This window comes from Paenibacillus sp. J2R1T-4 (assembly GCF_059692235.1).
In genome coordinates, this window is record NZ_JCAUBA010000005.1 from 173014 (window position 1) to 350637 (window position 177624).

At 45.1% G+C, this 177624-nt stretch carries 151 protein-coding genes and 6 pseudogenes (1 of these 157 only partly in view); 38 read left to right on the forward strand and 119 right to left on the reverse strand.

Annotated features, from left to right (window positions below; genetic code table 11):
* The 4 genes from AC58QD_RS11280 to AC58QD_RS11295 all read right to left on the reverse strand — a co-directional run.
* A protein-coding gene (locus tag AC58QD_RS11280) for a PCYCGC motif-containing (lipo)protein (protein WP_497333133.1) crosses the window boundary here: on the reverse strand, window positions 1-470 show its 5' portion. Its footprint begins 22 nt before the window's first position; the window shows 470 of its 492 coding nt (coding positions 1-470); the start codon lies at window positions 468-470; its stop codon lies beyond the left edge, outside the window.
* A gap of 52 nt (window positions 471-522) precedes the next feature.
* Complete coding sequence (locus AC58QD_RS11285) at window positions 523-1020, reverse strand: ArsI/CadI family heavy metal resistance metalloenzyme (RefSeq protein ID WP_497333419.1); 498 nt, start codon at window positions 1018-1020, stop codon at window positions 523-525.
* Window positions 1021-1046: 26 nt separating this feature from the next.
* Entirely contained in the window at window positions 1047-1376 is a 330-nt protein-coding gene (locus AC58QD_RS11290) for an ArsR/SmtB family transcription factor (RefSeq protein ID WP_497333135.1), read from the reverse strand.
* Window positions 1377-1465: 89 nt separating this feature from the next.
* A complete protein-coding gene (locus tag AC58QD_RS11295) occupies window positions 1466-2584 on the reverse strand; it encodes an NAD(P)-binding domain-containing protein (RefSeq protein WP_497333137.1) in 1119 nt (372 codons plus the stop codon).
* Window positions 2585-2692: 108 nt separating this feature from the next.
* On the opposite strand from AC58QD_RS11295, the gene AC58QD_RS11300 reads away from it, so the two are divergent.
* The 5 genes and pseudogenes from AC58QD_RS11300 (at window position 2693) to AC58QD_RS11320 (ending at window position 6246) form a co-directional block, all read left to right on the forward strand.
* Window positions 2693-3142: a MarR family winged helix-turn-helix transcriptional regulator gene (locus AC58QD_RS11300; RefSeq protein ID WP_497333139.1), complete on the forward strand. Its 450-nt coding sequence runs from the start codon at window positions 2693-2695 to the stop codon at window positions 3140-3142.
* Window positions 3143-3592: 450 nt separating this feature from the next.
* Complete coding sequence (locus tag AC58QD_RS11305; protein ID WP_497333141.1) at window positions 3593-3904, forward strand: ArsR/SmtB family transcription factor; 312 nt, start codon at window positions 3593-3595, stop codon at window positions 3902-3904.
* 16 nt (window positions 3905-3920) lie between these two features.
* Window positions 3921-5333: an arsenic transporter gene (locus tag AC58QD_RS11310; protein ID WP_497333143.1), complete on the forward strand. Its 1413-nt coding sequence runs from the start codon at window positions 3921-3923 to the stop codon at window positions 5331-5333.
* Between the two features lie 34 nt (window positions 5334-5367).
* A pseudogene (arsC, locus tag AC58QD_RS11315) lies at window positions 5368-5790 on the forward strand (arsenate reductase (thioredoxin)); the annotation flags it as partial.
* Window positions 5791-5853: 63 nt separating this feature from the next.
* Window positions 5854-6246, forward strand: a complete 393-nt coding sequence (locus AC58QD_RS11320) for a protein-tyrosine phosphatase family protein (RefSeq protein WP_497333421.1) — start codon at window positions 5854-5856, stop codon at window positions 6244-6246.
* A gap of 82 nt (window positions 6247-6328) precedes the next feature.
* Here AC58QD_RS11320 and AC58QD_RS11325 read toward each other — a convergent pair whose 3' ends face one another.
* Complete coding sequence (locus tag AC58QD_RS11325; RefSeq protein ID WP_497333145.1) at window positions 6329-7204, reverse strand: LysR family transcriptional regulator; 876 nt, start codon at window positions 7202-7204, stop codon at window positions 6329-6331.
* 114 nt (window positions 7205-7318) lie between these two features.
* Here AC58QD_RS11325 and AC58QD_RS11330 point away from each other — a divergent pair, with 114 nt between their 5' ends.
* Window positions 7319-8704: an MFS transporter gene (locus AC58QD_RS11330; protein ID WP_497333147.1), complete on the forward strand. Its 1386-nt coding sequence runs from the start codon at window positions 7319-7321 to the stop codon at window positions 8702-8704.
* Window positions 8705-8788: 84 nt separating this feature from the next.
* Here the strand turns inward: AC58QD_RS11330 and lpdA are convergent, their stop codons facing one another.
* The 8 genes from lpdA to AC58QD_RS11370 all read right to left on the reverse strand — a co-directional run bounded on the left by lpdA (window position 8789) and on the right by AC58QD_RS11370 (window position 17703).
* Complete coding sequence (gene lpdA, locus AC58QD_RS11335; protein WP_497333149.1) at window positions 8789-10204, reverse strand: dihydrolipoyl dehydrogenase; 1416 nt, start codon at window positions 10202-10204, stop codon at window positions 8789-8791.
* Window positions 10205-10242: 38 nt separating this feature from the next.
* Window positions 10243-11154 (reverse strand): NAD(P)-dependent alcohol dehydrogenase, encoded by a 912-nt coding sequence (locus tag AC58QD_RS11340; protein ID WP_497333151.1) that lies wholly within the window; start codon window positions 11152-11154, stop codon window positions 10243-10245.
* A 1-nt stretch (window position 11155) separates the two neighbouring features.
* Window positions 11156-12100, reverse strand: coding sequence for an ABC transporter permease (locus tag AC58QD_RS11345; protein ID WP_497333153.1), 945 nt, complete (start codon window positions 12098-12100; stop codon window positions 11156-11158).
* Window positions 12093-13013, reverse strand: a complete 921-nt coding sequence (locus AC58QD_RS11350; protein WP_497333155.1) for an ABC transporter ATP-binding protein — start codon at window positions 13011-13013, stop codon at window positions 12093-12095. Before AC58QD_RS11350 ends, AC58QD_RS11345 begins: the two co-directional genes overlap by 8 nt.
* 20 nt (window positions 13014-13033) lie before the next feature.
* The gene (locus tag AC58QD_RS11355) at window positions 13034-13270 is read right to left on the reverse strand and encodes a DUF8691 family protein (protein ID WP_497333157.1); all 237 of its coding nucleotides are present in this window, start codon (window positions 13268-13270) and stop codon (window positions 13034-13036) included.
* Window positions 13271-13283: 13 nt separating this feature from the next.
* Window positions 13284-14018, reverse strand: a complete 735-nt coding sequence (locus AC58QD_RS11360) for a DUF2306 domain-containing protein (protein ID WP_497333159.1) — start codon at window positions 14016-14018, stop codon at window positions 13284-13286.
* Window positions 14015-14725, reverse strand: coding sequence for a hypothetical protein (locus AC58QD_RS11365; protein WP_497333161.1), 711 nt, complete (start codon window positions 14723-14725; stop codon window positions 14015-14017). The genes AC58QD_RS11360 and AC58QD_RS11365 overlap by 4 nt, the downstream gene beginning before the upstream one ends.
* A gap of 338 nt (window positions 14726-15063) precedes the next feature.
* On the reverse strand, window positions 15064-17703 hold the full coding sequence (locus AC58QD_RS11370) for a winged helix-turn-helix domain-containing protein (RefSeq protein ID WP_497333163.1): 2640 nt from the start codon (window positions 17701-17703) through the stop codon (window positions 15064-15066).
* A gap of 199 nt (window positions 17704-17902) precedes the next feature.
* On the opposite strand from AC58QD_RS11370, the gene AC58QD_RS11375 reads away from it, so the two are divergent.
* The gene (locus AC58QD_RS11375; RefSeq protein WP_497333423.1) at window positions 17903-18613 is read left to right on the forward strand and encodes an MBL fold metallo-hydrolase; all 711 of its coding nucleotides are present in this window, start codon (window positions 17903-17905) and stop codon (window positions 18611-18613) included.
* A gap of 115 nt (window positions 18614-18728) precedes the next feature.
* Here AC58QD_RS11375 and AC58QD_RS11380 read toward each other — a convergent pair whose 3' ends face one another.
* Window positions 18729-20393: a glycoside hydrolase family 3 protein gene (locus AC58QD_RS11380; protein WP_497333165.1), complete on the reverse strand. Its 1665-nt coding sequence runs from the start codon at window positions 20391-20393 to the stop codon at window positions 18729-18731.
* A gap of 332 nt (window positions 20394-20725) precedes the next feature.
* On the opposite strand from AC58QD_RS11380, the gene AC58QD_RS11385 reads away from it, so the two are divergent.
* Complete coding sequence (locus AC58QD_RS11385) at window positions 20726-21562, forward strand: RMD1 family protein (RefSeq protein ID WP_497333167.1); 837 nt, start codon at window positions 20726-20728, stop codon at window positions 21560-21562.
* An 89-nt stretch (window positions 21563-21651) separates the two neighbouring features.
* Here AC58QD_RS11385 and AC58QD_RS11390 read toward each other — a convergent pair whose 3' ends face one another.
* The 13 genes from AC58QD_RS11390 to AC58QD_RS11450 all read right to left on the reverse strand — a co-directional run bounded on the left by AC58QD_RS11390 (window position 21652) and on the right by AC58QD_RS11450 (window position 42615).
* Window positions 21652-22353 carry a GntR family transcriptional regulator gene (locus tag AC58QD_RS11390; protein ID WP_497333169.1) on the reverse strand — a complete coding sequence of 234 codons (702 nt, stop codon included), beginning with the start codon at window positions 22351-22353 and terminating at the stop codon, window positions 21652-21654.
* 176 nt (window positions 22354-22529) lie between these two features.
* On the reverse strand, window positions 22530-24209 hold the full coding sequence (locus AC58QD_RS11395) for a type 2 periplasmic-binding domain-containing protein (RefSeq protein ID WP_497333171.1): 1680 nt from the start codon (window positions 24207-24209) through the stop codon (window positions 22530-22532).
* Window positions 24210-24259: 50 nt separating this feature from the next.
* On the reverse strand, window positions 24260-25159 hold the full coding sequence (locus AC58QD_RS11400) for a carbohydrate ABC transporter permease (RefSeq protein WP_497333173.1): 900 nt from the start codon (window positions 25157-25159) through the stop codon (window positions 24260-24262).
* A 21-nt stretch (window positions 25160-25180) separates the two neighbouring features.
* Entirely contained in the window at window positions 25181-26131 is a 951-nt protein-coding gene (locus tag AC58QD_RS11405; protein WP_497333175.1) for an ABC transporter permease, read from the reverse strand.
* Window positions 26132-26439: 308 nt separating this feature from the next.
* A complete protein-coding gene (locus AC58QD_RS11410; RefSeq protein WP_497333177.1) occupies window positions 26440-27855 on the reverse strand; it encodes a HEAT repeat domain-containing protein in 1416 nt (471 codons plus the stop codon).
* Between the two features lie 298 nt (window positions 27856-28153).
* Window positions 28154-31090, reverse strand: a complete 2937-nt coding sequence (locus tag AC58QD_RS11415; RefSeq protein WP_497333179.1) for a carbohydrate binding domain-containing protein — start codon at window positions 31088-31090, stop codon at window positions 28154-28156.
* Between the two features lie 107 nt (window positions 31091-31197).
* Window positions 31198-33132: a hypothetical protein gene (locus AC58QD_RS11420; RefSeq protein ID WP_497333181.1), complete on the reverse strand. Its 1935-nt coding sequence runs from the start codon at window positions 33130-33132 to the stop codon at window positions 31198-31200.
* 31 nt (window positions 33133-33163) lie between these two features.
* On the reverse strand, window positions 33164-35995 hold the full coding sequence (locus tag AC58QD_RS11425) for an FIMAH domain-containing protein (RefSeq protein ID WP_497333183.1): 2832 nt from the start codon (window positions 35993-35995) through the stop codon (window positions 33164-33166).
* Window positions 35996-36107: 112 nt separating this feature from the next.
* Window positions 36108-38102 carry a DUF6923 family protein gene (locus AC58QD_RS11430; protein ID WP_497333185.1) on the reverse strand — a complete coding sequence of 665 codons (1995 nt, stop codon included), beginning with the start codon at window positions 38100-38102 and terminating at the stop codon, window positions 36108-36110.
* 22 nt (window positions 38103-38124) lie between these two features.
* The gene (locus AC58QD_RS11435; protein ID WP_497333425.1) at window positions 38125-39000 is read right to left on the reverse strand and encodes a carbohydrate ABC transporter permease; all 876 of its coding nucleotides are present in this window, start codon (window positions 38998-39000) and stop codon (window positions 38125-38127) included.
* A 29-nt stretch (window positions 39001-39029) separates the two neighbouring features.
* Window positions 39030-39980, reverse strand: coding sequence for an ABC transporter permease (locus AC58QD_RS11440; protein WP_497333187.1), 951 nt, complete (start codon window positions 39978-39980; stop codon window positions 39030-39032).
* A 31-nt stretch (window positions 39981-40011) separates the two neighbouring features.
* Window positions 40012-41598 carry an extracellular solute-binding protein gene (locus tag AC58QD_RS11445; protein WP_497333189.1) on the reverse strand — a complete coding sequence of 529 codons (1587 nt, stop codon included), beginning with the start codon at window positions 41596-41598 and terminating at the stop codon, window positions 40012-40014.
* An 18-nt stretch (window positions 41599-41616) separates the two neighbouring features.
* Window positions 41617-42615, reverse strand: coding sequence for a zinc-dependent alcohol dehydrogenase (locus AC58QD_RS11450; RefSeq protein ID WP_497333427.1), 999 nt, complete (start codon window positions 42613-42615; stop codon window positions 41617-41619).
* Window positions 42616-42889: 274 nt separating this feature from the next.
* Between AC58QD_RS11450 and AC58QD_RS11455 the strand changes: the two genes are divergently transcribed.
* The 5 genes from AC58QD_RS11455 (at window position 42890) to AC58QD_RS11475 (ending at window position 48068) form a co-directional block, all read left to right on the forward strand.
* Entirely contained in the window at window positions 42890-44296 is a 1407-nt protein-coding gene (locus AC58QD_RS11455; RefSeq protein ID WP_497333191.1) for an extracellular solute-binding protein, read from the forward strand.
* A gap of 574 nt (window positions 44297-44870) precedes the next feature.
* Window positions 44871-45506: a TetR/AcrR family transcriptional regulator gene (locus tag AC58QD_RS11460; protein ID WP_497333193.1), complete on the forward strand. Its 636-nt coding sequence runs from the start codon at window positions 44871-44873 to the stop codon at window positions 45504-45506.
* Between the two features lie 49 nt (window positions 45507-45555).
* Window positions 45556-46440, forward strand: coding sequence for an ABC transporter ATP-binding protein (locus AC58QD_RS11465; RefSeq protein WP_497333195.1), 885 nt, complete (start codon window positions 45556-45558; stop codon window positions 46438-46440).
* Window positions 46441-46446: 6 nt separating this feature from the next.
* Window positions 46447-47244, forward strand: coding sequence for a DUF2705 family protein (locus AC58QD_RS11470; protein WP_497333197.1), 798 nt, complete (start codon window positions 46447-46449; stop codon window positions 47242-47244).
* A gap of 26 nt (window positions 47245-47270) precedes the next feature.
* Window positions 47271-48068, forward strand: a complete 798-nt coding sequence (locus AC58QD_RS11475; RefSeq protein ID WP_497333199.1) for a DUF2705 family protein — start codon at window positions 47271-47273, stop codon at window positions 48066-48068.
* 36 nt (window positions 48069-48104) lie between these two features.
* Here the strand turns inward: AC58QD_RS11475 and AC58QD_RS11480 are convergent, their stop codons facing one another.
* A complete protein-coding gene (locus AC58QD_RS11480) occupies window positions 48105-48848 on the reverse strand; it encodes an SDR family oxidoreductase (protein WP_497333201.1) in 744 nt (247 codons plus the stop codon).
* A 180-nt stretch (window positions 48849-49028) separates the two neighbouring features.
* Window positions 49029-49631, reverse strand: a complete 603-nt coding sequence (locus AC58QD_RS11485) for a TetR/AcrR family transcriptional regulator (RefSeq protein WP_497333203.1) — start codon at window positions 49629-49631, stop codon at window positions 49029-49031.
* A 442-nt stretch (window positions 49632-50073) separates the two neighbouring features.
* On the opposite strand from AC58QD_RS11485, the gene AC58QD_RS11490 reads away from it, so the two are divergent.
* Together AC58QD_RS11490 and AC58QD_RS11495 are read left to right on the forward strand one after the other, a co-directional pair.
* Entirely contained in the window at window positions 50074-51666 is a 1593-nt protein-coding gene (locus AC58QD_RS11490; RefSeq protein WP_497333205.1) for a stalk domain-containing protein, read from the forward strand.
* A gap of 86 nt (window positions 51667-51752) precedes the next feature.
* A complete protein-coding gene (locus tag AC58QD_RS11495) occupies window positions 51753-53330 on the forward strand; it encodes an XAC2610-related protein (protein WP_497333207.1) in 1578 nt (525 codons plus the stop codon).
* Window positions 53331-53398: 68 nt separating this feature from the next.
* Here AC58QD_RS11495 and AC58QD_RS11500 read toward each other — a convergent pair whose 3' ends face one another.
* The 3 genes from AC58QD_RS11500 to AC58QD_RS11510 are packed head-to-tail and all read right to left on the reverse strand — an operon-like array spanning window position 53399 to window position 56400.
* A complete protein-coding gene (locus AC58QD_RS11500) occupies window positions 53399-54421 on the reverse strand; it encodes an NAD(P)-dependent oxidoreductase (protein WP_497333209.1) in 1023 nt (340 codons plus the stop codon).
* Window positions 54422-55276 carry a DUF6807 domain-containing protein gene (locus tag AC58QD_RS11505; RefSeq protein ID WP_497333211.1) on the reverse strand — a complete coding sequence of 285 codons (855 nt, stop codon included), beginning with the start codon at window positions 55274-55276 and terminating at the stop codon, window positions 54422-54424.
* A 20-nt stretch (window positions 55277-55296) separates the two neighbouring features.
* Window positions 55297-56400, reverse strand: coding sequence for a Gfo/Idh/MocA family protein (locus AC58QD_RS11510; RefSeq protein ID WP_497333213.1), 1104 nt, complete (start codon window positions 56398-56400; stop codon window positions 55297-55299).
* Between the two features lie 144 nt (window positions 56401-56544).
* Between AC58QD_RS11510 and AC58QD_RS11515 the strand changes: the two genes are divergently transcribed.
* Entirely contained in the window at window positions 56545-57729 is a 1185-nt protein-coding gene (locus AC58QD_RS11515) for an AraC family transcriptional regulator (RefSeq protein ID WP_497333215.1), read from the forward strand.
* Between the two features lie 377 nt (window positions 57730-58106).
* Here AC58QD_RS11515 and AC58QD_RS11520 read toward each other — a convergent pair whose 3' ends face one another.
* The 19 genes from AC58QD_RS11520 to AC58QD_RS11610 form a co-directional block, all read right to left on the reverse strand.
* Window positions 58107-58796: a response regulator transcription factor gene (locus AC58QD_RS11520; RefSeq protein ID WP_497333217.1), complete on the reverse strand. Its 690-nt coding sequence runs from the start codon at window positions 58794-58796 to the stop codon at window positions 58107-58109.
* Window positions 58797-58800: 4 nt separating this feature from the next.
* The gene (locus AC58QD_RS11525; protein WP_497333219.1) at window positions 58801-60309 is read right to left on the reverse strand and encodes a sensor histidine kinase; all 1509 of its coding nucleotides are present in this window, start codon (window positions 60307-60309) and stop codon (window positions 58801-58803) included.
* Window positions 60310-60326: 17 nt separating this feature from the next.
* Window positions 60327-61070: a hypothetical protein gene (locus AC58QD_RS11530; RefSeq protein ID WP_497333221.1), complete on the reverse strand. Its 744-nt coding sequence runs from the start codon at window positions 61068-61070 to the stop codon at window positions 60327-60329.
* Window positions 61063-61800 (reverse strand): ABC transporter ATP-binding protein, encoded by a 738-nt coding sequence (locus AC58QD_RS11535; protein WP_497333223.1) that lies wholly within the window; start codon window positions 61798-61800, stop codon window positions 61063-61065. The genes AC58QD_RS11530 and AC58QD_RS11535 overlap by 8 nt, the downstream gene beginning before the upstream one ends.
* A 36-nt stretch (window positions 61801-61836) precedes the next feature.
* Window positions 61837-62298, reverse strand: a complete 462-nt coding sequence (locus AC58QD_RS11540) for a hypothetical protein (RefSeq protein WP_497333225.1) — start codon at window positions 62296-62298, stop codon at window positions 61837-61839.
* A gap of 97 nt (window positions 62299-62395) precedes the next feature.
* On the reverse strand, window positions 62396-63292 hold the full coding sequence (locus tag AC58QD_RS11545) for a hypothetical protein (RefSeq protein WP_497333227.1): 897 nt from the start codon (window positions 63290-63292) through the stop codon (window positions 62396-62398).
* A gap of 234 nt (window positions 63293-63526) precedes the next feature.
* A complete protein-coding gene (locus tag AC58QD_RS11550) occupies window positions 63527-64120 on the reverse strand; it encodes a YdeI/OmpD-associated family protein (RefSeq protein WP_497333229.1) in 594 nt (197 codons plus the stop codon).
* A gap of 89 nt (window positions 64121-64209) precedes the next feature.
* The gene (locus AC58QD_RS11555; RefSeq protein WP_497333231.1) at window positions 64210-65964 is read right to left on the reverse strand and encodes an ABC transporter ATP-binding protein; all 1755 of its coding nucleotides are present in this window, start codon (window positions 65962-65964) and stop codon (window positions 64210-64212) included.
* Between the two features lie 3 nt (window positions 65965-65967).
* A complete protein-coding gene (locus AC58QD_RS11560) occupies window positions 65968-67707 on the reverse strand; it encodes an ABC transporter ATP-binding protein (protein WP_497333233.1) in 1740 nt (579 codons plus the stop codon).
* A 208-nt stretch (window positions 67708-67915) separates the two neighbouring features.
* Entirely contained in the window at window positions 67916-69523 is a 1608-nt protein-coding gene (locus tag AC58QD_RS11565) for a glycosyltransferase family 39 protein (RefSeq protein ID WP_497333235.1), read from the reverse strand.
* Between the two features lie 115 nt (window positions 69524-69638).
* Entirely contained in the window at window positions 69639-70736 is a 1098-nt protein-coding gene (locus tag AC58QD_RS11570; RefSeq protein WP_497333237.1) for a GerAB/ArcD/ProY family transporter, read from the reverse strand.
* Window positions 70720-71937 (reverse strand): Ger(x)C family spore germination protein, encoded by a 1218-nt coding sequence (locus tag AC58QD_RS11575; protein ID WP_497333239.1) that lies wholly within the window; start codon window positions 71935-71937, stop codon window positions 70720-70722. The genes AC58QD_RS11570 and AC58QD_RS11575 overlap by 17 nt, the downstream gene beginning before the upstream one ends.
* Before the next feature lie 46 nt (window positions 71938-71983).
* Window positions 71984-73423 carry a spore germination protein gene (locus AC58QD_RS11580; protein WP_497333241.1) on the reverse strand — a complete coding sequence of 480 codons (1440 nt, stop codon included), beginning with the start codon at window positions 73421-73423 and terminating at the stop codon, window positions 71984-71986.
* Between the two features lie 228 nt (window positions 73424-73651).
* Complete coding sequence (locus AC58QD_RS11585) at window positions 73652-75280, reverse strand: cellulase family glycosylhydrolase (protein WP_497333243.1); 1629 nt, start codon at window positions 75278-75280, stop codon at window positions 73652-73654.
* Between the two features lie 14 nt (window positions 75281-75294).
* Window positions 75295-76143 carry a carbohydrate ABC transporter permease gene (locus AC58QD_RS11590; protein WP_497333245.1) on the reverse strand — a complete coding sequence of 283 codons (849 nt, stop codon included), beginning with the start codon at window positions 76141-76143 and terminating at the stop codon, window positions 75295-75297.
* On the reverse strand, window positions 76140-77027 hold the full coding sequence (locus AC58QD_RS11595; protein WP_497333247.1) for a carbohydrate ABC transporter permease: 888 nt from the start codon (window positions 77025-77027) through the stop codon (window positions 76140-76142). Before AC58QD_RS11595 ends, AC58QD_RS11590 begins: the two co-directional genes overlap by 4 nt.
* A 32-nt stretch (window positions 77028-77059) precedes the next feature.
* Window positions 77060-78349 carry an ABC transporter substrate-binding protein gene (locus tag AC58QD_RS11600; RefSeq protein ID WP_497333249.1) on the reverse strand — a complete coding sequence of 430 codons (1290 nt, stop codon included), beginning with the start codon at window positions 78347-78349 and terminating at the stop codon, window positions 77060-77062.
* A gap of 117 nt (window positions 78350-78466) precedes the next feature.
* Window positions 78467-79555 carry a response regulator gene (locus AC58QD_RS11605; RefSeq protein WP_497333251.1) on the reverse strand — a complete coding sequence of 363 codons (1089 nt, stop codon included), beginning with the start codon at window positions 79553-79555 and terminating at the stop codon, window positions 78467-78469.
* 1 nt (window position 79556) lies between these two features.
* Window positions 79557-81314, reverse strand: coding sequence for a sensor histidine kinase (locus tag AC58QD_RS11610; RefSeq protein ID WP_497333253.1), 1758 nt, complete (start codon window positions 81312-81314; stop codon window positions 79557-79559).
* 1198 nt (window positions 81315-82512) lie between these two features.
* On the opposite strand from AC58QD_RS11610, the gene AC58QD_RS11615 reads away from it, so the two are divergent.
* Window positions 82513-82599, forward strand: coding sequence for a putative holin-like toxin (locus tag AC58QD_RS11615; RefSeq protein ID WP_497333429.1), 87 nt, complete (start codon window positions 82513-82515; stop codon window positions 82597-82599).
* Window positions 82600-82895: 296 nt separating this feature from the next.
* On the opposite strand, the gene AC58QD_RS11620 is transcribed toward AC58QD_RS11615, so the two are convergent.
* Window positions 82896-83804 (reverse strand): dihydrodipicolinate synthase family protein, encoded by a 909-nt coding sequence (locus AC58QD_RS11620; protein WP_497333255.1) that lies wholly within the window; start codon window positions 83802-83804, stop codon window positions 82896-82898.
* Between the two features lie 486 nt (window positions 83805-84290).
* On the opposite strand from AC58QD_RS11620, the gene AC58QD_RS11625 reads away from it, so the two are divergent.
* Window positions 84291-85622, forward strand: a complete 1332-nt coding sequence (locus AC58QD_RS11625) for an epoxide hydrolase family protein (protein WP_497333257.1) — start codon at window positions 84291-84293, stop codon at window positions 85620-85622.
* A 216-nt stretch (window positions 85623-85838) separates the two neighbouring features.
* Here the strand turns inward: AC58QD_RS11625 and AC58QD_RS11630 are convergent, their stop codons facing one another.
* The 5 genes from AC58QD_RS11630 to AC58QD_RS11650 form a co-directional block, all read right to left on the reverse strand.
* Window positions 85839-86942 (reverse strand): GerAB/ArcD/ProY family transporter, encoded by a 1104-nt coding sequence (locus AC58QD_RS11630; RefSeq protein WP_497333259.1) that lies wholly within the window; start codon window positions 86940-86942, stop codon window positions 85839-85841.
* A 36-nt stretch (window positions 86943-86978) separates the two neighbouring features.
* Window positions 86979-88064 (reverse strand): Ger(x)C family spore germination protein, encoded by a 1086-nt coding sequence (locus tag AC58QD_RS11635; protein WP_497333261.1) that lies wholly within the window; start codon window positions 88062-88064, stop codon window positions 86979-86981.
* Between the two features lie 16 nt (window positions 88065-88080).
* Window positions 88081-89574 (reverse strand): spore germination protein, encoded by a 1494-nt coding sequence (locus AC58QD_RS11640; RefSeq protein WP_497333263.1) that lies wholly within the window; start codon window positions 89572-89574, stop codon window positions 88081-88083.
* 240 nt (window positions 89575-89814) lie between these two features.
* Window positions 89815-91794 (reverse strand): beta-N-acetylhexosaminidase, encoded by a 1980-nt coding sequence (locus tag AC58QD_RS11645; protein ID WP_497333265.1) that lies wholly within the window; start codon window positions 91792-91794, stop codon window positions 89815-89817.
* A gap of 385 nt (window positions 91795-92179) precedes the next feature.
* The gene (locus AC58QD_RS11650) at window positions 92180-92710 is read right to left on the reverse strand and encodes a hypothetical protein (protein ID WP_497333267.1); all 531 of its coding nucleotides are present in this window, start codon (window positions 92708-92710) and stop codon (window positions 92180-92182) included.
* Between the two features lie 197 nt (window positions 92711-92907).
* Here AC58QD_RS11650 and AC58QD_RS11655 point away from each other — a divergent pair, with 197 nt between their 5' ends.
* Complete coding sequence (locus AC58QD_RS11655) at window positions 92908-93768, forward strand: alpha/beta hydrolase (RefSeq protein WP_497333269.1); 861 nt, start codon at window positions 92908-92910, stop codon at window positions 93766-93768.
* 216 nt (window positions 93769-93984) lie between these two features.
* Here AC58QD_RS11655 and AC58QD_RS11660 read toward each other — a convergent pair whose 3' ends face one another.
* Window positions 93985-94929, reverse strand: a complete 945-nt coding sequence (locus AC58QD_RS11660) for an ABC transporter permease (protein WP_497333271.1) — start codon at window positions 94927-94929, stop codon at window positions 93985-93987.
* Window positions 94922-95854 carry an ABC transporter ATP-binding protein gene (locus tag AC58QD_RS11665; RefSeq protein ID WP_497333273.1) on the reverse strand — a complete coding sequence of 311 codons (933 nt, stop codon included), beginning with the start codon at window positions 95852-95854 and terminating at the stop codon, window positions 94922-94924. Before AC58QD_RS11665 ends, AC58QD_RS11660 begins: the two co-directional genes overlap by 8 nt.
* A gap of 358 nt (window positions 95855-96212) precedes the next feature.
* Here AC58QD_RS11665 and AC58QD_RS11670 point away from each other — a divergent pair, with 358 nt between their 5' ends.
* Both AC58QD_RS11670 and AC58QD_RS11675 read left to right on the forward strand, forming a co-directional pair.
* Window positions 96213-97154 carry a hypothetical protein gene (locus tag AC58QD_RS11670; RefSeq protein WP_497333275.1) on the forward strand — a complete coding sequence of 314 codons (942 nt, stop codon included), beginning with the start codon at window positions 96213-96215 and terminating at the stop codon, window positions 97152-97154.
* Entirely contained in the window at window positions 97151-97426 is a 276-nt protein-coding gene (locus tag AC58QD_RS11675; RefSeq protein WP_497333277.1) for a CD3324 family protein, read from the forward strand. The genes AC58QD_RS11670 and AC58QD_RS11675 overlap by 4 nt, the downstream gene beginning before the upstream one ends.
* A 163-nt stretch (window positions 97427-97589) precedes the next feature.
* On the opposite strand, the gene AC58QD_RS11680 is transcribed toward AC58QD_RS11675, so the two are convergent.
* The 11 genes from AC58QD_RS11680 to AC58QD_RS11730 all read right to left on the reverse strand — a co-directional run bounded on the left by AC58QD_RS11680 (window position 97590) and on the right by AC58QD_RS11730 (window position 107119).
* A complete protein-coding gene (locus AC58QD_RS11680) occupies window positions 97590-98096 on the reverse strand; it encodes a GrpB family protein (RefSeq protein WP_497333279.1) in 507 nt (168 codons plus the stop codon).
* Between the two features lie 186 nt (window positions 98097-98282).
* Window positions 98283-99788, reverse strand: coding sequence for an S-layer homology domain-containing protein (locus AC58QD_RS11685; RefSeq protein ID WP_497333281.1), 1506 nt, complete (start codon window positions 99786-99788; stop codon window positions 98283-98285).
* A 1014-nt stretch (window positions 99789-100802) separates the two neighbouring features.
* Window positions 100803-101333, reverse strand: coding sequence for a dihydrofolate reductase family protein (locus AC58QD_RS11690; protein ID WP_497333283.1), 531 nt, complete (start codon window positions 101331-101333; stop codon window positions 100803-100805).
* Window positions 101334-101418: 85 nt separating this feature from the next.
* Window positions 101419-101802, reverse strand: coding sequence for a hypothetical protein (locus AC58QD_RS11695; RefSeq protein ID WP_497333285.1), 384 nt, complete (start codon window positions 101800-101802; stop codon window positions 101419-101421).
* 632 nt (window positions 101803-102434) lie between these two features.
* The gene (locus tag AC58QD_RS11700; RefSeq protein ID WP_497333287.1) at window positions 102435-103451 is read right to left on the reverse strand and encodes a phosphotransferase enzyme family protein; all 1017 of its coding nucleotides are present in this window, start codon (window positions 103449-103451) and stop codon (window positions 102435-102437) included.
* A gap of 15 nt (window positions 103452-103466) precedes the next feature.
* Window positions 103467-103793: a hypothetical protein gene (locus AC58QD_RS11705; RefSeq protein ID WP_497333289.1), complete on the reverse strand. Its 327-nt coding sequence runs from the start codon at window positions 103791-103793 to the stop codon at window positions 103467-103469.
* A 114-nt stretch (window positions 103794-103907) separates the two neighbouring features.
* On the reverse strand, window positions 103908-104789 hold the full coding sequence (locus AC58QD_RS11710) for a GNAT family N-acetyltransferase (protein WP_497333291.1): 882 nt from the start codon (window positions 104787-104789) through the stop codon (window positions 103908-103910).
* Between the two features lie 390 nt (window positions 104790-105179).
* Window positions 105180-105641: a DUF8821 family protein gene (locus AC58QD_RS11715; RefSeq protein WP_497333293.1), complete on the reverse strand. Its 462-nt coding sequence runs from the start codon at window positions 105639-105641 to the stop codon at window positions 105180-105182.
* 227 nt (window positions 105642-105868) lie between these two features.
* Window positions 105869-106288: an SRPBCC family protein gene (locus AC58QD_RS11720; RefSeq protein ID WP_497333295.1), complete on the reverse strand. Its 420-nt coding sequence runs from the start codon at window positions 106286-106288 to the stop codon at window positions 105869-105871.
* Window positions 106285-106614: an ArsR/SmtB family transcription factor gene (locus AC58QD_RS11725; RefSeq protein WP_497333297.1), complete on the reverse strand. Its 330-nt coding sequence runs from the start codon at window positions 106612-106614 to the stop codon at window positions 106285-106287. The genes AC58QD_RS11720 and AC58QD_RS11725 overlap by 4 nt, the downstream gene beginning before the upstream one ends.
* Before the next feature lie 82 nt (window positions 106615-106696).
* Window positions 106697-107119 (reverse strand): DoxX family protein, encoded by a 423-nt coding sequence (locus AC58QD_RS11730; protein ID WP_497333299.1) that lies wholly within the window; start codon window positions 107117-107119, stop codon window positions 106697-106699.
* A 593-nt stretch (window positions 107120-107712) separates the two neighbouring features.
* Here AC58QD_RS11730 and AC58QD_RS11735 point away from each other — a divergent pair.
* The 4 genes from AC58QD_RS11735 (at window position 107713) to AC58QD_RS11750 (ending at window position 110832) form a co-directional block, all read left to right on the forward strand.
* On the forward strand, window positions 107713-108909 hold the full coding sequence (locus AC58QD_RS11735) for a polysaccharide pyruvyl transferase family protein (RefSeq protein ID WP_497333301.1): 1197 nt from the start codon (window positions 107713-107715) through the stop codon (window positions 108907-108909).
* A gap of 23 nt (window positions 108910-108932) precedes the next feature.
* Window positions 108933-109400, forward strand: a complete 468-nt coding sequence (locus AC58QD_RS11740; RefSeq protein ID WP_497333303.1) for a hypothetical protein — start codon at window positions 108933-108935, stop codon at window positions 109398-109400.
* On the forward strand, window positions 109282-109914 hold the full coding sequence (locus tag AC58QD_RS11745; protein WP_497333305.1) for a hypothetical protein: 633 nt from the start codon (window positions 109282-109284) through the stop codon (window positions 109912-109914). The genes AC58QD_RS11740 and AC58QD_RS11745 overlap by 119 nt, the downstream gene beginning before the upstream one ends.
* Before the next feature lie 288 nt (window positions 109915-110202).
* Entirely contained in the window at window positions 110203-110832 is a 630-nt protein-coding gene (locus AC58QD_RS11750; RefSeq protein ID WP_497333307.1) for an isochorismatase family protein, read from the forward strand.
* 296 nt (window positions 110833-111128) lie between these two features.
* Here AC58QD_RS11750 and AC58QD_RS11755 read toward each other — a convergent pair whose 3' ends face one another.
* The 8 genes from AC58QD_RS11755 to AC58QD_RS11790 form a co-directional block, all read right to left on the reverse strand.
* The gene (locus tag AC58QD_RS11755; protein WP_497333309.1) at window positions 111129-111887 is read right to left on the reverse strand and encodes an ABC transporter ATP-binding protein; all 759 of its coding nucleotides are present in this window, start codon (window positions 111885-111887) and stop codon (window positions 111129-111131) included.
* A gap of 4 nt (window positions 111888-111891) precedes the next feature.
* Window positions 111892-114210 carry an ABC transporter permease gene (locus AC58QD_RS11760; protein WP_497333311.1) on the reverse strand — a complete coding sequence of 773 codons (2319 nt, stop codon included), beginning with the start codon at window positions 114208-114210 and terminating at the stop codon, window positions 111892-111894.
* Between the two features lie 70 nt (window positions 114211-114280).
* On the reverse strand, window positions 114281-114928 hold the full coding sequence (locus AC58QD_RS11765) for a TetR/AcrR family transcriptional regulator (protein WP_497333313.1): 648 nt from the start codon (window positions 114926-114928) through the stop codon (window positions 114281-114283).
* Window positions 114929-115350: 422 nt separating this feature from the next.
* Window positions 115351-115923 (reverse strand): helix-turn-helix transcriptional regulator, encoded by a 573-nt coding sequence (locus tag AC58QD_RS11770; RefSeq protein WP_497333315.1) that lies wholly within the window; start codon window positions 115921-115923, stop codon window positions 115351-115353.
* 53 nt (window positions 115924-115976) lie between these two features.
* Entirely contained in the window at window positions 115977-116171 is a 195-nt protein-coding gene (locus AC58QD_RS11775; protein ID WP_497333317.1) for a hypothetical protein, read from the reverse strand.
* 602 nt (window positions 116172-116773) lie between these two features.
* A complete protein-coding gene (locus AC58QD_RS11780; RefSeq protein WP_497333319.1) occupies window positions 116774-117685 on the reverse strand; it encodes an aminoglycoside phosphotransferase family protein in 912 nt (303 codons plus the stop codon).
* A 447-nt stretch (window positions 117686-118132) separates the two neighbouring features.
* Window positions 118133-118654: a VOC family protein gene (locus AC58QD_RS11785; RefSeq protein ID WP_497333321.1), complete on the reverse strand. Its 522-nt coding sequence runs from the start codon at window positions 118652-118654 to the stop codon at window positions 118133-118135.
* Between the two features lie 518 nt (window positions 118655-119172).
* Window positions 119173-119646, reverse strand: coding sequence for an HIT family protein (locus AC58QD_RS11790; RefSeq protein ID WP_497333323.1), 474 nt, complete (start codon window positions 119644-119646; stop codon window positions 119173-119175).
* A 333-nt stretch (window positions 119647-119979) separates the two neighbouring features.
* Here AC58QD_RS11790 and AC58QD_RS11795 point away from each other — a divergent pair, with 333 nt between their 5' ends.
* Entirely contained in the window at window positions 119980-121185 is a 1206-nt protein-coding gene (locus tag AC58QD_RS11795) for an IS110 family RNA-guided transposase (protein WP_497333325.1), read from the forward strand.
* Between the two features lie 431 nt (window positions 121186-121616).
* Here the strand turns inward: AC58QD_RS11795 and AC58QD_RS11800 are convergent, their stop codons facing one another.
* Window positions 121617-122423 carry a class I SAM-dependent methyltransferase gene (locus AC58QD_RS11800; protein ID WP_497333327.1) on the reverse strand — a complete coding sequence of 269 codons (807 nt, stop codon included), beginning with the start codon at window positions 122421-122423 and terminating at the stop codon, window positions 121617-121619.
* A gap of 235 nt (window positions 122424-122658) precedes the next feature.
* Window positions 122659-123171: a P-loop nucleotide/nucleoside kinase family protein gene (locus AC58QD_RS11805; protein WP_497333329.1), complete on the reverse strand. Its 513-nt coding sequence runs from the start codon at window positions 123169-123171 to the stop codon at window positions 122659-122661.
* 299 nt (window positions 123172-123470) lie between these two features.
* Here AC58QD_RS11805 and AC58QD_RS11810 point away from each other — a divergent pair, with 299 nt between their 5' ends.
* Window positions 123471-123536, forward strand: coding sequence for an SEC-C metal-binding domain-containing protein (locus tag AC58QD_RS11810; protein WP_497333431.1), 66 nt, complete (start codon window positions 123471-123473; stop codon window positions 123534-123536).
* A 94-nt stretch (window positions 123537-123630) separates the two neighbouring features.
* Here AC58QD_RS11810 and AC58QD_RS11815 read toward each other — a convergent pair whose 3' ends face one another.
* Both AC58QD_RS11815 and AC58QD_RS11820 read right to left on the reverse strand, forming a co-directional pair.
* The gene (locus tag AC58QD_RS11815) at window positions 123631-124119 is read right to left on the reverse strand and encodes a hypothetical protein (RefSeq protein ID WP_497333331.1); all 489 of its coding nucleotides are present in this window, start codon (window positions 124117-124119) and stop codon (window positions 123631-123633) included.
* Window positions 124120-124176: 57 nt separating this feature from the next.
* The gene (locus AC58QD_RS11820; protein ID WP_497333333.1) at window positions 124177-125109 is read right to left on the reverse strand and encodes a DMT family transporter; all 933 of its coding nucleotides are present in this window, start codon (window positions 125107-125109) and stop codon (window positions 124177-124179) included.
* Between the two features lie 206 nt (window positions 125110-125315).
* Here AC58QD_RS11820 and AC58QD_RS11825 point away from each other — a divergent pair, with 206 nt between their 5' ends.
* The gene (locus tag AC58QD_RS11825) at window positions 125316-125720 is read left to right on the forward strand and encodes a CBS domain-containing protein (protein ID WP_497333335.1); all 405 of its coding nucleotides are present in this window, start codon (window positions 125316-125318) and stop codon (window positions 125718-125720) included.
* A 112-nt stretch (window positions 125721-125832) separates the two neighbouring features.
* On the opposite strand, the gene AC58QD_RS11830 is transcribed toward AC58QD_RS11825, so the two are convergent.
* The 3 genes and pseudogenes from AC58QD_RS11830 to AC58QD_RS11840 form a co-directional block, all read right to left on the reverse strand.
* Window positions 125833-126465, reverse strand: a complete 633-nt coding sequence (locus AC58QD_RS11830) for a GyrI-like domain-containing protein (protein WP_497333337.1) — start codon at window positions 126463-126465, stop codon at window positions 125833-125835.
* 62 nt (window positions 126466-126527) lie between these two features.
* Window positions 126528-126647 (reverse strand): annotated as a pseudogene (locus AC58QD_RS11835) (hypothetical protein); the annotation flags it as partial.
* 10 nt (window positions 126648-126657) lie between these two features.
* The gene (locus tag AC58QD_RS11840) at window positions 126658-126996 is read right to left on the reverse strand and encodes a hypothetical protein (RefSeq protein ID WP_497333339.1); all 339 of its coding nucleotides are present in this window, start codon (window positions 126994-126996) and stop codon (window positions 126658-126660) included.
* Between the two features lie 139 nt (window positions 126997-127135).
* On the opposite strand from AC58QD_RS11840, the gene AC58QD_RS11845 reads away from it, so the two are divergent.
* From AC58QD_RS11845 to AC58QD_RS11855, 3 genes are all read left to right on the forward strand, one after another.
* A complete protein-coding gene (locus AC58QD_RS11845) occupies window positions 127136-128203 on the forward strand; it encodes a DUF2515 family protein (RefSeq protein ID WP_497333341.1) in 1068 nt (355 codons plus the stop codon).
* Entirely contained in the window at window positions 128163-128582 is a 420-nt protein-coding gene (locus AC58QD_RS11850) for a CBO0543 family protein (RefSeq protein ID WP_497333343.1), read from the forward strand. Before AC58QD_RS11845 ends, AC58QD_RS11850 begins: the two co-directional genes overlap by 41 nt.
* A gap of 134 nt (window positions 128583-128716) precedes the next feature.
* Complete coding sequence (locus AC58QD_RS11855) at window positions 128717-129712, forward strand: Gfo/Idh/MocA family protein (RefSeq protein ID WP_497333345.1); 996 nt, start codon at window positions 128717-128719, stop codon at window positions 129710-129712.
* 344 nt (window positions 129713-130056) lie between these two features.
* Here AC58QD_RS11855 and tatA read toward each other — a convergent pair.
* From tatA to AC58QD_RS11915, 12 genes and pseudogenes are all read right to left on the reverse strand, one after another.
* A pseudogene (gene tatA, locus AC58QD_RS11860) lies at window positions 130057-130192 on the reverse strand (twin-arginine translocase TatA/TatE family subunit); the annotation flags it as partial.
* Window position 130193: 1 nt separating this feature from the next.
* Window positions 130194-130988: a sugar phosphate isomerase/epimerase family protein gene (locus AC58QD_RS11865; protein ID WP_497333347.1), complete on the reverse strand. Its 795-nt coding sequence runs from the start codon at window positions 130986-130988 to the stop codon at window positions 130194-130196.
* 61 nt (window positions 130989-131049) lie between these two features.
* Window positions 131050-132819 (reverse strand): right-handed parallel beta-helix repeat-containing protein, encoded by a 1770-nt coding sequence (locus tag AC58QD_RS11870; RefSeq protein WP_497333349.1) that lies wholly within the window; start codon window positions 132817-132819, stop codon window positions 131050-131052.
* A 2-nt stretch (window positions 132820-132821) separates the two neighbouring features.
* Window positions 132822-134519 (reverse strand): hypothetical protein, encoded by a 1698-nt coding sequence (locus tag AC58QD_RS11875; protein WP_497333351.1) that lies wholly within the window; start codon window positions 134517-134519, stop codon window positions 132822-132824.
* Between the two features lie 13 nt (window positions 134520-134532).
* The gene (locus AC58QD_RS11880) at window positions 134533-136374 is read right to left on the reverse strand and encodes a right-handed parallel beta-helix repeat-containing protein (protein WP_497333353.1); all 1842 of its coding nucleotides are present in this window, start codon (window positions 136372-136374) and stop codon (window positions 134533-134535) included.
* Window positions 136375-136589: 215 nt separating this feature from the next.
* Window positions 136590-138077, reverse strand: coding sequence for a CehA/McbA family metallohydrolase (locus tag AC58QD_RS11885; protein WP_497333355.1), 1488 nt, complete (start codon window positions 138075-138077; stop codon window positions 136590-136592).
* 12 nt (window positions 138078-138089) lie between these two features.
* On the reverse strand, window positions 138090-138965 hold the full coding sequence (locus tag AC58QD_RS11890) for a carbohydrate ABC transporter permease (protein ID WP_497333357.1): 876 nt from the start codon (window positions 138963-138965) through the stop codon (window positions 138090-138092).
* Window positions 138966-138977: 12 nt separating this feature from the next.
* Entirely contained in the window at window positions 138978-139880 is a 903-nt protein-coding gene (locus tag AC58QD_RS11895; RefSeq protein ID WP_497333359.1) for an ABC transporter permease, read from the reverse strand.
* Window positions 139881-139983: 103 nt separating this feature from the next.
* Window positions 139984-141594, reverse strand: coding sequence for a type 2 periplasmic-binding domain-containing protein (locus AC58QD_RS11900; RefSeq protein WP_497333361.1), 1611 nt, complete (start codon window positions 141592-141594; stop codon window positions 139984-139986).
* A 39-nt stretch (window positions 141595-141633) separates the two neighbouring features.
* Complete coding sequence (locus AC58QD_RS11905; protein ID WP_497333363.1) at window positions 141634-142776, reverse strand: response regulator transcription factor; 1143 nt, start codon at window positions 142774-142776, stop codon at window positions 141634-141636.
* Complete coding sequence (locus AC58QD_RS11910) at window positions 142751-144421, reverse strand: sensor histidine kinase (RefSeq protein ID WP_497333365.1); 1671 nt, start codon at window positions 144419-144421, stop codon at window positions 142751-142753. Before AC58QD_RS11910 ends, AC58QD_RS11905 begins: the two co-directional genes overlap by 26 nt.
* A 193-nt stretch (window positions 144422-144614) precedes the next feature.
* The gene (locus AC58QD_RS11915; RefSeq protein ID WP_497333367.1) at window positions 144615-145376 is read right to left on the reverse strand and encodes a DeoR/GlpR family DNA-binding transcription regulator; all 762 of its coding nucleotides are present in this window, start codon (window positions 145374-145376) and stop codon (window positions 144615-144617) included.
* Between the two features lie 294 nt (window positions 145377-145670).
* On the opposite strand from AC58QD_RS11915, the gene AC58QD_RS11920 reads away from it, so the two are divergent.
* On the forward strand, window positions 145671-147506 hold the full coding sequence (locus AC58QD_RS11920; RefSeq protein WP_497333369.1) for a glycosyl hydrolase family 28-related protein: 1836 nt from the start codon (window positions 145671-145673) through the stop codon (window positions 147504-147506).
* 614 nt (window positions 147507-148120) lie between these two features.
* Here the strand turns inward: AC58QD_RS11920 and AC58QD_RS11925 are convergent.
* The 7 genes from AC58QD_RS11925 to AC58QD_RS11955 form a co-directional block, all read right to left on the reverse strand.
* Window positions 148121-148384, reverse strand: coding sequence for a hypothetical protein (locus AC58QD_RS11925; protein ID WP_497333371.1), 264 nt, complete (start codon window positions 148382-148384; stop codon window positions 148121-148123).
* A gap of 117 nt (window positions 148385-148501) precedes the next feature.
* A complete protein-coding gene (locus AC58QD_RS11930; protein ID WP_497333373.1) occupies window positions 148502-148771 on the reverse strand; it encodes an SGNH/GDSL hydrolase family protein in 270 nt (89 codons plus the stop codon).
* A gap of 23 nt (window positions 148772-148794) precedes the next feature.
* Window positions 148795-149706, reverse strand: coding sequence for a Gfo/Idh/MocA family protein (locus tag AC58QD_RS11935; protein WP_497333375.1), 912 nt, complete (start codon window positions 149704-149706; stop codon window positions 148795-148797).
* Window positions 149707-149815: 109 nt separating this feature from the next.
* Entirely contained in the window at window positions 149816-151129 is a 1314-nt protein-coding gene (locus AC58QD_RS11940; RefSeq protein WP_497333377.1) for a Gfo/Idh/MocA family protein, read from the reverse strand.
* 43 nt (window positions 151130-151172) lie between these two features.
* Window positions 151173-152057, reverse strand: a complete 885-nt coding sequence (locus AC58QD_RS11945) for a carbohydrate ABC transporter permease (protein ID WP_497333379.1) — start codon at window positions 152055-152057, stop codon at window positions 151173-151175.
* Between the two features lie 140 nt (window positions 152058-152197).
* On the reverse strand, window positions 152198-153055 hold the full coding sequence (locus tag AC58QD_RS11950; RefSeq protein ID WP_497333433.1) for an ABC transporter permease: 858 nt from the start codon (window positions 153053-153055) through the stop codon (window positions 152198-152200).
* Window positions 153056-153172: 117 nt separating this feature from the next.
* Entirely contained in the window at window positions 153173-154540 is a 1368-nt protein-coding gene (locus AC58QD_RS11955) for a type 2 periplasmic-binding domain-containing protein (RefSeq protein ID WP_497333381.1), read from the reverse strand.
* An 88-nt stretch (window positions 154541-154628) separates the two neighbouring features.
* On the opposite strand from AC58QD_RS11955, the gene AC58QD_RS11960 reads away from it, so the two are divergent.
* Window positions 154629-154865, forward strand: a complete 237-nt coding sequence (locus tag AC58QD_RS11960) for a hypothetical protein (RefSeq protein WP_497333383.1) — start codon at window positions 154629-154631, stop codon at window positions 154863-154865.
* Here AC58QD_RS11960 and AC58QD_RS11965 read toward each other — a convergent pair.
* Entirely contained in the window at window positions 154862-156718 is a 1857-nt protein-coding gene (locus AC58QD_RS11965; RefSeq protein ID WP_497333385.1) for a right-handed parallel beta-helix repeat-containing protein, read from the reverse strand. The two genes, AC58QD_RS11960 and AC58QD_RS11965, sit on opposite strands and share 4 nt — an antisense overlap.
* 309 nt (window positions 156719-157027) lie before the next feature.
* Here AC58QD_RS11965 and AC58QD_RS11970 point away from each other — a divergent pair, with 309 nt between their 5' ends.
* From AC58QD_RS11970 to AC58QD_RS11980, 3 genes are all read left to right on the forward strand, one after another.
* A complete protein-coding gene (locus AC58QD_RS11970) occupies window positions 157028-159280 on the forward strand; it encodes a helix-turn-helix domain-containing protein (protein WP_497333387.1) in 2253 nt (750 codons plus the stop codon).
* An 847-nt stretch (window positions 159281-160127) separates the two neighbouring features.
* Window positions 160128-160217 carry a hypothetical protein gene (locus AC58QD_RS11975; protein ID WP_497333389.1) on the forward strand — a complete coding sequence of 30 codons (90 nt, stop codon included), beginning with the start codon at window positions 160128-160130 and terminating at the stop codon, window positions 160215-160217.
* Complete coding sequence (locus AC58QD_RS11980) at window positions 160214-160504, forward strand: hypothetical protein (RefSeq protein ID WP_497333391.1); 291 nt, start codon at window positions 160214-160216, stop codon at window positions 160502-160504. Before AC58QD_RS11975 ends, AC58QD_RS11980 begins: the two co-directional genes overlap by 4 nt.
* A 418-nt stretch (window positions 160505-160922) precedes the next feature.
* On the opposite strand, the gene AC58QD_RS11985 is transcribed toward AC58QD_RS11980, so the two are convergent.
* From AC58QD_RS11985 to AC58QD_RS12030, 10 genes and pseudogenes are all read right to left on the reverse strand, one after another.
* Entirely contained in the window at window positions 160923-161555 is a 633-nt protein-coding gene (locus AC58QD_RS11985; RefSeq protein ID WP_497333393.1) for a hypothetical protein, read from the reverse strand.
* Window positions 161556-161764: 209 nt separating this feature from the next.
* Window positions 161765-162553 carry a P-loop NTPase family protein gene (locus AC58QD_RS11990; RefSeq protein WP_497333395.1) on the reverse strand — a complete coding sequence of 263 codons (789 nt, stop codon included), beginning with the start codon at window positions 162551-162553 and terminating at the stop codon, window positions 161765-161767.
* A 294-nt stretch (window positions 162554-162847) separates the two neighbouring features.
* Complete coding sequence (locus AC58QD_RS11995) at window positions 162848-163762, reverse strand: serine hydrolase domain-containing protein (RefSeq protein WP_497333397.1); 915 nt, start codon at window positions 163760-163762, stop codon at window positions 162848-162850.
* 348 nt (window positions 163763-164110) lie between these two features.
* Window positions 164111-164326, reverse strand: a complete 216-nt coding sequence (locus AC58QD_RS12000; protein WP_497333399.1) for a hypothetical protein — start codon at window positions 164324-164326, stop codon at window positions 164111-164113.
* A 205-nt stretch (window positions 164327-164531) separates the two neighbouring features.
* Complete coding sequence (locus tag AC58QD_RS12005) at window positions 164532-165152, reverse strand: GNAT family N-acetyltransferase (protein WP_497333401.1); 621 nt, start codon at window positions 165150-165152, stop codon at window positions 164532-164534.
* 77 nt (window positions 165153-165229) lie between these two features.
* Window positions 165230-165652, reverse strand: coding sequence for a TIGR02391 family protein (locus AC58QD_RS12010; protein WP_497333403.1), 423 nt, complete (start codon window positions 165650-165652; stop codon window positions 165230-165232).
* A 682-nt stretch (window positions 165653-166334) separates the two neighbouring features.
* Window positions 166335-166775: a hypothetical protein gene (locus AC58QD_RS12015; protein WP_497333435.1), complete on the reverse strand. Its 441-nt coding sequence runs from the start codon at window positions 166773-166775 to the stop codon at window positions 166335-166337.
* 90 nt (window positions 166776-166865) lie between these two features.
* Window positions 166866-167036 (reverse strand): annotated as a pseudogene (locus AC58QD_RS12020) (YkgJ family cysteine cluster protein); the annotation flags it as partial.
* Between the two features lies 1 nt (window position 167037).
* Window positions 167038-168072 (reverse strand): hypothetical protein, encoded by a 1035-nt coding sequence (locus AC58QD_RS12025; RefSeq protein ID WP_497333405.1) that lies wholly within the window; start codon window positions 168070-168072, stop codon window positions 167038-167040.
* Window positions 168073-168089: 17 nt separating this feature from the next.
* Entirely contained in the window at window positions 168090-169634 is a 1545-nt protein-coding gene (locus tag AC58QD_RS12030; protein ID WP_497333407.1) for a hypothetical protein, read from the reverse strand.
* A 313-nt stretch (window positions 169635-169947) separates the two neighbouring features.
* Here AC58QD_RS12030 and AC58QD_RS12035 point away from each other — a divergent pair.
* A pseudogene (locus AC58QD_RS12035) lies at window positions 169948-170471 on the forward strand (P-loop nucleotide/nucleoside kinase family protein).
* A 156-nt stretch (window positions 170472-170627) separates the two neighbouring features.
* Here the strand turns inward: AC58QD_RS12035 and AC58QD_RS12040 are convergent.
* The 3 genes and pseudogenes from AC58QD_RS12040 to AC58QD_RS12050 form a co-directional block, all read right to left on the reverse strand.
* Window positions 170628-171097 (reverse strand): annotated as a pseudogene (locus tag AC58QD_RS12040) (GNAT family N-acetyltransferase).
* 177 nt (window positions 171098-171274) lie between these two features.
* A complete protein-coding gene (locus tag AC58QD_RS12045) occupies window positions 171275-173677 on the reverse strand; it encodes an excinuclease ABC subunit UvrA (protein ID WP_497333409.1) in 2403 nt (800 codons plus the stop codon).
* On the reverse strand, window positions 173674-175386 hold the full coding sequence (locus AC58QD_RS12050) for an RNA polymerase sigma factor (protein WP_497333411.1): 1713 nt from the start codon (window positions 175384-175386) through the stop codon (window positions 173674-173676). Before AC58QD_RS12050 ends, AC58QD_RS12045 begins: the two co-directional genes overlap by 4 nt.
* Window positions 175387-175915: 529 nt before the next feature.
* On the opposite strand from AC58QD_RS12050, the gene rpe reads away from it, so the two are divergent.
* Window positions 175916-176596 (forward strand): ribulose-phosphate 3-epimerase, encoded by a 681-nt coding sequence (gene rpe / locus AC58QD_RS12055; RefSeq protein ID WP_497333413.1) that lies wholly within the window; start codon window positions 175916-175918, stop codon window positions 176594-176596.
* A 306-nt stretch (window positions 176597-176902) separates the two neighbouring features.
* Here the strand turns inward: rpe and AC58QD_RS12060 are convergent, their stop codons facing one another.
* Window positions 176903-177160 carry a hypothetical protein gene (locus tag AC58QD_RS12060; RefSeq protein WP_497333415.1) on the reverse strand — a complete coding sequence of 86 codons (258 nt, stop codon included), beginning with the start codon at window positions 177158-177160 and terminating at the stop codon, window positions 176903-176905.
* Between the last annotated feature and the right edge of the window lie 464 nt (window positions 177161-177624).

The window sequence follows — 177624 nt, forward strand, 5'->3', positions numbered from 1 at the left end:
GTTGGTTTTGCATATCCTTTTTTATATGTGCTATCGATAATATCACGAATTTCTTTTAAGGATTTTCCCTCATGCTTCATATTGATCGACTGCACGGCAATTTGCAAGCAAACCCCACAACGAGTGCCGTGGTCATCCCATACAATCGAGCCGTCTGCATTAACTTCCTTTACAAAGCAGTTCATGTTGCTTCTGTGTCCAGCGCTGTCGCCACAACCACAGTAGCAAGGAATCCACTTTAAGATATCTTTTGCCATACCAGAAGCTTGATATACCAATCTAACTTGATCGGGTTGTGATTTCAAAAAGGAAGGCAATACACTAGCTGATGCCGTTTTCTCTTGGATATCGCTGCTTGCATGTTCCTGATGGCTGTGTTCCTCATGATTAGCCTCTTTTTGAGAACCGCAGGCTGTAACGATGACTGCCATTGTTAGTAAGATTAAGATACTCTTAAATAAATATTTCATATTTCACCCCTGACGTGTTGAGCTGTTTCAAATATAACACAATAAGGGGGTATTAATTACAGCAATCATTCTGAGTTGATTCATTAGGAGTCGATTTCTTAAATGAGCCAAACTCCACTTTTACGGGAGCAGGCGGAGCGCAGCAAAGCGAAAGATCCTTCGTCTCCCCTGCTGATTCAAACTCAGAATCCTCTTTGGTGAAGAATATCTCCCAAGCATTCCCGTCTGGGTCATACACCCAAACCTTATCTTGTACAGCATAGCAACAAGTTGTGTTCATCTCATCGATGAGCAGCAATCCCGATTGACGTAAACGCTCACCCATCGCCAATACTTCTTCGGTATCATTCACCTGAAACCCGAGATGGTTGAGTACACCCTTCTTTTCAAATGGTCGAACGTTCATTGAGAAATGAAGCGCTGGTTCATCCAGCTCAAATTTGGCATACTCATCCTTAACTTTCGTTGGTTCAACTCCAAAGAAACTACGATAAAATGCTAGAGACTTGCCTAAATCTGTGCAATTCACAGCCACGTGCATTCTTTTTATTGCCATTGTAAATACCTCCAGTTTTATTAGCAGCAATTAGTAGGCGGGCGGAAGATACAGCACAACTGCTCCGACAACAACCCGCTTATCTCATCTTGATTAAGTTTGTAGTAACTCCATGTACCTCGTGTTTCTTTGTCGATCAATCCCGCGTCCAGCAAAATCTTCAGATGGTAAGATAGCTTAGACTGTGGCATATCAATTATTTCGCATAGGTCGCAGACGCAGACGGTCCCTCGCTGACACAGCTCGTATAAGATCTGCAATCTTTTCTGATCAGCCAGCGCCTTAAACTTCATTTCAAACCTCTCAAAAGAAGGCTGGACAACGGCTATAAGAGGAATTTCTTTTTTCATGTGTCCGCTCCTTAATCAAAATTTCTTGATGAATAAACAATATCCTGAATTTACTAAATAGTCAATAACTAAATCAATTTTTTTTGATGTTATAGTCGCGCGATCGAACTAACGATGGTTTTCGCCGTTTTCTTTAATCCCAATATGAATCGAAACGTCGGTCCATGGCTTTGAGCAGTCAATGGTCCACCGAAGTATAGCCCACGCACGTTGGATTCGAAATTTATGTTCAGTTTCGGATATTCATTGGAGTTTCCTTCTTTTGAGAGGAGTTGTCTCAGCGAATTATCTAGAAAGGGGACATTGTCTACATTCAAACGATATCCTGTCGCCAGTATAACGTGATCCGCCGTTTTCTCAGAACCGTTGGACAACTGTAATCGAATCTTTCCATTTTTGTCGGACGACACCTCTTTGATTTGTACACCGCCGATCTCATGAACTTTGCCTTGGACATAGGAACGCAAAAATTCAGCGACAGGAACAGTTTGCGACCCAAGATCCCATAACTTCTTTTTTAACAATGTCGGCAATCTGTAAAATATGTTCCCAATGCCTCTTAGTGTCCACTCCTGAGTTTTGCTCGGTGCAACGTATTTAACACTATCGCTACGGTATATAAGCTCTACGTTTGCTTTCGTTTCATAAAGCAATGCCGCCGCTTCCCAAGCGCTTTGACCGCTGCCAACAACTACGACATCTTTCCCATTGAACTGATCAAAGCTTGTATAGCCCGATGTATGAGAAACTAAGTGGTCAGGAAGCTCACGGAACGCTGCAGGGACATGTTTAAACGGTTGCACCCCGATGGAGATAACGACGTTCTTTGCTTGAAAAAGACTTCCCTGGTCAGTGACTACTTCAAAAGTTTCACCATCGAAGGTTAACCCAGTAGCTAGTTCAGGCGTGAACGCCACTCCTGTTTTTTCTGCGAACCAAAATGCGTAGTCTACGAATATAGGACGCGGCAGCGGAGTTACAAGGTTAGCGCCAGTTTCTTTCGCGTACCTTTGAATCGTGAAATGATCATTTGGATCTGAGAGACGGACAAGTTCATGCGGCGTGCGGATAAACATTTTTTGCGGCATCTGATTTTTCCAAAAGTCCATCGGGTAACCAATCAACTTATAAGATAACTTTTTCTCTGCCGCATGAGCGGCTATTGATATTCCATACGGTCCCGCGCCAATAATAATAACGTCTAACATATCTATTGACCTCCAACTTAATATTAGTTCTTCAACTGGGTATGATTATACATTATTATTTGTATTTTGCAAATGTGTGTGATATAACTTAAACAAGAGGTGATAACAATGGAAAATCTACGGAGCATGTTTCAACTCCTTTCCAGGGGGTTCGGACTCCTTAACGAAGAATGCTGCGATAACTGCTGCGGTCAAACGGTGTCGCAGGTGCAAAGCCATATCATTTACGAAATCAATCGACAGCATAATCCTTCCATGCAGGATGTGGCTAACGCACTAGGGATGGATATTACGACGTTTAGCAGACAAGTGAAAACCTTGGTGGATAGAGGATTGGTGAACAAAACACCTGATCCGAACGATAATCGGTTCAATATTTTATCGCTCACACCTGAGGGTCAGTTCATGGAAAATGACATTAACGAACGCGTTAACGAGCAATTGAACAAAATCTTGTCTCATCTCAGTGATTTTGAACGGGAATCCGTTATTCGGTCATTTAAGTTAATGATAGACGCCATGCAGAAATCAAATACCTGCTGTATTCCTTCGAAGTAACGGGGGAATTCTCTCTTTTAATACTTGCATTATTCAAATATTATTCATAATGCCATAACGGAAGGAGGTGATTTAAATGGAGCAAAATAAATGCTGCGAAGAAAACTGCTGCACTCCCGAAGAACAAACTGAAGATTGCTGCAAAACGAACTGCTGTTCATAATTTACACGGGGCGACCACGAGGTTGCCCCTTTATCTATTACGACATTCGTTTCGATTTTTTTGTTATCGATTTTTACAAACTCTTAACACAACATTTTGGCTAACTATCATATAATTGCATCGTTATATATTTATGTTATAATAAATTCGGCTCGGGAATGGAATCCTATGGACAAAAAAATGCACATCTATTTTCAATGCGTTCAAAACAGGTGCCGAAGCGAATTGTAAAGTAATGGACCTGATTAAAGATCTGAACATTCCAGTTCCAAGGAAAGGGGATTTAGATGGACAACATTGAAGAAATGGCGGAAAATCTTAAGCTTCTGGGGGACAAAACCCGACTCACTATTTTGACACTTTTGAAGGAACGCGAACTCTGTGTCTGCGACATCGTTGAACTATTGGGCACATCCCAACCAAATGCGAGCCAACATCTCCGAAAATTGAAGGTTTCTGGACTGCTCAGTGAGACCAAAAAAGGTCAATGGGTGTACTATTCTTTAAATGTGAGCGACAAACCCTATATTCAGGCAGTATTGGAGCACGTTCCATCCTTAAAAGAACAAGTAGATAAACTGAAAAGCGTTCAATGCTGAAATCTTGGAGGAAATCATGGGTTACATTGCATTTTTCATTTTTTTGCTGACGCTTATATTTGTCATTTGGCAGCCTAAAGGCTTGAATATTGGTTGGTCTGCTGCGGGCGGTGCCATTCTCGCGTTGGCGTTTAGCGTAGTCAGTTTCTCGGACGTCGTTACCGTTACGGGAATCGTCTGGAACGCGACTTTGGCTTTTGTCGCGATCATCTTGATCTCGCTAATATTGGACGAAATCGGATTTTTCGAATGGGCAGCCCTTCATATGGCACGTCTGGCTAACGGAAATGGCACGTTAATGTTTGCCTACATCATCATGCTAGGAGCAGCGGTCGCAGCGTTATTTGCCAATGACGGCGCAGCACTCATCATCACGCCAATCGTTCTAGCGATGGTTCGGGCTTTGAAATTTGAGGATAAAATGGTTTTACCTTTTATAATGGCTAGTGGTTTTATTGCTGATACAGCGTCTCTGCCGCTAGTCGTTAGCAACCTGGTGAACATCGTCTCAGCCGATTATTTTGGGATTGGTTTCGCCGAGTACGCGAGCCGTATGATCGTACCGAATTTTTTCTCCGTCCTTGCAAGTTTGTTCGTCTTATCCTTGTATTTCAGAAAAAGCATCCCTCAGAAATACAATTTCACACAGCTTAAAAGGCCTCATGAAGCCATTCGAGATTTGAAGCTATTCCGCATGTCTTGGGTTGTATTGAGCATCTTACTCGCTGCCTATTTCCTAAGCGAATATATCGCTCTCCCTGTCTCTATTATCGCGGGAGCAGCTGCGATTGTATTCCTGCTTGCAGCGCGAAAAAGCCCAGTCATCCATACTATGAAGCTCGTCAAAGGGGCACCTTGGGCGGTTGTCATTTTCTCTATTGGCATGTACGTGGTTGTATACGGGCTTAGAAATGCAGGGCTCACAGACGTATTGGGAGATGTCATTGAAAACATATCTCTCAATGGATTGTTCGCCTCCACCCTAGGTACGGGTTTCATTGCCGCCATATTGTCCTCCATCATGAACAATATGCCCACTGTCATGATTGACGCACTTGCCATTAACGGTACTAACGCACAAGGAATCATAAAAGAGTCCATGATTTATGCGAATGTAATCGGGTCCGACCTTGGTCCGAAAATCACACCGATCGGCTCTTTGGCAACATTGTTGTGGCTTCACGTCTTGTCCCAAAAGGGCGTTAAAATCACTTGGGGGTATTACTTCAAAATTGGTATTATATTGACTGTTCCAACTCTACTCATAACGCTCACTGGTCTCTACTTATGGCTTAAATTCATTGACACTTACACGATGAATCTTTGGATTCCTATCGGTGTAATTACTCTTGTCCTTACGTTTGTCGCATATATCTTTCTATCGGCTCAAAAGAGTAAACAGGGAAGAAAAAGCCAACAAAGCGTTTGACTCATAAAATCAAACTTTAAAGGAGTTTTACGACATGGAGAAAAAACCGTTAGTTTACTTTCTTTGCACAGGAAATTCATGCAGAAGCCAAATTGCGGACGGATTCTTGAAGGCGCTCGGCGGCGACAAATTCGAGGTGAAAAGTGCAGGTCTTGAAGCGCACGGATTAAACCCCCGAGCTGTGCAAACCATGAAAGAAGCAGGCTTGGACATCACCGGCCATACATCCGATGTCATTGATCCAGAAATATTGAACAACGCTGATTATGTAATCACGCTGTGTGGACATGCAGATGAACACTGCCCCGTTATATCGAACAAAAACGTTGTGAAATGGCATTGGGGATTCGAAGACCCAGCAAAGGCGACAGGTACAGAAGAAGAAATTACTGCTAAGTTCCGCGAAGTACGCGACTCAATAAAAAGCCGCATCGTTCAATTTGTAGAGTCAGGGAAATACAATGAAGGGGGATTGTCTATGGAAAAGAAATATCAAAGCTTAGTGGACAATAAAATATTTATGGGCGGAGCATCCGACATCGAGGATATGGTGAACAACGAGCAAATTGAAGTGATCGTCGATCTGCGGGGAGAATCCTCGGGCAGCGCATACCCTAGCCCGAATGTCCAATGGATTCAAGTACCGATCGGAGATAACGCTGATGTTCCACAACAACTGTTGTTCAAAGAGGCGATTGATCAAGTGGTTAGCGCCTATAAAGAAGGCAAGAAAGTTGGTTTTCACTGCGGCGGCGGAAAAGGACGTACAGGAGCAGTCGCAATTGGAACACTAATAGAACTTGGGAAAGCCTCAACGATTGAAGCTGCTGAAAATATGGCAAAGAGCATTCGACCTCTTATTCATATAAGAGAGCCTCAAAGAGATGCATTAGAGAAACTTTATCCGCAATAAAAAGAGCTTTTGGGCATATTTGTCCAAAAGCTTTTTTTGACCCTTACTTTTCAACCACAGAGCTGCCTCTTCAAGAAAATGGTTAGGGGTTACCAGCAAAATATTCTACAACGACCTCACGGAATTCCAGAGCAGCTCGCGAAATGTAACGACTCCTGTGCCATAATAAAGCTATTTCCCGTACCAATTCGTGATTCTCTACTTGGATATATTTGATATGTTCCCGTGAATTCCTCGCCGTGCTTGGTATGAAGGCTATGCCAATTTCTGCTTCCACAAGAGTGCTTAACCTTGCAGGTTCATCCCCCTCATACACATATTGAGGTACAAATCCAACCGAATTGCATACAGAGTCCACTAAATTGCGTATACCGTAGCCTCTCTTTACACCGACAAACCACTCATCCCTTAGTTCTGTCAAGGATACGCTACTCCGAACTGCCAGCCGATGCCCCTTTGGAACAGCTACAAGGATTGGATCGATGAACACGATTTGACATTCAATGTCATCCCCTTCTACAGGAGGTGAAGACAAGCAGAAATCGACTTCTCCTCTATTAAGACGCGTAACCATTTCCTGCGTGGTCAGCATTTGCACATGAAATTGGATATAGGGCCGTTTTTTCCGAAACTCTCGAAGGATATTGGGTAACGTGCTTGCGGTAGTCACCGCCAATTCGAGTGTGCCGCGTTCCGGGCTGGATAAATCGCTAATCTCCTGTTTTCCCTGTTCCAATTCAAACAACGCCCTCTCTGCACGACGAAGGAATCTGCTTCCGAACTCATTCAATCGTAGCTTCCTCCCTATTCGGTCGAATAGAGGGACCCCTAGATCCTCTTCCAAGCGTTGAATCGTTTTGCTTAGTGACGATTGAGTAACGTGCAGACTTCGTGCAGCTTCGGTCACATGTTCCAATCGAGCTACCGCGAGAAAATATTGCAGTTGAAGAAGTTCCATTTCACACCCTCCCTCATTCCTTCAAGTCAATGAAATCATAACATATAATGCGTTGGAATAAATAATTGATTTCAAGTACGATGACAACAAAACACTTTGGGGGGAGGGCCAAAAATGAATGTTCGCAGCAGCTGGTTGCTGATTTCCGTTGGACTAGGGGTGCTATTAAACCCATTAAATTCTTCGATGATTGCTGTTGCCATTGCAAGGCTGCAAAATGTGTACCATCTTGACTTTACAGTTGTTTCCTGGATTATTTTTTCTTTCTACATTGCGAGTGCTATCGCTCAACCAGTCATGGGGAAGGCCAGCGATTTATTTGGTCGCAGGAGGATATTTCTTACCGGTCTTGTTGTATCCTTCGTTGCATCATTATTAGCTCCGCTATCACCAAACTTTGGGTGGCTCATCGTATTCCGCATTGTGCAATCTATCGGAACAAGCATGATGGTTGCGGTTGGAATGGCCATTGTGCGAATTCATATTACGGAGAAACAAGCGACTGCGCTATCAGTTATGTCCATATTTCTATCAGGAGCGGCAGCAATTGGACCCTTTATTGGCGGGGTCTTGATTCACTGGTGGGATTGGCCTGCTATCTTCTTCGTTAATATTCCTTTCGTGGTGGCGAGCTTTCTATTAGCTTGGAGGACTATTCCTAAGGACGAACCGCCAACATCCGTTGCACGCAACATGTCCTTTCGTAAATGGTTTGATTTGATTGATGCGCCAGGGATCCTGCTCTTCACAGTGGGTCTGGTTGCCCTACTCGTTGGATTACTGACAGCAAAATCATCTGGGCATGTCTCATTTGGGCATGTCATTGTCGGGCTGATAGGCCTCGTGCTGCTTACGGCTTTCGTACGACATGAGTTAAAAGCGACGTCACCCTTTATTCCTTTGCGCACATTCGCCAAATACCCTGCAATGACTTGGGTCAATGTCGAATTCATGCTCGTTAACGTACTTTTTTACTCGCTCTTTTTCGGGCTTCCGTCTTACTTGCAAATGGTACGTCATGTCAGCGAGTTCCATACAGGGATTCTCATGCTAAGCTTAGGCTTATGCTCGCTCGTTGTTTCCCCAACAGCAGGACGATGGATCGATAAATCAGGACCACGACCAGCATTGCTCGTGTCCGGAATTTTGATGACATTAGGGTCGGTGTGGCTCGTGACATTGAATCAAACTTCACCGGTTATCAGTGTGTGTCTGGCTTTAGCTGCATTCGGTATTAGCAACGGGTTGAACAATGTCGCTATGCAGGCAGCCCTGTTCAAAAGTTCTCCAAAAGAAATAATCGGTGTAACATCCGGATTATTTAATACATCCAGATACCTGGGAACCATTCTCTCTTCATTGTTGATAGGCATCGTAATGGGAGATAAGTTCAGCGCCGGGGGGTTGCAAGTGCTTGGGATTATCCTCACAGTAATTGCATTGTCCTTGTTATTCATGAGTTGGCGGCGCCGGAAGTCAGGGCAATTGCAAGAATTGTAGGTTCACCAAATATTTTGAATGATTTGAAAAAGGAGGCCTGCCGCACGCATGCGGCAAACCTCCTCTTCCGACAGGAGTCAAACCTTATTTAACCATGGTATGGATCGGGTGGCCTAGGCCGACCTCCGCCGCTTCCATCACGATTTCGCCAAGTGTCGGGTGACCGTGGATCGTAAGCGCAATATCTTCCATAGTCGCCCCCATCTCGATGGCAAGTCCAAGCTCTGCAATCAGGTTGGAAGCTTCCAGTCCAACGATTTGCGCTCCGAGCACAAGGCCGTTATCCGCATCCGACACCAGCTTGACGAAGCCTTCCGTTGCATGGAGTGAGAGCGCGCGGCCGTTGATGTTGAACGGGAACCGTCCGATCTTCACGTTATGACCCTTGCTCTTCGCTTCGATTTCGCTGAAGCCGACGCTTGCGCATTCCGGATCGGAGAAGACGACCAGCGGAATGCACTTGTAATCGATCTTCGATGGATGACCGGCGATCGCTTCCGCGGCTACCTTGGCTTCATAAGAGGCCTTGTGTGCCAGCGCAGGTCCGGAAACGATGTCGCCGATTGCATATATATGTGGAACGCTGGTCCGGCACTGGTCATCTATCTCGATCAGGCCACGGTCGGCCATCTTGATGTTGATCAGATCCAGACCGAGCCCGCCGTCCGTATTCGGCCGGCGGCCGACGGTTACTAGCAGATAATCTGCAGTAACCTGTTGGTCTTTACCGTCTACGGAGAAGGTCACGGTCACGTCCTTGTCGGTCTGCTCCGCACTCTTCGCATGGGCACCTGTGAACGTCTCCACCCCATTGCTCTTGAGCTTCCTCGCGACCAGCTTGGACATGTCCTTATCGAAGCCTGGAAGAATGGAATCCAGTCCTTCTATGATGGTTACCTTCGTACCGAACTTAGCGTACATCTGTCCGAGCTCTACGCCAATATAACCACCTCCGATAACAACGAGACTCTTCGGAACCTTAGGCAGGGACAGTGCTTCCGTAGAGGAGATGATGCGTCCGCCGAACGGGAATGCCTTAAGCTCGATCGGGCGCGAGCCGGTAGCGATGATACAGTTCTTGAAGCGGTAACGGGACGCTTCCTGGTCGTTGAAGACGCGCACTTCGTTCTCGTTAATGAACTTGACTTCGCCGCTGAAGAATTCAACCTTGTTTCCCTTCAGGAGTGAAGCAGCGCCGCCCGTCAGTTTCTTGACCACGCCGTTCTTGAATTCTTGAACCTTCGGCCAGTTGACCTTCACTTCGCTTGCTTCAATACCGATCGCCACGCCGTGGGCAATCGATTCGTATTGATGGGCGGCGGAAATCAGCGCCTTGGAAGGAATGCAGCCGACGTTCAAGCAAACGCCGCCCACATATTGTTTATCCACGCACAGGACGGATTGTCCCAGCTGGGCTGCGCGGATTGCAGCCGCATATCCGCCAGGGCCAGCTCCGATGACTAATGTGTCAATATCTAGAGATTCATCACCTACGAACATATTCTTATACCTCCATATTGAGCAGCTTTAATATGATGTTACATCGTGATGACGACATTTCCCTTTTTGTGGCCTTGTTCGACATACCGGTGCGCCTCTACAATTTGATTTAGAGGGTAGCAGCGATCAATAACTGGTTTCAGCCGGCCCGTCTCAACAAGATTTTTGACAAAAACCAGAGCTTCTTTGCTCGGGACTGCTGTCCCACCTTTGACCGTATTGAGATAATGTCCTTTGATCTTCAGCGAGCTTTTACATTGTGAAAACGTAGTCTTGCCTACCGTGTCAAAGATAATGTCGTAAGTCTCTCCGTTTTTCGTAAAATCATCTAGCGTATAGTCTATTACCTTGTCAGCTCCTAGTGATTTTACCATTTGAACATTCACAGTACTGCACACACCGGTAACTACTGCTCCAAAGTACTTGGCCAGCTGCACCGCAAAAGTCCCTACACTTCCTGAAGCGCCATTGATAAGAACTTTTTGTCCGGGCTGGATGTTGCCTTTTTTGAGGAAAATAAGGGCGGTATTTGCTCCAATAGAAAGAGCAGCGGCCTCTTCATAGGTCAAATTGTTCGGTTTTGCTGCCACCGCCCCGTCTTCGGGCAGGCATTTATACTCGGCGTGGGCACCAAAATTCACCTTGAAGGTCGATGCGAATACCTGGTCACCTGCCTTGAACCGTTTTACATCTTTGCCCACGGCTTCAACTTCACCGGCTAGTTCCATTCCGAATATCGGATTTCTTGGTTTTCTGAAACCTAAAGCGATTCGACCGGGGATCCAGAACATGGGAGGAACTGTAAAACTTCGCATTCTACAATCCCCTACGTTTACGGTTGTCGCATGCACTTTTACCAATATTTCATGGTCTTTGGGCGTAGGTTTTTCGACCTCTTTAAGCTGGAGAACCTCCGGTGGTCCGTATTTGGTTGCTACAATAGCTTTCATTTTACGCACCAACATCCCTTTGTTTGAAAACTCCCCACGACAGCATGTTAAAAATGAGAAAGTAGACGGTTAGCACTAAAATTGAAAATTGCAGGGTCATACCTTCGATAATAGGACTGTCATTCAAATATTGGGTCAAATCGATGTTCGAAAACAAATAATATTTGGCCCAACTATATTGGGTCAGGAAATGCCCTATGGCGAACCCAAGGAACATACTGCCAAGAGAGAATGCAATTGCGATCGAACTGCTGCGGAATACAGTGGAGATCATAAATGCCATCGTTACGATCATGATCAATTGAATGCACTGATAACCGTAGGTGCTTAACACGTGCCCTACCATATTTACTTCATGTACGATGCCGTCACTGGCAGCATAAATGTATGGCGCACCCACATTGCTAAATCCTTCCAGCATACAGGAAATCAAGAAGGCCGATCCGAATAGTGCAACAAGCAGTAACACAGCGAAGGCAAATGTCGATATATATTTGGCTAACAATATTTTCGAACGTGAGGCCGGACGAATCAATAGCATTTTGATCGTCCCTCCGCTAAATTCCCCTGCTACGCTATCTGCCGCAATAACCACGGTGAAAATAGTAACCAAACTAATCATTTGCGCCGCATTCAATACTCCGCCCCACAACGATCGATCCGTTGGAGGTTTGTTATGCTCCAATCGGTACTGAGCTACGTTCAACTTAGCCTCAATATCAGTTCTCACTGCTGCTGGTAGTTCTGTTTGTACCAATGTTCGTTTGTTTTCATCTATTTGATGTTGGATTGTTGTTTTCCAATCATCGTTAGCTTGGGGAAGCTTGTTTGTATTATGAGCAACAATCAGCATAGTAGCGGTTATGACTATGACTACCGACACTAAAATCCAGGTGCGGAGACGGCGATAAATTTTCATATTTTCGTTGAGAATAAGATTAAGCAATTTGATCACTCCCAGTCATTTCCAGGAATTTATCTTCAAGCGTTTGAATTTGCTTTTTCATGCTGTACACTCTAACGCCGGCTTGAACCAATCGTGCATTCACATCAGCAATTTGCTCCTGATCCAGCAAAAGCTCCAACCCATCTTCTACAAGAGTAGTGTTAAAGGAAGGAGCAGATTTAAGGACATGCTGCGCCAGTTCCTTCTGATTCACTTCGAAAACCACTTTAATCAGGTCGTCCGTGTTGGCATATTCTTTTATAAGGCGAACATCGATGACCTTGCCGTTCTTAATAATGGCTACGCGGTCACACATCAACTCCATCTCTGATAACAAATGGCTGGAAACGACGACAGAAGTCCCTTCAACTTGCGTCAGCTTGCGCAAATAATCGCGGAGTTCCCGTATACCGGCAGGATCTAGGCCATTCGTTGGCTCATCGAGAATGAGTAATTTGGGCTTGTGCAGCAGCGCTTGGGCAACACCTAATCTTTGCCGCATGCCAAGTGAATAGTTCTTCACCTTATCATGAATGCGATTTTCCAAAGCAACTAACGTAATTACTTCTTGAATGCGTTCCTTCGTCACACCTGGAGACATGCGGGCAAAATGAATCAGATTTTGATAACCCGTCAAATACTTATACATCTCCGGATTTTCAACAATTGCCCCTACTTTTGCAATCGCGCTTTCGAAATTTTTCGTAATGCTTTCCCCATCGATCACAATTTCACCTTCACTAATCTTCATCAAGCCAACCACCATACGGATCGTCGTTGTTTTCCCAGCACCATTCGGGCCAAGAAAACCAAACACCTCACCCTTCGGCACTTCTAAGCTCAAACCATCAATAATCGTTTTGCTGCCAACCCTTTTCGTTACATTGCGAAGCTGCAGAATAGGTAGATTCATGGGTTTCTCTCCTTTATTTATTATTTAACACGACTGACCGAGATTAATGGCATTCCCAAATCACGGACTTTTCTTAAGAATCCATGCAATGCAGCCTGATCAACTGGACCTGTTAATAGCGTATTACCGTTCTCTTCAAGCTGTATGGTGAGGCCTTCGAACCAGTCGGTCCAAACAGGACCCAGATGTCCCTTGATCCTGATTTGATAGACGATAGAATCATTTGCATCCGTTATGGAATTTTGATTATTTGACATTACCTCTCCTTTGTTAGCTTTTTTGTTGTTTGTGAGGGGCCGGCCGCTTGCGGATGACCCCTTCAGCCACGGCGAGGTTGATCACCCAGCCCGCGCCCATCAGTAGCGCTTCACTGAGCTCACTCGGCGGGCCGATGATCAATTCCCCGGCCATCAGGGTCAGCACCTGCGTGCCAGCACCAAGTCCGATCGCGTAGCCGCGCATCATCCATGCGCGGTGCCTGATCACGTCCCCTCGCCGGATCGTGTTAAAGCTGAGGACGATGGACACGACCATAGCCGACCCAAACAGAAGCCGCAATGCATAAAGCAGTTCACCAGTGCCATCCTTCCGGGTATAGAAAAGGGTCATCCACAGCGCTGAGAGCCCAACCAGCAGTCCGCATATAATCAGGAGCTTCCCGGCCGCACGGTGCCAGCCGGGCCTGCGCCGCCGGAAACCGGAAGCGAACTGGAACGGGCCCAGGATGGCAAATACAGCTGCACACAGGATATGCAGCACTATCGGCAGGGGCGACGCAGAGAACCGTGCGTCGGCCGGCATAATTTCCGCACCGCCGACTAGCTCCGTTACGCGGAAGGCGCCGAAGACGAGTGGAAGGGCGCCTAGCAAGAGCAGTGCAGCGACGTGCCACTTTGCCGAACCTGCTTTTGCCGACACTTTGGTTATCTGTGTCATGGGTTTCCCTAATTCATTGGGCTGGGGCACATTAGAGGCTTGATCTTCATTGAAGTTATTCACTTTCATTTTTCGACGGGTTCCGAGGCTTGCTTGCGCCGTTCCGACCAGAGCGCATAGCCCAGCCAGGCCAAAGCTATCCCCACCGGCACCGCAACTTTCGGCTCGTGCTCGGGCGGAAGCAACGCAGCCACGGGGGACAACACGGACCCGACGGCAAGCAGACCGGCCGCCAAGCGCGGCAGGATGCCAGCACGGAATGTCGCGATGCCAAACAGCAGGCCGCCGAGGATATACAGGGACCCTGTTAGCGTCCATAGATTTGCGAGGACTTCGAAGTTCGTATCACCGGCGGAGTTGGTAAAGGCCCCTATGAAGCCCTCCGCAAGCGTCGGCGCCTCGGTCGCCAACAGCGGCAAGATAGTAACTTCGGCGAAGGTAAAAGGTACTGTGAGCACCCAACTGAGGCTATACAGGAGAAAGCCGACCAGACCAAGCCACCCAGCCTCTTTAACTTGCCTGGCGTAGAGCCCCGTAATGCCCAGCAGGAAGAAGAAGCACATGGCGGTGGCCAAGGCGTGGACGATTGCCCATTGGGTGGTGGTGACTGACGAAACAATGTTAGCTTGATGGAACATCCCAACAACAACCACGTAAATTATCCCTGCCACCATAGCTGATAGACCTGCCCAACGGATGAGGCTCGAGGTTGTTATCTTCATTTTGCTCTCCTGGTTGTTTCCGTTAATAACTGCGGTCTTACGATTGGAATTCATATGTTTCTCTCCTTTTTCGAACAATTGTGATTTGTGCCGGTCCCTTGGAGCGAATTTCGTACTGTCCATGCTCGTGATGGTCCTCAATTGATACATTTGTTTGACTCATTTTGCGTCTCCTTCATGTTTCTCCTGTGGATGTATCTCCACATCGTCGTTCCTTTCTTAATTAGAAGATACACGTTCATGTGGTGAGACGGCATCACCACATGTGGTGATTGATGTGGTGATTTGTCAATCGGGAGGCTATGGGGAATGAGAAAAAGCCCCGGCACGGTTTGCTAAACCTGCCAGGGTCGGAGTGAATTCCTTTTTGGGGGGTGGTATATAAGGGCTTGCTAGAACAAATCGAGTTCCTCCGCCCGACGGACTGCTGCCCGACGGTTGTTCACCTCAAGCTTCTCGTAAATGTTCTTGGTATGGGTTCGGAGGGTGTTCAGGGACACCATGAGTTCGCGGGCAATTTCCGGGCCACTCAAGTCGGTTCCGAGCAGCCGAAGCACGTCACGTTCACGTTCGCTGAGTGGCTCGATCATTACCTGTTTGGCAGGTGTTCTGCCCTCTGCCTTGTCATAGGCTGTCAGGAGGTGACGGACATAGTTCAGGGCGATCCCTTGTTTCACGGCCGCTTCCAGCAGGGCCGCCATAGGTCGACCTTCGTCCACAAAGATGCGGAAGTAGCCCTCTGGCTCAGCCAGTGTCAGGGCGCGTTCCAGCGGCACAAGCGCAGCAGGGATGTCGCCTTGCATATAGTGAACAAGTGCCAGCACGACCAAGATTTCGATCGCGCTTCCCGTCCTCTCGCCTTCTTTCGCTGCTTGGAGGAGGCGCTCCAGGAGACCCATTGCCTCAAGCATGGAGCGGTCTGCTCGGTCGCTCTTATACCGGGCCGTGAGCACCCTGGCCAGGGTGATGTGCTCGAATTCGTGCAGGTAGCAAAGGTCGTCCCGGGCGGACAGGCCAAGCTCCCGTGCCCACTCGAGGGCTTCATCCAACCTGCCCTGCGCGACCCACACTCGTGCCTTCAACGCGGCTACAGGACGCACATTTGGGAAAAAGTCACTCACATACAGATGCTCTGCCTCGTGGAGCAGGTCGAGCGCACCGTCCAGATCTCCTTCGGCCTCCCGTATTCGAGCCATTGCGACGCGCCAGCGATACCGGTTTTGCGGGAACCCGGTGTGCTCGCCCTGCTCCTTGCTTCTCAGCAGGTGCTGCGTGGCGGCAAGCAGATTGTCATGCTCACGGCAGAGCTCACTCATTCCCACGTACATGTCTGCCGTTCCCCGCATCGCAGGCTCGCCCTGATCCGTCGCAAGCTGCAATCCCCGCTCATAGATACGCATCGCCTGGCGGAGTCGACCTTGCGTAATCCTTATATCAGCCAGAGCGATTGAGCCCCCGATTGCGTCAGAGATGTTCCCGGCCAGCTGCATGCTAGCCATGCCATCGGCGAACATCCGGTGAGCTTCCTCGAGATCTCCGCTTGTCCAGGATGCGAGTCCCAGGAGCGCAGCTGCCGCTCCGCGCCGGAGATGGTCGTCCTCAGGTGCGAGGTCGAGCACCCGCCGGGCGTATTTCATAGCGGCGGGTACATCACCCAATGCTTGGGCATGCGCGGCACGGTACACGGCAATCGAACCTGGGAGACGGCGAAATTCCTCTTCGTCCACAATGACCATCTCATCCAATGGAGCTTTCGGTTGTTTGCGCTTGTCTGCTGTCGTTCCCAGCCACCGTTCGGCGTCACGCAGTCGGCCCTCAGCAGCCTCTAACTCACCGCTAGCCAGTAACACCCAGGCATACCCGACGCTGAGCACAGGCCTGCAGTGAAGCAACTCGTCGGGGAGCGCCTTCAGCCAGCTGAGCGCTGCAGCCTCCTGTCTACTCCTGCGCACGGCTGGCAAGGCCAGCTCGATCAAGTCCGCCGCTCGCGCGAAATCCTCGGCTGCCAGCGCGTGGCGGATCGCATCGGCCGCCGAGCCATGCTGCTCGTACCACATGCTCGCACGCCGATGCAGCGCAGCTACCTGATCAGGCTGATCCGCCCTCAAATGCGCAGAGAGAACCTCGGCAAAGAGGTGATGATAGCGATACCAGTGGCGCCTGTCATCCAATGGAACGACAAAGAAGTTGCCTCGCTCCAGGGCCACCAACCGCGCGTTGCCTTCCTCCTGGCCGGTAACAGCATCGCACAGCGGGCCATGCAACCGGTCGAGAATGGAGGTCTGAAGTAAGAAGCTCCGGACATTATCGGGCTGACGCTGCAGGACCTCTTCAACCAGATAGTCCACAATGTACCGATTGTCTCCAGCGAATGCCCGAATGAACGCAGGAATGTCCTCGCGCCCCTGCATCGAGAGTGCCGCTAGCTGGAGCCCCGTAATCCAGCCTTCGGTACGGGTCTCCAGTGCAGTAATTTCGTCGGCCGAGAGACTCAGGCCCATCACCAGGTTGAGGAACGTGACCGCTTCGACGGGAGTAAAGCGCAGATCGGTGGCACGCAACTCGGTCAAGTCGCCTCGGGCGCGTAACCGGCCCAGGGGAAGCTGCGGATTCTCACGGGTGGCGATGACCAGGTGCATCTGTGGCGGGAGATGCTCGAGAAGGAAGATGAGGGCATCGTCGATCTGTTTGGCACCTATAGTATGGTAGTCGTCAAGGACGAGGACGAATTTGTACTGGAGGGCTGAGATTTCATTGAGCAGGATCGTTAGAATCGATTCGGTTGACGGTGGGTGTGGGGATTGGAGCGCACTAACCACACCTTCTCCAATATTCTCCGCGATCGTTTGCAGAGCAGCGACAAGGTGAGTCAGGAAGCGTGTAGAGTCGTCATCCCCTTCGTCCAGCGACAGCCATGCGACTGGTCGTTCACAACCGGCGACCCATTCGCTGACCAGCGTAGTCTTGCCAAAGCCAGCGGAGGCAGAGATGAGGGTCAGCTTGCGGTCCAGACCCTCGTTCAGCCGCTCCATTAGACGCGGTCGGAGGACAACTTTAGTACGTGGCAGGGGAATATATAGTTTAGTTGCTAAAATTGGCATATTCATAGATTAATATTATCACGAAAATTAATTCTGCCCCTATAATAATTTATACATTCAGCATCTGATGATCTATATATTTCATTACATTATTCGAGCAATGTCGAATGTACTTGCTACACTTATTACCATGAACGGGAAAATAATTCTTGTCGACCCTATGTTAAGCGACGCAGGGCAGCTCCCTCCTGTTCCTTTTACGAGGACTTTACGCAGAAACCCAATCTTGCCTCTCCCAGTATCGTTAAGTACCTTTGAAAATATAGATGCGATACTCTTAACTCATGTACATTTCGATCACTTCGATAAAACAGCAAAGTTGATTCTTAACAAGAAGATCCCCGTCTTTTGCCAACCTGCGGACCTAAAACATGTTAAATCCTGGGGCTTCTATAATGTTTATACAATAGACGATATCAGTGAATGGTGCGGGATCCAAATTAAGAGGATTAGCGGGCAACACGCAAAGGGGGTCGTATCAAAACTGCTTGGTCCAGTATCCGGATATATTCTTAGCACGCCAGACGAGGGTTCCTTATATATAGTAGGGGATTGCATTCTCACTGATCCTATCAGTCAGGTTTTTGAACGATATCAACCCCAAGTTTGTATCTTAAATGCACCAAGGGCTCAGTTGCTGTTAGGTTCGATCATAACCATGACCCCTCAAGATATCATTAAGATCTTGAAAATAACTCCCGCAACGAAAATTGTAGCCGTGCATATGGATGCAATTAGTCATTGTACGTTAAAAAGAAAAGATTTGTCCCAATACCTGGAGCAACATAATGTTCTCGACTCGGTTGTCATTCCCCAAGATGGCCAGTTCATGTATTTTTGAACAGGACACCTGTGGTGAACGCGAATTCTGTTAAGGAATAGCTCCGGTAGGTTACTGTTTATGAAAATAAAGGCGGTTGTCCAGAACGTTAATTCTGCCCAACCGCCTTTATTAATTATAAGCCGTAGCCATATTGATATTTATCGTTTACGGTAACTGGCAGTTTGCCATTTGCTTTTATGGTGCCATAAAGCACCTTCAACACAGCATCAATGGAGTATACACAATCACCATAGGCACAAATGCAATTGGGATAAGGCGACATTTTCCTCATAATATATGGGCTCCCAAAAATAAGCAAAGCTGCATCTGTATGTTGTTCCTTGATGAGTTCAATCAACTCCAGCTGAGACTTGGGGACCGTTCCGCTGCCCTCCTTGTAAGAAAGAACCCTGACAAACGTCGCGTAAATGACATGATCGTAATGATTGCTCGCCAGGGTCTGTGTGACTTTTGCAAAATCTTCCTCAGTAGCATGCTCGTTGACAACTATCATTTCCAAATCGCTTACATGCTTACTGATCTGTGAATGGAGATAACCAGTCTTACCTTTGACTACATAACCTAAATCTTCCGCTTCCATCCCCTCTTCTTCACCTTTAGTAGCGATGAGGAGTGTTTTTTGGTTGGCAAATGGCAAGCTTGCCGCTTCTAGAACCGTTACAGACTTGTCGGCGATTTCCGCCGCTACTGCAGCATGTTCCTGAGAACTTACGATTTTCCTGGCTTCCTCCAATTCAATCAGGTTGTTATCAAGCAAATTGAACTTCTCTTTAATTTCGAGTATTCTCCTCACGGAGTTATCAATTTGATCGATCCCGATTGCCCCAGTATTCACAGCATTGTAAATGGCCCGAAATGTAATTTCCGGATCGGATTCATAATCCTGAAGAATGATGTCGTGCCCCGCCTTCACAGCCAAAACAGCCGATCGCTCGATTCCGTAATGCGTCTTGATTCCTCGCATGGTTAAGCTGTCGGAAATAAGCAAGCCTTGAAAACCGAAATCATCACGCAGCAAATCGGTCATTATCGTTTTTGACAATGTAGCAGGAACCTTCTCTTCTTCAGGAGCGAGAAGTGCTGGGTACAAAATATGGGCCGTCATTATGCCCATCAGACCTTTTGGGATCAACTCCCGATAGGGTCGAAGATCGACATTCATCAAATATTCTTTATCGCGCTCAACCACTGGCATAGAGACATGAGAATCCTCTTGTGTATCACCATGTCCCGGGAAGTGTTTCGCTGTCGGGATCACTCCAGCCTCTTGCATTCCTCGAACAAGCTCTGCTGCCAGTTCAACTATTAGGTCGACTCGGTCACTAATCGCTCGGGTATTGATGATCGGATTATCGGGATTCGAGTTGACATCCACTGTCGGGTTACTAACAACGCCAAAACCCATGGCTCTGGCTTCCTTAGCAATGCAGTAGCCCATTTTGTAGGCAAGCTCCTTGGAACGAGTAGCACCGAGCGCCATCAGTGTCGGAAACGATGTGCCAATGCTGAATGTATCGGCGATACCGTTCTCAGCGTCCAAATAAAATAAAAGTGGAGCTGAGGCTGCGGATTGAAATTCATTCACCCAGGATACTATGTCCTCTAATTCGCGCGACCCTTTCGTTGTAAACATAACCGCCCCGATTGCCCCGATCCTGCCTTCTTCATTCATTTGGCGGGCTTTTTGCGCGAAATCATGTCCTCTAACAACGATCATCTGTGCTATTTTTTGCTCCAGCGTCAATTCGTCCATCCACTTCTCGACTCTTCTTATCAATGGTAACACTCCCTATTATCCATTTTTGTCTTGCATCCGGAGTACTAAATCTGCTTTAGTGGAGCTAGAAGAATGGCAGCTGATCTTACTATGGATCGGCTGCCTTCTCTTGGTTATTGTACTATCTTTGTATCTCCTGAATTAGTAACGATCTGTCATCCGATTGTCTAGCTGTTCAAGCACAAGCGGCCAGGCTTGTTCGTGCTGAACCGAAGCAAATTTCTTTTGTTTATAATTTTATATTTATTCCTCTTCCGAGTCTACGATATCCCCTTTTGGAAAGAATAGATTTATATCGAATACTATCGAATGCGCTGAAAAGAGTGATGAAAATGAAGGCAATTACCTTTAAAGCATTTGCAATCATGAATGAAATTGATTTGAACAAAATCGCCATCCATTGCGGCATTCCCAAAAAATACACCTGGGAACAACCATTAATCCTGAAAAGCGATATTCTAAAGTCCATCCTCCATAAAAATGTGGACGAATCGAAAATGGTGCTTGTTTTTTCCTTTGGCAGCATTGTCTTTATAAATCACCTGCACAGGGATGATATAACGGGCTTTTTGAAGTATATTCATTCCTTCGAGCCGGACATTGATATCCAAAATACAGTTACATATACGGACGATTACAGCCTGCACATTGGAGAGACCGAAACCATCGAGTTAACGGACGAATTTGTTGTGGTACCTGAATATGAGACATTCTACCCTGAATTGATAGCCACTGTGTTGGCCAAATCGGTAGCACTCGAGAAAACGGAGGAACAACTCGGAAAAATCCACGACAAGCTAGAATCCATGATAGACCGGTTGGAAAAAGGAAAGCTGAGAATCGGCAATAAGGAATTGGCAAGGACAACCGCGAAAATCGTACGCCACGAGTATAACACTCTTGCGTATATCATGATTCTGGATAAACCTGATATTACATGGAGCAGCAGCACTGCCGGCGAATTCCACGACAAGATGCTGGATTTTTTTGAACTGAATGATCGATATAAAATATTGAAAAGCAAAACGGATATTTTATATCACATAATGGAAGGATTTTCCACTATTAGCCATTCGATTCGGGGACTATTCGTTGAATGGATCATCGTAATTCTCATTGTCATTGAGGTTGTCCTTACACTTTTAGAGATTGCAGGAGTGATTCCATGAGGTCCATAGTGGAATAGAAAAAAGCTGCCCAATAGCAGATTATCTACTAAAGAGCAGCCTTTCTATGCAATACAAGCGGACTGATGGAGTTAGAGCCACTCGTTCTTGGCCAACTCCGATTGGTCGAACTGTCCGATATGGACGAACTCGCGATAGGAACGGTGTATATGCTCCCTCATTACCGCTTCAGCCTGGTCTGGATCTCCTTGCTTCAACGCCTCGATCAGTTCCCAGTGCTCTGCCACTTCTCTTTCCTTGCTGAAGGTTCGGCCGACAATCCGGTTGACTAATTGAATCCGAAACGAGATGTACTCGAACATGCCGAGCAGGACAGAATGTTTGGACAGCTTGAAAATGTAATGATGAATATACCCGGAATCTTGCGACAAGGAGAGGATAGATTCGTCTGCCAGCTTCTCCTTCATGTCACTATAGAACTGTTCCAAATGCCGAATATCCGTATTAGATGCGTTATGAACGGCTAATCGGATGGCCATCCCTTCAAGCACAGCCCTATAGGAGTATAATTCAAAAATATCTTTGGCACTGAACGTTCGCACTAACGGCCCTTTATTCGGGACGATCGTCACAACCCCTTCTCCTGCAAGTTGACGAATAGCTTCTCGAATCGGAGTCTGACTGATATCGAGTTCACGGGCCAATCTGGTCTCTACGATCCTGTCCCCAGGATTCAGTTCACCGGAAATGATTTTCTGCTTGATCAGCGACACAATATCGGATCTTAAGCTATGTTTGTCTATGGCATTCAATTGATCGGATTCCAGCATCATTATCCACCCTTAGTTAATTATATAATATTGTCAAATTATATATTATCATTGGCGGAAGTCAATATTTCCTTAGGAAAACAACTGCCTCTTAAACAGCAGAATAGCTATTATCCTTTAAAGAACTAATTTTAGTTCACTGTTTAAGAGGCATGATTACTATAACGGTCTACGGTTAATTATTTGTATTGTCGATCATACGCTTTTTGCATCGTGCTCAAATATTTATCGTATCCCAATTTCTCTATATCCTTCTTGTATGCATCCCAATCTTTGTCGATATCTTTTTTGCCTGTAACGAACTCCATGATACTTTTTTCTACATAATTTATCAGCTGTGTTTTCGGCTCGGCAATGGCTTCCGCTTCATCCTTCTTGTAGAAGATCGGCGGTGTAATGATGCTAGCGCCGTATTGCTTATAATCATTCACTGCAGCATTCCATAAGATTTGTTCCTGGTTAAAGGATCCGTCGTTCGATACGGCTAGTGTGCCCTTATCGTCAGCAGCTGCGTACAAAATACCCACACTCGCCCAGAACTGATTGGTTGGTGTGCCCCATTGGTACGTCTGCTTCCATAATGCCTGTTCGCCGTTTAGTCCTTTAACACCCTTTTCAGGTTTCACCCACGTTGCACCTTCTTGACCGTAGAAGAAATTTCTCCATTCAAGATCATGGGAATAGTCAACAGCCAAGGCATCACCAAGGCGGAAAGCGGCCCCCGGATTATCTGCAGATTTGGTAATAACGTATGACGGTGCACCGAATGGTTCGTACCAAGGTGTTATTCGTTTGCCATTTGAACCTTTTAGCGGAGGTACAACGACAAATTCATCCCTTGCCCCTGGGGTATCGATCTGAATCAAGGAGCTGAGTGCTCCGTCGGCAAAGGCGCCTACGCGGTTGCCGTCCGGACCGCCGATCAGCACTTTTGCTTGGTCAACTTTTAAGGAGAATGCTTCTTGGTCAAGAAGCTTTTCGTCATACAATTTCTTCAGGAATTTCAGGCCATCCCGCCATCCATCCTGCATGTAGGAAGCCTTAATTTTATTGTTATCCATATAAAGCCATCCATAGCCTTTGCCGGTGCTCGCTACAAAAGGATTCATTAGAAAACCCGTCAAGTCCCCATTCCAGCCATTAGTAGTCGAGATTAAAGGTATTTCATCCTGCTTTTTATTACCATTCAAATCGGTTCCCTTTTGGAATGCCTTCAACACGTTATAAAGTTCGTCTGGTGTTTCCGGCATCTTCATGTTGGTCGCAGTAAGCCACTTTTTATTGATCCAGAATCGCTGCGCATACATACAGTGCATGCACTCGGACACCATTGGCAATGCATAGATATTGCCGTCTGGAGCTGTAATTTGTTTCAACAAATTAGGATATTTCTCTGTCAGCTTTTTGATATTGACGCCATCTTTTTTAATATAATCGTTCAAGGGCAGGAACAATCCTTGTTCTCCATAAGTAGCAATTTGATCAGTCGTCAGACCTGATTTCAGAAAAACATCCGGTAATTCCGAGCCGCTTGCAAGCATCAGGTTAAGCTTTTGTTTTCCTTCGTCCGCTGCTTCAGGCCCAAGCGTAAATTTCAATTTAATATTTGTTTTCTTTTCCAGCCATTTGGTTGCTACACTGTTATCCCAGTCTGTGATCCAAGAGATCTTTGGCGTATACATGCTGATTTCCTCGAGTTTCTCTACAATCGGGAACGCTCCGGGGGCTGTCAAATTCGTAGACTTCTTCTGCTCCTTGGTTGTAGTGCCTTCATTTCCGCCTCCCGAACATGCAGCGAGCAAAAGCGATAGAGCTACAGAGATGATGACGACCCATTGAATACTCTTCCTTTTTTTCATCTAAATCCCTCCTTGAGATATGGTGCATATAATGAACGGCCGAAGCCGGTTCACCCTTTTATTGCGCCAATCATGACACCCTGAACGAAGTAGTGTTGAATGAACGGATAAATAATAAGCATGGGGACAGAGGAAACGATAATCAACGAATATTTCAGCAGTTCACTGAGTCCCATTTTGGCAGTTAATGTATCAATATCGACGTTCTGCATCATCGCCATGTCAATACTGTTGGCAACGAGAATGTCCCTTAGAATTAATGTCAAGGGCCTTAAGCTTTCATCGTTAATATACAAGAGGGCGTCAAAGTAGGCGTTCCAAATCGAGACGGAATAAAAAAGTGCCAAGACTGCTATGATGGGTTTCGACAAAGGAAGGAGTACGGAAATCAAATAGCGCATATCGCTGCAGCCGTCAATTTGTGACGCTTCGAGCAGTTCGGAGGGCGTGCTCTGGAAGAAGGTGCGCGCTATAATGACATTAAAAACTGACATCGCTTGCGGCAACAGGAGCGCCCAGCGGGTATCGATCATACCGAGATCTTTTACGAGGATATAGGTCGGGATAATCCCTCCGCCGAAGAACATCGTAAAGGCAAAGATCAACATGATCACCTTTCGCGGTTTGAAGTCGCGCCTTGCCAGCGGATAGGCAGCGGCAATTGTCAAAATGACACTGATGGTCGTACCGACGGTAGTATAAAATATGGTGTTCGCGTAGCCGGTCATGATGCTCTTATTGGCAAATACCGCCTTATAGCCTGCAAGTGAAAAGTCTACCGGGTATAGCCATACTCTGCCGGTCACGACAGCATTGGGCGAACTGAACGATGCACTGACTACGTAGATGAGGGGATATATAATGACAAGCAGAATGATGAACAAAAAGAGGTCGTTAGCCAGATAAAATTGGCGGTCTTGTCTGTTTATCCGTTGTTTGTATACGCTCATAGTTTCCTCCTTAGCTGAGATTTACCATAGACTGGTATTTCCGAATCGTCTGGCGAGTCCGTTAACGAAGATTAAAATCATGAAATTGATAATCGAGTTAAAGAAACCAATGGCTGTCGAATAGGAATAGTTCGGCAAGCTGCTAAGAAAACTCAGCTTATAAAGGTAAGTCGAGATGACTTCAGAAGATGCAAGGTTAGTAGTATTCTGCATGAGATAAACTTTCTCAAAACCGACGCTCATAATATGTCCCGCGTTCAGAATAAGCAGGATGACGGCGACCGGGATCAGGACGGGTAAATCGACATATAGTACACGCTTGAACCTACTGGCGCCATCCATAATTGCTGCCTCGTGCTGCTGCCAGTCTACGGTTGATAAGACAGAGATATATAGAATCGAACTCCAACCCATATTCTGCCAAATGTCCGACCACACGTACAAGTGACGAAACCATTGTTCGGAACCCATAAACATCACTGGATCGCCTCCGAAATGGCCTATCAAATGATTGATAATACCAAGCTTGGGTGACAACATTTGATACAGCATACCGACTAGTACAACTACCGAAATGAAGTGGGGTGCATAGGTAATCATTTGCACTGCTTTCTTGAATTTGGAGCGAAGTGTAATGTTGAATGCAAGCGCTAGAATAATGGGTATTGGAAAACCGACCAATAATCCATAAAGCGTCAAAAACAGCGTATTTCGTATGACCACTCCAAACGATGGAGAAGCAAAGAAGTTTTCGAAATGTTTGAAGCCTACCCAGGGGCTGCCAGTGATTCCTTTAGTAGCGATAAAATCTTTAAAGGCTATTTGCAATCCGTAAAGAGGGAAGTAGTGAAATACCAGGATATATGTGAACGGTAACAAAATGAGCAAATATAATTGATAACGGGCAAAAACTTCTTTTTGGATAAGCTTTAAAACCAATAGCCCTCTATTCGTTCTTACATTTGTTTCCAAGTAATCACCCCATTCAAAGTATAATGTCGCCCCTTCAATCATCATTAATATAAGACCGGAGAGAATGTCTCTGAGGAGCTGTCTACGGATTTCCCAATTATTAATATAAAATCAATAACCTTTTTCTGTAAGCGCTTTCAATTCGCTGCCTTTCCGAATTTTTTCCTTTGTCTAATGTTCGGGTTTGCACCGGCATACAGTTACTCCTTGACCTCTTCATATTTGCGTAAAGGAGGAGGGGGCCACCTATAGTAGTATCCCCCATGCCGCCACTTACTCACTTGGATGAATCCTGTAAATCTCCCTTCTCAATAAGTACTTTTAATAGTCGTTACCGGACACCAGCGAGCTGTTTTTAAGAACGGAAGCAATATCCCCATAGCTTCTTTAGTATTGATTCGTTCTAGTCCGCAGGCTGCAATAGCCGAAACATATCGATCTTTATCATTTAATGATTGCTCTAATGCAGATACTGCCTCGCTAGCTTCAGTCCCTAATCGAGTTAGGGCTAATCCCGCTGTAAAACGAACATAACCATTCACATCATCCTTTAATCTTTCGCATAGGGCAGGTACGATTTGAGAAACAGGCTCTTTGATCATACCCAGAGCTTCGGTGACATGCATGCGTACAAAATCTGAATCGTCATCCAACCATCCCATCATCTTGGGCACTGTTGAAGAAGCACTTTCCCCTAACTCGCCCAAAACAAAAGCAATATATCCATGTACATTGTTGTTGCTATAATTTACTTCCATGGCATCAATAAGCGGTTTCAAAGCAAGGCTACCTTGGGCGGATAATCCATATGCGGCATTGCGGACAACAGATTCCGATGAATGATTCAACGCTTGAATCAAGGTTGGAATCGCTTTCTCGCCCATCGCAGCTAATCCATATGCAGCATTTAATGCAACATGCTCCCTTTTATCCTCGAGCTCACTCGCAAGCTGCGAGATCGTCTTCTCAGCAAGTTCCGCTGCGGCTCCATGTTCAAGTGTCTTATCTTGATTTCCCGCTAACCAATTCCAGACACTCTGCCACATAAGATGATGATCATGAATAGGATGGATAGGCTGCGGCGGTACATATTGCAAGCTTTGGTTGTTCCATTCCGGTTGTTTCGGCGCTTCTAAACGGTAGAACAGGAATTTCAACATAAAGCGGTCGAGATCAGAACGATTCGCCATGGCGGTATGCCAAATATCATAATCTATTAATGCCATAGTTCCCGCTTTGCCGCATATGGGTAATATATACTCGGATTTGTCCTCCGCGCGATTATAATAATTTTGTGTGCCTGGCATGATGGAGGAAGGCCCCATGTCTTCCGTCACGTCCTGCATGTAATAAAAGATCATGGCGTACCACGGGTGATGATTTCGTACTTTCTCATTTCCCCAATAATCGTCTTTATGCCACATCATCTCTTTGCTGCCTGGTCGATTATAATGTCCGTGCCTATGGGCGTCCATGATGTAATCAGGGCCTAATATGCTCTCTAATGCTCCTGTTACGGTCGGATGATCAAAAAAACGCTGGATTTCAGGAATTCTAGGTAATAAATTATTTCCCGGATTGCCTTCCTCGACATAGATGTCCTTAATTTTTTTTTGCAAGGACTGATGGAATTCTTCAGAAAAGTCGGTATTCAATTTCAAATATCCCTGTGCAATAAATTGTGACATTTGCTCATCGGTTAGTAATATTTTAGTTTCTTTCATTTGGTTCCCCTCCCAATTTCTAATTGTAAATTTGGACTTTGAGATACTAATTTAATTCTAAATTTCATTTTTTTAGTATCACCCCTCAATAATTGAATATAAAATGTAATAATTACATTGAATTTATACATATTATATATAATTATTTTTGGGCAGTCAATACGTTTCTTTATATGTTCAATACTTTTTTTGCTCTTAAAGTTGTAGGAACATGCCAATACAAAAAGCTGCCTTGGACTAATCCCAAAAGCAGCTTTTTGTCGTATAGCATCTATAGTTGTTCTCTACGAATTACTGTCTATTTATCATATTTATAAAGACTGTGGCCGGAGTTCCTGAAGTATAAATCGCCATAGTTGTCTTTGGCCAAATACAAATCACCGTCATGATCAAGTTTAATAAAGGAATTGTCAGAAGAGGAAATTTTGTAAAGCCTTCCCCTTATAGTGGCATACACAAATCCATCGCCTCCGTTCACCAACTCTGCAGCTTTCCAGGAAGTGTTCGTATACGAGAATTCTTCGATTACAAAGCTGTCCGTTACCGTATTGGTTGACGGGTCAATTTTGAAAATCCAGCCATCGGCCACTCCCCATATTTTACCGTCCGGACCGTCTACCAACGCTGAGATCACAGACTTACTGTTTCCTGTAGGGATAGGTACGAAATGAGTGATCATTGAACTTGTGGCCGTATCCCATACAAATACTTCCGCTTTGGTTTTGGTTTTATTGGAACCCAAGCCTCCCCAAACGGTAGTTCCGCCATATATTTTGCCGTTCTTGTAAACAAGCGCAACAGGAGACTGATCATCAACCAAGCTCGAACCCTTATAAGTAGTTCTGGCTCCCGTTACCGTATCATAAACAGTAAACCCACCATCAAGCTCCCCGTATTTGGCAATCGAACCTATATATAATTTCGTTCCATTGCCTACAATGGCAAACGGACGATCTTGCCCCTCATCGATCAGCCTGAATTTCTCAACAGGATTTGTACCCAAATTCCAGGCCTGGGTTGGATCGTATTCATAGATCTGCCCCCTCGGATAGTGGCCCAAATACAGCTTACTGCCCAACACACCCATGCCTTCGATTTGTCCGATCCCCTTCAATTGATACTGGCTTCCATCAGCGGGATTGTACACGCTAAGGTCCCCTGTTAATAATCCCGAGATGTACATATTATTGTCGGGTCCGAGCCCAATCGATCGAATGTCTACAGATTGCTCCTTTAAATTCAAGGTTGTTTCCTTATAATTACCTGTACTTAAGTTATATTTATGAAGGGTGCCGTTATTTTTACCTGACATGCCGACAAGGGTATCGCCCATATATCCCGTCTCGTTTAATTGTACAAATCCCCAACCAACCGGGTCTGCTCCCAGATCAATACTTGTTGTCGAATAGGTTTTGGTTGAAATATCATAAACAAATAACTCGCCATCGTTCGTAAAATATACTTTATCATCGCCTGGCTTTACGGGGGATACGTTGCGGGAGTTGGCGGTTGGAATTTCTGCATCCTTGACAGGCGTTCCCTGTGGATTGCTAAGAACAACCAATTTTTTGCTTGGTGACAACCGGGCAAATAAAACCCCATTTATGAGGTCCAGATCGGTTACCATTTCTTCACTGCTATATTCGGACGGGAGAATGTTCGTCTTTACCCCGGTACTGATGTTGTATCTTATTAGATAAGCGTGAGAGCCGATTCCAGAATAAAGGATATTGTTCGTTGAATCGAAAGCGACCGCTCTCACATAGGTCTCTCCGGTTTGCATCGAGCTGCCCGAAACCTTGGAGAATACTGAACCATCATACTTAAAGGCGTAACTATTAGGAGAAGTTCCTCCATAAATAGCACCATTTAATCCCGGCTCCAAATCCCATATATCTGTTTCTCCGGTTATCGCCTGCCCCAGATCCACTAAACTGTTCGCACCGGAAACATATTTATACACCTTTCCCCCGCTTGCTCCTGAGCTGGATGAGGCCGAGTAAACGCTTCCATCAGTAGCCTTAGCCATTGCTCTCAGAAGCTCAGCATTTGGAGCATCCAAATATTTTTGTGCAACACCTGTCTTAACATTAGCCTCAATGAATTTGGCGGGATTGGCAAAGCCTAGAGTGGTATAGACCACATCATTGCCCGAGCCATCCTTGCCGAATTGAGCGGAATGCACGGCAACATCCGTTAGCTGTGTTCCTAAGTCGATCAGACTGTTAGATAAAGAAACATCATCGAAATAAAGCGTGCCTGTATTGCTGATATTGGAATAAAGCTGAACGCTCGCTTTGGCTGCATTGGAGGGTGCAACTCCCGAAACACTAATGGTAGTCCACTGATTTGTAGGCGAGCTTACGGAAGCGGAGAAAGTGCCGTTGGTACAAAGAACGTCGTTTACGTCATAGTATTTGAGATACAGGCTGGCCGACCCACTGCTAATATACACCTTGGCCGAAGCGTTGTAGGTTTGTACGGAGGAACTCGGACCGGTTGCCGCGAGGGAGATATTCGTGCTAGTCATGCTTAATGAGCTTGAAGAGCTGCTGTCAACCATTTTTATGCTGTAGCTTCCACCATAAACGGTTGTCGTATCAGCAGTAACGGTACCGGTGCCGCTTTTTGTCCATCCTGACAGACTGCCATCCTCAAACCCAGGGTTATTCAATGTCTTTACCAAGGCTACGTTATCGAGATATGCCTTTACTGTATTGGTTGCGGATGAATAAAATTGGATTTGGGCTTTTACGGCTCCTGCTGGAGCTGCTCCAGTAATGCTGATCGGTTTCCATTGATTGAGGGGCGTTCCATAGAATTTGGACTGGCTTGACAATAGCAGGTCGCTTGCATCATAAAATTTAAGGTAAATGCTTAAACCTCCGTTATTTACATAAGCCATTGCTGATGCCGTATAATAGTTGCCTGCGAGAACACTGCTTATTTTATCGCTGGATGCTGTAAGTGTGGTGGATGAGCTAGTGTCTTCAAACTCCATAGAATAATTGAGACTGAACTTATTCGCAGTCGAGATTTGTATGGTCCCCGTACCCGATTTTGTCCAGCCCGGTATCGTTGCAGCATTCAAGTCATCGTCAAATTCAAAGTCTCCATTATTTATTACTAGCCCGAAATAAGTGTCTAACGTTGCACTTGCGGAAAATGCGCCGAAGAAGAACAAGGAACATACGATCATAATCAATCTTAATAGACTACATCCTTTTTTCATCATGAACCTCCACCTTTCATTTGAAATTGTGGTAACATCGCCCATTCAAATGAAATCGAAGAGGTGGGCGCACTTCACGCTCCCCTCTTCAATTCCTGATTGAATCGAAATCATGGATGAAATTGCAATAGCTTCTCCTTCATAAGTCCCATGCTGATCCCGGAGGAGATCTCCGCGACCGTCCATCCCGATTCTATTACCCACGGGCCCCAGCCTACATCCTTCGGAAGTCCGTATACTTCACGGTGCCGAACATCATAAGCGCGAGCCCATGCTCCGTCTAGCTGCGGGTTAGAGCTGTGGAGCTGGCTGCCGCATAGGAAGCGGACGATCCGGTTCCACAACGTTTCGAAGTACGGATCTTTGGTAACGAGATAAGCCTGTGCGAAGCCGACAGGGAGCCAATTGAGCGAATATAGCAAATCGGTGACAGGATCGCCATTGCGGCTGAGCAAGGTGCTTTCCTCACCTGCAGGGGCCGAGCCGCGTCTCGCCTTGTAGCCCGTGTCCCACTCCAGGTAAGCTCCGCTCGGTTCATGCCTGAACCGCTCCAAATCCGCACAGATTCGGTACAACCAGTCCCGATGTTTCTGCTCCCCGGTCTCCTCGTACAGCCAAGCCGCCGGCAGCACCAGCCTGCACAGCTCTTGAGTCTCACTGTGCTCTCTAGTCGTATTCGGGTAAGCCCGCATCAGCGTTTCTAACCCTTTGACGCCGACATCTCGCAAGTCCGGGCGGTTGGCCACGCGATGCGCTTGAAGAAGGGAAGCCAAATAATAGCCGTTATAGTGTCCGCTTGGAGAGTTCCCATCCCGCTGTCTGAGGTCCAAGATCGTTTTTTCATTGAGCAAATGACCTCGAGTAAAAGACACCCGAGTCCCGTCTGTCCCCGTCGTATTCACGAGAAATTCAAGGGCATCCAGACACTCCCGGAGATATGCGCTGCTCCCTGTATACCGTTGTTTCAGCAGTTCTCCGTACAGCATCCTGGCAACATCGTCCTGATAAGTGATGTCCCACTGGGATTTGGACCAGCGCATCATTCCTTTTAGCTGCGGGTCTTCCTTCTCTTGGAACACATCAAATGCGAAGCCGATCAGCCGCTCGGACATGTCCAAGCTGCCCCGATCCCCTGTCAGCAGGCCATGCATGAAAAACGCAAAGGACGTCTCGCCAATACAATCCGATCGTACCTCGGTGAGCACACGCGGGCGTCCATCCGGATAAATCTCGGTGGCGATTCCTTCCATCAGACCATCGTTGCCGTCATTAAGGAGCAGCCCCGACCGGCGGAACCATTGAACAGCCTGTTCCGTGCTTTTGAGGAAATGGTTATCCGAAGATTCATCCCCTCTGCCAAGACGTGTTGTGTAAGTGGGCTGAGGACATTGGAGTAAAACTGGCTCTTCGACCAACCATTCCAAAATCAAGGAAATCACCGACTTCCAATGTTCAGCTGGAGAAAACCGTGCCTGGATGTAGTTGCACAAGCGGAAGGAAGCCATCATGAGCGACCCCGAACGATCGATCCACAGTCCCCAACGTGTCGGCGGTCCCGGCTTCAACTCCTCCGTCGGCACCTGGTCGTGCTCACTAGAGGACGAGTATTCCAGAATAGGAGTTCCACCCTCGTACATTCCGCCCTGTGCGCTGATCATCAGGTTGCACTGATCGTCGAGCAGACCCCCGCGGGTCAACCCGTTCCGGTCTTCTCCCACATACACGAGCCGATCGTACCGGGTAGTCGACGTCATGCCTGCCTGGTAATAATGCGCGATGCTTGCTGTATACTCGGCAAAAACCCGTACACCCTTGCTCATTGCCCGTTCCAGACTACTTCGCATGCGGGGATCAGGGATGAAGGGTTCTTCATCCGTCCCGCCGAGCAGGCAAATAGCATCAAAGCTTTCCCAATCCGCCTGGTGAGCGTTAACCGGCGAGATTGAGATGACATCAATACCCGATAAGCGGAATGTAGTCTCTAGATCTGAAGATTGAGAAGCCACTATGGCGATCCGAGCAGTTGACCCAGCTTTACTTTCCATTCTCCTCCACCTCTATATCTCTAGTTTCCTTCTATATTGCGAGCATTGCCGCTATATCTGCTTCTAAGGCTTTTCTCGCCGCTTCAGTTGCATCGGCTGCCTTCATGCTTAGATGCTCCAACGCTTTGTTCAAATGATGGGCCTCTTGATCAAGCCGCCCTGCAGACCTGTGGTGCGCCGCCTGATCCAACGAATTGCGCAGCTGCATCGCAAGCGGATGCTGCAGTTGGCCGCTTGCTTCGTAAGTGTCTAACAGAGATGCAACAGACTCGTAAGTGCTCGTAACCCGGATTGCAACGGGTGTCGATTGCATCGTTTGACCGTTCAGCGTAACACGGACGAACACTTCGGCGGTGCCGGGATTAAAGGCTCGCAGCAGGCTGCTTTCGGCTGCAACCACACTTGGCTGAGAGCTGACGATCTCGATTTGAGCCCCTGTTAAGTCGGCTGTTGCTCCGTCAATGGCTCCCGCATTAATGTGAATAGCTGCTGTATCGCCACGGTGCAGCTCGGTCGAATATACGGTCAGTGAAACGGATGACAAGGGCAGCTCACTCACCCGGAACACCATGGGATCCGATTGGATTACGGTCGATCCAAGCTGAATAGCAGCACGAACTTCGGCTGTACCCACACCAACAGCGTTCACCTTTCCATTAGCGATTGTCACTACATCGGGACGGCTGCTCGTATACTGGACAGACAGTCCGGTCACATTGCGAGTAAACGTTCCGTCCGCTAAACGCAGACGGTCTACTTTGATCGAAGAGGACTCGGCCCGCTTTAATTCGGTCCTGTCCGCGCTAAGCTGAGCCCCAGTCGGGAGTGATACGAGCGACGGGTCTGTATAGCGCCATAATTCATGCTTGCGGCCTTCCAACGAAGAACGCATGTACAAATGACCGTAATCATCCTGTGTCAGATTGTCAAAACCCTTCTCGCGATCCAGAATGGTCACTTGTTTCGAAGCTCCATCGATGCGGAAAAATACGCCTCTAGCGGTTCCATAGACGTTGCCGTCTTTGCCAGTCAGCATAAAGGCATCCGACCACAATGTTCCCGCGTAAGAGACAGGGAAAATTTCGGATTGGTGGATGACTTGCTTGCTCACAGGATCGAATACAAACAGCCATCCCTCGTCAAAGCCCCAAATGTTGCCGTCCGGACCGATAATTAATGATGTGACCGCTTCCTTGTCGGGAACAGGTGTAAGCTCCAGTTCCTTGACACCGCTCGCAATGTCCCATACAAACAGCTTGCCTTCGGTTTGGGTCGGAGCAGGAGCACCGTAAGCTCCCCAAATGGAGGTACCACCGTAGATCTTGCCGTCTTTCTGTATCAAGGTGATAATGCTCTGGTCTTGCACGAGATTGCGATAAGTCTGGATCGAAGAATCCGCCGGATTATATACAGCGAAGGCGCCGCCCAACTGTCCATATTGAGGGACGGTCCCCATGAACACTTTGCCAAACTCCTCTGATACAGCCATCCCGAAAGGCCGGTCCTGCAGGCTATCGGCCGGCAGCTTGGCGACTTCCTTAGGAGCCCAAGGCTTGCTTGTATCAAGAGCACTCAACCGCGCTTGCGGATATATCCCGAAGTACATCGTAGACCCCAGGAACGTCATGCCTTCCGCTTGACTAATACCCGATGTGCGCATCTCGATGCCGCCCGTGTTCGGATTGTAGATTCCGGTTCCACCTTGCGTACCCGACACATAGATATTGCCGTCCGGACCTTGGCCGAGAGAGCGAATTTCAATCGGTTGCCCGGGAACGTCAACCGTTTTGCTGCGAATCGTTCCCGTCGACAAGTCATAGGTTAGAGCAGCATTGTAGCCCATCCAGGAGGATAGAATATCGGGAGAACCGCTGCCCGTGCCAGCTCCATTTATAATAGAAGCGGATTTCCAACCGTTATATCCGCCAAGACGGATCACTTTCTCCAGCTTCTTCTCGCTGATTGTGTACGAATACAAGTGAGCGTCACCCGGCACGAACATGTAAGCTTTGTCCCCTGCAGGTGAAGCAAGCGTATTGGCAGATGCTTTGAGCACCTGTGTTTCGATTGTATGTGTAGCCAAATCCATGATTATCATAGTCGACGTCTTGTTCATCTGGATGAAAAGCTTGCCGCCAATCAAATCGATGCTGTTCGGGTATTCCTCCACTTTTAGACTGTCCGGCAGTAGGTTCGCGGAAACCGAGCCCGTTTGAAGGTTAACTTCTACAAGCCGTGCATTCGCACCCGTACCGACTATCAGGATGTCACGGTTTGCATCGTAAAGCACCTGACGGGCATATTTCTCCCCCGGAACTGGTGTGCCCAGGTTCCGGAATGCCCCCGTGACTGTATCGTACTCAAACAGTTTGCCTCCTGGATATGTACCGCCATAAATTTTTCCATCTGGACCGTTCGTCAAATCGTAGATGTGTGTCTCAGAGGCGATCGGCTTCCCGATCAACTCTACCTGATCCGATCCGGGGACGTAGCGATACAGCTCGCCTTTCCCCGTCGTACCTATATATACATTGCCGTCATTGCCGGTTAGCACGGCAACGACTGAGGTCGTATTCGGGATTTCGAGCACCTTCACCACGTCAAGGGTAAGAGCGTCCAACACGGCTAACTGGGCAGGAGAGCCGTTCACGCTCCCACTTATATACGATCGGCCAGTGGCATCCTTGAAAGGCGTGCCCGCTACCGCGACAACTCGCTTGATAGCCGTCCCCAAATTTTCGTACGAACCTGCCGAGCTGCTGTCCGCTTGCGCATAACCCGCACTCAAGCTTCCCCATCCGAGTCCAGCACACAGGATCACTGCCGCCAACATTTTGATTAACCTAGACAATCCTTTTATCATTAATTTCACTCTCCCTTTTTTACCCCAGAAAGTGACATGATGCTATGAGATTTTTCCGCTTACTCTCCGTGGGCTTCATTTTCGATTTACGATCTAATGAATTATTGCAATCCTAGAAGGTGTAGCGGTGTAGCCGCGTCTTGGAATCCGAGTAGTACAATCGCCCCAGTCTGTCCTGCGCTAGAAATTTGGCTCCATCAGCCACTAGCAGTGTACATTGACTTGTATCCGGCTCATACCGGAACAAATAACGATCATGGATCGTTCCATACAAAGCCCCATCCTTGCCGAACAACAGCGCTGCGTCTCTCCAAACCGCCTTCTTGCTGTTATCGACTTCCGGAAAGAGCCTTTCGAAGGTGACGAAGGATTCAAAAGCGGGATTATAAGAGAATAAGTAACCTTCCGCCATGCCCCACAACAGACCATTCTTATCAAATACGATAGCGGTTAAGGCTTTCAATCCACGAACCGGAAACGGGATGCCCTTTGCCTCACGCAGCGCGATGTCATATACTAGTAGCTCCGCTTCCGTGTTCGGATCGGGCGATATGCCAAGACCACCGTATACCGTAGTGCCTCCGTAGAGAAGACCATCCCGGTACAGCAGCGCTATGATGCTTAAATTGGGAAGCGGATTCCGGTGCGCCCGCCTCTCCCCAGTCGCTGGATCGTAGGTCAGAATAGCTCCGCCGAGTTTCCCGTATCCGCAAATCGTGCCTAAGAACAGCTTGCCTTCCCCAACGGCAAGGCCATACGGACGATCCTGCTCATATTCGGCATGGTCGAACAGAAGCTTAGGATTGCTCCCGCCGGTTGGCAAGTCCCATGGTTGGGAAGGATCGTATTCGAACAACTTGGCGAGCGGGTAGACGGAGAAGTACATCTTCCCGCCAAGCTCAGCGATGTTTTCGGTTTGACCTACGCCTTTGTATTCCGTATACTGCTCTGTTTCTGGATCGAAGACGGACGTGCCGCCGACAAGAAAAGCTCCGGTATAAATTTTGCCGTCGGAACCGGTGACAACGCACTGCAGATCGGTCGGTGCCCCCTCTACATCGAGATCAAATGCGGAATAGCTGTTACGAGACGGGTTGTACTTAAAGATTGTTGTTTTCCCCATCCGACTGCCGGCTCCGATCAGCGTTTTGCCTGGATAAGCGGCTAGATCCTCAAGCTCCGCGAAGCCAAATCCAAGCGGCGCAATTCCCGTATTGATCTCAAGTGATTCCAACGTGTCTGTTGCAAGCTCGTAACGGTGCAGAATGCCAGCTATAGTGAAGTAAACCGATCCTTCATGCTCCGGAGAAACGCCCATACTGCCGATTCCGGATATTTCCTTTACGAAATGCTCGGTCACCTCTCCGTCCGCCTGCCGCTCTAAAGCGAACACTAGCAAGGTGTTAGACGGATGCAATCGTATAAAAAGCTTCCCTCCTTCCAAATTGGCGGTGTATACAAACTCGTCATTCCAGTATTGCTCCGGAAGCAGCTGCTCCTTGATAACCCCGGTCTTGTGGTCATAGCGTTTCAGGCGAGCATGCGAGCCGATACCGACATAGCTGTACCGTCCGCATTCGGTATGCGCGAGTGAACGCACGTAGGATTCCCCGGCTTCGAACGGCATTGGGCCGATCGTCTGAAAGCCTTCACCCGGCTTGAACTTGTAGAACACACATCCCGGATAAGTTCCGGCGTACATCTCTCCGTCCGGGCCAGCTGTAAGGGCGTAACCGAACGAGGTCTCAGGCGTAGGCTTGCCTAGACTCTCCAGCTCGCCGTCCCATGGGGTGAAACGGTAAACACCGCCGCGGTTGTAGGAGGCGACGTAGATGCTTCCGTCCGAAGCCGTTCCGGCAGTAAATGCTCCTACTGCACCCGGAAGACGCATCGTCCGCACCGTTTGCTCTCTGTCCAGATCTACCTTAGTCAGTCGGGCGTCCTCACCCGATGCCCCATCCAACACAACGTAGAGTGCATCTCTTCCATCATTTGTCTTGCTGAAGGCCGATGCATGCGCAGTCGCATTGCGGATCGGAATCCCCAGGTCGACACTGCTTCCTCGACTATTGGCAATCCTTTGAATTTGCTCTTCTTTGAGGGTCATTCGCTTCCTCCGTGGTATGGATTTATCCTTTAATGGATCCGATCATGACACCTTTTGCGAAATGCTTTTGCAGAAACGGATACACAATCAGAATCGGCATCGTTGCTACCAATATAGCGGCCATCTGGATCGTTTCGGGCGGCGGTGGATTCTCCGACATCAGCTCGGCCGCTCCAAGCGAATTCATAGGATCGTTAAGCACGACAATTTGCCTCAATATGACCTGAATCGGCCACTTCGTTGGATCGTTCAAGTATAAAATTCCAGCAAAATAGTTGTTCCAATGTCCGACCGCATAAAACAGGCAGAACGTGGCCATTGCCGGCTTCGAAAGCGGCAAAATAATTCGAATGAACGTCTGCAGCTCATTCGCCCCGTCAATCATGGCCGCCTCGTTCAATTCCTCAGGAATGCTAAGGAAAAATTGGCGCATCACAATCAGATTGAACGGTGCAATCGCTGCCGGTATGATGAGCGCCCAAAGGCTATCCAGCAGCATTGTCTCCTTGACGATCAGGTAAGTGGGAATCATTCCCGCCGAGAACAATACGGTAAACAATACCAAGAATAAGATAAATGATTGCCCCATTAATTTACGTGTTAAACCGTAGGCCATTGCTGAAGTGAAAATTAAATTCACCAAGGTTCCCATGATCGTGACGTAAGCGGTCACTCCCAAAGACCGGACGAATGATTTGGAATCGAAAATATACCGATACGCATCCAATACCCATTCCTTCGGCCACAATAGGAGGTCGCTCGACATAAATTCGTGATAGCTCGAAAAAGATACGGCGAAAATGTACAGAAATGGCAGCAGCATCATAAGGGCGATGATGCCTAACAGCAATACGTTCGGGAGGTCAAACGCCAGGCTTGATAGCCTGCTGCGTCCCATTCCGTCTTTTTTGCCCGTCGACGTTTCCATCAGTAGATGCCCTCCTCCCCGAACTTTTTGGCCAACCGGTTCGCTCCCATAACGAGCAATAGGCCGATAAGCCCTTTAAATAAACCGACCGCTGTTGCAAAGCTGTAATCCGATTGATTGATCCCCTTAAAAAACACATAAGTGTCCAAAACATTCCCAATGTCCATATTGAACGAGTTCAGCATCAAAAATATTTGTTCAAAGCCGCTGTCCAGAACATGGCCTAGTCGCAAAATCAGCAAAATGATGATTGTGCTCCGAATGCCTGGAAGCGTGATATGCCACATTTGCCTCCAACGGTTTGCGCCGTCCATAACGGCAGCTTCGTATAGGCTCGGGTTAATACCCGACAAAGCAGCGAGGAAAATAATCGTCCCCCAGCCTGCTTCTTTCCATATCACTTGCAACACGATTAGAGGGCGGAAAAAATCCGTAATCGTCAAGAAGTCAATTGGAGGGAGACCGAATTTGACTTTCAATATCGTATTGACAAGACCACTGCCCCGCAAAAAAATCGTGAATATTCCCACCACGATAACCCAGGATAAGAAATGGGGCAAATAAACGATCGATTGGATCAAGCTTTTATAGGGCTTGCTCCTCACCTCATTAAGCATAAGCGCCAATAAGATCGGCGCCGGAAAGGCAAATACAATCTGCAGAAATGACAGCGCTAATGTGTTCCATAGAACGCGCAATATCTCAGCATTATCAAAAATTTTAGCGAAATGCTTCAAACCGACCCATTCGCTTCCGGTAAAGCCAAGGAACGGACTGTAATCCTGGAAAGCGATTATGGAGCCGAGCATCGGAACGTATCGGTAAACGATAAAATAAAGAAGTCCAGGCAAGATAAGTAAGTATGCATACCGCTTTCGCCATAGGAGGCGGCCGATCCGGGGCTTCCGTAAGGAAGCCCCTTGTTCGGCTGGAACGGGACGTAGATTCATCGAAGTTCCTCCCAGTGTTTATGTGCAGCTCTTATTCCCAAGCCGTTTTTGGATCTTTGAGTTTCGTACCTGCGTTCACTTCTTGGATCCATTGGGCTCCACCCTTGGCCATCCATTCCTTGACCACAGTATCCCAATCCGAAATCGGCCGTTGTCCGGCAATCATTTTGGTTTGCTCATCAAGAATGAATTTGTTCAGCTCCGCGCCCTTCTCAACTTGTGTCGGTGAAGCAACGGAATAGTGCGGTGAACCGTAAAACTTGCTTTCTCCGTGCAGTTTAACCATTTCCTGAACGACGGCGTCCAGAACAGGATTGGAGTATTTATAAATTTTGTCGGATTCCTTCTTCGGCCAGGAAACATCATCCAGCAGATAGGATGTGGGACGGAGGCCGTCCTTTAAGGCATTCGCCTTGGAAACTGCCGCACCGTTCACCATGTCATAGCCAACACCGAGTCCGCCCATCAGCCAATCGAAATCTTTGTTGTCCGGATTCGATTTATCCGGCGCGATGATCGTACGAGGAGCCTCCGTCATTTCCAAGATGCGGCGCACTTTCTCTGGATCTTTCCCGGCTTCTGCCGAAATCGTCATAAATCCGGAGTACCCGCTGCTCGACGCAAGCCCCTTCGAGCTGTCGGGAGCGACCGCCGGAGCCATGAATGTGAACTTCGCCTTCGGATCAATTTTCACAAGACTGTCCGAGTTAGCCTGTATCATCCCGCGCGGAGTTCCAATAAAAATACCTGCTTGGCCGGAATAAAACTCCTTATTCGTGGCATTCCAATCGATAGTGGCGAAGTCGCGCGTGATCGCGTTTTGTTTGTACAAATCGGCGAACCATTGAACCTGTTCTTTTCTTGCAGGTGAGATAATGCCTGGGATGAACTCACCCTTTTCATTTTTATGATACCAAGCGGCAGGGTCCCAATAAGCGCCAAGGTTGTAGTTCGGGTTGATATCTTTGCCGAGTGCGATGCCGTACGTGTCATTTTTTCCGTTTTTATCGGGATCGTCCTTTGTAAACGCTATGGCTACTTTTTTGAGTTCCTCATAGTTTGTAGGCACTTTCAAGCCCAGATTGTCCAGCCAGTCCTGCCGGATCATTGGCAAGAAACCGAATCTTGGATAATATTTCGGAATCGCATAAATTTTACCGTCCACCCTGAATTGATCCCATACGAAATCCGGAACGGCAGACAAAGACGGATACTTCTTTATGTAGTCATCCAACGGCAAAAATGCTTTCTGCTTGGCGAATTTTGCATATCGGTTCGTTAAATCAGGAGCCTCGAATGCGATCATATCCGGAATCGATCCGGACGCCAGAACTGCGCTCAATTTCTCGCCATAGCTGGCTTGCGGCACCTGATTGATTTGATAATCGACGTTATATCGATCGTTGATCAGCTTGACACCTGGTGCATCGTTCGGCGGCAGCTCTCCGAAGCCGAATTTCATGGCTTTTATCGTAATCTTACGATCTTTCTCGTTCGGTGCAGGCGTCTTGGTTGGTGTTGGGTCATTAGTATTAGTATTCGATCCGCTTTGGGAAGAACATGCAGTTGTAAGCACCATCCCGGCAGTCAACACGATTGCTAGCTTTCGATATCTCATAGTAAGCCTCCTCATTGTTTAAGTATCGTACCGGATAACCATCCCTAATGTGTGCTCCGGCCTCGTTTTGTACCTTTCGTACACATCTAATACCTGCTCGAATGAAACTTGATCGGAAATCAGCGGACCAACACGGATCAGCTTGCGTTCCAGCAATCGCATATACTCCTCCATGTTGCGCCCCTCCGTCCACCGTACGAAGTTGATCGGGTAATCATGGCCGTCTCTCTCATATGTGGGATCCCCTCGGCCGGGGCCGCCCGCTTTGGATACTGTCAAATTCGCTTCCTTAATGAACATGAGACCCCGATTGAAATCCATCTTCATGTCTCCGACGACAACGACTTGACCTCGTTCTTTAACCCAGCGCAGCGCTTGGTCGATCAGACTCCCATCGGAAGCGTTTGCACAGAGCAGAACAGCATCGACGCCTGCGCCTTTAGATTCCAATTGCACTGCGTCGCTTAGCTCCTCCATGCTGTCCACAATCGTGCCGTCCGGAATTAGCTTCTGCAGCTGATTTCTCCGTTGCGTCAAGACATCGTAAGCGATAACCCTGTATGAAGCTGCATGTGCAATTTGACTTACCAGTTGACCGATAATGCCTAGTCCGACTACCACAATGGTTTCCCCGAACTGAAGTGAGGCTTTGCGCAATGCGTGAATAGCGATCGCGCCGAGTCCGACGAACGAAGCCTCCTCAAAACTCACGGAGTCGGGGATTGGCACAACCAAGTTACGCGGCACTAAGAGCCATTCGGCATGACGAACGTATGGTCCGCCATAACAGGCGACTCGCTGCCCTACCCTCAATCCGCCACAATCGGGATCTGCATTTACGACGTACCCAGCCGCACTGTAGCCTAATGCAACTGCTTTTTCATTCGGCCGCCGAGCGATCATAAGCTCCGTTCCAGGACTGATTGCGGAGCATACCGTGCGGATCAACACATGATTCGGCTTCGGCTGTGGCTTCGGCTCATTGCTGGTTTGGATCAATCCTCCTTTTGCTACCACTACATTCAAATGGCTTTCCCCCTTAGAATAAATCAACCACAAACAGATTAATTCGAACATCATTGCTTAAGTGTGCGTTTGTGATATGTATCTGGTTGAATTATATCGGTGCTTAGGAAGCGCTGTCAATCCTTATTTTAGTGACAAACGTCTTTTCTTGTTTTATACTAAGCATATGAGCGTTATAGTTTTATAGCACTAAGTCCAATCAGATTCGTATCAGATGTGCACTGTTAAGCTCATTTTGATCACATTAGGCTCAGGAGGATTCAGGATGAGTAGAAAAACGAAGCAGTCTGTGCTTCGAACCAAATTAGAAGATATGATCTCGAGTATCCGAAACGACATAGAAACAGGAAAGTTGAATAGCGGGGACTTTTTGCCCTCCGAATTGGAGCTTGCCGAGCAGTACGACATCAGCAAGCATTCTATACGTAAATGCTTGGACGTATTGGTCGAGCAGGGCTATGTTCAGAAGATCCCTCGCATCGGCAACAAGGTAAGTAAGCCCGGCCCTGAGCCTGAATGCATATTGCGTTTCGGTTTTTATCCGTCTATGAGCGAGCAGGCAGGTTTAAGAACGCTTGTAGAGCTTTTTCACAAGCGCAACCCGAATATCCGCGTGGAGCTGATCCCGATTCCATTCAAATTCGACGATTTGCACCTGATGCAGCATTACTTGGATTCAGGGTTGATCGATGTGGCGATGTTCAACCATCAAAGCTTCGGAGAGATTCAGGAATCGGACGGATTATTGGATTTTCTGGAACCACTTGAGCCGATCCCGGACATTTATCCGTTTCTATTACCAGCTTTTCAACACGAGGGACGCCTGCATGCCATGCCCTTTGCCTTTTCTCCTGTCGTGCTTGCTTACAATAAGGATCATTTTGAGGAATACGATTTGCCGGAGCCGGACAGCAGCTGGACTTGGGATGATTTGTTGCGTGTCGCTAGCGATATTACCCGAGACAACAATCGGGTCGGCTTCTATTATCACGCCTTATCCGACAATCGCTGGCCGATCTTTTTACTGCAAAGTGGAGAACCCCTTGTCGACAAGAAAACGGGGAGGCTTAGCTTTACCAGTCCTGCCGTCCGCGAAGCGATCCGCATGAGCCGACATATTTTGTTCGGACAAGGCTTAACTTCATTTTTATCCCAAAGCGACGTTGAAGCGGAAGAGTTGTTCCGCAACGGGAAAATAACGATGATCATGACCACTTATTTCGGGCTGAATATATTTCAAGACGCACCGTTCCGTTTCGATATCGCGCCACTGCCCGCCCTCCAATCCGCTCATACGTTAAATCTGGTGATCGGCTTGGCAGTGTCATCTAAGTCCCCTCAAAGGGAAGCGGCAAAGGCTCTTGTTTACGAGCTGGCCTCTATGGATTACCAATCCCTGATCAGGCGTGAAACTTTGAGTATTCCGGCCTTGAGAAAAGCAGCCGAACGGGGGACGGATTCGGACAACCCCCCTCTCCCTTCCGAGCCTTCTCGATTCCCTCTGTACCGGGAAATTATCCGAACCTTTCTGCTTCATTCCGACATGGGATTAAACGGCGATGTTCTCAAGAAGATGCGCGGAGAGTTGAAGCTGTATTGGGCTGGCGTCACCGATTTGGACACCTGTTGCCAAAGTCTGGAGGCGGCGCTTGCCGCTGAACCAGTCGGATAAGGACGAAAAAGACTACTGAGACGTGAGTCGTGCTCAGTAGTCTTTTTGTCAGCTTGTTCGGAAATAACAGGAACGAGTTACTTCTTCAGGTTTTTACAAATAGAAACAACAATTTTTTCATAACATCCCTCCTAACAAAAAGACGTACTCACCATCCATCTAGTTTCGAATAATTTACTTTTTTTTCGTTACTTCTTAGGTCCTATTGAGATCGATAGCCACTGCTACTATAGGTTATTTGTGCGGAGAAGACAGTTTTTTCTGGAATAGCAAGTTTTACTACTGGTTATTGGACTGGTTCTGAGAAGAATCGCTTTATAATGCGGAAATAAGGGATAGTCAGATTGGCTAATTAGTGCCTGAGTGATGAAACGGCCCAAATAGCCAGTAGTAACATGGCTAATCTGGAAATTCAGTGTCATCCTAAATTGCAAGCATAAACAAAACGCGCAACGCTCAGAAACCCAAGCGTTGCGTATTTTATTTCCAATTCCATATTGACCACAATGGTCAACGGAGTTAAAATGAAATTGACCAGAGTGGTCAACACAAATATTTAACGGAGGATAACATAATGTTTTCCAAATTTCTGAACCTCGACCCAGTGAAGCAAGATGTTATTTTGAATGCAGCGATTAAAGAATTCGCACAAAAAGGATATAAGAATGCTTCAACCAATGAGATTGTAAAAGAAGCTGGAATTTCAAAAGGGTTATTATTCCACTATTTCACAAACAAACAGGAATTGTATTTATACTCGTTCAACCATCTAGTCCAAGTTTTGACTGATAAGATTTATTCAAAAATGGATTGGGAGGAACGCGACATTTTCATTAAATATAAGCAAATAGCTTATATCAAAATCGGGATATTACAACAGTATCCTGACATGTTTAATTTTTTTCAACGTACATTTCTTGAAGACTCTCCTGAAATAAAAACGGCGACTGAAAAGTTTAATAAAGAAGTAGTCGCTGACATCTACTCTAAACTATTTGGTGATCTGAATCATGTCGATGTTTCAAAATTCAAAGAAGGAATCGATATACAAAAATCCATAAATATCATTTATTGGTCCCTTGAAGGATTCGGGAATCAATATCGGGATTTATTCAACTCAACCCCGGCGGACCAAATTAATATGGAAGAGATCGCAGCAGGAATGGAATCTTATTTAGAAATATTGAAAAAAGTGTTCTATAAAGAGTAATTCGGAAGTCTCGATTAATGAATCTATATGAATATAGGGAGGCTCTCTAATGAATGCGATCGAAATTAATAAACTGACAAAGACCTATGGCAAATCAAGAGGAATAACGGATATTAGTTTTACTATTGAAGAGGGAGAAATTTTTGGTTTTATCGGACCAAATGGGGCAGGGAAATCAACGACGATCCGAACACTATTGTCTCTTATTTATCCAACGAGCGGCAGTGCAAAAATTTTCGGAAAAGACTGCATCGAGTTTGCCCCTGAAATCAAAAAAGAAATCGGCTATTTGCCTTCGGAAGTTTTCTATTATGACAATATGAAGGTTATGGATCTGTTAAAATACTCAGCCAGCTTTTATAAAAAAGATTGCACTAAAAGAATAAAAGAGTTAGCTGAAATCATGAATCTGGATCTAACCAAGAAAATTGATGACCTCTCGTTAGGAAACAAAAAGAAAGTGGGTATTGTCCAAGGGTTGCTCCATAGTCCAAAGCTTATTATTCTCGATGAACCCACAAGCGGACTTGATCCGCTCATGCAGCAAAAATTTTTCGAATTGCTCGAAGAAGAAAATAAAAAAGGGGCTACGATTTTATTCTCCTCCCATATATTAAGTGAAGTTCAGCGATTATGTGATCGTGTTGCGATTATTAAAGAAGGAAAGATCGTTACGGTCGAAAAAATCAGTACTTTAAAAGAAAATAATTACAAAAAATTCAAAATAGACACTGCAGCTGCATTAGATCGTGATTTCTTCAATATTACTGGCGTGAACAATATTGTTGTTAACGGGAATACCACCAGCTTCTTATTTAAAGGCAACTTAAATCAAGTGATGAGAAAAATAGCAGAAATTGAAATCGAAAATCTTTGGATAGAAGAGCCGGACCTTGAGGAGATCTTTATGCATTACTATGAGAAGGAGGCCTAATAAGTCATGAATATATTTTTGCATGAGTTGAAGGCTTATAGGAAATCCACAATGATATGGACGTGTTCCTTAATTGCTATAGTTATCTTTTTCTTGTCTATCTTTCCTTCCCTGTCAAAGGATGTTGCAGAATTTTCTAAACTGTTGGAAGGGTATCCTGAAGGAGTAAGGAAGGCAATCGGGCTTGAAATTGAAAGTTTTGGGTCGGTTCTAGGTTTTTATTCGTATGTTTTTATGTATATTACTCTCTGCGGTGCTATTCAAGCCATGATTGTGGGTACGTCGATTGTCTCAAAAGAAGTTCGTGAAAAAACAGCTGACTTTCTTTTAACGAAGCCTGTTACTCGAACGAAAGTGTTGACTTCTAAGCTAATTGCAGCTGTTGTTTCATTAGCAATTACGAATGTTCTATATATAGCGGCGGCTAACATAATGGCAGCTCAAGTAAAGACAGCAGATTTTAGCGAGAAAGTATTTTTAATGATTTCAATCTCATTGTTATTCGTTCAGCTCATTTTTCTTTCCTTAGGAATCATCATTTCCGTTGTTTTTCCCAAGATAAAAGCAGTTTTGTCCGTGTCTCTTGGTACAGTATTCGCCTTTTTTGTTATCGGAATGGTTGTTTCATCAGATGGAGCTGGAGCAAAACGTTATTTATCTCCTTTTAAGTATTTTGACACCAAATATATGATCGAAAATTCCAGTTTTGATGTTTCCTATTTGGCTGCTGCGATCGGAATCATCCTTGTTTCCATCACAGCCAGCTACTTAATCTACACCAAAAAAGATGTTCATGCTGTATAACCGCAAGCGAAAGGAGAGTTTCGGAAATGAATATTTTTTTAAGAGAGATTAAAGCATATAGAAAATCTATTATGTTTTGGAGTATAGGGATTATTCTATTGATTGCAAGCGGTATGGCCAAGTATGAAGCAACGGCATCCAATGGACAATCGATTAATGAAGTATTTGCAGGAATGCCGCAATCTTTCCAAACGATATTTGGTACAGCCTCTTTTGATTTATCCAAGGCTAGCGGTTATTTTGGCATGCTCGTCCTATACCTGTTCTTGATGGCAACCATACATGCAACCATGCTGGGAGCCAATATTATTGCCAAGGAAGAACGAGATAAAACTGCAGAGTTTTTATTCGTTAAGCCTGTATCAAGAAATAAAATTATTACTTTGAAAATGCTAGGAGCCTTAGTGAATATCCTCACTTTTAATATCGTTACATGGGTTTCGAGCGTACTTTTTGTAGGAAACTACAGTAAGGGGGAACCGGTAAATGATGATATCGCTGTAGTAATGGTTGGTATGCTAATTTTACAGCTTCTATTCTTGGTTATCGGAACTGCAATCGCAGCTGTATATAAAAATTCCAAAAAGGCTGCGTCACTTTCTGCAGGGATCCTGCTAATAACGTTCCTTTTATCGATTGGGATCGACCTGAACGAAAACATGGAGAACTTGAAATATCTCACGCCGTTTAAATATTATGAAGCAAAAAATATAATGTATGGGGGTAGATTTGATTTCCTTTTTGTCCTTTTATCTTTGGTACTGATTGCAGCTCTAACGATCGTAACCTATGTATCCTTTAAGAAACGGGATTTGCATGTGTAAAAGAGCTAATATTTTTAGCTCTTTTTTTTGTATAAATTACACAAATCCACCGTTGATACGAATGGTTTGACCGGTAATCCACTGCGATTCCTCACTGGCCAAAAACAACGCAACGCTCGCAATATCATTGGGTTCTCCTAGACGTCCGAAAGCATTCATTTTGCGAATACCCTCCATTTGCTCCTCTGTTTTCCCAACTGTGAATAGCTCCGTGTTAATCGGACCTGGTGCAATCGCATTGATCGTGATCCCCTTTGGACCAAGCTCTTTTGCCAACTGGCGAGTAAATTGCTCCACTGCTCCCTTCGTGCCCGCATACACACTGTAAGTAGGAAACATCTGCCCCGCAACCGAAGTTGAAAAATTGATAATACGGCCATTCTGGTTCATATGATGAAACGCTTGCTGGCAAGCAAAGTAGGTGCCTTTTACATTGATGGCGAATTGCTTATCGAAGTCTTCTTCCGTCATCGCAGCAATGGGCTTGGTAATCATAATACCTGCGTTATTAACGAGAATATCGATTTGCCCATAAGCCTCTATAGTCTTCTGAAACAGCATCTCTATTTCAGCGACTTGGCTGATATCTGCTTGGATAGCCAGTGCTTCCCCCCCATTTTGTTTGATTACGCCAACCACTTCTTCTGCTTTAGATGGACTGCTTGAAAAGTTAATGATGACCTTGGCTCCATTCTTAGCGAGCTGTTCCGCTATTTCACGGCCTATCCCTCTAGATGCTCCAGTTACTAATGCCACTTTACCTGTTAAATTGATCCTCATTATGAAATCCTCCTAGTTCTAGTTAACGATGTATGTCTGACCTGTTGATTTGATTATAAACGCCCAAACAACGAATGACAAGTGACAATATTGTATTTTTGTCATTTGATTTTAGAGCTTGAGAATAAGAAAGAGGCGCTCACTGATAATTATAGTTATCAGTAAACGCCTCTTTTAGTTTTATGAATTGGGTTTGGAATGTGAGATTCCCGAAAGAATTAACTCCCAAACCGAATCAAATTCGTGCTCAATATTTGCTGATGTCCACTCATAGGCATGTGCCGGATGGTGGAACCGTGAAGTGGCTATAAAAACAGCCTTCGCGATGACCTCCGATTGACCGGATTTGAATTCATGGGATGTTATTCCTTCTTCAATAATCTGAGCGATCTGATGAATTAATTTGTTCACATGTGCTGTAATCATATCAACAGCATCGAATGTTACAGTCGTATACATCGCAAACATCTCAGGCTCATCTTTTACATAGGTCCGCTTGGCTCGTATCAGCGTCTCGAGCCATACCCGTAAACGATCAGCGGCGCTTCCGTCAGTCCGATCGGCAATTTCCTGTAGAGGATCGCCAATCCTATAAAGCCATCGCTCGGTTACCGCCTCTCTCAGGGCTGCCTTACTCGGAAAGTGCCGATAAAGTGTGCCATGGCTGACTTGAAGAGCTTTGGCTACATCAACAACGGAGGTCTTGTCTGGACCATAACGCCTTAGCACCTGTTCCGCAGCATCCAAGATCGATTCTTTTGTTAATGGTAGCTCGTTTGTCATACTAATCGAAGAGCAGTTGAATCCCAACATGTGAGTTGGTCTATTTTCGCTGCCCGTCTTCCCTACCTTCTTGTTAATTTTACAACATACCATATCATAACAATAATGAAGTATCAATAATGATATTTTGTCATGATTATCACGATGACTCGATGAAGAACATCCAATTAAAGGAATTTTAGGGTGTTTTGAAGAATAATATACACCGCTGGAGATTCGCGAAGTTCGCGAAAAAGACGTTCGATGAATGGCTCTATGAAATCTGAAAAACCAAAAACGATAACCGCGGCCGGCAGGTGAAATTGTTTATAAAAAAAACTATACCTAAAGGATGTAATTAATGAGCATAACGCCTAATAATGTGTTCACGTATCGGAGATTGGAGTTTTGAGTTTGAAATGATACATTTCTGTTTTACTTTAATTAAGGAGAAATCGTGCAGATGAGAAAAAATATAATTTGGATTAGCGCATTACTCATTTTCAGTCTTTTTGGCCCATATATTGCACTCGCAGGATCAAATACTTACCTGCCTGAAGAAGAAGGACTTGAGCTAGACTGGATATTTAACGAGGCCCCACCGAAGCGTCCTCAACCGAAAATTCTCAACCCTGATCAATATGAAATGAAATGGAAAATGGACACCCCCCTAATGTTTGACCTCACGCAAGATCAGCAAGGTGTGATGTACACTTCCGATTTGAATAATGTTGTTCATGCTTTATTCCCTAATGGAAAAGAAAAATGGAGTATTCAACTGGACATGGGTTTGAAAATCTCCGCTATATACTTATTGATTGGACAGGATGGGACGATATATGCTCACAGCTCGGCTACTTTGATAGAGGATGGGTTCACGACTATTTACGCCTTATCTCCAGAAGGTAATATAAAGTGGAAATTGCAATCGCAAAATATTTATAGCGATTTTAATGACCAGTTTGCAGGTGACGCGAAAGGCAACTTATTTTTTTTCACGAATGAAGGACTAGTTTCACGTAATGCTAAAGGAGAAATCAATTGGATTAATAAAACGATAACCTCTTCTGCACCAAGAGATATTTTGAAAAACTCCCGCTACCATTACCCGAGCCTATCCTTGGATTCAAAAGGCAGCCTATACTTAGACACTGCACTTGGAGAAGTGATCTCACTTGATAGTTCTGGTGCATTGAGATGGCGTTCAAAGCCATTACCCTACGTAAACAGGTTCTCTGGATTTCATCCGTATTTATCGGACAAAGATCAACTTTATATGTTAACAGAAACAGGGTTACATGCTATTAAAACTATTGATGGAAGTATAGTGGATTTGTCGATGAATAAAGATCTGAACGATATTCAAGCTTCTGGTGTACCGACTGATGGTAAGGATGGATACTACATAATTAATCGTGGAAAGTTTCTAAAAATCAACCGTGATGGAGAGATGATCTGGGAGTATACACCTCGAGAAACGGAGACGAATGGAATTTTTTCTTCGGACCAACCTTTAACAGACAAGGAAGGGAACGTCTACTTTTCTACGGGAGTCGGTAATATTATAGCTCTCAACAATGACGGACAAGAAATATTTGTGTTTCTTAGGAATGCATTTTGGTCCAAAATGGTTGATCTCACTCTTGGGAAGAATGGGAATATTTATTCAACGAACTACGACATTGGTCTTGTTTCCTTTGGTAAAAAGCAAATTCAAGTATATATAGATAACCATAGCCTTTCACTGACAGTTGCGCCTAAAAATAATGAGGGTACTGTGTTAGTACCGTTTCGGTCCTTATTCGAAAGATTTGGTCTTAAGGTCGAGTGGAATCCTATCTCTCGATCCATAACTGGAACAAAAGATGGACTTTCGATCATGTTGACAATTGGAGAAAAAACAGCCTTCGTAAACGGACAAGAACAGCAGTTAATAGAAGCTCCTATGATTGATGACAATACAACATTCGTCCCACTTCGTTTCGTCGGAGAGGCATTGGGTAGGAATGTAACCTGGGATGGCACCAGCTCATCAATCAACATTGATCAATATTGAGTAGTAAGTATTGAAATGTGTTGTTTATTAAAGTGTGTTTGATTTATTACTATCATGTGCCCGTCAGTTCAAGAAAGGTGATTCAATTGAATGAGTTAAGCGAAAAATTCGGGAAAATGAGAAAAGTCTTAATTGCTTTCATTATGACAAGTGCTCTCACAATTGGGTGTGAGTCTAGCGAATCATTTGTCGAACCAATTAAAGAAGATGCATCCCCTATTCCGATTGCAGCTTCACCTATTCATACCACGACATCAAATATCCCGTCTTTAAACGGAATTGTGTTCACGGAGCGTGAACTTGACCACACTTTCGATCAGATCGAGGATTTGATTAGCAACTATCAAAAGAAGCTTGTCGAAGCTATAGACACGAATACATTCACTCATGTGGAACCTTTCCTCCTACCGAATAGCACATTATATAATTCCCAGAAAGAACTGGTAGCAAATCTATCCTCTCGAAAAATAAAAGAACGCTTCATATCATCAGAGATATACGGGTATTCCATTGAAAAAGAACGTTACAAGGTAGAGGTATTGGAGACTGTAGAGGTGTATTACCCGGATAAAGGACCAAAGACCAATTATTATCAATGGTATTACACCGTGGAACAAAGCAATGGAAGACTTCTTTTGAGTCAGTTAGAGGAATGGAAGACCTACCAGCAGGATATGGATCGACGAATGGGGAGCGTTAAAGCTGATGGATATTATGCCCAGGAGCTTCTTCATAACTATCCCAACCTATTGGAAGCAGCTATCAATACGCTAGATATTACGAACATCAAACAACTTTCGAAAAACGAAACGGTTCTTCAGAAGCAGAAGGAGATCATAACGGAGTTAAGGAATCAAGGTTCAGAATATACTTTGAAAGCCTCATCCATCCACGAAGACTGGAATACATTATCCGCCGTGCAAGAGATCTCTTATCAGTTCATGGATAAGCAGAGCAAGAAACAAAGTGGCGCTCTCAAATTTTACATTCAACTGGATGAGATACGTAAAAATTTCCAAGGGTATGCAGTTATCGGTTACCTGGAGGATACAGAACAAGCCCCAATAAATACGACATCGGACTCCATAGTTATCCATGAAATATCCAGAATTCATCCTAACATGCCTGAATATTTGTTTAAGGTATACGGCAAAGCTGAAAGTCCTAATCGTGATACCTTTTTCAGTGCCGATAAAATAGAGACCTACCTTGCAGGAGGATCTGGAAAACTCATACAAGAAATTCCTTTAAAACGGACCCGTTCACTAAGTGGAAGGACATTGGGGTTAGTTATAGAGGATATGAATTTTGATGGTTATCAGGATATCCGAATCCAATCTGGAACTCCTGCCGGACCTAATACCCCTTATTTCTATTGGAACTGGGATCCAAAAGCAGGCGCATTTATGTCATATCGTGATCTTGAACATATTACCGCTCCCGTTTTTGATTACGATAATCAAACCATTCAGTCCTTTGTCCGGGAAAGCGCAGAATTATATTCCGACAATACCTACAGGTACATAAACAACATTCCGACACTTATCAAACGAATCGAGAAGGTCGCTGATGCTCAAAATAAGGTGTGGCATGTAACTGTGAGAGAACTGGAAAACAAACAACTTACTGTGATCAGGAAGTACGAGGAGCCTCTAGGAAATTAATCCTTCACTAGTTGCTCAACGCGAATAGAGCCTCTGTCCCTTACTACAAGGGAAGAGGCTCTGCCTATTTATCTTGGAATAAATTGCTCATACAGCTTAACGGCAAATAAGTAGTTCGCTTCCTTCGTACGCCCAGCATTATGCGGAGTGTGCACCACGTTGTGACGGCCGAGCAGCGGGTCATCCAGCGGCAGCGGTTCGATATCGAATACATCCGCGGCAAGGCTTAGCTCATCTGCCAGAACTCTTTTGCGAAGCTCCGGCATGTCGCAAATACCCGCTCTCGTAGCTAGAACTACTAAGGTTCCTTGTGGCAGCGCACGAATATGTTCTGCTGTGACGATGCCTTTTGTTTGGTCCGTGAGCGGCACCATCGGAACGAAAATCTCGGCATCTTGAACGAGACGACTGAGATGCCATTCCTTGCGGCTGCCTGCACGATGGAAGCTCGGTTCTGATGCGAATGGATCCCATGCCGCTACGTCTGCCCCAAGCATATGGACGAAGCTTGCGTAGCGGCTTGCAATATTGCCGGCGCCGACAATTCGAACGCGCTTGCCTTCCAGTGTCCCGTTCGTGAAGCGTGTGTCATCCCCGAATTGCTGACCACGGGCACCAGGAGTGCCGATTCCGCCTGGAGGCGAGTAATCCCAAGTTTTATGACTTGTAATGATTTCATGATGAGTCTGTGGAATGCGGCGCAGTCCGCATAATGTAAGTGCAAGTGCGAACTCACTGACAGATTGAGCCCAGAAGCCCTCGGAGGGTTGAGTATACCAACGAATGCTTCGCTTCTCAAGTACAGCGATAACCTCGGGAGCAGGTTTCATGCCACAGCTCCGTGAAGAGCATACGACCTCCTCCAAGCTAGTGAATTTATCAATACAAGCCGGGCTAGTTGGAACATGCAGCGCTACCAGGCGAACAACCGTCTCCGGCCGAGGCACAAGCTCGCTTACGGACGCATTGGAGTCTGCCGGGACCCGGATCAGCTCTGCTTCCCCGTCTTGCGCTAACAATTCTCGGAACCGATCTGCCGCATAAGGCCAAATTTCGTCGAATGCCGGATGGATCACAATTACACTTCTCATCTACTCACAACCTCCTACAAATTGCTTCCAACTTGAATCTATAGTTGAAGATGAAATATCCCCATTGAATACATAAGCCCGATAATGGGACAGCTTGCTTTCCCCTCTATTCAGGAACCATTCTCCCGCTATACAACGGCTTGGTGCAATACCTAATTGACCATCTACACGCCACGGTGAGGGATGCTCTTCATTGTTGGCATGATCCATAATAGCGATCCCCGCGTGATCAATCCTTCCCTCGATCGGCATACTGATCGCAGCCCATCTTGCACGCTTACCCTCTGCTTCCTGTTGTCCTAGCCCTTCGCTGTTCAAGAAGCTGCCCCCGAGCTCGTCTCGGTAAGGCATCCTAAGAAACAGACCGCCATAGGAATGCTGCCCGAAGCGAATATCGCACTGCGCGGTAAGCGTCCAAGCCAGATCCAGCTCATAGGCCATACCGAGATCACGGAAAGTCCAACTTTGTTCCTCAATTAATAATTCCGTTCCGCCAGGCTCTTTCCAAGAGGTCTTAACCGCCCACTTGACTTCATTCCCTTCTGCTTCGATACGCTTCAACGATAGGGGATGAAAGGTTCCGTCGTTCGGGTTATTCGTCCATCCCTCGGACCAGAAGCCAAAGCCATTTACATCATTCAGTCCCACATACAGTCCATGCTGCCACGGATGATGCGACGGAGCATTCTCAGTAAGTATTCCCCTACCATCGGGCGCGACAATTGGGTGAATATACGGACGATGATTCACCTCGGCATTCTGCACCAGGATGGGTTCAGACTGACCTTGACGGTAAATGGAGAGCCGGGTTTCGGATTCGATGATCCTTAATGGCTGGGTTTGCTGCTCTGCCATAGATTAACTCCTCCTCTTTTTTAACGGAACTGAGGGATTCGAACATGCTCACCATTCTTCAAAGCGGACTGATGCGCACAAAGCCCCGCACATGTCCAGTTAGCTGATGTATACACATCCGGGAATGGCGCTCTAGCTTCTACGATACTCATGATAAACTCATGTGCCAAGTGCGGATGAGAGCCGCCATGCCCATTTCCTTGTTTAAAAGAAAGGTGCTGATTATCATTAGAATCATATACACCTTCGGTCGTATATTTCTGAATCCCCTCCGGCAATAAATTCGCAAAGTCTGGAATCGACACACGCTTCCCATCTTCTCCTGCAAAGATCACCGGCTCCTCCCTCTCCAGCCGCTGCCATTCGAAGCTCAGCCTATCGGCGTATACATCGAAGCTCTCGACATACTCGCGAGCCGTCTCGAATAGGGAACGCGTAACCTCCATAGCGAGCTCGGAGTCCTTCAGCCGGAATAAAGCGGATTGTACCGCGAACGGGGAATTGTATTTCGCAGCTAGCTCATTTGCGATTCTACCAGAACCCAGGCAGTATACGAGCTCGGCTTCCTTCTCAGCAAGAGCTAACAGCGGACTTACCGCATGTGTCGCATAGTGCATAGGCGGGAGCCCCTCCCAATATCCAGGCCAACCTGCCATCTCTTGCTGATGCGCACCGCGAAGGAACTGAATACGGCCTAGCTCTCCGCTGTCGCGGAGGCTTTTTACATAAAGGAATTCACGCGTATATACGGCGGTTTCCATCATCATGTAATTTTTCCCTGATACCTTCTGCGCTTCTACAATTCGCTGACAGTCCTCGATAGATGTAGCCATAGGTACCGTGCAAGCCACATGCTTTCCAGCGAGCAATGCAGCGATGGATTGCTCCGCGTGGTTCGGGATCGGTGTATTAATATGCACCGCATCAATCCGCTCATCCTTGAGTAGCTCCTCGAAGCTTGTATAACGAACTGACACTCCAAAATGATCACCGATACGATGCAGGCTCTCCTCAGACCGCTGACAAATCGCATACAGCTCAGTGTTCGGGTGGTTCTGATAAATTGGAATAAACTCCGCGCCGAAGCTTAGACCAACTATAGCAACTTTGATTCTACGAGTCACGGGCCAACCTCCTTAATGTCCATATTACATCCATAATAGCCCATACAAGAATGCTATTGAAGGAGGTTTTGCGCAAACTTATTGAGAAATTTCACCTTTCTTTGATAGTATAGATTCATAACAACAGAAGAAGGAGCTTCCGCTGTGAGCAACTATAACGAAGTATCTCACGAACGTATTCCGAAACGACATGTGGCTCTATTGATCGAAACTTCAAATGAATATGCGCGTGGACTATTGCGTGGGATTCGGGCTTATATTAGGGAGCATACGCCATGGTCCATCTATATGGGCGAACACAGCCGCAACCAGAATGACCTGTCTTGGCTAACCGATTGGCAGGGGGACGGCATCCTCGCCCGCATTGAGAACGAAGCCATCGCCGATTATGTTCGCCACATTGGTGTCCCTACCATAGACCTAAGTGCGTTCCGTTATATTCCGGAGCTGCCGTGCCTGGAAACCGATGATCAGGCGATTGCCCATATGGCCTTGAAACATCTGGTTGAACGGGGCTTTAAACACTTTGCTTTCTGCGGCGATCTACACTTCGTGTGGTCCAGACAGCGAAGGGAGCACTTTTTGCGTGCTGTGGAACAAGCGGGGTATCTTTGCAGCGACTATCAGGTTGACACCAATCAACTGTGGACGGAAGAAAGACAAGCAATGGCAAAATGGGTGCAGTCACTGCCCAAGCCGGTTGGCATTATGGTGAGTTACGATATGTTGGGGCAAAAGCTGCTCGAAGCATGCCGGCTTGCGAACGTTTATGTGCCGGATGAGGTGGGGATGATTAGCGTAGATAATGACGAGCTGATGTGCAACTTGACCGATCCACCGCTTACAAGTATTATTCCGAATGCAGCGGAGACCGGTTATCGGGCAGCAGAGCTTCTCGACAAGATGATGAACGGAGAGCAAGCAGCAGCAAGCGTCCTCTCCATCCCGCCATTGGATATTGCCATGCGGCTATCCACGGACGCAATCGCGGTCAAGGACCGGCTCGTTGCCGATACTGTCCGATTAATCAGAAGCCGAATCTACGAGGATGTAAACATCGACGAGCTGCTGCGTGTCCTCCCCTTCTCTCGCAGAGCCATCGAAAGCAGATTCCAACGTAATCTCGGACGAACCCCGCATGATCTGATGATGGAAATGAAGGTGAAGATCATCAAGCAGTTTCTTACCGAGACCGAGCTTAATCTATCAATGATCGCAGAACGGATCGGATTTAAGCATGCCGAGTACATGAGCGTATTGTTCAAGCGTGAGACTGGCATAACCCCCAATGAATATCGAAAAAGGAGTGCGAGGTCATCGTACTCCTAGCTCTACTTCAGTTTTGGTCAAGGTGTATACTTTGTAAATTTTGACCAAATTTTCGCACTGGATCCTATTAATCTTCCACAAGTTTGACAGCCTGATGGATTTTAATCCGCGACAGCATCGTTTTGTCTTTTGGCCATTCAATACGATATTCTTGTCTTTTCGCCTATAAATACGATACTTGTACCACAGCTGACGGAAGAAAAAGCTCAATAACGACAAAGCTGCCTCGCGGCAGCTTTATCGTTATTGAGCTCTCGTGTCCCGGTACCACATCAGGACTGACTTCCAATAAGTCCGTTGGTATTGATTAAGGGCTTGCTATAACAAATCGAGTTCCTGGGCCAGACGGACCGTTGCCCGAATAGAAATATATGTCTTCAAGCTTTAAAGCGATAACCAGCGCCCCATATCGTTTCAATGTATTGAGGATTCGAAGAATCGGCTTCAATTTTTTCGCGAATCTTACCTACGTGGACTGTAACTGTAGCAAAATCACCTGTTGCATCCAACCCCCAAATTTTTTCGAATAAGTCTGTTTTGCTGTACACTCGATTTGGATTTGTCGCCATATAGGTCAGTAAGTCAAACTCCTTAGCGGTCAAATTCACTTCGATCTGGTTTACAAATACACGCCGGGCCCCTATATCAATTTGTAGACCACGAATTTGAATGACTTCCCGCTTTGGAGTGTCTAAACCAAGGAAACGCTCGTATCTGACTAGATGGGCACGAACCCTTGCAACTAACTCACTTGGGCTGAAGGGTTTAATGATATAGTCATCTGCTCCAAGGCCTAACCCCCGTATCTTATCAATATCCTCCACTCGAGCAGAAACGATAAGAATCGGAATATCCTTAGCTTCGCGTACTCGCTTGCAAATTTCAAAGCCATCTATGCCAGGAAGCATTAAATCCAACAGAAGAAGATCATAAGGAAATTGCAAGGCCTTCTCGAGACCTTCAAGTCCATTGGACGATATATCCACCTTATACTGATGGATTTCCAAGTAGTCTCTCTGCAACTCAGCAATACTATCCTCATCTTCAATAATTAAGATATGCTTCATGGACTCAACCCCGATTCATGATTTCGTATGGAAAGGTAATTGTAATTTTCGTGCCTTCACCGAGCTCGCTCTCTGCTTGAATGGTAGCATCATGTGCATCAATAATTTGCTTGGCAATGGCCAGACCTAAGCCGCTTCCTCCGTGAGCTGTGTTCCTTGCTTTATCTGCGCGATAAAACCGATCGAATATGTGAGGTAAACTGATCTTATCGATTCCCATCCCGTTATCCTCTATGACCAAGGTTACATGGTGTGGAGAACAAAATGTGCATATCCGGATAGATCCGGGCGTCTTGTCTATAAACTTCTTACTGTTCTCAATGATATTGACTATACATCGTTTAAGCTTTTCTCGATCCGCACTTATCGACAATTCCTCTGAAACCCCCGAATTATCCCATTCTAGTGTGATGCCTCTGTTCTCTAAATCGAAGGACAAATCGTCTACACAGTCTTGAATGAAAGGGATCAAGGCGAGCGATTCAAAATGGAAAGGCATGTTATTCAAATCCAGCTTTGCATATAGGAAGAGTTCATCTATCAAACGATCGAGATCAGTCGATTTTTTATAAATGGTAGTCATGTATTTATTTACTTTGTCAGGGTTGCTGGCAACGCCATCAAGAATGCCTTCTACATAACCTTTGATTGCTGTAATCGGCGTTTTTAAATCGTGGGATATATTTGATATTAATTCTTTGCGGTTTTCTTCTTCCCTTAATCGCATTTCGATAGATTGCTTCAGCTGGATTCTCATTTCCTCGAACGCTTTACTTAGGCGTCCCAGCTCATCATTGCGCTTCGTTTGCAGCGAGAAATTCAGGTTTCCCTCTTTAATCTGCTCAGCGGCAAGCTGCAGCTCTCGCAATGGCTTCAAGATGCTCCTTGAGACCAAATAGGTTAGCAATCCACTTGGCAATATTAGTGCGAGTACTAGAGCGATCAGAAAATTGGGTTGGAATTTCTCGAACAGGTTATGGAACGGTGTAATATCTTCAAGGACGTATAAAGTCCCTCTCGTTTGATCATCAAAATAAAGATCGTGCATCGCCACAGTATAATATTTATCAAGGGTTTTATTCTGAGGGCTCTTTACTTCGTGAATAGTACGCTCACTAGAACTCCTATCTGCGAAATGCTCTAGAAATTCTTTTTCAAATGTGCCTCCACTTTCCAAGTTTGGAGATCGATACAGCAATTCATCCTTTTTTCTAACTGCAATTCCCATTTCCATTTGATTCAACTGCGGTTCATTCCTTGACAAATAAATAGGATCTAAATATAGATTGGGATCCTGTATGGTCGTTTGCTTTATTTCGACATAAATCAAATTGCGTTCGTCCCAATACTCTCTTAAACTGCTCTCCTCTAATTCAACATGATAATAATTCTTAATCTCGATAAAATCCCCGATGAAGAGCAATCCCATCAGAATCAACGATAGTATAAATGTAAAGACAGGTACAAAGATCATAGCGATATAGGAGATAATGAGTCTTAATCGAATGGACATGCTATACCCCGTGTCTGTTAAATATTTCTTCTCTCAAACATAACCAATCCTAGTAGGAAAAACAAGAAGACTGCGGATCCTATATAGGTGAATCCATATAAGATGGGTTGAAAGGCGCTAGTTCCTGCTAAAACTAATGTGTACCACTGATGATAATGTGCCGGAGAAATGGCTGAAGCACCGGTGTTAATATAAAGAAATACAAAAGAAAGTAAATAAATCAAGATTAAGCTGATCATTGCTCCTGCTTGGCCCTTAAACCATTGAGCGATAAAACTTCCGAACGAAATCCACATAAGCATTGTAAGGAAAGACATCCCGTAAGCAAGGATTGCCTGTAGTACAGAATTCCAGCCAAGCCATTCTTGAAACATCCATCCAGATAAGAGGGATGAGATCAACGCAAGTCCCATATGGATGGCAATCAGAGCTGCGATGGCTATTACTTTGGCACAATAGAGCTTATAGCGATGAATAGGTCGTAGGAAGAAAGCCTTAAGAACTTGAGGCTGAAAGGTCAATCCGTCTGAAACAAGCATAAAAATGATCAATGGTAAATAGACACCAATTAGTAGGGTCAAAGTGAATAGAGGAATTCCACTGGAACCGATGGGTAGTAAACCAAAGGATTGATTAACCGTATTTAATACCCATCCTAACCCTATAGGTAACAGTGTGGTGAGACCTAAAAACAGCTTCGTAGATTTCTTCGTCCACATAATGTCCCATTCATTACGTACAGCGCCTTTCCAGTTAGACATAGTTAACGCCATCCTTATGAATTCGAATTTGTTCTATATACCACTGCTCTAGCGTCTGGTTCCTAGCTGTGATATGTGAGGTTTCATCCGTACACACGAGATTCCCATCACTAATAATACCTACTCGGTGACATAACGACTCCAGCTCGAACATCTGGTGGGACGATATAAGAATAGTGAGCTGCGAGTTTTCGGTCAGTGACTTGATAAGCTCCTTAAATTGAATGACTCCGTCAACATCTAGTCCGTTTGTCGGTTCATCCAGAACAAGGAACTTAGGAGTGGATAGAAGTGCAGATGCAAGGCCAAGACGTTGCTTCATTCCTTGTGAGAAGTTTCTAACCTTCTCTAGCCTTGCGTGCGCCAATCCAACTTGACCTAGAACAGCTTCTATTCGTTCCTCATGAACATGATTATAAAATCGCGAGTGTAACAATAGGTTGTGGTGTGCGGTAAGCTCCTCGTACAGCGCAGGTGATTCAATGAGACAGCCCATATGCTGCATAGCTTTCTCGTAATTAGCTTGGATGGACTGCCCCATAATTATTACTTCACCCGTCTTGCATTTAAGCAGTCCGCTGACAGCCTTTAGAAAAGTTGTCTTGCCCGCTCCATTAGGTCCAACAAGGCCAAAGATTTCGCCCTGCTTCAGATCCAACGATAGATCATGGATGCCACGTTGATTTTTATACCGTACAGTCACATGTTTGGCCTCAAGAACCATAGTCATGGATAATCTCCTTTCACTCAAAAGAATATAGCTAACTTATTGTTGCTTCCCCCGATTATTTACAGCTGTCTCCAGCACTGTCGCCTTTTGCCACCGATCTCCTGGTTTCCGTATATACTTTGCAAAGACGTAGCGCCAAGGCATTGCGATTGGAACAATCATTGCCATTATGCAGGCAAAGACCGTCGCCGTGGTTGCTTCGTCCATCTGGCCAGATAACCACAGTGGGAGCGCGACGATGAGCAACCAAATCGACTTCCAAATCATTTCCCACATAAGCAAGGGCAGCATCTGCAGCGGATAGCGTATTCCTAAGATCACCAGTAATCCAAAGGTAACCTGCATGCAATTGACCACTCCTTCCATTAGCTCCCAGGGCTCCTCCTGATAGATGACCTGATGGATGACTTCCGGAAATTGGTATATGGCGAGGCCCACGGTGATGAAAAGATACACGGCTCTGAGTAAATATAAGCGAAAAAGCGATACTTCGTTCATTTTGACGCTCCTGCTATATAGTCTTTTGTTTGAAGCCAGTAGCGGCAGTAACTGAAGAGTTCCTACCGCTTACCTTTTGTTGACGATGATGTTGATGTTATTGTTTGAATAATTGATCCGGCTCTAGCTTCTCTACTTGCTTATTTTCTAGATCGAGCACATCCGTTTCAGTCTGGTTGAAATCAGAGAAGTTTAGTTGAAGATTGAGTTCTAGCTCGTGCTGTTTTCCTGTTACATCTTTACCGCTGGCCTGAATAAGAATGTCGTATTGTTCGATGAACTGCTCTGAATTGATTACAGTTGTAAATTCAATCCCGTTCAATTGGATATCTTCCGTTAGCTCGGGTAACTTTACAGCATGCATTTGTGAAAATGCAGGATGAATGGACAAATCAGCAGACCCGGATTTCTCCTTAGAAGCGCTCTTAATGAGTATAGACCCCAATGTTCTGACAATTAGCGGAATTTCGTCATCGTGCATCGATAGTTTTACCACACTTGAGTTTTCAGGGCCTTCTTCGAGTTGAAAATAATTCCGTTTGAGTCCGACGACTGCGTCCATGATACGTTCTGCATCCTCGGCTATTGAGGGGTTATATGAAATGTGGTTGTCCTTAGCCTCATGATCTGCCTTATGCTCCATCACAAAATAGGTGTCGTTTTCCGATGTTTTTACCACTAGTTGATCTTGACCCATGTAGCCGTCGATCGTAAATGTTTCTCCATTCTGAGTTAAGTTGATTACACCAGATCCATTCGTTGTATTACGATTGAACTTGAACTTAGATTGCACATCAACAAGAGACTGACCTCCGTCTGTAATCATAAGCTTGGCATCTGTGGTCAAGCTATCCATTTTGGGAGCTTGCTTATGAGCGGTCTTGAATGCTTCATACCCCGCCGATGTGTTTGACATAGCTCCAAATGCGCTAGATACCATTAATGCTCCACTAATAACAACTGCAGCTCCGATAGTTAACATTTTTTTGTTCATGATTTCTACTACTCCTTCAATTTTCATTATTTTTACTCTGAAAGCCTTCATTACACATAGCTTAACAGGTGACAATAAACCGCCAATAAACAACTTCTAAAGAAAGTATAAAGTTAAAAAAAACCTTTTATAAACTCAACCATTCTGCAATCTGTGTGGTGGAATAAAGGTAGAAAAAAAACAAGCCATTAACAGCATATTGCTGCTAAATGGCTTGCTTTCATTGCTGCTTCCTCATTCATTTAATCCCTTACCATTGAGAATTTGCTGCATACATTTTTCAACCCTTGAGTCTCGAGTTTTGGATTGTTTGGGTTCAGAAAAATAAAGAATGTATGCTCTTTGCCGTCCCGGCGTCAATGCTTCAAAAGCGGTTTTCAAGGCAGGGACTTCATCGAATTTATTTTGAAATTCTTCAGGAATTATGAATTCTGTATTCTTTTTAAAATCCACTTCCAAACCTGCTTTTTCAACTTCAATGGCTTCATAAATATAGGCTTTCAAGATGGGTTCCATCTCAACTATTTCCCGAACACTGGTGAACCGAATCTGGCGCGCCGCCTGTACATTCTCCGTTTGTTGGATTAGGATACCATGGGCATCTTTTAACAAGGCACCTTTGTGAAACAGAAGCGCACAGTATTCTTTAAATCCATGTATTAAAACTATGTTTTTATTCTGAAACATGTAACAAGGATGCATCCACTTAATTTCTTCGGTCAGCTCACAGTCAAGAACGATATCTCTCAACTTCTCATATTCTTCCTTCCACTTTTTAGCTTTTCTTAAAAATCCATCAACCTTAGGATTCATTCTACTAGTTGTCATCAAGGAACACTCCTCTTCAATATTTCGATCAGTTGTCAGTCAAGAATGATCATTCTATTTTGTTTTATCAAATGTTACAGCAAATGCTCTCACGAGTTCGAAGCAAGGATATATTCGTTTTCTACATTTTGACTAGGCGTAGCTTCTAAATGCCGGTAAACCCCGTTTATTCGCATTAATTCTGAATAAGTACCCTGTTCCACCACCTCGCCCTGATGCAGGACGAAGATTCGATCCGAGTTCCGAATTGTTGATAAACGATGGGCGATTACAATCGTGGTTTTCCCAGCACGTGTTACATCAAGGCTCTCCTGCAGTCGGCGTTCAGTTTCTACATCCAAAGCTGAAGTCGCCTCATCTAATATTAATATCTCTGGATTGCGTATAAGCGCCCTCGCTAAAGCTAATCGTTGCCGTTGCCCGCCCGACAACATAACACCGCGTTCTCCAGTAATGGTATCATAGCGGTCAGGCAGCGTATCAATAAAATCGTGGATCTGCGCAACACGGCAAGCTTCGATCATTGCTTCTTCCGTTATACAGTCAAGTCCCATTATCAGGTTGGTACGAATGGTATCTGGGAAAAAATAAGGTTCCTGAAATACAATCGCTACTCGCTTCATCCAGTCTTCCCGACTCCATTCCGTTAACGGGCGTCCATTGACAATGAGACTTCCTTCTCTCGGCTCGTAAAAACGCATGAGTAACCCAGCGAGTGTTGATTTACCACTGCCGCTTGAACCGACAAACGCGATTTTTCCACCTAATGGAATTTGCAAGCTTGCACCTCGTAACACATCATTTTCGCGACCTTGGAAGCTGAAAAAGACTCGGTCAACTCGAAGTTCATGAACCGAACTCAGAAGTGATGCACCATTCATGTTTACCTGTTCAGCCTCGTACACTTGCCTAAGTCTTTCAGATGATGCCATATACCCAGGTATTTTCATTATTCTCTCATAAAGCTCATTTGTAATATCCATCATTTCCGAGGCTAATTGATAAGAAATGACCAGAAGCCCGACAGACAATTGTCCATTTAATACAAGATATCCGCCGACACCCAATACTACAAAGGAAGCACTCCATTTTAATAAATGACTTGAGATCAACTGTTTGTTCACGATCGTTCCTTCGCGCAGCACTTGCGTAAAATATCTCCCAAAACTAGCTAAATAATGGTCCATTTCCCACTTTTCCCGATGGAAGGCGACAACCTCACGACTAGACGCCACCCCCTCTTCCAACTGCACAAGCATATCGGCGCGTGTAGAATTAACTTTACCCGATACTGCTTTAATATGAGATGATAACAGGCGGCCGATTACCACATATAACAAACTTACGGTGACTAGCAGTAGAACTAACAGAGGGCTTTCTCGTAAAATGAACAGAAGCGCAATCAGTGCAATAAACTGCTTCACGATACGTGTCAAGTCGCCGGCCACCATATTGCACACGCTCCCGATGTCACCGACATCCGTTGCGAACTGATAAATATACTTTGCCGTTCGTTCGTTCTTCAGTTTTTCGAGCGGCATCCGATGTAGTCGAAGTACAAAGTCTCGTGTCATGTTCAATCGCATCCTGGTTGCGGATTTATACATATAAACGGAACTGACTGTAATGAATATACTATGAATCACATAAGCAGCGGCAATACTGGAGAAAATGATCCAAAAAAGTTCTTGTTTGTTGTTTAAGAGCACCTCATCGATTAAATACTGTTGTAGGGTAATAGCCCCCAGGTAGGAAAAGGCCTCAACCACCATGCAGACAATGGTAATGATAAGCACAAACTTGATCTTTGAAATATAACCCATTACAAACCGTATATTACCCATTTATCAACCCTCCAGTTCACTCCTAGAATCACTTAATGCCAGTTCGCTGAATCGCCCACCAGCCGCTAAGAGTTCCTCATAGGTTCCCATTTCTACCACTTGACCATGATCCATAACAACAATCAGATCATAATTACGGATGGTTGATAGACGATGGGCGATTGCGATGATGGTGCGTCCTTGGATAACGCGGTCTAAGGCAACTTGAACCTCGTACTCAGTTCTGTTGTCCAATGCTGAGGTCGCCTCATCAAGTAGCAAGATGGTGGGGTTCTTTAACACAAGCCGGGCCAGAGCTATGCGCTGCCTCTGCCCTCCAGAAAGTTTGTTACCTCTTTCTCCAACATTCATGTCATACCCGTTAGGTAATTCTTGTATAAAATCGTGTGCGCTAGCAATTTTGGCCGCTGCAATTATTTCTTCATCCGATGCTTCTGGCCTGCCGAAACGAATATTTTCTTTAATAGATTTTCCGAAGAGGTAGGTATCCTGAAAAACATAGCCCAGTGAATTGCGCAGCATCTCAAAGGAGAGATCATTGATCGGTACTCCATCCAGAAGAATGCTGCCTTTGTCCGGATCGTAAAATCTGCCAAGCAGCTTGATTAATGTACTCTTTCCACTGCCGCTCTCTCCAACAATTGCTACACGATGTCCGGGACGAATATGTAATGTAAAATCCTTTAGCAAAAGCTGGCCAGGTTCATAACTAAACGAGATGTTGTCAAACAACAACTCTCCTCTTACTGGTTGTCTCAGAATATTCGGGTTTGCCGGCTCCGTTATAAGTGGTTTCGTCTGCAGAAAAGAATATACCCGTTCCGCTTGATGCATAACGATTCGCTGGTCAGCAATATTTTGAATAAATCGGGTCATTTGATTGATGGCTGCGGTGTAATAAAGAAAAAACGCAATAAACTCGCCTGCCGACATCAGTTCTTCACGAACCAGATAAACACCAAGCACGAACAAGGCCAAGGCGCCGAGGTAGTTAGTTATCGTACGGATACTAATCCTTAAATAATTATAAAAATAGGTTCGAATAAGGTTGGTGTTCCAGCCCTCAACGGTATTTAGGTAGCGATTTAAATCCCAGTTTTCCGCTGAATATGCCCGAAGTTCTTGCAAAGCCGATACACTTTCATAGGCCTTCTGATTTGTTGCTACCCGAGCCCCTGCTAGACCCTTGCTAGCAGTAGCTGCACGCCTTTCCACAGCAGGTCCCCACAAATAATAAAGCATAAAAAAAGGAAGAAAAGCCAAAGTCAACTGCCAACTGCTCATCACCATTAGGACAATCGAGATAAATGAAAAGATAAAGGTTTGTACCATGGATGGAAATAGTTGTCTGTATAATTTTTGAATAGATGCCGTTTCTGTGTTTAATAGTGCCAAAGTTTGCCCTGCTGCTTTCTGTTCGTAATAAGCATATCCTAGTGTCCGCATATGTCGGAAAACGTCAATTTGCAAATCACGCGACGCCCTTTCCTGGACATGGCGCTGGAGCATCGTTTGACACATACGTAATACCAACAGAATGACAACTAAGACTGCGAGCAACCCTAGCAACGTTGTAAACATGCTAATGTTTCGCTCAGGAATAACTTTGTCTACGAACAACTGAATGAATTTCGGAACGTATAGCTCAATGGCAGAGGCCCCTACAATTGTTAACAAAAGCATACCCACCAAAGTGGAACTGTTTTTTAAATAAGTTAACGTCCATTGATAAATCTTAAGCAATTTGTGCCTCACCATCCCGATTGATTTATGTATGCATCTATCCTCAACAAATCTAGCAAATGCATTGAAAAAATACAGATAACATACAGGTAGAAGTATTATTTCATTGCTTCCAAAAATATACAAGTAATTATTTTAGATTAGTAATATCTGAATATCGGAAAGACGATTGGGTTAAAAAAGAAGCCGCCACAAGGCAGCTCCTGCACTATCGTCTCCGTTTTAATTCCAAGATTGGAAGCTTTAATTTGAAAAGCCCGTCCATGCTGCATAGAACAATCAGGGGCGCAAATTGAATCAAATACCTGGATCTGGCTTCCCATACGAGCAAGAATATGCCGATACCGAATAGTGCTAGAGAGCAAATGATGATCATTGGAATGCCTGGTCTAATTAAATGGTGCACGCCTGACGCAAGCAGCAACAGGATAAGGCTTAAATTGACAATTTGACAGAAGTAAATATACAGATCGTTTTCATTCTTTCCAAGTGGAAGAATGTACTTATGATAGGTTGTATACTCGGGAACTCCTCGATTTAGTTTTATCGGAGCAAAATAAGTGCCGTCTCCCCAAATGAACAGATTTTTAGTTGAAAATAGCTGGAATATCCCCTTGGCTTCATAATTCTCGATTCGTTGTTTGATGATTTTGAGATTGGCTTCTTTCCTTTTATCTTTTGTTTGGAAGGATTCTGTATAGATCACATCATCATAATTATAAAAACCATAGGGCTCTTTCAGACCCATCATGATCCAGTGTGTGTACGGATAACCGGCTTGCTTATAGGGTATCGGGACGATTTTAGACATATCCACCACCTCCCCGTACAACTGGAGTCCTCCGAATATAACGATCGCAAGTATCCCTGTTTGCTTAAGAAGGCTAGATACCCTTTCCGTCAAAAGCATATGAATAAATATGGCGACAAAAAGAATGGCAACGGTCGGTTTGATGATCATCCCAACCACCCCGATAAGCGCAGCAAGAAAGATAAACATCGGCTTGCCGATATTCCCTTTGTTTCTACTGACTAAATAAAAATATAGAGACCCGATGACCATAGGCAGCGAAAGCGTATCTGAATAATAGATGGGCGTGTAGGTGACGAATGGAGAAAGCATCAGACTGACAACCAACGCCAAAGTTGCCTTCCGGATTCCAAAAATCTTCCTGGCTGTTAAATAAAGAAAAATTAACCCTATGTCAATCATTGCAATATTGAACAGCAAGCCAACAAGTTGCTGATTATGTACGCCGAGGATTTCAGCAAATTGAAATGCTCCAAAAAGCAGAAAGGTTGCTCCTACGTTATTGGGGTAATCTTCAAAATAGAAGTCGAAATAGTAGTCACCCGTCAATAAGTCCTTGGCAGCCTCATAAGTCACCTCATAATCCCACATTGACTTCGACGGATCTACATGATAGATCATACTAAAAACAATCTGAATCGTAATCATGACACCCATCAATATAAAAAATAGCCGATTATGTGTCCTTTCTTGAAGCCTGCCAAACCATTTGGTCAAAAACACGAGCAAACCGATACACAGGGCGGTACCAATCCCTATAATCCAACCGTTTAGCGGCTGACCGTAAATGTTCTCGAAAAGATAATATGATTTCCCCATTCTATGTGAATAAAGGATTCTTGCTATGATTACATACGCCACCCAACTGAAGAATGCCAAAAATAATACGTAAAACAATCGACTGAACCAAATTTTACATTTATTTATTATGTTCATTTCACTACACTTTCTTCCCTCAGCATTATAGTATATACTCCATTTGTTATGGGCAATAAACGTCTCCATAAGGAATTAACTCCTATATACTAAATATACCACGACTTTCCACTGTAATCGAAAAAAGGAGCTGCTGACAAGCAACTCCTTCACTTATGTTCCCGGTTAAGCAGTTTAATCAACATCATTGTTTTTTTACAAGATTCTGTTTTCGTATCCAGAATACAATGAGCAGTAAGCTAGGAAGACCTACAGTAAGTACCGTCGTTATTTGTGACCATGGGTACTCCAAGAAATCGACATACTTATTTTGATCATATCCCATATAATAAGTCGCTAGAATGAGTATCAACGAGAATGGTATTAGTAGGTATTTTTCTTGCTTAACTGCAATAACTTTTTTAAACGAATGGATAGCCCCGTAGATCATCACGATGGATTGAATCATAACCCCCCAAACAAATAAGATCATCATTATAAGTTCGTATCTGTTCAAAACCATTGTTACTTGCGCAACTCTTGCCAACTGCATACAGCTAAGGAAATACTGGGAAGTAACGTGAGGACCCATGACACCAATTTCAAAAACCTGAAAGAATATTAAGAGTACCCAACTAACGACCATACCCCAAAAAGATAAAGAGTACATTTTCTTTTTTTCATTTAACAGCGGAAACAACATGCCTAAACCAAAAATAAGCATTGAAAAATCCGCAAAACTAAATTGGCTTGCCATAAAATCCGCGCCAATTCCTTTATCAAATAGGGGGAATAAATGATGCAGCTTGAATTTATCCGCTACTCCTATTAGCGTCACTAGGTCCAATAAAACAACCATGATAAAACCGAAAAAAGATAATCTTAATACCACCTCAATACCTAAGAACAGACCGTACATACATAGCAATACATAGCCAATGACCACTATCGAGAATGGCGTTATCGGCATAAGATACTGTTTAAAATGAAACGTGATTACATTTGCTGACGTAGTAAATGCAATGACAAAGAATAAAAACATGGTTAACGCTACAATCTTGCCAAGCCATTTACCAACAATCTTCTCGCTGTATTGAACAATGGAATCTTCAGGGAAATGTTTACCTAAATAGGTAATTATAAATATAACGAGGAGTGCTATACAAGTCCCTATTGTCATAGATATCCAATTATCAATCCCTACTTGTTTTGCCAAAATCGCAGATGTAGCACCAACAGCTTTGGCATACACGAGGTTGGTAAATAAAGTAAAATACTGCATACGGCTAATTTTTATTTTCATTCGTTTGCTCTCCACCTGATTTGTTTGATTTTAGAGGATTATGAAACAAAGTTGTATTCACAATCTCGATCTTCGTGTTTACCACCACCTTTACTTCTGGAAAGACCCGATCCCATTCTCCCTTCAATTTTTTATTCCAGATGTCTTTATGTTGAATATGAACGATTTCCCCGAATCCTAATACATCACTTTGGTAGTCCTTCTGAACTTTTTTTATCGTTTTTTCCATCTCTTTGGTGATCACATTTTGAACATTTTCTTGAACAATAGATTTTAATTTATTCAAGGAATGAGAAACTAAAAAATCATTTTCAGCAATATTACCTTTTGCGGAAAACGAAATGGTAAAAATCGGTTTATCGCCATCCATAATAGATTTGATCTTACTTTTTACCTGGGTTAACTCCACCGAAACGTGCTTTCCTTCATATTCCGGAAGAGGAACGGAAATCACGATATTATTATTCAGATGCTTAATCCAATTGAGTCCACGTGTCTCAATGGGAGTAAGCCACCCAACAAGTTTCGTGTGTTTAAAAACTGCCGCACCGGAAAGGACTACTTGTTCTTCCCCGCCCTGTTTTTTTTTGTTATCTACCGACATTACCTGTTCCTTTAAATGTAATCTTGGAAGCATAACTTGGTTAGATTCATCCATGAAATCATAAAAAGTATCAATCATGTCCTCTCTAAAGCTTTGAGAGTGGAATTTAGCGTTGCTAAAAACAAAAGACATGGATACTCCCGGGATTGCTTCGAGCCCTGATTTGACAGAAAGTAAATCTTTTGCTTCGCCTTTGGCTACAGCGATCCAAGTCCTCATTCGTAGCTCCGGATTCCGGTTAAAAAAATCCATCACTGGGGTAATATCATCTTTGGCCAAAGATTCGCCGATGATGATCACATTGTTATGCTCCCATATCACCCTTCTTGAAGAGAACATTGAAATATTGCGGATAGCTTCAAAAATATCTTTACCTGTTGCACTCCCAGTCCAAAACGGGGGTTCACCTGCTTTAAAGATGCTGTTTTGTGACTCAGGTCTGGGTATTTGCACAGTAACCCTGTACGGATTGGGACCATTTTCTTTATCTATGCCTACTGCCATAACTAAAGCTAAACGATCAATATCGCGCATATCCCAGCATCCGGACAAAAGAAAAGAACTACTGAGGAAGACAAGAAGCAGTTTGTTTTTCAATATTTTCCCTCCTGCCCTTACTTAAATATGTCCCCCGGAAAAGCAATTATTTCTTTTTCTTTTTTAAAGGCCAAGGCATACGAACGAGGACATCCTTCACTCCTTTTAGGCGGAAAGGACCTACGGGAGAAAAATAAGGAATACCAAATGATCGTAAAGATAACAGGTGAAACATAACCACCGTCAATCCCACAATAAAACCCATTGAACCCAACCACCCCGTTAAAATAAGAATCAAAAAACGGCATACTCTTAAGGCAATCGCTAAATCGTATGATGGGATCGCAAAGGAACTAATGCCAGTCGTAGCAACAATAATAACCATAAACGGGGAGACAATATTGGCTTGAACCGCGGATTGGCCAATAATTAGTGCACCTACGATACTTACCGCTTGTCCGATCGCTTTGGGCAGGCGAAGACCGGCTTCCCTAAGAAGTTCAAACACAGTTTCCATTACAAGGGCTTCAACGATGCTCGGAAACGGAACATGCTCCCTACCGGCAGCCATGCTGAGGATTAATGGAGTGGGGACCATTTCATGGTTGTAAGAAACAAATATGATATATGTAGACGGCAACACCAACGTAATGATAACAGCTATAATTCTTAACCACCGTATGAATGTACCTAATAGATATCTTTCATAATAATCACCGCTCGCTTGTAAAAACTGCCAGAATACGGTTGGGACAATCAGTACAAAAGGTGTGTTGTCAACAAGTATGACAATTCTACCTTCCAAAATAGCAGAAACAGCACGGTCCGGTCTTTCTGTATTTTGCACTTGTGGAAATGGGGTATATCTTGTATCCTCAATAAATTCTTCAATGTACCCGCTGTCTAATATACTATCGATATCAATTTTGCTTAATCTCATCTTTAATTCGTCCAACACAAGGGGATCTACCAAATCTTGAATGTAGCCTAGACTTACTTCTGTTTGTGTCCTTTTACCGATCTGCATATTTTCAAACCGCAATCCAACATCTTTAATCCTTTTGCGAATCAATCCTCGATTTGAAGTAATCGATTCAATAAAACCATCCCTTGGAGATCTAATTTCTATTTCCGTCTTTGGTTCCGTTACGGAGCGTGATTCCCCACCCGTTGTGGATAAAATAAGGGCTTCATTAGAATCCTCCAGAAATAGAACAGAGTTTCCAGACATTAAATAATTAGAAATAGAATCCCATTGTTGTTCTAATTTAATAGATGAAGTTAAAACGACGGATACCGTTAATTCTCTTATGTTAGTTTCCTTGTTTTCTTTATTTGAAGGTTGAAATTGGCTTAATGGTTTAAGAACGTATTCATCAATCGATTGGTCATTTGTAAGACCTTGTATAAAAATAAGAAGTGCTTTCCTATGGTTAAGTCCAGGAATGATCAAGTGTCGATAAAGGATATCTGGACTATTACCGAATATTTTTTGGACCGTTTCGATATTATCTTGTATGTGAACACTGATTGAATGGTTACTCATGATAAACAACGCCTCATCCCAAAAATAAAAACACATTTGTTAAGATTTAAGATTTCACGAACAGACTTTTTACTATCATTTCCCGATTCCTGTTATTCAAACGCTCTCAAATATTAAAAGGAGCTGCTGACAAGCAACTCCTTCACTAATTTTCCCGGTTAAGCAGGCTTAATTCGTTCGTTTTTTCTTCACTTCGCTTCAAACGTACCTCAGGGGATAAGGAATTGGTTACGATTGTGGTAGTCGAATTTCAATCCATTCCAAAGCCACTCGGCTGTCCAAGGCTTTTATTTTCAGCGTATACCTATAGGGGACTAGTGAAATAGGGAGTCTCCCTCGACTCACCACCCAATCCCCGCCGGTGACTTTTACAGTACAGATGTCCCTGGCATCGGCGGACAAGGACAAGTTCAGTTCGTTTGCGTCACACTTCAATTTCATGTTCACTAATAATGCATCTGTACTGCACGGCAGATAGAAATCATATGCCATCCATTCACCTGCATCTAAATAAACACATAAACGTTCTTCATCTTCCCATTGCTCCCCGCCGCCATGCTGGAAATTGGGGGTTGTTCTCCCACCGTGAATGAACCGGATGTCCGTGCCATCATTATCCCGAAAACCCAACCCATGCACGGTTTGATTGTGTACGTGGAAGCTTACCCCCTTCCCTTTATAACCGTAAAAAATTGCAGGTATTGTAACCGGTAATCTGCGTAGCAAGGCGTTTACTACATCGCCATGATAGTCGCATTTTTCGAATGGAAGGTTGTCTAGATACTGCTGGAGGATTCGTAGTGCAGTCTCCGTATTCGGCTTTTCCCCGCCGTTTAAATATTGTACCAAGCGATACCACTCTGAAGGCTTGCGTATGGAACAGGGAGAATTATCCGTGTCCATTTTCTTCCACGTCCAGAAATTCCACGAGATGTCGTGGTCCTCGAATAACTGAAAGGCGCCGGCATACCAGTTCATATTGTTTTCTCCCCCTTCACCCATGAAGAGAGGAACGTTCCACTCGTCTCTTTTATCCAAATATACCTGGATGCTTTCCGTATCCGGATTGTTCCAATACTTATGAAATTGCAGCATTACATTATCGTCAAGCTTCTCTGTAAAAACCGACCAATCGGTAGCCCAATGCACGCCTTCCAATATGATCATATGTCGTTCGTCAACCTCGCGAATGGCTTCTATAATATCTCGGTAAAGCGGCAATACCTTGTCATTATAGGCAGAGAACCAATTCGGCAGTGGTTCATTGAGCAGGTCATATCCTGCCACGATCCATTCCTCCTTGTAGCGATCCGCCAGCATTCTCCATAATGCGATCGTTTCGCGACGGTTCTCTTCGCTGAGAAACAGCTCCGGCTGATCATTCGCCGAATCGTCGATATTCGTGCCTGTTTGCCCGCCTGGCGCTCCGTGCAGATCAAGGATGACATAGAGTCTGTAGCTTCTGCACCACTCAATTATCCGATCGATCAACTTCAAATGCCCTTCATGATACTCGCCCTGGACGTTCGGTTGTCGTTGAAGAAAACGAGCATTGATCGGAACTCGAACCGAATTAAAGCCTTCTTCCGCTATCTTCTGAATATCGGCCTCCGAAATGTACCGGTTGTAGTACATCTTCCAGAATCGGGTTGCCTCTTCCTCCCCGATCAATTCCCGGATCATTCGCTCCATTCTCCGTGGTCGGTCGCCCTGCTCAGGGAATCGCCACATGTAGCCTTCCGGCAGCAGCCAACTGCCAAAGCCTACACCGCGAAGCAGAACTTCATCGCCATCTTCATTACGGAGCTTGCGGCCGTCCGCTTTCAAATATCCTTTTACTTTATCGTTTCCCAACATCTGGTCACTCCCATCTAGCCCTTAACGGCACCTTCTGCAATCCCGTTCAAAATATACTTTTGAAGCAACAGGTAAAATAAAATGACAGGCAGCATAGCAAGTACTAACGAGGCTAATATCGCAGACCAGTCATGATTGCCGTACTGACCAAACAGCATATTGATTGACAATAGCAGCGTATAGTGGTCGGAATCTGTCAGCATTAGAAGCGGAAGCAGAAAATCATTCCACATCCATAGCAAATTCAATATCGCAATTGTTGCGGTAACCGGCAGCAGTAGAGGCAGAATCACGGTGAAAAACAAACGAAACTCACCGCACCCGTCCACTATGGCCGCCTCGTCAAGCTCTCGCGGAATCGATTTTACAAACCCATGATAAAGAAAGATCGCCATTGATACGCCCAGTCCGATATAGATGAATCCTAACCCGAACGTGGAGCCTTGCACCGAGAGCTCTTTTGCGATCTTAACCAGTGTGATCATGATAGAGTGGAAAGGAATAAGCATGGAGAAGACGAACAGTCCGAACAGAAAACCGCTTAAGCGCCCTGAGGTGCGAGACAACTTATAGCCTGCCATGGAAGCAAGCACGATGATTCCTACAAGTCCCACTGCAGCGACGACTATCGTGTTTCGCAAGCTGCGAACATACTCCGTTTTATGAAATGCATCCACATAATTCACAAACTGAAGCTTGGCCGGGAACGATAAGATATGATTCAGCATCTCCCCCTCGGTCTTAAGCGAATTTAGCACTCCCATATAAATCGGAAAGAGAGTGAAGACGGAAGAGACAAGCAAAATAAGCATAACCAAGACAGAACCGATTCGGCCTTCCATGTGCTCTCCCCGCTTGTTCATGCTTCCACCTCCCGCTTGTTCATGATTCGCAACTGGATCAATGTTATGAGGAATACGATCAGGAACAGAATCATCGCTTTTGCGCTCGCATAGCCGTAGCGGCTATTCATTTTAAAGGCTTCCTCCATGATGTTAAGCGAGATGACCTGCGTAGCTCTTCCAGGACCGCCTCCCGTTAAGGCGAACACCGCCTCGAACACCTTGAAGGAGCTGTTGAGAGTAAGAAAAATGCCGATCGTCACGGCCGGGTAAATCAACGGCAACGTCACATAACGAAAAACCTGGAACTCACTCGCGCCGTCGATCGCAGCTGCTTCCTTGAGCGATTGGGGGATGCCTTGCAAAGCCGCCATATAAATAACCATCAAATAACCAACTCCGCCCCATAACGATAAAATCAGGATGGAGTAAAAAGAAGTTTTCGGGTCGCCGATCCAGGACCTGTCCAGATAAGCCATTTCCAAATGAACGGCCAAATTGGGCAGCACCTTCGTAAAAATAAACAGCCACATAAATCCGCCAATTATCATACTGATCATGTTAGGCATAAAGAAGACGGTGCGGTACCATGCTTTGCTTCTTTTCCGCGTTTCAACTAACACGGCCAAAACGATGGCAATCAGATTTTGCAGGACAACCATAAAGACCACGTACTTCAAAGTAAACCAGATCGAATCCAGGAAGACCGGATCATCCTTGAACGCCTCAATATAATTGGAGAATCCTACCCAGCGATAGGTAGGATTCAACCCGTTCCAATTCGTTAGGCTGTACCAGACGCCCCCAAAAGCAGGGGCGAGCATGAATACAGCATAGAAGAGCAGTGCCGGTGAAACGAAGGCGAGCAGAATGACCGAGGATCTCCATTTTCTTGTTAATCCCATGACTGATCCTCCAGTTAGCTAAACACGAATGTCTATTTATTCGCCTTAATCGCGTTCGCCCATGTTTTATCCAATGACTTGATGATATCGTCCTTTGTCACGCTCTTCGCAAAATAGCTCTGCAGCAACTTGGCTGTTTCATCCGTCACCCCGTTAGGCAGCGACAGATCCAGGTATGCTTTGCCTTTCGAAACATAGCTGCTAGCTTCGGTAACCCAAGGGAATGTATCATATTTATGAATGCTGGCTACCGGGTTAAACTTCAGTTCCTCGAACAGCTTCGAGGAGTCTTTATCGTTCAGCATGTAATTAACCAGATCATTCGCAACCTCTTTATTTTTGCTGCTGGAAGACACGGCGAGAGAAGTAGAAGTTGCCAGATTGATCATCGTGCCTTCGGGTTTATTGCTGACCGGAAGCGGCGCTACGCCAAATTCCATGTTTGGATTGGCCTTCAGGATCGATTCCGCTTGCCAAGGGCCTTGTACCCACATCGCAGCTTTACCGTTAGCGAAATCAGCAGAACCCGCTGCGCTGCCGACCTCGAAAGGCTTATCCGTACCGTTTGCCATGATTAAATCGATAATGTTGAAAACGTCCTTTACATCGGCATACGAGGCCTGCCCCTTGTTCATCTTGTCGACCCAATCCTGATGCTCGGAGGAGACTACGCCTCCCAGCGCGAGCGCCATCATCAGCTGCGGAATCCAGGATTCCTGGAAGGAGAGCTCAAACGGCTTGATATTGTTAGTCTTCAGTTTCTCTACAACCGCTTTCATTTCATCAAGTGTTTGGGGAGGTGTAAGTCCAAGATCTTTAAACAGCTTCTTATTGTACAAGTACCCCCAAGACAAGCTTTCTAACGGCAGCGCGACGACCTTACCTTCGTATGTGACAGTCTTTCTTACACTCTCAAAGATCTTCGGAACGAAAGGCTGGCTGGACAAATCCGACAAATAACCAGCTTTGTAGTAAGTCGGAATATCAGCGATCGCATGCAGAGTAAAGACGTCTGGCGCGTCATTCGAGGCAAGTCTCGTCTGCAAGATTTGCTTCGCCTGATCAGGGTTCGGCATCTCCAGCTTGATGGTCACATCGATGTTCTTCTCTGCTTTCTCTTTCACTTTAAACTGCTCAAAATACTTTTCGAACTGGTCCTTGAACCGCGGAAAGCTCATAAACACCTTGAGCTCTACTTTTTGGAGTGATGCTTCCGCTTTGGCCGTTGCTGTGGGAGACGTCGTTCCTGACCCGGAGTTCGTGCACCCCGTTGCGGCAAAGGCTAACCCGAGTGCCAATACAATATTAAGCGTTTTCCTCATTGATCGTTTTCCCCCTCATTGGTAAACTGCTTTCTTGCATCTCCAGTATAGAGGAACCGCTTACATTGGATCATTTCACAGGATTAGCAACTTCTTATGGATTATATTGATATGTGCTTAGTCTTCTTTTCTCATGTCGCCCGGCGTCATACCGAAATGCTTCTTGAACACCCTGTAGAAATAAGCAAGGTCAGAGTAGCCGATCATCTCTGCCGAACTCTTAATAGAGAAACCTTGTTCGGCGATGAGTTCTTTAGCTCGTTCCATCCGCTTGCGAATGAGGTAATCGGTTAAATTCTCGCCCGCAGATGCTTTGAACAACCGGCTTAAATGCTCCTTGCTAACGTAAAAATGCTGCGCGATCGTCTCAAGCGAAATGGATTCACCATAATGCTTGTCGATGTAAGCCTGAATGTCCGCAATAGAAAGTCGTCCTCGGTTTTTTCGATGCTCTTCCACCGCTTTAATTGTTTCCTCATACAATACGCTTAGTTCCACCATTGCCTGCTGGATGCTGCTCCACTCCGTGATTCGGGCGTTAAATTGATCGCGGACGTACGCGATATCCAAGCCATTCTCGGCGATAAATTCTTGAAGAATCAATATAAAGTCATGTCCGAGTTTATGGAGAATATGTCGTTGTTGTTCTTCTGTTAAGACCTCCATTAACTGCTCTTTAAGATTCCAAAACGTCTGTTTCACTGCCGTGAAGTTAAGCTCCTGCATATAACCATATACTTGGCGCCGTACCGACAAGTACCTGTCCAACAGAGCGCGGTTATCAAAGAAGAAGAAGGTCTCCCTATCCACTTGCTCACCTTGAAGTGACGCATCCTCCAACTCCTTAATGCATCGTGACAACGCGGCTTCAAGTTCATCCGGATCGATGGGCTTGAGAAGATATTCTACAGCCCGCGAACGAATCGCTTGCTTCAAGTACATGAAATCATCGTATCCGCTCATCACAATAATCTTCGTTTCGGGATAACGCTCGTTGAACCGCCTCAGCAGCTCCACTCCGTCGATCCCCGGCATCCGCATGTCGGTAATCACAATATGTGGAGAAAGCTCCTCAGCAAGTCGCAGTCCTGAATTTCCGTCCTCCGCTTCTCCCATAAGCTGCAACTCAAGCAATTCCCATGGGATCAAGGCTTTTACCACTTCCCGGGACCACGGCTCATCATCTATGATTAATACCTTAAACATCTTAGACCACATCCTTCATAGGAATCACCATAACGATAAGCGTACCTGCTCCATGTTTGCTGAAAACTCTAACGCGGCTTCTGCCCCCGAATCGAAGCTTCAATCGGGCATCCACATTGTGCAGTCCGATCCCTCTCCTCTTACCGTCGATTCTCCGTGCCACGGCCGTCTTCTTGAGCAGCTCCTCTTTAAGCTCCTCGCGCAAGCGCTCAAGCACTTCTTGCTCCATGCCGACTCCTTCATCCTTGATCATAAATACGACACGCTGACCAATTAATCGGATCCGTATCTCAAGCTTCCAAGCCCCTTCTTTTCGCTGAAGCCCATGTTCGAAAGCATTCTCTACTATCGGCTGTAACGTAAACTTTGGAAGTCTGCTTTCAAAGGCTGTTTCATCCGCCGACAGCTCGATCATACAACGCCCAATAAACCGATTCTCTTGGATAAACAAGTAGTTTCGCGTATGCTTCAGTTCTTCCTCTAGCAGCACCATGTCTTCGTCCGAGCTGATCGAGTAGCGGATCAAATCGCCGAACACACGAATAATCCGATAGATCTCAGGCGCATTCTTGGCAAGAGCCATGCCTCCGATCAAGTGGAGCGTATTATGCATAAAATGCGGATTAATTTGGGCCTGTAGGGCCATCAATTGTGCATTTTTCACTTCAATTTCGTGCTGATATTCGACTTCGATCAGTTCCTTGATGCGTTGCATCATGAAATTGTAGCCACTTTCTAGAAGTCCGATTTCATCGCGGCTTTGAACCGTCTTCATCTCGAAATTATGAACTTGAGTCATACGCATCGTTCTCGCCAGCCCAACGATCGGCCGACTGATTCGAAACGATAGGAGGATCGACAGTAGTATGGAGACAATCGCAAACCCCCCGCCGGTCAATAGCCCCGCCCGTATCGTGGCGTTTGAACTCTGAGTAATGCTCGCCATCGGAATAGCTTTAACGACCGTTAACTGTCCGTCCGCCACCTTTTTGGTGAAGTATAAATAGCTTGCCCCTCTTTCTGAATGAAGTTCTGAATCATTTGGATTCTGAACTTGAAGCTTTGCGGTAAGCTCATCCGAACCTTCCGGTAATGTAGAACCCGACAACATCTCCCCCTCATCGTTCAAGAGAAACACTGAGCTGTCTGATTCCGACCTCAGGATTCGGCTCACTTCCTCCCACACGTCCTTGTTTATCCGAACGGAAATACCTCCAAGAAGCTTCCGATCCTCGAAGCGATTGATACTGTGGAATGCATAGATCCCATTGCCGGACTGCTTGAAATATATGTTGATCGGCTCTTTTTGAATGCGGTTCCAGGCTCCGCTTTGAATATCGCTCAGCGATACGCTTCCGTTGCTAGAGAAGTTCACATAGTATGCCCGCCGACTCTGCTCCATGTATAGAGTCAAGTCATCTACCTTACGCGAGTTGGCGTAAAAAACCGATGTGAGCGTATCCCGTATGGTATTCTGGCTGCGAAATTGAACGCCGATCTCCGGGCTTTCGATCTCTTTGATACTGGTCATCAATGATTGATTGATTTGCAATGTGTAAAATAGAACGTCGACCTGACCGATCAGCTCGGTTAAATACTGATCCGCCCACATCATGCGCGACTGATTCGCGCTTAAGATCTCTTTTTCCACCGAATCTCTCATATTGATGGTGGCAATCCAAGTGACAGTAACAACCGGGAGAGTAGTAAGCAATATCATAAGAACCATTAACCGAAAACGAATGCTGATGTGCTTCATAGCTGCCCCCTTGATTGCTCGTTATTACTATACGTATTCGTTTGGACGAGCCCTCTTACCTCTCGGCGGTTTTGAACAATGTTGATCTAATGTGTTGGACAATATTGATGTACGTGCAAACAAGCTACCGACCGTCAAATTTATTTGTATCACTAATCTCGTCCGTTAGCATACACAAGTTCTGGAAACAAAAGATGGGATAACCAATTGAATTGGCCACCCCCTCTGTTCTTTCCTGCTTCATTTCTGCTTATCGTGGCCAGTAGGGATTACAGTGACGCGAAACTTACAGATAAGCCATGTTACTATTGTCTATTTGGGTCATCTAGTAGCTCAGACACGAATTAGCCATTCTGACTATCCCTTATTTCCGTATTGTGAACCGATTTCCCTCCATCCAGGCCAAATAACCAGTAGTATTACTTGCTATCCTAGAAAAAGCCGTCTTTTTCACCCAAACAACCTATACTAGCAGTGGCTAACTGGTCTCTACAGGAACTAAGTAGAAACCGATACCGTAATTAATCCACGTTCTCGTGGAGAAAGCTCCTTACGCTCCCACACATCACCGAATAGCACATCATCGGTCAATTTAACAATTTTGGTTGAAAACTCTCCAATCATTCGCTGTGCTGCTGTAAGTTGTTTTTCATCTCCATTACATGGATAAATACGATTTACTGGATAAGCTTATCGAATCCTATATCAACGAACTACGGGAAAGGTGCGAATGAAGCTTTAGCAGAACAATTGGGGACATTGTTAGTTAGAACCATCTGTTATTCTCTTCAACAGCTATAAACAAGGAGCAGTTGCCTTAGGCAAACTACTCCTTGTGTGGTATACGATTATGATCATTTCCTGCACGTTATAGCAGCAGAGGTTGCCGATCGATAAGGGAAAGTTTATTTAGTATCGAGCCAAAGTTTCCAATCTGGAACGGGTATACGGCGGTTAATGTTTGTAATGTTATTGAACCTTTTATAGCAGTTGATTAAAACTTTATATTCATTCGACATAAACATGCCTTTTATGATAGCCGGCAATTGCGGCTTGCATTTTCTGTATTAATATGTTGCTAGAAATACGATATAAATAGGCCCTTCCACACTGACATTATTACCCATTTTGTATTATCATTAACAACACGACGACTTGTATGAAGGCGGACACCTCACTTGAAAGGTGGAGGCTGTGAATGGAAACATTTCAAGCTCTTTCAACTATGTTTACATTTGGGTTTTTCATACTCACATTGTTAACCTACATTGATAAGAGGAAATGATCTAGTTTGGATTTAGTTTTGGTTTGAAGCCATACTAAACAAATCCGCCAATTACAAGCCGCCATGCAAGTCAGGTCATTTTCATTGATCTGACTTTTCTCTTGAGTACCTGCATCATAGCCTCGTTTCATTTCCGAGCCCTGCTTGAACAACGCAGCTAAATGTCCTGATGATACAGAAGCTTGACAACTTCCTCCATGTAGGCTCTTCCCAAGGCTCGTAGAACTCGTCGAAAATCTCGCTTACCTCGCCTTTTCTTTACTGAGTCAAACCATAAAAACGCCTATGGCTCTCCGCTAAGCGAACAAATAAGATTCAAACTCGGCGCAAAACCGATCAATCATGACCATTTCTTCCGCATCAAGCGCATAGTCGGGATATCGGCAATAATCGGAAGATATAAGGCCACGCTTGCGCAGGATGACTTTCTCCGCTTTAATGATTAACTCGACGCTTTGCATCCAGTATGAAATATAAGGCAGCAGTTTTTCAAAAAGGACGTTAAAGGCATCCATGTCGTTGTTCTGAAAATGACGGTACAAGGCCACGTAAATTTCAGTGAATGAGCATCCGGGTTGAATACCAGCAGATCCGCGTTTAAGTACATCCGCCATTTGTACGCCCGCATAGCCGACAAGGGTCTGCAGATTGCCTTGAGATGCTTGATGCAGCACGCTTGCGTACCTGCCCGGCGGCTGCGTTTCTACTTTAACGAATTTTGCGTTGCCGCATTCCTCATAGAGCTTTGTGAAAATATCCGGCGCCAGAGATACCCCTGTTTGATTCGGCGCATATTGAATGATCACGGGAATACGCACACTCTTAACGACTTGCTTCATATGAAAGTAGATTGCTTCGGAAGATGGCTTCAAGAAAAAGGGTGGCAGCAGCATGAGCGCATCCGCCCCTGCTCCTTCTGCAGCTTGCGCATGCTCGACAGCGACTTCCCAGCTGTGATGCGTAATGGATACGATTCCGGCTACATCTGGAGAAGCGGCGGTGTGCCTGAGCATGATCTGCATCATTTGTTCCTTCTCTGCGTCGGTTAATTTATAAAACTCGGTTGCGAGTCCGAACAATGTCAATCCCGAGGCTCCCGTTCCCATCAAATGCACGATCAAGCGTTCAAATTCCCTTGCGTCGACTTTCCCGTTCCCATCGAATACAGCCGCAACGATCGGGACAATACCTGAGAGTTGTTTCATGACGTTAACCTCCGTATCTTTTACCTAGTTCTATTGGCGCCCATTCATCCAAAAGCATGCACGCCCTCCCAATCGCCTAGCCTTGTACGATCAGCCCAAACCAACCTCCTTAGGTCGTTTTTCCCCTACTGCTGCATCCAACCGCAAGCAACAGCGTCGCACCTGTCAGCAGAAATAAAAGCGTTTTCATTTTCTTTTTTAATCCCAAGACCCTCTGATTGAAATAATGACTCGCACTAAATTACTTGTGGTAATTATATTAACATCCCCCTTTAGCTGTCAACCTCAGTACGATGGAAGTACGCTAAGGGTCAAAAGCTCGATAATTCCATCATCCAGGAGGCGCTCTACTATGAAATAGTCCCGTTTCTTATCTGCTGTTGGTGAAATAACCATTTTTGAGAAAATGGAATAAGAATTGCATTTCGGATGGAACTTAATGGTGGGATATCCCTAAAATACTTTCCGTAAGGAGCGTTACTACTTATGTGCAGCAGATACTGGATTCGTTTGGCAATGATTTTGGCCCTGTCGCTAGGATTGACGGCCTGCGGCACTCATGCCATAGAGGTTGGCGGGAATCCGCAAGCAACCCCCCAAGAATCCAAAATGGATCAAAAGGAGAAAGAAAAGAAACCTACCGACAAGAACGCCATTCGTCCGTTTCATGTGAATGTTCCGGAAGCGGAACTTACTGAATTGCGCAGGCGCATAAACACGACAAAATGGCCTGATAAGGAAACGGTCTCGGATCAATCGCAAGGCGTGCAGCTCGCGACGATTCAGGAACTCGCGCGCTATTGGGCGACAGATTACGACTGGCGCAAGATCGAGGCGAAGCTGAACGCCCTGCCGCAGTTCATCACCAATATCGATGGTGAGGACATTCACTTCATTCACGTTCGTTCGAAGCATAAAGATGCTTTGCCCCTCATCATCACGCACGGATGGCCCGGCTCGATCATCGAGATGATGAAGATTATCGGGCCGCTTACCGATCCCACGGCATATGGCGGAAAGGAATCAGACGCTTTCGATGTGGTGATTCCGTCGATGCCCGGCTACGGGTTTTCGGGCAAGCCGACCAAGGTCGGCTGGGACCCCGACCGCATCGCACGTGCCTGGGCAGTGCTGATGAAGCGCCTTGGATACACGAAGTATGTGGCGCAAGGCGGCGACTGGGGTGCGCTTATCACGGATTTGATGGCTGTACAGAAGGCTCCGGGACTGGTCGGCATTCACTCCAACATGCCTGGCGTGGTTCCGCCCGACATTGATAAGGCGATCAAGTCCGGCAATCCGCTGCCCTCCGGTCTCTCAGCCGAAGAGAAGCGCGCGGTCCAGCAGCTGGACTTCTTCTACAAACACAGCGGTTACGCCTTCTTGATGGGGACGCGCCCGCAGACGCTGACCGGACTGGTGGATTCGCCTGTCGGTTTGGCAGCCTATATGATTGACCATGACGCGAAGAGTCTGGAGCTGATCTCACAAGCTTTTGCCGGACATCCCGCAGGCCTTACGCGAGACGATGTGCTCGACAACATCACGCTCTACTGGCTGACGAACACAGCGATTTCTGCGGCTCGTCTCTACTGGGAGAATAAGTACTCCTTCTTCGACGTCAAGGGCGTCTCCATCCCGGTTGCCGTGAGCGTCTTTCCTGACGAGCTCTATCAAGCACCGAAGAGTTGGGCAGAGCGGGCATATCCCAAACTCATCTATTACAACAAGCTCGACAAGGGCGGACATTTCGCGGCGTGGGAGCAGCCAGAGCTTTTCACTGCAGAACTCCGCAAAGCATTTATGTCGCTACGCTAATCGGAATCAGGTGGAATTCGCTCACACGGGTACTCGTGTCCCACGCCACCACCATATCCTCTATTGTCGCGCATTCCGGAATGCACATTTTCTGCCAGCTTCATTATAAGCCGAAAACCCCGCCTTCACGAAAGCGGGGTTTTTGCCTTCTTCATTTTAAAAATTTGTACAATTGCCATACGTCTTCTTCATCCACCCTTCTAATCTGTTTTTTGATCAATGTGGACGACGCGTCAACCTTTTTCTTATAAGCATGCATACGAACATAAACGGGATATAAGCGTAAATAAAATAAAATCCGACTGCTCCGTACAATTCGGAGACCCGTTCAATACTTCTGTGGTCCGCAATGAAATAATTCAACGTCACTAACGCAACTAGAAAAACAATTAAACTGTGTCGCTGTCTAGTGCGAAAAGCGGTTTTCATTCCGCGGCAAGCCACCCATAAGTATATGCACATTCCGGCTATTATTTTGATTATCCATAATGAAATGAAAAAGTATTCAAGTCTCTGGAGCAGCGGTACTTCAAAGATACTGATCATATCAATTGTCGGCCATATGGAATGCGGCAGTTGACCTTCGCTAAAAAACATTAATGCCATGATTAAGATCACCAAATATAAAAATGTAACAAATATCAGTATAATATGCGCCCATTTTTGCGACTTTGCCGGTGTTTTTATAAACGGATAAAATAAGAGAAGCGTCTCGAACCCCAAATATTCAAACACCATACTTTTTGAAGAGAGTAAAAGTTCGGTTGCCGAATGGTTCAGCAGCGGCAGCAAGTTTAACGGATGAAAAAACGGAAAGGTCAGTAAGACTTGCGGAATAATAGAAGCAAAGGAAATAAGCGTCGCCCAAAAGCTGATTCCTGTAACCGACCGGAATCCGCCGGACACTGTATAATATAGAAGCAGAACGATACTGATACTGAGGGGCAAAATGTTCATTACCGGAAACATCCAAATTTGAATCAGTTCAATATACAATTTAAATTTAACAAATGCCCCGTAAACAAAATAAAGAACAACTGCCGAGTTTAAAATGTTGCCAAAAAATTTCCCGAAAAGCATATTGTTTAGTGTGATTATTTCTTGACCGTCACGATTGGAGGATAATAGTTTATAAATCATCCATAAGATGAGATGAATGCTAATACCCGTCAAAATAACGGATATCCATGCGTTATATCCGGCATGCTCAATTAATTTCCTTTGGAAATTCAGCACTCCAACTCCCACCATACTGACATACAGTAGAATTCCTACAAAGTAGGGAGATATCATGTATTTTTCGCTGATTTCTTTTATCAAAGCACATGCCGCCTCCCAAACTTTACATTGCTGTCATCACTCGCCGGCACCGGTCTGAGCAATATTAACTTTAACGCTGACTGTTGTTTCTAATGCCTCATAATGATCTTGAAAATCTCGAGCATCCCATTTATATGATCTGCTTCTTATTAGATCGCCAAAGCCTACCGGATCCACGTTATTTTTTTTGCAAACCGATACAAACTTTTGAACTTCTTTTTCCAAATATTCCTCTATCATTTTCTCAAGCGATGCAAGCTGATCCTCCGATGTAAGATCAATCGATTCAGGAACATTTCTAACTTGTGCGTCCAATTCCAAACGGATTGCAACGGATGCCGGAGGTCCGATGCTAATCACCTTAAATCTTGACTTGGAACTGATACTGTTCATTAAGAAATAATCGTCGTGTTTTTGATTCGATCCCCTCACAGGGACCATGATGCTCCCATTCTTTGAGTTTTCCAGCAGCATCTTCAGTATGAATGCATCCCATATACTGATTGTTGTTTTGAATTTATCGCCTTCGAACAAAGCTATACCGTCGATTTTTATTTCTCCGCGTTCTACTGTGAAATATGGTAAGAAGAAATCTCGTCCTTCGCCGTAATAATTAAAAAACAAGACTTGAAGGTTCATCAACGGCAAATTACCTTTCCTAAAATTCTGATCAATCATATCGGATAAAAAATACGGATCTCGTTTGTTTTCGGGTACGTTCATTATTTTCAAAGCGTCTCTATCCGCAACACCGAAGTGCATTCTGAGTGATGTTTTGGAATCGCGGATCAGACTGTCGATTGTAGTTTTGATACCTTTACGGGCGAAAGTTTCTCCAAACAACGCCATTTTTAGCTGTCCATATTCAATCGGGAAATCAAGTTTCGTTTGCAGCCTTGGCAAACTGTCGGAAATGGAGTTCGACTCCGTCACGTAAAATTCTAATTTCGCTTCTCCTTGTTCTTCGTAATTGGCAATAACAACAACGCTTTGTACTCCATTCTCGACGGCATCATAACCGACGGTTTGGACAAGTTTAATATTGTTCACAATATTTTGATCGCACGCGGTAATCAATGTACTTAGAACGATAATTAGAAAAGTTTTTTTTATCAAATCCATATTCCCGCTTTCTCCATCATTCATCGTCAAAATCGTTCTTCTTCCGTCTAACCGGCTCAGGGATGAACCTAATAAAAGAAAGTGGCCTTAAGTACTGAAACCTTTTATTAATATATTGAAACGACAGACGTATAAAGCTGTCACTAAAGCCCTGCACTCGTAAAGGATACATCGGCACAATATATGGAGTGCCTAATGAAGTCAAACGGGAAATATGGACGAGCAGAAAACCAATCGCGATAAACATGCCTATTCCGCCCCATATGGCTGTCATAACAATCATGGGGAACCGTAAAAACCGAATCGCATTCGACATCTTATAAATCGGCGTCGCAAACGAGGCCAACGCCGAAAAGGCGACGATGATGACGAGAATATTGCTTGTCAAACCAGCCATGACCGTAGCTTGTCCGACAATAATACCTCCCACGATACCTAATGTTTGACCGATCTTTGTCGGCAATCTGGCGCCGGCCTCCCGGAGAAATTCAATTGTTATTTCCAAGAAAAGCACTTCAAATAAAGGGGGGAACGGGACATTCCTTCTGGAGAAAATTAGTGGCTCCAACAAATCCCTCGGGATGACCTCGTAATGGAAAGTTGTTATGGCGATATACATTGACGTTGCAAATAAAGAAAAAATTACCCCGAAAATACGAATCAGCCTAAAAAATGAACCCATGATCCAAGGTAAATAATAATCTTCCGGGGAAATGAAAAAGTCGAACAATGTTGAGGGTCCCGTAACAAAATAAGGCGACCCGTCGCAAATGATCGCAATTTGCCCGCTGGTCAGGGCATACGCTACCCGATCTCGGCGTTCTGTAGTCAAAAATAATGGAAACGGCGTGTTCGAGTTATCCGAGATGAACTGGTCCAATAGGGACGTGTCGAATACAACGTCAAAGTCGATTTGCTTCAGCCTTTGCTCTGCGGTTTGAACGATCTGTTCATTGGTCACCCCGTCGATGTGAATAAAGGCGACTCTTGTTTTGGATGTTGATCCAATGGTCATTTCTTTTACAATTAAGTTTGGGATGTTGATTTGCGCTCTTAATAAGCGTATGTTCGTATCCAGGTCCTCGACAAACCCTACCTTAGGTCCGACCACGCTGAACTCGTTCTCGGTATTGTTCTCTTTTCGCAACCCTTCTTTATTTCCAACATTAACCAGCATGCATTTCCGATCGTGTCGATCAAGCTCAACGATGGCATATCCTTTGAATAGTTTCGATTGAATGTCTTCAACCTGGTCCGTTATCTCTACGTCATCAATCGGAATCCATTCTTTTATATTCTTAAGCTGGCAGAGTTCGGAGAGCAATGTGCGGTTTTGCAACGGAAACATTACATTGGACTGCAACAGCTTCTCGTCGATTAACGTTTTGAAATAGGAGATGCTTACTTGTTGACCGGCTAAAGAAATATGAATGGTTTTAAAGTCGCTCGATTGCCTGGATAGATTCTTTAATTGATCGATGTCCTTAAAGTCCGTTTTCAGCCTATTCATACTTTTTTCATCCCAAGTTTTTATTTTTGATAATGGTTATCTTTTACACAATAACCGTAATTATTCTTGCTTTGCATAAAGTTGCCTGGGCCTCGTCTCCCCTCTGCCCCTCCATACGAAAAAAGGCACCCGAATTGGGTGCTTTTTTCGTATGGAGGCCAACCTCAGTTTCTAACGCTTCAATAAACGTGTATTTGCAAAAATGACTTTTAGGACAGCCCTTTTCTTATTGCAATTCATTTAGCTGTCTTCGCCTTGCATTGTTACAAGTTCCAGTGCGTTTGCTTTGATTTTTCCACGGGCATTGCGCATTATTTCATATCCGTCCATACTGTCTTGGAAACCAAGTTCAATGCCGGACAAATATTCGCAAACTTCATCCTCGCAAATTTTTGAGGCTGCTTCTTTATCACCGCATGCAAGACTTATTGCCATTTTTGCGTACAAAATAAGATAACCTGCGTAAGCGTTCAGAATTCTATAACTTTCTGAAACTACTGGCGACTGATTAAATAAATTACGCTTGATTATCGGTATAAAATCAAGCACGACTTCCTCGATACTTGAAAACCGCTCAGCAGCTTTTTCATCCTTCCACGGCTTTTCCCGTCTAAAATACGGCGGATCAAAAAGTTCTGAAATTTTTTCACAAAAATCATTGACTAGCAAAGCGTCAGCCCCAAACGCATAGGAAAAATAATCATATGCTATTTCATTAAAAGTAAGACTAGAGTCATATAAAGTGCGCGCCATAATGTTCATTGGGAGTCCCGTCGGCATAAATACGCGAAACGGCTGATCGCAAATGTAACCGTTCAAACCGATATTTTTAAGGTTTTTTATATCCTCGCTCAAGGTTTTTGCAATGTAAAAATAGCCGGGGTCGTTATAATGGTCCCACATCATGTGATATTCGAATGTTAAACTGTCACCGTCAAACACCTTTTGCCAATCGCGCAGTGAAGCTATGTTTTGCTCGATAGTTTTAGGGAATGACTTAACGTTTTTATTTAACACAAATGGCGGCATTTTGGCGTTTGTATCTTCGTGATATGATTTGGAATACGTCCTAGTAATAGGCGCCCAAAGCATTTTAAAGCGGTTTTTGTTGCGCAGGCGCTCGACCTTTGGCGCCCATAACAGCTCAACGTACAAGATAAAACAAATAGTAGTCGAAAGCCCGGCGGTCGTTAATTTCTCGTCAAGTTCGTTTAGCATAATGACCATCCAATCGGATGGTGTTTTCTTTACGCAATTTTCACACTCGCATTGATTGTCATATCCGTCTGCCAGCCAAAAATGCAATACATCTATGTAACTATGATTTTTTGCATAATTTGTAATGCAATCCGTAATAAGCCGTCTTACCTTTTCGCTTGAATAACATAGGTTTGTGCACAATGTATTGGGGTAATTGAGCGGCTCGCCAGCCCAAATTTCACGCTTGCCGTTTATTAGCGCCAAGCAGTCTTTGTATTCTTCTTTAACCTCGCCTTTAAACGGGTCCCAACCAAGGGACGGGAGTTCGAGAGGCTCGCATGTCCAGCCATGTCCAACAGCATGATAAATCATATCGCGTTTTTTTACCTCGTCAATAATTTGCTTATGATACCGGCGGGCAACATCGGCGGGCAGTTCATATCCGGGTATTTTTTTATTCTGCGTCTGGCTTGTCCAGTTATTAAAAAAGGCGTATGACTCCATGAACTCCATAAAGAATGAATTCATGCCGACTTTTGGCATCCACTCCAGCATTTCGATGGCATTTTCAAGAGTATTTGCTCCTTCAAGGGCTAAACCGCGATGACGAAGGCTTGGTTTTTCGCTTAAATTGCAGCAAATATTGTCAATTGAAACATGAGGTATGATCTCACCGAGCGCACCAGGACGTACCCAGCGGCATCCAGACACCGTAAGCATTTGGTATACAGACAAAAGAACGCTTCTTGGATTTACGCCTGAAATAACACCTTGGCCGTTTTGTATTCCGGCATAAATCTCATCATCAATGCGAGTATCTTCATGACTAAATCTTGGCGACATGCCAATATCACTAAAAACTCCAAGCAAAATTTCATCATCAAATTTTTTATCTCTTTCAAGTAAAAATACTTCGCCGGTCATTCTTCCAAGGTATCTAGAAAGCTCGCGCGCAGCAAAATATAAAGTTTGATGCTCGCCCACAACGCGTATATGCCTGTATTTAAGTAAATTCGACAATATTTTCATCCTCCATTAAAAAATGCAATTTTGTAAGTTTACGAAGTATGCATCCTGATCGATTAATCAGTTTCAAAAAAATTGAAATAGCGCTTTCATTCAGAGTATAGTTGATAAAACCAATATCTAGTATGTTATTTATTAGACTTTTGCGTCTTTTATTGTGATGTTTTGTAAATGAAGTAAAGTTTGATTCAAACTTAAATTAGATTAGGGTTGTCGCAAAGCAAAGTTGAGGAAAACGGAAATTGGTGGGGGGATACGTAAAATCCCCTTCCACTTGAATGGAAGAGGATTCACCTGCTTGAACAACGTTTAATTTATGTGTTGTGACGTCCTAAGCAAACGTTATCCGTTGAATAAAGTTGCGTATATAATCGAATCATTAGCTGCCAAATTTTACTTTCCATTGATCTATCCAATCTTTATAACTGATAGAATGAACTTCTTCCAGCGTTCTTCCATCTAATGACCATACTCCACCCACCATAAACTGGTCGATTTCTGGATAAGAGTGTCCGCCCACTGCTTGATTTTCTACGATATAAACCCAAATATCTGTTTTCCCCTTTGATTTTACGATATTTTCTGGTTTGACGCTTGTTGATTTCCAATTATCTAATGGATGGTTTGTCACTACGAACTTTTGTACACTAACTTCTTTACCTAGATACTTACTCGGGTCTTCGCTCTGTAGCCCCCAGTAATTGGAATACGGTAAGTTCATTAATTTTTCTTTCGTTAATGTGTAGATTTCACTTGAACCTTCATACGAAGCAACCTTATATCCTTTAGATACCAAATAATCTTTTGCCACAGTACCATTCTGATCAGATATTTTGACACTTTGCGAAGAGGAACAACCAGTTAAACTGAATATAAACACCATTAAAGCTAAGACTAATTTCTCCATCATCTCCCCTCCTCCAATGATATTTTAATAGAGCTTCCCTCTTATTTGGCACAAAATGGGTCAAGTTCTAGTCGTCCTGCAAAAAATCTTCCTATGAACGATTGCGTGAATCTTGTAAAATTTATAGAGTTAGATCAACGAAAGTAAAAATATATAAAATTTAATAATGTGCTGAATAAGATGAGGAGGGATGATCATTTATGAATACTTACATTGAAGACTATCAAACTTACACCACTCGTGATGGTGCCCAGCTGCAATACCGATATTTTGAGGGGCCCTCCGATGTTGTACTTATTTTTTTACACGGCATTACTGAACCGAGCCTGTACTTAAGGGAATTTGGTCAATATATTTCCCGGCATAAGCTCGCCACCGTGTACCTACCAGATCTACGTGGATATGGAGATCATCCCATTCGCCGCGGCGACATTGACTATATCGGGCAGCTTGATGATGATATGGAAGACTTGTTCCGTTATGCTCAGAAGCGCCATCCCGGCGCGCAGATCATTGTTGGAGGTCATTCCGCAGGAGGGGCAACCGCGCTCAGACAAACGATACGACAAATTCATAAGGATATTTTTGCCTATTTACTCATTTCACCAGCACTTAGCCCCAATGCACCACTTGATCGTAAAGGCGGCTCCGGTAATGAATCGAAGGTGAGCATTCCGCGATACCTGTTGTTAATGCTGCTCAATGCACTAGGCATTCACCGTTATAACCACACTGTTGTATACCGCAGACTTACACCAGTTGAAAAGCTTCATGGGAATGAATCCTGCAATCTTAGCTATCGGCTCGCCTTGTCTCGAATGGTCGGGAATAAGTACGGAAAATATTTGTCACAGTTGACTCAACCAACATTCGTCATGATCGGTAACGATGATGAGGTATTCGAAGCTGGTGCATATAAACCGCTTTACGAAAAATACTGCGACGCTGAAGTCCGTGTCATCGCTGATCAGAATCATGACTCGATCGTAAAAACAGAAGAGGCACTCTCAATCATGGGAGACTGGCTCAGGGCGATCCGGGGGAATAACAGAATAAATTAGTGTAAAAGAACTTCAATAAACCAAAGAGAAACGAGAATGTAGGTTCCTCCATTCTCGTTTGTAGCTTGATTTTCTGGTATATCAAACTTTGATTTCATCGAGTGTCTCCAATCCACTGCGATACATAGCGTACTGCACATAAGCAGCTCATCGCCTGATAATAGCCAAAATGCTGGAGCTGAACGATTGGTTTCATTGACGCTTCTCCCGAGCTGCTTAAACCGCCACGTCTCTTCGCGTGAACATAAGCCAGGAAATCAGATTGAAGCCAATAAAGTAGACCGCAAGCACTCCGATGGAGAATGAAAGAGTCATTCCATCCTGATAAGGTCTCCCACTCAAATACTGGGTGAGATCGGTATTCGCAAACAACAGGTACTTGCTCCAATCGAACTGCTGCAGCACCTCCAGCAGAATATTGCCTGCAAACAGGGTGGCGATGGAGAACGCGATGGCCATGGTACTGCTTCGAAAAGCAGACGAGATCATAAAGGCCATAGTGACGTACAGGATCGTGGAAATCCCATTGAGCAGATACGTTTTCCACAGGTTGAGGACCATATTCTTCTCAACGATATACCCATCATTCGTCACTTCTATCAAAGGAAGATCCAGATGTCCAAAGCCGTATAAGATTCCGTTCACCATGACGGAAACGACAAACAGCGTGAGCAGCAGGAGAATGCCGAACATCAACGATGAGATATATTTGGCTACTAGGATTTTTAGGCGGCTGGCCGGTCGGATGAGCAGCAGCTTGATCGTGCCGGACGAGAATTCGCCTGCCAGAATGTCTCCTGCGATGATGATGGTGAACACGGTAATCACGAGCACCAAAGAGGCCGAACCGTTCACACCGTTCCACATCGTCCCTTCTGTCGTATGTATATTTCGCTCCAGCTGATAATCGATGACGGCGATCTGTTGTAGGTTGTACGTGCGGCTCTCCTCAGTCAGTTCGGGCTTCTTCAGAGTCTCGATCCGGTGCTCCTTCTCTTGCTGCAGTTCCGCCCTCCAGCCTTCGCCTTGCGACTTTTTCCCATAGTTATTCCAATCAATGTAATTTACAAAAAGCACCAAAGTGGTCATTAATCCGACAAGTATCCACGTGCGTACCCGTCGATAGATCTTCATGTTTTCATTGCGCACAAGATTAAACAATCTGCTTCCCTCCCGTAATTTCCAGGAAACGATCTTCCAGCGATTGGCGAACCATCTGGACGCCATAGATGCGAATATGTTGCTGCATCAGCTCTGTCAGGATTTCCGGGACGCGTTCCCGTTCTGTTGTGACCTCGACGTGCCCCTCCTCGATGAGCTTGATCCCCTGTATTCCATCCATGTGGCTCAAGGCCTCCAACGCCCGTTCCGGCGGCTGCGCTTCGATCCGATACGTCTGAGCCTGCTCACTCCCCTGTGTAAAATGCTGAATCGGCTTCACATCGACCAGCTTGCCTTGCTGGAGGATGGCGACCCGGTCACACATAAGTTCCATCTCGGACAACAGATGGCTGGAGACGATCACCGTGATGCCTTCCGTGCGAGTCAACTGCCGCAAATAATCGCGCAGTTCGCGAATCCCTGCCGGGTCCAGACCGTTCGTCGGTTCATCCAGAATCAACAGGGACGGCCGGTGCAGCAGCGCCTGAGCGACTCCGAGACGCTGACGCATGCCGAGCGAGTACTTTTTGACTTTGTCGTGAATGCGGTTCTCCAGCTTGACCAGCCTAACCACTTCGTCGATCCTTTCTTGAGTCACACCCGGAACCATGCGGGCGAAATGAACGAGATTCAGATAACCACTCAAGTACTTGTACATTTCCGGATTTTCGACGATGGCGCCGACGTTTCGGATCGCTTGCTCGAATTCGGTTTTGATATTTTTCCCTTTGATCAGGATCTGTCCCTTGGTGGTCGACATCAGTCCGACGATCATGCGGATGGTCGTTGTTTTGCCGGCCCCGTTCGGGCCAAGGAATCCGAAAATCTCGCCTTGCGGCACTTCAAACGTAAGATCGTCGATGATTGTAGTTCGGCCGATCCGTTTCGTCACATTTTGCAAACAGATGATGGGTTCGCTGCTCATACACGGCTCCTTCCTGTAACTAGTGAACGGTTTTTTAATTGACCACATTTAGTTAATGGTAGTTTGAATTTAACATATTATTTATCGCATTACAATATATTATTATTGTTATACGCTCTTTTGATCAACTAACCGTTAGCAGAACAGGCTGCCATGCCAGCAGCCTCACTTGTTCAACTATAGTTCTCCGTGAGCGCAATCCCTTCGCGTCCATAATCGCTATGGAATCGAAAACTTCAGACGACAATTCATAAGATTTATCGCTTGTTTACAAACAATTATACAAAATATCAAGATTTCCATTCAGGACCTATTCTGGCATGATATTGTTATTAAGAACTAAAAGGAGCTGATAACAATGACACAGTCGAACACAGTTATTCGAGAAGTTCAAGCAGAAGAGAATCTCTTAAACATTCGTGATTTAATTACTGAAACACGGCAGCACTATTCTCACAATCAAGCGGTTAATTATTCCGCACAATTTCTGAAGAAATGGATCTTTCCTGAAGATAGCAAAGCAAGTCCACAGGTGAAAGCATTCGTGATCGAAGAGCAAGGGGAATTAACCGGAGTCATGGCCGTAGAAATTCGTGGAAAAAGCGGGATGCTTGAATACGGTATTAAACAAAGCTCACATGAGCATCTTGCCGGTTTAGTGGAGAAATGCTCGAAAGTCATAGAAGAGCATGGCGGCGACCGCTTATTTATATTTGCTAATACTCAGTTTGGTCAGATCCGCAATCTCGAGATCATTAAGTTCGAACAGCTAGGGTTCCGCATCTCGGACCAATACATGCGTGTTTCTACGCGGCTGCTTATGGAGGATTGGCTAGCTCCGGAGCAATTGGATACAGTGCGAATTCAGGTGGAAAACCGGCTGCAGCTGGGGGATATTCATTCGATAATGCTAGAGGATGATGCAGGGCCGGATGCCGTAATTTTCAACTACCAATTCTCGCCTCGGTTTCAACCTAATACAGTATTGCTTACGATGCGTAATGAAAACGATGAAGTGATGGCTATCGCATATTACAAAGTGTTCAGAAGAGATCAGGGTTTGTTTTCTGCGGCAGCATTTAACCTTCACTTTCGTCCGAGGTTCTCGTTGTCTCGTAAGCAGAAAAGAAGCTTCCTGCAGGGCGTACTCACGACCATGAAGCAGCTCGACATTCAGGTGGTTAATTCCCTAATGAGCTTGAAGAATGTGGACAATTTCACGCTAATGGTTCGGGAAGGGTTTGACGAAATCAATTCCAATTTCTTTTCCTTATCTAAGATGTTGGTACCAGAGAAATGAAAAGATATAAAAACGCTCGAGACATCCTGCCCGAGGAATTAATTCGGGAGATTCAGAAATATGTTAGGGGCGAGCACTTATACATCCCCCAGACAGAGCGAACACAATGGGGCAAAAATTCCGGAGCCCGAGAGCAATTGGAGAAAAGAAACCAGGAAATTTATCAGAAATATATGGATGGATTTAGCGCATCCGAGCTTGCTGACATTTACTGTTTAAGCGAAGAACGCATTCGTGGAATTTTGTATGAGATACATACCGACGATTGTTAATAATCTACAAAAGTTTGGAGTCTTTCCTGTTCGTGGCGAGGCTCCATTTTTTTCATTCATGTTCACAATAAAAGTTCTACGTTATACTGCCCGTTTAGTTAAGCGGTTGCCGAAGCGAACGTTGTTCAACTAACGTCCCTTTAGCTTAACGGTTCTTGCCCATTTAGTACCAATTTAGTGCTTTTCTTTCTAACTCTTTAACAAACGCATCTTTACCGTCCATATAAGCTTCAATGTCCCTTGGGAACTGTTTGGCGAGGCTTTCTTTTAAATCTCCATAACGATTTGCTTCATCGGGATGCGATCGGAGGTAATCCCTTACCGCCAAATGGCGAGAAATATCTTCCTTGTTATCCCCTTGAAACACATGCACTTGATGCGTGCGATTATGTCCGCCTTTTCGGAAATATCTTCTTCCTTTCATACCGAGCTCGCCCATACATTCGTAACCAAGTTCTTCCATCCGTTCATTAAAAGAATCTATTTTTTCAATATCTTTTACTACTGGCATGATATCAATGATTGGTTTGGATTTTAACCCTGGTACTGAAGTGCTACCTATATGATGAATGTCGATTAACTGATCACCAAAAATATCCTTTATTTTTTGAGATTCCTCGCTAAACTTCTGTTTCCAATTATCGTTGTATTCTGTAACCAAAACATTCATCTAATTAACCTCCTCAGGGAAATATTCATTGCGATTCGATTAGGGCATTACATCATCGTATTAAAGTGAGATAGAGGTGTCAATGAAATATTAACGCGGTGTCGTGTTAAAAAAGATGAACAAGCAACAGGCCATCGAGACTTTCTCGACAGCCTGAGAGCTACAGTCGCAGCTCTTTGCAAACTTTTACTCTTTCAACTGAATCCAGCTGTCGTACTCGTGGATGGCCCAACCGGAGAACGAGGGACGTTTTTGGAGCGTATCGGTCACTTTCCCGAGCTCCTGCATCATGACGGCCTGTCCCTTGGGGTAAAAGGTGATGGGGCCTTCGCTGCTCGGCTTCGTTTCGACGGCGATTATGACTGACTTGCCGTCCCGGTCCGCCTGGTCCATTTCCGTCGAGACGCTGGAGAGGATGTCTTCCGACGTATCGCGATAGGCCATCAGGGTGGTCTGATCCAACTGGCGGATCATCCACTCGGATAACGTGCTTCGTCCGCCTTGTCCGTCCGGAACGTCGAACCTCTCCAGCCAGCTCGGCAGGGCCGCACCGGCAATCAAGTCCGGAGTGCCGGCTTTGGTTTGCTGTACGAAGCCGGTGATGGTGTCCCGCCAGTTCCCCAGCAACGCATCGGTTTGCTGTTTCCAGATCGGCATGGTGTACGGCTCCACGTCGAGATGGATGCCCTTGAACCGGGAATCGGCCGCAACGCCGGCATTATAAGTTTTCACCCAATCGATCGTTTTGTACATCTTAACCTGGCTGTTGGGCAGGATCCAATCGGGCGCTCCATCCATCGCATGCACATCCATGCCGAGGGTCCCGGCTTCGCGAATAAAGTCGGCGTATTGGCTGGAGGGCACATCGATGTCGATTTGCAGAAAAACAAGATTGATCTGGTTTTTCTGCAGGTACTGCAGCACCTCGGCTTTGCTTTGCAGCAGTTTGCCAGTGTTCCACAGATAGGTGGACTTGTACTGCGGATGGCCTGAATGAGCGGGTGTAATCGTAGGAGGGGTCGCCGCGGACGCGGGGGCTGCCTCCAGCGCGTCCGGAATAGCCATCGGTTTTGGGGCCGACAGCTCCTTCACCGCCGGGTCGAGCAACGCGGCCATCTCCTGTCGGGTCATCGTTTCATGCGGCCGGTAAGCCCATTCGCCCCCGGTTTGCTTGACGTCGGGTCCGAACCAATGGTGGCCGATGGCGGCCGTGACGGCTTCCACCGCCCAGACGGCCGGTTGGTCCGATAAGACGACCTCCGGTTCAGGCGAGATTCCGTGATTCCGGGCATACCGCCAGACCATCGTGGCGGCTTCTTCGCGCCTTACCGGCTGTTCCGGGGAGAAAGCCGCGGCCGAAGTACCTTCAACGATTCCCGCTTGGGCTACGGCGCGTATGTAGGATTCCGCCCAGTGATCCCGGATGTCGGTAAAAGGGCTTGAGCCGCCCGAGTCTTTCAAGCCGAAAGCGGTGGCGGTCAACTTGGCGAACTGGGCGCGGGTCAGCGATTGCTCCGGTGCATATTGTCCGGGGGCGATGCCGTCGACAATCCCAAGCGTTTTCAAGTCTTCGATATACGCATGATAGGGGCTCGTATCCGGCACGTCCGTGAAACTCGCAGCAAGGGCAGAAGGTGCAGTCCAAACGCAGGTTACGAAAGAGACAGACAATAGCAGCAGCATTTTTTTCATTTGGTTTTCCTCTCTTGTTTCGGTTTCGATTGGACGTTCTCTTTAAGGGTAACAAAGTGTTCTTTATATAGAACACCCCAAACGAACCTTTTTTGTGAAGATTTTGTGAACTGGTATATTATATAGCAAATTTAAACCGACCGAGAAGTTTATCGCCCGGACGCCTGAAGGAAACGAAATGGTCCATATCCATCATGGATATATTTACCACACACTTTTTTTTATAATTTCGCCATAAAACAAAACGTTGTTTTCGAATGTTCTTAATAAAGAACGGGACACCCTGTTCTTCATAACCTTTTTTTCTTCTCTTGGCCCTGCTGTTGATCAGCGGGGCCCTTTTTCTATTTCAAGATGGCCGCTGAATTTCTGCCGATTTGAAGATGTATTGTCCGGGATTTCAATACCTGGTAAAGTTTTTCCTTCAATCCACCAGTTCGTCCTGTAATTTCTTTTCTGGAACAATACAGTCTTGCTCTGCCTTTTTCTGTTATTCAACTATCGTACTCCGTAGTAATGAACTCATTGCCTTCGCCAGCTTAATCTTGATCATAACTACCCTTGCAATATCATCGTCAATTATCCAGTAAAACTCTTTAGCTTAGTTCAAAAGCAAAAGAGGACCCACAGCAACAGGCTGAGGGTCTAAGATTGTATATTAAAAGGGGGTCGTAATTTAGTATAGACTTAATTCATTGAAATTGGATGAAAATAAGATTTCAATTCTGTTACACTACAGAACTATTGTTCTCCGTTAACAAACTGATGTAGGGTTATCTGTTTCCTTCTCTCATCGTATTGACCTCCTGCTCCACCGTAGGCAGCTTGTCACAACAGGCGGCTTAGCGGAGGAAAGATCAGTCTGTCGCCACATTAACTATATCCTGCCCTACCAGGTTGGAACAGAGATGCTCCTCGTGATATAAACGAAGCAGCCGACAAATGTTTGCCGGCTACATCTTGTGCTCGTATTATTCGTGTGGCAGTGCCAAGCCGCGGTTATCAGCCAAGCAGTCAACGAACGGGTGTGTAGCGGAGCAGCACGACGCCAGAGCCGAAAGGTTTGGTCCCGGTCAGCTTCAGGTCCAGTCGATCACGAATTCCCCCCAACAATTGGGGACCACGTCCGGCAACGATGGGCTGTACCAGGAAGTGATACTCATCCACCAATCCCAGTTGTGCCAGGGTGGAACCGAGGCCGGGACCGCCGTTAACGAGTAAGCTCTTCCCTTCTGCCATAAGCTGTGGCACCTCCTCGGAAACAGGCCCCTTCAATAAGAAAGAGTTCTGCCACGACACTTGATCCAGCGTCCGCGAGACCACGTACTTGGGTTTCCGATCGAGCTTGCGTGCGAAGTCGACCAAGAATTGGGGTCCGGCGCCGCTGCTGGCTATGGCTGGCCAGGCACTTTCCATCAACTGATAGATTTCGCGTCCAAAAAGCAGACCGTCGGACTGGTCCATCATGTCCACCGAATACTGGTGGAGCTCCTCATCTGCAATCACCTGCGTATGGTCACAGCAACCGTCCAGTGTCACATTCATGTATTAAGGTGGTTAAGTGGGTTAGGTTGATTCTCTAATGTTTCGACTGATGTGGCGCCAGCCCGGCGCGCGATACCAGTCATAATCATTTTTTGAATAATCCTTTCATCTCTTCTGGAACTTGTTTAATGTCTTGTACTTTATAGTATCCTTCGTTTTCTAAATCCTCTACAACATTTATAAGTACCATTTCTCCGTTGCTAAAAGTAATAAGACTATAATAGTCATGCGACCAGGCTGCCGTTGTTAATTTAGATAATTCTTCAAATTGTTCTTTATTAATTTTATTCTTTCGTGGGTCTGTAAAATAAGTGTTAAATAATTCATAGTCCTTATGGTCAAGTGAGAGTTTTGTTAACCAAGACGTACCATGTAGTGTATTGTTGGTTATCATTTTTGAATTGGAACATGAGCTTAATATTGCAATAGACAAGATAGTTGTTAGTAAAAATACAACTTTTAATTTCATATCAACAACACATCCTCGTTAAATTTTGCAAACATCTCATAATCTCTTTTAACAAAAGTGGTGACCAGCTTCTCAAATGAATGTTTTGTTAATGTATTCGCAATATAACTCACCATTCCCTTTTTATGTTAAAATATATCGCGATAGCTATTCCACTAAACTCCCAATAATCCAACATACAGAGAAAACTGTCACCGCGCTAATCTGCCCGTTGAATAAGGAATGGCGAAAATCATTTCACCTACATAATGTCCCTGTCGGGATTGAGATAAAGTTCTTGTCAAAATAATCGGGAATGGGATAATGTTCTTGTCGCCCGCCATTTAAAATATATTGTTACACATTATATGACGTGTTTTTCCGATCATCAAAAAATAAGTTTCAAAAGCACCCCAATCCGTCATTGTGTTTGTTGTCGGATGACAAGAACATATATCCATTGCCGATCCAGCATGCCCCCATTAACGCAAAACAAGCTGCCGACCCATGCCGACAGCCACGTCCTGTTTTCTTATTGAACTAAAGTTACCCGTTAGTTTAATCCCCTGCAGGTTTTCCGATTATTGAAACCAGAAACTTTTGATGCCCTTCACAAATCAGCCCCTACGTTAGTAAAATACGATGCTCCCAGGTTAATGAATACTATTATAAATGCTTTTAAATTCTTGAACAAAATCAATCGGCAGCATAGGGTCATCAGAAGCGGCTATTCGTTGAAGCTCTTTTAACCAGTTCATTGATTTTTCATCCAAATTTGACACATCGTTTGCTTGATGAAAATAAATATACAGCAATGCATGACGAAGTTTAATAGAATCTTGTAAATATACTATTTCTTCTTCTTGGATTGTATTTTCCTTCAGATAACCTTTCATAAAATGGCGGAAAAACAATTTATAATATTCCGAATTATTTTCAATCTCCTTAAACGGATAAGAAAGTGCATAATACAATGTAATCCCAATATCGTTTACGAAATATGTATAACCGCAATCATCAAAATCGAACAAATAAATGTCTCCGTTATGCAGATAAAAATTACTTTGATGAAAATCAGTATGAGTCAAACCGTATGTATCTTTGGACTTGGGCAGAGAAGTAAGTTTTGTTAATCTTTCTTTTAGAATTGAAATCATTATATCATCAGGTCGAAGGTATTTCTCCGCCTTTAATTGAACTTCTTGGTCCCAGGCTTGTCGTTTAAACGCCGGATTACTCCATTCATAACTCTTTGTGGCATGATGGATTTTCCCTAGAAATTCGCCCCATTTTTCGTAAAGCGATTCATTCCAATCTTCACCCGACACTTCTTTTCCAAGAGACATTTCGTATGAAATGGCTAGGAACGAACCATTTTCTGCAGCAATTTCTTCAACCATATTACCCCTGGTCGATGGAACAGCATTTGAAACTGCCAGTCCTTTAGTCGACAAAAAATTTAAAAATTCAATTTCACCCCGTATATTATTTCTTGATCTTCTAATTGTATGTGAGATTTTTAATATCAAAAATGCATTGTTTTTCTGGTATTCATAAACAAAGCTTTCATAACCGCCCAATAAACGAACGGTGTCATTATTAATGTCATATCGCTTTATTGCTTCGGTAAGGATCTCTTCAGTGAATTGCTCTTTAATTTCTCGTATCACCTTCTATACCTTCTTTCATTCATAATTTAAGTAGTTGCATAATTTTTTCAATCGAAAATTTCGGCGACCACCTGACGGAAGGCCTCCTGCTGACCGCTTTCCAGGTAATTGTCCAGCAGCGCCCCCTCTAAAGGGGTTCTCCTCCGTAATGTGCGTTTCCGAGAAAATACCGGCCAGCTTGTTCAGCTGCTTTACAATCATGCTGTCGACGCGCCGCATCACCTCCTGCCACGATACCGACTCGGAAGAAAGCACGTACGAGACGTGAATCCGCGTCACTTGCGGGTTCTCCCGATCATCTAATCGCACCATTCGTGTATGCTTAAAACCTATACCTACCATATAAAATTCCACTTATTTCCACGATATCCTGCCCATTACGTCAACAAAAAGGAGCAGCGTCGGCCATGCGATCTGCTCCTTGATTATTGAACTATTGTACCCGATAGTTTAGCGCTACGCATGAGCCAATTTAGGTATACAGAATGCAGATAGCTTTCCTAAATCAGAAAGCGACTTAATAAACAAGACATCCTCATGCTTGCCGAATGGTTCTGCATATGCTTTATCAATAATTTGGTCTGGGGTGAAGTGAAACCGAACTTGCCTTGTTTGTCCCGTTGTAATCCGTGAAACCATCGCTTCAATGTCTACCTCTTTGTCGCTAACAATATCATATAAATGCATCAAATCGCCTTCATGCTCAAAAACTATGATGGCATCGTCAGTTCGCGAATAATAAAGGCATTCGTGAAAAACGTTCAAAGCGTAAAATTGAAATAACCCTTGGTTGTTTGTAACACCAAAATGTTTTGAAATTGGTCTACGGGAGCTAAGCTTCAGTTTAATTAAATTCCAATGTTCTTTCGTGGAAACATCCAGTTTTTCCAGTGATATTAGATTATCTATGGGTTCATCAGATATATTTAGGTAAAATTGGTGTTCAGGTAAGGTAACAAATCCAAATTTGGGATAAAACTCGAGCACAGTTCTGTTCGCAAATAAGAAAAACAAGTCGCATGTGCCTTCATATGTATCCAATACATGATCCATCAGTTGTTTTGACAATCCCTTACACCGATGCTCAGGATGAGTCATTACAGTTCCGATCTGAAGAGCCCTTTTGCATTCACCATTAATGACCAAGTTCATTTTACTTACTGAAACATTAGCAATTACCTCGTCATCAGCAACAAATGAGTGGCAAATATAATGGTCGTCCCAGGCACCCTTTTGGTACCATGCTTCGAACTCAATACCAAATACTAGCTTTGAAAGTCGATTGAAGCTTGCTCGGTACTCGTCATGGTGTTTGTAGTCATAACTATGTATTATCATTGAAAAATGTTGTCCTTTCTAAGTAGAATAATTATTTATTACGTGCTCCGCTATGTAATTCCACGCAGAACACTCCCTCAACCAAGCTATAGATAATAGCTTGAGTTTACAATTAATCCCTAGATTTTGGGACGTAAAGAATGCTTATAATTAAGCTAAACTGCCCGTTAGCTTAGTTCAAAAGCAAAAAGAGGACCCACAGCAACAGGCTGAGGGTCTAAGATTGTATATTAAAAGGGGGTCGTAATTTAGTATAGACTTAATTCATTAAAATTGGATGAAAATAAGATTTCAATTCTGTTACACTACAGAACTATTGTACTCCGTTAGTATAATCCCCTCAATACAAAACCCGTTTTTTTTATGTTGAATCGGGTGCTCTTTTTTACTTTAATATTCTCCCTTAATTACAAAAAACGAGCCCCGAATTGTTCCAGCTAGTTTAGACTTCTGCCTAGCAAACTTAAATTTCCCTTCTAACTCCTTTGGTACCTCCATCCCCTCAGAAAGCTTAAAACCAACGGCCCGCTTCTTAGGATCATCAACCGTATACATGACATTGAGCGCAAGACCATCCTCATAAAAGACGTAGGTAAATTGAATATTTTCCACTTGAAAATGCGACGTTTCTAAAGGTTTGGCAGCAAACTCAATGTCACGTTCTTTCAAAATTCGGTTCACATAATCAAGGCTCTCCTGGCTTTCGCTAGCTAGTACAACCGTAAATTCATGCTTGTATTTGTTCATAAAGTAACGGGCTTCATTAGCACGTAAACCAGCAAGCGCTTCTATTACAGGTGATGACTCTAAACCAACCGTAGACACATTCTTGAAATCGACGATATAGGACATTTCCATTTCTCCTCTTATCTCTTTATTTCCTAACAACAGGAATCCACATTTCATCAAAAGTTATTTTGTCACGCATAACTTTGAATGATTACAAAGGTGACGATCCGTATCAGTTTGTTGCGAAACGCGATGAATATTATTATGGCTATGTTCCGAGCCGTTTGCTATTTTCTTATACGTTAACGCCCTGTGAAAAATAGTAGGTGATGTTTTTGTACCGAATGCGGTTACTGTTCCAACACCTTCTCAAGACCGCCACACCATTTACTCCAGCCATACTTCGCTCCACCCAGTGCTGGTTCATTTGAGATTCCAGTTTGTTCGAGATGAAGGTTGACCTTACCATCCCCTAAATCCTGCAGCGTCCAGGTGACCGTGTGCTTCTCTCCGCTCGCCCAAGTATAGGACAACCGATTTGGTTCCTCCACGATAAGCACTTCGCCTTCAATAATCCCATTCCAATATTCGGTCGGCTGAGTTCGAAACTGAAAACGGTGTCCTACGACGGGCTTAAAATCATTCTCCATCGCTTGACCGGTGTGGATGTTGGCCACCCACTTGGCAAGCTTGCTTGAATCGGTTAATGCGGACCAAAGCTTCTCGATTAATGTCGTAAACTGAAAATCCATAGTTAATGTTAAACTCATTCTTCTTCCTCCTCTAATAGTTGTTTTAAGCGCAACATATTCGCACTCCAGAACTTGCTGTAGAAAGCCACCCAATCTTGAATTTCTTTGAGTGGGGAGGCGTTTAGCCTAAATCGCGTTTCTCTGCCGACTTTTCGGTCAAGTACCAGTCCGGCCTCTTTAAGGATTGTAAGATGCTTGGATACCGCTGTACGGCCCATTTGAAACTGTGCCGTTAATTCATGAAGCGGCAACTCCTCTACCTCTGCTAACAGACGAATCAGTCGGCGTCTAGTTGGATCTGCAATCGCGTCAAACACATCCCGCAACCGGTTGTTCTCGCTCACAGCACCCTCTCCCAAATATTATTTTTTCGATAGTAGAAATCTATTGCGGTACGAATGGACGGCCGTTAATTTTAGCACCTCCTTAAAGCATACGGCTCTTCGGGCGCAGCGCCCACGAGGCGATATTTAATGCAGCGTATGAAAGCGGGAGGATAATATAAAACCCGTAATCACCATAATCGTTAGCAAACACATGTGATAAAGTTGCACCCGTCATTAAAAAGAAGATACCAGCGTGAACCCATTCTTTAAGCCGAGGAAAACCCGGCACGACGACAGCGATGGCTCCAAGAACTTTCCAAATCCCAAGAATAGTCAATACGTATAATGGGTAACCAAGATTCGTCACTAACTCGATGTTTCCCTCCAATTGCATCAGTTGCCCGATACCACTTAACATAACAGCTGCAGCGAGCAGCAATGTGACTGTCCAATAAGCAATCATTTTCCCCCTGGGCTGGGCTTCTACTTTCTGGGTTGTTTTCGCACCGATACTCGTACTCATTTGTTTCCTCCTCATAATGGTTTCAAGTGAACCTTATTCAGGTTTCAAATTTTCCAAATGGTTTACTTCTAATCGGACACCATTTGGTGACACTTTGATTATAGGACACCATTTGGTGTCGTGTCAACAATATTTTTATACTCCTCATGAAAACTGTCAATCAGCTATGTGTGTCAACATTTTATGCCATTTGCCTCTTTGACTGCATGTTAAAAAGCCTCGGCGCGATAATGCCGAAGTTTTTTGATCATGACTCAGTTTTGGTGGGCGTCAGGACTGCTTGATTAATCTCATTCGGTTCTAGATAACTGCCCGTTTGTTGAGCAATGAAGCCATCGCTCTCCTCTCATTCTCGTTTTTGTACTCACCATGGGTGTAAAACAGCACACTTGCATAACAAGCTCATCACTCTCCTCTCCTTAGAACTCCGATTGGTGGAATTGGGCAGGAAAGCACCAAATGACAACTCGAATGTAATCAAATGAACATTGGAAACGGGTTTTACTCATGTACATAAAAGCGGACACCCTCCTATAATTCTAAGTAGGCGCTTGCTAAGGCTCAATCGAATTGCAAACGGAGGTAATGAAAGAATGGGCATTCCAGTGAGAAAATCGCCGATTATCCTGCTGCGTTCTTCGTGGCAAGTGGTGAATATCGGGGATATTGCGCACACTCCCGGTGTGTTGGCATTAATTGAAGAGCAGTTTCCTGAGGCGCAGGTCATCTTATGGGCATCGGACGATTTGACCGACCAGGTGGCTGCTATGGAACATAAGCGATTTCCTCAACTTCGTATCGTCAAAGGAAGCATTGGCCCGGATGGAACAATTTCTGATCCGGATCTAGAGAACGCGGTTCAAGCATGCGATTTTCTGCTGCATGGTTCAGGCCCTTGGCTGGTGGCAAGTGAAGATGTTGCAGCTTTTATGAAGCTTACCGGAAAGCCCTATGGTGTATTCGGTATTTCCTATAGTGGTGATGAGAAGGAAAAGGAAGTTCTGAACTCGGCAAAGTTCATTTATTTTCGAGATTCGGTTTCATTGGAGAAGGCAAAGGAGGTCGGTGTTACTTGTCCGGTTATGGAGTTTGGACCCGACGCTGCATTCTCGTGCGATGTACGGGATGACGAGAGAGCGGATGCCTTTTTGAAGGACCACGGTCTGGAGAAGGGCTCTTTTCTTTGTTGTATCCCGAAGCTGAGATACACACCCTATTGGAAGATTCGCAACTCTCCGTATGATGCAGCGAAGCACGCACGTAATGAGGAGATGAAGGAGCATGACCATGCGCAGCTGCGGGAAGCCATCAGTGCCGTCGTTCGGGAGACAGGTCTCAAGGTTCTGATTTGCCCCGAGGACATGACGCAGGTCGCGGTGGGGAAAGAGATGTTGTTCGACAAGCTCCCTGAGGATGTACGTTCGCATGTGGTGTGGCGTCCGAACTTCTGGTTGACCGATGAAGCACTTAGCGTCTATGTACGCTCCGCCGGATTGTTCGGGAACGAGATGCATTCCCCCATCATGTGTATTGGGAACGGCATTCCGGCCATCGTCTGCCGTTGGGCGGAACAGACCTGTAAAGGCTTTATGTGGAGGGATATCGGCCTTGGCGATTGGCTTTTCGATATGGACATGGATGATGAGGTTCCGCGAATCGTCCCGACGGTTCTGGAACTCGCCAGGAATCCGAAAGAAGCAAATGCAAAGGCGATTGAAGCCCTTGATAGGGTGAGGCAGCGGCAGCGAGCTATGATGGATACACTGAAGCAGCAGTTTCAGGAAACTTGAATTGGAGAGGAGCAGAAGATGAAATGAAGAAACAAAGCAATTTCTTTACTTTGGCGAAAAGCTTCTTAATTGCTGTACTCTTAACAACCGTAATCATCTTTACACCGCAAGTTCATCCCGTAAAGGCCAGTAAGGGAGGCTCCCTTGAGACTCCCGTCTTTGATCAGCATTTATTGCTGTCTGCCCTTCAGGAGCCTTATTTGAAATATAAGTTTATGACGCCGGCTACAGAACCGAATTACCTATATGACGGGGGATATGTAGAGGTTTATGATGCAAATGCAGCCTTTTTGTACATATTACTTTATGCATACTATTACCCTAATCAAACAATCAACGGGTATAACGTGACGGAAGAGGTAAGAAAAAGAATTGAATATCTTGTCGAGCCCGGGGCGAGGAACGAGCCTCCTAGCGCCGGAGGCATTACAGCGTATTTGGCATTATGCTGCTGCTTATCAAGCTGTCGTCCTTGCCAAGAACATGCCTGAGGTATGGGATCGTATCAGTGAGGAAGCGAAGCAAAGAATTGATTTGATGATGAAGGCTCAATTAATCTCTTCCAACTTTATTATCAATCCGGTTAACGATCCCAAGACACATGCGACAGGGCAAGCAGGAGGCATCTATTCGAACCCGAATCATTGGGAGAGCTACAATGCGGTCTATCAGCTTGCGCTGTTATACCACGGTTCGTTGGAGGCCGTAAATCATGTACTCGCTACTACGATTCCGGATGAACCCGCTTATCAGGCATTCTTGGAGGAGCTATATGTAAGCGGTTTATTGAACATCTACGATCAGTGGGGCTACCAGCAGGTCAAGGATTTTTATCTTGGAATCGATACCACGACTTTCGATGAGCGGTTTCATGATGAGCCTGGCTATGTTTACGGCGCAAGTCATCCGATCCATGATTGGCAGCAAATCAAGGATCGCGGGAGTATTCCTTTGGAAGAAAGGATCGTTACTCCATATGAATCGTGGCCGATGTTTGTTGGCTAGCTCCCTACATGTATTCTATGTATTCTTGGTGGGAGCATCAACAAAAACAGCCCAAAACTGGAACAATACAGTCTTGCTCTGCCTTTTTCTGTTATTCAACTATCGTGCCCGTTAAGTAAACTGATCTCAAAATCCATTTACCTCTCCAATCTATCACTAAGCAAAAAATCCATCTATCTATGCAACCAATCGTCAGAGTTGCACATTAATTTCTTGTAACAACGTACATAAGACAAACTGAAAATTACATATAAATGCCTATTGATGAAGCTGCGAGGAGGAAAGTATATGATGTTTAAACCACATCCCAATAATACCGCGATTGTAATCACGGACCCGCAAAATGACTTTATGAGTCCTGGGGGGAGAGGCTATCATCTGACAAAAGATAATATTGAGCATAACAACACTATACAAAACCTTGAACTATTAATGAGAACTGCCCTGAATAAAGGATACCAGCTTTTCATTTCGCCCCATTATCTATACCCTCATGATTATGGCTGGCAATTTACAGGAAATGAACAAAGTATGCTATTAGGTCTTCAAATGTATCAAAAGGCAAATGAGTATACACCACCGTCTGTAGGAGCTGATTTTGTTAATTCTTTCAAACCTTATATTTTTAATAGGAGAACCGTGGTTTCAACTCCACATAAGGTTGCTAGCCCACAAACAAATGATTTGGTATACCAGTTGCGACAACATAGAAAAGAGAAGACGATTATTGCAGGAGTGCTTTCCAACATTTGTGTAGAGTCCCATATGAGACATCTAATCGAAAATGGGTTTGAAACAGCCATTGTATACGATGCCACAGCAACAATTAGTGAAAGGGATTTTCAAGCAGCTGTTACGAATTACAAAGCATTTGCCAGTGCTACTTGGACAACACAGGAAGCTATTGCATACTTATAAAGCCTTCACTGCTTTACAGTATCCCCAACGGTTATCTCCTGTACAACTTTCCTGAACAGTTCCACAAGTTGATTAATTTTCAGAAAACGTGGGCTTAAATCGTCGAAACCCCTCTAATCTGTTCGGAGGGGTTAATCGTTTGCGAACCACTATCCATGAAAAGAGCTACTTTCAGTAAGTGACTCGGCGAGGTTCTTCATTAATATCCGTAATTTTGTCATCAACTAGATGCTCATAAAAAGAAACGCCTGCAGCATTCCATAAATTAGTAAAAATCGTGACTGTGATATAACAAATTATATGCCTATTTCCAACATTTTCACCGTTACTTTCTCGACCCTGCCATCCATATCCGTCCCGTCAAACTTCGGAAGCTTCAACTCGCTCACGATTTTTCCGTCACGCATAAACATAATACGCTCCGTCCGTGCCGCAACCTTTGCGTCGTGAGTTACAAACATAACCGAAGTTCCGTCCCCGTTGATTTCGGAAAATATGTCCATAATCTCCTGCGCGGATTTTGAGTTGAGCGCACCCGTGGGCTCGTCGCCGAAGATGATTTTCGGGCTGTTCATAAGCGCGCGGCATATTCCCGTACGCTGAAGCTGACCTCCCGAAACCTGTGTAATGTCGCGTTTTTCAAGCTCCGCTATGCCTACTCTTTTCATAAGTGATCTAGCTTTTCCCGATATTTCTGCGACGTTTTTTCGATTGTCACGCATGGACGGAAGAATAATGTTGTCGAGGATATTCAGATTTTTGAGCATCGTCGGCTGCTGGAAAACAAATCCCATTGATGTTCTGCGTATATCTGAAAGCTCATTCTCAGAGGCCGCCGATAGATCCTTACCGTCAAATACGACCTTCCCGCCATCAACGTTATCTGTTCCGCTTAGTGCAAACATCAGCGTCGATTTTCCCGAGCCCGAAGGTCCCATAACCGCAACGAACTCGCCTTCGTTTATTTCAACGGAAACTCCGTCGAGAACATTACGCTTTTCATCGCCCTCGCCGAAAGATTTTACGATTCTGTCACCAATAATTATATTTTTCATGTGACTACTCCTTTATATGTTCGGATATTTTTATTTGTCCCGCGCGGTATGTGCCGATCGTTGTTGCGATAAGTACCGAGATAATCATCATCAGCGGACTAAGCACATACGCCGAAAGCGGATTAACCGCAAAGTTAAACTTTGAGGCTCCAAACGTTGAGATAACCAGACCCGCCAGCATCTCTCCGAGAGTGTTAGCTAGAAGCGTGCCGAGAACAATTCCGACAATCAGAACGAATACCGAACGCGAAACAAACTGCTTCTTAATATCTGAGTTTGTAAAACCGAACGCTTTCATGACGGCAATGGAATATCTGTCCTTTGCGACAAGCATTTTCATAAATAACAGTGTAACAAGTACCGTTATTACCAGCGCAACGGCAATTGCAGCGTAGGAGGCCATTTCAACGGAGCTTATTGTCGAGCCGAGGGTCTGTGTAACGAATTCATCAATGTCTGAAATCTTTGCAAAATCAAACTTGTCTGCATATTCCGCAACCTTCGCGTCAACAAGGGATTTATCCGAAAGTTCAGCACTAACGATGCTCCACATGATGCCCGCCGAATTGTCGGTGAATACGGCCTTGGCGGTCTTGCCACCGTTCGTAATGTCGGAATAGATTCCGCTTACCGTGAGATCGTTCCCCAGTCCCTCAATCACCAGCGTAATGACATCGCCGACCTTTAGGCTCATCTCATCGGCGTAAATAGTCGAAAGTGCAATTTCGTTTTCTGCCGCAGGTGCTCTGCCTTTGGAATATTCGATAGGAAATATCGAATGGTCGCCGAGTTCAATTTTGATATTTTCCTCCGATCCGTTTTCCATCTTGGCTTTGAATGTTTTTGTTGTAAGGACGGCAACCTTCGAAATGGCTTGATCGCTTCTCATCGTCTCTACGATTTCAGCAACCTTTTCAGAGATATTGTCGATATTCCCGGCCTGTATGCGTAGATCGTAGTTTCCAATCCCCATATAACTGATGAAGCTCTTTGAGGAAATCGTGTTGTACAGGTTCTGGGGAACAATCATGATAAATGCCGATATCACCAGTACCGCAAGCATCGTGGCGTAAAGTCTTTTCCTTGCGAGAACATCTTTGATCCCGAGAAAAATATTCGTGCTAAACAATCTGTTTCCGCTCAAGGTAAAACGCTTTGCGCCCGCGGATTTTTCCTGCGAAGTGCCAAAGCGTATGGCTTCTGCGGCGGATATTTTCCGAAAGCGTTTCAGCACTCCGTTTACATAGGCAATGATGGCAAGGAATACAAGCAATATGCCGATGATTCCTAAAGCCACAGCAAAAGAAGAATTTTCGCTTTCCCCCATATAAAGCCGTATATTTTCAAGAAGCATGCCTTTAAAAACAAAAGAAAGAGCAAACCCGAGAATAGAGCCTGCCGCCGCAATTACCGCGTATTTCGCTAGATAAATCTTCTTGATGTCGGAGATACGCAGCCCTATAGCTTTCATAACACCAATTTCGCGATAATCGTCTTCGATTTTCGCAAGGAGTGTAAAGCGTATGCACATGAACGCGATGGTAACGACAAGCAGGCTTACCAGAAGGATAACCCCAATCATCATCCCGTCGGAAATTGCATTCATCGTTCTAAAAAGCGCATATGTAACCGTTGGCCCGTTCATTTCAAGTCCTGCGGAGGCATACGCCGTTTCGAATGCGCCTAGCGCCGACATATCTTTTAATCTGAACTCAATCAGATACTCTGGACTTCCAAGTTTTTTTATTTCCGCATAGTTACTGCTGCTTACTAGAAATCGCTTTGAGGCCGAAAGCGACGAATTCATTGTTGAATCGCGGAGAAATCCCGCAACGGTAAATTCTTTTCCGCTTATTACGGCCTTGTCACCGATACTTGCAGTGTTATCCTTCATATAGCTTACCGGAACATAAATCTCGCCATCAGATACGTTGATGACGTTTCCGTCAAGATCAAGAAGATAATCGAATTTTCTGCTCTGTACGCTTAAACCGTTGTCCTGAACGCTGTTCGCAAGCGACTTTTCGCCAAATATAAATTGAGCGCCGTCAATGTTCAGAAATTCAACCACTTGGAATTCATCGACATTGTTGTTCTGTTCCGCAAAAGCCGTAAGCCGCGCAGTATCAATGTGACCAGAATGCATCTGCATAAAATGTGGAGTTTTCGCTTGCGTCATTAGAGTATCTAGCGCGCCCGTAAGATTGACGACGAGTATCGCTGCGAGTGAAACAAGCATTGACGCAGCAGCGACAAATATCATGGTCGTCAGTGTTATCATTTTGCTCTTTAGAATGTCATTGCGGATTAATCTGTAATACATAAGCCACCTCTTTTCTCAAGCATTTTGACTGATTTTTAATTAGACAGAATTACCGAATGATTTTCCCGAATTATTCATTGCTCCCTTGATTTCCGCTGCCAAACATCTGCATGACGGACATAAGACTTCCCGTTTCGGCACCAAGCAGCCTTTCTGCGTTGAAAACAAAAGCCTGTATGCGTGAAGCACGCTCCTCGTTCGTCATTTTAACCATATCATCATCAAAAACGGTATTCGCATAAATCACAATCATTTCCATGCATTCATATGGGAACGGCGTGCTGAACAGTCCCTGCTGTGTGCCCTCGCGGATTATTCCCGTCAGTATCGGCGTAATGCCGTTGATTATGACCCTTTGTATTTTCTGATGCATAAGCGCGTTCTGTGGTTTGTGTATGTGCTCCATAATTTCCTTGCTGCTACCGCCACTTATGTTCATTGCCATAACAACGCGGATAATGCGCTCGACTACCGGTATGCTATGGTCTGCAGCAATTTCCTGCGCTGCGCCTAACAGGCGGACATTATACCGCTCAATCAGTGCGTCCATAATAGCTTCCTTCGACTTGAAGTGATAATACAGCGTTCCCCGCGCAATTCCGACCTTTTCGAGAATATCTGTTGTACTTGTGCCGTCAAAGCCCTTCGCACCGAAAAGCTCATCCGCCGCATCAAGTATTTCGTTCCTGCGCTCCTCGGCTTCTTTTACAACTCTCATCTTTACACATCCTTAATATATCGACCGACTGCCTGTCTATAATATAATAGCATTCTATTTTGATTGTCAACATGGTGTGCTAAACTTCGTCAAAAACTGACATTGATTAGAACTTCACCGAAAAGTGACATTTTATAATCATTTTAAAAAACTCTAATTTCAAGTATGAAGTGCACCCCTTATAATGGACATTGGAAAAACCCTCTGTTTCATTACAATTTAGGGGCTTTGAAAAAATAAACGGGACAGGCATGATCCTATATGCCTGACCCATTTATTTTAATTCATCATAATTAATTAGAAAACGGAGCCCGCAAACTCGCGGCGCTCCGTTTTTGTTGTTTCAGAATTTGTTAGAATTAATAATATTCCGCGATAAAAATGAGGGTTTGTTGCAGAATTCGTTAGAATAAATATTTACCTTAAGTATTTTTATATTTCCCCGGCGTAATACCTTCCATCTTCTTAAATATGCGTCCAAAGGTTGTCACATCGCTGTATCCAACATCCTGCGCAATATCGGCCAAGCTTCGATTCTGTTCATTCAGCAGCAACTTCGCCTGATCAATACGAATCCGATTCATATAGTCCAGAATGCCGATTCCGAGCTGCTCCTTAAAAATCTTGGAAATATACCACGGGGTGATGCCAAAGCGGCTACCAATTGCCGAAACGTTCAGGTTGGGATCCGTGTAATTCGTATAGATAAATTCCTTCACCTCGTCGCCAAGCCTATTGGTATTCCCGCCCTTTTGCTTCACAATTAAGCTGCATGCTTCCTGAAAGACCAGAATCATTTCCATTTGCATTTCTTTGATGGAACGGCACTGCATAACACGTTCAATTGGCTTCAGTTTGAATAGTTCCTGCCTATCCCCGCCGGTATCGTTTAATGTTTTCACCACGGTTCCTACCAAGTCAAACATTAAGCATTTAGCGACTTGAACGGAATTCGGCATTTCAAATTTATTGTTCTCGAATACGGTCCCAAGCAAATCTTTCGCCTGATTGAAATCCCCAACTTTAATGAAATTGATAAGCTGTTGTTCTACCCTAGCGGATAGTAATAGCTGCCATTCATGTTTTGTTCTTCTTTGCCGATGAACTGATCGTGAAAGATCGTTCCGTCGTTCCCAATGACCATACCGTATTCCATCGCCTCCATCGCCTCTGTGAACGCGACTGGCAAAGTTGATAACTGATTATGGAATCCGCTGACCGAGGCGGTAAATTCAATTTTCATCTGATCTTGGACAAATGTTAACATTTCGGAGATGAGGTGAAGCTACCCCCACCTCTGTTCCCGCATGCCTTCTAACCTGTGAAACTATCAATCATAACTTTCTCTCTTACGTCATCCAAATCTAAGGTGGATGAAATCCTGCCAATACACGAGCTTGCGTGAGAAAATCAAATCATATCGAGGGAGTTCAATGAGTTGCGTTATTTTATAGGATCACCAAACCGCTGATAATGCACTCTGGACATAATTCAGAGTTTCCTTTTTCCTTAATAGCAATGATTACTTCTCTCCAACTCGGCTTTATCTAGTGATACCTCCGAAATTACAATAAATTGTCTTTTCGTTAACTGTCATAGGTTTTCCTTCATCGCATATTACTGCCCGTTAACATGGCAAGGCTGCCAAATAATCACTGCGTTAACCTTTGAGAAGTAGTTCATTGCACTATCGTATCCGTCGTATTATAGTTCGGCAGGCTGCCGTTAATGTCGGCAGCTTGTGTTATTAAACTCTTGTTTCCGAGGGAGCTTAACGAAAGCTGGCGTTGAAGACCCTAATGTTAGCAAACCATCACCTACTCAGGTACCCTTTTTGGATAGACCTCAATCCAGGCATTTGGCGAAGCGCTCCGTCATTTGGATGCCTCTGTGCCAATCCGTTCCTCCGTCTTCAATCGTCCAGCAAGCCTCAAGCACGCCTCGCACCACGCCCCACATCGCGATTCTGCGAGGATCCAGGTCGAGGCGATTGGCCATAATCGCAATCCGGCTCCGCAGCACTTGCTCACAGTCACCGCCTCGATCCTCGTAGTTAAGCAGATATTGGATCGTATCAAAATGGATGTCGCCGATGATGCCTTTGGGGTCAATGACAACCCATTGCTCTTTTCCTTGGCGAAGGATGTTCTCATGATGTAGATCTCCATGCAATAGGAGATTCTCACTTGTGGTAGTGATGAGATACGCCAGACATTCTTCGGCATTTTCTACCCAGCTCTCTGGCAGTGGCGCGGCAATGTTCACGTCGTCGAATCGATTGCGGTATCGCTCGATTGCCGCAAAGTGCTGCTTCATGGACGGGTACAGACTCCCGGTTGGTGCCGGAAGGTGAAGGCGGCGAAATACTTCGCAAAAGATATCCGTCGCACGCGCATCATCCTCAATTGTCGACAACGGTTCGCCAGGGTCGGCACCCTCCAGCAGGGCTACGCCCCAATCCTCGTCTGCATCAAGCACATGAATCGCCCCCCGGCCCTCATAGGCGCGAAGCACGCTAATTTCCCTAGAAAGCTCGTCCTTCATGAAAGATGATTTAAGGACGACTGGCTTCCCATCACTGAGCTTTGCTCTAAGTACGAAGTTAATGGATAAATTGGAAAATGGAGCTTCCGGGGTAAAGTTGAAGCGCCTTGCACAGTCGGTGATCAGCCCAGGGAGCGCCTCCGACCATGCGACGCCTTGCTCACCATGGAGTTCGTGCATTCTTTCAATAAATGTATCAGGGATCACAATCATGCCATAATTGCTCCTTTCAGTGAAGTAGTCTACTTCGCTCTCGTTCCTATTAGCGCAATCAATTTTATCTTCCTTAGCTTCCTGTTTGCGAACGTAACCACCGAAAAGTGAGGTCTTTTTCTTGGAATCATGGATGACACGGTGTCTCATTAAATCGAAAAAAATATATTGCTTTTTATTCCCAAAAGGGTATTCCTTTAAATAAAAAGCTTTCCCCAGTTGCATACCTGTCAAATTCACGAGATGCAGACTTTTGCACATCCGTCGGTAGCCATTCGTTTGCGTCAGGCAGACCGAGAGCGTGAATCATTGATGTTAGCCGCGAAACTATAAAGAATCCTTCTAAGCCGGTTCCTATTGTAAGCCTGATTGTTTTGCGACTCCTGCTCAAGAACCTCGAATTTCCGAGATGATGGAGCTGAGAAACTTTTGCTGTTCATAACTAGCTCATAGCCCCCATAGCAATTGATTCTCATGCTCAGTCAGATCCCGTTTGAGTGTTGAACTCATTCTTTGTTTCAAGTCGAAATACACGCCTCTTTCTTCGACCGCCCGAATATAGTGCCCGTCCGGATCAAAAAAGGTGAAATAACCGAAATCATTAGTAAATACAGGTTCTTTATCAATATGGGCTTCAGCTTGTTTAATCCGTTCATGCAAAGCAAGCAAATCATTTGTTAATATCTCAACCATCGTCACGTGCCCCGTGCTGCTGGTGATAAAGAATGAATGAGGAAATACAAACTTCAATTGTGTGACATCTTCCGGTTTGGTTTCCATCAAAAAAATACCCGGACCGTTTCCATTTTTCAATGCAACATGTGCCTCTCCAAACGAATAATCTGCTGAAATCAATTCATAGCCCAACACATCACAATAAAAATCCACCGATTTTTTCAAATTAGTGACTGGAAATCTCATGCAGCAGTAACCGATCACATCCGCACCATCCGTTTTTTTGTTCAACATATTCTACAATCTCCTTTTTTAAATAGCTATTTTTCGTTGTGAATTACTAGATTATCACTTGCGTTTTCAGTGCTTTCCGTCTCGCTTCCGTGCCATTCTCCGTTCACGACATTCCTTGCCTGCGCCTTCCTGTCCTAGAACGAGAGTTACTTCAAATTCTTTGTCGATGATCGTCATTGCTGGTTCTCAGATCAATTCCGAGTATTGGAGGCTGCAACTTTCCTTGAATCTATTATTCGTAAAAAAATCCCACAATCCTACCCGTTAGCAACGAGGTTGCCAATCTGTCCTGGCAACCCCGTTGCGATTGTTGCCAAAGTCTAGTACGGTCGTTCCCTCCTCCTCCTATACTCTTAACCAAGAGGATGGAATCCTGCGAATAAGCGAGCATGCGTGAGAAAATCAAATCATACCGAGGGAGGTTAATGAGAGAACCTTATTTTTTCCCAATCCTCTAGTAAGGCCCACGTAATCTCAGGTCCATCTCCTACTAGGGTATCATTCGCTCCTCCTAGACCTTAAATGTTTTCCTTTATCCAAGAACGCAACTTATCAGCATAGAAAGAGCGTTCATCTGGATCGGACTGAGAACCCTTAGTCAGATAAAGTTGATCATTCACATATCTAGGGTAAACATGGAGATGATAATGCCACACGTCTTGATTGCCAGCAGGCTCATTATGTTGCCGCGTAGAAATCCCATCACATCCATATGTACTTTTCATTGCAAACGCTGTAAGCTGAGCCGCGCGGTGAATTTCAACAGCGTAATCCGCAGGGAGTTCAAAGATGTTCTCGAAATGTTGATTAGGAACAACAAGAACATGTCCTTTATTGTTTGGCCACCATTTGCTCGCTATAAATGCCGTTACCTTTTCATTCTGATAGATGATATCCCTTTGTTTTGTTCCCTGATTAGGTCGCTCGATACCCGAAACACGACAAAATGGACATTCGTATCCTTCGGGCTTATGTGAAAATGATGCTGTCATCTTTCTCATTCAACTCCTTTCATAATTCTCCAACCAGCTATTAGACGCAGGCAACTTCTGTTCGTTGCGTTATTCTGCCCGTTCGTATTATGAGGTCAGCCAGTTTTTACTGGTTGACCTCATTTGCTTTTAGAGGTTTAGTTACGGGTAGCCGGGGTAGAACGTCTCTGCCCGTGGGGATTGACCCCGTGTTGTAAACTGTTCACCCCCTACTTGTAGAAACATGTTTGAGGCTGGTTGAGACAACGATCTCGAATAACAAGCGAAGCTATGACACTGCAAGATGGATTAGGGGCTACCGGCAAATACATTATGCGAAGGTGATATGATCAGATGAACCCAGTAATTGGCCTAGATATTGCAAAAGGAGAAAGTCAGGGTCAAGCTTTCTTAGGCAAGGGCCAGCCTTTTGGCAGAAGCTTCACAGTAACCCATACTCATGAGGGGCTAGCAACCTTTCACTCATTCCTAAAGTTTGTTGAGGAAGAAACCAGTCATCAACCAACGGTTATCCTAGAATCTACAGGACATTATCATCTACCCGTCACTCGGTTCTTGGACGATCATCACTACCTCTACATTGTGGTTAACCCTATATTGTCGTATCAGGCAAAGAAGTCATCGAGTCTGCGCAAGGTGAAAACCGATGCTGTAGATGCCTACGCACTCTGCGAACTCTTTTACAAAGAGGACTTTGAGAATCACAAAACAAGAGGCGTTCAGTTGTTAAACCTGAGGAATCTAACGAGGCAGCATGATGCAGTAACGGGCCTGTATGTTCAAATCAAGCTGCAGTTCCAAGCTGTTTTAGATCAGGTGTTCCCTGAATATAAGGGGGTGTTTGGGGATTTGTACTCTGCAGTCTCTCTGAAAACTTTGTTAGCATTTTCATCATCTGACGTTGTTTTGCGAGCGGGAGAAGCAAAGTTGATGGAGAAGATAGCCTCATTCTGTATCCGAAGATCTGATCGTTGGGCTGGTGAGAAAGCTAAAACCCTATTGGCTGCGGCGGATCGGAATCCCTTCCGAAAGGCTCCTTTCCAGAGCCATATCATCTGCCTTGAGATGTATATCAGCATGCTGCTTCATTATAGAGAGCATCTAACCGCCCTTGAAAAGCAAATCAATGCTCTTGCCAATGAAATTGAAGAATATAAGATTATCCAATCGATCCCTGGTATCGGAGAAAAAATCGCTGCAACGATTATTTCGGAAATCGGTGAGATTGATCGGTTTCATCACCCTAAGAAACTGGTTGCATTCGCTGGCGTAGACCCTAGTGTCCATATCTCCGGTAAATTTACCGCTACAATTAATCGAATAACCAAACGCGGCTCAAGCAGGCTTAGGCACACATTATTCTTGGCTGTACTCTGTAGTTTAAGGCGTACTGGCAGCAAAAAAATTAAATCTTACTACGACAAGAAAATAGCTGAAGGAAAGCCTCACAAAGTAGCAATGATCGCCTGCGTTAACAAGCTCCTGCATTGTATTTTTGCACTATTGAAGCGAAAAGCATCCTTCATTGATATGGTTTAGAAGGTGGCACGAGGCAGATATGGTGCGGGAATCAAGGGCGAGCGTAGCGAGTTGATCTTGACCCTTGATCCCCTCTCTTGCCCAAGATCCTATCCATAGTGGTCTTCGTAAAGACCACCTGCCCTCCGGCGAGGACAGGGTTTGGGGCAGAGCCCCAAAAGGTCTGTTTATGATGTAATTAGTAAAACCTTCCAGTTCAATATTGGAGGGTTATTTGGTATGCGTAGTTACTAGTTTAGCATTAATTTTGCCTACTTTTAATAGAAAAATCTTGACAGCCTATTAGCTGGTATACGTCAACGAGGCTACCGATTCGTGCCGGCAGCCTCGTCCTTGCGTCTTATGGAACTAACGTTTCCCGTTACTTCAACAATCGTCTCTCATTCATGTTTGTTCTTAACGGATGGCGGTCGAATGCTTATACTATACTCTTATAGTTTTCTTGCCTTGACGACAAAAGTTACAGGAAGCATCTTTGCTTTTTTTGCAAATTTGCTGTTACCACGCGATTGGATAATTTCATCATCAGAATGCTCAATCATTTGCTCAATTAGAAAGCCCGCCTTTGCCAACGCATTCACATAGGTTGATAGTGTACGGTCCGATAATGTTAGCGTACTTTCGTCAAGAGATGACGAATACCAAGATTCATCGAAATAACATTTTTTAAAAACAAGCGAATTATTTTCTTCAACAACACATTTGTGGATAGGGTGGGACCAACTGAAAATAAATGCGCCGTCTTTTTTTAGGTATGAAGCAATCCGGCGAAAAGTACCCTCCAGGTCGGTTGTCCAGCCTATTGCATAAACCGAATAAACAAAGTCAAAATAATACTCTGGTATGCCACATTCTTCTTCCATGGGAGAACAGATTAATTTTGCTGAAAGACCGCACTCCGTCAAATGTTGCTTTGTTTTTTCGATTTGGTTTTCTGATATATCCATACCCCATAGTTCAGATGCTTTGCGTTCCCCCAAATATTGCAAAGAATGACCGCTTCCACATCCTATTTCCAGCATCTTTTTTCCTGAGACATCGCCAAAAAGTTGGCAATTTTCTTCTGAGACAAATGCTCCATAAAGAGGAAGTGAGGTTGCTCCTAAAACATCATTTCCTTTTGTATCCCAAAATAAGCTGTTTGTTTCATGAATAACACTCTTATCCATCTCGACCGAGATGGCGACAACCTGACTACCGCCTATAATGTTTGTTCTAGAAACAGAATTCTTATCCATGCCGACGCCTCCCAAAATATAAAGTTTCCGCCCATCTGCTTTATATTTCGGCAGGTAGGGTCAGTTCATTCCACACGAAATAATTGAGTATATACAATCATTGTTTGCCCCTGCATTATGAGCAAAAACAAGCAGACGTGCTATTGAACTATCCCGTTACTTCAATGAACAGCGGCAGTCGATCGTGTATGGCTGCCGTCGTGTAGTCATTGAACTAGCGCTCCTGTTAGTGCAATCAACAAAATTTTCTACGCTCCCTATCCAACTGTTCAAGCAACGTCTTCAAGCTTTCAGCCACAGTTTGGTGAGCTGTGTCGATGACGATGTGATCCCGGTCCCAAACATCGTACTGTCGGTTCCTGACCTTCTCCCACGTGGGTAGAACCAGGCCGGGAATATCGGCTACACGCGTTTCAATTCGATGCCTGTGTTCACGATCGTCTGAACATACCACTTCGATTTCCACAAACGGAGTTTCAAGAGATTCCGCCACATTGCGCCAAGCCTGGCGCGTTACTTGGATGGGATTGACAGTATCTGCTATAACATCGAGGCCCAACCGGAGATTCTGCGATGCAATTCCATAACACACGATGTAACCCGCAGGTCCATCAACCCACGTTCCAGCGACCCGCATAGCCTGCTCCACTACATCGACCCGGAGATATGTTGCCTGTAACTCTCTAGCCAAAGCTGATGATAAAGTGGACTTCCCGGTTCCCGGCAACCCGCTAAATATATAGAGCATTAAACCCCGCCTCCGTATACCGTTCTTCATTTATTGGAACTTTTCAAACTCATTTTTCAACCAGTGCTGATTTTGGTGAGATATGTACTGTTCCAACCGTTCATTTGTTTGAGGAGATACAATTATAAAAGGCAGTTATTTCTTCTTTGAATTCCGGCCGAGGGACTTTCGCTCCACATCCCACACAAGCCATTTTAGTCGGACATACCGAATCTATGGTGCATATCCCTCCCACAACCTTAGACATGGTGCCAACCTTTTCTCGGTAATCTTCGTAGATCGATGACTCCATTGGGAAAATCGGCAGGAACGATCCTTGCAGCTGCGACAGCGGGAAAAAGTACATGAAATGTTGCGGGGCATAACTAAAACTAGCGTTCCCAGTTAGCGTAACAAAGCGATTAATTAATCCCTTTTGTTGTTTATTTTATCAATAACACCATTTACCTCTCGTTCCCATCACTTTTTAAATCTTTGTCTTACAAATTCTTCATCTTCATTTCGATTCGTATTGTTAATAATTGAGTGAATTATCCCTATTATAAGCCTTGCAAAAGGTGTGGTTATTGGTATCAATAAAAAAGCATATATTGTACCCCAAACTAGAGTGCCGTCAACATTTATAGTTTCCATACCACCCCTAACAATTAATTCTCCGAATATAGCACCTATTGTTCCACTGTATAATGTTACTAAAAAAGCTGATATTAAACTAATTAACCAAAGTTTTTTATTGGAGCATATACCTCTGTTTGTGAAATACCAACCTAACACAGTAAAGATGATCACAAAAGGAATGAAAGTAGCAAAATATAGCCAGCTTTCTCCCCAATACGATGTCACACGCCCTGCGGAAACTTGACTAAAAAACATAAATAAAAATGATGTCAAAATTGATACTCCAGCCCCAAATATACTGTATATAATCAATCCTCTTGCTTTTTTCATTAAAGCTCACCCCCAAATATTATGTACTTTAGATCAGTCAAAAATCTGGATATTGAGCTAATCCTTTCTGCTAACTGTATTATACTTTTGTAACCAAGGGTGTAATGTCCGTTTGGGGCCAAGACGCGGCTTTTTATTTGATAGGTATACTCCCCCAAGAATTAATGAAAGTCCTAACAACAAATTCCAATTGACCTCCTCATTCAATAGCATGTAACCCCATATTACTGCGCCTGCTGGTACCAGATAACTAACCATTGTTGCAAATTCAGGACTTCCTTTTTGAACCATATAATAAAAAAGAATGTATGCTATACCTGATCCGAAAACACCCAAACCTAACAGAGCAGATATATTTGTTGGTGAAACTAGATTGGAGAATGAAAATGATTCAAACAAAAGGGCAATCGCCCCACTGCCGACCATTGCACAAAACAATGTACCAAAAGCGATTTGATATATTGTTAAGTCTCCAGAAAGACGCTTTGATAACTGAGACCCTATCCCATAGCATAATGTCGCCGCAATCATTCCAATGAAGCCCAACAAATCTACTGATATTATTGAAATAGGATTTATTCCAAGCAATATCACCAAACCCATGAAAGCAATTCCCGTGCCTAACCATTTAAAGCGATGTGTAGTTGCCTGAAATAATACTATTCCCACTATCATAGACCACAGTGGTGCAGTAGCATTTAAAACAGACGCCATGCTACTTGTTATTCTAGTTTCACTGTATCCAATGAATGCCCAGGGGATAGCTGTATTAATCAAGGACAATATCGCTATTGGAAACCAAGGAATTTTTGTGAATTCAAAAGGTTTCCTAAAAACTAACATGATCAACACTATGGCTACCAAACCAAAACAAGATCTAAAAAAGGCGATCGTCCAAGGTTCAAAATCAATAATTAATACTTTAATAAAGAAAAATGAACCGCTCCATATGAGACTGAGCAAAATTAAAAGAAAATAGAGGAATCGCATTTTACCACTTCCTTGTAATTAAAAGGCTATATTAATTTCTAATTTTGATTTAAAATTATTAAAAAACTTCGGACTTGGTATGTCCGAAGATGACGTTAGTTGAATTAACTTTTAGCATCTTTATTAGATAATGTTACTAGCCATGCCCCAATACACATGCGCCCAGCGACGAAATATGCTTTAATATACCCAAGGAGTGTGATTCAATGGACATCAAATCGTTTTTATATCCCAAGGACAAGGTCTCTTACCTCACGACATCCTCTAATATGAAAGAAGCCTTGGATAAATTGGAGGCGAGCCACTATACGGCCATTCCAATCTTGGACGACAATGGCTTATATTTCGGAACGCTATCCGAGGGAGATTTGTTATGGAAATTGAAAGCCACACCCGGCCTCGGTTTCGATACGATGCACGAAATTTCGGTCGTCTCCATCAAAAAACGGATGAAAGTCGAATGCGTCGAGATCGGCGCCGATTTGGACGATATGCTGGCGCTGGCGGCCGATCAGAACTTCGTTCCCGTCGTGAACCCCGATCGAGTCTTCCTCGGTATTATTCGTCGCAAAGATATTATCGAATACTATACCCGTAATATAACTGATTAGTTGGAAAGAGATGATCTTGCGGATCATCAAGGTTGCCGTTCGCCGGTAGCCTTATCTTTGTTCTTAAAGTTTATTAAGCTCTAGTTCATAGTCGAAATTCTAATATCCGATATCAGCTTTTGTTTACAGGGAATCTTAACACCGTTTTCATCTTTGACGGTTCAGTCTTACGGGGATCCGATAAATATATTTCCCGATGAATTTTGCTTGAACGGATGAATCCATTTTCAGCACAAAATGCTTCCATTCGCGCAAAACTTTCCGGCTCATCGTCAAAGCTTCCAATGTGCATAATTTGACAGCTCCATTCATCTTCCACATGCTCGAATCGAACTTTCTCAAGGAACGGGTTTTGTTTTTTCCTTTTCGTCTGTTCCAAAAATCGCTTAAACCTTTCTTCAGTCAAAAAATCGGGTTGGCGTATCATTATCGTATACTTAAAATTGTTTTTGTCTGTCGCAGGTTTTGATCGATCAAGCAAGTCCCATTCTCCCTCAAGTGGAAAAACCGTATATTCATAATATCCAACGGGTACATCTTGACTTTTGTAGGACATTCGCACCGCATAACTCATGCTGTACAAAGCTTCTGTTGCCTTGGCGAATTCCTCGTTATTAGGGTCCCCAGATCCACTGACCATAAAAAAAGGCATCCTAGGCACCACCACAATTTCCGGCACCGTTTTTGGCATATAGAGTTGCTTATAATCTTTTTTATAATCTACCTTTTTGCTCAGAACCGACATCTCCTTTTTTGAATGTATAAGCCGACATTTCATCTACGGCAACTACATAATGTTATTTAGTGTCATCCTTCACCCATGATTACTTTGTAAATATACGTCAACGGGATAGAATTTCCTTTATTTGTATGGGAAAAAATCACACCCCATGTACCATAAATATAACAAATCCCCCAGCGCCCGTACCACGCCCCATTATTTCACTGATTTGGCGGCGCGAAGACGCTCGTCTTCTTTTCGGTAGTATCCGGAAAAAAGCAGTGCATAATTGGCTTCTAAAGTGGCGGATACTTTTCCTTCTGCTTCATCATAAAAAAGCCTCCATGCTCCATTTTTCTGCTGTTTACTTATACTCCTTTGGCAAAGCCCTTCGATTAATTCCTTATCATCAATCTCTAAAGTCCGTAATAAAATAATCATATAAGCATCGGTAGAAATATCCGTGTCAAACGGATAAGCCCACGACCCATCGGGAGATTGGTCTTTTCGAAGTGTTTCAATAATCCACTCTATCCCTTTCACAGTATCAATCATTCCGCACGCCTTCCTTCCGCAAAAGCATCTTTAGATACATATTCGGCTCTACAATAGAGAATTCATAAGGAGGGAAGTTGCTATCTTTTTTATAAGAAACCGCCAAAAAACACCGATTGAAACGATTCGCGAGGAATTAATGAAAAGAAAGAAACACTCTCCTGTCATCTCGAATGAGTTAACTCTTTCAGAGAAGAAGCTTTTAAACAAAATTAGATCGATTACCCAAGACCAGAACCTAAATAATGTGACTAGAACAAAAGCCTATCTCGAATTTTATCTACGACATCCTGAAATCCACTGGGCATTTTTAGGCCATATGGTATCAAGGAATGGCGGATGGAATATGACCGATCTCAAGGGAGAGTTTCTAGCCAAACTGATCTCAAAAAAAGAACAGGAAACATTTTTTCATTTTTTAGAACGCGGCAACTGGCTGATTTTCCAAGATGTATACCCGCAATTCCTGCTTTACGATGAGAGTTTAAAGCAAAATAGACCCTTGTTTTATCTTCTGCCTCAACTGAATGTTTCAATTTTTATGGAAACGATTTGGAACTATTTTTGGAGAGTCAGAGATACGTATATTCACTGTATAGCGTTAGTAATCAATGAACAAAACTACTTGGAACAAAGGGTCATTCAAAATCCCCACTATCAAAAAGAAGTATTAAACAAAATCGAATTTCACTTGCAGGATTGGCTGTCATTTAATCAAATTCTTTTTCCTTCGGAAGGTGAGAATTTAAAGGGGCATACACTTCACCAATTCCAGTCTCTCCATGAGCGAATATTACTTGGAAAAAGGCTATATGCCGTTTTGTATAAAAATATGGATTTTAGTAGGCAGGCCCTGGATTGGGCGCAACGTCATCCGCATACTGGATCAAGGAAGGATTACTGGCCGCATTTATTCAACTATGTAAATGAAGGTACACCGGGAATTCCGTATCCTTTAAGGTTAAAATCGTGCCGGCTTCTCAAAGGAGCGAGGAGAATTTACAGCCCAAAACTTGAGTATGCCTGGAAAAATGTAAGCCAGACGGAAGCAGAACCGGGGGATTGGTTTCAAGATATAAGCGTGGTGAATTATTTAGAGGATGACATAGAAATAATGGACGGAGAGATTAAGAGTGAATACTGTAAAACATTGGAGCGGCTCGAGGTTGCCACGCTTGCCAAAAAAACGATTAACTTTTTGGAATAAAGATAGTTTAGCTTGTGCAGTGCTGGCATCACTGCTTGGTACGTATTTTGATCTCTATTTTGTCGGTAAAGGGCTGTATCAGTTTCCTCACAGGCTGCTACCGGAGATCTTTTCCATTAATATCATCTTCACTTTAATTGTGTTGCCTCTATTGACAATGGTTTTTTTGTACTGCCTTTCCCAAGTGAACAGATGGAGAAGGGCAGGCATTATCCTGTTTGTCAGCCTGTTGATGCCGATCTTAGAAAAATTATCAGAGCGACTAGGGGTGTTTGTCCATTCCGATAAGTGGATGCACTTATACAGCTTTTTCGGTTATTTACTGTTTTTAACGATAATCTCAGGGATATATTTTTGGCTGAAAAAAAGAAATGGATAAATCGAACGTGAAAGCAAACTTTTCAGCCCTTTCGTTTCCAGGAATAACCTCCTATTCCTAGTGCCTGTACGTACCCTCAGTCCATATATTATGGTATGCTGAAGACAAATTTATAGGAATGGAGAGGAGACCGTATGACGAGTAAACTTAGATGGGGAGTGCTCGGCACGGGGAATATCGTCGGCAAAGGAGGACCGGCTCTTCAATCCGCAGAGAACGGGGAATGGCTCGGCATCGCGGGAAGAACGCCGGAGAACGGCCGAACGGCTGCGAAAAAATACGGCGTGCACCGCTCTTATGACGGATATCGCGAGCTGCTGGCGGATCCCGATATCGATGCGGTATATATTGCCCTGCTCAACCATTTACATATGGAAATGGCCCTCGAAGCGATTCGCGCGGGAAAGCATGTGCTGTTGGAAAAACCGTTTGCGCTTAACGCCGCGGAAGCGGAAACGGTCGTCAAACTGGCGGATCGGCACGGTGCGATCGTAGAGGAAGCGTTTATATGGAGACATATGCAAGGGCACACGTATGCGCGCGAGGCGGTTGCAACGGGTCAAGTCGGCGAACCTGTGTTTTTCCGGGGGCACTTCTCGTTTCAAACAGTCGAATCGAGCACACGGCTGGTTGAAGCTTGGGGCGGCGGCGCGTTGTACGATATCGGCTGTTATTTGACGGCATGGAGCCGATATCAGTTCGCGCAGGAGCCGGAATGGGCGGAATGCCGGCTCACTCGCCAACATGGAGATACAGGCGTCGATCGCCGATTCGCTGGAACATTTTCGTTTCCGAACGGTGGTCTAGCTCACATCACCGGCGGGCTGGATCTGCCCCATGGATGCGGATTTGAGCTTCGAGGGACGAATGGCGAGCTGAAGCTACAGCAGTTTGCCAATCCTTCGACGATTACTGTTAGGGTTGAACTTAACGGGGTGGTCCGAGACTTTACTTCATCTCGCATCGATCCGTTCCGTCTGCAAGCGGAGCGATTCGCCGAGCGCGTGTTCAAGGGCGACACCCGTACTTATGGAGCTGAAGAGATATTGGCGCAGGCGCAGGCTATGGATGCTCTATTCGCCGCTGATCGTGCCGACGCACGGATCCACATTAACGGATCACAGCAGTAACGATTCAAAAAACCACAATAAAAGCCGCCTGCAAATGATCGTGGCAGGCGGCTTTCGTTCGTCGTAAAGATTACATACTAATCCTTCTAGCATCACCAACTACTTTAGAATTGCTAACGCCTCCGGTGCAAGCTCCAGCTTCAAGTCACCACCGTGATTGAAGTATTCTACGTTAAAACTGCGGAACCTCTCAGTGTGTTCTCTGTCAAAATTGGTATCGTAATTTAGTTGTGCCATCATCTGGACGGGAAGGAAGGTTTCCTTATCCACGCCTTCTTCCAATCGTTTGGAGCTTGACGAGCCATTCATTTCGATTCGATTGTCCTTTTCTAAATCGTTCATTAAGTCTTTGGCCCCACTCTTGAATTCACGAAGGGTTCGACCGAATGCACGTCCTAGTTCAGGCAGTTTACTGGGGCCGAACAACAACAGAGCGACCAAAATAATTAAGATAAATCCCGTCGTCCCGATATTTGGCAAACTATCCCTCCTTATTGGTTCTTAGTTTGTTCTTCATCATTTTGGCATGATCAAGCAAGATTTCCAACGGAGTATCAAATTGGTATTCCAGAATCGATCGAAATGAATGCTTCATATCGCACATCGCATCAAAAATAGGCTCCCATTGTATGGTTCCCTCCCCAATGGGCTGATGCAGGTCATCGATTGCATCGTTGTCATGCAGATGGACGGCACTAAGCCGTGTCCCTAATCGGTGAAGCAACTCCGGTGTATTCCAGCCGTTAATATGAGCATGGCCTACGTCAACTAAAGCGGAAATGGTCGGGATCTCCTCGAAAAGACTCACAAACTCATCCTCGTCGAACAAGGCGAATTCATGAAACCCTACATTTTCTACCGCAAGATCAATGCCAAGCTTCTTGGCGACTTCACCCAATCGTTTCAGGTTTTCGATTGATCTGGCCTGTGATTGCTTTCGATTGAACAACATCGTGGAATACAAACTCGGATGCAAGACCATCTGCTCGGCTCCAATTCGAGCGGACCACTCTAAGCACCCTTTATACACCTCGTAGGAGTATTGGCTAATAACTTCGAAGCGAGCAGACGCCAAATTCAACTCCCATATGGGGGAATGGACGCTAATCGGGCCTGGATAGTCCTTGAACCGCAGGAATTCCTCGTTCCAGTTAGCCGGCTCTTCCCAATTGGGTCCATCCATTGGGATTTCTAGACCACCGGACCACTGATCCAATAATTCCTTGCATTCCTCAATTCGTCTCATATACGGCAGAAGGTTAATCAATACGGTCACAGTATCCCTGCTTTCTTTAACATTAGTTGGTAAATACTAATTGGAGTTTTGTGGAACAAAATTATGACAAGTTCGTTGCGGTTGCCGAACTCACAGTGGAAGCCACGCTGACAGGTGTTGATCCACTATAGGAACCGATAAAGTTGTTGCCTGCATACATGAACAGTGTTGTATCCGATGTTGTATAAATTAAAGTTCCCGGTTTGGTCGATTGATTGCTCCAGAACAAATTGCCATTGAAGGTTCCTTTTGTTGAACTTGCCGAGAATTCGAGTCCCTTTTGTCCGGAGCCTTTAGCTGTGTTACGAAATATGTTGAAATTCATAACCCACCTCTCAGAACTACTGGTAACAAAAATGCCTTTGTTCTGTATCTCCGAAAAGAGATTACCGGTAACAATAGCATCGTTGGAGTCATTTGTAGCTTGAATGGCACAGACTCCGGAGCCGGTAATCAGATTGTAGGAAAGAACCAATTGGTTACAAGTATCAATGTAAATGGAATAGTTGGAACCGGTGATGAGGTTTTTATCGACTAAGCAATTAACTCCGCGAAATACCCTCACTCCGAAACCGCCGGAATTCCCCTGCAGAACATTGCCGCCAGCAACCATCCCGTAAACATTTCGACTATCGGCCGTATAGCCGCCAAATAGGATCCCATCGGTTGAACCGACTGCCATTGCGATAGAATTCCCCGTAACCTTGACGTTGTACAAATTACATGCCTGATCAACAGCGGCACGAACTTCGACCACAATTCCCTTGTCCTGAATCTGGCTTAAGACATTGTTTTCAATGGTACTGTTCTGAATCCCGTAAAGTCCCAACCCGTCGTACAAGCATCCTTCGATATGATTGTTGTGGATAAACACATCCCGATGGCTGCCGTTTTTATAAGAGGAGTGATTGCCAAACCCTATGGCATGGGAAGTATACAAGTCACTGGGAACAACTCTGCAATTGGTGATATAAATATTTTTGTTAATCGTAATATTCGCGTCCCCTAGTCCTTCGAAAGGTTGCGCAGCATTACCGTTACCCGAGTTCACAAAGTCAAGTTGGATCGCTTCTGTATTAGACTCCCTCAGCGGGTATCGAGAATTGCTAACCTGTCTTCTCATACCCGAGAAGGTGATGTTGTCCATCACGACATTCTTACACCCTCCGATCTCAATGGAATGAAAGCAGTACATATTTTGAATAACCATATCCTGGAACAAAATATTTTGCGAGTGATAAAATCTAAACCCGGATTGTACCGAGATGCCATCGTCATAAAACACACCATCACCTGGCACCTTCTCACCATAACGGACATTATAGTCGGCCCGGCAATCCCAGATTCCCCCGATAATGAACATTCCGTTATTGCGGGAATATCCAGCCATCGTTTCGTAACCCGGTATCAAATCTTGGGCAAACACCGTATCCGAGATTTGACTGTTCTTGATGAAATGTGCTCCTTTGTCAGCGTATATGCCAATACCACTGGCTAGATTAAATGTATCCCGAATGCCATATATTCCGGACGGAAAATAAAGGACGGCCTTCTGACCATCTGTATAAAGTTTGGTGATAAGCGCTCGAAGCTCGGTATCAATAAACTGGGTGGGAATGCCCTGAGCATTTAGCGTTGGATTGCCATTAGCCCAGTAGTTGCCTGCGCTATCTTGAAGCTGGGATACATCGATCCACAATGTCTGATTATTCGAGAACATAGAATAGATGCTGTCGATGATCTCGAAATTCGTGGATAGTTCGTCAGCGAGATCGTTTGGGTCAGACGGATTGGGAATGTACAAATTGAGGTTTGGCGTATATTGGGCCATATTTACACCACCTTATTAGTTGAAGTAGTTTGATTGCCAGTTCCGTTATTAACAATGGCATTAGCAGAAGAATAGGCACCGGTCATGATATTTCCATAAGCCATACATGAATTTGAAGACGTGTCTAAATTAATGCAAGACACCGCTTTAGTTGCTTGCGTGGAATGAAAAATATTGTTCGAGACACAACCGCCGGTATTTGCGCTGGTCCCGATGATGAACACGGTATAGGCGTTGCCAGTCTGGTTGGAGAACAGATTGGAGCTAACTAGAAACCCGCTGCATCCTCCATTCAATCTAAAGGTGTGCGAAGCATTATTGAATATTTCATTTCCTGAAAAGAGCAAGGACGAGCAGTTTGTGCCTAAGAGCGCATTTAATGTACCAAGACGGAATGTATTTCCAGTAACGGTAACTCCAATGCAATCTTCAACAACAATCGCTCTATAGAAAGCATCAAATACATTCCCGCCGATCGTAATATTCTCAACATTTTCCAAATCAAGAAAATGTGAATTCTGCGTTGGATTACTAAATACATTGTCCGCTACCATCAATCCAGTGATGGAGGTGAGGCCAACGAATTGTATATTTGCCGATCCTGCCACTGTTGTGTAATTCAGAAGTCTATTTCCACTAATCATATAATTGTTCAAGGTGTTAGCAGCTATTGAGCCTTCCTCTTTTACGGTAAGAAATCCTCCAGTGACATCAAAGGAGCTGCCAATTAAAGTTACGTTTTTGGTGTTCGTTAAGTAAATCGCTGTTCCGTCACATTCTCTGAATACACAGTTCGTTATTGACACGGTGTCGTTCGGATTAATTGCGTTTAGGGAACAACCGACTAAACTTCGGACATATTCTCCGGTTTCGAAGACACACGAGTCGATTCCAATATCGACACATGGCGTTACACTAGCGATATTACTTGCATAGGTTGGCGAGCCATTCCATGATCCTGTTACATTGGGAACTAAAGAAATCATTTCGTACTGTTTACTGGCCATATCGTAAGTTGTCTTTTTGGATTCTTCGAACCGGCAAGCCTTTACTTTAGCATTCTTGCAAGCTACAAACATAACCGCGCTGAAGCCGAACATGCCCTTGAATGAACATTCAGTGATCCGAATTTGATTAGCGTTAGCAAATAAAATAGCCTCTTTCGTCTTGGCGGTAATTACACCACCGGAAGCTGTGACATTCGCATCCGCCTTCATATTCCAGATCCCGCCTGTAACGGTTATGTTCGAGCTCCTTGTGTAACCATTGGTCGCCGTATCCAGTTCATTTGTCAAAATCCTTCCGTCACCCACTCGAATCAACTCTGCATAGGATTCTGCAATGATATGAACGTTCGATCTAATATTAATTCCGGGCCCACCGACACCGTATTTCCCGTTCGGAAAATACAAGATCAATCCTTTTCCGCCAGATGTCATCGTCGAGATGATGGCATTCAAATCGGTTTCAATCGTTGTCGTAGGCAAACCGTTGGTATTAAAGCTTGGTTTTCCATTTGCGAAGTATTGCCCGGAGCTGTTCTTTAGTCCCTGGACATTGACATAAATGAAACCCCGGGCATCGAATCCATCTAAAAGTCTATCTATAGTATTGAAGTCGGTTGCCAGAATGGAATGAATGATGGAATCTTCTCCGGATGCAGGAAGCAGCAATTTCATATTGGTCGAGTAAGTTGACATGATCTTCTCTCCTCTATACCGATTTGTTCACATCAGTAGCAATCGAGTTCGCGGCATTCAATGACAGTGCACCAGCCCCGTAGCATAAGTTGCCCCAAGTATTGATATGGCTTGCCGTGGACTCTGTACGGATGCTATTCGTAAAGGATATGGTCTGCACCAGCTGATTGGAAGCAATTACAACTTGTGAACTAGTTCCCGACACTTGAATCCCATATTGCGTTCCAGATGGAGTGTGATTGCCAATTGTATTTTCCGAAACAATGACTTGATTAGTTGAATCCACTTTAATGGGCGTCCCTGTTGATTGAGTAAGCGTGTTTTTCTGTACGTTGGCGAAACTGGAATTGGTAATCAAAATCCCGTTCGTACCTTGAGAGATACCATTACCGACTACGATGCTTTTTGTACACGAAGAGAGTTGGATGGCATTCGAAACGATTTTTCTGATCGTGTTCCCAGAAATCAAGAGATCATCAACATACTGCAGGTAAACACCTTTCGCCCCTGTAATCCCATCCGAAATCGTATTGTCCGTGATGGATACAAGGGAAGGTTTTTTCCCCGAAAGCCCTACGACGTTTACCCCTTCAATATTTTGAGACATAACGGAAATTAGATTTGTGGTGACAATGAACGATTTGCTTGCTTCAAAAGATGAAGCATGTTCCCTTAACACGACTCCATTCCCCTTAGAACGGATCTGATTCTTGGAGACAATGACATGGTGGGCATTTGTAATATCAATCGCATGTCCTTCTACCCCTGCCAAAAGATTATTCAGAACGCGAATCGACCAGCTGGGTGAAGCGCTTTCATATAGGGATTTTCGAAAGAAACACAAATGGGGCAATAAAGAACCATACGCGTCAGCCCTGTTGTCTGTAACGGAAATATCTTTGCAAATCGTCCCATCGGTATTCCCAACCGGAATGATTAAACCTGATTTACAAGCCTCTATGCGAACGCAAGCGGAGGTCGAGTTAAGCGAGATGTTTGGGCTTCCCGAGGGAATGGGCTTGAACCCTTCAAACCGGTTATTTCGAATGGTCACATACTGACATCCGAGCAGCTGAATCGTCGAATCGGAGTGGTTATTTACAAAACGACAGTTGGACACAATTACATTTTGAGCATGGGATAAATTCACGACGGGCCGGCCGAATGCATTTGTTCCAGTAGCATCCAGGTTACTGCTGTAGTCTTGCCTGCTATCCCAGATCCCCCCTCGAACCTCAACTTCTCTCATAAAATAACCAGTTGTTCCAGCCGCGCCCCGATTGGAGATCATCCCTTTTGTGCTCGTAATTGGGCTCCCCTTCTTCATAATCCGGGCCTCGGGATCCGCCACAAGTCGAACGTAGCTTCTAAGTTGAATTTCTTTGTCCGACCCTATCCAATAATTCCCTTTTGGGATATAAACGGATACGCCCTGCGGATGAGCACTTATTATTGCATTCACGACATCGCTTAGTTCACCATTCGTAGGAAATCCATTCGCGTCAAGAGAAGCGTTGGGATCGATCGGATAAATTCCAGATGACTTGTAGGCCGCAACACTCAGCATGCAATTGGAAGCCCCAAAAGGACCTCCAGTATATACATCTTGCTTCGGGATACCGGAGTATGCTGCATCAATTTTAGAAAGGTTATCATACATCGGTGTTACGAGACCGATACTTGATTCCGGTAGTAATAACTGCAGGTTGGGGGTATAAGTAGCAGCCCAAGCTCTTTTCGGTTGTAGTAAATCAAAACCCAGAAATGAACTAAGCATGGCTGTTCCTCCAATAGCACCACATACTGACAAAAATTTCCTTCGAGATATCTTAATATCTTCCAGTTTTTTCTTCATACAAACCTCCTTGGGGTTAGTTTGCGGTCCGGATGAATTCTTTGTTTATGAGAATGCTTACTAAAGTAGGAATGCAGACAAAGAAATCGTGGCTTTCAATTGTACAATCATTCAAATACGGCTTGCAGTTATAACATCTATTGTAATCCGAAATGTATGCATCTTTGCCCCATAGTAAAGCAACTGCGAGCCTTCGTCGATCAACTAGCAGTAATTCAGTTAAGCTCAATTCCTGCTTTTTCTAACAATTGGCCCCATGTAAAAAGGGTGTGGCGCTTGGTGCCTCGAGACACCGGATTCGTAAAACAAAGCAGCCTTCCGTCCGCATCGCGAAGCTCGAATCTTCTCCAAACATAATCCTGGTCTTTCCACGAAAATTCTGATTCAAAGCTGAAATGATCCGATTCCACATCTACCGTCTCGATCACGGTGCCGTTCTCGATTGTCAACAGACGGGAACCTTCACCGCCAATTATCGTCCATACCCCTCGAACCATGCCGTCACCGTATCCGTCAAGCGCTTGCGTTAAATCATTTCCGAATATGAATGTCCGACCCCCGGCCTTAAACTCAACCTCCAGTTCCGGACCGCGCGATACATAGACATTGCCGGCACGCAGACCGCTTAATATGTCTTCCGGCGTCAGTCGATCGCACAGCACGTAGGAGCTCGGATCCCCGATCGAATCCGGCGGACAGCCTTCCTCATAGCTTTGATCTGGCCGAAGATGGGTATCCGAACCACCGACTCCAGGCACGCGGTACCCATCGTTCCACAGCGTGTTCCACAGTACCATCGTCTGCTCGGCCAGAGCTTGCGAAGACATTTTGGTTGGGCTGTTCCATATTTCCAGCAGATCGACATAACGCAGCGGCGAACCAGGAAACCTCCAAGCGAAGCGCCCGGCTAGCGGGTGATTGAACGTACGTAACGCCCCCAACGAACCGGCTTTCTCCATCAAACGATTCTGCCCTTCCTGTGAATGCATGCCGCCATCTTCCTTGCCTACTCCCCAGCAGTCGATCCATCCCGTCAAACCCAGAGCATTCCAGTCGCCCTTACCGAACGATGTGAACTCCATACCTGGGATAACCAGTGGGCCGCCTTTGGGCCAGCATGAGGGAATCACATTGTGCTCGGTGACGAAGAAGTAATCCAGCCGTTTCACTTCTGCCTGCAGAGTAATTTCCCTAGGCGACATCAGACCGTCGGACAGTGTTGTATGGCCATGCAAATCGCCTTTGTACCAGCGGCGGACCGATAGCTTACACTCTTTCCAAGGGTAGCGGTTCAGTAACATATTGCGTCCGGCTCCTTCGCCCTCGCACCAAATATCGAGGTCCTCATTCTTGCTAAAGACCTCCGGTGAAACATTTCCGCTGCCTGTCTCCCATTCGATCTCGAATTCCGCCGGAAACTTGCGCAGAAATTCGACTGTCCATGTACCAGGGTTAATGTCCCCGGAAACGGCGGTTGCACTCGTCAAGTGAGGGTCCTTGTGCAGCAGCACCCTGCGCGGCTCGTTGACGTCCAAATGTGAATACCTTTTGCGGCCTTCGGGATCCCGGATAACAATCTGGTGCCACGTCCGTGGTTTCCCGTAATCGAACTTAAGAAGCATCCAATCAGCAGGCTGGCGAATCTCGAACGATAACGCAGACTCCGGCGCCTGTACCCCAATCTTCGAATGTGTATGGTCCATACGTTTCCCTCCCTATTCCTTCAACGATCCGAGCATAGCGCCCTTTACGAAGTACTTTTGCAAAAAGGGATAAATGATCAGAATCGGCAGCGTCGTAAACAGAATGGCCGCCGCCTTGATCGTTTCCGGGCTGGACAGCACGCCTGAATGGACCGCAACCGAATCTAGTCCTGAATCCGCGGCACTGCTGGCCACCATGTTCTTCAGCTTCAACTGGAGCGGATACAGGTTCTTGGAACGGATATAGATCAGTGCCCCGAAATAAGCATTCCAAGTACCAACTGAGTGGAATAAGGCGATAGTCGCAAGGACCGGCATGGATAGGGGCAGCACAAGACGTGCGTACACGCCGAACTCGCCGCTCCCGTCAATCTTCATTGCATCCACCAATTCGGAGGAAATGTTCTGAAAAAAAGTTTTCATAATAAACACGTTATAAGCCCCGAGCGCCCCCGGAATTATGAGTGCCCATAACGAGTTGATCATGCCCAGTTGTTTGACGACAAGATAACTCGGAATAAGCGGAACCGGGAATATAAAAGTTAACAAAATCAGTCGGGTGATAAGTCTCCTTCCCGGCATCATGGGCCGGGTGAGGGTGAAGGAGAGCGAGGAGGTCAGAACTAGGCACAGGATCGTCCCCATCACTGTTATGTAGACGCTTACCCCCATGGACGTCCACATGTCTTTCATGCTTAATAGAGACTGATAAACTTTCATTTGAAAGCCTTTAGGCCACAAGACAACCATCTTGCTGTTTGCGTACAGCGGATCGCTCAAAGAGACGGCAAGCAAATGGATCATGGGAGCGATCATCGTGAAGCACAAGACGACAAAAAAAATCCCGTTAGTCCATTGAAACATTTCCAAGCGCTGCTTAATTTTCATGTTCGGATCCTCCTAGTAAATGCTTTCCCCGGTCGTTTTGCGGCTCAGTTTGTTCAAACCGACGACAAGAATGATGCCTACGACAGACTTGAATATGCCGATGGCCGTCGTATAGCTGTATTGGCCTCCCATCAGTCCGACGCGGTACACATACGTATCGAACACTTCTCCGACTTCTTTGACTAAGGGGTTCAGGAAGAACAGCACTTGTTCGACGTTTGCATCAAGCAAATGGCCGATACGAAGCATGAGCAACACGATGATGGCCGGTAAAAGCGAAGGAAGCGTAATGTGCCAGATCCGGCGGAATCGGCTGGCTCCGTCAACCATAGCGGCTTCATATAGGTTTGGATTAATCCCGGAGATCGCCGCCAAATATATGATCATCGACCAACCCACTTCCTTCCAAATTCCAAGGCCGATTACAATGCCCAAAAAGTATCTAGGTTCGGTCAGGAAAGAGATCGATTCGATGCCGAAAAATTTGCCTAGCAAAGCGTTTATCAACCCTTGCCTCGAGAGCAGGTCGGTAAAGATCCCGCCCACGATAACCCAGGACAAAAAGTGAGGCAAATACAGCAAGGTCTGGGTCGTCCGCTTGAACCAGCTAAGCCGGATCTCATTCAGCAGGAGGGCAAGCAGCAGAGGAGCGGGAAACCCGAATAAAATGGAATACAGACCGAATTTGAGCGAGTTTTTCAATACCATCAAGAATTCCGGATAATCGAACATGAACTTAAAATACTTAAGACCTACCCACTTACTGTGTAATAACCCGCTGAACAGGTTGTAATCCTGAAAAGCGATCAGGTTGCCCACCAGAGGAATGTATTTGAAAATAACAAAGAAAGCGAGTCCAGGGAGAGCGATCAGGAGCAACACCCAGGAATCCAACGTTTGGCCTTTTCGAAACAAGGTGAAGCCTCCCTTCTGAAGTTTCTATTCTGTGATAGAAAAGGGCCCTCTTGCCGTTTATATGGAGAGGGCCTCTTGAATGGTTTTGCCAATACGGTTCACTTTATTTCTTATTAAAGCTGTTGTACCAGTCGGTCGCTTCCTTAATGGCCGCGTCGCCCCCGCGCTTCTTCCAGTCCGCGACGAACGCATCGAAACCTTTGTCCAAGTCTTCTTTGCCTACCACGAGCTTCACGAACCAGTCATAGAACAAGCTGCCTGTTACAAAACCGACGTTCAGCTCCGGACGTCCGTCCATCGCTTTGAGAGTAGGCATATATACGGCATCGTTGTTCATAATCGTCGATTTCGAGTCTTCATACCCTTTCAGAATCTTGTCGTTGTTAGCCTGCGCTTTGATTACCAGTTGATTGTTCAGGCCGTTCTCGCGAACGTTCATGGAAAGCTCGAAAAACTCCTTCTCATTCAGCTCCGTATTGTTCGGACCTTTCGGATCGAATTTAACCTGTCCGCCCTCTTCAGTGTAGTTATTGTCTTTGATGCCGTAGGCGAAGAACTTATCTGCTGCCGGATCGCCCCATGCCCAATCCAGGAATTTAACTATCTCTTCCGGATTTTTCACGTTGGAAGGAATGACCCAGACAAAATAAATTTGATCCGTCCCGATTTGCAGGAAATTTTCACCTTTCGCGCCCTTAGGAGGAACCGCCATCGTAATGGAGGCTTTTGGCTGATTCACGAACTGAGTTGGAGTAATGCCGGCGTACTGGTAAGTTGCAGCCCCCCATGCGCCGACGAGACCCTTGTTGATATCTGTACCTCGGTCGCCCTGCTTCTTGGTAATAAAGTCCTTTTCGATGTAACCATTATCATAAAGCTTCTTGTAATAGGCAATAGCGTCCTTCATTTGCGGCTGGATTATATCGGGCTGCATCTGGCCATTTCGTACGTGCCACGTTCCCGGCCTTACTCCGAACGAACCGGTGAACACATCGTTCCAGGACATGTTGTCCGTTAATGAAAGCGCCCACTCGTTATTTTTATCGCCATCTTCGTTCATATCATTGACTTTGACGCCTTCGGCGTACTTCAGAAATTCATCCAGCGTTTTCGGAACTCCCATATTCAACTGATCCAGCCAATCCTGCCGGTAGAACATGATTCGATCCGCCGGAGCGCCGTTCAGAACTGGAATGCCGTAAATTTTGCCGTTCTTCATGACTTTCGGACTGTTCCAAGCGATCTGTGGGATTTTCTTCTTAATGTTCGGTCCATATTTATCCAGAAGCGGCCCAAGATCCGTGAATACCCCCCGGTCCACAGCACCCTGATGAACATCCCAATCCACACTGCCGGTTCTTACAAGGTCGGTTAGTTCTCCCGATGCGAATCGAAGCGACAACTGCTGCCGGAAATCGATGTCGTGTCCGAGAAATTCATAGCTCAAATTGTAGCCTGACAACTTGCTCAGTTCTTTGATGTATTTGTCCTTCTTGTCTTCCGGGCCTTTGGAAGCAAATCCGGCGTTGGAATGCGACAGCAGAATCTTGATGTTCTTGTTGACCGGCTTAACCGCTGCCGTCCCCGCCGGTGTGCTGCCGCCCGTTCCAGGCGTCCCGGTGTCGGAATTGCTTCCGCACGCGGCAAGTACGGCGCTGGATATCAAAATACAAGCAATCGATGCCGTTACGGACTTTTTCAATTTAACCGCCACTTTAATCCCCCCAATAATCCATTCGTATTTGCCTTGCTGTTATTGATTATAGAGGATGGTTTTTTCCGTTAATATGGAATAATTAATGAAATCTTGTAAATTCTCACCGTATTCGGTAGGAACCTCGAGACATACGGATTTGCGATAATCAGAAGGAGACATCCCCGTATATTTCTTGAATGTCTTGGAGAAATAGGCATAATCATCAAAACCGACTGCTTCTCCCACCGCGTATACTTTCGCGAACGGATTTTGCAGAAACAACTTGGCCTTTTTCATACGAAGTTGTGTTAAATAATTGTTGAACGTAACCCCCATTTCTTTCTTGAATGTAATGCCTAAGTAATTAGGGGATATATACAAATGCGTCGCTGCATCCTTCAAGGAAAGATCAGCATTCAAGTAATTTTCTTCTATGAATGCCGTTACGCTCTTGATCATTCGATTGTAGCTCCACCAGTTCCTTGAAACCCGAATTTGCTCTGCTAAGACGGATAGGCTTCTACTTATGGAAACGTACAATTCCGATTTATCGAACGGCCCCTCCGGTAAACTTAGGGCTTGAAGCGGCAGACCACTCTGATTCAACTCCTGGAGCTCCCCATTCAGCACCACCAAATAATAGTCGAATCGCTTTACGAGCTCCAACGTAGTGCTTCCAGTCTCAGGGGATAGTAAGTTGCGGATTCTCTCCAGCTCAGTGACGAGCTCTGTCTCATTCAAATGCCATATTGATTTAGCCGTGCGTTCAGCATGAGTCTTCCATGCCCACATCCACTCGCTTGACATTGAACTCTTTTCATCCTTCTGATACAACCGGGTTTGAATTTTTCGCATAACCGATAGAAAATAGTCCGGATCAATCGGTTTCAATAAGTAGTCGGCAACTCCGCAGCGCAACGCACTCTGGGCATACTCGAAATCCCCGTATCCGGAAACGACGAGAAACTCCGGCTCGAAACTTCGTGACGACAGGTTGCGAATCAGCTCCAAACCGTCCATTCCAGGCATTCGAATATCCGTGATCAGAAGATCCGGCTTCAGCTCAAGACTCATTTGAAAAGCATGGTTGCCGTCTTTAGCCTCTCCGACTACCGCAAAACCTTCGGAATCCCTCTCGATCAAAGTTCTTAAGTTAAGCCGAACCATCCGTTCGTCATCCGCAATCAGTACTTTGTACATGGTTGTTCAAGACTCCTTCCATATATGGTAACATCATTTGGATCTCAGAACCTTGTTCTCCGGATTCAACAATTCGAATTCCATATGGATGGCCAAAACCCAAACGAAGCCGTGAATGCACATTCCATAAGCCGATTCTTTGGAATGGATTGAATCCCGCTCGCAACATTTTCGCTTCCGTCACCGATTCGAAGGCCTCGTTGTATTTTTCCATCAGCTCCGGCGGCATCCCCATGCCTTCGTCCCTAATATATAGGGAGTACATCCCTTTCTCCGCAACGCCGTTGATGAATAGGATCCCAGGTGTTAAACCGTGCTTCTCATACGCGTGCTGGAACACGTTCTCCACAAGAGGCTGCACGGTAAGACGAAGCAAATAAACACAATCCAGCATGGTCTCGTCCACGTTAATTTCTACCTTTAAATCCTCGAACCGCTGCTCTTGAACTTTGATATAGTTGATTATATGGTCTAGCTCCTCCCGGAGATTGACAACTTGATCCGGATTGCTGATGCTGTACCGGAATATGTTAGAGAGATGCACAGTCATCTGACTGATCGGCTTCACATTTGCCATCACCGCATAAGAATTGATAACTTCCAATGTATTGTATAAAAAATGCGGGTTGATTCGGGATTGCAGAGCCGCCATGAGCGAATCCCTATGTTTCAGCTCAAGCTCCTTTTCCCGTACCCTGGTCGCATGGATTTCCACAATTAATTTTCTGACTTCATGGAACATCCGATAAAACAGAATGAATGCCAAAACCAATATGAGAGCCCCAATGATGAGAGTCAGCAGTTGAAGACGCAAAAGTCCTCCAAGCAATTCGTACTTGGACGTTTCCGAAATAACTTTAAAACTTGTCAATTTTGAAATCTGGTAAACTATCAATATTTTGCCTTTCGGCCCGTCTTTTTCAAATCGCCCGCTGGTTGAGTCCATCATACCTGACCAAGCCTCGGGCAGTGCGGTTCCCCATTTATCCCGATCGGAGTGATAAATAATTCGGTTTTCATCGTTCACTATTGCGATTGACCCGTTTTTGCCGTAAGGCTTCATATCCACTATTTTCAGCATCTGACTAAGAGGCAATGCCAAAATGAGAGCTCCGGCGGGTTCATAAGTCACATTGTCGATTACCTTCCGGTAGATTGCAACGACTGGCTCATCGTTTTTTTCCGTTATTCCGAGAATTTTGAAGCTTTGTTCCAACAGAGGCATATTGAGACGACCCGTTATCCAAGGACCCGGCATAAAATCGCCGTAATATCCACCTTTGGCCGAAATAATGGAGAAGCCGTAAACATCCTTACGCATATTGGGTACAAGTTCATTCGAAATACGCCCCTTCAAGCGGAACATTTCGTATGTGTTAAACGGATCCGCCTTGATGAACTCCTGAACGAGGGGATGGCCAGGAATGGCCAACGAATCCGCCTTTATGCCGGCGAAGTATTCATCCAATTGAGCGTTTACCCGGCTGATCAGCTGCTCATTGTAATAAATTCCGCTCTCCTCAATAGTCTCAGCCGACTTCGCGTACCAAATCAGACACGAGAATAAAAAAGGAACGCAGAATAAAACGACAAAGAACAGAAGCAGATTTTTCTTGATGGACAAGGGCTGGCGAAATCTTTTCACGACCTTCTCTCCTTTTGGAAAATGCTGTTCGATATCATCCATTTTGTGGTTTGCATAATCTTTACAAGAAGAAAGCGCTTGCTATTTATAATCGTAAAAACATGTGATACATCTATCACATGTTCGTGCTGAATTCCGAAATTCGTGTCTATCGTGTATAATAAACAGTTCTATACTGAGTGCCTCGATAAGGTCAGACTGTCACGATTTCGACACCTGCGTCACGGAACGCTTTGATGTGAGCTTCCGATGCTTCTTTTCCCGTAATGAACTTATGCAGGGCTCCGACCGGCGCAATCGTATGCAGAGAAATTTTGCCGATTTTTGTGTCATCAGCAACGACGATAATTTCCTGAGCCGACCTGATCATGCCTTGCTTAGTCGGAACCAGTTGGGCTTCTGGATGGGTTAGTCCGAATTTGGGATGTATAGCCGGCGTTCCTATAAACGCCTTCTGTACGTGCATTGTGCCGAGTATCTGATCGGTAAACATCCCGTTTAGCATGAAGCTGGAGCGATACAGCTGACCGCCTGTGACAAAAACATTGACGCCCGGAGCGTCCCGAAGCTCTGCGGCAATATTGATGTCGTTCGTAACCACCGTAATGCCGGAGCGTTTCTGAAGATTCTGGGCTATATACATTGTTGTGGTACCCGAGTCAAGGATGATATGATCTCCGTCTTCAATTAGATCAGCGGCGGCCTTCCCGATCCGCATCTTTTGCTCCACTTGCTCATGTGCCCGCTCTGAGAAGGAGGCCTCATTATTGGCTCCCTGATCCACAACGACGCCTCCGTGCGTCCTCCTCAGAAGTCCTTCAAGCTCGATCTCTGCCAGGTCCCGCCGGATTGTCGCTTCATGAACCTGAAATTCATTGGCCAGAGCTGCAATTGTGGCAACCCGCTTTTTCTTCACAAATTCTAACAAGCGCATTTTCCGTTCTACAGCTAGCATGCGGTACCCCTTCTTTACAAAATGTTTATTTGCACTCATTTATGTTTGTTTGTTATTTTAAGATTAGTTGAGAAGAAAGCAAATTGTCAACTAATCTTTACCATAACTATTAATTTTCATGGTTTCCAAATGTAAAATACACATTAACATGTTAACAACCGACAAAGCAGAATATATTAAAATATATATTGACAAATGATTCCACAAAAATTACATTAATATTGCACAAATGAGCATAAATGAATAATATATGCATCATTTCGAGCACAACCCAATATAGAGGAGGTTTACAAAATGAGCATAGAATTCGAATCCCCTCAAGAAGAATCCGCAAGCAAACGTCCAATAAGCAGAAGAAAGTTGTTAGCTACGATGGGTATGGCAGGTGCTGCGGTTATTTTGTCAGCATATGGCGGCGACAGCGTCCGAGGAGAAAGCGTAACTGAAGCTACGTACGGCCAGGACGACGATGACAAGCACCCCGGGAAGCCCAAGGAATCAAAGCCAGTGTCCTCTACAACGATTGCTGAGCTACGGCGCACGAAGAAGCCTTCGTTTGGTGATGCATACTTCATAACCGACCCTGATCAGGAAGGATACTTTGTTTACGACCCGAGCGATACCGTCTCCGAAGACAATATTGGCACTATTCTGGTAAGCGCTTACGGTGCCCGATTCAAGCGGATCGTGAACAATAATACGGTAAACGCCAAGTGGTACGGGGCAAAAGGAGACGGAACAGCAGACGATACACCTTCAATCCAAGCCGCTTTGAACGAAGCTCTCCGTTGGCCAAACGTAATAGTTAACGTTCCTTCGGGAACCTATCGTATGACGAAGGAATTATACATATTTAAGAATACTTATTTGAAAATGGACGAATCCACCGTCCTACTCCGCAGCCATGACGGCAATGTAATCCGCAACTACAGAGCAACGGACGTGTTCTATAACTATGAAGGCAATGGGAATATCACGATCGAGGGCGGGGTGCTCGATTGCAACGGTGTCAAGTTCACCCGGGTTTGCAATGGAATCGCACTGGCGCATGCGGAGAACATTACGCTGCGGAAGCTGACGATCAAGGACACACAAAGCGGCCACGGTGCGGAATTGACAGGTGTCCGCCACGTCTTGATTGATCGATGCCGTTTTGTAGGCTTCATGTTCACAACGCAAAATTACTCCGAAGCGATTCAACTGGAGCCAGCCATTAAAGCCGGGTTTATCGGGCAAGCCGCGGACCACACGCCTACCCATTATGTAACGGTGCAGCATTGCTATTTCGGTCCAAGCGGTACACCCGGCACGGTGCCATGGCCTTGCGGCGTTGGTGCGCACGGCTCATACCCAGATGCTTATTTCGAACATATTATCGTAAGCGAGAATGTGATGGAAAATTCCACCTACTGGGCCATTCGTCCTTTTAAATGGTTAAATTCCGTTATTACCGGCAATCACTTGATTAAAGTAAATGGCGGCTTCTTCGTCTCTACACCTTCTGCCACTTCTGCCTCCTCCAAGGACGATGCCGGCGTATTCCACCCGGTGCAGCCAGCAAGCACTCTAATCATTGAAAACAACATTATCGACACAGCCACCAACAACGGCGTTTATGTCGAAGGGTTTCCGGAAGGCTGCGGTGAGAAGCTGATCATCGCCAACAACATTTTTAAGAACGTCGATGGCCAATCCGTCAGCTTGCGTTGCAGTAACTGCGTCGTCACCGGCAACATCCTGGAAGGCGCCAAGAAAAATGGCATCTTTATAACGGAAAGCAGCAACGTAATCGTCTCGGACAACTTGATACGCAATGTTAATTTACATGGAATTCAAGTCAACAACTCGAAACGGGTGTTCGTCAACAACAATTCTATAACAAACGCCAGTCAGAACGGAGACAACACCAATGACGGGATTTCGTTCACCGGCACAGGATCGGAAAGCCGGATCATCGGCAATGTGGTGCGAACCGAAGCAGGCAAGAAAAAAGTTCGCTACGGTCTGAACGCTGTCGCTGCGATCACCATGCTGACCCGCTTGCAGAACGATTTAAGGTGCGGAGCAGCAACCGCCAATCTGCAGGATTTGTCTGTAACTCCAAACACTTCATTCCAAGATTTAGCATAATTTGAGCGAAGGCTGTCGGACCAATTCTCCGACAGCCTTTGCCTGTATAGGAGGTTATTCCAAGCAACAGTACTTGAATAGCTATTGTATAATACTCCTTTTGGGATTTGATGAATATCCCGTTGTAACAATGACAAAGAACAAAAGGAGTTTAAAATGCTTCATGCTCCCGTACCTCCTATTTGTTGAATAAATCCGAACAAAAAAAAGTGAGCTAGACCTATTCACGGCTAGCACACTTTTTTTCTGCAATTCAGTGAATATTCATACATACATTATCTCTTGATTTTTGAAAATCTATCTCTTTAATTATGACAATATTCTCTCCAATTTTGACACCACAGAGTGTGATATTCCAGAATTAATTAGAAAACGGATCACGCAAACCCCGCGCGGCTCCGTTTTTGTTGTTTCAAAATTCGTTAGAAATATCTCTGCATAACAACACAATAGGTGGTTTGTTGCAGAATTCGTTAGAATAAATTTAAGGGCGATATTTAATGAATATTCATTTACTGCATAAATATACAGCGAATCAGTGTAATAAAAACTTGGGCTACATGTTCGGCATAAATCCCGCTGTACTGGTCGGCAAAAATCATTAGCCCAGCCCTTTACGGACAATGTCGAAGCGCCCGTTCGATCGTCTCCGCAATACACACCTCATACACGCGATGACCTTCCGGCGAAGGATGGACACCGTCGTCTTTGCCGCTGTTCTCCACGGTAAGCAACAGATCATGCAAGCTTCCGCCATTTGCCAGATGAGCCGCCCAAGCCAGCGCAATGTCGGCAAGCGCAACGCCGCACGCCGGCAACGTCGCGGATCGTACGGCTGTACATGTCGATCCGCGCTTGCGCTCCCCCGCTTGCTTCATACCATTCCCGCGGGCTTCTGGCAAAGTAATCCGATTCAGGTCCTCCCTCGATAATAGGATGGATCGTACATAGAATCGGAGTTGCTCCGCCTGCGGTCAGCGCACGGCATATCTCAATCAAGTTTTGGCGGAAAGCAGGCACGTCCACCCTCGGATAATGACCGCTTCCATAACGTGATCGTTCATCCCGAACGCAACGATGCAAATATCCGCCTTTCGTTCCAGTACCGTTTGCAGTCGCGCCAAGCCTTGCGCGGAGGTGTTCCCGGCTACGCCTTCATTATGAATCGCACATTCGAACCGCTGCCCGAGTCTCTGCAAATACGATTCGTCCTCCCCAACCCGAACACCCGCTGTGATACTGTCGCCAAAACCGACAATGACCATAAGTCCCCCATGTCCCTTCCATTTCAGCTTATCGTCGCGACTTCGTCCAAACCCACGCGCAGGTCGGCAACCGTATTGTTACGTTCCGCTTCGTATAACCGCCATATGACGCGCAAGCTTTGCAGGCTTACTGGACCGTCCACCAGCGGCCTTTTCCCTGTGCGGATGCAATCGAGGAAATGCAGAATTTCATAATGCGTGCTTTTCCCGCCTTGCGGTGCTTCCAACAACAGCTTGGTCCGCGAAGCGGTATCCAAATTCGCCTTCTCCTCCCGGATATTCGTATGCGCGTATAGCTTCCATTCCTTTAAATCCGCTTCCAGCATGCCTTCCGTGCAATGAACGTGAATGCTGTAGCCGAGCCGGGTGCCTCGCGCGCCCCATGTACCGAAATGATAGCCGACCGCGCCGCTTTCGAATTCAATGGCAACATCGCTTGTTCCTTCTTTTTCCATCCATGGCGTGCCCAACCTCGTTCCCATGTGCGTTCCCCACACCGGGCGTCCCAGGAACCAGAGCATCAGATCGACGTAATGGCAGCCATGGCTGAAAAACTGCCCTCCCCCGAGAGTTGAGGCGGAATGGGCCCAATGACCATCGTGGTATTTCGTAAACTGTTCCGTCCATACCGACATATGGAACACATCGCCGTATTGTTTCGAATCGATGAGCTCCTTCAACTTGACGATAATCGGCCAGAATCGAACGGGGTAAGCTGTCATGAGGATCAGCCCGCGTTGATCCGCCGTACGAATCAAATCGAGGCCTTGCTCCTCGGTATTGCACATCGGCTTCTCCATGAGCACGTGTTTCCCTGCTTTCAAGCACGTCATGCCCACCTCGTAATGCAAATGGTGCGGAAGTACGATCAACACCGCATCGACATGCTCCAGCAATTCATGATAATCGGTAACGGCTGTCGAGATGCCGAGCAAGCTCGCCGCCGATTGCGCGCGTTCCAGCTCGATGTCGCATACCGCCGCAGCCGATGATGCCTATGCGAATTTTGGTCATGGTTCTCTCCCTCTTCGTTGTGTATTTCCGTTACAATTCGACCCATTTGCCTTCCTCTAGTGCGCGATCGGCCGCGAAGCCGATCCTGTGCCCGTAGATCGAGTCGGCCAAAGTCGTCGTCGACAGGGACGGCGTTTGCCCCCGAAGCACTTGCAGGAAATCTTCCACCAGCCGGTAATCTCCCCCGCCGTGCATGTCGCCGGATACATTCAATTCGACCCGCTCCTCCGAATAGCCGCCCCGCGAACGAAGATCCGGATGCCGAACGACGAAGAAGCCGTCTTCAAGCACCCCTTCGATTTCGCCTTTTGTCCCGATGAGCCGGATTGAACGGCATGGCTTCGATACGTTGCCCGCCAAATTGAACGTTGCCGTCGATCCGTCCGCGAATTCGACGAGCACGGACTGATGATCGACGACCGTATTGTCGCAGCGCCAGACGCAGCGCCCGAACGGATTGTCCGTACGGAGCGACTCCGTCTTCTGCTCGATTGTCGGGGTCAGGCTCAGCGACTCGATGCCGTGCCACACGTAAGTACCCCAGAGCCCATGCTCGATGTAATGCTTTCGCGCGGAGTACAGGCATGACGCTTCAATCGGGCAATCGACAAGGCAGCGACTGCCCGCGCCTTCCGGCGCATTCTCCTCGCGGAAAAACGCGCGGCTCCCGAAGCTGGCGACCCGCACGGGCGCAATGCCGTTTTTCATCCAAGCGAGCAGATCCATATCGTGGGAGCATTTTTGCATCAGCATGGTCGACCCGCCATTGTCCTTGCGATTCCACTTGCCGCGGACAAATACGGCGGCGATTTGATGGTAGCTGACATGCTCGGAAAGCTGCAAATTGAGAATGTCGCCGATCTCGCCACTGGCTACCCTGCGGCGAATTTCCGCATAGAAAGGGGCATACCGCAAAACGTGGCAGATCATTACGCTGGCGCGATGCGCCGTCGAAGCCTCAAGCAGTTGCAGCACTTCCTCCTCCGTCGTGCCGATCGGCTTCTCAAGCAGCACATGATATCCCGCCTGCAGCAGCGGAATGGTCGTCGCGACGTGCAGGTGGTCCATCGTCCCATTAAACGCCGCATCGGCAATTCGTTCTCCGCTCGAGACCAGCGCCTCCACCGTGGGGTAGCACCGCTCCGGTGGTATGCCGAAGCGTGCCGCGGCTTCCTTTAGCCGCACTTCATCGGGGTCGACGACGCCGACAATGCGCAGCGCATCGGGGTCGATGTTCGCATAGGATGCGTAAAGCATGCTTCGATGCCCGGCGCCGACAATGACGGCGGTAATGGGCGAAGACAGTTGTTCAGATCGCGTATTGGCTTGCAAATCGTACAGCATGACATGAACCCCCAGTTGGTAGACATTTGCAGCAATCGAGCGGTCAGCCTTTTACGCTGCCAAGCACGATGCCTTTAATAAAAAAGCGTTGCAAAAACGGATAAACGAGAATGATCGGCAAAGACGCAAGAAAAATTTGCGCCGACTTGACCGTCGTATCGGACAGCTTCCGCATCATTTCGATCTCGGCGTCCGATAGCGCGCTAAGATCGTGCTGAATGATAATGGTCTGCAAATAGCTTTGCAGCGGGTAATTCTTCGGATCGTTCATATAGATTAACCCGTCGAACCACGTGTTCCAGTGACCGACCATCGTGAACAGCAGAATGGTGGCCAACACCGGCTTAGAAAGCGGGATATACACGCTCAATAACGTCCGAATATGCCCGGCGCCGTCGATATAGGCGGCATCCTCCAGTTCCTTCGGCAAGCTGCGAAAGAAGTTGAGCAGCAAGATCACGCTGAACACGGGAACCGCATTCGGCAATACGAGCGCCCAAATCGTATCCATCAGTCCGGTCTCCTTGACCGTCAAGTAAGTCGGTATCAATCCTCCGCCGATCAAAATAGTGACGAAGAAGTACCACACATACATCGTGCGAAACCGGAATGCGGACGCTTCCTTCGCCAGTGGGAACGCAATCAATACGGCAAGCGACATGTTGATTGACGTGCCCAGGAATAGACGTTTCACGGAAACGAGAAACGAGTCGAGAAACGCGCGCTTCTGCATCACGAAATGATACGCCTCTGTCGAAAACTCGACGGGCCATAGCGTCACCCTACCCGCAGCCACAGCCGAGCTGGAGCTGAAGGAAGCGGCCAACACGTGAATCAGCGGTGCCAGACATAAAAAAGCGAGCAGCGCCATATAAAAGTAGTTGATCATGACAAACAAACGTCTGCCAAAGGTTGGCGTATCAACCACGCGAACACCTCCCCTAGATTTCTGCAAACATTTCTACGTAACCATACGCCAAGGATAAGCGGCTAACGACGACTTTTGACGCCAGCGTTTACCGAGAAGTATCAGCTATTTGCAGTGTGAGACTGATTCGTTCTGATAGTTTAGAAAATGCGATAGTTGGCGAATCGATGAGCCAGAAAATAAGAGACCGCAATCAAAATCAGCGATACGACCGACTTCATCAGACCAATCGCCGTTGCAAAGCTGTATTGCGCGTCGATCAGCCCCATTCGGTATACCATCGTATCGATAATGTCACCGCTCTCGTACACGATCGGACTGTATAAATTGAATACTTGCTCGAATCCCGCGTTTAAAATGTGACCCAAGCTAAGCGTCATCAGCAGCACGACGATCGGGCGGATGCCCGGCAGCGTCACATGCCATGTCTGGCGCCAGCGACCTGCTCCATCAATAACCGCTGATTCGTAAAGCGAAGGATCGATGCCAGCGATGGCCGCCAAATAGATGATCGTGCTGAAGCCGAATTCCTTCCACTCGTTGGAAATGACCAAAGTAAACGGAAACCATCGGTTTTCCCCAAGGAAAAAGATCGGATCCAGTCCAAAAAGCCCCAGTGCCTGATTCACCAGTCCGGATGAGGGAGACAGCACCTCGATCAAAATACCCGCCAAAATCGTCCATGACAAAAAATGCGGCAAATAAATCAGCGTCTGCACCGTTCGCTTGAATGCCGTTCTGCCGATCTCGTTCAATAACAGCGCGATGCCGATCGGGACGACAAGGCCGGCAACGATCTTCATCACTGCGATTATCAAAGTGTTCATTACCACCTTCATCGTATCGGGCAGCTGCAGCACAAAAATAAAATTATCGAAGCCTACCCACGGAGAACCGGTAATTCCCCGTATCGGCACATATTTCTGAAAAGCGATCGCCAGGCCGACCATCGGAATGTAGTGGTAAATAAATATAAGCAAGGCCCCGGGCAGTATCATCAAATGGAGCGGCAGCTCCCTGCCAAAACGTTTCGTTTTCACCCATGCTGTCCTCCTTGCAGCCCACGGAAGGAGGGGCGAGGCAATCGCATTGCCTCGTTCCCCGGCGCTCCGCGTTTATTTTTGCTGTGCGTACCAGTCGTTGACCTCTTTCGTAATTTGATCGCCGCCGAGCTTCTTCCAGTCTTCGACGAACTTGTCAAACTCCGATATCGGCGCGTTGCCGGTAATGATTTTCATGAACGTCTCACTTCTGATTTTGTCCAGATTCGCTCCTTTATCGGACATCGTCTGGGTAGGCGTTCCATAGAACTGATTGACAACAAAGCGGTTGTTCTTGATCACCTTGTCGATAATCGCCGCCGAGCTGTCCGGCCCGTTCTGCGCGTATTCGCCCCACAGCTTTTTGTCGCCGCCTTTGTACTGCATAATGCGGTCATACACATTGCGCCGGTCCGGCGCGAGCTGATCGGCGGTTTTTTCGCCCCTCAGCACGGCGGTAGCCTGCCGGTAGTTCTCGATGTTGTTATCGGACAAGTAGATGCGGATCGGCGCCATCGACCAGGTCGCCGACTTGTCTTCCTTGCTCGGATTGATGAACTTGTAGAAAACGTCCTCCGACGAATTGTAATAAAACGTATTCAGCCAAAATTCAATCATCTTGAACAGCGCTTCAGGATGCGGCGATCCTTTCTTCACAACCCAGTAGTATTTGTAAATATTAAGGGGCAGCGTGTGCGATATGGGCTTACCGTCCACGGAAGGAATCGGATACGCCTGCCACTCCTGATCCGGCGTCAACGTCACAAGAGGAAAATTGGCCGAGCCGCGGCCGCCGATCATCATGCCGATTTTGCCTGCGCCTATGCTCTCGTTTACTTTGTTTGCGGGTTTAACCGGAAACTCCGGATCGATCTGCCCCGCCTTGAACATGTTCTGCAATGCGACAAGCGCATTTTTCATCTCCGGCTGCACGCTGCTGTACACGAGCTTGCCGCTACTATCCTTCATCCAGATGTCCCAGTAAGCATGATACCCGTTATAGAAGCCGGCGGCTCCGCTAAGCTCCTTATCCATCGCCAAGCCGAACGTGTCGTTTTTGCCGTTGCCGTCCGGGTCCTGATTCGTGAAGGCGTCCGAGATGCGCAGCAGATCGTCCATCTTGCTCGGGGCGGGCAGCTTCAGCTTTTCCATCCAATCTTTGCGAATCCATAGCACCGGCGCCGCTTCCTTGGCCGTTCCCGTGAATGGAATTGCCATCAATTTGCCGTCTATCGTCGCTGACTTGATCACCTCGGGACCGGCCTCGGTGATGACCTTCTTCACAACGTCCGGCGCTGTATTCGCATACAGTTGCGTCATGTCTTCGAGCATGCCCGCCTCGTAGAGCTGCTTGAACTGCAGCGGCGTTGCCGCGAAGAAGTCAGGAAGATCTCCAGACGAGATCATCAGATTCGTTTTCTTATCGTATTCCGTTTCCGGCACGGCCCACAGCGTCTTCACCTTGATGCCGAATGTCTGCTCGATGTGTCGCGTCCATGGATTATTGTTGACGTCGTCGCCGTTAAAGTACTTGACCGACGGCAAGCTGAAACCGACGGTTTTCAGCTCTACCGGCGGATCGAACTTGGCCGGCATTCCCGACACTGTGGGCTTCGCGGAAGCCGTCGCTTGCGCTCCCGGCGCGTCCGTACCGCTCTTGCTGCAGCCCGCCAGGATCAGCGATGTCAGTAGTGTCATGCTGGCAGCGATTGCAATTGGTCGTTTCATTGTTGTCTCCCCCTTACGTATCATCATGCCCTCGCGCTAAACGGCGACGATAAGCTGTTTCCAACCGGTATTGCCTGTCCCGGTAACCTTGATATATTTGTTGCCAGTCAAAGCGTCCGTATACTCCGATCCCGGCGGCGCCGACAAATTGCCCTCCGGATTGCCGTCATGCCAGATGCGGTAATAGCCGCTTGTCGCCTCCACATTTATCCCTTGCACCGTCGTCAGCGCGTAATTCTGCACGTTTCCGAACACCTGGACGTCGAGGATGCGAATGTTGGCCGGTTTCAAGCTCTGACTGTCGGGGAAAAACTCGATGCCATAATCTTGCGTCTTCGTTGCCTGATCGTCGAACACGCGCCCCCCTTGAATGGTGACCCGATCCGATCCGCGAATCACGACGCCTCCGATCGTCAGAACGGTCGCATTGTTGTACACGTTCGGATTGATCACATCGACCGTCTTCACCAACCTGGCCCCGTTGTCGACAAGAATGCCGCTGCTGCCGTTTCCTTTGGAAGTATGATCGATGATGCTGATCCGGTGTCCGGCTGAAATGTTCACGCCATGCAACTTATTGCCGCTCGTATCGACGCCAATCATTTGTACGTCGCGTGGATACTGGCCGGCTACGTTAGTGCCCATCCAGATGCCATGCCCGTTGTTATTGTAAAATTGCCCGCCGATCACCTGAACGTTCGTTGCCGGCGTTCCTCCCGGCGAAGGGTAGCCGTCCGTTGAAATTTGCAGCCCTGCGCCCTGATTATTGTGCGAGATGCAGTTGGCAAACGTAATTCGGTCGCAGCCCGATACGCCCATGCCTGGCTGGTAGCCGAGATGTCCGGACACGTTGCGGGCTTCGCAGCCTTCGACACGAACATCGTGCGAACCGTTGGCAATATAATAGCCGGGCTTGCTGACGCCGTCCACAACGCAATTGCGAATCACGCCGTTCGTCCCTTGCGAAGTGGCGATGCCGTTCGTCATCCGTTGCCTGCTCGTGAGCAAGGCCGAATTGCCGACGACCCGGATATTGTCGACCAGCAGATCGATGCAATGATTGAAGGCGACGATGCCTCCATTGTTCGGCCCGAAGCCGTTCGGAGCGCTGAACGTCAGATCCTTGACCGTTACGTTGTATACCGCTTCCGGCGTTGTCGCGGGCGGTGTCGTTTTATTGACCAATAGCGCGATATAATCGAACTGCAGCGAGATGACCGAACCCGTCGTCCCATAGACGACGATGTTGTCAACTTCCGGGCGGATCGCCTGATTGACGAGGTACGTGCCCTTGGGAATGAATACTTGCGTCGTCGGCGCCTCACCCGTCTTCACATATTCGATCGCAGCTTGTATCGCGCACCAGTCGATCTCGTTTGTTAGCGCCTTGGCATGCGGATACGCCGCTTGCGCCGACTCCAGCGTCGCGAACTGTTCCGACAGCGGATGCGACGCGCCGTCGCCGATAGCGCCGAACCACTTCACATCGACCGCTTCGCCGACAACCCGCTTAAACCGCTTTCCGACCGTTGAAACAAGCACTGTCCCCACATTATCGGTTGATGTCGTGTCTGCCGGATCGTAGTAGAACTGCCCTTCCTTCCCGCGGTCGATCACATAATAGAGGGAATTCTCGTCGGGATCAGTCATAGCCCTTAAGTCCGCCACGGTAACCGCCCAGCAATTCATCTCTTGCAGATTGAGCCCCAGCGCCTTGCTTTTGGCGAAGGCGGTTCCGCTTCCGAGCAGCCCGGCGGAAGCGATGCCGACGCCCGCGGCGCCAATGGCCGCCAGCACCTTGCGCCTGCTAATAGGATGGTTGTCCGCTTCGTTTCTCCCGTTCGCGTTGCCGTCACGGGGCAAGTCCGGATGTCCGGCATTCGTCTCTGTCATTGTTTACTACCTCCCTTGCTTCATAATTTCATACCTTCATACCTTTCCTGATTGCCAATCGCAAACGTTTGCATGATTACTATACAACGGCATTCGTGCGCCGCAACATCCCCATGTTCGCACAAAATATGCACGATCGCATCATTGTTGCAGCGTCGTTGCGATAGAGCCCTCCTTCGCCGGGCGACGCCCCGATTTCATGCACATTTGCGCATCGTATGCAAAATAGAATATTCCTTCACGCCGCGCCGATGATGTATACTTATAGGAATCTTACCACCAAACCACAATGCGGGGAGCCTTTAAACCATGATCTTCCGCTTCATGCTGAACAAAAACTCCTTGTTCGTTAAGCTGTTATTCGGCTTCGGCGCAATCATAATCGTCTCGTTCGTATTCAACGCCTTGTCGTTTCGCTTCTTTACAAGCAGCATCCGCGATCAAATCATCACCTACAACACGTCAAGCCTGAGCAACACCGTAGGAGGCTTCGAAAATCAGCTTCGGCTGCTGGACAATGTGCTCGGAAGCATCTACTTTCAAAACGATGTAGGCCTCCTCCGAAAAGATGCGGGCAGCCACAATTACACACTGATCAACGGATTGTCCGGCGAATTCCAGACGATCGTCCAAAATTACAATCTGTATGCCGAGAACGTGTTCGTTTATTTTAACGATCAAGGCGTCATCGTCGATAAAAGCAGCTCGCACACGGAGCAAGAAATGTTCGGACGCTATTACGTCAGTGATCGGTATCCGGCAAATTTCTGGAAAGAGCAGTTCGATCGCGATTTCCAACTGAAGTTGTTCCCCGCCGCCGCTTTTCGGAAGACGAACCCGGACAAAAGCGTATCCGAGGCCGGAACCCTTTTTCCCATAGTCATCAAAAGCAAGTTGTTCGCGGGGCATTACATGGCCGCATTTCTCGACGCGAAGGCGATTTTCAATCATCTGCATCTTTCGGACGACGATCATTTTTTGATTGTGGATGATTCGGGAGAACCGTATTTCCGCTCCGGATCCGCACCGGACCCCCGTCTCGTCGATTCGTTATCCGGCACGGATCGCTACGTGCAGTTGGATCAGAACTATTACTTTATACAAAAGGGCCCGCTAACCGGTCTGACCTATGTCAGCATGATCCCAAATCAGCAGATCGCCGCCCAAATCTCGCGCATGAATGCGATACTGATCGGCTTGATGGCGCTGTCCGTCTTTTTAAGCCTGGTCTTGTCGATCATGCTCAGCGCCAGATTCAAGCACCCCATCCAAAAAATCGCCGAATCGCTGCGCCAGATGAGCGTGGACATCCAGCATAGCAGCAGCATTCGTGAATTCAAGCAGATCAGCGACAGCGTCAACGGAATGATCGACATGATGCGCCGCAAAGATTCGCTGCTGCAAAAATACGCGTATGTCGACAGGGCGAAAGGGATTTATATCAACAGCGACGAGGTCCGGCAACTACTCGATACGGATCGACCGTTTTATCTCGTCATGTTTCAAATTCGCGTTACGGATCGCTTCCGTCAAACGCCGATCACGGAGCGAAAAAAGTCGACCTTCTTGCTCGACTTTATCAATCTCGCGATCACCAGTTCGTTTCCCAAAGCGTTGTCCTTGCAGGTCGAAGCGGATTCGATCGTGGCGATCATCTTTACGGAGCATGAACAGACCGACCTTCTCACGGAGCGATTGCGCTATTTAAAAAATGTGTTCGACCAGGACAAGTCGTATTATAACGTGACAATCGCCGCCAATCTGCGCTTGCGTTATGCGGTCGATTTTACGGATGCGTACGTAGAAGCGGTCGAAATGGTGCGGAAGCGGAAGCTGAACGACGAAGTGCAGATTATAACCGAGCCGGAGAAGCTGCCGGACGTCCATCCCCTTACGCCGGCGGAAGAACAGCATTTCCTCGAGAGCCTGCTCGCCGGGAATGACCGCAATATGATTCAGGACATTCGCCGTTCGCTGAATCGGCTGAACCAGCAGGGCGCGACGGCGCTGCAATATCATCAGTTCGCGCATATGAGTGTGTCGAAGCTGCTGCTAACGCTCATGGCCAACAAGATCGATATCGGGAAACTGCAGCTGGAGCGCCCGCCCTTGGAGGCGATCGACCGGTTCATGTCCAAAGAGGAGTATATAGCGTTCTTCGAGGAATTGACCAAACAAGCGGCGGAGCAGGTCGCAGCGAAAAAATCGGAACGGGACCCCATCGTCGATTTTGTGCTCGCGTATATCAACGCCCATTATGGCGATGAGTTATACCTAGACTTGATCGCCGACAAGCTAAACATGTCGGCCGGGTATTTAAGGAACTACTTCAAGGAGAAAACCGGGCGAAATATTAGCGATTGCGTCAACGAAGTGCGGGTGATGGAGGCGAAGAAGCTGCTTGAGGGCACCGATATAAAGATTCACGAAGTCGCCGCCAATGTCGGATACCCGAACGCCAATTCGTTCATCCGCATGTTTCGCAGCGCGACCCATGTCACACCGGGAGAATATCGGAGGTTGCGGACAACTGCACTTCAGGAACGGGAGTCGAGGCCATGAGGCCGAACAGGCGCCGTCTGCCATTTCCGCCATTCAGCCGCCCGATCACCTGTTGCGTTGATTTGCTGCCGCTAATCTATGTAAATATCCCACTTCGGATTCATCATGATAAATGAACGGACGCTTCAACAACGGCTTCACCATATCCACTCCCGGTTAAAAATGAACGGGTCAGGCATTCGCCTGACCCGTTTGCATTTTTATTCACACCGTTGCATAAGTACCTTTTTCTAACGGATTTTGGAACATTACGTCTAACGAATTTTGGAGCAAATCTAATTATTTCTGGAATTTCACAAAAGTGTGGAATGTATTTCAGATTGACACAAAAAGCGCCCATTTTCAGGTCTTTTTTTACTTTATTTCTGACATAGAATTGACCGTTAATTGTCATAACACAGTCAAAATTGATTTAATCGTGTCATAAATTCGATATCATGACTACCATTTTACGACTTGGCTAAAAAATAATTAGGGGGAACATAGGAGCCAATATCAAGCTGGGCTCTGTTGTTTCAGATATTATGGGCGTTTCATCCAAAAAACATGTTTTGTGCGATTACCGATGGCATTGTCGATCCTGAAAAACTTGCCGGCATGGCCCAACGTACGCTAAAACGGAAGAAACCTGAACTCGAACTAGCCCTTCAAGGTTACACATGCCCACATCGATTTTCTAACGGAACAAATTAATATGCTGGATTAAGAAGTTGCGCGGTGTGTAATTACATACCAAGAGGACATCGAGCGACTGGATTCAACTCCCGGCATATCGACACGCATCGCGCGAACAAATCTTAGCTAAATCGGTACAGATATTAAAAACCAGTTTCCAAGCTCGGCTCATATGTGTTCCTGGGCAGGACTTGTTCCTGGCCATAACGAAAGTGCGGGCAATAGGAGATCAGCTAAAACTAAAAAGGGCAATAATATTTGAGATCAGGCTTAACGGAAGCCGCTCATTCCGTAAAAGGATCTAAGAATTACCTTGGCGCACTGTATGGGCGTACAGCAGCGCGAAAAGATAGGAAACGAGCAGGAATTGTAGTCGCTCATGCCATGTTGAGAATCTCCTATTACCTTCTAACTCGTAAAGAAATGTATGTTGATCTAGGGGAAGACTACTTTGATAAGCAAAGGCAACAGTCCATTGTGCGGCATGCTATACGCAGACCTGAAGGACTAGGCTACTCCGTTACCATCACTGAATCAGAAGTCTCTTGATCTAAATAAAGCTGCAACAAAAAGTAATTCAGGCGCTCTCCCCATTTTAAAAAACGAACGAGCTGCGTCTTTTTTAGTGCTATACTTTGGTGCTATGAATTTTCATAGTAGTTTAATGGTCTTTGCAGCTCACTCGGCAATGGATATATGTTCTTGTCACTCGACACAAGCATCAGTCGGTTGACAAGAACTTGATGTCATAAATGACAAGAACTTGATCCAATTCCCGTGATTGGCGTCCCAGGCTTAATAAAAATAGGATCCATACCCAACTTGCGAAAGCAATCTATTATCGCCCAAATATGATACGTCCCTTGATATCTAAGGACTTTAATCGCTACCGCATTTGATTCAACGTTACTAACAATAGGAATAAAAATAGCTGCAATTAGCGCCACTCTCTTGCTTAAATTTATTATTACTCTACGAAAACAAGTTGGAATTTTTCGACTTCATCGTTGACATCCCTAAACGAGTCTTCCAAAAAAAATGAAATTTCCCTTTCAAATAAAGTTTGTTCATTATAACGATATGGTGTATTAGGTATGAAAATTTTACTGTTGTTTTCTCCTCCAATAACAAACCTTAGAATAACAGCAGGATTATGAGCTGCTTTATTTCGTAGTTCGCTAAGATAGTCATACCATTGACTATCAAAGATAAGGTTCAATTCATTTAATATTTGTATCATGTTCTGACTTTGTAAGGTTTCCCTAATTTTCATCTTTGTTACTTTTCTTTCTGGAATGCTTAATCCACATATGACATTAACTTCGTGTAAAAGTAAATCAATTGCGGCAACACATGATAAAACAAAGGCATCAAATTCTGCCCGAAGCAATCCTTGGCCTTCCTTTGTTCTGTAAAAGTCGAATTTGTAACAACTTAAAAATCTGTTTTTATGATAATTAGCACTATCTAGCTTATTTTCGATTGTAAGCAGTCTAAGACTTATCTCATTTTGTCTTTCTGTCATTATACCATTGTGTACTTCGCCAACTTTCATTTCTCTTACAAGTTGGATATTCGGATATCCTAAGCATGTATACAATTCATTCAACTCCCTTGTTACTATGTACTAACTCAGATTTAAGAACACGTACCTATTGCCGCCTGCGTTACTGCCTACAAGTTAAACATGCTGTCAAGCATGCCGACAACCTGTGTCATTGAACTACCGTTCCTCGTTAGTGAAATGGCGTGCAAGAAAAATAGATGATTACTCATGTTTACCGAAATGCTCTTGCTCATCAATATCTTTCAACTAATAGCTTCAACCATCTTACCAAAGACATCTTCCCAGTCAAGATTTTCATTTTCAATTGGATATGTTGGAAAAGGAAGCTTATCAAGTAGCATCATTTCAATCCGTTTGCGGTTCTCCATAAATCTAATATTTTGTTCCGTAGCGAAATGGGATTTTGAACGAATGGAAGAAATCCAAACTTGCTGCTCACGCACATTCTTTTGAGTTAAATAAATCAAGACAGGATTCATGGCAGCAATTCGATCGGTAATTCCCTTAATATGTTTCTCGATTTGGTGGTCATCGGCTTGATAATGACCAAGCAAATCATGAATCTGATGCTGAAAGAACACTGCTTCTAGTATGTATATATCTTCTGAAGAAATGGCCTTCTCAACGAAACGTCCCCATTGCCCCTGAATCGAGTATGTAAACTCTGAAATTGTGGCTGCCGGTGAGTCAGTCCAACATAGTTCGCGCTTCTTAAGCTCGGCATTTAGCGTAGTCAGCTCGTTGAACTCATTAACCCCACGATAAGGAACCAGATGATTACTACCATCCTTTATGACGCACGAACTTATTAAGTTAGCTGTGTCCGGATACCGCTTCAAAAACTCCTGATATTCCTCTTCTCGGAAGAAAGCGTGCCAATTTAAACTCGCTGGATGACCCCTGGCACCCTCATCAAAGAAACGGGATGAGAACTCTAGCTGTTGCAAGTAGCGATGCAATCGTTCTGCTAATGTAGATTTGCCAGTGCCACATAACCCTTCAACCAGTATCAATTTGATATTCTTTCGCATGCGATTTGCTCCCTTGACGCTCAGTGTCTTCGTAACAAATTGTTTATGATACAGCTCATAGTTAATCAGTATATTTTTCGTTCCCAGTAGGATTTGAGTATGTAGGTGGAAGTTGGTAAAAACATATTCCGCTAGTTGCAATAATTACGTCATTTTCTTCTGCAATCCATGAAATAAATGAACCATCATTTAGACTCTTTAAAAATACTTTTGCAATTCCAAAGGCAGCCGATCATTGTGGCCGGCTGCCCTCGATGTGTTTGTTAAACTCTCGTATCCCGAGCGAAGTAATTTTTATACCGATTGAATTGATACATCATGACTTAAGCATTCTAGAAGTTCTTTAATATGTGTTGACGCATATCGATTGTACATACGCACTGCAACGGTATTATCTTTCGGAATAATTGCGAGATGGCAACCTGTCGCACCTTCTGCTTCTACCATGTCGTCTCCATAATACCATCCCATTATACGCTTATTAGCATATGGGGGAGTGGATTTTAATCTATTCGATATATCCAATACAGATTGGGGAATTATTTGTTTTCCATTAATCACGCCATGATTTAGGTGTAGATAACCCCAGTATGCTAAATCTTTTGCTGTCATATATAGATTTCTTCCATCACCCTCATCAGATTCCAATCTAATGGAGGCATAACCATCACCGGCCGTAAAATCACAAACCAAATTTTCTTTTGGGACCGAAATCCATTCAGTGTTTGTTAACCGCAATGGATTAAATATCTTTTCTCTCAATAGTTCAGCAATTGTTTTTCCAGTAACCTTTTTTACAATTCTGGCGGCCAAACCTTCCCCCTCAATTTTATCTGGTCCAAAAAATTTAGGTTTCGTTTTAGTAAGAACATCACCAATTGTAATCGTTTTTAACTCGTCCTGAGGAATGTCTTCTATGAATGAATTAACTGGTGTATCGAGACTGAGATTTGCATCCATAACAGCAAATGCCAAGGCTAATCCGATATGTGTTTTTCTTATTGAATAGACATTAAACTGTGAATCAGATGTTACTGGTTTTGATCCTAACTTGTCATGATGATAACCAGAGTACCATTCAGTAACTATGTGACCTTCTTTAATGATAACAACAGCTGCCGCGGATGCATTAATAATCTTCCTAGTTTCTTCAATACGTGCTACTAGATGGTCAAATTGGTTGCTGTTATTTATAACTGGTAAATTCATAATAAATAATCCTCCTCGTTTCCCAATAAATGGTTCTTGTGAAGCTTTGTTATTATACTATTAATTAATTGGCAAACCTTAAAAACACATGTTCGCTTACAGGATAGAAACATACATTCGCTCTACGATGCCTGATTATGGGATTTTCAGAAAATGAGATCTTTGTTTATCTTTATATATCTCATTTTTTTGAAGTGAGAGTCTATCAAATAGATATACTCCCGAGAAGTGTTGACCTCAACTGCCCCGTTAACGAGTTGACATCATTCGCACTAACCTGCCCGATAGTTCAACAGGCTGCCGTTGCCGGCAGCCTTGCCCTGGTTTCTGATTAAACTATAACAGTAATTACATCACGCCCAGTTCTGGCGGGCGACGGATAAGTGTTGCCTGCCCAAAACTAAAGGCGATGCTGATTAGCGTGGGCTCACTGAAAGCCTTCCCGGAAAAGACAACACCAAATGGACCCTTCGTCGAATCGCCATCCGCATCAATTGTTCCTATTGCTGAATAACCGGCAGGCACCGTAATAAGGGGATACCCTAACCGGGCAGCAATATACATGCCATCAATGTCACCGGGTAACATTAATGCATCTAAGCCGTGTTGATCGAGTGCATAGTTAATTCCTCGCGTTACAGCCAGATCGTTATATTCTTGACGTTTAAGTTGATAGGTTGTCTCGTTTAGCGCATTTTGTTCCGAGCAAATCCCAATGCTTTCCTATACTCTTTAACATAAAAATGCATATTTTCACCGCTAATTATTATTAATTCATCTCTCTTCTTGCTGCAGATTTATTTACCCATGTGATTGTTCCACGCTTGGTATCGTGATTTAGGTCTACGTCAAATCCAAACTTACGGTAGAAATGTTCCGAACGTTCAATATGATCCCAATCTACCCCTGAGATCCATCCGGTAATGTATCTGATACCAATTTCATCAACAAGTTTCATTATCGCTTCCATTACCACCGAGCCATAGCCACGATTTACTCGATCATCTTCAATACGAATATCGGCGATCTGCATATGCCGATTTTCTGGATGAACAATCAGAAAGACCTTTGAGTCAGGAATAATTACTCCTTTTAGGCTGATAACTCTGACCCTTAGGGTGATGTCCCTCTCGTCCAATCCATCACCATAAAACAATCGGGTTACCAAGATGGTTTCTCTATGCTGATTTTGAGATGTCAGGAGAACTTTATGCCCTTCTTTCTCATATTCAGATATTTGCCATTGAACCTCATAATCAATATCGCCCCTTTTCTTAAGTGGGGCGAATTTATAACTCCGCTTCAGATCAAGCAACGAATCGCCTTCACCAAACAGGCTCTTTAATACGTCAGATATCAAAACAGATTTCTCCTCATTCTTTTTGGTCATAATGACCCCCTCATGGCTCTTTATATCGGAGGAACCAACTTGTCTCACCTTGTCGTAATTTACAAATTATATCAACCTTACGTAGTGGTCTGATCCAATATCTGATGAAGTGCCGAAGCAAAATGGAGCCATTCTAATGCTTCCTGCTCGGTCAGATGTGCCATATGATTATGAGCTAAGACATTCCGTACCCCCATCATAGCTCCTGAAAACAACCACATTGCTCCTAGCTGCGGCTTGAGCGCTACATAGGTGTCTAGAACAGCCGAACGATAATGCCCATCCTGGAACAGCTTTTGGGCAACTGCTAAGACTTTTGAATGAAGTCCATTCAGTATGCTCGATTGAACTGTTGTTTGTGGTGAAATAACTGTTGTCTGTGATATAGGTGATGCATGACTCTCTAACTGCGATATTCCTTTCTCCATTACGGTGAGCAGTGTCGGGAACTTTACATCACCCGAAACGAGCCCTTCATCAACTAGCGTTTTCATCATCATCAAACTCGGCTGCTCTTCATTTACCTCTGGATAAAAAAAGAGGATAATCCTTACGTTCAATCAACACTGCATAGCCCCAATATTCTGAAAGTCCTTGAAGATTGCACAGAACCTTCATTTTACGGTCTGGAACCGCTGGGAATTGGCCAATGATTTGTTGAATTGAATATCCCTCTGAATAGCCTTTGGGATCACCAATGAATAATGTGACTACCGGCTCCTTATTAATCGTTCGGGATTTGGTTAATGCCGAAACCTTTATTAACTGCGACTTAAGTTTACGCTCAGCGGGTAAATCCTCTAAGCACTCACGAGTGATCTGGAATTCACGCGACTCTGCAAGTTATTTGGTATACCTCAGACCTGTCCCTTATTTGCACAGCCTCATTGCCACATAGCGGACATTGAATTTTTGATGTCATATTAATCATTCCAAACAAAGAAATCACGCAAAATAATATTTGTAAATATTCGCCAAGTAGTGTCTTTCTTCCTGCGCCTAAAGCATTAATCGACAAAATTAACATTTGGAAAAGAAGTAATAAAAGATGCGGATACCCCTTTGTAGGATACCCGCATCTTTTACTTATTTCCCCTTATCTCGTTTGGATTTCACCAACGTCTTTATTCCCAGTCAAAAAGCCAGATGCATTCAGGCATCTGGCTTTTTGACCACTTGAGATTACCACTCAAGCTTATCGTCTTCTTGATATAACGACTTGGCATAGTCGATAAACTCCATCAGTTCATCTCTCTTACGTGCAAAAATGCTAATTTTGTATTTAGTACCATACTTCATGTTAAGTTCGAGTGCTGTTATATCTGCCCCTAGAAATCTATCTTCATTAATATAGGTGTAATCAATATCTTCATACTTAGCAATAAAACTCGATGTGGAATTGCCTGCATCCTTTACGCATACAGCATCAACAGTTAAGACTAACCCAGATTTCCCATTACTCATTATACTTGTATCTTCTATTTCAATAATATCATCTTTTCTATACTTTCCCTGACATATAACAGAAAGAGCATTCCTTGCCCGCGGCTCATAATCATCGCCTGGTTTATAGCCAAAGATTTCTTCAAACTTTTCTATTAATGCTGAATTAAGATCGCTCACTTTCTGCGCCTCCAAGCCCTTTAGCATGTCACAGGCTCTGTAGTTTGCCTCATAAAATTGTTCTAAGGTCATTTGATCCTTATAGAAATGCTCATACGAATCCTTAACTCGGCAAATCAGGGGGCGAACATCGTAGATACTGCATAAGTTGGTAGTGTCATCGAAATGACGGCATACCCCATCGCCTCTGTCTAAGTGCTTATACTGCTCAGTGATACCTACTTTCTTGCAACATATTCCACACTGGTCGCAGTTAAACATTTCAGGCTTGTGTCATCATTTCTAAAAATCTGTTGCCATCCTCAAGAACTTTTTTGGAAGCTTGATCAAGCCGTCCTTCTTGTGTCAGAAGGGATGTATCCAATACAATCTTGATCGTTTTCGCCAGTTGAACGCACATATAAATATTTTCCTGCTCAGAAAGGGAGTACTTCTGCCAATCTTCTCCTTTGGCGTAAATTATTGCCTTCATGGTCTCTACTTGATGGACCAAGTAGAGATCGAGCTTCTGCAAGAGTTCGGTAAGTTGCAAGGCTCGGGTATAGATCCCTTTCAATGAAATGCCTACATGCCTAGCTTGTATCTTAAAGTTTTTCGCTTTATCGTAGTTGCCGTAAGCATCATTCAGAGCAGATTTTGCTTGACTTGCAAATATTGCTCCACCGATTGCAAGAGCTGGACCAGCCACCAATCCCCCTAATACAACCATACCGCCTGCCATTCCAAGACCTCCAGCTGTTAAAGCTCCACCTCCGAGCCAAGCTAAGGTCGCATTCGTAGCGGCAACCCCTGAAAGTGTAGAAAGCGCTGTACCTGTAGTGGCTGTTACTAATAATCCGCCCAAGCCACCCATCACAACACTGTATGTTCCATATGCCAGTAAAGCACCCGAACCTATTGCTGCAAGCCCATTGATTGCAATTTTTTTCGCTTCAAAGGAAGCTTCTTTCAACTGTAAAAAGCTTTTGCTGGTCGGGTTGAAGTCTTTCAGTTCATCAATTCCTTGACTGCTCTTAAAGTTAATATTTTTGATTTTTTCAAAGTTAACTACAAAATCATTTATCGAGGTGGTAAGTACTCTTATCTTTTCTTCGCCTAATTCAGTAATGGCGTCATTTGTCTTATCTTTAGCCATTTGAATGAACTCTTCAGCTTCTTTAGCTATATCTTGTGAATTTTGATTCAAAACCTTGGCTTTATCCAAATCCCTCTTAGCATCAAGTCCCTTTTTTGCTCCAGCTGCTGCCGTGATTGCTGCAATTCCTGCAATGACTGCAGGTATTAACGGTAATGGCATTGTTACCCCTCCTAAAATTAAAACTCTAGTGCTGCATTCTTATCAAGCATGAAGCTATCAAACTCCGAAAAGTTCTTAAATTGTAAGGCTCCACCCATTTCGATAGCAATCTTGTTCAACCCCTGGGTGAATAACTCAATATTTTGGCTATTACTTGCTGAATCTAACATAGTGATTGCTTCGGTGAAGACTTGTTGTCTTCCGGCGTAGAATTTCTCAATCAAGATAAGTAACTCTTTGCCTTGTTTATCCATAGCCTCAATTGCCGCGGTAGCGATAGCATGTATTCTAGCTCTACGCTCACCTGAAAGACGTTCCTCACGGATGGTCTGCATACATGCTTTATACACTGATGAGCTTGCTAAGTAGCCCACCATACCCCCTATGACGGTTCCTACACCTGGAAAAACTACTGTTCCAACTGCTGCCCCGAAACTTGCTGCCATCATACCGGTTCCCTTTTCACCAAGCTCCTCAACCAGTTCAAGGCTATCGATCTCGCCTCTGCCATACCGAATTAAGGATTTGCCTACTTGAACCGTGGCAGTTGCGATCATCGCTGGCATGTTGGACTGTGATAAGTTTACAAAGACGCTATTCGAACTTGCTGCCATGAAGCCCCTAATAGCGGTATCACCAGCTCCGATGATGTAGGCGGTTACTGCTCCAGAAGCGGTATCTTTAGCTACATCTTTTAAGGCTTCACCGACACGTTTTTCACCTCGGATAAGGCTGGTGATGTTTTGGGCAGTAGAGATTACAGCTGATACCACGGCTGCACTTTGGGCATTTTCAAGACCCGATCGATGGGCAGTTTCTAAAACATATTTTGCAGTTGCCAGTTGTGGATGTTCCCGAAGGAAGATTGCTTCTTTTGTTGTTATCCCACTGTCCTTCAAATCTTTCGATACTTGACGATACTTCTCTGCATTCCGATCTAATAGGTCAGCTTTATCAAATTGTCCTTGACCTCTAAGTTTCTCAGCTTGCTCGGATAATTCCTTCGCTTTGTCCTCGGCATACTTCTTAGCAATTTCATACTGTTCTTTTGGGACTAAGACGTCATTTCCTCGATATCTCTCCCAATCATCCTTTGTCATCTTCCTTACTAATTCTTCAGAACTCTTCTTTATCTCTTCTGGAGTCTCGAACTTACCGTAGAACTTCATTTGGGCTCCCGAAGTGGGGTTACCGGAATTATCTACAGACAAAATGTCGAATTGTTGATCATTACCCCTGCCAATATCATTCGATCGATATATACGACTACCGTTACTGTTGATAATATTTTCGGCATTGGTTTTGTCGACATAGTGGATTTCGGCTGAAAATCCTGCCTGTTGCTTTATATTCTGGTATTCAAAATCAGGGTGAACCTTAGACTCGGCTACTTGCTTGAGTCCCTTCCTTACGATTTCGCCATTGTCATCGAAAGTGCCTTTATACCCCTTTAGATACTCCGAAGCTGCCCTACCGAATCTTTCTACATTCTCGGTTGTTGTTGCTCCGACGGTAGAATCCGTTAGACCGCTATGTCCTTTTTTCTTTTCCTTATCACTCATATAAGATGATCACTTCCACTTGTCATATAGGTCTAATTATCAGCCCACTTCATAGGTATTACGAACCATTTCGACATATACCTATAATTTCCTCCTAACCCAATTGATCTAAATTATTTTTTATAAATTTCATTATACAGATGGTGTTTGGTACCTGTTTGTCAGGGAATGTATGTTCTTTCTCTAATAATAAAAAGAATTTTGTTCGCAGATAATTCTGGAGGATGTTTATAGAGGATGATATTGAAGACTCATTGTTTGAACAATACGAAAACTTAATGAAAGATGGAGGCGTGGCTATGTTTTTTTACAAATGTCTGGATTTCCTGGGTCGGGAAAGTCAACTCTTGTCAAGGAAATTGCGAAGTTCACTAAAGCAGTTATTATACACCATGATATCGTGAAAACAGGGTTATTAGAGGGCATAGAACTAGAGGGACTAGATAATGATATAGATCCCAAGCGTGCTGGTGGGGTTGCTTATCATATTGAATGGTCATTAGTCGATTTCCATCTCTCACAAGGACATAGCGTTATACTAGATAGTCCTTGCTTGTACGAAGTGTTGGTTGAGAAGGAACTACATTGGCGGAAAAACATGGTGCGAAATACAAGTATGTAGAGTGTGTATTGAACGACATTCATGAACTTAAAAATAGGTTGAAAAATCGTGAGCGAATGATTACCCAAATTGGTCCAGTCAATATACCTGAAGAAAGATGGCAAGAGGTAATCAACCGTGCCCAAAAGCCAGCTCATTTGGAATGTATGAAAGTAGACACCTCACAACCCGTAGACGATTACATTGGTGATGTTCTCCTTTATATTAATAAATAACATCTCTAAAGGCCATCCTTTGCGGGATGGCCCTTAAAACAATTCAGAGCCTGTGATTAAGCCTTCTGCGCGTTAGCTGAGTGAGGCCGCTTTTCGAAACGTGGCAGCCTAGCGGTGTAGTTTTTTTGTTTAATGCGCGTAACGGAAATCGTACTTTTATACCCGTTTGTATAAAACAAGTGTAGTGTGGTCATTTAGATTCTTCTGAACACCTGTTTTTGTGAACCCCATTTTTTCATACAAGTAGCAATTACGTGATTCCTCTAGAATTGTCGCCAGTTCCCACGTTTTCGCTTCTGGGAATAGATCCATAACTAAGGAAATCGATTTTTGCGCTATCCCTTTCCCTTGGTGTTCAGGGAGTATGAACATGGGACTTACCCAAAAATGTCCCTTATGCTCTTTCCAAAACACACAGATAGCCCCGACAACGGTTTTGCCTTGCAGTATTTTATAAAAGCCGCCTTGGGGATTAACTATCCTTTTAATAACTCGTTCAATGTTTTGTTAGCAGGATTTGTATCAAAGTCTTGGTATTTTTCCAACAAGGGTAAGAAAGCTTTCACCTGGATCTCAAAGATTAAATCGACATCAGATTCAACCGCCTTTTCAAGGCTAACTTCCAAGTATCATTCCTCCCATTACCATGGATATAGAACCTCAATTATGAAGTGAGCTGCCGAACATCTCGCTCCCCTTTTTATTCAACTACCGTGCCCGTTAGCGTAATGGCCAGCACTATAATATGACTTTCCATCTACCTACTGGCTTATCGATTTATTTTCTCAGTCTAGATTTAAACCTTATACGACAGCTGGACAGTTCCTCATTAAATAAGATCCTATTTTTGATCTTCCATCGGCAGCCAGCATTTCTGGGGTACCTTCTGCAACTAGCTTTCCGCCCTCACTTCCCCCGTAAGGACCCATCTCAAGAATCCAATCGCAGTAGGATAACATGGAAGTATCATGCTCTGTAACTACCACGGTGTTTCCTTGCTCCGTAAGCTCGTCAAGTAATGCGATGAGTTTCTCAATATCCGAGAAGCTTAACGCGGAAGTCGGTTCGTCCAGGACATACAAAGTATTTTTCTTCTGAACTTTGCCTAGTTCTTTGGCTAACTTGATTCGTTGTGCTTCACCACCACTTAAAGATGGAGCCGGTTGTCCGAGCGAGATATATCCCAACCCTACCTTGATTAAGGTTTCAAGCATGTGGGAGATGGCTTTATATTCACAAAATATTTCAAGTGCGTCCTCCACACTCATCATTAACACATTGTGGATATTCTTTCCTTTGTACATAATATGTAAAATTTCATCTTTATATCTAGTTCCCTCACAAGATAAACATGGCCGGTTAATTAATCCGAGAGGCCCCATATCCACCGCTTCCACGCCGTCCCCCTTACATGCAGGGCAGGATCCGTGCTCCGTGTTAAAGGAGAAGTGACTGGGAGTATAATTTTTATTAACCGCTTCTTGCTGATCGGCAAATATACTCCGAATTTTATCCCAGATTCCTACATACGTAATCGGCATAGACATTTTGAATCGACCAATTGGTTCTTGTGTAACAATCACGCATTTTTCAATTGATTGCCATCCCTCAAGTGTACCGATTTCATGCAGCGCAGACGATGGTTTGTCAAGAAGTTCATCCTCTTCTTCTAAGTCCACTTCTTGTTCCGTATTCAAATAATGTCTGAGCAAAGGCACGAGCGTGTCGGAAATAAGTGTGCTTTTGCCACTTCCGGAAACACCAGCTACCCCCACCATGACACCAAGTGGAATTGCGGCAGTGATATCTTTCAAATTGTGTAATTTCGCATTACGGATCAATAATTTTGGCATTTGCTCCGTGATGTAACGGCGTTGCTCCGTTTTTTTGTACGGCAGCAATTTCCTTCCCGTTAAATATGGGCTTATACCCGATGCCTCGAAAAGCAGATAGTCTTCCAGGGTTCCTTGAAATATCAATTGTCCCCCGTGTTTTCCCGCAAATGGACCTAACTCTACGATATAGTCTGCACCTAACATTACACTCGCGTCATGTTCCACCGCAATCACTGTATTCCCGGAAGAGGTTAATGATTTTAATTTGTGTAACAAAATCTCTTTTTCCGATTCGTGCAATCCTGCTGTAGGCTCATCAAATATATAAAGTAAAGAATCAAATTGGGATTGAAGATGGAACATCAGATAAAGCCGTTGAAGCTCCCCGCCGCTTAAGGAGGGGATACTTCTTAAGACCGTTAAATGAGACAGTCCTACATCAAGAAACAAATGGAGCTGTTTTGCAAGTCGATCGGCAATTTTCCTACCCTGCGGCGTGAGATCAATGTCTTCAAGCAAAAGAGTATCTACAAATTTCGAAAGGTCGGCCATCGTCATGTTACAAAGTTCGCCCACGTGCTTTCCACAGATAAAAGTTTTACGTGCTATTTCATTTACGCGATAACCTTGACAATGCTCGCATGCAACGCTTGAGCAGTACATCTTCTCCATGTGTTGCCGTTGGTTGGGCTTATTTTTCATTCGGTTCCGAACCCAAGTGATAACCCCTGTAAACTCCTCATGGCCGTATAAAAAAACGTCCTTCTCTTCTTTTGTTAGTTCCTCGTAGGGGGCTCTCGACCAACCGTTGACATTCGCTTTAGATAACTTTTGAATTTCCCTTGATAGAATAGAGCTTATTTGCGCACATATTTTCTCGGTTGCTTTGCTCCGGTCTGGAATCACTTTATTAATGTCAATATCCGTGCCAAACCCGCGCCCATAGCAAACCACGCACATACCTGACTGTAAATTGTAAGCGAAGGCTTCCGCTCTGAGGTTGGTTCGCCGGCCGTCTGTTATTTTTCCTTCAATCGAAAACAGCAGTTTGATGTAATCTAGAATTTTGGTCTTTGTGCCGACAACACTTCGGGGATTGGACTGCCTAATTGTATTCTGCTCCACTGAGATCGCTGGTGGAAGGCCGGAAATATCGTCAAAAGATTCGATGTCTTCCGCAACTCCACGTAAGTTCAAACCGATGGATTGGAGATAGCGACGTCTCCCTTCTTCGTATAGAATATCGAAAGCCAAGCTTGATTTCCCTGACCCGCTTACTCCGGTAAAAACAACGAATTGGCCCTTCGGAATAGTGACGTTAACGTCTTTGAGATGATGGATCCGTGCCCCACGTACTTGAATGTGGTTCATTGATTGCCTCCAGCTTGCAATGTTCCTAAAGCTTCGCGCAAATATTTTAATGCCTGCAGTCCTTCGTGTTCCGCCCTCTTGGCCCCTTGTAGGAGATTAACCGCTTTCTCGATATTTTGTGTATCTTTTGGATCTCCGCCATCAGGGAAAGGAAACAGAACGGCAAGATCTTGTAGTGCCGCAGCCGCCGCTTCATAATGATGAAGGGCATCAGTTATGAATGTCCAATTGTACTCCGCATAATCTTCCTTTAATCTATGGAGAAATTGTACAGCGAATTGACGTAACTCCGAATAAACTGCAACATTATAGGCATTAAAGAACGGGACAATCTTGTCCCCTCGAAAAGCTTCGATCCATGCATCATAAGCAGCAAGCCCCTTAGTTAATTCACCATCGCCATGTTTAATGGATTCCGTCGTGTTCCCATGCTCCCATATCATATCGAGCATATTACACAAAGCTGTCAGTCGGTCAATTTCGTTAGGCTCGGTGATGGCAATGAGACCGATTTCCGAGGTCTTTCCCTTCCCTAATTGATCGTAAGCCAAGTGCGCCTCCTTTATCTTGTCTAGTGCATATAGCTGTTGCTGTTTGTCATCGTAGCCATATACTAGGCCGAACTCTGCATGGAACAAATCCCAGATGATCACCGGAAATCCTCTATCAATAGATTGGTGAATCGTGTTAAGTACATCGGTGATGATGAGTGGTTCCACAGGAAGAAAGCTTAATACTTTTACATCATAGCCTAGATTGGCCAGTGCTTTCGGGAAGTTCTCTTCCCCTGCAAAAATAAAGGGACCGCCAATATGAACCGTTTCTTTGAAAATATTAAGACAAAAAGCATACCCTGTAAGCGCATTGACCTCCGCAAGTGAAACACCCTTCTTTTCGATATACTGCATCACTCCCCACATGCAATAGGTGACCGATGGCCTTGAGCCCAGAAAGTGACTATCACCAACCCGTTCCGTATATATCATAGGCCGTTCTAAGATTGTTTTTGTCATACATTTTTTCTCCCTTCTCTGGATCAGATGCTCGTTAATATAGAGTCGAATGCGTTCATGTTGAAGTTTTTGCCGGGTGCGAGAAATCGTTTTATAGACGCTGGTCGTCGTTGTATCAAACATACTTGCAATTTCTTGGGGTGAAAGCTGTTTAAAGAAGTAAGCTTCAATTATTCCCCTTTCTCGGCGGTTTAAGCAGGTGAAAAGGCCGAGTATCGTCTCTAGGGTTTCTTTTCGAACGACATACTCTTCAGGGCTACGATAAGTCTCACTTTCCTTCCCCCTAGTTTTCACCATGTAAGTCAGGATGCTTTCCACGTCTTCCCAATCAACTCGATCGAAAGAGACACTGGCCATGAAACTAGTAAATGGTCGCTCATTCCCATAAGGTCCACCGCGTCTGAGATTCATCATGGCCTGATTGCGTACGATTTTGTGCAGCCAGGGGAGGAAACGCGAAACATCAACTAACGTACCAAGATGCATGAAAGCTTTTAAGAGCGCATCTTGTACAACGTCTTCCGCCATAAACGGATCCTGAGTAATACCCGAAGCCCATGCATGCGCTTTAGATCGATGTCTGCGCACCAGCTCACTAAAAGCATCGTTATCCCCTTGCTGTGCCCGTTCAATTAGCGTGGATTCATCTACTTCCTGGTCGCCAATACTTGACTGTCTTATTACGATTTCTTTCACTGTCCGACTCCTTCATCGCTCGTCATCCGTCTATCCGCATCATAGATGCCAAATGGAGAATCTTTTTGACATGTATTTAGAAAAAAATTTGATCTTATGATATACCTTACCTTAATGCACTTTGACTATTTCTAGTTGCAACATGGTCAACCCTCTTTTCACTGAAAGGAAATGCTTGAATTTTCACCATACTTTTACAATTAATGCATCCAGAATAATTTAGCCCGTTAAAGCAGTAGGCTGCCGAAATATGCCGGCAGCCTACTTGTATTGGATAATTGAACTTTTGAGTCCCGTTAGTAAACGTGACATTTTGTTGCGTTAAACTGCCCGTTAGCTGAGCGGATTTCGAGCAATGCAAAACAAGTGATGGATCGGTTCCACCACTGTGCTATCGTGTCCCATTAGCTCAGCATTTAGGCCTGCAAATGTCGTCATACTTCTCAAGGTCTCTAATTATCTTGAGCAACGGCTCTGGAAACATAACTCAAAATAACTTATACTACAATAAATCCGGGGAGGGTATATCATGACAACAAAAATTGGTCCGTCTATAATGTGCGCTGATTTCTTTAACCTAAAAGAGCAAATCCAAGAACTTGATAAATATGGTGCAGATTACTACCACATCGATATTATGGACGGACATTTTGTTCCTGGCTTTACACTGGGGACTGAATTTGTTGAACAATTAGCAAAAAACACTAAAACACCTTTAGATGTTCATCTTCTGAGTGACAACCCTTTTGACCATATGGACAATTTCTTGAACCTCGGGATAAACTCACTGACAATACATATTGAGGCTACTTCAGATATATTTAAATGTATCAAAAAGATTAAGGCTAACGGAGTTCGGACAGGAGTGGCTTTAAACCCTGGAACACCATTATCTCTTTTAGATGAGCTGCTTGGCGACATCGATCAAATATTAATTATGACAATTTGCCCAGGTTTCGCATCTCAACCTATGATTCACTCTTGCTTAGAAAAGGCAGCGCGATTGATTCAAAATCTACGCGACCGCAAGCTGAATAATATAGAAGTCATGATTGATGGTGGGGTAAAAGAACATAACATTCTTGAAGTGAATAAATGCGGAATACATGCTGCTGTGGTTGGATCTGGTGTATTTAACACAGAAAACCCCGGACTAACATTGGAGAGGATAAAAAAATCCTTAAATGCCCCATTAGTTAAGCCACAATAATTTGACCTTATCCTCTGCCGACGGAATCCCGAGGCAGCTTTTAACGAAAATGACCATACTACCACAATAATCAGAGAATAGGATTCATTAATGTCAACGAGGCTACCGCATGCCGGCAACCTCGTTTTTGTTGAGCTATAGTACTCCGTTTGATTAATGGATGTCAGCTTAGACCACTAATGGAGATTCGCCTGAAACTGGTTTAATCCAAAATGTAGCAATAAACGATTTTGGTGCTAAATAGATTCTGTCTCTAATGGGGAGTTCTGACAAGACTTATAATCAAGTAGATAACTTGGAATTTATCTACTTGATTCCGTCAGTTTTTAGTGCATCAATGACCTTTTTCAAAAATCTTCTGGTTTGGTCTATATCCGCAATAGTGTTTTTATCAAAGCGGCTATCAGCCCATGATGTCTTGCCCACGGAACGTACGAGTAATTCTCCACCCTTAATTAAATAGTAATTCGTCTCCCTGAAATTTCTATCGACTAATTCAGTAGTTTTCTCAAATCCTTCATTCATATCCAAGAGTTTTTGTATGACATCTTTCGTTAATCTCATTATAATTTCCCTCCTCCAATGCGGTGCTCAATATACTCTGAATTAAAAACCGCCTCAATTACAATATTAGTTGATTATTTGAAATGATATCAATAATCTTTTCACATTTATCATATTTGACAATGAATCCAATTGACATAAAATACACCTCTTAGCCTCTTATTTAAATAACAACTACATTTTATAAAAATATTTAAACATTGGAATTCGATGCTAACTCCATAAAATTAAAAAACTCAAAGTTAGCCAATTCGAATTGGAAGCATTAATTACGTTAATCTGCCCGATAGCTGAACGGAAATCCAGCAACGCAAAACAAGCGATGGATCGGTTCCACCGCTATGCTATCGTTACCCGTCGTATTATGAGGTCAACCAGTTTTTGCTGGTTGACCACTTTTCATTTTAAGTGGTGTATTTATTGGTAGCCGGGGCAGAACGATCGTACCCGTGGGCACACAGCCC

What these genes read in the sequence shown, in the direction of transcription:
- AC58QD_RS11290 (WP_497333135.1), bottom strand. Translation starts at nt 1,376, where the DNA reads ATGAAAAAAGAAATTCCTCTTATAGCCGTTGTCCAGCCTTCTTTTGAG.
- AC58QD_RS11295 (WP_497333137.1), bottom strand. Translation starts at nt 2,584, where the DNA reads ATGTTAGACGTTATTATTATTGGCGCGGGACCGTATGGAATATCAATA.
- AC58QD_RS11300 (WP_497333139.1), top strand. Translation starts at nt 2,693, where the DNA reads ATGGAAAATCTACGGAGCATGTTTCAACTCCTTTCCAGGGGGTTCGGA.
- AC58QD_RS11305 (WP_497333141.1), top strand. Translation starts at nt 3,593, where the DNA reads ATGGACAACATTGAAGAAATGGCGGAAAATCTTAAGCTTCTGGGGGAC.
- AC58QD_RS11310 (WP_497333143.1), top strand. Translation starts at nt 3,921, where the DNA reads ATGGGTTACATTGCATTTTTCATTTTTTTGCTGACGCTTATATTTGTC.
- AC58QD_RS11320 (WP_497333421.1), top strand. Translation starts at nt 5,854, where the DNA reads ATGGGCGGAGCATCCGACATCGAGGATATGGTGAACAACGAGCAAATT.
- AC58QD_RS11325 (WP_497333145.1), bottom strand. Translation starts at nt 7,204, where the DNA reads ATGGAACTTCTTCAACTGCAATATTTTCTCGCGGTAGCTCGATTGGAA.
- AC58QD_RS11330 (WP_497333147.1), top strand. Translation starts at nt 7,319, where the DNA reads ATGAATGTTCGCAGCAGCTGGTTGCTGATTTCCGTTGGACTAGGGGTG.
- lpdA (WP_497333149.1), bottom strand. Translation starts at nt 10,204, where the DNA reads ATGTTCGTAGGTGATGAATCTCTAGATATTGACACATTAGTCATCGGA.
- AC58QD_RS11340 (WP_497333151.1), bottom strand. Translation starts at nt 11,154, where the DNA reads ATGAAAGCTATTGTAGCAACCAAATACGGACCACCGGAGGTTCTCCAG.
- AC58QD_RS11350 (WP_497333155.1), bottom strand. Translation starts at nt 13,013, where the DNA reads ATGAATCTACCTATTCTGCAGCTTCGCAATGTAACGAAAAGGGTTGGC.
- AC58QD_RS11355 (WP_497333157.1), bottom strand. Translation starts at nt 13,270, where the DNA reads ATGTCAAATAATCAAAATTCCATAACGGATGCAAATGATTCTATCGTC.
- AC58QD_RS11360 (WP_497333159.1), bottom strand. Translation starts at nt 14,018, where the DNA reads ATGAAAGTGAATAACTTCAATGAAGATCAAGCCTCTAATGTGCCCCAG.
- AC58QD_RS11365 (WP_497333161.1), bottom strand. Translation starts at nt 14,725, where the DNA reads ATGAATTCCAATCGTAAGACCGCAGTTATTAACGGAAACAACCAGGAG.
- AC58QD_RS11370 (WP_497333163.1), bottom strand. Translation starts at nt 17,703, where the DNA reads ATGGAGCGGCTGAACGAGGGTCTGGACCGCAAGCTGACCCTCATCTCT.
- AC58QD_RS11375 (WP_497333423.1), top strand. Translation starts at nt 17,903, where the DNA reads ATGAACGGGAAAATAATTCTTGTCGACCCTATGTTAAGCGACGCAGGG.
- AC58QD_RS11385 (WP_497333167.1), top strand. Translation starts at nt 20,726, where the DNA reads ATGAAGGCAATTACCTTTAAAGCATTTGCAATCATGAATGAAATTGAT.
- AC58QD_RS11390 (WP_497333169.1), bottom strand. Translation starts at nt 22,353, where the DNA reads ATGATGCTGGAATCCGATCAATTGAATGCCATAGACAAACATAGCTTA.
- AC58QD_RS11395 (WP_497333171.1), bottom strand. Translation starts at nt 24,209, where the DNA reads ATGAAAAAAAGGAAGAGTATTCAATGGGTCGTCATCATCTCTGTAGCT.
- AC58QD_RS11400 (WP_497333173.1), bottom strand. Translation starts at nt 25,159, where the DNA reads ATGAGCGTATACAAACAACGGATAAACAGACAAGACCGCCAATTTTAT.
- AC58QD_RS11410 (WP_497333177.1), bottom strand. Translation starts at nt 27,855, where the DNA reads ATGAAAGAAACTAAAATATTACTAACCGATGAGCAAATGTCACAATTT.
- AC58QD_RS11415 (WP_497333179.1), bottom strand. Translation starts at nt 31,090, where the DNA reads ATGATGAAAAAAGGATGTAGTCTATTAAGATTGATTATGATCGTATGT.
- AC58QD_RS11420 (WP_497333181.1), bottom strand. Translation starts at nt 33,132, where the DNA reads ATGGAAAGTAAAGCTGGGTCAACTGCTCGGATCGCCATAGTGGCTTCT.
- AC58QD_RS11425 (WP_497333183.1), bottom strand. Translation starts at nt 35,995, where the DNA reads ATGATAAAAGGATTGTCTAGGTTAATCAAAATGTTGGCGGCAGTGATC.
- AC58QD_RS11430 (WP_497333185.1), bottom strand. Translation starts at nt 38,102, where the DNA reads ATGACCCTCAAAGAAGAGCAAATTCAAAGGATTGCCAATAGTCGAGGA.
- AC58QD_RS11435 (WP_497333425.1), bottom strand. Translation starts at nt 39,000, where the DNA reads ATGGGACGCAGCAGGCTATCAAGCCTGGCGTTTGACCTCCCGAACGTA.
- AC58QD_RS11440 (WP_497333187.1), bottom strand. Translation starts at nt 39,980, where the DNA reads ATGAATCTACGTCCCGTTCCAGCCGAACAAGGGGCTTCCTTACGGAAG.
- AC58QD_RS11445 (WP_497333189.1), bottom strand. Translation starts at nt 41,598, where the DNA reads ATGAGATATCGAAAGCTAGCAATCGTGTTGACTGCCGGGATGGTGCTT.
- AC58QD_RS11455 (WP_497333191.1), top strand. Translation starts at nt 42,890, where the DNA reads ATGAGTAGAAAAACGAAGCAGTCTGTGCTTCGAACCAAATTAGAAGAT.
- AC58QD_RS11460 (WP_497333193.1), top strand. Translation starts at nt 44,871, where the DNA reads ATGTTTTCCAAATTTCTGAACCTCGACCCAGTGAAGCAAGATGTTATT.
- AC58QD_RS11465 (WP_497333195.1), top strand. Translation starts at nt 45,556, where the DNA reads ATGAATGCGATCGAAATTAATAAACTGACAAAGACCTATGGCAAATCA.
- AC58QD_RS11470 (WP_497333197.1), top strand. Translation starts at nt 46,447, where the DNA reads ATGAATATATTTTTGCATGAGTTGAAGGCTTATAGGAAATCCACAATG.
- AC58QD_RS11475 (WP_497333199.1), top strand. Translation starts at nt 47,271, where the DNA reads ATGAATATTTTTTTAAGAGAGATTAAAGCATATAGAAAATCTATTATG.
- AC58QD_RS11480 (WP_497333201.1), bottom strand. Translation starts at nt 48,848, where the DNA reads ATGAGGATCAATTTAACAGGTAAAGTGGCATTAGTAACTGGAGCATCT.
- AC58QD_RS11485 (WP_497333203.1), bottom strand. Translation starts at nt 49,631, where the DNA reads ATGACAAACGAGCTACCATTAACAAAAGAATCGATCTTGGATGCTGCG.
- AC58QD_RS11490 (WP_497333205.1), top strand. Translation starts at nt 50,074, where the DNA reads ATGAGAAAAAATATAATTTGGATTAGCGCATTACTCATTTTCAGTCTT.
- AC58QD_RS11500 (WP_497333209.1), bottom strand. Translation starts at nt 54,421, where the DNA reads ATGAGAAGTGTAATTGTGATCCATCCGGCATTCGACGAAATTTGGCCT.
- AC58QD_RS11505 (WP_497333211.1), bottom strand. Translation starts at nt 55,276, where the DNA reads ATGGCAGAGCAGCAAACCCAGCCATTAAGGATCATCGAATCCGAAACC.
- AC58QD_RS11520 (WP_497333217.1), bottom strand. Translation starts at nt 58,796, where the DNA reads ATGAAGCATATCTTAATTATTGAAGATGAGGATAGTATTGCTGAGTTG.
- AC58QD_RS11525 (WP_497333219.1), bottom strand. Translation starts at nt 60,309, where the DNA reads ATGTCCATTCGATTAAGACTCATTATCTCCTATATCGCTATGATCTTT.
- AC58QD_RS11530 (WP_497333221.1), bottom strand. Translation starts at nt 61,070, where the DNA reads ATGTCTAACTGGAAAGGCGCTGTACGTAATGAATGGGACATTATGTGG.
- AC58QD_RS11535 (WP_497333223.1), bottom strand. Translation starts at nt 61,800, where the DNA reads ATGACTATGGTTCTTGAGGCCAAACATGTGACTGTACGGTATAAAAAT.
- AC58QD_RS11540 (WP_497333225.1), bottom strand. Translation starts at nt 62,298, where the DNA reads ATGAACGAAGTATCGCTTTTTCGCTTATATTTACTCAGAGCCGTGTAT.
- AC58QD_RS11545 (WP_497333227.1), bottom strand. Translation starts at nt 63,292, where the DNA reads ATGAACAAAAAAATGTTAACTATCGGAGCTGCAGTTGTTATTAGTGGA.
- AC58QD_RS11550 (WP_497333229.1), bottom strand. Translation starts at nt 64,120, where the DNA reads ATGACAACTAGTAGAATGAATCCTAAGGTTGATGGATTTTTAAGAAAA.
- AC58QD_RS11555 (WP_497333231.1), bottom strand. Translation starts at nt 65,964, where the DNA reads ATGGGTAATATACGGTTTGTAATGGGTTATATTTCAAAGATCAAGTTT.
- AC58QD_RS11565 (WP_497333235.1), bottom strand. Translation starts at nt 69,523, where the DNA reads ATGGAGACGTTTATTGCCCATAACAAATGGAGTATATACTATAATGCT.
- AC58QD_RS11570 (WP_497333237.1), bottom strand. Translation starts at nt 70,736, where the DNA reads ATGAAAATAAAAATTAGCCGTATGCAGTATTTTACTTTATTTACCAAC.
- AC58QD_RS11580 (WP_497333241.1), bottom strand. Translation starts at nt 73,423, where the DNA reads ATGAGTAACCATTCAATCAGTGTTCACATACAAGATAATATCGAAACG.
- AC58QD_RS11585 (WP_497333243.1), bottom strand. Translation starts at nt 75,280, where the DNA reads ATGTTGGGAAACGATAAAGTAAAAGGATATTTGAAAGCGGACGGCCGC.
- AC58QD_RS11590 (WP_497333245.1), bottom strand. Translation starts at nt 76,143, where the DNA reads ATGAACAAGCGGGGAGAGCACATGGAAGGCCGAATCGGTTCTGTCTTG.
- AC58QD_RS11595 (WP_497333247.1), bottom strand. Translation starts at nt 77,027, where the DNA reads ATGGGATTAACAAGAAAATGGAGATCCTCGGTCATTCTGCTCGCCTTC.
- AC58QD_RS11600 (WP_497333249.1), bottom strand. Translation starts at nt 78,349, where the DNA reads ATGAGGAAAACGCTTAATATTGTATTGGCACTCGGGTTAGCCTTTGCC.
- AC58QD_RS11605 (WP_497333251.1), bottom strand. Translation starts at nt 79,555, where the DNA reads ATGTTTAAGGTATTAATCATAGATGATGAGCCGTGGTCCCGGGAAGTG.
- AC58QD_RS11610 (WP_497333253.1), bottom strand. Translation starts at nt 81,314, where the DNA reads ATGAAGCACATCAGCATTCGTTTTCGGTTAATGGTTCTTATGATATTG.
- AC58QD_RS11615 (WP_497333429.1), top strand. Translation starts at nt 82,513, where the DNA reads ATGGAAACATTTCAAGCTCTTTCAACTATGTTTACATTTGGGTTTTTC.
- AC58QD_RS11620 (WP_497333255.1), bottom strand. Translation starts at nt 83,804, where the DNA reads ATGAAACAACTCTCAGGTATTGTCCCGATCGTTGCGGCTGTATTCGAT.
- AC58QD_RS11625 (WP_497333257.1), top strand. Translation starts at nt 84,291, where the DNA reads ATGTGCAGCAGATACTGGATTCGTTTGGCAATGATTTTGGCCCTGTCG.
- AC58QD_RS11635 (WP_497333261.1), bottom strand. Translation starts at nt 88,064, where the DNA reads ATGGATTTGATAAAAAAAACTTTTCTAATTATCGTTCTAAGTACATTG.
- AC58QD_RS11640 (WP_497333263.1), bottom strand. Translation starts at nt 89,574, where the DNA reads ATGAATAGGCTGAAAACGGACTTTAAGGACATCGATCAATTAAAGAAT.
- AC58QD_RS11650 (WP_497333267.1), bottom strand. Translation starts at nt 92,710, where the DNA reads ATGATGGAGAAATTAGTCTTAGCTTTAATGGTGTTTATATTCAGTTTA.
- AC58QD_RS11655 (WP_497333269.1), top strand. Translation starts at nt 92,908, where the DNA reads ATGAATACTTACATTGAAGACTATCAAACTTACACCACTCGTGATGGT.
- AC58QD_RS11665 (WP_497333273.1), bottom strand. Translation starts at nt 95,854, where the DNA reads ATGAGCAGCGAACCCATCATCTGTTTGCAAAATGTGACGAAACGGATC.
- AC58QD_RS11670 (WP_497333275.1), top strand. Translation starts at nt 96,213, where the DNA reads ATGACACAGTCGAACACAGTTATTCGAGAAGTTCAAGCAGAAGAGAAT.
- AC58QD_RS11675 (WP_497333277.1), top strand. Translation starts at nt 97,151, where the DNA reads ATGAAAAGATATAAAAACGCTCGAGACATCCTGCCCGAGGAATTAATT.
- AC58QD_RS11680 (WP_497333279.1), bottom strand. Translation starts at nt 98,096, where the DNA reads ATGAATGTTTTGGTTACAGAATACAACGATAATTGGAAACAGAAGTTT.
- AC58QD_RS11685 (WP_497333281.1), bottom strand. Translation starts at nt 99,788, where the DNA reads ATGAAAAAAATGCTGCTGCTATTGTCTGTCTCTTTCGTAACCTGCGTT.
- AC58QD_RS11690 (WP_497333283.1), bottom strand. Translation starts at nt 101,333, where the DNA reads ATGAATGTGACACTGGACGGTTGCTGTGACCATACGCAGGTGATTGCA.
- AC58QD_RS11695 (WP_497333285.1), bottom strand. Translation starts at nt 101,802, where the DNA reads ATGAAATTAAAAGTTGTATTTTTACTAACAACTATCTTGTCTATTGCA.
- AC58QD_RS11705 (WP_497333289.1), bottom strand. Translation starts at nt 103,793, where the DNA reads ATGGTAGGTATAGGTTTTAAGCATACACGAATGGTGCGATTAGATGAT.
- AC58QD_RS11710 (WP_497333291.1), bottom strand. Translation starts at nt 104,789, where the DNA reads ATGATAATACATAGTTATGACTACAAACACCATGACGAGTACCGAGCA.
- AC58QD_RS11715 (WP_497333293.1), bottom strand. Translation starts at nt 105,641, where the DNA reads ATGTCCTATATCGTCGATTTCAAGAATGTGTCTACGGTTGGTTTAGAG.
- AC58QD_RS11720 (WP_497333295.1), bottom strand. Translation starts at nt 106,288, where the DNA reads ATGAGTTTAACATTAACTATGGATTTTCAGTTTACGACATTAATCGAG.
- AC58QD_RS11730 (WP_497333299.1), bottom strand. Translation starts at nt 107,119, where the DNA reads ATGAGTACGAGTATCGGTGCGAAAACAACCCAGAAAGTAGAAGCCCAG.
- AC58QD_RS11735 (WP_497333301.1), top strand. Translation starts at nt 107,713, where the DNA reads ATGGGCATTCCAGTGAGAAAATCGCCGATTATCCTGCTGCGTTCTTCG.
- AC58QD_RS11740 (WP_497333303.1), top strand. Translation starts at nt 108,933, where the DNA reads ATGAAGAAACAAAGCAATTTCTTTACTTTGGCGAAAAGCTTCTTAATT.
- AC58QD_RS11750 (WP_497333307.1), top strand. Translation starts at nt 110,203, where the DNA reads ATGATGTTTAAACCACATCCCAATAATACCGCGATTGTAATCACGGAC.
- AC58QD_RS11755 (WP_497333309.1), bottom strand. Translation starts at nt 111,887, where the DNA reads ATGAAAAATATAATTATTGGTGACAGAATCGTAAAATCTTTCGGCGAG.
- AC58QD_RS11760 (WP_497333311.1), bottom strand. Translation starts at nt 114,210, where the DNA reads ATGTATTACAGATTAATCCGCAATGACATTCTAAAGAGCAAAATGATA.
- AC58QD_RS11765 (WP_497333313.1), bottom strand. Translation starts at nt 114,928, where the DNA reads ATGAGAGTTGTAAAAGAAGCCGAGGAGCGCAGGAACGAAATACTTGAT.
- AC58QD_RS11775 (WP_497333317.1), bottom strand. Translation starts at nt 116,171, where the DNA reads ATGAAAATTGAATTTACCGCCTCGGTCAGCGGATTCCATAATCAGTTA.
- AC58QD_RS11780 (WP_497333319.1), bottom strand. Translation starts at nt 117,685, where the DNA reads ATGATTGTGATCCCTGATACATTTATTGAAAGAATGCACGAACTCCAT.
- AC58QD_RS11785 (WP_497333321.1), bottom strand. Translation starts at nt 118,654, where the DNA reads ATGTTGAACAAAAAAACGGATGGTGCGGATGTGATCGGTTACTGCTGC.
- AC58QD_RS11790 (WP_497333323.1), bottom strand. Translation starts at nt 119,646, where the DNA reads ATGACAGCATCATTTTCACATAAGCCCGAAGGATACGAATGTCCATTT.
- AC58QD_RS11795 (WP_497333325.1), top strand. Translation starts at nt 119,980, where the DNA reads ATGAACCCAGTAATTGGCCTAGATATTGCAAAAGGAGAAAGTCAGGGT.
- AC58QD_RS11800 (WP_497333327.1), bottom strand. Translation starts at nt 122,423, where the DNA reads ATGGATAAGAATTCTGTTTCTAGAACAAACATTATAGGCGGTAGTCAG.
- AC58QD_RS11805 (WP_497333329.1), bottom strand. Translation starts at nt 123,171, where the DNA reads ATGCTCTATATATTTAGCGGGTTGCCGGGAACCGGGAAGTCCACTTTA.
- AC58QD_RS11815 (WP_497333331.1), bottom strand. Translation starts at nt 124,119, where the DNA reads ATGAAAAAAGCAAGAGGATTGATTATATACAGTATATTTGGGGCTGGA.
- AC58QD_RS11820 (WP_497333333.1), bottom strand. Translation starts at nt 125,109, where the DNA reads ATGCGATTCCTCTATTTTCTTTTAATTTTGCTCAGTCTCATATGGAGC.
- AC58QD_RS11825 (WP_497333335.1), top strand. Translation starts at nt 125,316, where the DNA reads ATGGACATCAAATCGTTTTTATATCCCAAGGACAAGGTCTCTTACCTC.
- AC58QD_RS11830 (WP_497333337.1), bottom strand. Translation starts at nt 126,465, where the DNA reads ATGTCGGTTCTGAGCAAAAAGGTAGATTATAAAAAAGATTATAAGCAA.
- AC58QD_RS11840 (WP_497333339.1), bottom strand. Translation starts at nt 126,996, where the DNA reads ATGATTGATACTGTGAAAGGGATAGAGTGGATTATTGAAACACTTCGA.
- AC58QD_RS11845 (WP_497333341.1), top strand. Translation starts at nt 127,136, where the DNA reads ATGAAAAGAAAGAAACACTCTCCTGTCATCTCGAATGAGTTAACTCTT.
- AC58QD_RS11855 (WP_497333345.1), top strand. Translation starts at nt 128,717, where the DNA reads ATGACGAGTAAACTTAGATGGGGAGTGCTCGGCACGGGGAATATCGTC.
- AC58QD_RS11870 (WP_497333349.1), bottom strand. Translation starts at nt 132,819, where the DNA reads ATGGCCCAATATACGCCAAACCTCAATTTGTACATTCCCAATCCGTCT.
- AC58QD_RS11875 (WP_497333351.1), bottom strand. Translation starts at nt 134,519, where the DNA reads ATGTCAACTTACTCGACCAATATGAAATTGCTGCTTCCTGCATCCGGA.
- AC58QD_RS11880 (WP_497333353.1), bottom strand. Translation starts at nt 136,374, where the DNA reads ATGAAGAAAAAACTGGAAGATATTAAGATATCTCGAAGGAAATTTTTG.
- AC58QD_RS11885 (WP_497333355.1), bottom strand. Translation starts at nt 138,077, where the DNA reads ATGGACCATACACATTCGAAGATTGGGGTACAGGCGCCGGAGTCTGCG.
- AC58QD_RS11890 (WP_497333357.1), bottom strand. Translation starts at nt 138,965, where the DNA reads ATGAAAATTAAGCAGCGCTTGGAAATGTTTCAATGGACTAACGGGATT.
- AC58QD_RS11905 (WP_497333363.1), bottom strand. Translation starts at nt 142,776, where the DNA reads ATGTACAAAGTACTGATTGCGGATGACGAACGGATGGTTCGGCTTAAC.
- AC58QD_RS11915 (WP_497333367.1), bottom strand. Translation starts at nt 145,376, where the DNA reads ATGCTAGCTGTAGAACGGAAAATGCGCTTGTTAGAATTTGTGAAGAAA.
- AC58QD_RS11920 (WP_497333369.1), top strand. Translation starts at nt 145,671, where the DNA reads ATGAGCATAGAATTCGAATCCCCTCAAGAAGAATCCGCAAGCAAACGT.
- AC58QD_RS11925 (WP_497333371.1), bottom strand. Translation starts at nt 148,384, where the DNA reads ATGAAGCAAGCGGGGGAGCGCAAGCGCGGATCGACATGTACAGCCGTA.
- AC58QD_RS11930 (WP_497333373.1), bottom strand. Translation starts at nt 148,771, where the DNA reads ATGGTCATTGTCGGTTTTGGCGACAGTATCACAGCGGGTGTTCGGGTT.
- AC58QD_RS11940 (WP_497333377.1), bottom strand. Translation starts at nt 151,129, where the DNA reads ATGCTGTACGATTTGCAAGCCAATACGCGATCTGAACAACTGTCTTCG.
- AC58QD_RS11950 (WP_497333433.1), bottom strand. Translation starts at nt 153,055, where the DNA reads ATGATACTGCCCGGGGCCTTGCTTATATTTATTTACCACTACATTCCG.
- AC58QD_RS11965 (WP_497333385.1), bottom strand. Translation starts at nt 156,718, where the DNA reads ATGACAGAGACGAATGCCGGACATCCGGACTTGCCCCGTGACGGCAAC.
- AC58QD_RS11970 (WP_497333387.1), top strand. Translation starts at nt 157,028, where the DNA reads ATGATCTTCCGCTTCATGCTGAACAAAAACTCCTTGTTCGTTAAGCTG.
- AC58QD_RS11975 (WP_497333389.1), top strand. Translation starts at nt 160,128, where the DNA reads ATGTGTTCCTGGGCAGGACTTGTTCCTGGCCATAACGAAAGTGCGGGC.
- AC58QD_RS11990 (WP_497333395.1), bottom strand. Translation starts at nt 162,553, where the DNA reads ATGCGAAAGAATATCAAATTGATACTGGTTGAAGGGTTATGTGGCACT.
- AC58QD_RS11995 (WP_497333397.1), bottom strand. Translation starts at nt 163,762, where the DNA reads ATGAATTTACCAGTTATAAATAACAGCAACCAATTTGACCATCTAGTA.
- AC58QD_RS12000 (WP_497333399.1), bottom strand. Translation starts at nt 164,326, where the DNA reads ATGTATATTGCTGCCCGGTTAGGGTATCCCCTTATTACGGTGCCTGCC.
- AC58QD_RS12005 (WP_497333401.1), bottom strand. Translation starts at nt 165,152, where the DNA reads ATGACCAAAAAGAATGAGGAGAAATCTGTTTTGATATCTGACGTATTA.
- AC58QD_RS12010 (WP_497333403.1), bottom strand. Translation starts at nt 165,652, where the DNA reads ATGATGATGAAAACGCTAGTTGATGAAGGGCTCGTTTCGGGTGATGTA.
- AC58QD_RS12025 (WP_497333405.1), bottom strand. Translation starts at nt 168,072, where the DNA reads ATGCCATTACCGTTAATACCTGCAGTCATTGCAGGAATTGCAGCAATC.
- AC58QD_RS12030 (WP_497333407.1), bottom strand. Translation starts at nt 169,634, where the DNA reads ATGAGTGATAAGGAAAAGAAAAAAGGACATAGCGGTCTAACGGATTCT.
- AC58QD_RS12045 (WP_497333409.1), bottom strand. Translation starts at nt 173,677, where the DNA reads ATGAACCACATTCAAGTACGTGGGGCACGGATCCATCATCTCAAAGAC.
- rpe (WP_497333413.1), top strand. Translation starts at nt 175,916, where the DNA reads ATGACAACAAAAATTGGTCCGTCTATAATGTGCGCTGATTTCTTTAAC.
- AC58QD_RS12060 (WP_497333415.1), bottom strand. Translation starts at nt 177,160, where the DNA reads ATGAGATTAACGAAAGATGTCATACAAAAACTCTTGGATATGAATGAA.